Raw genomic sequence first — 223423 nt, forward strand, 5'->3', positions numbered from 1 at the left:
GTGACCGTGCCGGCCAATGCGCTGTCGGCATTCGCCCGTGCGGTCGCTTCAGTCTGGATAGCGGCGGCATTTCCGGCAGTGTCGGCGAAGAGCTGCGTGATCTGACTGCTAAGGGCACCGTCCGCGCTCGCACGCGTTGTCTCTTCTCTGATCAAGCGTGCACTGGTCGTACCAAGGCTCGCCTGAAGAACGGTCTGGATCTGCGCAAGTGCCTCCGTCTCGGACGCACGAACTCGACGTTCTTCCGAAATCTCGGCGACAGCATCCCCAACTGCGGCGCGGATCTGCTCGCGCTGGATCTGCCCGACAGCACCTTGCAACGAAAAGGCCGTCGTTAGCTCCTCAATGCGCGGCCGGAGGAAATCATCCATCTCGGCCTGAAGATCCTTGAAGCGATCCCTGACATCGTCGCGCACCTGACCGAGACCGACTTGAATATTGAGGGCCCCGGTCGCCGTCGACGTGGTGCGCCAGGGCGTGAAGTTCCGCAACCGGTCCGGCATGGTCGTGATCGTCGCCCTGGCGACGTAGACCTTTTCCGACAGGATGTTTTTCGTCGTCCGATACCGCCCCAGTTCCGGCTCGGCACTCTGGTCGGTAAACTCTTCGAGCGTACCCTCGACCCGATAGTTGAAGATCACCGAGGTAATCGTCGGATCGTCCGGAGGGGTCCAGACGAATTCGAGCGCCGGCACGTCATAGCCGTTCCCGCCAGCGATCATGCCGGCGTAAACGTCAAAGCCCTGCACAGTGAACAGCTGCGACGGGTTGATCGGCGGCACAGGCGGAATGACGATCGGCCCCGGCGCGATATCGCCATCGTCGTAAATGTCGGCGCCCACTTCCCCGAGAACGAAGGTGACCTCAAACGCTTCCGAGAGCTGCCATTCCATCACCATCCAGGTCTTGCCCTCGAAGGTAACCCATTCGCCCTCCTGAACAGCGAAGCCAACGCGCCGGCTAACTGGAACGGTGGCTGAGCCACCCTTTCGGTTCTGCCGATAACGGATGTTCAGCAGGTATTGCGCGATGTCCGGATCATGCACCTGCAGGAAGTCGTTCGAGGTCTGCCGCGCCCGCTTGTCGGCGGCGACGTCAGCATTGACAACAATCGTCTTCAGGCTCTCCGGRTTCCACATCGCTTCCGGCGAAGTGAACTGGCCGGAGAGGTGATTGAACAGCGCGAACGCCGACTTGCGCAGCTGTTTCTGCTTGGCCCGCTTCACCGGGATATCGGTCGGCGTGATGTCCAGCACGGGGATCTGCGGCGCCCCGACGATGACACCCGACAGACCGCGCCGGTTGATCGCGTAGCCAGCCATGGCGTCGTCGAATGCGGAAAGGGCTTCCGTATGATCGGTATCACTGTCGACCCACAGCGAGCATTGATAGGTCGGTTTGCCCTTGCGCAACGTACGGCAATAGTTGATCGCCGCGAAATACGACGGCAGATCGAGCTGGCCGAGCGACTTGCCCTCGCCAACGATCGTGCGGCCGGAACGAAGGCCACGCAGGCCGAGCTGGTAGTTCAGCCTGTGGATCGCCGGCACGAGCGTGTGCACCCAGGTCGAAGGATCATCGATGCGCTGCGGACCGACGCCGCCGGCGACGGTCGAATCCTTCGTCGGATCGTATTCGCGCAATCCTCGCAGCACGAACTCGATGTCCGGACGCCCCTTGCCGGCGTCGCGGAAGAACTGCAGATGATAGTAGAGCTCGACGACGACATAGCAGAGGCCGCTCAGGCGGCTCGTCGCCTTCCATTTGTTGCCGAGGCCGGCAGTCACGTCGACGAGGCGCTGGTCGACGCCCTGGCCCGGCCGACCGTCATAGAAGCGGATGGAGACGGAACTGTTGCCGTCACCGTCGATGAAGCCCTCTACGCCATAGCGCGCGACCTCGTTGCCGATCGTTGCCTGGGCGACAAGATTGTGTTTCTGGCCGTACATAAAGACATGGGGTTCCAGACCGTCGCACCAGCCGCTCGCCAGAACGAAGACATGGGCGTTCAGTTTGTTGCCTTTGTCCCACTTGGCATAAAAGACGCGGTGGCCCTTCGTCTTGCCGGTGCCATAGAGCGTGCTCGCCGGCACGTCTCCGCCCATCTGCACCTGCCCCTGAACCGCAGTGAACTTTTGCTTGTTCTGCTGGCTCTGCTTGACCTTGGCGAAAGCGAACTTCGCGCCGAAGGCGAGCGCGCCGCCGACAATCTTGCCAACCAGGGCAGAGCCGAACAGCGTCCCGATAGCCGCGCCGATACCAGTGAAAATTGCCATGGAAAGACTTATCCGAGATGGAACGTTGCGATGACGTCGGAAAGGCCGCGATCAGAACGCCCCTTCTCGGTTTTGGTGATGAAGCGCAGGCCGAGGCAGATGCCGACATGCTCGGCGCCGTCAGCCAGGCGAAGTATGACGAGATCTCCGAAGCGGGCCGAGGCGCCGCCGGCGGGCTCCTGCCCCAGCTCGGCCGCGAAGAAGTCGACGAGGCTCGAAAACCCGCGACGCCGCAGTGCGCGTTGTGCACCTGGCAGCGTCCGGTATGCCCCCCGATACTTCTCGACGAGAGAGACGCCGTGCAGTGCGTCCGCCATGGCGCAGCCGAGGTGGAAACAATCGGCCGGGCCATAGGCATAGGGGGTCGATAGCTCACGCGTCAGCGTGGCCTCGACAATGCGAAAGCGGTTCATGGTTACCTCGAAACCTGTCCCCACTCTTCGGGGATGGTGCCGACCGTCGCCACGTATTCGAGGCCCGTGTCGGTTTCGTCATTGTCAAATTGCTGCTCAGCGAGGCTCCGCTTGACTAGCGTTTGCCCACGGGCCGAGCGACCCGGTGGCTGCAGCTCGATGGTCAGCGACAGCGTGCSCGTGCCGTTCTCATCGGCCGCGCCGGTGTCGTAGGTCACATTGTCGATTTCGTAGATGCTCGACGCCAGCACGCCGATGACTTGGTTGGAGTTCGGCGCGCCAACCAGGTGCGTCACGATCACGGGAGCATTGGGATAATCATACTGCTCGACGACAGCCATCGCGTCGGCCGGGTCCGTAACCGGAATGTTCGGCGCGCCAACCAGGTGCGTCACGATCACGGGAGCATTGGGATAATCATACTGCTCGACGACAGCCATCGCGTCGGCCGGGTCCGTAACCGGAATGTTAGAAAATCGGATTGTTCGACTGGTCACGGAAGCGCCGAGGGCGCTGCGCATCTCGCCTTGCTGCAGGTAGCGGTTCGGCAGGTATTTGAGGCCGTTATACGTAAAGGGGCGCCCGCCGCGATGGTAGCCAACTGGTTCGCGGCCGGGCAGATCGAAGCGGATCAGATCGATGCGGGAGATATTGCCACTTTCGAGCGCGGCAATGACAGCGGGATCAAGGATACTCATGAGAAGAATACCTCAGTCGCGGTAAACGAGGGCGAGCGGTTGGCCCAAGATTTTTTGCCGTCGTAGCTACCGGGATCAATCTGCATGGTGCAGGACGGCTTCTCGAAATGGACAGTGCAGGACGTGTTGAAATTGCCGGTATCCAGAGCGTATCGGATCGATAGCGTTGCGACGCCGCCGGCGTTTGCAATTGCAGGTGCGATGATCCGGTGCAGTGAACGGGCAAGCGGGCTTTTCCTGATTTCGACATAGTCCCCGCGGGATAGCTGGAAGCCAGCCGGAAGACCTGAAACCACGATCGTGACGGGGTTCGTGATCGATTGCAGAACCGCATTGCCATTGAATGCACCGCCCCCAGCTTTGCTGCCAGAAAGTGGAAAACCTTTGTCGTGGGCGATGGGTCGTGGGCGGAAAACATCATGTGCCAGAAACGTCTGCCCGTGATCGTCGAGCTGCATCATGAAAGCATCCATGGCGCCGAACTCAGGACGCAGCAGCGGGCGCGTCACGTAGTTGGCAACCCAATACGGCGTCCCGAACGTTTGGCTCTCCGTTCGGCGGCCTTCCATCTGATCGCTATTGCGTGGCTGGATCGGGTCGAACCTGCATTCTACCCAATCCTTTCTTCCATCGCCGAAAATCGGAAGCAAAATGGGATCAGGCATCAGTAAGCCTCGCCGCCGTTTTCATACTGATTCCGCTTGCCCTGCTCGTACGCCCGGAGGTTCTCGATGGTCACATTCTCGCTCTCCGAGCGGATCGTAGGTCGGAACATCGGCCCCTCCTCACCAATGACGCGAAGCACGACCTGCGTTGGCTGCGACTGAGTGGTAGGGGTGCTCGACGGCGCAACGTTCGTGTTCGCCGCACTATGCACGCGATGGTTTGGAATGACTTGCTCGCCGCCCTTGAACCGAACGAGCTCGGGCCCCTTCTCGCCGACCCAGGCAACGCCCGGGCGAGCCGAAGACGTGCCGCTCGCGTAACCGCGGAGACCGGCCCACGGATCGACGGCCGTCTTGCCACCGCCGAACAAACCGCCGAGCAGACTCAGCAGACCGCCGCCGCCAGCACCCTTGCCGGCGTTGCCAACTTCAAACACGGCGTCGATGACGTCGGTCAGCAGCTTGTCGGCAATCCTGTCGAGCACGCCCAAAGCTGCCTCGCCGAACGATTCCCAAACCGACTTGCCCCGCTCAAGCCCCGCGAAGAAGTCGTCGAAGAAGCTATGGGTGAGCATCTTCGAGAACTCGATCGCCTCGCCCATGCGGATGGTTTCGGCCTCGACGGAAGCCATAACCTGGGCGAGCGCGGATAGTTCACTCTTCTGCGCGTCCGTAAGCGAGATGCCGCGCTGCTGCGCCTCGTTCAGGAACTGAGTTTCATAGCGCAGGGCTGCCGCGGCTTCTTCCGTCAGGCCGAGGGCATCCCGCTCCGCCTCGAGCGCAGCAATCTGCCGTTCGGCGCCCTTGACGATGTCATCGTATTTTTCGAGGTCGCTCTTGCCGCCGGCCCGCTTCTTCGACTTTTCGTCGACGTCGGTCAGACCCTTGGCTAGGTCCTTGATCTTTCCAGCTGCAGTTGAGGCGTACTCGCCAATAGCCTCGATACCTTTGCCGACGAAGTCTGTTCCTTGGGCAGCTTTCATTTCGTCGAGAGCGGTCTTCAGTGCTCCGCCGGCCGCACCTTCGTAAGGATTCATAATGTTACCGAACTCGATCGGCTCGATGATCATGCTGTTGTAGTTCTTAAGCGGACGCCCAATGGACGCTGACCACAGTGCATACTTGTTTATGAGGTTGTTGATGCCGTCGACGGTGGTTTGCACCATGGCCTGGACAGCTTTTACCACACCCTGTGCGGTGGAATAGACAACGTCACCGAGGGCAGCCGGCAGCTTTTCCCAGACGGCCTTGATGGCATTGAACCCACCGACGAATGAGCCGATCACAAAGTTGATAGCGTTCTTCGCATCGGCCACAATGTCACGCCCAAAGATCTCGGCGAGCTCATCGCGGAAGATGTTAGCCGCGGCGACAGCTGCCGCTATGCCAGCAACGAAGGCGAGAGCGGGGTTAGCCAGGATGAACGCGCCAGCTAGGATCCCGAGTTGGACAACCAGTCTACCCAGAAATGCTATCAAGGTGACGATGCCGCCGACGATCGCTGGCGCATAAATTAACGTCAGGGCCGCCGCTGCGGCCACCGCGTATGGAGCTATGGGTTCGAGCACGTCAGCCAGGGCGATTAGCGCAGATTGGGCAAGCTTTGACCAATTCACGAACTGCAATAGTGCGGAGACAAGCGCAATGACGCCGATAGTTACGAGGCTCACCGGCGAAAGGACCGACAAGAAGGCCTGCCCAAGCCCCTTCACGGGATTCTCCATCGTCGCGAGCACAGCCGCAAGCTGCGTCCCCTGTTGAAGCGCGATTTGCATCGGCCCCATGCCCATCTGAGCGCTGACCGCGATGTCCTGGAACTGGGCGGCAATGTTCGCCAGATTCCCGCGGCCACCTGCACCCCTGCCGTTCTGGTTCGCCGCGCGGTCCATCATCTCGATTTGCTTGGATGCGGAAGCTGCGGCGGCTCCCTCGGTCGCATACGCCTTTGCGGCGGCGGCCGCCGCGCCGGTAGCACCACGATTGGCCCCCGAAAGTCCATTCGCTGCGGCTTCTGCGCGAGCCGCCGCTCCCGACAGCTGATTGAGCGCCTGCGTTCCTTTTTCGACTGATCCACTTTCGACTTTCAGTCCAAGTGTTGCGACATCCGTCATCGCTTTTCCTTTTCAAAGAACGTGCGCTATCGTCCTGCCGGTTCAATCGGAGGATGATTCATGCGCAGCACTATGGTTGCGATCGCAATTTTGATGATGAGCGTGGGCATTCCGGCCAACGCGTCCGGAGAGAAAGCAGACCCCAGAGCCGTGGACTATTGCAAGGCGACCACGGGCAACTTTGTCGCTGTCGCCGAGTGTTTGCCCAATGCGCACGTCGCCATCAAGACGCTGGACACCTTCGATAAACTGTACCCGGTCGCCGCTCAGCCATTGCGAACGAAATGTGCTGAAAGGAACGAAGGCAATGTCATAGGCGCAGCAGCATGCGTGACGGAAGCTGTGGGCGCCGCGCTAGACCTCAAAGAATCTCTGCCAGCGGGCTCGAAGCTTGACGATCCTGTGTTTGATGCGGTTTCCAATGCCGACCTCAGCAAAAAGCTTGACGAGGCCAAGGAAGCGGCAAAAGCCACGTTCCCGAAGGTGCGCGTATGGGGCGGTTCGATGTATCAGCCCTACAACTAATTCTACGACGATGGCACCAAGGAACAGTTTAAGTAGGCGACTCGACTCCTCGAAAAGTTGTGACATTATCCCCTAGGGAACTGCGGGAAAATCTTGCGTATACACATTCCGGAGCGGATCGCTGCGGCCGCTGCGATGGCGCTCGTGTTGGCGAGTTATACGATCACACCGGGAAAGTTTCGCGAAGCGCTTCAACTCGCTCAGGCGGATATTAGAACCTCGACATTTATCAACTCGCATGTTTCACTTGATGGAAGGTGACACACACGGATGGAGGCTGGCATTTTTTGGTTAGTCCTATTGGTTGCAGCAGGTGTTGCTGTTTATTTATTTCAGAAGTCGAGACCTTCTAAAGCCCACAAAAAACCGCAGGCTATTCTGCAGGAGTGGGGCGCCTCCGAGAAGGGAAACCCGACGCAGATTTACCACGGCAAACACGTGACCGTGTTCGAGTCCGATGGTGGATGGAAATTCACCATCGGTGACCCGAACGATCGACGCGAACCGTATTTTTCCGAACCGTATGAGACTGTCCAATCGTTGCCGGAGCAGCGTCGTGAAGAGCGCCGCCAGAAAGAAGAAGAGCAGCGCGAGCAGTTTGTCTCCGACGAACCGAAAATCATCGCTGCGTTGGCGGCTTCCGCTGACGCGGCGGCCAGCGTCACCGAACTCCGGAAGATTGAGCGCAAAACAGAAACCCAACTTCGGAACATTGACCGTATTGCGGGTTCTATCGCCATTTATGGCTCCGACGAGGCAATCGAGAAGGCGTTGAATGTCCAGAAACAAGCGCGTGAGTTGTTGGAAAAGATCCGCGCGCGCGTCGCCGAACTGAAAGAAAAACCCAAGGCTAACAAGATAGGGCCGTCGACCAGTTAGTTTGCAGTTTCTCTTGCTCTGATCGCCTCACTCTCCTTCTCGATCTCAGTGCAGAACTTTGCGTCCATCGCCTTGAGGATCGCGGCTTCCTCCCTGCTGACAATGTTTCCGGTCACCTGACACCAAGCTATCAATTCCAGGTTGGAAACGGGTACCGGACCAGAGAACCCCGGCGGCTGCGACTGCCGAAGTTCCCAGAACCAATCCCAGATAAAGGCGCCGTGGTCCGGCACCTCGGCTTCCGGGCTTTCCGTCTCAAACGCCTCGTTGCGCTCGCGCCTCGTCTCGCCATCCTTGTCGCGGACGCTATCGTAGCGAGCGACAACAGCGACCGCCTCGGCTAGGGCTTCGCCGAGCTCTTCGTAAAATTTGCCCGATCCTCCGATGCGGCGGCGATCTGGTCATAGATCCAGCCAGCTTCTTCGAGCACCTCGCGCACCTGCTCAAACGTGCATTCCGGCTTGGCGCCCTTCCAATCGTGATCACCCCAATCCCAGGAGGCGACGGAGGCGGCGGCCTTGTCAAGATATTCGGCCTCGACCTTGCTGGACGTCAGTTTCTTCTTGCGACTGGCAAGGAACTTGTCGCTGTGCTGGCGAACGACACGCTTGACCGCGTCGCTTTCGGCCGAACGGATCATGAAGCGGATGCCGATGAGCTCGTCGGTGTCCGGGCCGGTGAGCTTCAGTTCGAAAAGGTCTTCGGAATTGACGAGCTTGGAAATGTCCATGTTTTCACCTCAGATTACGGGATGGGGGTCGGATTGACGCGGATCGGCAGCTGGTTGAGGCCGATCGTGAAGCGTTCGAGTTCGAAGTCGTCAGAGCCGCCGCCCGGGTAGAGCGGGCCAGAAACAACGCCGCGGCTGTAGAAGATGGTATTCGTCTTGCCGGCGCCGCCATCGTTGCGCTCGATCTTGATGGCCATATTGTCGAGATTGAGCGGGTCGCCGAAGGTGCGCAGGATCATCTGCCCCGCATCGTCGAAGACCGAAGCGACCTCGATTTGAGGATCGCCGGCGTTCGCGGTGCCCTTCTGTTTCTGGGTCACCGGCTCGTCGAGCGTGTTGTAGCTGTTCATGGTGCTGTCGGCGCCGAAATCACCGACATTTCCGACCTTGCCAACCTGCACCCAGGTCAGCGCTACAAAGGCGGACTGGATGAGATCGGTATTCTGGGCGAGCGCGCAAACATAGACCTTGCTGCCCTTCTTCGTTGCCTTGTTTGCCATGTTAGTTCTCCGGTTCGAAGGCGTGGTAGGGGATGGTGATCGGGATCTGGACCCGTTCACTCTCTTGGAGCGGGCCTGCCGCCCATGGCTCGCTGCTGATCGTGATCCTCACGCCAGAGGCGAATAGCGTTTGGTTCTTGAAGTGGTCGATGACCTGGTCGACGACTTCGAGGGCGCCGATGATCCCCTGCCCGACCGGCCAAACCACCGAGACCTGAAGCAACCCGCGCTTCTGTTGCGGATCGTCGCCCATAGTCACCTGGCGCGTCTGGTTGGGCATGAAGGCAAGGCGCAGGTACTTTGGCGGCAATGGCTGCCCAGCGACCGGGAACACGACGTTCGGCCCGGCGATTGGCAGCACCTGCGGCATCGCGCGCAGTCGATTGGTGAGCGCTTTGAAGATGATTGCGTCGGAACCAACGGCCATGTATCGATTGCCTATGTCTGAAAAGCCGCCTCTCAGCGACGATGAAGTGTATGAGCGCATCCATGCGGCACTGCTGGCATTGGGCCGGGATAGCGCCGCAACAGTGCGAGGCGACACCTCTCTCAAGGCCGCCCGGAAAGCGCTGACGATGCTTCAGCTTGGTTTGCTGGCAGCGATTGAAAAGAACATCGATACCAACGCCGCGATCAAAGACCCAGCCGGGCCTTCAGCTCGGCAGCCTTTCGATCCACGATAATCGGCCAGTTCTGAGCGGCCAGGCGAACGAAGCCATCGGCCGGCTGGCCGTTCGAGCCATATTCACGGTGCCCGGCATATGCGGCGGTGTAGCCGAAATGGAGCGTGTCCCCGATATCGGCTCCGGCGATAACCGCCTCGACCTGGTCGAAGCTCGTCGCATAGCTGTTGGGCCCAGAGCCGGGCGCCGGGTTCTTGCCAGGAACGATCGAGGGCATCGCCGAGGTAGAAGCGAGGAGCGACGCCCGGAGAAAGCCGGTGTCAACGCGCATGCGCCCGCCCTGCCCGGTCGGCTTCTGCATCTCCTCGACGACCTCTTGAGTAGCCTCTTTGAACACAGCCTCGACTGCGCCATCGACCTTGTCCGCCCACTGTGCAACAGCCGCGCTGAACGAGAGCGTCGCCATTAGGCCGCCTCGGCTCGGTAGCGACGCACGACCGCGCCGATGTAGTCGATCTTGTATTCCAACCAGCAGCGGCAGCCGGACTTTTCCATGATCGGCGCGCGCGGGTCGCCGGGATAGCGAAGCAGTGCACCCGATGGGCTCTGAAACACCTCGTCAACGCCGACGCCCTTGCCGTTCAAGACACGGTGAGTATGCCGAACTCGACTGTCGCCGGCCGATCGCCATATCTTGGTGACGTCCTGCGCCTGCACCTTGCCGGACTCGATCTGCTGCCGCATCGCCTCGTTACGCGCCGAGCCGAGCGCCATCATGGTCTCGGTGCGGGCCAGCATCTCGCCGCGGAGCAACAGGTTCTTGTCGTTGAGCCGTCCGATGATCCTGGTCAACGCTTCGCCGGTGACCGGCTTGCCCTCCCGAATGGCAGCCGACACGCTGCGGTCAAAACGCTTGTCGCGGGTCTTGAGCTCGAAATACTTCTTCATCAGCTCCGGATCGCCGGATGCGAGGTTGCCCCGGGCCCGGTCGATAAACTCGATCTGGTAGCGGGTCAGGCCAATGACGCCACCCTCTCGCCGACCGGTGATACGGTTCTGACGCCCGACCACATCAAGTGCGGTAGCACGCGGATTTGCTCCTCGGGCAAGCCCTTGTTCCAATGCCTGGCGAACACCCTGCCGTTGATCCTCGGTGATGTGCGTGACCAGGGTCGAAGACAGATCACGCAGGATCGCCTCGGCAACCGGATTGCGGACACCAAAGCGCCAGATGACGCGATTGCCCTGCGGATCCATCACCCTCGGCAGTTCGCCGACCGAATTCGTGCCGCCGGCGTTGAAAGCCTCTTGCAGTGCGATTTCGAGTGCAGAGAAAGCCTCGGGCTCAAGCTGCATGGCCTCGATCGCGTCGTTCACATCGCCGCGTTCGAGGCGTTCGACGACACGCGCGAGGATGATACTCGACTTGATGTCGTCCACCGCCTCTCGAAATGCCGCGGCAAGGCGTGGTTCGTATATGGCGAGCAATTCGTCGAATGTCATACGATTCTCGTTTTTTGGCCGGCCGGAAGGATTATGATGGTGGCTAACCACAGACCGTTAGCTGGCAATCTCAGGGCGCGTATGATCCTCTTGTTGCTCGTTTTCATTCCATTGGCTTTCTACGCGCATGGCTTGGCTCGCGCGGGCTTGGTTTTGCTGATCGTCGGCATCATGTTTCAAGCGTTTATCGGCCCGCTGGATCCGGTTACCCAGACGATCGCAAATGCCCTCGATTTGGTTGCCGACCCGATCCGGGACTTGCTTGAGCGGGGCTAAAATGCTGTTCGCCCCTGGACGATGAAAACAACGTTCGTGATGCCGTCGAACTTGTTCGGATCGCCATTCACGATGGCGTAGTCGGTACCGTTGGCAGTGACGATGTCGCCGACGGTGGGCTCGATCGCGAGACCGACAGTCGAAATGTAAATCTGCATGTCGCCGGTGCGGATGACCGTTCCGTCTATGTAGCGGGCCTCGTAGGCCATCGGGACGAGCGTTGCCGGGTAGGACGTCACCACAGGCTCGCCGCCGTAGACAGTATCCGGAGGCGTTGAGCGCATGACCGCGCCCGCCTGGCCGAACTCTTCGATGAGCTCAGCGGCTGTGGCCTGCAACTCCTGATAATTGAAAGTGGCCAAACGATATGCTCCTATCTCACCGCTAGAGAAGGATTTGGTATTGATGGCAAAGAAGCAGGCTCTGACAGGTGACTTTGTGGTGATCAAACTGAAGGATGATGCCTATTGCTTTGCCAGGGTTTTGCGGGAGCCGTACTTGGCCTTTTATGACGCGTGCTCAAGGGAGACGCTGAAGATCGAGGAACTTGTCTCGCGAAAAGTGATACTCAAGCTGGCAGTTATGAACCGCGCGGTTACGAGTGGTCGATGGCAAGTGATCGGTCACCTGCCATTGGAGGAGGAGCTCCAAGTACCCATAAAGACGTTTAAGCAGGACGCCATCAGTCAGAAACTTTACGTCTACGTTGATGGCCAAGAAAGGCCGGCAACGCGTGATGAATGCGAGGGTCTCGAGCGAACGGCAGTCTGGGACCCCGAACACGTTGAGGACAGACTCCGCGACCACTTCGCTGGCGTACCAAATAAATGGGCAGAGTCCCTGAAGCTCAAGGCGTGACGCTGATAAGCCGAGCTTCACAAGATTGGACTTAGCCAACCGATCTTATTCCGATGCAGACGAGGCTGTCGTCGCGCAGGAACGGCGCCAACATGCCATCGACGACTGAAATGATGGGGGTGAGGTCAGCGCCCGTCTCGCTCTCGCTGGACGTGCTCTGATATTCCACCTCAAGCTGGCCTACCTTCTTCCGCTTCACGCGGGTGGCGCCGGAGCCTACGACAGACAGGCTGCCGGGCTTCGTCGCTTCCTGGTAGGCAGCATAGAATGATGCATGGATGACCGCCGCCGGCACAACGTCGGACGGGATCAACTTTCCGCTGACGATCGCGCCTTCGCGTGGCCATTGGCGTTCTTGGTCATAGGCTGCAATGCGGCCGACGAAACGGGAGCCGTATACCGCGTCGATATACTGGCTCCCACGATTGCGAAGGACGGCAGGCGACGGCGCACCACCAGGGAGCGTGTAGCCGTTCTCTGTCAGCCACGCCTGAAACGTGCTGTCTTCACCATAGCCTGCCATGATTGCCCCTTACGGCTGGGTTGCCAGGTCTTCGAGGGCGGCAACGATGTCCGCCTTGTTGGCCGGCGTCTTCTCGCCGAGCAGCTTAGTCGCTGCTGCCTTGAACGCCATGAACTGGCTGCCGTCGGTTGCCATCTTCAGGACATCGGCCGCCGTCTTGGGTTCGCCGCCACCATCGCCGGTGACTGCTTCCTTGTTCTTGCCACCGCCGGAAATGACCTCATACCGGCCAGCCCAACCCTTCGGCTCTTCCTTGACGTCAAGCTCGGTACCGACGGCAATCTCGCCGTCCTTGCCGAAGATGCCGCCGCGTGTGATGCGGATTTTCATCGGATGTTCTCCAATTGAGGGGGGAAGCCCTGCGCAATGGCGGGGCTATGAGGTTCAGTCGATGTCGGTCGAGTAGAACACGCCGGACTTGCCGTTGATGTCCGCCCGGATCTCGATGCCCATCGCCCCCATGATGAGGAACTGATAGTTGTCGGTCGGGTTAGTGCGGGTGATCGCGGTCGTGTTCACGGCCATGCCGACAAGCGGGCGGATGAAATCAGCCGACGGCACAAAGCCAAAGAACTGGTTGCCCGAGAGCTCGAAAGACACCTCGATCTTGTTGATGCGACGGTTCTTGGCCACGAACTCCAGGATGGTGCCCGGCTTGAAGCCGGCGGCGGCGGAGTAAGCCTTGTCCCACGCGCGGGCGATCTCAGGCGAGATGTAGAGGTTCACCTTGCCCGTGATCAGGTTCGCATCCAGCATGGCGCCGAACGGACCCGAGAAGAACGCATCGATCTGGTCGGCCGTGGCCGTGGTGAGATCGATGTTGGCGCCGCCGACAGCCGAACCAAGGTTGATGACCTTGGAATACGGAGAAGTGCGGATGCCGTAGGCCGTGTAGCCTTCGAAGACGATCGAGGAATCGCCGTCGAGGGCATAGAGGGCCATGTCGCGACGGATCTTCGCGGTATGGGCTTCCTGGTCGTCCAACAGTGCGTCGAAGTTCTCCGACTGCAGCGTATTCCATTCCCGCCACTCGCGACCGTAGGCCGTGGAGAAGATCGGGACCGGAGTGCCGCGGTAGTCGTAGGTGACCTTATCCATGGTCACCGGGACCTGGCCGGACATGGACCGGACCACTCGACCGGCGTCCGAAGACACGCGGTTCAGGTGGACGAGCTTGCCGATATTCACCGCCTTTGCCAGCGGCATCAGGTCGGCCATCCAGACCTGACCTTCGTCCGCACGCATAATGCGACGGGTAATACCGTCGAGATCCAGCCACGCATCACGCGGGAGGATCGAAGCCGCGTTGCCCATGAACTCGGCGGTGAGGTTCGCCAGCACTTCTTCCGAACGGTGGAAGTGCTCACGAGCCATCGACACCTCATTCCACCACACCGAGTGCGGTCGGGAATTTGTGACGAGCTGTTCGTCAAAATAGCGCATCTGGATTCCCCCTTACGATGCAGCAGACAGGTAGCTCTGGCTTCCGGCGGGCCGGATGCGGATGAGCTGTTCACTGCCAGAGTTGTTGTTGTAGACCTCGTCGGAATAGGCCACGACGAGATCCGAGAGAGCCGCGATGGCGAGCGTCCCGGTGGCGCCGGGGGTCAGCGGAGTGCCGACAGCCGTGATGTTGACGCCGTTGGCAATACGGGCGGCATAGAGGTGGTCGCCTTCCATCTCGATACCGATAGCGGTGCTGTCCTGGGCCCAGTCCGTATCGACGCCCTTCATGGCGAGGTAATTGTCCTGGATAAGCCAGACCTTGCCGACGGTGGTCGCGGCGGCGAGCGCGAACTTGCCGGCGGTGATGACTGCGATGCGACCGGGCTTCAAAGCAGCGGCGGCAAGCAGTTCCTTGACCTGCGGCTTGGTCTTTTCGACCGGGCCGAGGAAGATCTTGTTATAGCGGGCCATGGGTTAGTCTCCCTTCGGCAGCTTGAAGGCCGGCTTTTCGCTGGTGTTGCCCTTGAATGCAGGGTTCAGCGGGGCCGCCTTGCCCGGCTCGGCCGTCTTGGCGAGAGCGCGCAGCGTGTTGAGCGGAGTTGCCTTGGCCGTTTCCTCATCGAGGACGTTGGCCTTGACGATCTTGGTGACCAGGTCGGCGTGTTCGGCGTCTTCCTTGGCCTTCTGGTTGGCGACCATCTCGGCCTGCTGATCCAGAACCGGCTTGAGGGCCGTCGTGACAGCGTTGGCGATCGTTTCACCGATCTTTCCCATGCCTTCCGAGAGGGTCTTGACCTCATCGGAAAGCGACTTGAACTGCTCATCAGAGACAGGCATGTCGTCTTCCTTTCGATTGGTTGAGGGTGACCGCTCCGAAATGCCAAGGCCTTCCAGGATGACGGCTTTCAGTTTGTCCAGGAGGCCCGCCCGCTGGCGCTTCTCCAAGGCTCGGGCGAGGGAATCCATCGCCCAATCGATGTCACGCTCGGCCTCATCGATGGCTGAGTTGATGACCTCGATTTCTTCTTGCTCGCCTTTCGCGTTGACCAGCATGCCGACGCCCTGGTCAGGCGTGGCCGCGCCAACCTCACCGAGGAGGATGGCGTCATGGTCGAACTCGATATTGCGAGCGATGTGTTTGTGATCTGAGGCGTTGGCAACAGCCTCTAGATTGGCAAGCAGGCCGGTCGAGGTGTGGACCGGCTCGCCCTTCTCGATGGCGGCCAGAACATCCTTCCCGCCCTGGGATCGATTGGCGACCTCGACGTCGATGACCTTGTCGAGGAAGACGCGACCGTTCTCACGGCGGACGTTCTCATTCCATGCGCCGATGTAGCCGACGTTGATCCCCTCGGGGTCGCGCGCAGAGACGAACTTGCCGTTGATCATCGGGTGACCGAGCGGCGCCGGAGTCCGGTTAAGACCGGCAAAGCTCTTCCCGATCTCGTCGGCCGGGTAGCGAATGCCGTTCATGATGATGTCGTCGGGCAGCGTGGCGCTGGGGACGATGACGACATCACGGCCGTTGCGCTTTTCCTTGCGCACAGCCTTTGTATTCGCCAGTGACCTGACGTTCACACGCACCTGGGGCATGGGTGATTATTCCTTCTTGGTCGGGGGCTTCGTGCCCACGGCGGCGGCCGTTTCGTCGTCTTCGACGTCGTCGCGGTACTTGTCGGCGTCCTTCAGCGGCTCGTATCCGGCCGCACCACGGATTTCCTCAGGGGTGAAGCCCCATTCACCACTGTCCTTGAGCTTCGTGTTCACGTCGGCCATCTTGTTGGCTCGATCGATCTTCTCGACGATCGACGCCTCGGTCAGGTCGGTCCAATCGAGGTGCCAGTCCTTCTCAGGCAGGATACCGACCCGCTCTAACCGATTGACCAGCGACATGATGTTCGGGACCGTCTGGTTCGCCCGGCGCGACATGTTCGTCTGGGCCCACTCGCTAGCGTCTTCCTGGCTGGCCCGCTCGCCCGTCTGCATGCCGACAAGGATCTTCACCGGCATGTTCATGGATGCCCCGAAATCCTGCAGGGCGATGGCATAGAAGTGTTCGGGCGACGGCAGAGTGACGTTGAGTTGCTTGGCCTGCATGCCCATGATCATCAGGAGCTGGTCGAAGCCGGCGTTATATTCGGCTACCTGCTCATTCATCTTGTCGGCGAGGTCTTCGACCGCGACACCCATGGCACGGGCCATCATGTCGATCTTGGCGTCTTTATCGACCTCAAGTACCGGCGCTGACTTGGCGTTCTTCCAGAAGCCCTCACCGCCGGCGCCGCGCACCTTCTCCATGTCGACGAGAGAATTGTAGCCGGGCTCAAGCGCTGAGGAGCCGTGGACTGTGCCATCCTTCGACCAGATGATCACTCGATCGGGGTGGATAACGAGGTTGCGAGGCTGCTTGATCGTCGTATCGACAGCCGATTCGTTGAACTGAAACATTTTCGGCTGGCCGTAAGTCTCGGAAGTTTCATCCGTGTCCCACTGCGAAACCTGTAGCTGCCCTTCCCATGCCGGGATGATCTCGACGAGGCCATCGAGGCCGCCGCCGACGTGATCGACCGGCTGATCGAACCGCTTGCTGTCTGCGAAACGCAGGATGATGCCAGCATAGGCGCCAACCATCGACATGCGGTCCGCTTCAGCAAGCCGGGCCCAGAGGCGAAGATCGTCGAAGCGCTGGCGGATTTCCCTTTCCAGCGTCGTTTCGTCGTCCTCACCGCCCTGCGAGCCGTCGCGCTCCTCTTCCAGCAGGAATGGATTGTCCTGCCACGTCTTGCCGATCGTCTTGTTGACGCCGGCCGCGGCGACACCATTGCGGCAATACATCCGGTAGACCTGCATGAAGGACAGGTTTTCCGGATAGCCGAAGTCCTTGTAGTGGTCGTGTTTCGTGTTCCCGTTGGCGAAGAAGGACGGGAACATGCTGCTTAGGCGCCGCTGGGCGTAATTCGCCAGGCTGACTACTTTGCTCATCGGTGCCTCTTGGTCAGGAACATGGCGACGGCAGGGCCAGCCGTGATGTTGACGTTGTCCGCTGCGATCACCGCGTCAGCGAGGTTGTGCGATTTGACGCCCAAGTCCTTCTTGAGCTTCAGCTTCGGGACGACGCGCTTCTTGCCTTCGCTCTCGACCCACCAAGGGACGCAAAGCTCAGTGAAGAGCGCGTCCAGCTTCTTGGCGCCCATGGCCGAGGAGAAGGATAGGACGTCCTCTGGCTTGATCGGGTGCCCTCTGGTCACGGCGTTGAAGGTGAGCATCGCCTTGCGGGCAGTGTTGGCCCAGGCCTGCGCCTTCAGGTTCAGGTACTCGTCCTTGTTGAGCGGGCTGTTGTCATTCAGCGCGTCGCTCGGCTTGTCTGGGTCCATGACAGCGCCGCCGGCGTGGAAAGCGTAGTGCTCGACTTCTGAGCCGTCCGTTTGGTTCTGCTCGTCGATGTAGCCGCCGACGAAGGCGCCGACGCCGATCGTGTCATAGGAGACGGTGGCGCCGGCATGCTTGGCCTTGGCCCACACCTTCTTGGCATTCTGGACGAGCTCATCCTTCCCAGATGCCCAATCCTCAGCGTCAACGAAAACGCCATCGATCTTGTCAGCGGTCGCGCTGTTGTCCTCGCCGTCGTCGGCTGGGTCGAAGCCGATGATGTTGCGGCCGGTCAAGCTGACCTTCAGGACCTTCTGAGCGTCAACGCAGGCGTCAAGCCAGCGGCGCTTGAAGATCGAGAGCTCGCTGTCGCCGAGCGGTACGCCGCGATAGACGTGCTCGAATAACTCCGGATCGCGTTCCTGCATCGCCGCGATATCGCGCAGCGCCTTGGACGACAGGAAGGGGTTCGAGGTGTAGTTGATCTGCTTGACGACGCAGTGCGGTGGCGTGTTGACGACGAAGTTCTTCCAGACGTAGTCGGTGACCAGCTTCGGATTGAACAGCAGGATCGCCAGGCTGTCTTCCTTGCGGATTGTCGGCCCGATGACCGTCCATTGCTCCTCGGTCAGCTTCTCGGCTTCTTCCACCCAGAGGGTGTCGACATCGGAGGTGCCCTTGATGTCCTCAAGGTTGCGCTCGATGCCGTAGAAGATGAACTCCGCGCCCGTCCTACGATGAATGATCGTCGTCTTCTGGACATCGAAGGCCTTACTGAGCCCGAGATGAGCGATCGCCCATTTCAGTTCGGTATAAACCGAATCCTGGATGCGATTCTGGAAGCGGCGGATGCAAAGCACCCGCATCTTCACTCCAACATGGTCGACCAGGCGCACGAGCTGGCACGCCGTGTCTCTTGTCTTCGAGCTTGAGCGTCCACCGTGGAGAACCGCGATGTCTGCCTGTCCAAGGAAGACTTCTTCCCAAAAGCTGTGAAGCGCAGGGTTGGTGAGATGGGTGGTGGCGTCTAGCTCTTTTCGCTGCGCAGCACTTCCCGCCATGTTCTTGTCTCGGTCTGTATCGGGGCGCCGTCAGGTCCGGAGTGCTCATGCCGCTCAACGAACATGCCGAGGTGCTTCCCGATATCCACGAGCGCGCCCTTCTTGTCGTGGAACTTGACCTTGATTCCGCCGGTCGAATTCTGGCTGATCTCTGAGATTGCCGCGGCTGTGTCGTCGTCGATCTCGTCGCTGGAAATCAGCTGGACGTTGTTCGTGACGACGTTCTTGATCACGAGGACATCACCGCCATCCGGGTTGTCCTCCTCAGTCACCAGCGTGCCTTGCCATTTGATTGCCTTGCGGATGTCGGCGAACCCAATCTTGGCTAGCTCTGCCAGGACGCGTTCTTTCGTGATGGCGAGCTTGTCTATGGCCTTCTCGGTGGCCTTTCGCTCTACCGTCTGCTCCCACTCCAAAAGCTCGGCGACGCGTTGTCTGATGTTGTCTTTCTGCTGTAGTCGAGAAGCATTGCCCCGGTCAGGCTTGAAGCCGGCCTCCTCATATGCGTCATCTGCTGTCTTGCCTTTGACCAGCGCCTGGGCAAACTTCTCATGCCGGGGATTTTTCAGTACTGGCATGGGTAAACCTTGGGAGGAACAATGACAGGATTTCCAGACAAGCCGCCGACATCATTCGGCATCGAAGAGACTGGTGACAAATTCCCTGCCGTCGTTGGGCACAACGGCAATTTCGACCGGAAGGTCTTCAACACGAAGTCTGAGGCAATGGCCTATCTTCAGCGCAGAGAGAAGGAAATTTCGCTCGGCCGCTGAGGTCTCCAGTCGGGCTCCTCTACTCCGACAGAACCTGTGAATTCCGGGTGTAACTGCGATAGCGCTTGCGACTCAAGGTCGATCATCGTTTCGTCGGCTGGCGCGCTCCGCGAATTGGGAATGCCCGAGTCACCGAAGGACACGACATGATTAGCGAACCAAAGAAGAACTCAGTTCGCGAGCCGTTCAGGCTCAAACTTTCCCCAAATGTCCGGCTACGCATGACAATGCAGCGAGAGATGCAACTCGATACCGACGCGGCAGTCTTCACGGATTCTCTTTACGAGAAGTACCTTTCAATGCACCGATCGGCGATTTTGCGCCAAGACGGAAACCTCAAGGCCGTCGTCCTTGCCGACATTGGCTTAGCAATGCTTCTTTTTGGAAAGAACGTAACGATTCCCGGCACGTCCCTCGGCTTGCATGACATTCCAGCTGGGATTCAGGTTCTAACCGCCCTCTCCTCGTTTGCATTTTTGATGTTGTCCCTAACTTTCCTGAACTCACAGCTTTACCAGGCAGTTATAGAGCAGTTCAGCATTCGAACGGCCGCACCAAGACAAATTGATCCGGACTTTCTGACCGCCGCAGACACCTTCACGGAGTTATACATCAAAGCGTTTCGGGGAAAGATGAATATCTTTGGCATAGATTTCTACGAAGCGGGCCGAGGCTTCAGAGCGTACTACGGAGGATTAATAATAATACTAGTAGCCGCATTCATAAGCATTTTGCTGCTACATCTAGCAGTCATCGGTTACGGAGTTTGGCTCAGCCTTAATTGGAGTTGGCTGTCTGCCTTATTTGTTTCTTCTGTGTTTCTGACCAATTTAGCGGCCGTTGGAGTTAATCTCGCGACCGAGTTTTCGTTTACAATCACCGAAGAACAACTCGAACTACCTCTAGATCAGCGTTAATCACCAGATGACACAATCTCTAGCCTCTCCTGAGGGCACAAATTGATACATCGAAGACCGGGCGGTTAAGCCCGGCTCTCCATTTCAGGCAAGCGGGATCAGGTTCGCGACGAAAACCCCGCTGACCGGCTGACAAACCGGCGCGGGGCTCTCCGGCGCTGAAGTTGGTTGCGGAGACAGGATTCGAACCTGCGACCTCGTGGTTATGAGCCACGCGAGCTACCGGGCTGCTCTACTCCGACAAAAACCCTGAATTTCTACTGAAAGTTAAATCGCTAATACACGCCCAACGAGGTGAGAACGCGCCGTGTACGAAAGAGGATTGCTAACCCATTAGTATTAGGGAACATATGAGAGGTAATCCGCCCGTAGTCGCGTAGCGGTTGAGAACCTTGAGAAATAGCTCCAGCACTCACCAGAACGATCCGAGAACGGGTTATGCACGAAACGGGGCGTAGAAACCCATCAGATTTTTAGGCCATCGAGCCCGAACCACACTAAAACGCCAGAACGAGCGGCGAACATCCACAGGACATACAGCGCATGTCTAACCTGGATCAGCTCTTGGTGAGTAGGAACAAATTGAGGCGCGAAAAAGGGCGGCTTTGGCCGCCTTGAATTTCGGCAATATGCGGCTATGGCGGGAGGCGGTGAGTTCCTCCCTAAGGCCCGGCGAGTTTTCCCTCTAATCGAGGTCCGCAATCAGAACAGCCTGCAAATCACCAAAGATTGCAGTGATTCTAAGCGACTTTGTCGATCAGTTCAAGCGGCAGATCGACGTGTACAAGGCCACCAAGGTATTCGACCACAGCTTTGACGGTATTGCGTCCGGTGACATCGAGCACGGACGCGAGCATGCCCCCGACGAGGCGATGTTCGGGAGCGACCCTAACGACTGTCGACCGTGGGAATTCCTCCTGCAATTGCTTGCGGCTCCGCTTCTTTCGCGCGTCGCGCTCTCGCTGGAGGGCGGAACCCGCCATGGCCTCGGCGTCTCGCAGGCCCTCGACCTCGAAATCTGAGATGCGCAGCGGATAGCCCGCGACGCCCAGAATCGCCGTCACCCCGTCAACGCGGGAGAGCCGATAAAAATCTCGCGTCGGCAGATAGACGAACGAATAGCCGGTGATCATGGCGAAGCGGCGCTCGATCAGTTCCTTGGTCCGGTGGTGTTTGATGTCCTTCCGGAAGGACGGCATGAAGATTTCGAGGTCGGCGTCTCTGACATTGCGCTCGATGATGAATTCGCCCTTGCGGTCCTCGCTCTCGCCAACGCGCGGCGTTGCTGGGCGTTGTGTTCCAGGACGGGTTTTGATTGCGTACCAGCTCATTGGGCCTTCTCCATTTCGATCTTGCGGCAGGAAGTCAGAACGGTGGTGTGGTCGCGGCTGAAGATCCGCGCGATAGCCGGCAGCGACATCTTCCGCTGATGGCGAAGCTCCCACATGAGTAAATGGCGGTGTTCCGTGATCGATCGTACCCGCGACGGGCCGACCATCACCGCGAAAGGAATTCGAAGCTCGAGGCAACGCAGCTTCACGTGTTCCGTCGGCGACAATCGCGGCCGCTGCTGCAGACGGTACGCTCGATAGGCCCAGACGTGATCATCGGCCGGTGCGCGAAGCTTCGGCTTCGGAACGTAGACCTTCGGCGGCTTTGGCGTCCCGAGCAGCTTACGACGACGGAAGAGGACGGCGGCGCGATAGATCGGATCGCTGATTGCGGGCTCTTGCGGGAGTTCAAGCAGCATTTGCAGCCCTCCTACCGTCGGACATGTCAGCCCAGCCGTTGCCGTCAGATGGTTCGAGCAGGTGTGCAGGCACCCGGCAGCCGGGCTGACCTGGAGCGGGGCCAAGTTCCGAAGCGGACCAGAGGCGTTGCTTTCGAGCGAATCGGAGACGACGGGACCAGTCCTCGTCGGCCGTGGATAGCTGCGGCGGAGGGGTGAGGCCCTTGCCGGCGGCGACACGGCGCTCGTAGGCTTCTCGGATTGCTGGGATGAAGTACGACCAGGAGCCGGCAGGACGAGACATGCGCGCGACCCTCGCCCGGATTACCGGCAGGATATCGGTTTCGAGATCAACGCCGGCGGTGATCAGCTCGACGATCGGGCCGACGACGAAAGCGCCGTGAGGCTGGATGCCGTTGTCGCCGGCAGCATCGATCAACTTGCTTTGAAGATCATCGAAATCATGCTGCGCAGGAGCTACGCTGCTAAGCGTAGCTCTTGTATCTGTGTCTGTGTCTGTGTGGTTGAACGTCCGTTGAACGTCCGTTGGCTTCGGCGGTTGAATTTGTTGCTTTTTTTGTGCGCTAGCTTTTCCGGCTCGTGAGTTGATTTTCAACTTGCTCGCGCGCCGTGAAATTTCGGCCTCGGCGCGGCGGTTGGAGAGCATGCCGTCGACCAGGTTGAACTTGCCCAAATCGACCAGTCTCACGATGATCTTGGAGAAGGCATTTTCGCGCATTCCGCAGTAGGTCGCGAGGCGTACCGGGTGAAACTCGATCGCCCCGCTCTCTTCGTAGATGCGGCACAGGATCATGGTGTAGACGCCGACCTCCTGTGCTGAGAGTCCGCGGACGCCGTTCATGAAGTCCGCCGGGTAGAAATCGAAATAGGGGATATGCGGTCTGCTCATGTCCGCGCTCCGTTTCTGACTGCTGAGTAGGCCATGTCGGCAAACAGATGCACGGTTCCAAGCGACCCGTTGCGCTGCTTCGCGACGATGAATTCGAGCTTGTTGCGGCTGGCTTCGAGGCGGTCTTCACGCGCCGCCTGCTCTTCGTAGGACCCGCCCTGCTCACGCTCGAGGTAGTAGGCCTCGCGGAACAGGAAGGCGATCATGTCGGCGTCCTGTTCGATCGCACCGGAATCGCGAAGGTCGGAGAGCATCGGGCGCTTCTCCTCGCGGCTCTCAAGCGCACGGTTCAGCTGCGACAGCAGCACGACGGCGATGTCGAGCTCTCTGGCGAGCGATTTCAAGCCGGACGTGATTTCGGCGATCTCGTTCACACGGTTGCCGCTGTAGCGCGACGATGGCCGGATAAGACCGAGATGGTCGATGAAGAGCACTGCCATCGGATTGCCGTTCTTGCGGCTGTCCTCAAGCATGCGCTCGGCTCGTATACGGATGTCGGTGACGGTCTGGCCGGACTGGTCGTCGATGATCAACGGCAACTGATTGAACCGCTCCTGCGCGGCGACAATGGTGTCCAACTGCTCATCGGTGACGTCGCCGCGGATAATGTCGCTGTAGGGCACGGAATTGCCCCGGTCATAGAGAACATCGGAGATCGCGCGGGCGGCGACCTTCTCAGCGTCCATTTCGAGTGAGACGAGACCACAGCAGACGCCAGCCTTGGCAGCGTCGATCGCCACCGAGAGCGCAATCGTCGTTTTCCCCATCGATGGCCTGGCGCCGATCAAGGTGAGGTCACGGCGCTGAATGCCGCCGGTCATTCGGTTGAGATCGACAAGCCCCCACGTGACGCCCGTGATCCCGGTACCGTTCTGCTTTGCCTCGGCGGCCGATGTGACAGCCCGCATTGCTGCGTTGGCGATCGAGACACGCGTCTTACGAGTCGGGCCCGAGCGAACCTCGGCCATGATGTCGTCGATCGTCTTTGCCGCCTCATGCGCCAGGAACCGGACATCGGCCATCGGATCATTTGCGGCGGCATAAATGCGCCCTGCTTCATTGGCGAGCGCGAGCCGCGCCCACTGCTCAACGATCTTGCGGGCATTCTCAGGTGAGGCCGCCGCGCCGGCCGTCGCCGTGGCAGTCAGCCGGGCGAGATAGGCGCTGACCTTCTTGTCGGTCGCCTTCTCGAAAACAGCAACTTTGTCTTCTGGTAGGAGCTTCCGGACGAGCGCCGGATTGCACAGGTTGTAGTGCTCATAGGCTGCCTTGATAGCCCGGTAGATCTCTTGGTGAAACTTCTCGACGAAATGATAGTCCTGGAGCGCAGCAAGAGTTTCCTGGCTCTCACCCCCGTACATCAGCGACCCGAGCACGTTTTGCTCGATATCGGCGACATAACCTTTGGTATCGAAAACAAGAGCGTTCATGCGGACGCCCTTTCGAAGCCGACGAACTCTCGCTGGTCCTCTGTCATGAAGAGCCCAAGCCATCTTGCATGCGCGCGGCCTGCAGCGATCCCGTCCTCGATCTTCCCTGTGCTGTCTGCCAGCTTTTTTGCCGACAGATAGGCATTCCATGCCTTAGACACGTGATCCTCCAAGACGACGACGTTTCTCATCGGTGGTCACCTCTTGCGATGGCTTGGGAGAAGGAAACAGCGTCATCGACGCTGTGCAGCGTGAACACCGGGGAGCCGCGCCAGTCCTCGGCAAAGGACTGCTGGTTAGCGTTCAGCCCCTTGCCGTATCCCTTGGCGCCGGTCTTCACCTCGACGAGGTAATTCCGACCGCGGAATCCGCACAGCAGATCAACCGGCCTTTCGAGGCGGTAGACGCTGAAACCGACGCGTTCGAGGACGGCGACAATCGCCGGCTCGGATGCATCGCGCTTGGCGTTGTGACGCGGCATGCTCATGCTGCGCCTCCGAACAACGGCCCGGCGTCGTCTTCCACGAGCCCGCGTCGCTTGATGATTTCCCGGCGCTTTTCATCCGGGCCGGCGAGGCAAAGACGCATGCGCTCGGCGATGTCCTGCTGATACTCTGGCTCGCGCTCGATCAGGACGGCGTTGAAGCCTTCCCGCCATGCAGCCTCGCCTGTAGTGCCAGTGCCTGCGAAAGGGTCGAGCACGACACCGCCGGGAGGCGTGACCAGTCGGCAGAGGTAGCGCATCAGGTCGATAGGCTTGACTGTCGGGTGTTTGGATCCGATGCGATCGTCGGCGTCAGCTTTGGACGAATAGAAGAAGCGGGCCGCAGATCCCGTATCGCCGCGCGGTTCGAACTGATCTCTAGCGCCGTAGTCGCCGAAGACGTTTACCGATGTCTTGGCGCCATTTTCTGGCCCAACAGCCATTTGCTGCCCTGGCGCCTCCGGGAAGGCCGACACGACTTCGTCGCTACCATCGTGGATGAGGTTGGCGGGCCAGCGGCCTTTCTCGCTCGGTTCTGCCGGTACCGACGCTTGATGTAGTCGATAGCCGCCGTTGCCCTCGGTCTGGTTTCCCCATGGTGCAGGATCTCCATCAACCCTGCAGCCGTCGATGTTGACCGCGCCGGTACCGTGAAGCATCACGTTTGCCGTCCCGGTCTTCTCGCCGAAAGGCTTCTGGCCCATGTAGATCGGCTCGATCGCGGGCTTGAGCGCCTGCCCGCCGTAGCGCCAGCCGTCGTAGCCTTCGGCCTTGAGGCGCGTTGCTTTCGGGAAACCAGAGCCGAACACCCAAGCGATCATCGGATGGGTGATGAAGCCTGCATCCTCGATCGCCACACACATGCGCCAGAAGCCGCGCGTTGATGCGAACGCGAGAATGTATCCACCCGGCTTAAGAACGCGCTGCACGGCCTGCCATGTCGCAACCTGAAAGGCGATATCGCCGCCGTCCCACGACTGGCCCATGAACCCGGCAGCATGGCGGCCGTAGGCGTGTTTCCCGACCGTTGCTTCCGTGCGTGGTGGCATGTCGCCTCCGAAGCGCTTCACGATGCTTGTCAGATGGTAGGGAGGATCGCAGACGACACTGTCGACGCTGTTCTCTGGCATGGCGGCAAGGATCTCGATGCAATCCCCAGCGTGAAGCGTGACGCGTCCGTCGAGAAAGTCGATCATGCCTCGTCTCCCTCGTCGCGGAACAAACACGGCACGGCATCATTTGGCCCCGTAAAGAGGAGTCCATCATGAGCAAGAAACCTACTGAACAGATCCCGAAGCTCCCGGATCCTGAATTCCCGCCAGATATGCCGCGAGACGTGCCCAAGCCACCGGACAGAGAGCCCGACGTCCTTCCGGACGAGATTCCCGATCCGAGCCCGGATGAGAACCACAAGCCACCGAAGCTCAAGACGTGACGCCAGCGAAGCAAGCGCAAGGACAGGGAGCTGACTCATGCAGCCGCCCCGCGCTTTTCGAGGGCAGCCAGTGACCGATTGCACCGGTCACGAAGACGGGTGATCACCGCGAGCTTGTGCAGCTTCACGCCGTTGTCCGACTTATTCATGCTGGACTTGAGGCGGAAGATCTGGGCTTCGAGTTCGGCTATCTCTTCGCGGAGGAGGTCGATGTCGGTCATTCCGCCTCCTGACGATTACGGCGGAGCTCGGACGCTTTGTGATCGACGCGAGCGAGCGTCATCAGCACAGGCTTGAGCTCATGGGGAGCCGTGTCGTAAGCCATGACGCGGGTTGCGCGACCACCGTTCAATCGTGGCAAGACACCGCGCGGAATCATCAGCCAATTCACCGGATCGGTATTCAGCCTGTTGCCATCAACGCACTTCAGGCACATGCCTTCTGGCAGTGGACCATTGATCCGTTCCCAAAGATGAAGATGCTTCAGGACATAGCGGCGCTCGTAGCCGGTGTGCGGGTTCTCCTGGGCGACGCTGATCTCAACGTAGCCGTCCTTACTGACGCGCTCGTGGCCCAGAAATTTGGTGTTATGCGGCAGGCCGCCGGCCTTGAACTGCGTTCGGCGCGCGTTCGGGTGGCGACCACCTTTGCCGGGAGGACACGGCTTGCCCTTGTTGACGGGCACCTGCCCCTTTTCGAAGCAACCAGTGCGGCCCGTCCTCCAACCCTTGCGCTTGCGCAGCGAATGGAGGTTCACCGCGGACACGTCATTGCGCTGAAAAGCCGAGGAGAACTCTCGGTGATAATCGCCGATCGGCAGAGTGCGGTTGGCTTCAAGCCATTCCATCTCAGCGACGCTGTAGCGGATCCACTTGCCCTTCATTTCTCGGTCCCATCCGTGATGGCTTTGCCGTCGAGAGTTTCGGGCTGGCGGAAGATGGTCGGGAGCATCGGCTTGAAACGGTCGCCGTGGTTGGCAACCAAGGTCGCTGCCTTGAGAGACAGGTCGGAGTTGCGGATAAGCTGCTCGCTGACGGCTACGATTGCGTCGGTCCGCTTCACCTCTGTTTCGATCTGCTCGGCGGTCAGGCTTTCGTCGCTCAAACGCTCGAGCTGAGAAAACAGGTGGTTGTTCAAGTCGATGAGCCGGTTCTTCATGACAGCGCCTTTGGGTTCTCTTTGAGGGTTACGATCCATGCGAGGACGAGCGCGGCTTCTTTGCCTGGCTTGTCTTTGAGCCTCTCCTCGATTTCGGAAGCGGCGTAGAACAGGGCGTCGTCGCGTGTTTGGGCGAACCTTCCCCACTTGGGACCGACCCGATAACAACTGCCGAAGTTGTCGCAGTGAAAGCTGGCCGACCACATCCACAGCCCGTCCGCGTGCTGGTGCAGCTCGATCGTGGCGCGGTCCCATGCCAGACGCGGGTGCCTGAGCCGGTAAATGGCGTCCGGTTCACCTTGGATTACCCCTCCATGGGGGGTGACTGGCTTTCGGATCGCCGGACTACGTAGCGTGTCGAACAGGCTAAGCTGCTGCATCACTCGGCCTCATCCTTGAGCTCCGGCGCCAGATACTCGGCCCAATCCAGCCTACGGCCGGCGATCCGCTGCCACCTGCGTGCGAGCCGCAGCCGCACCGACGCGGGCAAGCTTCGCATCCAGCGCAACCAGACGGGCGCGCAGTTCTCTTTGTTCACGCTTGCTCTCCTCGATTTCGGCCAGACGCAGCGCGTCCATTTCCTCGGCGTCGATCCGCCGTGCGGTTCCTTCCCAGATCGAGCGCGCGCGCCGCTGGGTGAATTCTTTCTGGACGAAGCGATTGACGTACTTGCAGACTTCGAAAAATACGTTGTCGAGCTTGCCGTATCGCTCCAGGGGGAAGGCCCCCTTCATCAAGTCTCGTGCCTCTAAAACATCCGCACTCATGTCGTTGCCCTTGTTGACAATTCTCGCCTTGGGGCGAGACCCCAAGGGCTTGTCGTGAGTTCCCAACACCTTGTCGTTCTCCTGTGCGATCACTGGTCTCGTTCAAGGAGACGTTGATGCGCACAGGCATTACTTCCGAAGGAGAGGACGGCGCCGCGCCAACGGCTGCCAGTCCCTCCCAAGTCATTCCCTTCCGTAGAGCCGCCGCCGCATACGAAGGCTCTACTGCCGGTGACGATCCCTCGTCGTCACCGGCCATTCCCTTGGGTTCCGCTGTTCAGGCCGTGGTTTTGAAGCTGGCGAACAAGCGGATCCGGTTGAGAGTTGAGAGCCCCAGCCGGGAGGAGGAAGACTGGGGCTCTCTTTGATCGCGAGGGAGGAGGAGCCGCGATCAATCCAGGACGGGGCGAAGGCCGGAGCGAAGATCGCAAAGGATGATCTCGGCCAGTTCGTCGTCAGTAATTTTCAGGAATTTGTTTTCAGCGAGAGCATCACGGCGTTGCGAGATGAGGCGTCCGATCTCCTCGCACACCTCGCGCCAGAGAAAGACGCCGAGGATCGCGAGGCCACTGAAGCCGGCGAGCATAAACCACGCGGTCATGACAGCACCTCATCGAACATTGGCCGCTCAGAAGGTGCGTCACCGAAGATGGAAAAGGCCGATGAAATTTCGCAGTCCGGTTTGCCGAGGCGACGAGCTGCGCCGATACCGGCGATGCTCCCTGCCCGACGCAGCTGGACCGTGGTGTTTTTCCCGGTGAACTTCCGACCGTTGCGCCGTCCGTACTCATGAATGGCACTCACGGTGGCGCCGACATTCATTGCGATGTGCTTGGCGCTTATGTCGCAATCGATCCCGCCGTCGATCTGGGCGAGTTTTTGTTCCTTGGAGGCGCCGGCCCACCATGACGACTTCATCCCAATCATGCGAATTCCCTTTCGTTCGCCCGCAGGCACGTTCCGCAGTGAGTTCGGCCATAGCCGCCGCAGTTCTCTGGACGCTGGCAGTTGGGGCGCAGCGGAGAAGGTGGCTTGGTGAGGAAGGAAGGTGCAGGGGCCACAGCCGCAGCCGATGGCTCAACGCCGCCCTGCCGACGCCCGTCAGTCGGTCCGGCCTCGGAGGAGCGCTGACGGTCTGTCTCCGCTTCGGCCCTACTCACCGGATCAACGGTTGCGGTGCCCTTGGCCTCCGCGCCCTCCTCGGCTTTCGTCAGGAATTTCGTTGCCTCTTCAGGCGAATTCGGTTGCCCATTCACGTCCGGGCCAGACGGTTCGAGGTCGGGAACGCTCCCTTGAGCCATGTCGACGCTATCTGGTTTGGCGCCTCCTTCGTTCGTTGCGATCTCGGTATGCTTGGTGATGATGTCGAGGCCACCGTCGGAACGGCGTTCCTGGGCGTCTTCCCGCTCAATCATGATGTCGACGGCGGCAATCAGTGCCTTGCGGCCGGTCTCGGTCTGGACGCCGGCAGCGATCGTCTGCACGAGCTTGGCATCAACAGAACCGTCGAGGATTTCGCCCGTGTTCGGGTCGTACTGTTCCTCATGCGTATGCGTAGCAACCGCCGTGCCAGATGCGCGGTGATAAGCCTGCAGGTAGGTGTCGAAGTTCATTTCCTGTTCGGAAACGGCATCTTCGCCAGACTTCGCAATCTTGCGCAGATGGGCAACGAGCTTGCCCATGATGGTCTTGTCGTAGCCTTCAGATTTTGCCTCGGCGTAAACCTCGCGGATATCGTCGCCGAGCGTGTCTTGCTCTTCCTTCAAGCGGAGAACTCGGTCGATGTAAGCCTTGAGTTGCTTGTCGGCGCTCATCGGACCGCCTCCGGCTGCCCGCCGAAAACGTCCGGTCGCTGCTCATGCCGGGAGATGCCAGTGATGCGCTCGATGTCGAGCACACGTTCCGCAGGGACACGGTTCCAGGAGTACAAGGCCGTGTGCTTGATGCCGAGTTCACGTGCGAGCGAAACTACGCCCCCCGCCTTCTCTGCTGCTCTTTCGACGATCTCAATCATGTAAGTGAAGGTAAGCTACACTTACTCTTTATGTCAAGCGCTATGTAGGTGCTTTTTACGTAGGGGATAATTACAAACAGCGAATGGACACCATCGGCGAGAGAATCCGCGCTAGGCGCAAAGCGTTGAACATCACCCAGCAAGGCCTGGCTGAGGCATTCGGCATAAGCCGGGTGTCCGTGACGCTATGGGAGAACAACTCCACCTCGCCAGACCGCGACAAGATCTCTCGCCTTGCGGAAATCCTTGAGGCCGATCCGGAATGGCTTTTGACTGGGCAGGGAACCCCGCCCGCAGAGCCGCCAGAGATGTACCGGATGAGAATGGTTCGGGAGAGGGTTAGACCTTCAACGCCGAAGCCAAAGCCGAACGCAAGCTTTCCGCCACGCTGGCAGCCATTCCCGAGTGATGTCCGCATACCACTGCGCGGCCACATCGCAGCCGGTGCCAACGGCCGGTTCATTCTGAATGGGCAGGATATCGCCCATGTCTTCTGCCCGCCCGGCCTTGAAGGCGTCGAAGGGGCTTATGCGGTGCAGATCGAAGGAACATCGGGTGAGCCGCGCTTCTACCACGGCGAAACCGCGTGGGTGAACCCGCACACGAAGGTGCGCCAGGGCGACGATGTAATCGTGCAGATCCTTGGCGATGACGACGATGACGAGGTTTCAAGCTATCTCAAGCGCTTTGTCTCGCGCTCGGGGGATGTCCTTCGCCTCTACCAGTACAATCCTGGCAAAGGCGAAAGCCACGAGCTGGAGTTCCCAGCCGACAAGGTATTCAGCGTTCACAAGGTCGTATTTCACGCCATGCTTTGAAGCAGCTCGGCGCCCCGCCATGAAGGCCTGATGGTCAAGTTGCGGAACGCTGTCGGCATCTTTGGGCACTCGCTGCAGCGGATCTTCCTGCAGAGCTGCATGTAATTATGCACGCCCAGATCGGCGGCCTTCTGAAGGTTCGTCAGGTGAAGCACACGCGAGTGCCCACAATCATCACAAGCCACATAAACGCTTTCGAGCTCGACGACCAAACGAAGGGCGTCGGGATGATCTACGGGAGCACTACGCGACATTCTTCTCTCCTTTGTTCCTATTTTGTTCTCACAAAAACAGCAGGAATGCAGCCCAGAGTCGAGTCGCTTTTCTGAAATAATTTGCTTGCCACAAGAGCTAGCGGCCGAGCGCGGCCCCTGCCCATAGATATCTGCACGCCCCTCCCTGCCCCGTCAGGAACCGAGCTGCGCGTCAGAATTTCCGCTGCTTACTCCTTACCTTACGAGAAAAAGTAGGGCTTACCTACATTCGATATTGACGAGTAAGGTAAGTTGCGCTTACATTCCTTACATCAGCAAAGACGCTGACGAGAGGACGAAGCGATGATCAGCAAATCGGCAGTGATGAAGGAAGCCTGGGTTCAGTACCGGCTTGCGCTCGCCGAGAACGCAAAGCGCTTCACCCCCTACGAGAATTGCACCTTTGGCGAATGCCTGCGTCTGACGTGGCAGGCAATGAAGCGCGCGGCGAAGCGTTCGGCTCCGGTTGTTCCGGCTGCGAACGTGGAGCGCGTGACCCGCCTTCGTCAAGAAATCGAGAACCTGAATTACCGGCCGTTCCGCATGCCGATCGCGGCAGAGCGCGCAGCTTTGGAAGCAGAGATCAACAGGCTGTCGGCCTGATCACCGAGGGATTTAACATGCCGCAAATCAGCGAAGACGTATTGAAAGTATTGGACGCAGCGACCCTTGAAGGCGCGAAGGTCTTTTTGACCGGCGCACTGGACCGCAAGCTCTACACCGAGACAAACAAGGTTCTCGAAGCGGCTGGCGGCAAATGGAACCGCAGCGCGAAGGCGCACGTGTTTGACGGCGACGCTGCAGACGCCTTGGAACCCATCATCCTGACCGGCGAGTACAGCCGCACGAAGCAGGATTTCGGGCAATTTGACACCCCGATGGACCTCGCAACGAACGTTGCCATCATCGCCCGCATCGAAGCAGGGATGCAGGTTCTTGAACCAAACATCGGGGTCGGCAACATTGCCTTTGCAGCCGAGCGCCAAGGCGCCGTCATCACCGGGTTTGAAATCGATGTCGCACGCGCAGCGAAAGCTCACGCGGTCCTGCCAAAGGCTACCATCAAGGTAACTGACTTCCTGAGAGAAGCCGCTGAACCGCGCTTCGACCGCGTCGTTATGAACCCTCCCTTCGCCAAGCAGGACGACATTCGGCACGCGCTCCACGCACTGCGGTTCCTTAAGCCCGGTGGCCGGCTGGTCGCGATCATGTCTGCCGGCGTGATGTTCCGCGAAAACAAGCTGAGTTCGGAATTCCGCGACCTCGTCGAGCAAAGCAGCGGCTCAATCGAGCGTTTGCCTGAGGGGGCATTCAAGGCCTCCGGCACCTCGGTCAACACCTGCATCGTCACCATCAACGCCTGATCCCCTTCGGCGTCGGCCTTCGGGCCGAGTTCGAAAGTGATCTTCCACCGAGGAAACGAACAATGCTCACCTCCTCCAACATGCGCACGATCATCGCCGCCATCGGCTGCGTCGAGCGTGAAGAAATCGAAGTTGCCGGCGAGATGTCGGACAAGCGCTGGCGGGACTTCCAGACTGACCCGCACCGCACGTTCATGAAGCTGAACGACGAGCAGCAGGCCGCTGTCACCGAGATCGTGAACCGCCGGATTGCAATGGGGCACAACTCTGCTGCTCGCCGCGACTTCGCAAGTGTCGAAGGGGCGCGGCTCTAATGGAACGCGCGGTCTCCTACGCCTGCGACCCGGCCGCCCGATACTGCGAATGCGGCCAGTGCCAGCTTCCGCCGGCACGCAACATCGATCTGGACGCGCTCGCCGGGTTCAACCGCGCGTACTACGCCACCGCATATTTCCTTCTCCTCCTGTGCGCCCTCCTCGCCTTCATGGCGATTGGGTTTGTGAACACGGAGGAAGTCCACCGCGAAATCGTCAAAGCCAGGAGCGTCTGACATGGATGTCACGTCCACTTCCACCGACCTGATCATCGCTCTGCCGGTGAAGGCAGATGTCGCCACCTTCACCGATGAGAAGGCATTCGAGGACCTTTACGAGAAGATCGTCAAAAAGGTCGGTGAACATGTCCCCGACGTCTCGACGAAGGTTGGCCGCGATGCCATCGCCTCTCTCGCCTACAAGGTCGCCCGGACCAAGACGACCTTGGACAAGCAGGGCAAGGATCTTACCGAGGAGTGGCGCAAGAACACGTCCAAGGTCAACGCCACGCGCAACACGATCAGTGAACGCCTTGAGGCCCTGCAGAAGACAGTCCGCCAGCCGCTGACCGACTGGGAAGTCGCGGAAGATGCACGGATCGATAAGCATCAAGCCGCACTGGATACGCTGCTGTCGCATGTGACGCTCACGGTTCGCCCCTCGGAAGAACTGCGCACCATGCTCGCCAGTGTTGACGCCACTATCGTCGACGATAGCTGGGACGAGTTCCGCGATCGGGCCGATCTGGCGAAGGCGGACGCCCTCGCCGCGCTAACCAGGCTTATCGCCATCGCTGAGAAGCAGGAAGCCGACGCCCGCGAACTGGCAGAGCTGCGCGCCGAACGTGAAGCCCGCGAGGCAGCCGAACAGGCCAAGCAGGACGAGGAAGCACGCGCCGAGGAGGAGCGCCAAGCCGAGCAACGCCAGAAGGAACAGGCGGAACGGATTGAGCGCGAAGCCCGCGAGCAGGCAGAGCGCGACGCTCAGGCCCGCATCGATGCCGCCGAAAAGGAAGCACGCGAAGCCAATGAACGCGCCGAGCGGGCAGCAGCAGACGAGCGCCAGCGGATCGCCGACGAGCAGGCCGCCCAGGTTGCCGAACAGCAGCGCCGCGAAGCGGACATCGAGCACCGCCGCACGGTCAACAACACCGTCGTCAACGCCCTCGTCGCCTGCGCCGAGATCAGCCCAGACCAGGCCAGGAAGATCGTTGCCCACATGGTCAGCGGTCTGATCCCCAACGTCACCTTCCACTACTGAGGAGCACGCCAGTGAACGCTGTAGCGAAGCATGAAATCGCAATGCAGGACGAAACAAGGCTCGTCCCTGCCAATGACGCGCCCATGAACTCAATGTTCGAGCGCGTCCTCCTCGATCCAAATCTCCCCATGGACCGGGTGGAGAAGTTGCTTGAGATGAAATACCGCGACGAGGACCGTCAGCGTGAACAGTTGCGCGAAGACCGCGAGAATGAGGCAAAGACCGCCTACTTCTCCGCAATGTCGGCCTGCCAGAAAGAGCTTCCGGTCGTCACGAAGAACAAGCGCAACAGCCACACCAACTCGAACTATGCCGACTTGGCCGCGATCGAAGATCAGGCCATGCCGATCATTTACGCCCACGGCTTTGGCGTTTCATTCCAGCCCGACGGCTACAACGACTTGGGCGAATTGCTGATCAAGTGGGAAATCTCTCACAGCGGCGGATACGTCCGCAATGGCGTCGGCGCTATCCCGGTTGACGGCGCTGGCGCCAAGGGTGGCGTGAACAAGACCGGCACGCAGGCCTTCGGCAGCACTGCCACCTATGGCCGCCGCTATCTCCTCTGCATGCTCTTCAACATCAGCACCGGCGACGACAACGACGGGAACCGCCCCAAGGGACCGGCCGGCCCAGTGAGCGAGGTGCAGGCCACACAGCTGCGCCAGAAGGTCGACGACGCGGGCGCCGACATCGAGCGCTTCTGCAAGCGCTGGCACATCGGAGCCATCCCGGAAATGCCGGCGGCCAAGTTCGACGAGGCCATCGCCTCACTCGACCGCTTTGCCCAGCAGAAAAAACAGCGCCAGACCGAGGAGCAGAACAATGGATGATATGGTTCAGGGTACTGCCGAATGGCACGCAATGCGCCTTGGCAAGGTGACCGCCTCGCGCGTTGCCGACGTCATCGCCAAGACGAAATCAGGCCCGTCAGCCTCCCGCGCGAAATACGCGGGCGAGCTGATCGCCGAACGGCTCACGGGCTCGCCGGCCGAACGCTTCAGCAATGCCGCTATGGCCTGGGGAACCGAGCAGGAGCCGGAAGCTCGAAAGACCTACGAGTTTTATCGCGACACAGATGTCGTTCAGGTCGCTTTCGTTTCTCACCCAGTGATCGGCGATAGCGGCGCATCTCCTGACGGCCTCGTCGACGTTGACGGGCTTCTGGAAATCAAATGCCCGGAAACCCACACCCACATCGAAACCCTTCTCAACAAGGAAGTGCCGTCGAAATACGTCACGCAAATGATGTGGCAGATGGCCTGCACAGGCCGGAAGTGGTGCGATTTCGTTTCCTACGATCCGCGCTTGCCGGAATCGATGCGGTTTTTCTGCAGGCGTGTCCATCGCGACGACGCGCTGATCGCCGAGCTTGAGAGAGACGTTGTCGCGTTCCTCAATGAAGTCCGCGGCAAGGTGATCGAGCTTCGCCGGCTCTATGAGGAGCCGAAAGCCGACGCGCCTGCAGAACTGCTTATGGCGGGTTAGTCATGGCAACCAACAACCGGATCGTGGAAACCGAACAGGCCCGCGAAATGCTGCTTCGCTTCGTGAAGGAGAGGAAACTCCCCTTCACCGCAAGCGTCACCGACGGCAAGCACCGGACCAGCGACCAGAACCGGTTGCAGCGCCAGTGGGTGCTTGAGATCGCCGCCCAGCTGGGTGACCAGACACCGGAAGAGGTGCGCGGATACTGCAAGCTGCACTTCGGCGTGCCGATCCTTCGCAACGAGAACGACGTGTTCAAGGCCGAATATGACGCCGTGATCATGCCGCTGCCCTACGAGCACAAGCTCAAGCTGATGATGGTCCCGTTCGACTTCGGCGTGACCCGGATCATGACGACGCGCCAGAAGACGGCGTTCCTCGACACGATGCACCGGCACTATTCCGAGCAGGGCCTCGTCCTCACCAATCCCGAAGATTTGAAGCGGAGAGCCGCATGAACCCGAAGCTTCTTCATATCCTTCAGCATTCCCTCGGCGCCGATGAGTACGGTCGTGGCGGCGGTTATCGCGACCATTTCGTCACCGGCGAAGGCAGCAAGGACCATTCGGATTGCATGGAGCTCGTCGAGGCGGGTTTCATGACGCGCCGCGCCAACATCGAGATGTACGGCGGTGATGACTTTTTCCGTGTCACGGAAGCCGGCAAGGCAGCGATGCTCCGGCACAGCCCCCAGCCGCCGAAGCTCACGAAAGGCCAGCAGCGATATCAGGACTACCTCGATGCGGATTGCTCCATGACCTTCATCGAGTACCTCAAGTATCGCGATGCACGCGACAGGAGGGCCGCATGACCATCAGCCGCTCAATCAGCGTTTACATCAGCGAAGAGGCCGCCAAGCGCCTTACCCTAATCTCCACCGAGACAGGACGGCTCGTCGAAGAACTCGCCGAATGCTCGATCGAGGAGGCGGCGCTCGATTACTTCCGCCATCGCAAGGACGATCCGGCGAAAGGCGGTGCAGCATGACGCCGAACGAATTCCGCGCCGAGCTCGTGAAGATCATGCCTGGCTATTCCTGGACGGTCCACAAGACGCCGAAAGGCATGAGCCACCTCAAGGCCACCGGCACACAAAGCAGCGGCTTCAATCGCCTCTCAACGCTTTCCGTCATCCGCAGAGAGCGCGATGGCCAAGTTTCCTATGAAGCCAAGTCCGCCGGCTACGGTCTACGGGCTAAGTGGCTCCACACCAATACGGATGCTTCGCTCGCTAGAGCGCTCCGCGGCCTTCAGGACCACTACGAGTACACCGCGAACACCTACAGGAGCCACGCCAGCGCCCTGAAGGTCGGTCGGCAGGTGGAAGGCGGTGCGGCATGAGCTTCGATGATTTCCACTCCGGGCGCACGATCAAAGCCACCCGCAAGCCGCACGAATGCGAGCATTGCGGTCGCCAGATCGAAGTTGGGTCGCCAGCCGAATACGGCTCCGGAAAGTACGACGGGTATTTCTACACCCACTATCAACACATCGAATGCCGAGAGGCTGGGATCGGCTACGCCAAAGAAACAAGTCTCTGGGGCGAAGAGTTCACATGGTTCCAGCACGCCGACAGCGACCAGCGTGACGATATCGGCGAGTGGCTGCTTGAGCATCACCCGATTGTGGCCGAGCGGATCAACTACCAGCGCGAAGAGGTGGCGTGATGTCGAGCCGACAGCAACGCCTAGCCGCCCGTTCCATGGAACGCCGTGGCCTTCGCGGTGACTGGGGAACGTGGCGCACCACCAACCTGCCCGACGGCATCCCCGGCGGCAACGGCTGGTGCAAGGAAGTCCGTCATGCCCAGGCGAACAACATCTATGTCGTGTTGATCCGGCCATTCGTCGACGAGAACGGCGCCGAGGTCGTGCACTGCGCAATTCGGACCGCTTCGAACCTCGAACCGCCGTGGCGCGATATGCAGCGGATCAAGAACGAGCTCTTCGGTCGCGAGGCGACCGCCGTGCAGGTCATGCCGCCCCAATCGGAGCTGATCGACGAGGCCGACATGTACCACATGTGGGTTCTGTCGGATCGGCTCCCCTACAGCCTGTTCTATCGGAGTGCGTCATGAACACCATGATTAACCTCCTGTCCCTCTGCATAGCTGGCGGGCTCATCACATCGGCCATCCGAAAATTCCTCGAAGGGAAAGATGTCACATCAGCCGTCAGGCTCGGCATCGGCCTCTACGTCCTGTTTCTCACCGCAACGGTCATCGTGCCATGAGGTCTCTCCCCGAATGGATCGGCAAGACCGACGACCACCGCGCGCCAGATAAGGTTCGCGACCGGATAATGGCTCGGGACAAAAACTGCTGCCACCTTTGTAGCCGCGAAATCGGCCCGGGCGAAAAATGGGATCTAGATCACGTCAAGGCGCTGATCAACGGCGGCGAAAACCGGGAATCCAATCTACGGCCGTCGCACCGGAAATGCCACATCGAGAAAACCGCTCAAGACGTGGCCGAAAAGGCGAAGGTCGCGGCGATCAGGAAGAAGCATTTGGGGATCACCGCCCCGAAGCAGACGATGAAGTCCGCGCCGTTCCCAAAATCCGAAAAGGCAGCCCGGCGCTCGCCGAAGCCTTCCCTGCCCCATCGCCCGTTGTATCAGGAAGCAAAGCCATGACCGAAACCAGCAACAACGCCATCAGCAGAGAGCTTCTCGGCAAGATCGTAGATGAAGTTTTCGACGGGGCTATCGAAGACGCTGGCGTGATCGAGGAAATCTACGCAGTGATCGCCCGCGACATGAACGACCGAGCCGCCCTCTCCTTCCGCTCCGCTGAAGCAGGCAAGCCGGTGGCCAGTACGCACGAGGAGCGTATCGCTCTGGCGACAGCGCTGACGTGGGACATCAACATCATCACGCCGGAGGACGTGCGCGAAATCCTCGCAAGGCTTGCCGGCCTTGGTTTCGAGTTGCGCCGCCTCGCCCCCCGTTGGCAGACAGTGAACCGGAAAACGTACCGGATGGAGGACCATCGAAATGACTTGGGCTAGTGGTTTAGACGCGCAATCTCTTTTTCAGCGTCGAGAAGCTCTGCCTCCCAATACTCGAGGTCTTCTTCGGTCGCTGGCAAGGGCAAAGCGTTGGCTGCGTATGCATCCAACATTGCTCGAGCCGTTTTCAATCGTGAAACGGCGAGATTTCTCAAAAGGGTTAGAACAGAATTGTTTTGGTCGTCCTCAGTCATGCGGTCCACTTCGATTCCGGTTCCAGCCACTCGCTCTGACAGAGGTCAAGGAGCTAAACCCTACTCCCCATCCTCAATCAACCATTGTTTCCACACGGCAAGGCTCGCAAACACCTCAGTCGACGGCCAGTCGGGAGAAGGTTCGTAGCTCCAAGTCAGATGCACTTGCGCATACGTCCGATCGGGGATCCGAAACAGGAAATCGTCTCGACCTTGCTTTCGGGCCAAAGCCTGCACCTGGACCCCGTGTAATACATGAGCTTCGCAAAGCTCTCGCTTTAGTTCGTTTTCAATACGGGTTGCGCTCTCCCTTAAAAGGAAGTGCCAATCGGCGGGCAGATCATTCGTCATGCCCTACAACTAGCCGTAAGGGGGCGGGAAATGCAACTGCGCGCTCCCTCGAGTCGGAACACCTTTGGATCGTCAAGCCGGACGAGGTGCAGCCATGACGCCCGAATCATCTAGCAACCCGCTGTTGCTCAACAGCGAGCAGGCAGCCAAGGCCCTGAACGTCTCGACCAAGACCTTGCGCGAATTCGTGAAGGCTGGCGATATAGCCTTTGTGCCGAGGGGAAGAGGCACCACTAAGCCCCGCCTCGGATTTCACATGGACGATATCAACGACTTCATAAAGAGCCGGAGAGACCGCGCGTGTCCGTCTACAAGCATGCCAAAAGTCCGTTCTACCAATACGACTTCCAAATCAACGGTCGTCGCTTTCTCGGATCTACAAAGGCTCGGAATAAGCAAAAAGCCCAAGAGATAGAACGGCAACTGAAGGCACAGGCCAAGAAGGACCTGGCCGACGAAGCGCGGACGGGCAACGTCCCCCTGACGATCGACCTTGCCGCCGGCCGGTATTACACCGAAGTCGGGCAGTACCACGCCTGCAGCGCCGACACCTATCGAGCGCTGGAACGGCTTGTAAGCTTCTTCGGGAAAGATAAGCGGCTGTCCGACATCACCGACGGCAATGTCACCGCGCTCACCACCTGGCGGCGACAGCAGCAGCGATGGGGCAAGAAGGAATACAAAGACAAGCGAGAGATGCCGACGGTATCGCCCGCCACCGTCAATCGCGACACAACCGCAGTTCTCAAGAAGCTTTTCACGCGGGCAAAACTGACGTGGAAGTATCATTTCCCGTCCGAACCGAATTGGAAGACCCACTGGCTGAAAGAAGCCGATGAAAGGGTGCGTGAGCTTCATTTGGAGGAAGGCCATAAACTGGACGAGGCAGTCAGGGCCGACTACGAGCCATGGCTAGAGTTTGCACGCATCACCGGTCTACGTCGCCGAGAAACGCTGATCAGATGGTCCGAGGTGAATTGGTTCGCAAAGCGCATCACCAAGTTGGGCAAAGGAAGCCGGAAGGTTACGACACCGATCACGCCTGAAGTTTGGGCCATCCTCGAGCCCCTAAAGGGCCACCACGATGAATGGGTTTTCACCTACGTCGCCAAACGCAACAGCAAGGGAAAGACCAGGGGCCAACGCTATCCGATCACGTATTCCGGATCGAAGTCCGAATGGCAGCGCACCCGCAAGCGTTCTGGGATCGAGGATTTCCGTTTTCACGACATTCGCCACGATGTCGCGACGAAAGTCCTTCGGGCGACTGGCAACCTTAAGCTAACGCAGAAGGTGCTGAACCACGCGAGCATGAAGACTACGGCTCGTTACGCACACGTACTGGACGAGGAAGTTGCGGACGCATTAGAGAAGGTCGCAAAATCCCGGAAAAAGTCCCGGACCAGCGGAACAGACGTCGCGTAACTCTCTGTAAAATAGGCGCAAAATCGGAAAGCGCGTCCATTCCTTCTAAGCAGGTTGTCGCAGGTTCGAATCCTGCAGGGGTCGCCACCACTTTTCCATCTAGTTGATACTCTTGGTCTTACCTGAAATTGGGTGCGACCAAAGACTGTGCGCCAACTGTTCTCACCTCGCCGCATGCTGTCGGCATAGGGCTAAGCTGGCGCGCCGCCAGGCGAGACAATCGATGAGGCCGACACGGCCGTCCCAATCAGCTGGGCGTCGACTACAGCGCACACGTTATCGAGGCGACCCTACATCGCGTCGCACCGACTCTCGGCTGGCGCTGAGCCGCAGCTGCTCGTTTCCTCATGCTGAACGATCGGGCGCTCAGGGAACTGGTGGCGGGTGCGCGATCCCCTGGTAGTAATCACCTTCACCGGGCCCCATGAACTCATTCGTATAGCGTTCGCGTTCGTCACCCAACGTCCGGGCCGGCGGACGGTAGTAACCGTAAGCGCCGTACATCGGCATCGGCTCCACATACACATTGCCCGTCGGCATGGGATCAACATAGACGCCGCCGGGTGCAGGCTCGTAATAGTAGTTGTCGGCAAAAGCCGGTGCGGTGTTCCCGGCCAAGGTGACGACAAATGCGACGCATGACATTTTCGTAGAAATTCTCATGGCGCTGCTCCTATCTCCGGTCGGGATTCAGTCCCACCTGACGAGATACCAGGCAGCCTCTGCCTGCGGGCTTACGCTGCCTGGTAAGAATAACGCTTGATCGCTGCAACCGTTCCACCAGGCAGTCGGTTTCGACACGCAGTCGGTCGACTTGAAGCCTGGATCGGCGATCCTAGAGCGTTTCCGATTTATGCGGAACCGCACAAACGCTCTATCTCTTTGTTTTTACGCATATCCTGACGGAAAACCCGCTTCGCACTTTTCCTGGAAATGCTCTAGACGAAGCGGCCGAATAAAGGCGACCGACGCACGACCCAATTGCTCCCTGGACGACCTTAGGCTGACTGGGCATGAGGTCGTCCAGTATCAGCGGCAAACCGTGACGAAAGAACGAACGTGAAGCGTTAAGCCGGTCGGGGCAGTCCGGCAGGACCCTGCACGACTGCAACGATGGCTAAGAATGCCACCACCCCGGCTATGCCAATAGCCACAGTCATCCAGATGGACGGCACGACGCCGATCCCGGCCATCGACATGGACATGGCGAGCGGCGCAATCGCCGACATCATCTGTTTGGCCGACGTGGCCCAGCCGAGACGACTGCCGTATCCCTTTGGTCCGAACAGTTCGAGCGGCAATGTCCCGCCGACAATGCTTGTCAGACCGGAGCCTAATCCGAAGCAGATAGCGAACATTACCGCTCCGGCCACCCACGGTGTCGTCATCAGGAGGATCGTCAAACCGATTGGCAGGAGCCCGGTCGCGATAACAGCCAGCCATTTCTGCGACAGTTCACGGCCGAAGAGCAGGTTGATCAAGCGACTTGCGACCTGAGCCGGACCGAACAGCGAGGCTACCAGGAGACCTGCGGCACCAAACCCGAGCGCCTGTGTGAGCGGAACCATATGAACCAGGATCGCCGACAGCGCATAGCCTTCGATGGCAAAGCCAAGCAGCATGAGGGAGAATACAAGCGTTCCGTTCGCAAGTGGCCGGTGTTCGCCAACGGCCGCGACGGTACCCCTGGAAGCGAACACCGCAGTCGTCGTCAGCCGCGCCAGCGCCAAATGCACTGGAAGACAGACGAGGAGGTTCAACGCGGCAAAGAGCAGGTAGACTTCTCTCCAAGACAGAAAACCATGCAGCCAGGATGTCAGCGGCCAGAACAGCGAAGAGGCGAAACCAGCGATCAGTGTCAGGTGAACAATCGACTTCTGGGCTTTGTGTCCTCCAGTCTGAACGATAGCCGTGAAGGCAGTGGCATAGAGGACAGCGACAGAGACGATTTCGGTCAGCGCCAGTGCGACAGCGAAGGTGATTGGCCCGGTGGATACCGCCATCAAGACGAGTGTCGCGGAGGCTAACAGCGATCCTGCCGCCATCAATCGCCCCGCACCGATCCGGTCGGCAAGGTAGCCTGAGAGGGGTGCGGCAAGGCTGCCAACGAGCAGAGCCACCGAAAAGGCTCCGAAGACCCATTGCTGCGATTTGCCGATGTCTTCGGCGATTTCTGGCACCAGGATGCTGAAGGCATAATAGAGCGTGCCGTATCCGATAATTTGTGATGCGCCGAGGCCCGCCAGCGCCCATGTAGGAAGCTTCCGTCCTTCCATGATCACGCTCGCTCTTCTTCAACGACCGACGCCGAGCAACCACATCCGGACTTTCCCTCGGATTTGGCGGTCGCGTCGGCGACACAACAGGCATCCGTTTCTAAGGGCGCAGGTCCCCCACAGCATCCGGATGATGTGGCATTCACTGCGAGGTCGACAGAGCACACTCCTGTCTCGGGAAGGACAAGTTCGACCCGTCTGGCGGCGAGATGATCCCCTGCAAGCTCGGCGACCACGGAACGAACCTGTTCGTAGCCGGTCTTCATCAGGAATGTTGGAGCGCGGCCATAGGACTTCGAGCCGACGATGTAGAAATCCTTCTCCGGATGGGCCAATTCATCGACGCTGTGGGGCGGGACGGTACCGCAGGAATGAAGGTTCGGATCGATCAGTGGAGCCAGGGCTGGCGGGGCCTCCACGGCAGGATCGAGATCAATGCGGAGTTCTCGAAGAAACGATAGGTCAGGCCGGAAACCAGTCGTGACCACCACATGGTCGAGCGCCAGTGTGATAGGCTCTCCATTTGACACGGCTTCGACCACCACCCCTTCGCCTTCTGATTTCACACTTCTGGCAGCAAAGGACGTCAGCATTTTGAGGCGACCCTCGTCCATGGCCTTCTTCGCAGCCAACCCGAGGGCACCGCGCTCGGGTAGCTGGTCATTGAGACCGCCGCCAAGAAGGCGAGCTACACCATGGTGACGGAGCGCCCAGAAGATTTCAGTCGCAGGATCACTTTCCTGAAGTTCCAATAAGGCCAAGGCGACATTGATTGCGGAGTGACCACTTCCGACGACCAATGTTCGCTTGCCAACGAAGTCAGCCCGCCTGGTCCCGGCAACATCTGGAATGCCATAGGAGAGCCTGCCGGAGGCAATTTCACCAACAACAGGCAGCCCGTTGATCCCCATCGGGTTCGGTTGCGTCCATGTGCCGGATGCGTCGATAACGGCCTGTGCCTGGACGTCGTGCTCACCCGTTGCATCGTTGTAGCGGACCACGAAGGGCGCAGCCTCACGACCATTTGATGAGACCTTGTCAAACCCCGCACGCGTAATCGCCTTGACCGTAGCACTGAGTTTCAGGTTGTCAGCGATCTGAGGGATAGCAGATAGTGGAAGCAGATAGTTTTGAACGATCTCCCGACCCGTCGGCACACCATCTGCTCGTGGAGCGCTCCAGCCGTGGTCATCGAGCAATCGCCGCGCGGCATCGTCGATGTTGTATTTCCAGGGTGAGAACACGCGGACATGGCCCCAGTCAACAAGTGCTGAGCCGACGGAAGCCCCCCGTTCCAGGATAAGCGGTGTGATGCCTGCCTCGACCAGTCTCGCGGCAGCTGCGAGGCCAACAGGACCAGCACCAATCACTGCCACAGGAAGGTTACTATCTAAAGCCATCTGCATATCCTTTCGTATTTCTGGAAGTTTCGAAATTAGAGTGCGAAAAAAAGCCCTCAGGCTACGGTTTCGTCGGTCTGCTTTGAGCAAGCTGCGTCGGCGCAGCACTCATCGGCAAGGTAGCCAATCAGCGCGTTCATGTGCTTGTAGTTCGCGGTACAAATCAGTGTCGTCGCCTGACGATCCTGGATAACAAGGCCTGTATCGACGAGCCGCTTGAGGTGGTGTGAAAGGGTCGATGCCGGAATTTCCAGCTTCTCCTGCAGCTTCCCGACCGGCAGGCCATCTTCACCGGCACGCACAAGCGCACGGTAAATCTGAAGGCGGGTAACGTTGCCAATCGCTTCGAGCTGCGATGCTGCTTTTTCGATAATCATGGAAATAAGCTATGGCGAAAACCGCCTCCGGTCAAAGAGTATTTCGGCATTTGTGGAAATACGGTGCGCGTAGAAGTATACCGTCAATCTGGGTGCTCGTACCGCCCGCACCGGGCATGATGTTTTTAGTTGTTGGGCTCACGTGCCGTGCCAAGTAGAATCACCCTGTCTACTAAAGCAAGGAACGATGGTGCAGCTTCAATCGACCCTTACCTGTCCGCACTGCGGGCAAACGGCAACGGAAACGATGCCCGTCGACGCTTGCCAGTTTTTCTATGAATGTATCGGATGTGGCACGATGCTCCGGCCAAAAGCTGGTGACTGTTGTGTGTTCTGCTCCTACGGTGACGTACCTTGCCCGCCGGTCCAAGAAGACAGGCAAAATAGAACAGGATCGTGTTGCTCCGCCTCCTGATAGGTCTTCATCCCCTGGTGGAGCTTCGAACAAGGCGTTTGTTCAGATGGCCTTGAGCTGAACCCGCTTCTCCAGCTTCTCCGCATCCTCTTTCCGCTCACTGTAGCGGTCAGTGAGGTACGACGACGCATCTCGGGTAAGCCACGTAAACTTCACCAGCTCTTCGCAGACGTCGACGACGCGGTCGTAGTAGGACGACGGCCTCATCCGGCCATCGCCGTCAAACTCCTGGTAGGCCTTGGCAAATGAAGACTGGTTCGGGATCGTGATCATCCGCATCCAGCGACCGAGAATGCGCATCTGGTTGACCGCATTGAACGACTGGCTGCCGCCGGACACTTCCATGACCGCCAGCGTCTTGCCCTGAGTCGGTCGAACGGAGCCGAGGGAAAGCGGGATCCAGTCAATCTGGGCCTTCATGATGCCGGTCATCGCGCCATGTCGCTCCGGGCTGACCCAGACCTGGCCCTCGGACCACTCGGAAAGGTCGCGCAGTTCTTTCACCTTGGGATGGCTGATCGGCGCTTCATCGGGGAGTGGTAAGCCCTTGGGATCGAACACCTGTACCTCGCAGCCGAAGCGCTCCAGCAGGCGGCGAGCTTCGTGTGCCAGAAGACGGCTGTAGGAGATTTCCCGGAGTGAACCGTACAGGATCAGGATGCGCGGCTTGCGTGTCGAGAACGCGGGATGCAGCGCATCGAGATCGAGCATACACAAGTGTTCACTGGCGGCGGCAGGAAGTGTTTCAGACAATGCGCCGTCCCTTCTCATCGAGGACGCGCTCGCCATCCTCCTTCGTGAACGCACCCTTGTGAGTGTCTGGAAGGATATCGAGGACGAGTTCGGACGGACGGGAAAGACGGGTACCCATCGGCGTGATGACGAACGGACGGTTGATCAGGATCGGGTCCTTCAGCATGGCATCGAGCAACTGATCATCGGTCAGCTCCGGATTATCGAGGCCCAGTTCCGCATAGGGCGTGCCTTTCTCGCGGATCGCCTCACGGACCGTAAGCCCCGCATCGGTGATCGTCTGCGCGAGCCGGTCGCGTGTTGGAGGCGTGTTCACGTAGTCGATGACAGTCGGCTCGATACCCGCGTTGCGGATCATTTCCAGCGTGTTGCGCGACGTGCCGCAGGCCGGGTTGTGATAGATAGTGACGTCCATGATCATGCCCTTTCGGCAACGGCTTTTTCGACGATGGTGTTCTTGGCGACGGCAGTGCCTGCTTCGTACCAGCCCTTCGAGCGGTTCACGATCCAGACGACGGACAGCATCACCGGGACCTCGATGAGGACCCCAACGACGGTTGCCAGCGCAGCACCCGACTGGAAGCCGAACAGGCTGATGGCCGCCGCGACCGCGAGTTCGAAGAAGTTTGATGCCCCAATCAGTGCGGACGGTCCCGCAACGCAATGCTGTTCGCCAGTCATCCGGTTCAAAAGGTATGCCAGGCCGGAATTGAAGTAGACCTGAATCAGGATCGGAACTGCAAGCAGTGCGATAATCGTCGGCTGGGCGGTAATCTGTTCACCCTGGAAGCCGAACAGCAGGACCAAGGTTGCCAGAAGCGCCAAGAGCGACAGAGGCTGCAGCTTGGTGAGAAGCCCATCGAGAGCCCTCGTCGTGCCGTCGGCCATCAACATCTTGCGAAGGACCTGCGAGATCGCCACAGGGATCAGGATGTAGAGCGCGACCGAGATCGTCAGCGTGTCCCAAGGGACCGTGATTGCCGACAGTCCGAGGAGTAGGCCGACAATCGGCGCGAACGCGACAATCATGATGGCGTCGTTGAGTGCGACCTGGGAAAGCGTGAAATGCGGCTCACCCTTTGTCAGGTTCGACCAGACGAAGACCATGGCCGTGCACGGCGCTGCGGCGAGAATGATCAGGCCCGCGATATAGGAGTCGATCTGGTCTTCGGGCAGCCACGAACGAAACAGGTAGCCTACGAACAGCCAACCGAGCAGCGCCATTGAGAACGGCTTGACCGCCCAGTTGATGAACAGGGTGACGCCGATCCCGCGCCAGTAGCTGCCGACCTTAGACAATGATCCGAAGTCGATCCTCAGCAGCATGGGGATAACCATCAACCATATCAGGACGGCGACGGGGATGTTCACCTTGGCGATTTCCGCTGCCCCGACGACCAGGAAGACGCCTGGCATCAGATGACCAAGCGCGATGCCGACAACAATGCAGAGAAACACCCAGACGGTAAGGTAACGTTCAAACGTCGACATCAGCTTGCCTTTTCCTGAGGCTGCGTGGAGCCTTCCATCCTGCCGATCTGGCGCAGGTGCTGTTCGAGGGCGAGCTTGTCGATGGAGGAATGCGGCAGGCTGAGAAACGCCGATATGCGGTTCTTGACGAACCTTGCAGCTTGAGCGAAGGCCTTTTGCACCTCGACTTCTGTCCCTTCGACGACTGCCGGGTCTTCGACACCCCAATGTGCGGTCATGGGATGGCCAATCCACACAGGGCACGCTTCGCCTGCTGCGCTGTCGCAGACGGTGAAGATGAAGTCCATCTGCGGTGCGCCTGGCTCAGCGAAGACGTCCCAGCTTTTCGAGGAAAACCCCGTGGACGGATAACCGAGTGCGTCTAGCTCCCTGATGGCGTGAGGATTGACCTCGCCCTTTGGATTGCTGCCCGCGGAGTAGGCGCGGAAGCTGCCCTTGCCCTCGGCGTTGAGGATGGACTCGGCAAGAATAGAGCGAGCGGAATTGCCCGTGCACAAGAAGAGCACGTTATAAACACGTTCAGACATTGGAGTTGTCCCTAGTGGTGTTGGTCCGACTTTAGAAAAATAAAGCCAGTCATGCGCTCACTCCCACGGGTGGGCAGCACGGCATGAGTTCGGCAATCAAAGGGGTGCAAATCTCCGCATTGCCGCCACAGCAGTCCTTGATCAGGAACAGTGTCAGTTCGCGGAACACATCGAGCTTTGCACGGTAGATGATTGAACGGCTGTGGCGCTCACCGGAGATCAAGCCAGCCTGTGTCAGCGTTTTGAGATGCGCAGACATGGTGTTTTGCGGCACGTCGACGATCTTCGCCAACTCGCCAACGGGCAGCCCGTCAGGCTCATGTTTGACGAGCAGCCGGAACGTGTCCAGACGAGTGCTCTGTGCGAGTGCGCCCAGCGCAGTGATGGCTTCCAAGTTATCCATATATCCAACCTATTGGATATATGGATACGAGTCAACGCGTTCTTCGAACTTTGAGCGCCTAGTACCTCTTAACAAGAATTTCTATGCCGGCACGACAGCCCGGCCTTCCCGACTGGGTCATCCGGTGTCCGACGGCACATAGAAAAACTCAATCAGAGAAACTCGTCCTCACACGCCCACGACAAATCCAAAAACGCGACTATCACAAATACTACTACTTCCCGTAGCAACAATATTCGGCTAGGACGGTTGCGCAACAAATTGCGCTGCCTTTTCCTGGAGTTCCGCTTTGCCTTTGTAAACCCCGGTCTCGCTTGTTTCACCACGTACGCCCGATAGCGATCGTCGCTGTCGGATCGCAACTCAATGCGTTCGTCGAGGTGACGGTTCGAGACCGGAATGGCATTGCCGACCTGTCGCCGCACAATTGCTTGTGCGGATCGAACCATCACCAACAACGCTGCCAGACCGCGTCCCCTGAACGGGTGCTCAAACCGTCGTCTTGATGGACTTCCAATCGGAAGAACCAGACGACATGTCTCACACATACCTGGTCCAGTGGACCATCAAACCCAAAATCGCGCCGCGTCCCTGGCTCGCCTGCAACCGTTGCCGAGCAGCACGTCCATTCGAGCCGAGCGGCAAGACACGGCTCAATGCCAATGGTCGGCGGCTGGATGCCTGGCTGATCTATCGCTGCTGCAGTTGCGACAGCACCTGGAACCGCCCCATCTTCGAACGCCGCCACATCCGCGATATCGATCCGCACACGCTCAACGCGCTTCAGACCAATGACGAAGCCTGGATCGAGAAGGTCTCTTTCGATCTCGACGGGTTGCGCCGGGATGCGGGGCAGATCGAGGAGTTTTCCGAGGTTCATGTGCAAAAGACGATTCTGAACCCGGCCGCCGAATCATCCCCGCCTCTGGAGATCGTTCTTGACCTGGCGATGAAAACATCGCTGCGAACGGAGCGGTTGCTATCCATGGAACTCGGCCTATCACGCAAGCGTATCGCCATACTTGAAGAGGCAGGCCGCCTCTCCACAGCACCATCGGGCAAGAACGCTCTACGGCGACCGGTGAAGGATGAAATGCGCATCACCATCGATCTTGCCGGCGAAGCCGATCGTAATGCAATCCTCAGCCGCGCCGGGCCTTAGCCGAAGATTGGCTGGGGTCTCGGCCCCGATCAAAGCGTGAAGAGCACGATGACGACAGCAAAGAGGGCTCCGTGCCATCGGCGCCCTCTCCTCGCATTCACAATCTTTAGAACTTTACGCCGATGCCGACGGTGAATTGATGCTGGTCGAAATCGGCGTTGTAGCCGCCGACATCCTTGTCGCCATAGTCGTTGTAGCGATATTCGGCCCGACCGAACAGGCTGTCGGTGAAGGCGTAGTCGACACCGGCACCGATCGTCCAGCCATTGAAGGTTTCCTTTTCCTTGGAAGCCCCAGGCACATCGACAAAGCCGCGCGTAATCGCCCAGCCGCTGGTCGCATAGACAAGTGCCTTGTCGTTGACGACGTAACCCAGACGGCCGCGGACGGAACCGGATACATCGGTTCCGGCTTCCGGAGAGGCGCCGAAGATATCGAAGGTCTTGTCGTTCCAGTTATAGCTGACATCGCCTTCGATACCGTAGACCCAATCGCCTTGTTGGTAGTTGAAGCCGGCGAAGGCACCGAGAAGGCCGCCATTGAAATCCTGTGAAGCGCTTCCGCCCGGCGTACTGAAATCGCCATTAAGCCAGCCGCCACCACCCTGTAGACCGACATAACCGCCGGTCCAGACAAAGGTAGGCGCTGCTTCCACGAGGGGCGCCGGCTCGAGGTTTTCGGTCAGATCGGCGGCCGATGCCGCGGGCGCGAAGGCGGCCGCAGCAATGATTGCAACAAGCACATGCCTGATCATCACAGATGCCTCCTGTTGGTCCGATAGAAAGACTACCAACTTATGTAGGGCGCGTCTGCCGAAAAGGCTCGCTGCAGTGCAAGAATAATGAATTGCGCTTTTAAATCAGCTGGTTGGAAACCGTTAACCGGGCCACGTCGGACACCGTGCCCTGCATCATCAGTTACCGACGATACGAGCGCCTTCCAGCCGATCACCCGGCTTGATGCCGAGCCGTTTGACGGTTCCGGCATTGAGTTCCAGCACATAGGCCACCGGCTCACGCGAATCGATGATCGCCTCGGAAAACGGCACGGCATCCTGATGGATCGTCCGCACAGTACCGCTCTTGTCGATGAACAGCATGTCGAGCGCCAGATAGGTGTTCTTCATCCACATCATCACCCGACGGGTATCACCGAAATCGAACAACATTCCGTGATCGGGTGCCATTGAGCGCCGAAACATCAGCCCCTGCTCCCGCTGATCGGCATCGATGGCAAGCTCGACCGTGAACTCATGGATCTTGTTGTCGGCCGTCACCAGCCGCATCCGGTCGCTGGTGAATTGCGCTTCCGCTAGCGCAAAGGCTGCAAACAGTAGCGCCGACAAAAAAAGCGCCGTGGCGGCGCTTCTTGCAGAAAAGGTTCGAGCCATCGACATCAGTGCGAACGGCTTGTCGGTGTTGGGCCATCGGGATGGATCTCGGCCGCCATCAAGCCCTTTTCACCGTCGCCGAAGCGCACGAGAACCACTTGGCCGGGGCGCAGTTCCGTCAGACCGAAACGGCGCAACGTTTCCATATGAACGAAGATATCCTCCGTGCCCTCGCCGCGCGTCAAGAAGCCGAAGCCCTTGGTCCGGTTGAACCACTTGACCAAGACACGTTCGAGGCCGCTCGTCGGCGTTACCTGCACGTGGGTTCTGATCGGCGGCAGTTGCGAGGGATGAATGGCCGTCGACTGATCCATCGACAGAATGCGGAAGGCCTGGTAGCCACGGTCGCGCTTCTGGATGAGAGCCACGACGCGGGCCCCTTCGAGCACCGTCTGATAGCCGTCGCGCCGCAGGCAGGTCACGTGCACCAGCACATCCTGCATGCCGTTATCAGGCACGATGAAGCCAAACCCCTTGGCGACATCGAACCATTTGATCACGCCGGTGATTTCGACGAGGTCGAGGGCGTCGCTGCCAAAGTCGTCATCATGCATGACGTCTTTTGAAGATGTCCTATCCGCCATTCTCTCCCAGCCCCTCGTTTACGCGCGACTACCGACTACGGTTAACTGATTCTTATTGACCAGAATAACATCGTCCCGCCGCTGGTGCGCAAGACCCTCGGCGTATTTTGGCCTGGATCCAATGTAGGGACGCAGCCTTGCCTCTGGCTTGCTGGCAGATAAGTATACGCCATCTTCTTCGAAACAGGGACATTGCAATGCGTTATCTGCACACGATGGTTCGCGTCAAAAATCTGGACGAGGCCTTGAACTTCTATTGCACGCTTTTCGGCCTCAGCGAAATCCGTCGCTACGAGAACGAGAAGGGCCGCTTCACGCTTGTCTTCCTGGCCGCCCCAGGCGATCTCGACCGGGCAAAGGGCGAACTCTCGCCGTGCCTCGAACTCACCTACAATTGGGACAGCGAAGATTATACAGGCGGTCGCAACTTCGGTCACCTGGCCTATGAGGTGGATGACATTTATGGCTTCTGCCAGCACCTGATGGACAACGGCGTAACCATTAACCGCCCGCCACGCGATGGGCACATGGCCTTTGTGCGCTCACCCGACGGTATTTCGATCGAGATCCTGCAGAAGGGCGAGAACCTGGCGGCGCAGGAGCCCTGGGCGTCCATGGCCAACACCGGCGCCTGGTAAGCCTCGCGCAATTCTGGCCGCCGATGATTGACGTCTGCAGCCGGGAGTTTCGGCTTGGCACAGTCGAGTCGCGGATCCGTTGAATTGACGAATGATCCGGGGCCCGGCATCGACACCGGGCCTTCGCATGCTTGGCGCATGTGGGCTCAAGGTTAGCGCCAGTTTACAAATCACGTATCGTTCAGTAACTTTCCGCGCGAAACGTTGATACGGGGTTCTATCCGCGATGTCTCGTGGCGACGCCCCTAACTGTATTTGGCCTAATCCTTCCCGCGGCGATCCGATTGGTCGCCGCGCGAAATTCGTGTTTGTTTGTTCTGGGCGATGTTTCGGAACTGAGACTTAATGCATGGAAAGGCGACGATCTCGCCGATCATGCACGGAGAGCGGGGATAGGACGTTGCAACATCGGGAAACAAGGGGAGCGCTGCTGGCAACTTTCAGCCGCGCAGCCGCGATATCCGTTTCGCTGTTCGCGTTGAGCGGCTGCGTGTCTGCCGTCGCTGATAGCGAAGCAGCAAATGCGTTGAAGGTAGAGGAAGCGCAAGACGCTCTGCAGGTCGCCGATTCGCCCCAGACCGGCGCGACCGTTCGCGACGCTCAAGTGTCGGCGGTTGGCAGCAACCCGCAGGCAGCCCAAGGCAATAGCGCTCTCGCGCCGGGTCAGGCCCCCGCGCAACAGGGTGGGCCGCTGACCATGCAGAGCACGGGCCTGCGTGCGGCCTCATCGAGCATCTATGGCCAGGCTCCGGCCGCGGCCGGTCAAGCGGCGATGGCGGGCGCACAGCCGCAGGCGACGGGCTCCGTCCCGGCCACAGGCGCTGCCCAGCCGAGCATGAACGCAACGACGAACAGCCTCTTCAGCGGCAGCCAAGGACAGGGGCAAATCCAGCCTCAGCCTCAGCCTCAGCCGCAACCCCAGCCGATCATCCAGCCGCAGCAAGGCGCATCGAATGAGACTTCCGGCGCCCCGTCCGATACAGCAGTGATGGCCTATGCCGCCCCGGAAGGCGCTACTCTTCCCGCCTCGGTACCGCTGCCCTTGAGCGCGCAAGCCGCCCTCGGCGGCAAGACATCGCGCGTGCTTCAGCCCGTACAAGCTGTTGAGCAGGCGCAGGCGGCAACAGACGTGGCGACCCAGGCCGCCACGGCCACGCCGAACGCCAAGGCCAGCGAAAGCGGCTCCAAGGAAGTACCGAAGACCTGGACGCTTGCGAGCCTGTTTGCGGGAAAACGCAAGGAGAAACAGCAGCAGGAAACGGCGCGCGCAGCGCAGCCGGCTGAGAAAAAAACCATCACCACCAGCAACGCCAGCCAGCCGCAGATGGCCTCGCTCGCCTATCAGGGCCTGCCCGGCGTCAAGATGAGCCCGCTGTTCAGCGTGGCGCATGAAGACCACGCGGCGGACGAAGAGGACGCACCGGTTCAGGTCGCCTCCCTTTCCGGCTTGGCCCGTCTGGCACCAAGCGGCCTTATCCTGCAGACCGAAAAGGTCGAGGCCGGCTGCTTCAAGCCGGAGCTGATGCAGATGCTCAAACAGGTTGAAACGCATTACGGCCGCCAAGTGATGGTGACTTCGGGCCTGCGCCCGATCAAGGTCAACCGCGCAAAGCAATCCCTCCATACGCGCTGCGAGGCGGCAGACATCCAGGTGAAGGGCGTCAGCAAGTGGGAGTTGGCAGATTTCCTGCGCAGCATTCCCGGGCGCGGTGGCGTTGGAACCTACTGCCACACGGAATCGGTTCATATCGACATCGGCGCCCAGCGCGATTGGAACTGGCGCTGCCGCCGCGGCAAGGGCTGAAGGCAAGCCCTTGTTTCCATGAGCTAATCCGCAGGATCCGTCCATCTTTTCCGGCTTTTGCATTTTTTACAGAAAAATGAAAATTGCCGCTTGCGGTAATCAAATCGCCTGACTATAAGACGCCCACACAGCAAGTGCGCCCTTCGTCTATCGGTTAGGACACCAGATTTTCATTCTGGGAAGAGGGGTTCGACTCCCCTAGGGCGNGCCCACACAGCAAGTGCGCCCTTCGTCTATCGGTTAGGACACCAGATTTTCATTCTGGGAAGAGGGGTTCGACTCCCCTAGGGCGTGCCACTGTGACCCTCCCCTTCAGATGATTTTGTTATTGGTGATCGGCAGTTTCTTGCCGAGAATTCAGCGTGCGCTCGAATATGCGATGCGCACATGCACGCCGAACGGGTGCAGATTTTTCCGTTTCTTTTTCACGGGAAAAGCACACGAATTTTCAGATTCACGCTTGCAGTCTGCAAAGGCGCTGCCTATAAGGCGCCCACACAGCAAGTGCGCCCTTCGTCTATCGGTTAGGACACCAGATTTTCATTCTGGGAAGAGGGGTTCGACTCCCCTAGGGCGTGCCACTGTGACCNCTGACTATAAGACGCCCACACAGCAAGTGCGCCCTTCGTCTATCGGTTAGGACACCAGATTTTCATTCTGGGAAGAGGGGTTCGACTCCCCTAGGGCGTGCCACTGTGATCCCCTCCCCAGCACATTCGTTTCCGTTTTGGCGCCGATTGCATCGACCCATGCCCCTCGGCTTCAGGCATCTGCGCCATGTTCTTAGCCGTTGATTTTTCCTGCATTTTCCCCAGAAAAACCTCAAAAATCCTGACATTAGCGCTTGCAGCCGGCAAAAGCGCTGACTATAAGACGCCCACACAGCAAGTGCGCCCTTCGTCTATCGGTTAGGACACCAGATTTTCATTCTGGGAAGAGGGGTTCGACTCCCCTAGGGCGNCCTGACTATAAGACGCCCACACAGCAAGTGCGCCCTTCGTCTATCGGTTAGGACACCAGATTTTCATTCTGGGAAGAGGGGTTCGACTCCCCTAGGGCGTGCCACTGTGACCTTCCCCTCGACATTGTTGATGTTCGGCCTGCACGTCTTCGCAGGACCAAAAATAGTCATGCTCCGTCCCGTGGCGCGGAGTACTTCTGCCCCGTCTCTGACGCAGGTTCACAGGAGATGACTGGACTCGATCCCGGCAGATAGTCATGCATTCCAAGCGGCACCGCAGAGCTTGACGGAATATAGATTCAGGCTGCCGGCTACATTGCCTTGGCAGCGTCGCTTACACGCAACTGCACGCGCCGCTGGCCTTGCCAAAGATCGGCCGAAACCGAACCCGCAACATGAATGGATGCGCCACGGCTGGCGAACAGGAAGTCGCCGAGCGGCGTCTCCACGGCCCGAAAGGCGATACCTTCGAGGCGGCTGCCGTCTTGCCCTTCGAGGGTCACCTTGATGTGGTTGGCTCCAACCTGGCGGCAGTCGCGCAGCCGATGCAGGGGGAAGGCGAAGACCGGCTGCGGATGGGCGGAGCCGTAGGGGCCGGCCTGCTCCAGCAGATCGATCAGTTCCAGCGTTGCGCCAGACGCGCCGAGCGCGCCGTCCACCTTCAGCGTCTGCACCGCAACGAGGTCCCGCACGGCTGCTTCAGCCTTCTCCTCAAAGAATTGGCGCAACCGGCCGAGCTTTGCCCGCTCGACCGTCAGGCCTGCGGCCATGGCGTGGCCGCCGCCTTTCACCAACAATCCGCCGTCGACGGCGGCACGAACCATCTTTCCCATGTCGAAACCAGCAATCGACCGACCCGATCCGGTGCCGCGACCATTCGGATCGAAGGCAATGGCAAAGGTCGGGCGACGGAATTTCTCTTTTATTCTCGCCGCGATCAGCCCGACGATACCGGGGTGCCAGTTCTCCCGCGCCGTCACAATGACGGAGGCGCCCTCGCCCGTGCCGTACTCAGCCAGAACCTCGGCCTCGGCCTCGGCCAACATCGCCGCTTCCATCGCCTGCCGCTCGCGGTTGAGCTCGTCGAGCCGTGCCGCAATCGTTTCAGCCGCAGCACTATCGTCCATCGTCAACAGGCGGCTGCCAAGCGCCGCGTCCCCGATGCGCCCGCCCGCATTGATGCGTGGCCCGACCAGAAAGCCGAGATGATATGGCGTCACGGGACCGCCGATCGCCGCCTTGCGCAACAGCGCGGCCAGCCCGACATTGCCCATATGCCGGGCTGCAATCAGCCCCTTGACCACATAGGCGCGATTGAGCCCCTTCAGCGGCACCACATCACAAACGGTTGCGAGTGCCACGAGATCGAGTTGCGCCAGTAGATCGAAAGTCCCAACGCGCGCATCACCAGCGGCGCGCAGCACCCGCACGGCATTGACGAGAACGAGATAGACGACGCCGGCAGCGCAAAGGTGCCCCTGGCCGGAGAGATCGTCCTCGCGGTTGGGATTGACCAGTGCATGGCATGGCGGCAACGTCGAGCCGACCTGGTGATGGTCGATGACGACGACGTCGATACCGCGTTGGGCCGCGACAGCGAGCGATTCATGGCTGGTCGAGCCACAGTCGACGGTGACGATGAGCCTGGCCCCGTTATCGATCAACTGTTCGATCGCCTGTGGGTTGGGGCCATAGCCTTCAAAGATGCGATCGGGGATGTAGATCTCGACCTCGAGCCCGAAATGTTCGAGGAAGCGCGCCATCAGCGCCGAGGATGCAGCGCCATCGACGTCGTAGTCGCCGAAGACCACTACCTTCTCGCGCCTGGATATTGCCAGCGACAGGCGCTCTGCCGCTTTGCGGCAGTCGGTCAAGGTGTCGGGGTCCGGCATCAGCGAGCGAAGCGTCGGGTCGAGGAAGGTCGCGGCATCGTCGAGCGAAACGCCACGGCCGGCCAGCACGCGTCCAATGAGATCGGAATAGCCATGAACCTGGCTGATCGCCAGCGCGCGGTTCTGCCCGGCCTGGTCGAGACGAGAGACCCAGCGCTGACCGCTGATCGATCGCTCGACGCCCAGAAAAGCTCGCTGTATCGGGTCTACCGGTTCTTCCATGCTGTCCACCTGCCTCAATCTCTTCGTTATTAGCGAACAATGCGCGCACGCAAAACCCGGCATGAAAAAGGCCCCACCGACGCCAATGGTCGATGGGGCCCGTTCTCAACAGCTTTGCACCTTGAGCTAGGCTGCCTTCGGCCGCTCGATGCGGATCACCTGCGGCTCGCCGACCAGATAGCCCTCGCTCTTGATCGCGACGATCGCATCGCGCACCGAATGCTCGGCGGTCGCGTGCGTCACCAAAATGATCGTCTGCGGCTCGTCCGATTCCTTCGGGTGCTTGGAATGCTGCATGATCGATTCCAGCGAAATGCCGTTTTCGGCCATGCGCGAAGCAATGCTCGCAAAGACGCCTGTGCGATCGACGACCTTCAGGCGGATGAAGTAGCCGCCTTCGTGGCTCTGGATCTGCGCGCGCTTGTAAGGCAGCAGCGCATTGGTCGGACGACCAAATGCGGGCACATGCTGGGCGCCAGGGCGGCTCTTGGCGATATCGGCGACGTCGCCGAGAACGGCCGACGCCGTCGCGTTGCCGCCGGCACCCGGACCGACCATCAGCAGCTCGCCGAGAATATCGGATTCGATCGCGACCGCATTGGTGACGCCATCGACCTGAGCGATCACCGAATCATAGGGAACCATCGTTGGATGTACGCGCTGCTCGATGCCGCTTTCGGTGCGCTGGGCGACCCCGAGAAGCTTGATCCGGTATCCGAGATCGGCCGCGGCATTGATATCGTCGATGGAGATATTGGTGATGCCTTCGAGATAGATGTCGTCGGCCGCAATCGCCGTGCCGAAGGCAAGGCTCGTCAGGATCGATAGCTTGTGGGCGGTATCGTTGCCTTCGATGTCGAAGGCCGGGTCGGCCTCAGCATAGCCGAGCCTCTGGGCTTCCTTCAGGCAGGCCTCGAAGGACAGACCCTCCTTCTCCATCTTCGTCAGGATGTAGTTGCAGGTGCCGTTCATGATCCCGTAGACGCGCGAGATCGTGTTGCCGGTCATGGATTCGCGCAGCGCCTTGATGACGGGAATGCCGCCAGCAACGGCAGCTTCGTAGTTGAGCAGCGCGCCGTTGTTCTCGGCAATGGCCGCAAGCTCGATGCCATGTGCTGCCAGCAACGCCTTGTTGGCGGTGACGACATGGATACCACGGCCGAGCGCCGTCTTGACCGCAGCATAGGCCGGGTCGCCGGAACCGCCCATCAATTCGATGAAGACATCGATATCGGCATTGGCAGCGAGCGAGACGGCATCGTCGAACCAGGTGGTCTTCGACAGATCGACTCCACGATCCCTGGAGCGGTCACGCGCCGTTACGGCTGTAATTTCGATTGCCCTGCCACATGTCGTTGCCAGCATCTCGTGACGATCCTGGAGGATTCGCACGAGCGAGGCACCGACGGTACCCAAGCCCGCAATGCCAATTTTGAGGGCATCTGCCATAGCCATTTCCTAACATGTGAGGGTCCCCGCCAGAACGGCGGGGCCGTTGCGGTAGGGGCGCGCGCCTGGCACGCCCCCGTCTTTTACCGATGCGCGTTGAGCGAGATGACGTTGTGCATCGTCTCGTCAGCCGTGGACAGGAACTTCTTGATATTGCGTGCCGCCTGACGAATGCGGTGCTCGTTTTCGACGAGCGCCAGACGCACATAGTCGTCACCCTGCTCGCCGAAGCCGATGCCCGGCGCTACGGCCACATCGGCCTTCTCTACAAGCAGCTTTGAGAATTCGAGCGATCCGAGATGACGGAACTTCTCCGGGATCTTGGCCCAGGCAAACATCGTGGCTGCCGGCGGCGGCACGTCGAAGCCGGCCTTGCCGAAGCTTTCGACCATCACGTCGCGACGGCGCTTGTAGATGTTGCGGACCTCGGCGATGTCGCTGCCGTCACCGTTAAGTGCCTGGGTGGCGGCAACCTGGATCGGCGTGAACGCACCATAGTCGAGATAAGACTTCACGCGCGTCAGCGCCGCGATCAACCGCTCGTTGCCGACGGCAAAGCCCATGCGCCAACCGGGCATGGAAAACGTCTTCGACATCGAGGTGAACTCGACCGCGATGTCGATCGCGCCCGGCACCTCGAGCACGGATGGTGGCGGCGCATCGTTGAAGTAGATTTCCGAATAGGCCAGATCCGACAAGACGATGATGTCGTGCTTCTTCGCGAATGCCACGACTTCCTTATAGAAATCGAGCGTCGCAACCTGCGCCGTCGGGTTCGACGGGTAATTGAGGATCAGCGCCAGCGGCTTCGGGATCGAATGGCGAACGGCGCGCTCCAGCGGCCCGAAGAATGTGTCGTCCGGCTCGACCGAGATCGAGCGGATGACGCCACCGGCCATCAGAAAGCCGAAGGCATGGATCGGATAGGTCGGATTAGGGCACAGGATCACGTCGCCCGGCGCGGTGATCGCCTGAGCCATGTTGGCAAAGCCTTCCTTGGAGCCAAGGGTGGCGACGACCTGCGTGTCCGGGTTCAGTTTGACGCCGAAGCGGCGGGCGTAATAGGCGGCCTGGGCACGACGCAGCCCGGGAATGCCCTTCGACGACGAATAACGATGCGTGCGCGGGTCCTGAACGGCCTCGCAGAGCTTGTCGACAATCGACTGCGGAGTGGGAAGATCCGGATTGCCCATGCCGAGGTCGATGATGTCAGCACCGGCCGCTCGCGCGCTTGCTTTCAAACGGTTGACCTGTTCGAAAACATAAGGCGGCAAACGCCGGACTTTGTGAAACTCTTCCATCTCCAAACCTCGTTTGGCGCACGTATCCGCCAGCGGTTGGCCGTCGCGAAAACATGCGCTTTGGTGAACGGCCGTCATTGCGGCCATTGAACGCTTTGCGTCCAAATCACCTGAAACGCAAGTGCTAATTCGTGATCTGTTTCAACGTGTCGGAGCCGTGGTCTTCGGCAAGCTTTCGCATTTCCTTCATGCGACGCTGATACTCCGCTTCGGAGATGGAGCCGGATTTGCGCGCGGCACCGAGCGCGGACAGCCGCGCCTGCATATCGGCGGCTTCCTGATTGGTCATCTGCTGCGTTGCCGCAGGCTTCTGACCGTAGACGGAGGGATAATTTTCGAAATCGGTCTTCTGGCTGTTGCAGCCCGCAAGCGTGCCGAGGAGAATGATCCCGGCAACCCAGGTGATGGAGCGCTGTTTTCCGACGGCGAGCATACTGGCAAAGACCTCTGTTTTCGTGGCGCGACGATGCGCTAGCCCTTGTAATCATTTTCGGGCAGAATGTAAAAATACAAAACAAACAAGATGCTGTGGAGGAAACCGGGTGACAGCAGACAGGAATGCCGAAGGCAAGGACGGCTTTGCTGGCTTCGACCCGAAGTCCGTTGAACCCTACATCGTCAAGGATCCCGAAGGCCTCGCGGTCAACCTTGCCCGCGCAATGGAGCAGCTCGGCAAGGCGGCCTCAGCCTGGCTTGCGCCGCGCGAAACCGGCGAAAAATCCGACGTCTTCTCCGAACCTGTCACCGACATGGTCAAAACCCTCTCCAGGGTTTCCGAGTATTGGCTTTCCGATCCACGCCGGACGCTCGAAGCCCAGACCCATCTGATGGGCAGTTTCTTCGAGATGTGGTCTCGAACCTTGCATCGCATGTCCGGTGATGTTGTCGCCACCGATCCCGTGAGCTTGCAGCGCACCGACAAGCGCTTCGCCGACGAGGACTGGGTAAAAAACCCGTTCTTCGATTTCGTCCGGCAGGCCTATTTCATCACGTCGGACTGGGCTGACAAGATGGTGCGCGACGCGGAAGGGCTGGACGACCACACCAAACACAAGGCTGCCTTTTACGTCAGGCAGATTTCGAGTGCGCTCTCTCCGACCAATTTCGTCACCACCAACCCTCAGCTCTACCGGGAAACGGTTGCGACGAGCGGCGCCAATCTCGTCAAGGGCATGCAAATGTTTGCCGAGGACGTGGTGGCCGGTCGCGGCGATCTCAGGATGCGCCAGACCGATACCAGCAAATTCGCGATCGGCGAAAACATCGCGATCACCCCCGGCAAGGTGGTCGCGCAGAGCGACGTCTGCCAGGTGATCCAGTACGAGGCCTCGACGGAAACGGTGCTCAAGCGTCCGCTGTTGATCTGCCCGCCCTGGATCAACAAGTTCTACGTGCTCGACCTCAACCCGCAGAAATCCTACATCAAGTGGGCGGTCGATCAGGGACACACGGTGTTCGTCATCTCCTGGGTCAATCCGGACGAGCGGCATGCGGCCAAGGATTGGGAAGCCTATGCCCGCGAAGGCATCGGCTTTGCGCTCGACACCGTCGAACAGGCGACCGGCGAACGGGACGTGAATGCCATCGGCTATTGCGTCGGTGGAACGCTATTGGCCGCAACACTGGCGCTCCATGCCGCAGAGGGCGACGAGCGCATCCGCTCGGCAACGCTGTTTACCACCCAGGTCGACTTCACTCACGCCGGTGATCTCAAGGTCTTCGTCGACGAAGACCAGATCAGCCAGATGGAAGCCAACATGCGGGTGGCCGGCTATCTCGACGGCTCGAAAATGGCGACCGCGTTCAACATGCTGCGCGCCTCCGAACTGATCTGGCCCTACTTCGTCAACAACTACCTCAAGGGGCAGGAGCCCCTGCCCTTCGACCTGCTCTACTGGAATTCCGATTCGACCCGGATGCCGGCGGCCAACCATTCGTTCTACCTGCGCAACTGCTACCTGGAAAACCGTCTGTCGAAGGGCGAGATGATGCTGGCCGGCAAGCAGGTATCGCTGGGTGACGTCAAGATCCCGATCTACAACCTGGCAACCAAGGAAGACCATATCGCTCCGCCGCGCTCCGTTTTCCTCGGCAGTTCCTCCTTCGGTGGCAAGGTCACATACGTGCTTTCCGGCTCGGGCCACATCGCCGGCGTCGTGAACCCACCGGACAAGGGCAAGTACCAGTTCTGGACCGGCGGTCCTCCCAAGGGAGAGTTCGACGATTGGGTCAAAACGGCCACGGAGACCCCCGGGTCCTGGTGGCCGCACTGGCATCAGTGGATCGAAAAGCTGGACAAGAAGCGCGTGCCCGCGCGCAAGCCCGGCGGCACGCTCAACACGCTGGAAGAGGCGCCCGGCTCCTATGTGCGCGCCCGCGCCTGACCAAAGTGTGAACAGATCTTGATTTTCGATCGGCCACTCGTGCCCGCCACGCTCGTGCAGCGCTACAAACGCTTTCTATTCGACGCTCTCCTCGCCGATGGTACGGCATTGACCGGCTCATGCCCCAACACCGGGTCGATGCGCGGACTGACGACGCCGGGTTCGCGCATCTGGATGTCGGAGCATGATAGCCCGACGCGCAAGTACCGGCAGATGCTCGAAATCGTCGAGGCGGATGGTACGCTGGTCGGCATCAACACCGGCCTGCCCAACCGTCTGGCGGAAGAGGCCATTCGGCTCGGACTTGTCGCCGACCTTCATCTCTACGAGAACCTCGCCCGCGAGCAGAAATACGGGCGCAATTCGCGAATCGACATTCTCTTGAGCGACAGCCTGCGCGGTCTTGCCTATGTCGAGGTGAAGAATGTGCATTTCAGTCGCAACCCTGGCGTGGCCGAGTTTCCCGACAGCCCGACTGCACGTGGCGCCAAGCACCTCGAAGAACTGGGAGACATGGTCGAAGCCGGCCATCGCGCGATCATGGTCTACCTAGTGCAGCGCAGCGATTGCGATCACCTGCAGATCTGCCGCGACTACGACCCTGTATATGCCGCTGCCTTCGATCGTGCCATGACCAGAGGTGTCGAGGCCTATGCGGTGAAATGCCTGGTATCGCCCTCCGAGATAGCACCGATCGGCTTGATCGCAATCGATGAGGCAGGTGCCAGCGCTATTCGCAACTTCGCCTGAGTTACCGATTTGGCACGCACGGCATCGCCAACCCTTAGCAACCTGCAACATTCTACGGATAGGCGCAGGCATTGATCCGCGTTAGGCTTGCCGATCTGCTTAGCGGAAGATCGCGGCTGCGAAATACTGTGCGCTGCGCCCTATATCAGTCCCTCAAGGTGCACGGCAGTGGACGAGGCTGCCCCTGCTGGATTATGAAATTCGACAGGAAACAACTGAAAGTTCTGGAATGGTGACTTACATCGAGGCAGGGTCCGCGCCCTATAAGAACACCGGCGTCATCCGCCTCTACGGACCGGAGGGGTTCGAAGGTATGCGCAAGGCCTGTCAGGTGACGGCGCGTTGCCTCGACGAACTGGTGTCGCGCGTTCGGCCCGGGGTGACGACCGAGGAGATCGACCGCTTCGTCTTCGAGTTCGGCATGGACAACGGCGCGCTTCCGGCAACGCTGAACTACCGCGGCTATACCAAGTCGTCCTGCACCTCGATCAACCACGTTGTCTGCCACGGTATTCCGAACGACAAGCCGCTTCGCGACGGCGATATCGTCAATATCGACGTGACCTATGTGATCGATGGCTGGCACGGCGATTCCAGCCGCATGTATCCGGTCGGCGAGATCAAACGTGCCGCCGAGCGGCTTCTCGACGTGACGCATGAGTGCCTGATGCGCGGCATTGCCGCCGTGCGTCCTGGCGCCCGCACCGGCGCGATCGGCGAAGCCATCCAGGCCTATGCCGAAGCCGAACGGTGCTCGGTCGTACGCGACTTCTGCGGACACGGCGTCGGCCGGCTTTTCCACGACGCTCCCAACATCCTGCATTACGGCCGCGCCAACGAGGGGCCGGAACTGCGCGAAGGCATGATCTTCACCATCGAGCCGATGATCAATCTCGGTCGCCCGCACGTGAAGGTGCTTGCCGATGGCTGGACGGCGGTAACACGCGACCGTTCTCTCTCGGCGCAGTACGAGCATACGGTCGGCGTCACGGCTGATGGCTGCGAGATCTTCACGCTCTCGCCGGCCGGCCTCTTCAAGCCTGACATGGCCGCCATGGGCGCCGCATGAAGAAAAACTCCCGCTCATCCGCAGGCGATGCGACGCAGCCGGCGGACGAACGGTCGTTTTTTGCGGATCTGCAGCCGCAGGACGCGCATGTCTCAGACGCGGCAGCTCAGGCGGTCGAGGCGCACTATCTTGGCCACCGTGATCGGCTGCGAACACGGTATCGCGAGCACGGCGACGCCGCGCTTGCCGACTACGAACTCCTCGAAATGCTGCTGTTCCGGCTTATCCCGCGCAAGGATACCAAGCCGATTGCCAAGGCGCTGCTGACGCGCTTTGGCACGCTTGCCGGTGTATTCGGCGCACCGCTCCCGTTGCTGCAGGAGGTCAAGGGTGTTGGCGAATCGGTCGCGCTCGACCTGAAGCTCGTCTCGACGATCGGGCACCGAACGCTGAAGAGTGACCTGCGCAAGAAGCACATTCTCTCGTCCTGGTCGGCGGTGATCGAATATTGCCACGCGGCTATGGCCTATGAGACCAAGGAGCAATTCCGGATATTATTCCTCGACAAGCGTAATGCGTTGATTGCCGACGAGGTCCAGCAGACGGGCACGATCGACCACACGCCTGTCTATCCGCGCGAGGTCGTCAAGCGCGCACTCGAATTGTCGGCAACCGCGATCATCCTTGCGCATAATCACCCCTCAGGCGACCCCACGCCGTCGCGGGCGGATATCGACATGACCAAGCTGATCGTCGAGACAGCCAAGCCGCTCGGCATTGCGGTGCACGATCACATCATCATCGGCAAGGACGGCCATGTAAGCCTGAAGGGGCTGCGCCTCTTCTAGAGCGTTTCCGATTTGGACGGAATCGCACAAACGCTTTTTTACGCATTTCCTGATGGAAAACCGCTTCGCACTTTTCCTGGAAATGCTCTAGCCGCCGGGCTTTGCAATCAAAGCCATCGGGCGCGGCGGAAGAAGCGATACAGCGTCAGGCAGAGCCCGATGATCACGGCCAGCACCACGAAATAACCGTAGCGGAATTTAAGCTCCGGCATGTCGTCGAAGTTCATCCCGTAGATACCGGCAATTGCCGTCGGCACTGCAAGGATAGCTGCCCAGGAGGCAAGCTTGCGGGAGATCTCCGTCTGCTCGGATTGGCCGATCATCAAGCTGGCTTCAAAGGTGAAGGCCAGAACCTCGCGCAACGCATCGATATCTTCCTGCACGCGGCGGACATGGTCGGTCACATCGCGAAACAGCGGTTGCAGTGCCGCCTCCATGCCGGGCAGATCGATATGCTCGTGCCGCCGGCAGACATCGACCAGCGGCACGGCGGCATTGCGAAGCCTGAGCAGGTTGCGCCGGAGCAGATAGAGCCGTTCGATATCCGCCTTCTCCAGCCGTTGGCGAAGCAGACGATCCTCGAGCCGTTCGACTTCCTCGTGAATGGCCTCGATTACCGGCATGTAATTGTCGACGATGAAATCGAGGATCGAATACAGGATATAGTTCTCACCATGAGCAAGGGCAGCGGGTGACGCTTCGCATCGCTGCCGCACGGCCATATAGGAGGTCGAGGCGCCGTGGCGAACCGAGACGACGTAGCCGCGCCCGACGAAGAGATGCGTTTCGCCGAACGCGATTTCGACTCCGACCATATGAGCGGTGCGGGCAACGACGAAAATCGAATCGCCATAGATCTCAAGTTTAGGACGTTGATGCGCCTTGCAGGCGTCTTCGATCGCCAGGTCATGCAGATCGAACTCGCGCTGCACCTGGCGAAGCAACGCAGCATCCGGTTCATGGAGACCGATCCAGATGACGGCATTCGGGCGGTTTCGCCATTTGCTCGCATCTTCCACCTGAATGTCCTGGATGCGCACGCCGTTTTCGTAGACCGCAGCGGCGATCACGCCCTGCCTGTCCTCCCCATGCGGCGGTTCCGTGGTGCGCGAATAGTCCGAGCTTGGCTCGTTCATCAGGTCGAACGCCATAGAAGACCTCCCATGCCCGCATGAATTCCATGCACCGGTATGCTATTGGGTCATCGAGCATACGCGTATTTCGTCATATTCGCACCCAACAGGTTTCAAAGACGAAAACCACTTCATCAAACTGTGCGATTGACGATATAGACGCATGCGAGCGAGACTTTTCGCAGCGCACAACGATTCTTCCTTTTTTACGGAAATGCCCATGAACCAGTTCGATCTCATCGTCGTCGGAAGCGGACCCGCCGGCCGCCGTGGCGCCATCCAGGCCGCCAAGCTCGGCAAGAAGGTTCTCGTCATCGAACAGGGCAAACGCGTCGGCGGCGTTTCCGTGCACACGGGCACGATCCCGTCGAAGACCCTGCGCGAAACGGCGCTCAATCTCTCGGGTTGGCGCGAACGCGGCTTTTACGGCCGCTCTTACCGCGTCAAGGAGGAGATCAGCGCCGAGGATCTGCGCCAGCGACTGATCATCACCCTCAATCATGAGGTTGAGGTTCTCGAACACCAGTTTGCCCGCAACCGCGTGCAGCAGATGCGCGGCAAGGCAAGTTTCGTCGATCAGACCACGCTTGAAGTGGTCAAGGACGACGGCGAGACTTTGCTCGTTTCGGCGACCAGCATCATGCTTGCCGTCGGCACGAAGCCATTCCGTCCGGACTACATGCCCTTCGACGGCAAGACCGTGCTCGACAGCGACGAGCTGCTCGATATCTCGCAGTTGCCGCGCTCGCTCGTGGTGATCGGCGCCGGCGTCGTCGGCATCGAATATGCGACGATATTCAGTGCGCTAGACACGCAAGTGACGGTGATCGACCCGAAGACGACGATGCTCGACTTCATCGACAAGGAGATTGTCGAGGACTTCACCTATCAATTGCGCGACCGCAACATGAAACTCCATCTCGGGCAGAAGGCGGAAAAGGTCGAACGGCTCGACGATGGTAAGGTTCTGCTGACGCTCGACAACGGCCGCAGGATCGTGACCGACATGGTGCTCTTTGCCGCCGGCCGCATGGGCGCGACCGACACGCTCAATCTTCCGGCCGCCGGGCTCGAAGCCGACAGCCGCGGTCGGCTCAAGGTCAATCCCGAAACCTTCCAGACCTCAGTGCCCAACATCTACGCCGCCGGCGACGTGGTCGGCTTCCCGAGCCTTGCCTCGACTTCGATGGAACAGGGACGCATTGCTGCTCGCGTCGCAGTCGGCGCCATCGCCATGGAGCCGCAAAAATACTTCCCTTACGGCATCTATGCCGTTCCGGAAATCTCCACCTGCGGCCTTTCAGAAGAGGAGGTCAAGGAGCGCGGCATTGCCTATGAATGCGGCATTGCGCGCTTTCGCGAAACCTCGCGCGGCCACATCATGGGGCTCGACTCCGGTCTTTTGAAGATGATCTTTTCGCTAAAGACGCGCCGCCTGCTCGGCGTGCACATCCTCGGTGAAGGCGCGACCGAGCTGGTTCATATCGGCCAGGCCGTGCTGAACCTCAAGGGCACCGTCGAGTACTTTGTCGAGAACACGTTCAACTATCCGACGCTTGCCGAAGCCTACAAGATTGCCGGCCTCGACGCCTGGAACCGCATGGGCGAGATCAAGCCGACGGCTTAAAATGCCGCGAGGCCGGCCAGGTCGGCCCCGAACAAACCGCCGCGAATCAGATAGCCTCGCCGCCCTGACGTCGCCAAATCCGGCCACTTGAGAACGGCATCAAGTGATCGGCCTGGGCTTCGTTTTCACGCATACGGCCCGAATATGCTGCGCATCGTCGGGCCGTGTTTTGGCGAGCGATTGAGCATGGCACTACGCATCCTCTCCCTGAATGCCTGGGGCGGCAAGCTGCATGCGCCGCTGATACCGTATCTTGTCGAAGTCAACGCAGACATCCTGTGTCTGCAGGAGGTCGTGCGCTCTCCGGAGACGAGGTCAGAGTGGCTCCTTTACCGCGATCGCGATGTCGAGCTGCCGCAGCGCGCCAATCTCTTCGACGAGATCTGCGCAGCCCTGCCTGATCATGACGGGTATTTCTGCCCGACGTCGAGAGGCGAGCTTTCCGATGGCGATCGTATGGTCCATTCCGAATTCGGATTGGCGACATTCGTGCGCAAATCCTTTCCCGTCATCGGCCAGGCGCTCGATTTCGTCCATGGCGAGTTTTCGCCCGACGGTTGGGGCGAACATCCGCGCGCCCGAAATGCCCACTGCCTCCGCCTCTTCAACTATGAGCATGGCTTTTCCATAACCATCGCGCAGATGCACGGCCTGCGGACCACGAACGGCAAGGGCGACACGCCGGAGCGGCAGGCGCAGGCGGATGCGCTGGTACAACTTATCGGCCGCATTTGGCCCGGAAACGAAAGGCTCGTCGTCTGCGGCGATTTCAATGTCCTGCCTGAAAGCGCAACCTTTGCGGCGCTCGGCAGTCTCGGCCTGTCCGATCTCGTCACCGGTCGAGGTCACACGGATACACGCACATCGCACTACGGCAAATCAGGGCGTTACGCCGATTACATGCTGGCCACGCCGGATGTCGATGTCATCAGCTTCGACGTTGTCGAACAACCGGAAGTCTCGGATCACCGGGCGTTGCTGCTCGATCTTCGGTAAAGCAAAACGTCTCTGTGCACCCACCACGCACGACAAACATTTCCCCAACAGAAAAGGCCCCGCCGTAAACGGCAGGGCCTCAATTTGTAAGCAATCGAAGAAGTGATTACTCGGCGCTGTCGTCAGCAGCCTTTTTCTTGGCCGGAGCCTTCTTCTTCGGAGCAGCGGCTTCTTCGCCTTCAGCGGCGTCAGCCTTGGCAGCGGCCTTCTTCTTGGCCGGAGCCTTCTTGGCAGCCTTGCCTTCGGTTTCTTCGTCGTCAGCCGTCAGCTCTTCCTTGGAAACCGTCTTGTCGGTTACCGAGATCTCGGAGAGCAGGTGATCGACAACCTTCTCTTCGAACAGCGGAGCGCGCAGCGAAGCGGCGGCACCAGGCGTGTTCTTGAAGTAGTCGAGGATCTGCTTTTCCTGGCCCGGGAACTGGCGGAGCTGTTCGAACAGCGAACGCTGCAGTTCGTCGTCGCTGACCTGAACGCCGGCCTTTTCGCCGATTTCCGAGAGAACGAGGCCGAGGCGAACGCGACGCTCAGCGAGCTTGCGGTATTCGGCGCGTGCTTCTTCTTCGGTGGTTTCTTCGTCAGCGAAGGTCTTGCCGGCCTGCTGCAGATCGGTGTTGATCTGACGCCAGATGTTTTCGAATTCGGCTTCGACGAGGCGCTCCGGCGTATCGAACTGGTAGAGTTCGTCGAGCTGGTCGAGGATCTGACGCTTCACCTTCTGGCGGGTCAGCGAGCCGTACTGGCTCTCGATCTGGCCGCGAACGATTTCCTTCAGCTTGTCAGCCGATTCGAGGCCGAGCTTGGTGGCCAGTTCGTCGTTGATTTCGATGTCCTGGGCCGAAGCAACGTCCTTGACGGTGATGTCGAAGGTGGCTTCCTTGCCAGCGAGGTTCGCTGCCGGGTAATCGGCCGGGAACGTCACGGTGATGGTCTTCTCGTCGCCAGCCTTGACGCCGACGAGCTGCTCTTCGAAGCCCGGGATGAAGCGGTTGGAGCCGAGAACGAGTTCTGCGTCTTCGTCCTTGCCGCCGTCGAAGGCTTCGCCGTCAACCTTGCCGAGGTAGTCGATGGTGACGCGGTCGCCGTTGGCGGCCTTGCCCTTCTTCGATTCGTAGGTGCGAGCGCTTTCAGCGATACGCAGGATCTGCTCGTTGACTTCGTCTTCGGCGATCTCGACGACTTCGCGCGTCACCTTGATGCCGCTGACGTCCTTGAGTTCGATCGCCGGGATGATTTCGTAAGCGACGGTGAACTCGAGGTCAGCCTCAGCGTTGAGGATCTTGTCGGCTTCGGACTCGTCCTCGGTCATCGCGATTTCCGGCTGGGTCGCCGACTTCTCGCCACGGCCCGAAAGGATCTCGGTCGGCTTTTCGCGGACGATCTCGTTGACGAGATCTGCCATGATCGACTTGCCATAGACCTTCTTCAGATGCGCGAACGGCACCTTGCCCGGCCGGAAGCCGTTGATCTTCACACGGTCCTTCACTTCGGCCAGACGCTCGTTCATCCGAGCTTCCATGTCCTTGGCCGGGATAACGACCTTGAGTTCGCGCTTCAGCCCTTGAGCGAGCGTTTCGATAACCTGCATGTTCAAACCTTCATTTCACGTTGACTGTGCTCTTCCCCTTAGAAAGGTCTGGCGAGCACGTGAGCCGATCCATTTGCCGGGAGTGGCTTTACGCAGTTCCGTAACCGTTTTGCAAGCAAAATGGCACTCCAGCCCCCTTCATCATAGCAGAATCCGGACTTTTGGCGCGATGCTTGTCTTGGTGCGGGTAGAGAGACTTGAACTCCCACGCCTTGCGGCACCAGAACCTAAATCTGGCGTGTCTACCAATTTCACCATACCCGCGTTCAGACAATCGCACCGCCTGATCGTATTCCCGCAAGACCAACCAACGGAAATACCGCAGATAGAATGGGCATGCTGAGGTTCAGGGCTTTCCCGAGCGCGGCGTCTCTATATCACTCGTTTTCGCGGGATCAAAGGGAAAATGCGGTTACCCACGACAGATCGATCCGATCCCGCAGCAAGCGGTCAATAGAGCGTCTCTTCGTAGACAGGCGTGCCTTCGACGGCGATCTGCCTTATCTGTGCGCGCCCCGCATTATTGACGCGAACATTGACCGAAAGCGCCTCGGCATTGCGCGCTTGCTCCAGCACCCGGCCCTCGCCCTCCGGAACATAGAATCGCTCGATGCCATATGCGACGTTTATCGATGACGGGTTTTCACTCGACGAAGGGTAATAGGTGAACGGTTGCGATTGAAGCACGACACTGTCATCCGTCGGCGCAAGGGGCTTGAAGGACGCTTGCGCCGCACCCCAGAAGCCGTCCGGTTGTTTTGCCAGACGCACGAAAACCGTCGCTTCCGCCGGCGCCGTCGGCAATCCGTCCTTGAAAAGTGCCGGCGGCAGCCAGGAAATGTCATAGCTCAGGATGACGTAGTCGCCGCGCAGCAGATCCCTCGGATCAACCGGCACGGTCTTCAGCAGGACTTCCTTGCCGTTGCGCAGGATCGAAGCCCGGCTTTCGACCATGTAGCCAAGCGCTGCCGTCTGAAGGACGGCGGCAATCAGCGCGGCGATGAGCGGCGGCAACCAGCGACGCTTTGGCGAGAGACCAGTCATGGCGAAACCTCCTCGCGTCGCGTCCGCATCAGGCGCCCTTCGATCCGGATCACCAGCCAGGCGATCGCCGCCACCAGCAGGCCGGAAATCAGGAAGAAGCCCGAGGTTCCGAGCATTGAGCCCAGCGTCTCGAATGCGAGATAGAGAAGTTCACCAGCAAACGCCGCATAACCGAGGTAACGCACTGCCCCGTTCTGCGCGCCGGCAAGTGCGATCCCAAGCAGAGCGACGATGAGCACGGCCGCGCCGGCGGCCACTTCACTGGTCAAACCGTCAGCTTCAAACTGCAGCACCGAGAAACCGATGAGTGCCAAGGCGAAGGAATAGAATGCGGGCGCGGAGCCGGCTTCAAGCGCGATGGGGCGAAGCGGCGAGCCCGGCATGGCTGCAGCAAGGAAGGCGACAATGCCGCCGCCTGCCAGCGTGCCGGCAAAACCCAAGGACGAGTTCTCGATATAGAGCCAAATCAGCCATCCCGTGACGAGAAGATAGGCGAGGTGCCGCGCGCGACCTGCATCCGTCACACGCACCAGAATGACCACGAGGATGGCGAGCGCCGGGACGAGCCAGGTCTGCCATTCGACGATATCGCCAAGACCGCCCTCCGACAGCAACGTCAGGAAATAGGCCCAGGCCAGCCCGCCGCACACTGTTGTGACAGCCGCCGATCGAAAGGCGAGCGCCGTCACGCAAGCGCCGGCGATCCAGAGCAGGATCGCATCGGCTGCATCACCCGAGAGATGATACATCTGCCCGACCAGGGCAATGCCGGCACCAAACGACATCGCCGCCAGCACCAGAGCCGCCGCGGCCAGGCCGCCATTGCCTCGCCGGAGAAGCAACGCACCGGCAAGATGAAAGCCCCAGATCAAGGCGACAATACCGATCAGGCGGGCAAGACGCGGCAGTGCTTCCCAATTGGCCGCGACAAGCAGCAGGACGGAGGCCGACAGCAGCAGGGCGGCGAGCACCAGCAGAACACGCCCCGCCCGAAAGGTGGATTCGCGACCATCATACTCCGCAAGCATCTGTCGCGCGGAAGCCTCCGGCAGAAGCCCCATGCCAACCCAATGCTTGAAGTCCTTTTCCAGACGACCGCGATACATGCTGCCCCACCTCCTTCGGCGGCCCTGCCCTTGAAGACAAAAACCGAGGCGCTTACCTAATCACGCAATGGCGGAAAAACACAACCATTCGATCGCTCGGACCAGACGTTGGTCCGCCAGGATCTGACGGCTTGCGCAATGCGCATATCTTCCATGCGGATATTGCACTGCACAAATCGATTTAAACACCCTATATTCAAATCATCAGAAGCGAACGAAGGCAAACAGCCAAGCGGACGCTAGCGGCAATGGTCAACCGCCCCGGAGTGCCGGGAAAGACCCGGACGAAAGTTCGATGGAATTCGGAGCGGCGCACTCCTCCTCCCAGCGCCCCTCCGATACGATTGGCAACACTCCTCCTCCCAGTTGCCAATCACCTTCAATGACGCTCGCTGGACCTCCTCCCCCAGCGGGCGTTATTTCTTTTCAGCCCCCCCCGTTTTTCATCCATCGCGACCAAGCGAAGCAATTGCACAATATTTGCGCAGATATCTGTCGACTTCACATCGAGGTATGCGCCGCATGCATAGGTGCCATGAGGCAACTGATCTACCCAAATTCGGCAGACTGAAGTACCTTCAACTCATCGATCGGGGCGGCGCACTCCTCCTCCCAGCGCCCCTCGATTTGGATTGGCAGCACTCCTCCTCCCAGTTGCCGATCAGAATAAAACGACGCTCGCTGGATCTCCTCCCCCAGCGGGAGTTGTTTGATTCAGCCATCCTCTTCTCTCTGCAGTCTCTTACGGTTCTGTCGGCATCCGGCAGCACATTGGTGGTATGGCGTCGACATCCCGGCCACAATGAGACTTGCAATAGCTGCATGGGTGCGATGCAGCATTATCTCTGTAACTTCTGCTAAAATCGATTATATTTCGGGTCATCAGATGACGGCCAGCCGAGAGATAAGCGCTGGCACACGACCCTAGAAAGGATAGGATCATGAACCTCGCACGCTCTTTCAACAATTGGCGCAAGTATCGTCAGACCTGCAACGAACTCGGCCGCATGAGCGACCGGGAACTGAGCGACCTCGGCATCGGCCGCGGCGACATCCAGTACGTTGCACGTCAGGCCATCAAGTAATTCCAGGAGCGCTGCTTCGCGCAGCGCGCCGGACATTACCAACGCCCTCCGGTTCATTCCGGGGGGCGTTTTTCGTTGTCGAAATGCTGCCGCAAAATCACCTTCGCAATTGCGAAAGCGCGTCGCCGATCGAGTTCTGCTTATAGCCAAGCAATCGTGCCTGGATTGAAGCTGGGAACCGCGGCGACACCGTCGGGCATCCGCGCAGAAAATAGCGCGATTACAAATCCTTAACGGGCCGCGCACGCACTTTAATCAATCTTTAAGTGATGGCGCGTTTTCGAGCGGGTGCAAATGTTGCCCAGCAATTTGGCGATGCACTGCACAAATGCATAGCAGCTGCATTTTCTTTGCACTCCACCTTCCAATTAGACAAGCGTATAAGAACCTCAACGACGCAGACAGATGGCTGTCGCGACAAACCGATCTTGAGGAAAAAGTCATGAACCCGATTCGTATCGCAAAAAGCTGGATTAACTACCGCCGCACCGTTAGCGAGCTCGGCAACCTGTCGAACCACGCTCTCAATGACATCGGCATCACCCGCTACGATATCCGCAACATCGCATCGCGTTCCTTCCGTTAATCGGAACGAACGACCAGACTTCCAAGACGGCGCCTTCAGGCGCCGTTTTCGTTTGTTCCCGGCGCAACGACGGTTGGAACGACAGGACGAGCATGGTAGGAAGCCGACCATGAGCAAAGACACCTCCTCCCACTCTCCCATTCATGTCATCGGCGGCGGCCTTGCCGGCTCCGAAGCGGCCTGGCAGATCGCCGAGGCCGGCGTTCCGGTCGTGCTGCACGAGATGCGCGGCGTCCGCGGCACCGATGCACATAAGACGGACGGCCTTGCCGAACTCGTCTGTTCCAACTCGTTCCGCTCCGATGATGCGACCAGCAATGCCGTCGGCGTACTCCACGCCGAAATGCGCCTTGCAGGCTCGCTGATCATGAAGGCGGCCGATGCCAACCAGGTTCCGGCCGGCGGCGCGCTTGCCGTCGACCGCGACGGCTTCTCCGACGCCGTCACCGCGGCGATCGACGGCCATCCGCTGATCACCGTGGTACGCGAAGAAATCCGCGGCCTGCCGCCGAAGGAATGGGACCTTGCAGTAATTGCAACCGGTCCGCTGACAGCGCCTGATCTCGCCGAATCGATCCGCCAGGAAACGGGCGCTGATGCGCTTGCCTTCTTCGACGCCATCGCGCCGATCGTCTATACCGAGACGATCGACATGGACATCTGCTGGTACCAATCACGCTATGACAAGGTCGGCCCCGGCGGTACGGGCAAGGACTATATCAACTGCCCGATGAACGAAGAGCAGTACAACGCCTTCATCGACGCACTCGTGGCCGGCGACAAGACCGGCTTCAAGGAGTGGGAAGGCACGCCTTACTTCGATGGCTGCCTGCCGATCGAGGTGATGGCGGAGCGCGGACGCGAGACGCTTCGCTACGGACCGATGAAACCGATGGGGCTCACCAACGCCCACAATCCGACGGTCAAGGCCTATGCCGTCGTCCAGCTTCGTCAGGACAATGCGCTCGGCACGCTCTACAACATGGTCGGTTTCCAGACGAAGCTGAAGTATGGCGCGCAGGCGGAAGTCTTCCGGATGATCCCCGGTCTCGAGAACGCCGAGTTCGCGCGCCTCGGCGGCCTGCACCGCAACACCTATATCAACTCGCCGACCCTGCTCGACGGCACACTAACTCTCAAGTCGCGGCCAGGCCTGCGCTTTGCCGGTCAGATCACTGGCTGCGAGGGTTATGTCGAGAGCGCAAGCATCGGCTTGCTGGCCGGCAGGTTCGCCGCGGCGGAACGCAAGGGTGAAACTTTGGCTGCACCGCCGGCAACGACGGCCTTCGGCGCGCTGCTCAACCACATCACCGGCGGTCACATCGTTTCCGACGACGAGCCGGGCAAACGTTCGTTCCAGCCAATGAACGTCAACTTCGGCCTGTTCCCGCCGCTGGAACCCGGCGCCATCATCAAGCCCGAAGGCGCCAAGCGCTTCCGCGGCAAGGAAAAGGCCGCAGCGAAGAAACAGGCCACGGCCGCCCGAGCGCTCGGCGACTGCGCCGCCTGGCTGAACGGATGCGCCTGAGAGCCAAACATTTCCTCGCAAACCGGATCCACTCCGGTTTGCGAGGGCTTTCCTTTTACAGAACTAAACTGATGTCATGAATGCCCGCAGCGTTTGCTAGCGGAGCGCCGGCTATTCGCTCGCCTGCGCCGAAGACGGCACATTTGCCTCGTCTGCCGTAAACTCGGACTTCGGGCTGAAACTGCCCAACAGCCACAACGATACCTCGGCCGCCTCGGCAGCGTTGTGAAATTCGAACGCGTTGTCGAGATAGGCGAAATCAGGGAAATGGACAATCAGACCGCGGCCGCTGTCCGAACTGTTGACCCGGACTTTTCCCGGCTGAATGACGTGGCAGACATAATGCGTGCCGTGCGACTGGATGAAACCAGCCTTGCCGTCATGCAGCCGCAGAAAAATTGCCTTGCGGTCCGCCGTCGAATGAAGTGCACGGATCGCTTCGTCCGGAAAGGCGCGCCCGAACTCGACCATTGCCGAGCCAGCATCCGGATCGTCCCAATCCCGCTCGGCCCGTGCGTTCATCCACATGTAGAAGGCGCCGGCGAGAATGGCGATGATGATGAAAAGCAGCCAGAGCATCAGACAGGCCCCCTAAGTCGGTAATGAGTCGATAGGGTGTGTTTATACGATGCGAGCCTTGCGCCAATTTGACCAGCCTCGTGCCGTGGCTAGCTGGCCTACAACATGCCGCGCAGGTCTCGGCACCAAAGCGCGCCGCCATCTTTCGCTAACGTTTGACTTCGCTTCAAGCTCTGGTTTTTGTGCAGGTCGTTATAGCAAAGCCATTGAACACATTTGCGCGGCCGGCTTCAAAACCGCTTGCGCCTGCTCGCCCACCACATCCACCACTGCCGCCGCCATTGCGCCGGCCTTATCGGATTGCGCAGCAACTCTGCGCCGACAGCATCCGCGCGATTGAAGATCGGCTCGGCGAGGGCCAGGGGAACGAAGGCGGCGAAATTGTCGGGTGAGATCGTGTCGAGCCGGGCGCGCGCCTTGGCCAGATGATCGCGGCCGAAACCGGCGAAGGCCCGGATCGCCCGCCCGATTGCTTGCCCGTCTTCTCCGGCGAGCAGCGCTTCGCGGTCAAGCCCGGTTGCTCGCAGAAGCTCGGCCGGCAGATAGACCTGGCCGCGGCGGGAATGTTGCGGCAGGAGCAGAAGCAGGCCTGCGACGGTCTGCGCGACGCCGGCATGACCGGCTGCCTCCGCAGACCTTGCGGCGTTCTGCGGATCGAGGACGAGCGACGACAGCTGAATGAGCGCCGAGGCGGTCTCGCCGGCGTAACCTTCGAACGCCGCCCTGTCCTCCATCGGATCATCGTAGAGGTCGAAGATCCGTGCATCGATCATGTTCTGAAATACAGCGATCGGAAGCCGATGCTTACGAATGCACGCGAGCAACGCCCGCGCGAGCGGATGCCCCTCGCCCGTCGCCGCTTCGTTCTCCAACAGCTCCCGCCACCATTGCATTCGGATTTCACCGGGGATGGGCTCGTGCACGAGTTCGCGAATGCGGGCGAGCTCGGCGTTGAAGGCATAGAGCGGAGCGAGTGACGGCTGGCTGGCCACCGGCGCCAGCAGACAGGCGAGGTAACGGTCGCGATCCGTGTCCCTGAGGTCGGTCAGGATCTGGGCATCAATGTCTTGCACGCAAGTCTTCCCCTGGCCGCGATCAGACGGCAATCAGCGCGACGGCGACCGCACGCGCTTCGGCCAGCATCACGTTGTAGGTTCTGACAGCTGCTCCCGTGCTCATCGGATCGGACGAGATGTTCAATGCACGCAGGGCCGTTTTCAGCTCGGCCGGCAGTTGCCGGATATCGAGGCCGGTGCCGACCAACAGCACCTCGATGTCACTCGCTTCGTCCAGCACGCGCTGGAACTTCTCGACCAACAACGGATCGCCTTCAACAACGTCCCACGCATAGACGCCCGATGGCAGCATCAGCACGGAGCCGCGGTGCGACATATCGGCAAAGCGGAAGCCGCCATTGCCATAGGCATCGATCGGGGCGCGCCCCGGAAAATGCGCTTCGCGGATCTCGATACCCTTGGGCATTTCAGACTGAACCCTTTGCCGTTTGCGCCGCTCCGGCGCCCGGGCCGGAGGAATTCTCCCCGCCCTGGAAATGGTCCGTCCGCTTGCGGAAGAGAATGAGGATCGGACCAGCGATATAGATCGAAGAGATCGTGCCGACGATGACGCCAAACAAGAGGGTAACGCTGAAAGAGCGGATAAGACCGCCACCGAAGAGGTAGAGCGCCGCCAGCGCCAGCACCGTCGTCAGCGCCGTCAGGATCGTGCGCGACAGCGTCTGGTTGATCGAGGCGTCGATCAACACCGACAGCGGCATCTTCTTGTAGCGGCCGAGGTTCTCCCGGATACGATCATAGATGACGACCGTATCGTTCAGGGAGTAACCGACGATGGTCAGAACGGCGGCGATGCTGCCGAGATTGAACTCGATGCCGGTTATCACCAGGAAGCCGATCGTCAGCAGCACGTCGTGCAGGGTTGCGATGATGGCGCCGAGCGCGAAACGCCATTCGAAGCGCAGCCACACGTAAAGCAGGATCGCAGCAAAGGAGACCGCAAGCCCAATAGTGCCGGCGCGCGTCAATTCGCCCGAGACAACCGGACCGACGACTTCGACGCGCTTGAACGCATATTCGTCGCTGAGCTCTGCCCGGATGACGCCGATCGCGGTCTGCTCGGCGTTGTCGCCGGCTTCCTGTGACGGCACGCGCACCAGGACATCGTTACCAGAACCCAGATGCTGTACCTGAACTTCGCCGAGGTTCAACTCATCGAGCCGCACGCGCAGATCGGCGATATCGACATTGCCGGCCTTGCTTTCGAGTTCGATGATCGAGCCACCCTTGAAGTCGACCCCCAGATTGAGACCGAGACTTGCGAGCAGCAGTACGGAAGCAACCGACAAGGCGGCCATGACGATGAAGACCGGGTTGCGGATCGCCATGAAGCGGATGTCGAGATCGCTGAAGCGTCCCGTACGAATACCCTTCGGCAGATGCTGCGCCTTCCAGCCGCGCAGCCAGGCCTTGGCGATCCTGCGGGTGATCGTGTAGGCGGTAAACAAGGTCGTGAAGCTGCCGATCGCAAGCGTGACGGCGAAGCCGCGCACGGGACCAGACCCAAGGTAGAAAAGGATCGCACCGGCAATCAGCATCGTTAGATTGGCATCGAAAAGGCTGCTGAACGCGCGCGCAAAGCCCTTGTTGACCGATTGGACCAGCGGTTGACCACCGCGCGCTTCCTCGCGGATGCGCTCATAGATCAAAACGTTGGAATCGACAGCCACGCCGATGGTCAGAATGATTGCGGCAATACCCGGCAATGTCAGCGTCGCACCGGTGAGTGAAAGTGCGGCGATGATCAAAATGAGATTCACGGCCAGAGCCGCGACGGCGAAGATGCCGAAGACGCCGTAGAAGAAAATCATCGAAACAGCGACTGCAACGGCAGCGATGAAGCCGGCCTTGAGGCCGTCACCGATCGCGTCATCGCCCACGCCCGGCCCGACGGTCCGCTCCTCGACGACAGTCAACGTCGCCGGTAGTGGCCCGGTTCTGACGAGGGCTGCGAGATCGGTGGCACCCTCCTCCGGCAGATCGGCGGTAATGATTGCCGTATCGCCCTTGACGGCAGCCGCAAGTGTCGGCGCAGCGACGACCTGGTCGTCGAGAATGATCGCGACTTTCTGGTCGGCGCCCTTTGCCTGAAGTGCGGCAACACGGCCGGTTGCCGCCGGTGTCAGCTTGATCGCGACCGACGCCTCGGCACTTGTCGCGTCGATATCCGGCTGCGCGGCGGTGAAGTCTTCGCCCGACAGCAGCCGGGTCTTCTCGACGAGATAGGGTATCGGCGGATCGTCGAAGGAATAAAGAACTTCGCTGCCGGCCGGCGGCTGCGCTTCAACAGCCTGCTCAACGGGCACGGCGACATTCAGCATCTGGAAGGAAACGCGGGCGCGCTGGCTAAGCAGGTCCTTCAGGCGCTGCGGATCCGCCAGACCCGGCACCTGGACGATAAGCCGATCATCACCCCGGCGCTGGATCAGGGGGTCTGCCACCCCGACTTCGGCAATCCGGCGCCGAACGACGTCCATGGTCTGTGCCAGAGCCTGCGACATCCTGTAGTCGATGCCTTCGTCGCTCAGGCGAAGGCGGATCAAGTCGTCTGCCTCGGCGCTGTCGAAGGCAAGTTCGGTAACTTCGTCGCTGACCAGACCACCAGTTTCCACCGGTGCCATGAGCGGAGCAAGCGCCGCACGCGCTGTCGGCAACTTGGCTCGGTCACGAACCCGCAGCGAGATCAACTGACCTTCGCCCGACAGGCCGAAATAGGCAATGTCGGCATCGCGCAGCGCTTTGCCGACATCATTTGTCACCGCTTCAAGCCGCTCGGCGAGAATGTCCTCGCGCGAGGCCTGCAGCATGAAATGCGAGCCACCCTGGAGGTCGAGCCCCAACGCCACGTGACGGTGCGGAAGCCACGAAGGCAGCGCATCCGCCTGTTCCTTCGTCAGGAAGTTCGGCATCGCGAGCGCGACACCCAAAAGCACTGCCAGCCAAACAAGAGCGCTCTTCAACGGCTTCAGATTGGACATGCCTCAAACGCTCCGTTTCCCGGACACATCCGGTTGTGGCTGGACTTCGATTATTCCTTTACGGGTTCGCCCTTGACGCGAACTTCCGATACGCCGCTGCGAACGACGCGAATCTTGATGCCTTCGGCAATTTCGACTTCCAGCTCGCTATCGTCGACCACCTTCGTCACCTTGCCGACGATGCCGCCGCCGGTCACGACCTGGTCACCGCGACGGATGTTCTTCAGCAGCTCGTCGCGGCGCTTCATCTGTGCACGCTGCGGGCGAATGATGAGGAAATACATAACAACAAAGATCAGCAGGAAGGGCAGAATGGACATAAGGATGTCCGCGCCGCCGGTCGACGGGGCGCCGGCTGTCTGCGCAAAAGCTTCGGTAATGAACATCGATCACTCCTTGAGTTCAAAATATGCGGCGGTTCCTCCGCGCCAAATCGGCCGGAATATAAGGGCGCGCAGCCGCAATGCAAAGCGACGGCACCCGTATCCGTTCCAGTGCCTCTGACATAATTTGGGCAAGAGGAGAACCCCCTCTCCCACCCAGTGCGGCCTTTTCCAGCGCAAACCTGCGTGCTACCCGGTTAAACCGAAGCCAAGTGACTGATTCAGCAAGCGGAGATGGACCGATGAGTGAAACAAAGATCGACGTTCTCATCAAGGAAATGCAGAAGCTTTCCGCGGCGATCGAACGCATCGCCGGCCCCGCTGCCGCTGCCAACGATTGGGACGCGGCAGAGTGCTTCGTCTGGGCGCCGGCAAGCCACCACTTGCAGCCGGTCAAAAGACCGAACCGGATCGAACTGTCGCTGATCACCGGCGTCGACCACGTGCGTGATATCCTGGTCGACAACACGTTGCGCTTTACCGAAGGTTATCCGGCAAACAACGTGCTTCTGTGGGGCGCGCGCGGCATGGGGAAATCCTCGCTGGTCAAATCGGTTCACGCACAGGTCGCACGCGATACGGGCATCGCCGTGAAGCTGGTGGAGGTTCACCGCGAGGATATCGCGACGCTACCGGCGCTGATGGAAATCCTGAAATCCGCGCCGGTGCCGGTGATCGTTTTCTGCGACGACCTTTCCTTCGACCATGACGACACGTCCTACAAGTCGCTCAAAGCCGTGCTCGACGGTGGCGTCGAGGGGCGTCCGACCAACGTATTGCTCTACGCCACGTCCAACCGGCGTCATCTTCTGCCGCGGCACATGATGGAAAACGAGCAATCGACCGCCATCAACCCATCGGAAGCAGTCGAAGAGAAAGTATCATTGTCGGATCGCTTCGGACTGTGGCTCGGCTTCCACAAATGCAGCCAGGAAGATTATCTGGCGATGATCGACGGCTATGCGGCTCACTACGGCCTTGCGGTGGACAAGGATATTCTGCACGCCGATGCGCTGGAATGGTCGACGACGCGGGGAGCAAGGTCCGGCCGCGTCGCCTGGCAGTTCATTCAGGATCTGGCCGGTCGCCTGCGCCACCGGCTGGAAGGCTAAGCCGCCTATTCCAGGAACGTGGCCGGGTTCACGGCGCTGGCGTTCTTGCGCACTTCGAAGTGGACTTGCGGCTGGCTTGCGCGGCCGGTCATACCGGATGCCGCGAGCGTCTGGCCGCGCTGCACCTTCTGGCCGCGCTGGACTTTCAGTTCGGAAGCATTGCCGTAGACGGTGACCGTGCCGTCGTCGTGACGGATGAGAACGGCGTTGCCCAGTTCCTTCAGGCTGCTGCCGGAGTAGATGACCACACCATTTTCAGCTGCCTTGATCGGCGTGCCCTCGGGCACGGAGATGTTGATGCCGTCGTTGCGGTTGCCATCGACATTGGCGCCGTAGCCGGCAACGACCGCGCCGCGTACCGGCCAGCGATACTTGCTGATACCCGTCGACTTCGGCGATTCCTCGTCAACGTCAGGGGTCTTGCTGGCGACTTCGGACACGCTCTGCTTGGCAACGGGAGGCTGGTACTCGGCGGGCTTGCTCTTGTCGAGCGCGGCGACCTGACCTTCGGCTTTCTTGGGCGGAACCGATGCCGTCTTCACCTGGTCGGTCGCTGCGCCCGGCACCTTCAACGTCTGGCCGACACGGATCGATTCTGCCGTCAGGCCGTTGGCCTGCTTGAGGGCGCCGACCGAAACACCCGTTGCCTTGGCGATACGATTGAGGGAATCACCCGGCTTGACGGTGTACGAGCCGTTGCCGCTGCCCTCGCCCGTCGAAGCGACCTTGCCTGCAGCAACATCCGTCTTGCCTGCACTCTTATCGCGGGACTGCGACTGACCGGGCAGGATTGCGACATCGCGCTGATCGGTCGGCAAGGGCGATGGCTGGCGCTTGCTGCCATCCAGATCGGTCATCGTGTTGGACGCGGCAGCCTTCGCGGCACTGCTCGCAACACCGAAGGTCGGGATCACCAGGCGCTGACCGGGCTCGACCTGTCCAGCGGTCTTCAATCCGTTGGCCTTCAGGATTTCCTTTTCAGGAACACCGAAACGCTTGGAGAGAATGGACACACTGTCGCCCTGGCGAACCATGATCGAGGGAGCATTCTGCGTCGTCCAGCCGCTCTTGCTCGCAGTATCGTTGACGGCAGCGGGCAATGCCTGACGCGTGGCCGTGGAGACCTGCTCGACCTGGCGTGCGGCTGGGAACGGTTGCGGATCAATACGCTGGCTGGAGGCCGCCGTCGGATCGGCGAGGGTCGAACGCTGCACGCTCATCGGCGTCGAGGCGGCGCGGGCGCTGGAGACCGGCGTCGACGCCGTATTGACCGGATCGTAGCCACCGTTCGCCGCGGGATAAGGCTGCCCGAGAGCCGAGTTGCGCGTATCGGCCGGAGAGACAACAGCCATCTGGCCGCTGTCGACATCGCCGCGCGGCACCGGCGTGGTATTTCTCTGAATTGAGCTGGTCGTCAGCGTGTCCGATCGCGAAAACAAGCCGTCGAAACGGCTGGCGTCGGAGCTGCACCCTGTGGCAACGCCTGCCAGCAAAACTGCTGCACACAGGCGGATCGTGGACTTTCCAACCTTGGGAGATACAAACTGACGCATGACGCTTACCCACTCCGAACGCAACTCGATGTGGGATGATTAAAGCGTATTAGAGTTACCGCACGGTTAAGGGCGACACCACCAAAGACCTAGTTTGACAGAATGCTAACCATAGACCGGTGCAAAGGCTCGCCTTAGCGGCGCTGCAAACTTAGATCAGTTCGGAATAGAGGCGTTCGATCTCGGAGACGGCACGCCGCTCGGTTGGCTCGCCCTCATAGCTAATGCTTGTCAGATCCCAGGCAAAAATCTGGCGTCCAGCCGGCGCTGCGGGAGCTTCCGACTGCGCAGTCTTGTCTTCCTCGAGAAGCACGCTCACCAGCGTCTGGAACGTCGTCTCTCCATCAAGGCCGCTTGCCTGATCGTATTCGAGCGAGCGTAGCCCGGCGACAGCCGCCTCACGCGTCCCGAAATAGCGCAGGCTATGCTGGTCCTCGGACCGCAGGCCATCATAGTACTCGATGAAGCCCTTGTAGTAGCCACTGTGATCACCGGTCTCCAGGAACTTTCCGAACGCCTGGTATTCCCGCAAGGCCAATTGCGGCGACAGGCGGTTGTTCCACTCGTCGCGCGTCAGGGCCGGTTGGCCGTCGGAGGATCTTCTGTTCTGACTGAGATAAAGCAGCGCATCGGCGGAAAGCGAAATCCGCGGCGTCGGATCGAAGAACGTGGCCTGCATCGCCTGAGCGGCATTTTCATCCTTACCGCCTGCGCCGGATTGCCCCGCCGCACGGCCGGCAAGGTTGCCCAGTCCATCGCCTGATGCCGCGGCCGTCAGCCTGTTCGCAATCTGCATGTGCCGTCTCCGTCAACCGCACGACCAGATCGCCTTTCCGAACCGCATAGAAATTCAGCGACTCGCAAGGCCAAACCTTTCGTGCAGCCGAAGGCGTATGGCGCGAAGCTTGCGCGAAACTGGAGAGATTAGGATTTTGTTAACCAATAGACGGTCGTCGGGGCGATCCGCCCGCCCTCATCACGTGGCCACGACGAGGATCTCTGCGTCGCACTTTTAAAAGAGCCGCCATGCCTACTGCATGTTTTCTTAAATCGCATTCGATTTAAGGATAAAAACATGCAGCAATTCAAAGTGCTACAGCGACCTTTGCGCGTCTAATAAGACGCGCGGCGCTGTAGTGTCCTGAGACGTCACGATCCGTGAGCACGGCTCTGACGAGCCGCGCCATGCTCCAATTCCCCCCCCACATGAATGTGCATGGTTGGGCTCCAAGCCGTAGCGGGACAGCACAGATCACGCAAGTGGGTTGCTAACCTAGAGGTAAGACGCCAGTTGCGGAACGATCGGAAGGTAAGGCGCGTCGAACAGATCCTCACGATCGAAGCGGCTGCCGGTGCGGCTGACACGAACGATGCGACAATGCGTTTCGCTCATCATGATCGGAACGACCAGCGTTCCGCCGGACACGAGATGGTCGGAGAACATGCGCGGCAGGCTGTTGAACGCAGCGGTAATCAAGATGCGATCGAACGTGCCCTCGCCCGGTACTCCGGCACTGCCATCGGCATGGCGGACGATGACATTGCGCACACCCGACTTTTCCAGGCTTTTCTGCGCAGTGGAGACGAGTGTCTGGTAGCGGTCGATTGTCAGCACGCGCTCGGCGATGCGGCCCATCACTGCAGCGGTAAAGCCGCTGCCGGTTCCCACCTCGAGGATGCGCTGCCCGGACTTGAGGTTAAGGCAGTGCAACAGCCGGACGGCGAAGTCATAGCCTTCCATGAACGAGCCGCAGTCGAGTGGGATCGTCCGCTGCGAATGAGCGTCCGCCTGGAACTGCGGCGGCGCGAAATGGCCGCGCTGCGTCTGCTCGACCGCGTTCAGCAGGCCCTGGTTGCTGATGCCTTCGGCGCGCAGCCGCAAGACCATCGCCGCAAAGCCTTCCTGTTCCGAAACACGTCCGCTCAAGCGACGGTCCCTTCGCTCAAGGCCCGTGCCAGACGGTCCTGCACTGAATAGTCGGTCAGGTCGAGCTTGAGCGGCGTCACCGAGATCCGGTTTTCACGAAGCGCGTGGATATCGGTACCGGCGCGAAAATCACCGAAGCGCTCGCCAAAACGCAGCCAGAAGTAGGGAAAGCCGCGACCGTCGGCACGCTCGTCGATGGAAAGACCGAAGTCGAGCTTGCCTTGCGAAGTCACTTCGGTGCCGGCGACGGCATCGGCGGAGCACTTCGGGAAGTTGAGGTTGAGCAACGTACCATCAGGAAGATCAACTGCCAGCAGGCTGCGGATCAACGCAGGCGCGTGACGCTCGACCACGTCCCAGGCCACCGCCTCGCCGACGACGTGGCTGTAGGCCTGGCTCAACGCCATGGAGCGGATGCCCTGCAGCGTTCCCTCGATCGCACCGGCGACGGTGCCGGAATAGGTGACGTCGTCAGCCATGTTGGCGCCGATATTGACGCCCGATAGGACGAGATCCGGCTTGCTGTCCAGCACCTTGCGCACAGCCATGATCACGCAATCAGTCGGCGTGCCCCTGAGCGCAAAACGCTTCTCGGAGATCTGACGCAAGCGCAGCGGTTCCGACAACGTCAGCGAATGGGCAAGACCGCTCTGATCGGCCTCGGGCGCCACCACCCAGACATCCTCGGAAAGCGTCTTGGCTATCCGCTCGAGGACCGCAAGGCCTTCGGCGTGGATGCCATCGTCGTTTGTCAGCAGGATCCGCATTGCGATTTCTTTCCCGTCAGGCAGCTTTTTCGATACGTTTCTGGCCGCCCATATAGGGAAGCAATACATCCGGCACCGAAACCGAGCCGTCGGCGTTCAGGTAATTTTCGATAACGGCGATCAGGGCGCGGCCGACGGCGACGCCGGAACCGTTCAGCGAGTGAACGAACCTTGTGCCCTTGTCTTCCTTGTTGCGGTAACGCGCATTCATGCGCCGCGCCTGGAAATCGCCGCAGACCGAGCAGGACGAAATCTCGCGATATGTGTCCTGTCCCGGCAACCAGACCTCGAGATCGTAGGTCTTGCGGGCGCCAAAGCCCATGTCGCCGGTGCAAAGCGTCATCACGCGGTAGTGCAGACCCAGACGCTTCAGCACTTCTTCGGCGCAGGCAGTCATGCGCTCATGCTCGGCAACGGACGTCTCGGCATCGGTGATCGACACGAGTTCGACCTTGTTGAACTGGTGCTGGCGCAGCATGCCACGCGTGTCGCGGCCCGAAGAACCGGCCTCCGAACGAAAGGACGGGGTCAACGCGGTAAAGCGCAACGGCAGCTTTTCGCCATCGAGGATCTGCTCGCGCACGATGTTGGTCAATGGCACTTCCGCCGTCGGGATCAACCAGCGATCGTCGGTTGTGCGGAACAGGTCTTCGGCAAATTTCGGCAGTTGGCCGGTGCCGTACATCGCATCGTCACGCACCAATAGCGGCGGCTGTACTTCGGTATAGCCGTGCTCTTGGGTGTGCAGGTCGAGCATGAACTGGCCGAGCGCGCGTTCGAGCCGGGCGAGCTGGCCCTTCAGGATGGTGAAGCGGGATCCGGCAATGCGCGCGGCTCCCTCAAAATCCATCAGCCCGAGCGCCTCGCCGACTTCGAAATGCTCGCGCGGCTGGTGGTTCCAGGTGGGTTTGGCACCGATAACCCGTGTCACGACATTGCCCGCCTCGTCCGAACCAACAGGGACGTCGTCGAGCGGAATATTAGGAAGACGCGACAGGGCGTCGTTCAGTTCGGCTTCGACCTGGCGGCTCTCTTCCTCGAGCGCCGGCATTGAATTCTTCAGTTCGGCAACTTCGGCCTTGAGCTTTTCGGCGAGCTCATTGTTCTTCTGTGCCATGGCCGCGCCGATATCCTTCGACGCCGCGTTGCGGCGCGACTGCATGTCCTGCAGCGACTGAAGGATTGTGCGGCGACGTTCGTCGATGGCGATCAGCGACGCAGACGATGGTTCCGCGCCCCGCTTCGCCAGGGCGGCATCCAGCACATCGGCATTCTCACGGATCCATTTGATATCAAGCATTGTCGTTCCACGCGTTTTGCAGGTCACGGCGCGGAACCGTCGAATGCTCAGCCCTTTGCGGGGCCAACCTCTTCGGAAGTTTCTTCCTGCGACTGGGCAGCCTCACGCTTGAGCGCATCCGCTGCCCGCTGTCTCTCGACGAGTCGCGCCGTATAGATCGAAATTTCGTAGAGAAGGATGGCGGGCAGTGCAAGGCCGATCTGGGAGACTGGGTCCGGCGGTGTCAGGACGGCCGCGACAATGAAGGCAATCACGATCGCGTATTTGCGCTTCTCGGCAAGTCCCTGTGCGCTGACGAAGCCAACGCGGGCCAGAAGCGTGGTGACCACCGGCAGCTGGAACACGAGGCCGAAAGCAAAGACCAGCGACATGATCAGGCTCAGATATTCCGAGACCTTGGGCAGAAGCTGGATTGCAACATGTCCCTCGTCACCGCCCTGCTCCATCGCCAGGAAGAACCACATGACCATCGGCGTGAAGAAGAAATAGACGAGCGCGCCACCGAGCAGGAACAGGAGCGGCGAGGCAATCAGGAACGGCAGGAATGCCGCACGCTCGTTCTTGTAGAGGCCGGGGGCGACGAACTTGTAGATCTGCGACGCGATCACCGGAAAGGCGATCACGAGAGCGCCGAACATCGCCACCTTGATCTGGGTGAAAAAGAACTCCTGCGGAGCAGTGTAGATCAGCTCGACATTGCGTTGATCCATCCCGGCCCAACCGACCGCCCATTTGAACGGCAGCACCAGAAGGTTGAAGAGACCCTTGGCAAAGTAGAAGCAGACGAGAAAGGCGATGAAGAACGCGCCAACGGCCCACATCAGCCGCTTTCTGAGCTCGATCAGATGTTCGATCAGCGGCTGCGGCCGGTCCTCGATATCGCCGCTCATACGTCACCTTTCTTGCGCGTTGCCGCGCGTGTCTTTTGTGTTTTTTCTTTCGGCTGCTCTGCCTCGACCTTGGAAGGCCTCTTTGCAGCCGTCTTGGCGGGTGCAGATTTGGCGGTTGCCGCCTTCGCCGGTGAGGCCTTCTTGGGCGCGGGCGTAGCGTCTGCCTTGGCCTTCGTTACCCGTTTCGGCTTTGCCGCAGGCTCAGAAGCTTCGGCACGCTGCATTTGCCGGCTGGCAGAACCAATCGCCGCGGCCGCAATGCTGTTGGCTGGCTTTGCCTCGGCCGCGCCAACGGCAACCGGTTCCACGGAGGAAACTGGCGGCTCTGCAGCGGATACGGGCGCCTTGTCTGGTGATGCGGCCTTCTGGAGATCGGATTTGATCTCGTTGCCGATCTGGCGCAACGGGTTCATCGCGTCACGTAGCGCATTTGCCGGATTGAGGCTTTGCGCGTCGCTGATCGTTTTACGGACGTCTTCGAGATCCGCCTCACGCAACGCCTCATCGAATTGCTGGCGGAAATCCGACGCCATGCCGCGCAGCTTCGACGTCATGCGGCCAAAGGCGCGCAACATCGGCGGCAAATCCTTCGGTCCGACAACAACGATCAGTACGATGGCAATGACGACTAGCTCGGTCCAGCCGATATCAAGCATTCGATATGTCCTGCAAACCCGTGGTGCGGCCGGCCGGGAGGTAATCCCAGCCTGGCCCTATCGGTGCTCGATCGTTAGCGAACTTCGTCAGACTTGTGATCAACAGTCTTGCCGTCGAGCGGCTTGTCGGCGGAAGCGACGTCGTCGTCGTTCATGCCCTTCTTGAAACTCTTGATGCCCTTGGCAACGTCGCCCATCAGTTCCGGAATCTTGCCGCGACCGAACAACAACAGCACCACGACCAGAACGATCAGCCAGTGCCAGATACTAAAGGAACCCATGCGTTTACTCCCTCTGAGCCTTCCCCGATTTAGGCCCTATTCGCGTGTCAATTTTCAGGCGCGCCACCAGCACAGCCTCTTTTCGCCACAGACCCTAAGATGTCGGAACATCTTTTTCAAACAGCAATATATCCCGCTCGTTAACTGAAAGCATTACATCGCGCAATCCTTGCGGCAATTGGTCCGCGCGGATACGGGCGCGCACGGTTCCATCGCAGCCCGCCACAGCCAGTTCGAGCAGTTCGACAACGCCGATGAAACGGCGCGAGACGATCCGCGCCTGTATGTCGCCTTCGTCCTTGCCGACACGCAGCCCCGAAAGCCGCACGGCCACGGAAAGGCGCTGGCCATCGCGGTACTTGCTGGCATCCACGCCGCCGAGCGGCGTATCGACGCGACCGTTGCGCACCTGGGCGTCGAACACGTTGATTTCCGAAAAGAAACCGGCGGCAAACAGGTCCCGTGGCTCTCGATAAAGCTCGTCGGCGGTGCCGACCTGGACCAGGCGCCCATCCTTGAGCAGAGCGATCCGGTCGGCCATGCGCATCGCTTCCTCGGCATCATGCGTGACGACGATCGCGGTGGCACGCGTCTCTCTGAGGATGGCGAGCGTATCGGCGCGGATCGAATCCTTGAGCCGCGAGTCGAGCCCGGAGAACGGTTCGTCCATCAACAGCACAGCAGGCCGCGGCGCGAGCGCACGGGCGAGCGCCACACGCTGCTGCTCGCCACCCGAAAGCACATGGGGATAACGATCTCCGTAATGCGAAAGACCGACCCGTTCCAGGGCTGCGTCGGCCTGGATCAGCGCTTCTTTCTTCGGAAGCGCCGTCAGCCCAAAGCGAACATTGTCGCGGATCGTCATGTGCGGAAACAGCGCAAAGTCCTGGAACATCAGACCGACACCGCGCTTTTCCGGCGGCAAGAAGACCGACGGGCCAGAAATCTCCTGGCCGTTAAGCAGGAGGCGGCCGGCGCTTTGCATCTCGATGCCGGCGGCGATCCGCAGCAGCGTCGTCTTGCCGGAACCGGAGGGGCCGAGCAGGCAAAGGACCTCGCCGGCCTTGGCCGCCAGGCTGACGCCCTTGATAGTCTCCTTGGAATGGTAGTTGTGGTGGATATCCTCGAATGTCAGGCTCGCCGCGAAAGATACGCCCGCCGTCCGTCGCGTTGCCATGACGGGCCCGTCCTGCGTATCTGATACCATGCTGCGTATTCCTTGACACCGGTGGCACCGCGGCGACCATGCCGGGTGCAGGCTCGATGGAGAAAGCCGATATCTCCAATCAGGTTTTTTAATCGGCCTCTTCGCCCTTCGGAGTCAAGAGCCCCAGTTCTTCCAGATCGAGCTGGGTGATCGGATCCTCGTTTTCCGCCAGGTCATCTTCGCCGACGGGCACGGGAATATGCAGGTTGGACGGAACGCGGCCGGAGAGAAGCCCCGCTCCCTTCAACTCCTCGATGCCAGGCAGGTCGCGCAGTTCCTCCAGGCCGAAGTGGTCGAGAAAATCGCGTGTCGTTCCGAAGGTGACCGGACGCCCGGGCGTGCGGCGGCGGCCACGGAAGCGGACCCAGCCCGCCTCCATCAGCACATCCAGCGTGCCCTTGGATGTCTGCACACCGCGAATGTCTTCAATTTCGGCGCGGGTAACCGGCTGGTGGTAGGCGATGATCGCCAGAACCTCTAGCGCGGCGCGCGACAACTTGCGAACCTCCTTCTCATCCGTCTGCACGACGAAGGACAGGTCGGCGGCCGTGCGGAACGCCCAGTGATCGGCCACCTGCACCAGATTGACGCCACGGCCTGCATAAAGCGCCTTCAATCGCGCCATGATGCGCGGGACATCGGCACCGCGCGGCAGGCGGGTGGCGATGTAAGCCTCGGAGATTGGCTGCGCGGAGGCAAACACCAGCGCTTCGGCAATTCGCTCGGTTTCCTGCTCCATGCGCGGATCGAACACAAGGCCGTCGTTCTCGCCGTCTTCGTCTGTCACGTCCGGGAGGTATTTCTGCGGCTCAGCCACGGGCTGCCTCCATATCGGCGAGCGTCGCCGCATCGATCGGGTTCGGCCCACGCCGCAGATATATCGGCGCGAACGCTTCTTCCTGGCGGATTTCCAGGCGCCCCTCACGTACCATTTCCAGCGAGGCGGCAAAGGAACTGGCGATGGCCGTCGCCCGCTCCTTCGGCGTCGTCATGTAACGCAACAGGAAGTGATCGAGCGCGGTCCAATCGTCCAGATGGCCGATCATGCGTGCCAGGATCAATCGCGCATCGGCGAGCGACCAGACGTGGCGCTTTTCGATCGTCACTTGCGTGATCGCTGTCCGTTGCCGCAAGCTCGCATACGCGGTCAGCAGATCGTAAAGCGAAGCGTCATAGTCCGACTTCCGCTCGGTGACGATATGCTCCGGCGCACCACGCACGAAAACATCGCGGCCGAGGCGGTTTCGGTTGATCAGCCGGGTGGCGGCCTCGCGCATGGCTTCGAGGCGCTTCAGCCGGAACGCCAGCGCCGATGCCATTTCCTCACCGGAGGGACCATCATCCTTCGCCTGCTGCGGGATCAGCAGCCGCGACTTGAGATAGGCAAGCCAAGCCGCCATGACGAGATAGTCGGCGGCCAGTTCGATGCGGATGCTGCGCGCCCGCTCGACAAAGGCGATGTATTGTTCGGCCAATGCCAGCACCGAGATGCGAGCAAGATCGACCCGCTGGCTGCGAGCAAGATGGAGGAGCAGATCGAGCGGGCCCTCGAAGCCGGCGATGTCGATGACCAGCGCCTCTTCGTGCAATCCGCGCTCCGCAGTCTCGTCCTGCCACAAGGGATCCATCGGCGCTTTCGCCCCGGACCTGCCTTGCTTTTCACCCGCGTTGCTCACGACAGCCTGATCCTTTCCCGCCGGCCGTACCCGTCCTCAAACCGTCGCGAACAGGCTGTTGAATTCGGCACGTAGTTCCTGCTCGTTCGCATTATCAGGCTTGCGGAAGGCGGCCTCTGCGGCCCTTGCCCTGCGCAATGTCTCTCCGGCCAGAACCGGGACGACATCCGCTACAGCCTTCATCTCGTCCATTATGCCATGACAATGCAAGACGAGATCAAGTCCGGCGTCGATGATGTTGCGCGCGCGGGTGGACATGTCGCCGGCCAGCGCATTCATCGAAACGTCGTCGGACATCAACAACCCGTCGAAACCGATATGGCCGCGGATGATCTCACGCACAACCTTGGCCGAGGTCGTTGCCGGATTGTCCGGATCGATCGCCGTGAAGACCATGTGCGCCGACATCGCCATGACCTCGTCCTTCATGGCGATGAAGGGCAGGAAATCGCTCTTGGCAAGCTCGTCGAAGGTTTCGCTGACCACCGGCAGGCTGTGGTGGGAATCGACGAAAGTGCGGCCATGGCCGGGCATATGTTTCATTACCGGCAGCATGCCACCGGACTTAAGGCCTTCCGCCATCGCCCGACCGATCGCCGTGACACTCTGCGGATCGTGTCCATAGGCGCGATTGCCGATCACATCGTGACTGCCGGGAACCGGCACGTCGAGCACCGGCAGGCAATCGACGGTGATGCCGAACCGCATCAGATCGAACGCATGCAGCCGCCCCATCAACCAGGCCGCACGCAAACCGCCCTCGGCATCACGGCGGTAGATCTCGCCGATCGCCGCACCATTCGGATACTGCTGAACAAGCGGCGGCCGGATGCGCTGAACACGTCCGCCTTCCTGGTCGATCAGCACGGGTGCCGCGGGATTGCCGATACTGTCACGTAGCGCCGCGACCAGATCGGAAATCTGCTGTTCCTCGCCAATGTTGCGGCCAAAGAGGATGAAGCCCCAGGGCCGCTCGCCATCAAAGAAGCTGCGCTCTTCGCTCGAAAGAGAAAGACCCTTGCAGCCGGAGATAAATGCTTTTGATTCGCTCATGCCAAAAGCATAATGCGCGGCTTGCCCACAGCGAAGCGAGAATAGCTATCGGTGCGCGTCATGCACAGACTACTGTCACTGAAACGTGAAAGGGCGCGGCATCTCTGCCGCGCCCCTCTGGGGATAATATTGCTGCTGTGACTACTTGGTCACGAGGCAGCTGCCACCAGCGCCCTTGTAGCGCGAGCAAAGCGCATTGGCCTCTTCGCGCGAACCGGCCGGGATGCGGACACGATAGTAGGTGCCCTTACCCGCGATCTCCGCCTTGCGGATATCCACGCCGCGACCACCGATAACGCTTCCGAACTTGTTCGAAAGGCTGTTGTAGGACTTCTTCGCTTCGGCCTCGGAGGGCAGCGACGCCACCTGGATGAAGTAGGTGCCAGCCGGCACTGATGCCGTCGAAACCTGCTGGGTATCCGTTGCAGGGTTGGCGGCGGCCTGCGTTTCCGCCGGACGTGCGCTTGCGCTTTCAGGTACGGCGCCAGCCACGTTGCCAGCCTGCCCGGTCGGGCGGGTCTGAGGCAGCGGTGCCTCAACGCCAGCGGCGTTTACCGTGGCGTCGCTCGCGGCAGCAAGTGCGACCTGGTCGGCACCTGCAAGTGCCTCGCCGGCTGCGCGAAGTTCGGAACCGGCGCCCGTGGCTGTCGCCTGGCCCTCAGTGCCCGACGCCGCAACCTGACCCGAAGCCGTTGCCGGAACCGGCTGGGTGTTGCCAGCAACTTCCGTCGCCGGTTCAGCAACCGGCTCTTCGCGGGCGACGAGCGTGCCGTCCGGCTTGACGATCATCGTGCGTACTTTTCGCGGCGCGACTGCGGGAGCCTTGTTCTCTTCCTGATCAGCCGGCACGGCAGCACCGTCACCAGGCAGAAGGCGGGCAGACTCCTCGTCCGCATTCGGTGAAGCACCCAGAGCATCCGCTTCATCGCTGCCGTCATTCGGCAGGTTTTCCGGTGTCAGCGTCCGCTGGACGACGTCCATCGGTTCCTCGGTCGAGGAGACGAGTGCCTCCTGCCGAGGACCCGTGCCCTGAGCACCGGCAACGCGGTCATAGACGGCCTTGTCCTGGTTCGGCACGGTCTTCCCGCCCTTTTCCTCGGGCACGACCTTTACCGGGGACTTGTCGGCGAGAATGATCTTCGGACCCTCGCCGGACGAAACGGCATCGCTGCCACCCATCCAGGCGTAGACGCCTGCACCACCGAGAATGATGATGCCGGCGACGCTTGCAGCGAGCAGCATTGTGCGCTGCGAGCGGCGACCGGAGCCGTATTCGTTATAAACACCGGCGTCGGCCTGGCCGGACATAGGCTGAGCGCGCTCGGATTCGCGCGGCGTGTTCTGACGTTCGACCATCGAGCGACGGAAGTCTTCTTCCATTGCCTTCTCGAACTCGTCGAAATCATCCATCGGTGCTGCGCCGAGCGATGCGGCCGGCTTGGCTGCCGGCGCGGAGCGTGCAGGTTCACGAGCCTCGACGGGGCGAGCCTGCGTCTCCCTGACGGATGGTGCCGGCGTCCCGAAGAGCTGGGCCATTTCCGCGTCGATATCGAGATCGTAGTCGGCGGGATAAGCGACCGGCTTTTCTGTCTCGATGACCGGCAGTTGCGGTACATCCATATCGGCGATCGGTGCGACGCCGGTATCGGCTTCAGCGATCATCGACGGATCGAACGGCAGAACGCTTTCAACCGGCGGCTCTTCGATTTCTAAGGGCGCAGCTGCGACCGACGGTGCTACGAAGGGCTCTTCATGCTGTACCGGCTCCTGCTCGATAGCGGCGAAAACCGGCTGCTGCACTGCGGCGGCGATATCCTCAGAAGCGTCGAATTCCGGAAGCTCCATTTCCATCGCCACATCCGAGAGCTCCATTTCGAAGTTCTCGATGTCGAAGCTCGGCTCGTTCTCCGGCTCGGTAGCCGGAAGAGCGGGCTCGACGACAGCCTCTGGCGCAACCGCTGCGGCCACCGGTGCGGCGGCTACAGGTGCTGCGGCAGCAGGGATCGACGAGACGATCGGACCAGCAAAGGCGCGCTGCTGGCCGGCACCCGAGGGCGAAGCGACCGGGGTGGCGCGACTGAACGTCGGCGTGAAGGGATAGGGGCTCTTCTTGACAGGTGGCGCAGCCACGACAGCCGGCTCGGCCCGCGCATGAATCGCAGGATGAGTGTGAACTGCAGCGGCGACCAGGCCGGTCGCAGCCGGTACCGGAAACCGCTCGATATCGGCAAGAAGCTCATCGACGGCGTTATCTGTTGTCGGCTCTGCCGCAACCGCAGCGACCTGCTCGATCACTGCCGGTTCGTACGAGTAGGCATTGTCCGACGCATAGGCGTTGCTGCCCTCGGCAGCCGGAGCCGGTTCGAAAGCCGGCTCTACGGCAACCGGAGCGACCTGCTCGATCACTGTCGGTTCGTACGAATAGGCATTGTCCGACGCATAGGCGTTGCTGGCCTCGGCGGCCGGAGCCACTTCGAAGGCTGGCTCGACGGACAGCGAGGCCTGCTCTGTTGCCAGTTGATCGGCGAAATCGGAAACGTCGAACGAAATGTCCTCGACCGGCGCATGCCATTCTTCAGGTGCACCAACGTGCTGTTTGATCGGCGCAATCTCGGCCGTCGGAGAAAGATCGACGTCACCGAGCGAGAGCTCGAGTTCGCGTTCCAGATCGAAGGTCGGCTCGACCGCTTCCGAAACCACGTCGTATCCCGTTACGTCAGTGATCGAAGTGGACGTCGCCTCGGGAACCGCAACGAATTCGGCGTGGCCGCGGTCGACTTCTTCAAGAGCGGCCTCTGGCCATGTCTCTGCGAGTTCGACCGGCTGATACTCCGGTTTAATCGCCGGCGCATCTTCGATTGGCGCCGATTCGGCCACAGCAAACTCGGCTGGCGCAAATTCAAGCACCGGCTCGACCTGCTGAAGCTCTTCTGCGGGCGCAGCTACAGTTTCAACTGGATCGTTGTCCGGCTGAACATCTGCCGCGCGCGGCGCATCATAGGTATCGAACTCTCGAAGGAGCTCTTCCTCGAGATCGAACGTCGGATCTTGCCGGACGGCTTCCTGGTGGCGTTGCAATTCCTGCAACTGCTGGACAGCCGGCCGGGCATCGTAGCCGACGATCCGGGCGAGTTCGGCCAACGGATCATCGTCTGCCAATACATCGAATTCAGCCGGCCCGCTTCGTGCGAATTGTTTGTCTGCCATGCTCTCCACTCACAATTGCCTGCATTCACTTGCCAGTGCATTGTGGGAAAATGGTGACAATACTTATCGCATTTCTTCCGGTGCAGAGGTGCCTGTAATGGACAGGCCCGACTTCAGTACGGAAGCGACAGCATGCACCAGCCCGAGTCTGGCAGTACTTAATTCTCTATTTTTATCGTTAACAAAACGTAATTCCGGATTCTCTTTACCTTTGTTCCAGTGTCCATGGAAGGCAGCGGCAAGATCGTAAAGGTAAAACGCGATGCGATGCGGCTCTTGCGCCAGTGCCGCAGCCTCCACGACGCGCGGATATTCTGCGAGCTTGGCGACCAGCTGCAGCTCCGCCGGATCGACGATCAGGCCATTGATTGCGCCGGCAAAATCGACGGTGGACAGGTCGAGTTCGGGGAAAGCGTCCGCAGCCTGACGGAAGACAGACCGGCAACGCGCATGTGCGTACTGCACGTAGAAGACCGGGTTGTCCTTGGACTGCTCTGTCACCTTCGCAAAATCGAAATCCAACGGCTCGGAGTTCTTCCGGTAGATCATCATGAACCGGACCGGATCGCGTCCGACTTCATCAACGACGTCGCGCAACGTCACGAAGTCACCGGAACGCTTGGACATCTTGACCGGCTCACCCTCGCGATAGAGCTTGACCAACTGGCAAAGCAGTACAGTCAGCTTCGACGCACCGCCAGACACCGCGCGTGCCAGCGCCTCAAGCCGCTTGACGTAACCACCGTGGTCGGCGCCGAGCACATAGATCATTTCGTCGAAGCCGCGGTCAAACTTGTCCTTGAAGTAAGCAACGTCGGCAGCGAAGTAGGTATAACTGCCATCCGACTTGATCAAAGGCCGGTCGATATCGTCGCCGACCTCGGTCGAGCGGAACAGCGTTTGCTCCCGGTCTTCCCAGTCCTCCGGCAGCTGGCCCTTCGGCGGTGGCAGCGTGCCCTTGTAGACGTGGCCCTTGAAGGTCAGGTCGTTGATCGCGGTGCGGATCTTGGCAGCGCCATTGGCATGCAGGGTCCGCTCCGAGAAGAAGACATCATGGGTGACGTTCAGGGCGGCAAGATCCTCGCGGATCATGACCATCATCGCATCAATAGTGCGCTCCTTGACCAGCGGCATCCACTTGTCCTCGGGCATCAGCCGCAGGCTCGTGCCGAACTCGTCGGCCAGCGCCTCGCCGACGGGTACGAGATAATCGCCGGGATAGAGGCCCGACGGGATCTCGCCGATCTCCTCGCCAAGCGCCTGCCGGTAGCGAAGGAAGGCCGAACGCGCCAACACATCGATCTGCGAGCCGGCGTCGTTGATGTAATATTCCTTGGTCACCTCGTAGCCGGCAAAGGCTAGCAGGTTCGCAAGCGCGTCGCCGACGACGGCACCGCGGCAATGGCCGACATGCATTGGCCCGGTCGGATTGGCCGACACGTATTCGACGTTGACCTTGCGGCCGGCACCGGTCGTGCTGCGGCCGTAGTCCGCACCGGTGCGAACCATCGCGGTCAACAGCTTCTGCCAGTAGGAGACGGAAAGCCGCACGTTGATGAAGCCTGGACCGGCAACGGAAACATCGGTGACCTCAGGGTCCTGCTTGAGCTTCTCGACGATCAGATCGGCAAGCGCGCGCGGATTCATGCCCAGCGGTTTGGCAAGCACCATCGCGGCATTGGTCGCGACATCGCCATGGCTGGGGTCGCGCGGCGGCTCGACATTGATACGGGCGAAGTCAAGTTCGGATCGCTTTTCTCGAACGACATCAAGCGTTTCGAGAATATCCTTAATTCTTGATTCGAAGTCCGTGAAGAGATTCATCTGATCCGTCCGCTTTTCCCGACAGAATATGGTCGGTGCAAAACTCAAAAGGAGGCCCGGTTCGGTTGAACCAAAAGCCTCCGGGCGGGGCGTCCCTACCGCAAATCGGGCGTATGGTCAAACAAACGGCGGTGGACACTGATGGCGAAGGTATCCGTCATTCCGGCCAGATAGTCGCCGACATGACGCGCCCGCGCCGGCTCGGCCATACCAGGGATCTGGTCGATCCAATAATGTTCGCGCATCAGCAAAGGGTCGGCCATGAAGGCGCGATAGAGATCGCAAACGATCGACGCAGCTCCTTCGCGCACCCGCATCACCTCGGGATGGCGATAGATCCGCGTCATCAGCAGTCTCTTGATCTGTTTGTCGGTCTCGCCCATCTCGTCCGAGAATGTCGCTATGACCCTACCAGCCTGCCTGACATCCATGGCACTTTCGGGCCTGATATCCCGGAGGCGCGTCTGCGCGACCGCAATCACGTCCTCGACCATCGCCGTGATCTGGCGGCGCATAATCTCATGGGTGAAGCGGCTCGCTTCAAGGCCGGGATAACGATCGCTGACCTCGCGCATCAGGCGGGCGAGAAACGGCACGTCCTCCAGCATCTCGAAGGTCAGGTAGCCGGACCTCAGACCGTCATCGATATCATGGGTGTTGTAGGCGATATCATCGGCGATCGCCGCCACCTGTGCTTCGAGGCTCGCAAAGCTTGCAAGCTCAAGGTCGTGAATAGCGCAATAGTCCAGGATCGGCTGCGGCACCGGGCCGTGGGTGCCCTGCCCGTCAAGGCTCAGAAGCGGCCCATTGTGTTTTACCAGCCCCTCCAGGCTTTCCCAGGTGAGGTTCAGGCCGTCAAACTCGGCGTAGCGCCGCTCGAGTTTGGTGACGATACGCAACGATTGGGCGTTGTGATCGAAGCCGCCATAGGGCTTGAGCATCTCATGCAGCGCATCCTCGCCCGTATGCCCGAACGGCGTGTGGCCGAAATCATGGACGAGCGCCACGCCTTCGGCGAGGTCCTCGTCCAGCTTCAGCGCTCGCGCCAGCGCGCGTGCAATCTGCGCCACCTCGATCGTGTGGGTCAGGCGGGTGCGATAGTGGTCGCCGTCGGCGGCGATGAAGACCTGCGTCTTGTGTTTTAGCCGGCGAAAGGCGGTCGTATGCACGATGCGGTCGCGGTCACGTTGAAAATCGGACCGCGTCGGGCTTGTCGCTTCCGGGTAGAGCCTGCCGCGCGTCGCCCAGGGATTCGACGCGAATGGCGCATGTTCACCGTAACCGAAGCCGAGCGCATTTTTGTCGAACGTCATTTCACACCTGCGTGGTCGCCCCATTGACGGGACATTCAAGCCTTCATACCTATAGTGAAAGCTACGGGAAAGCGTCGACCAAACATCGACCGATTCCGGAAGTCAAAGCAACGGTTTGGCGCTCGACATTAAAAGACATGTCGAAACCGGCCAAGTGCCGAATATGCAATGAAAACGAATCTCTCCGGTTCTTGACCCCGGCAGGAGGCAAATATGACACAGGAAACAGTGACCCTTTCCGACGCGGCCGCCAAGCGGATCGCCACCATTCTGCATTCGGACGGCCATAAGAATGCCATGCGGGTTTCCGTCGAGGGCGGTGGCTGCTCGGGCTTCTCGTACAAATTTGATCTGGTCGACGATGCGAACGACGACGACCTCGTGCTTGAAAAGGACGATGCCAAGGTCCTGATCGACAGCTTGTCGCTCGTCTATATGGGTGGCTCGGAGATCGACTTCATCGACAACCTGCTCGGCCAGTCCTTTCAGATAAAGAATCCGAATGCTGTCGCAAGCTGCGGATGCGGAACGAGTTTTTCCATCTGACCCAAGCGGGCGCATTCCCGTGCGCCGCTCATTGCTACAGATATGGCGATCCCAGCCAGAGCAGGCGGTTTGCCAAGCGCGCAGCTAAAGGCTGGGCATTCAAATCCTTTAGCGTCACCTCTTCCGCAGACTCCGCGATTGCGGCGATGCGGCTGCTGACATCGCGTGCGAAGCCGTCATCGAGCACTTCGAGATCGAATTCGAAGTTGAGGCGTAGCGACCGCGGATCGAGGTTCGTCGAGCCGACATAGGCCCAAGTCTCATCAACGGCGAGCAGCTTGGAGTGATTGAAGGCACCCTTTGCGCGCCAGACGCGGCAATGCCCCTTCAACACCTGATCGAACTGCGCTGTCATGGCGCGGTCGACCAGCAGCAGATTGTTGACCGCGGGCACGACAATATCCACCTCTACGCCACGGCGGGCGGCCGTCACAAGCGCGCTGATCAACTCCCGGTCAGGAAGAAAATAGGGCGACATCAGTCGAATGTTCTTTCGCGCCACCGAGAACGCACCCATCAGCATCTTGTGATTGGTTTCATTCGTTTTGTCGGGCCCCGACGGTACAGCGCGCATCAGAATGCCGGGCGCCTTTGCCGCCGGCGAGGTCGGCTCGATTTTCCACGTGTCACTTGCCAGAAGTTCACCCGTCGAAAACTGCCAATCCTCGGCAGAAACCTGGAAGATGTCGGCAACGACAGGCCCGGTGATGCGGAAATGGGTGTCATAGGCCGCTTCGGGACCGGCGATTTCGGTGGTGAAGCCGGCGCGGATGTTCATGCCGCCGGCAAAGGCGACCTTGCCATCGACGACCAGGATCTTCCGGTGCGTGCGCAGATTGGCATAGGGCAATCTGAGCCCCATGATGATGTTGCCGTTGAAGACGGCCGTGGGCACGCTCGCAGCCTTGAGATAACCGACGATGCTCGGTACGGAGTAGCGTGCGCCCACCGCATCGATCAGCACCCGTACCTCGACCCCTCGCCCACGCGCCGCTATCAATGCATCGGCGAAGCGCAAGCCGAGCGCGTCTCGATCGAAGATGTAACTTTCAAGCAGGATGCTGCGGCGCGCGTGGGTGATCTCATGCAGCATGGCGGTATAGGCCGCATCCCCGCCCTCGAGCATGCTTATGCGGTTGCCTGTGGACATCGCATGCCGCGACACCCGGTCACCGAGGATTTTCATTGCCGAGAATCGTTGGCCGAAACGCGTGCCAATCTCGGCATCGGATACATCGAAGCGCCCGAACTGATCGGGGCCGCGGCCGCGCAGCAACGAGCGTTGCATGCCGATGGACGAGCGGCGGATGCGGTTAATGCCGGCAACACCATAGACGACCGCCCCAACAATCGGTGACAGCAGCACGACGCCGACCCAACCGGCTGCCGCCCGAACATCGTCCTTGGTCATGGCGGCATGGATGGCCGCCGGCACGCCCAAGACGAAAGACAGGAAAACGAGGAAATGCGGCCAATAGTTCTGGATGAGGTCGATCATGTGGGGGACTATAGCCTTCGGCGGGTGGGAATCAATTCAACGGCATGCCCGCATACGGCAAGTGCGTGAAAAGCGCTGCCCGTTATTGATGTACGGGGCCTTTCTCCGCGAAAAGACCGCAGGTATCGGATTTGTCAAACGAATCCCGAGTCGTTACAAGAAGCCGTCCGGAAGGATTCACTGACATGGAAGGGCGTTTCGAGCCATGAAGATTGCCACCTGGAACATCAATGGCGTCAAGGCGCGAATCGACGGCCTGCTGGCGTGGTTGAAAGAATCGAACCCGGACATCGTCTGCCTGCAGGAGATCAAGTCGGTCGATGAAAACTTCCCGCGCCTTGAGATCGAAGCGCTCGGCTATCACGTCGAAACGCACGGCCAGAAAGGCTTCAACGGCGTTGCGCTGCTTTCCAAGCTGAAACCTGACGAAGTCAACCGCGGTCTGCCGGGCGACGACGCGGACGAGCAGGCTCGATTTATCGAAGGCGTCTTCTCCGTCTCCGGCGGCGTCATCCGCGTCTGCTCGCTCTACCTGCCAAATGGCAACCCGGTCGATAGCGAGAAGTACCCTTACAAACTGCGCTGGATGGAGCGCCTTTCCGCCTACGCGCAACGTCGGCTGGAACTGGAAGAGCCGCTCATTCTTGCCGGCGACTACAATGTCATCCCCGAGGAACACGACTGCTGGGACGTCAAGGTCTGGCAGAACGATGCGCTGTTCCTGCCTGAGACACGCCAGGCTTTTCGCCAGTTGCGGAATCTCGGCCTGACTGACGCAGTGCGCTCGACCACGGATGACGTTCCGCTCTACTCATTCTGGGACTATCAGGCCGGATGCTGGCCGAAGAATTTCGGGATACGGATCGATCACCTGATGCTATCGCCGGAAGCGGCGGACAGGCTGGTCTCGACGTCGATCGAGAAGCACGTGCGGGCCTGGGAAAAACCATCCGACCACGTACCGGTCGCGGGCTATTTCGCGTTCGAACGTCCGCTTTGAAGCGGAGGTGACGCCAAGGGCAGCGCCTAGTCGTCGTCGCCCTGCGTGTGCATGTTCTGCGACAGGTTGATCGCCTTACGGCGATCATCTTCGGTTGCCAGAGAAAATGCCTGTTCCTGCATCGACTGCAGCCATGGCCGATCCTTCGGCGAACATTGATCGAGTGCCGCGGTCATGTAGGCGAGACCGCGGATGGTCTGACCTTCCTGGAAAATGACATTGCCGAAAACGCCCATGGCGCCGGCATGACCGTTCTTGCGTGCGCGGTTCAGCCACTTCTTGGCCTGCTGGACGTTGACGTTGCCGCCCTCGCCCGAAAGCAACATGCGCGCCAACTGGAACTGCGCCTCCGATACGCCGAAGGTCGATGCAGCCTGAAAGTAAAGCTGACGTGCCTGCGACATGTCGGACTTGATGGGGCTGTCCGGAATACCGCGACGATAGTAGCCGGCAAGCGAGATCAGCGCGTTGACAAAGTAGCCCGTATCCTCGGAGCCAGGTTCGACACCCTGCTGGGCAATCTCGCTGTAAATCTTGAAGGCTTCGAGGTCGTTTTCGGCGACGCCGTCGCCGTAGGCATACATATTGGCAAGCGCCCAGCGGGAGCCGGTATGCCCCTTTTCGGCGGCATAGCGGTAGGCTTCGACCGCTTCGTCCTTGCGGCCGTTCTTGTAGGCGGAGAAGCCGAATTTGAACAGGGCAAACGGACCGGATTCCTTGCTGACACCGGTGCCCGGATCAAAGGCACGTGCCGGACCAGCCGTAGCGCCGCCGACCACCAGCGACACGCCGAGCATCGCAACCTTCAGAGACTTCAGTTCACCCGCAAGCATCACAGTCTAATTCTTCCGTTCCAGCCGGCCACGCCGAACTCATCACCGCTGCAAACACAAACGCCTGAATGACTCTTTGCCATTCACTTGTTCACCGAAACCGCCGAAAACACCGGCTCACTCAGTCCAGAATGAAACTCCATTGTGTGTAGCCTTACCGAACCATTTCCGCGGAAGTGCGGCAGTTCGTTCAAGACGACACATGACGTCATTTCGTTACAAACATTGCGGGCCCGATCCTCAAGTCGCACGTTTGTCCTTAACATCGCTGCTCCCTGTTTGTGGCGGGAAATGGACATACTGACCTTGAGTCCGACCCTAGCAAACTCTAGCATTAAATGTGTTGCTGAATCGTCACATTGGCGTCGAGCGGAACAGTCACCAACAGATGTCGCTCAAGGCAAAAAGAAAGGCCCGGTGATGAAACCGGGCCTTGCGCGTCCTGATCAATGGAGGATCAGAATTTTACTTTGATCGCTGTCGAAATCGCACCGAAGAAGTCGTTGCCATAGTCGTAGGAAACATCGTCTCCGATGACCTGGCCGTCGAAGTTGACGGCGCCAGAACTGCCGCTCGTCAGGATACCGACAGCACCTGCAAGGCGGAACTCAACATTCTTCGTGGGCGAATAGGCAACACCGGTGCCCAGCGCCCAAGTGTCGGACTGTGTGCCATAGCCATGGCTCGTGCCACGATCCCACGTTAGGCTGACGGCACCGCTCCACTGTTCATTGAACTTGTGACCAACGCCGCCAGAGATCGTCCAGCCGTCGCGATAGAGCAGGTCGAGCGAGGTGCAAGGCTGCTCCAGGGTACCGCCGGAAGGCGGGCAGAACTTGAGAACCTGAAGCTGGCTCCAGTCCGTCCACTTGACCGAACCGAACGCGACCCAGCCAGGTGCAATACCGGATTGAACTTTGAGCTCGAGCGAGTCCGGCATGGAGGCGAACCCGGCCACATCGTAGAAGTTGACCGGCGCCGGTCCGCGCACATTGCGCAGATCGATCGTACCCGCCAGATTATCCAGATCAACGGCACTGTTATAGACCAAGCTTGCGCGTACCGCGTACTCCGGTATTTCGTAGCCGACGCCGGCGCGCCAACCCCAACCGTCACCTTGGAGATCCAGCCTGCCGATGCCGGATTGCAACCCGCCGAATGCCGGCGGCACACCCGTGAAATCCTGTACCAATCTCTCCTTGAAGCCGCCGACCTCTTGGTAAAAGACGCCGCCGATGACGCGGAACTGGCCCTGCCCCATGTCAAACTTGTATGAGCAAGTCGCGGCGTAGTTGTCGCTCTCGACCTTCGTCTCAATGTTGTTGTTGGCGCCGGCCCAATTTACGCCCGGATTTGTATGAGCTCCCCATGGCTGCGAATAGTCAGCCATGCAGTCGACGTCCTCTCCGAAGCGGGCCTTGATGCCCACACGCGGCACCCAATAGCTCTCCGTGTCTTCGACAGAATTGGGACGGGAGTTCAGATTGCCACCGCCAGTACCGGGTCCGGTTCCGTTGAATGGGAAGGCTGCAGACGTCGTATTCGTATCCCTGACGTTCTTCAGTTCGCGCTGCGGGTTGACATAGGTTGTCGTCGCTTCCGCTGCATAGTCCGACGGGTCGAACAGCAGGTCGATATTGTAACCGCCGCGTTCAAGACCGCCAGCGTGCGCCGCCGATGCAACCAGAATTCCGGCCGCCAACGCAAAGACGCCCCGCTTCAAATTCTCATGAGCCATTAAGCTCCTCCCCCTGCATTTCAATCTGCGACAATCCACCTCACGTCGCCTGTGCGAAAAGTATTCTCACGATCGTGTGAAATCGCAAATGCCGCTTTCCAGGGGTATTGTGCTCATGTGCGCCATAAAATTTACGTAAGATTCTCATCATCTGAACACAATCCAAACAATTTGAAATATTTTTGCGCAATACGGGTATTTATCGACTAATGTTAGGATATTTTACCAGCATAACCCGAAAGTGTTACTCAACAACAACAGCATTGGTTTTTGCAGGAAAAAACGCGAATTTGGGTTTGAAAGCGGGGCTCTAACTCCCAGGTCGGTGCGTCAGAAAGCCACTGTTTTGGCCGAACGAATCGGCTTGGCGACACCTCTAGCGATCTCGCCAGAAAATGCGAAATCCGCGACGTTTCCGCCGCGGATGACACAAGATCAGAGCTTGCAGTACCCTCAGCCGGCTTCTGCAACCCGCGCCAAGGCGATGCCGAGGGAGTCCTTCTGCAGATCCAGTTCAACGAGACGTTCACGCTCGGCTTCGACCAGCTCCGGCTTTGCATTGGCGACGAACTTCTCGTTGGCCAGCTTGCTGAGGATACGTTCCCGCTCGACTTCGACCTTGGAGATCGCTTTTTCCAGACGCGATTTTTCGGCCGAGAGATCGATCAGGTTGCCAAGCGGCAGGCAGAACGTTGCCTCCGCAACGACGATCTGCGCGCTGCCGCCCGGCGCCACCGCCACATGGTCGATATGCTCGACGCGCGCCAGGCGACCGATGGCCGAAGCATGCCGCTCTAGCCGCTCGCGCGTCAGTGCGTTGGCTGCGACCACGATGAGTGGTGCGGTCGCTGCCGGCGGGACGTTCATTTCCGAACGGACCGAACGGATGCCGGAAACCAGATCGATCAGCCAGTTGATCTCGTCAGCTGCGGCATCGTCGGCGTAGGAGGCAGACGGCCATTCCGCGTGGCAGAGCAGGCCCGCGCGCTCACGCCCCTCGCCCGCCGTCTGATCCCAGAGCTCTTCGGTCATGAAGGGCATGAAGGGGTGCAGCAGCTTGTAGATCTCATCGAGAACATAGGCGACACAAGCTTGGGATTCGCGTTTTGCCGCTTCATCCTCGCCGCTGAAGACCGGCTTCAGCAGTTCGAGGTACCAGTCGCAGAACTGGTTCCAGACGAACCGATAGAGACTGCCAGCGGCCTCGTTGAACCGGAAGCCTTCGAGCGCTTCGGTGACATCGCGGATCGTCCGTGAGAGCTCGGTCAGGATCCAGCGATTGATCGTCAGCGACGATGCCTCGGGGATGAAGCCGTCACTATTGGTGACGCCGTTCATCTGGGCAAAACGCGTGGCGTTCCAGAGCTTCGTTCCGAAATTGCGGTAGCCGGCAATGCGAGCGGTGTCGAGCTTCACGTCGCGCCCCTGGGCGGCCATGATCGCCAGGGTAAAGCGCAGCGCGTCGGCACCGTATTCGTCCATCAGTTCCAAGGGGTCGATGACGTTGCCCTTGGACTTCGACATCTTCTGCCCATTCTTGTCGCGAACGAGCGCGTGGACATAGACGGTGTGGAACGGCTCGACCGGCGTACCGTCCGCATCCTTCATGAAATGCAGACCCATCATCATCATGCGGGCGACCCAGAAGAAGATGATGTCGAAGCCGGTGACCAAAACATCGGTCTGATAGTATTTTTCGAGTTCCGGCGTTTCGTTCGGCCAGCCGAGCGTCGAGAACGGCCAGAGCGCCGACGAGAACCAGGTGTCCAGCACGTCTTCGTCACGGGTCAGGATCTCGCCCGGCTTGAAGTTTTCAAGCAGGTCTTCGACATAGGCCTTCATTGGACCTTCGTGCGCCAGATAGTGCTGGATCGCGGCGTGCAGCGCCTCTTCCTCGGTCTTCTCTACGAAGACCTGGCCGTCCGGGCCATACCAGGCCGGGATCTGGTGTCCCCACCAGAGTTGGCGCGAGACGCACCAGGGCTGGATGTTCTCCATCCATTCGTAATAGGTCTTCTCCCAGTTCTTCGGGACGAAGTTGGTACGACCTTCCTTGACCGATGCGATCGCGGGCTTCGCCAGCGTCTTCGCATCGACATACCATTGCTCGGTCAGGCGCGGCTCGATCGGCACCCCGCCACGGTCGCCGTGCGGGACCATGTGCTTGTGCGGCTCAATCTTGTCGAGCAGGCCGCCTTCCTCGAAGATCCGAACGATGATCTTGCGCGCTTCGAAACGGTCCTTGCCCTCAAGCTCATCCCAGGCGCCATGCAGGGCCGCGGGGTCGCTGAGGCCCTCGAGGAACTCCTCATTGTCCTTGATGGTGATCCGACCTTCGATGGTCAGGATGTTGATGGCTGCGAGGCCTGCACGTTTGCCGACGTCGAAATCGTTGAAATCGTGCGCGGGCGTAATCTTGACGGCGCCCGTTCCAGCGGTCGGATCGGCATAGTCGTCACCGACAACGGGGATACGGCGGCCGACAATCGGCAGAATGACGTGTTTGCCGATGAGCGGCTTGTAGCGCGCGTCTTCCGGATTGACGGCAATACCGCTGTCGCCAAGCATCGTTTCCGGCCGCGTGGTGGCAACGACCAGGTAGTCGCGAGTTTCCCATTCCGTCGCCTTGCCGTCTTCGTCGAAGGCGACCGGATGCTGATAGGTGACACCCGGCTCGAGTGGATAGCGCAGGTACCAGAGGTTTCCGTTGATTTCGTGCTGCTCGACCTCCAGGTCGGAAATCGCCGTCAGCAGCTTCGGGTCCCAATTGACCAGACGCTTGTCCTTATAGATCAAGCCTTCCTTGTAGAGCGAGACGAACACTTCGAGGACGGCCTCCGACAGACCATCGTCCATGGTGAAGCGCTCGCGCGACCAGTCGCAGGAAGCGCCAAGCCGCTTCAGCTGGTTGAAAATCAACCCGCCGGATTCGGCCTTCCACTCCCAGACCTTCTCGATGAAGGCTTCACGGCCCATCTGGCGGCGGTGCTGCTGTTGTTCCATCAGCTTGCGCTCGACGACCATCTGCGTGGCGATACCGGCATGGTCCATGCCCGGCTGCCACAGCACGTCCTTGCCGCGCATGCGCTCGAACCGTACCAGCACGTCCTGCAGCGTGTTGTTCAGCGCATGGCCCATGTGCAGCGAGCCCGTCACGTTCGGTGGCGGGATCACGATACAGAAGCTGTCGGCGCCGGGCTTTGCTCCCGCACCCGCACGAAACGCGTTTTCTTCGTCCCACTTCTTGGCGATACGTGGGTCGACGGATGCGGAATCGTAGGTCTTATCAAGCATTTTGAAGCCAATTTTGGAGATTGATGTCTATGTCTTGTAAACCGGAACGACCGGTGCAAGTCAACACGAACGCAAAAAGGCCGCGACTGTTCCGCGGCCTCTGTATCGGAAAGGTTCAGATCCTAGCGCCGGGGGCCGCGCGCGACGCGTTCGATCTCTTCACGCACCAGCCGTTCAACCAAGGTCGGTAGGTTGTCGTCCAGCCATTCCTGCAGCATCGGGCGCAGCATTTCTTCGGCAATTTCGTCGAACGACCGCCGCGTGCTGAGGTCGACCGCCTGGGCAAGATTGTCGAAGGACTGAGCGACCTGACGACCAACCTCGGGTGAAAGGATCGCAGGCGCGGCCTTTTCGGTCACGGGCTCTTCGGCAATAACAGCCACCGGTCCGGCCGAAACGGCTACGGGTGCCGGGTCTGCTACCTTCAGCGCTTCAACAGCTACCGCCCGATTGACGGGCTCTTGTACGGCGCTCACCGAGAGACGATCAACCGGCGCCGGCGGCGCGGACACTGCTGCCATACGTGACGTGATGACCGGACTATCCTGAACGCTGCGCGAAGGCACATCCTTGACCGGCTCTTTGGCGGTATAGCTCATGGTGTGGCGCTCGGAGGCCGCCCTTACTCGGGCTGCAACGTCCGCCAGCGAAAGCGGCGGCTGCGCGATGCTCGAATGCGGCTCCGAAGGAATGACGGCCACCTCGATCTCCGGCGAAGGTGTAGCGAGCTTGGACGCCTCGCCATGGTCCTCCCGCCTGCCGAAAGCGGCAGCCTCGATTTCGCTGTCGATCGTCAGTTCAATCTCATCCGAGCCGTCGTCCTCGTATTGGTCACGCGAGGAGAAATCGGTCTGCCCCGGCTCATTGCTCTCGATGATCTTGCGAATGGATGCGAGAATCTCATCCATCGAAGGTTCACGCGCGACATTGAGCTGTGCCATTTCTATCCCCGTTTGACGCGGCAGAGCATGTGTCCCGAAACGACGCATGTGCCGATAACAAACAAACCTTAAGTGAGTCCGCGGACGAAACATACGCCACGAATCAGACACTTGGATTGTTGCACAGATTTGTTTCGATCGGCAGAAGCAGAAACGCCCCGGTTTCCCGAGGCGTTCTCTTTGATCAGCGGCCGTCGACGGTTCGAAGTCCGAACCATTTGTCCTTGACGGCTTCGTAATGCTCTTCGGCGCGATATTCCGCGACCTGCAGGCCCTGGCTCTTGACGCTCAGTGTCGCGGTGGCAGCGAGCAGACCGTAGCTTGCGACGACGGCGTCGCGCTGGGCGATAGCCAGCTGTTCCTGCGCATTCAGAACGGTCTGCTGCGAATCGAGCACGTCGAGCGTAGTGCGCTGACCAACATTGCGCTCTTCGATGACGCCGGCAAGCGCCATGTTAGCCGCCGAGATCTGCGTCTTGTTGGCGCCGATGCGCGCAATTGCCGCCTCAAGTTGGGCGTGTGCGCTCACGACGTTCTGCTGAACGGCGGCGCGCTGCGAATCGACGAGGATGCGCTGCTGGCCCAAGGTCTCCTTCGCTTGGCGAATCTGACCGTATTCCGCGCCACCCTGGTAGATCGGCACCGTCAGGCGGGCAGTAACGCTCGACGCGTTGCTGTCAAGACCGTCGCCGGAGTTGCCGGTCACGCGTCCAACCTGCCCCTGAATGCTCACGCCGGGCAGCATGGTGCCTTCAGCAGACTTCACCTGGAAGCCGGCCGTATCGACGTTGTACTGGGCGGCGAGAATGGTCGGGTGCTGACGCAATCCCAGGGCAACAGCCTGATCGAGCGAACGCGGAAGCCCCTTGGTGGCCGGCCCCGGCTGCTTGATACCCGTCGGCGCAACGCCGACGATCTGCACGTAGACTGATTCGCTCTGCTTCAACTGCGCAATGGCGGTAATCAGAAGCGACTGCGCGTCGGCAAGCGATGCCTCGGAAAGGCTGACGTCCGTGCGGGTGCCTTCACCCACGTCAAGGCGAGCCTGGGATGCGTTCAGCTGTTCCCTGAGGAAGGCGAGGTTCTGCCGGCGAATAACAACGATCTGCTGGTCGCGCGCGATGTTGGCGTAGGACGTGGCTGCTGCGAGCAGAATCTGGATCTCGTTTGCGCGAAGCGATTCGCGGTTGGCGAAGACATTCGATTCAGCGGCGCGAACATTGTTCAGCGTCTGAAAGCCATCAAAAATCATCTGGGTTACGGTGATACCGATCTGCCCCTGATGAAAGTCCCGGCTTCCGGTAAGCTCGTTGTCGACGTTTGAAAGCGTTCCGTTTGCAAAAGCCGAAACCTGTGGACGAAACCCGGACTTCGCGATCGGCACCCCTTCGTCGGTCGCCCTAAGACCAGCGCGCGCGGCGTTCAGATCCGGGTTATTTTCATAGGCTTTGGCCATTGCGCCGAAGATCGTCTCCGCCAGCACGGCCTGCGGCGCAAGCAGTACACTCGTCGAGACGGCAGCCCAAAAGGCTGCTTTGCGGACAATCGACACCATACTTCCCTCTCCGATCGGGGCGGCAAAGCCAGCCCACTATTTCCTGCGGCACCATTCCGACGTCGAAACCGGGCCGCCCTAAATACGGCGATGAAGCGCTCACACCGCCCACCGGTGAGCAAATCACTACCTCAGCACTCTTTGAAACCCGGATTCGGCCTGATCACAACTGTACACCGATACTGCGCACGATCATTTCAAAAAGAAACAGGTGGTTCGTTGCCAATTGGCAACATTGCTATTTTAGCAGCACAATCAAATGTTGAGATACCTCAATAAGTGGCACCTCAAAAAACAAAAGTCTGCTCGCGGCGGAAGCCGGGAAGCGGCTTGACCGCAGTGTTGAAATCCGCCCTTTCGGACGTCTTCCCATGCTCATGGACATAAAGCTTAGCACGCGAAGCGTTACCGAAGCCTTCAACGGCAATAAGCCGGCCGCCGTCGCGCAACTGCTCGAACAAGGCCGGAGGAAGCACTTCTACCGAACCATGAACGAAAATGACATCATAGGGTGCCTCGCCGGCATATCCCTTGCCAAGATCGCCGGTGACCACGGCAACGTTGTCATAGCCCAGCCGTGCCAAGGTTTCCGTCGCAGTTGCGGCAAGCGCTTCATCGCTTTCGAGTGCGACGACCGAACCGGCGATCAACGAAAGCAGCGCCGAGGCGTAACCGGTGCCACAGCCGATCTCCAGCACCACGTCTGACTTCGAGATTTCGGCGAGTTGCAGCAGCTTGGCGAGCGGCGACGGCTCCATCAGGTACCGCGGGCTTGCGCCCTTAGCGCCGTCGAGTTCGATGTCGGCATCGATATAGGCGAGTTCCTTCATCCGCGAAGGCACGAATTCTTCGCGCGGTACGGAGAGGAAAGCGGACAGGATCGCATGGGACGTCACATCCGTCGTCCGGATCTGGTTGTCCACCATCTTGGTGCGCGCCGCTTCGAAATTCATCATACTGCCCTCGTGTCCGGATGGCACGGCACCGGTATCCCGGATGACCGCGCAGTCGTCTTCTGGCTGCCAAATATGGCGCCTTTATATAAGCTCATAAATCGCCCTCCCGCTGGTTTCAAGCGACAGCGACATCTTGCAGCGGAAAAAGGAACGAGAAACACCGAAGCGACGTTTGCACGGCCCGGCACGGGCGGCGGCGCTGGCTGCCGCCAGAACAGAGAGAGCCTGACGTCAGCGGCCAGGCGCCCCTTCGAGCCCAACGAGGGCAATCTTCGTATAACCGGCGTTCTGGATGAGGTTCATGACCGTCATCAGCTCGCCGTAGTCGACGGCCTTGTCCGCACGCAGCAGAACGCGCGTCTCGGTGTTACCCTCCGTCAGGCGCTGAAGCTCCACCGCAAATTCCTCACGGGCTGTTTCTTCGTTGCCAATCGCCAGACCGAGGTCGGCGTTGAGCGTGACGAAGACCGGCTTATCGTCGCGCGGCGTCGGCTTGGAGGCCGATTGCGGCAGATCGACCTTCATGTCCACGGTCGCAAGTGGTGCCGCGACCATGAAGATGATCAGCAAAACGAGCATGACATCGATGAATGGGGTGACGTTGATCTCGCTGTTCTCGTCGAGATCGCCGCCGCTGTCGGTAACCTTGCCGGCCATGTCTCACCCGATCCTTGCGATCGACGCGTCTGCCGGATGGGCAAAGCCATCCTGGCGACGCGGTTGCGCCTTGCGGACCAGGCGATGATCGAGATCGCGGCTGACAAGCCGTTCGACGGCGGCTGCCGCGTCGGCGAGGATCACCTTGTAGCCACCCACCGCGCGGGCAAAGTAGTTGTAGATGATAACGGCGGGGATAGCGGCAACGAGACCGATTGCGGTCGCCAGCAGCGCTTCGGCAATACCGGGAGCAACGATCGCCAGGTTGGTCGTCTGCGCTTTGCTGATGCCAATGAAGGAGTTCATGATCCCCCAGACGGTTCCGAACAGACCGACGAACGGGCCGACGGAGCCGATCGAGGCAAGGATGCCCGTTCCGCTCGTCATGCGCTTGCCGGCGCGAACCTCGATACGCGTCAGCAGCGATGCGACGCGTTCCTTGAGACCAGCTGCCGGTGCGTGATCGAGCACAGCCTCCGAACGCACCATCTCATCGATCGCAGCGGCAACCATTTCCGCGGCAGGGCCCGCCTTGCCGTTGAATGTGGACTTAAGCTCTGCCAACCCGTTTGCAGCGGAGAGCTGACGGACGGCGCGGCTGAGGCGCGCCTTTGCGGCGAAGAGTTCAAACGTCTTGGCCACGAAAATCGCCCAGGTGATGACCGAGGCGAGCGCCAGCCCGATCATCACTGCCTTCACCACCATGTCGGCGGCAAGGAACATGCCGATAGGCGAAAGGTCGTGTGGCAGGACTGGGTTGGCCGCCGCTTCTGCTGCGGGCGTCTCAATCGACACAGCCGGTGTTTGTGCGCCGGCTTCAGACCCGGTGGCCGGAAGACCGTCGACAGTCGGCTGCTCGCCACGGGCCGCTGCATTGGCATTGGCCCGTGCCGTTCCCGCAGGTCCCGCGTCTTGAGCCTGGCTGACCGCAGGAGCGGTCGTTTCGGTTGAGGTTGTCGCCTGTGCAAACACGACCGTCGAGGGAAGACCAGAAGCCAGCACCAATGTCGCTGCGGCCAACAAATTCAGCTTCGATCGTGTTCGATTGGGCATCTTGTTCCTCGCGTACTGGTCCGTTTCGCCATCACAAAAATCACAGGGCAGCCGGAATTTCGGCCACCTCAACGTGCATTGGCCGCTCTTTACGACAAACTATGAACGAAACACAAGGATTTGTGGAGTATAAAGATCAAGAATAATTTCATGCCTGCGTTTCAATCGAGATCTCAAAGGGCGGGAGAGTTATCGACGAAGCCGTCACTTCTCCAGTCATATGCGCGGTGCCGCTCCCAAGGGCGTTGCAGCGACGTGAACGACGTCTTGAAGCGCATTTTCGGAAGCTCATCGCCCGCAACCGGCTCGGCGAAAATCTCGATCGCACCTACCAATCGCAGCAGGCGTCCACTCAGGATCCGCGCCCGGCCGGATGAACAGGTCCGCTCGGTGCTTCCCGGCACGATCAGCAGATCGACCTGATTGCACAGCACCTCAAACAGGTAGGGGTTTTCGACGAGAGCAACGGTCCAGCCGGCATCGCTTCGAGCGATGCACCATTCTTTCTCGCGGCACGAAAAAGCATTCGGCGAAACTTGGCCGAGCGCGGAGTTGATATCGTGACGGATGGCGGCGGCTGTCGCGGCATCGATGGTCCTCGTTTGCGCCTTCGCGGGCCGTAGCTTCGCCTCGGGATAAAGACCATCAGCGACCGCCCCTTGCGCGGGCATCGGAGCGACGTGGGCGTCGACCGCCAATGCCCGCTGCCATTGAGAGAAAAGGAAGTCGGAGGGACGATCCCGGTTCGTCGCAATGGCGGCGTCGGTGACCAATCCGACGAGGCGCCCATCTTCCGATACCACGATCGCCGGCAATTGCCTGTCTTCGAACGCGAGGCACACGAGTCCGGAAAACAGCAGCACGGCTCCGAGCCCTGCCAGCCAAGTGCGCAACACACACAGAATAACGCCGCCGGCAGCGATAAGAACGAATGCCAGCGGCCCGACGCGGCCGGTCAGAAACTCGCCGTCGAGCGACGTGACGAAGCGGGCGATCACCAGCATACCGTCAAGGCCCCAAGCCATGACGGCGAGCGGGTACTGCTCGAGACCGAAAGGCGTCAACACCATGGCGAAGAGGCCGAACGGCATGATCACAATGCTGATCAGTGGCGCTGCGAGAATATTGGCGAGCAACCCATAGGCCAGCAGTCGCTGGAAATAGGCGGCAGAGTAAACCGCGGTTGCAAGTCCGCCGATCAATGAGGTCGCAACCACGCCGATAACGAAACCCGTGACGAGCCGCCTGCCCCACCAACGCCCGGCGACTGCCGGCTCTTCTGCTTCCGCACGCTCGCGCCAGCGCGCATAGCCAGCAACCAACGCCAGCGTGGCGGCGAACGACATCTGGAAGCCCGGCCCCGCAACGGCAGATGGCGTGATCACGATGATGACAATCGCAGCCAGCGCGATATTTCTCAGGCTGATCGACATGCGGTCGAAGAAGACCGCAACCAGCATGTTCGAAATCATGATCCAGGCGCGGACGGCGGATACGGCTCCACCGGAAATCAAGATGTAAAGGAAGACCATTGCCAGAGCGCCCGCAGCGGCAACCTTCTTGATCGCCACGCGCTGCGCCAACCCGGGAACCGCACTCAAGACGGTACGCGCTCCGATTAGAAACGTACCTGCCGCAAGCACCATGTTGAGACCGGAGATCGCCAAAACGTGCGCCAAGCCCGCCTGTCGCAGCATCTCGACGGTGTCGCGACCAATCGCCCTTTCTTCCGCCGTCACCAGGGCTGCAGCGAGCGCACCAGTGTCGCCACCGACTGCCGTGCGGATCCGCTCGCCGACCGTTTCGCGTAGCGCGGCCAGATACTCCGCCATCCGCATCCAAAACGAGCGGTCCGCCACCGTCGCAGCACCGTCGGCTATCGGGCTAAGTGGCGCACCATAGAAGTAACCGACGGCGCCGATCTGCCGGAAATAAGAATCGAATGCGAAGTCGTTGAGGCCTGGCAACGCAGGGCCGGAAGGCGGCGAAAGACGCGCCCTGCCCTCGATCGTTGCCCCGATCGCCAACGGCGCGTGCGGGCTGCGCGACAGCACCATGGCCTTCAACGGCGCACGGCGCAACGTCGGCTTCGTGGTTTGCTCGATGACAATTCCGTAGCGCCAGTGGTCCCGATCATTCTTCTCGCGCGAAAATACCTTGCCGCGCAGGTTCGTCGTTACCGGTCCATCGAGAACGATCGTGTCGATGCGCGATGCCTCGATCGCCGCAAGCATCATTCCCGCCGTGAACAGCCCCGCTGCGATCCTCGGCGCACGCAGGGCGCGCACACGGAGGTTGCACAGCAAGGCGGCTATTCCGAAAACGCAAAGCAGCAGTGCAAGTTTGATGAGTCCGAGGTCATAGGGCAGCGAGAGCCACGTCAGCACGCCGGCGGCTAACAGGACGGGGACAAGCACCAATCCGTGGCCGAAGGCCGATTCTTCTTCGACCGCTTCGCGCCAGTGTGCGGCAATCGCCTCTGGTCGGAGGCGTGCGTGCGCGAGCGCGGCGCAAGATTTGACAAGGGGAAAAACGAGGTTGCCGCGTGCATTCGCAGGCGTTGCAGACATGCTCCCGATCGAAACCGAAGCGGGTGGTGCCGGAGCGACACGATCTGCGTCCTGCATCAAAGACCGGACTTCGATCTCGCTCATCGTACGGTACCACTCCCCTAAGACGGTAGAGGTCGATCATGCAACCAACATCACCCAACCGCAACCTGAACGTCATCTGCCGAAAAAAGCGGCAAACCTATATGGAATGGTACCGCATCATTATCCTGACAGTTATTGATCCGGTTGGACATATTGCTCTAACGTGCGATTATTGCGTCGCCATATGCACATTTTCGCATCGCACAATTTGCCTTTCGTACAGCTTGGCAGCCGAAAATAAATCATATAGCAAATTCGCGACGTTCATTTTCGTGGCATGGTCTCTGTGCCACGTTGCCATAAGACGGAGGGTCCCCATGACAGAAAAAAGCGCGGTCGTAACATTCGATGGAAAGTCGGCGGAGCTACCAGTGCGATCGGGGTCCATCGGTCCTGATGTGGTCGATATCGGCTCGCTCTACAAGCAGACCAAGATGTTCACCTACGACCCGGGCTTTACGTCGACGGCGTCGTGCGAATCCAAGATCACCTATATCGACGGTGACGAAGGCGTGCTCCTGCACCGCGGCTACCCGATCGAACAGCTCGCAGAACATGGCGACTTCCTCGAAGTCTGCTATCTCCTGCTTTACGGCGAACTGCCGACGAAGGCGCAGAAGGCTGACTTCGACTACCGCGTCACACACCACACCATGGTGCATGAGCAGATGTCGCGCTTCTTCACCGGCTTCCGTCGCGATGCCCACCCGATGGCCGTCATGTGCGGTTGCGTCGGCGCCCTGTCGGCCTTCTATCACGACTCGACCGACATCACCGATCCGCACCAGCGCATGGTCGCTTCGCTGCGCATGATCGCCAAGATGCCGACGATCGCCGCGATGGCCTACAAGTACCATATCGGCCAGCCGTTCGTTTATCCGAAGAACGATCTAGACTACGCCTCGAACTTCCTGCGCATGTGCTTTGCCGTGCCTTGCGAGGAATATGTAGTGAACCCGGTGTTGTCGCGCGCCATGGATCGCATCTTCATCCTGCATGCCGACCACGAGCAGAATGCTTCGACCTCGACCGTGCGCCTTGCCGGTTCGTCAGGTGCCAATCCCTTTGCCTGCATCGCCGCTGGCATCGCCTGCCTCTGGGGCCCGGCCCACGGCGGCGCGAACGAAGCTGCGCTCAACATGCTGGCCGAAATCGGCACGGCTGACCGCATTCCGGAATACATCGCCAAGGCCAAGGACAAGAATGATCCGTTCCGCCTGATGGGCTTCGGCCACCGCGTCTACAAGAACTACGATCCGCGCGCCAAGATCATGCAGAAGACCACGCATGAAGTGCTTGCAGAACTCGGCCACAAGGACGATCCCCTCCTCGAAGTGGCGATGGAACTCGAACGTATCGCGCTCACCGACGAGTACTTCGTCGAGAAGAAGCTCTACCCGAACATCGACTTCTACTCCGGCATCACGCTGAAGGCGCTGGGCTTCCCCACCACCATGTTCACCGTGCTGTTCGCGCTTGCGCGCACCGTCGGCTGGATCGCCCAGTGGAACGAAATGATCGAAGATCCGGAACAGCGCATCGGCCGCCCGCGCCAGCTCTATGTCGGCGCTCCGCAGCGTGACTACGTGCCGGTCTCCAAGCGTTAACGCCAAACGGAAATCAGGAAATGAGAAAAGCCCGGTCAGAGATGACCGGGCTTTCGATTTTGCAGATAGGAGAGGACGATCTCGGCGCCCAATTCGCCCGGCGGTCTGCTTGTCGCCATGCGCTGCTGTACCAGCGCGTAGCCGTCGAGCATCGACGCGCGCTGGGCCGTCGGCCCGGACAGCCGCTCGACCCAGCGGGTCAAGGCGCCCGGACGAATGCTCTGGTTGAAATACTCCGGCACGATCGGGAAATCGGCGATGAGATTGGGAAGCGCCCCGCTCCAGATGCGGATGCGGTTGTGCAGCAACCGCACAAGCCAGTCGGCATCATAGGTAGAAACGACGGGAACGCCGGCTAGCGCAAGCTCTAGGATGACCGTTCCCGACGCGGCGATTGCCGCATCCGCCTTGTCGAAGGCAGCCCATTTCTCGGTGGCTCCCACCAATATTTCCGGCTGAACCGTCCAACCGGCCGTGATCTCGCGCACCAGTTTTTCCTGGCGCGGAACCGTCGGCAGCAGCAAGCGGACGCCGGAATGCCGGCGAGCGAGTTCCTCGGTCATCTGCCTGAAGATCGGTAGCAGCCGCTTGATTTCGCTTGAACGCGATCCCGGCAGAAGCAGGCAGGTGGAAACCGCGCTACCATTGACGTCGTTCAGTCTTTCGCGTCGGCTGGCGCGGACGGCAAGCACATTGGCATCCGAGGCAAGCCGATGGCCGATATAGGTCGTCGGCGGCCCCTCAAGCTTGCGCATGGTCTCGGGCTCGAACGGCAGCACCGCCAGAACATGATCGACATAGCTGCGCATGCGCGGCGCGCGTTCCGGCTTCCAGGCCCATACGCTCGGGCAGACATAGTTGATGACAGGCAGATCCGGCAGCGCGTCGCGAACGCGACGCGCGACACGATGGGTGAAATCCGGACTATCGATGATCAGCAAGGCATCGGGGCGCGCAGCAATAATGGCATTCGCCGTCTGGCGGATGCGCAGAATCAACTTTGGCAGACGCGCGAGCACTTGCGAGAAGCCCATGATCGAAAGTTCGGAATAATCGAACAGCGATTCCAGGCCTTCGCCCTCAAGACCGTCGCCGCCAACGCCGACAAGCTCGACATCACGCCCGCATTGTGCACGCAGTGCCCGCACCAGATCTGCGCCAAGAAGATCGCCCGATACCTCGCCGGCAATGACCGCCAGCTTGTAGCCTTGTCCGCTCATGCTTTTCCCCGGTGACCGCTCCGCTCGACACCAATGACAAACAGCCCCGCGCGGTTGGCAGCTTCGATCACCTCCGCGCGCTCGAGCACCAGGGCGCGACCGGCCTCGACAGCAATTCCGGCAAGCCCGGCCGCGACAGCGCCAGCGACGGTCGATGGTCCGATCGATGGCAGATCCGCACGCAAGTCCTGCCCCGGCTTACAAAGCTTGACCAGAACGCCACGCCGACGCGCCGAGACGCGTCCTTCCGTCTTGAGTGTCGCCACCCGCTCGAGCATCGCATCGGTGCCCTCGGCGCCCTCCAGGGCAACCACGCGACCACCGACAGCGATGGCGCCCTGCCCCACGTCGAGTTCGCCAAGCGCGTTGGCGGCAGCGATGCCGGCCTCAACGTCGCGTCTGTCATCGTCCGATGGGGCGATAGCGCCAATCGGCCCTGGATCCGCCAGAAGGTTCGGAACCACCTCATGCACGCCGATCACGTGGGCGCCGCTTGCTTCGATGAGTTGCATCGCCATGCGCAAGACAGCGTCATCGCCGCCAGACACCAGCGTCTTCAAAACGCTCGGTATTCTGGCAAGCGTTTTCAGCGTCGGGCGAATGTCGCGCCATTCCGGTCTACGACGGACCCAGCCCGAAAGCACAACGCGGTCGATGCGTTGTTCTTTGAATGTGCGGCTGATGCCGGAGAAATCGCCGATGGCGAGCACGGAGTGATCGAAACCGACCCAATCGCTCTCTTCCGCTTCGCGCGAGAGCGCGATCACAAATGGATCTTCTCCACGGGCACGAACGGCCTCGGCCACATGATGCGGCAGCGCTCCGCCGCCGGCGATGATCGCGAGCCGGCCGCCAGTTGCTGCGCGGCTCGCCGTGGCCGACATCACGGTCAGGCCTTGCCGCGACTTGGTGAAGACAGTGCCCTGTCGCTTTCGGCTGCGATGAAATCGAGGATTTCGACAACAGGCGCACAGTCGGCATAATCAGCGCGAATGGCGGCGGCATTGGCGCGAACTGATTCTGGGCCCTCGAAGATCTGCTTGTAGGCGCGGCGAACCACGTGGATCGTTGCACGCTCAATGCCCGCCCGGGTCATGCCCACAACGTTCAGCCCGCTCAGGACACCGGGATTGCCGTTGAGCATGCCATAGGGAATGACGTCGTAGCTTACGGCGGAGAGGCCGCCGATGAACGCCTGACGACCGATGCGCGTGAATTGGTGCACGGCACAGCCGCCGCCAAGGATAGCGCGGTCCTCGATCGTCACATGGCCGGCCAACAACACGTTGTTCGACATGATGATGTTGCTGCCGAGGCGGCAATCATGCGCCACATGCGAATAGGCGAGGAACAGATTGTTATTGCCGACGATCGTCGCACCGCCATATTCGACGGTTCCCGCATTCATCGTGACACCTTCGCGGATCGTGCAGTTGTCGCCGATCTGCAAAATGGTGTCGACAGTGCTGTGATGCACGCTTTGCGAATCTCCGCCAATGACGGCATTCGGGAAAATCTTGGTGCCCTTGCCGACCGTCGTGCGGCCGGCGACAACGACGTGGCTCATCAGTTCCATGTCGTCTCCGAGAACGACTTTCGGCCCGATGTAGCAAAACGGGCCGATTTTGACGTTCTCACCGATGACCGCGCCATCTTCGATGATCGAGGACGGGTGGATCTTCGCTGTTGATGCAATCATGTTTAAGCGTCTTCCGTGCTGACTATCATCGCGCCGATATCAGCTTCCGCGACAAGTTGCCCGTCAACTTTTGCGTCACAATGAAACTTCCAGATATTGCCGCGCTGTTTCTGCTTCACGACATGAAACTCAACACGATCACCCGGAACAACCGGCTTGCGGAAGCGCGCATTGTCGATGGTCATGAAGTAGACGAGGTTGGTACCCGAAGCAGTCTTGCGCGCGCAGATCGCGCCCGCCGTCTGCGCCATGCCCTCGATCAGCAGGACGCCCGGCATGATCGGCTTCTCCGGAAAATGGCCGGTAAAGTGCGGCTCATTTGCCGAGACGTTCTTGATGCCGATCGCCGAATTGTCGCCGTCGATCTCGATGATCCGGTCGACGAGCAGGAAGGGATAACGATGCGGAAGAAGCTTCAGGATCTCCTGAATATCAGCCGTACCCAGAACCGTTGCCGCCTCACTCATTCGTGCCATCCTTCTTTTTCTGTCTGTCACTTGCGCGCAAGGCCATTTCGGCGACATCGCGCAGGAAATCGCGCATGGGGCGCGCTGGAATACCGCCATAGCGTTCGCCCGCAGGGACGTCGCTTGCAACGCCGCTCATGGCAGCGATCTGAACGCCGTCACCCACAGTGATGTGGCCGTTGACGCCGCTACCGCCGCCGATCATCACGCCGTCACCAATCCTGGTGCTGCCGGCGATGCCGACCTGACTGACGATGCCGCAATAACGGCCGATGCGGACGTTGTGGCCGATCTGTACAAGGTTGTCGATCTTCGTGCCTTCGCCGATGACGGTGTCGTCCATGGTGCCACGATCGATCGTCGTGTTCGCGCCGATCTCGACATGATCCTGAATGATCACACGTCCGACCTGAACGATCTTGATCATTCCACCCTTGGGGCCCGGCGCGTAGCCGAACCCATCCTGGCCGATCCGGGCACCTGGGTGAATGATGACACTGTTGCCGACAAGAGCGCAGAGAACGCTTGCGCCCGCCGCGATCGTGCAGTCTCGGCCAATGCGAACGCCCGGCCCTATGACGACACCTGCGGCAATTCTCGTTCCGCTACCAATTTCGGCGCCGGCCCCAACGACTGCCATCGGCTCGATCTCCACGCCCTCTTCAAGGCGTGCCGTCGGGTCAACGAAGGCGGCCGGCGACACACCGGCAAGGCTGGTATTGCGCGCCGGGCGCATGGCAGCCTCGTGCAAGAGTGTACCTGCCAGCGCGAAGGCCGTATGCGGCCGCGCAGTCAAGAGAACGGGAATGTGAGACGGTACGAGTGGGGCGATCGTCTTGTCGCAGATAATCGCGGAAGCCTGGCAGCTTTCCAGCTCAGCACGGTACTTGCGCGAAAGCATGTAACAGACGTCACCGGGCTTTGCCCGATTGACAGGTGCTACCGAGTGGATAGCGCGATCTGCCACCGCGCCATCCGTCAGATCCGCCCCAATTTGGTTCGCCAGGTCACCCAGACGAATCCCTTGATGGGGCGGAAAAAACCAATTCTGTTCCATGGACACTCCAGAACGATCTACTTTTGGCAGTTCTGGACTGCTTCTTTATCAGAACGACGAGGAAATACCGAACTTCAGATTCTGAACCCGGTCGAAATCTTCCTTCGCGATCGGCCAAGCGTAGTCGACACGCAGCGGACCGAACGGCGACGCCCAGATCAGGCCGAGACCGACCGATGCACGCAGCGAGGAGTCGTTACCCAGTACCGTTTCACTGGGCAGCGTAGCGACCTTATTGCTGTAGAGCGTACCTGCATCGGCGAAGATTGCGCCGCGGAAGCCGCTGTCACGCGGGATGCCAGGCAGCGGAAACGTTGCTTCGGCCGACGCCGTGAAATAGGTGGTGCCACCAAGCGCATCGCCTGTTGCCTGATCACGCGGGCCGACCCCGTTGCGCTCGAAGCCACGAATATCGTTGCTGCCCAGTTGGAACTGGTCAAAGACCTGAAGATCGCTACCGGTCTCGAAGATATGACCCGCACCGCCGGCAAGCGAAGCAATAATATCCGCCTCATCGTTCACCGTGTAATACCACTTGGCCTTACCGGTGATCTTGTAGAAATCAGAGTCGCCACCGAGGCCGGCGAACTCCTGCGTAAACGTCGCCAGAATGCCATCGTGCGGCAGTTGCGCATCATCGAGCGTGTTGTAAGTGATCGATTGCGATACCGACGAACGGACCCAGTTTCCGCCTTCAACCGCTCGGACGTAAGGCGAAGACAGATCTGCAATATTACCGCTATAGTCAAACGTCGTGAAGTTATACCGCAGCGTGGTCGACAGGTTCTCTGTGATCGGCGCCGCTATGCGCAGGCTGAAACCCTGGTCTTCATAGCTGTAGTCTTCGTCGTCGAAGTCGTTTTCGTTCTTGAAGACGTCGAAGCCGGCAGCCAGACGATAGCCAAGGAAATACGGCTCGGTGAACGAAACGTTGTAGGTCCGACTCTCTTCGCCGCGACCTGCCGCGACGCGAATGTACTGACCGCGACCCAGGAAGTTCTTTTCCTCGATCGAGGCTTCGACGAGGAAGCCGCCACCGCTGCCAGCGGAGTAGCCGGCACCGATACCGAACGAACCGGTCGACTGATCCTGTACGTCAACGATAACCACGACGCGGTCTGCCGCACTGCCAGGTGCCGTCGAGATATTGACGGTCGAGAAGTAACCGAGAGCCTCAAGGCGACGCTTGGCGCGCGCAACCATTTCCTGATTGAAGGCATCGCCTTCACCCATATCGAACTCGCGGCGAATGACGTAGTCGCGAGTTCGGGTGTTGCCGCGAATTTCGATACGCTCGACGTAGGCGCGCTCGCCCTGATCGACGAGATAGTCGACGGCAATCGTATGATTGCTGAGGTCGCGGTTACCGCGCGGCGTCACGCGGGCAAACGGGTAGCCAGCCGAAGCGACGCGCCTCGAGATCTCGCTCATCGTTTCCTGAATGTCCCTGGCCTTGTAGACCGAGCCTTCGCGGCTAAGCACGACGCCCTTCAGCGATTCGGCATCCACACCTTCAACCGTCGATTCGACAGTCACTGCACCAAAGTCGTAGCGCGGACCTTCTTCAACGGTGATCGTCACGGTGTATTCGTTGGTCGCCTCATTAAGAGAAGACTCGGACGAAACGACCTGGAAGTCGGCATAACCGCGGTTGTAGTAGAACTGACGCAGCAACTCTTCGTCAGCGCGCAGCTTGTCCGGGTTGTAGACGTCCTTGCGGGTCAGGAACGAGAAGATACCTGATTCCTTCGTCGCAATGATGGATTGCAGACGACCATCGCTATAGGCTTCGTTGCCGACAAAATTGATCTGCGCAATCTTGGTGCGCTCGCCTTCGTTGATGACGAAAGCAAGATTGACGCGACCTTCAGCGATCGGGACGACCTGGGTCGTCACAGTGACATCACTGCGACCGATCGCAGCATAGGCGTCCTTGATCGACTGGATATCCGTTTCGACCGTCGCCTGGCTGTAGGGTCCGAGCGGCTGCGTGCGGACGGCGAGCTGAAGCTTGTCGTCCTTGATCTTGCGGTTGCCGTTGAAGACGACCTGGTTGACCAGTTGGTTCTCGCTGACGGTGACGACAAGCGTGCCGCCAGCGACATTGATGCTGACATCGGAGAAATAGCCTGTCGCGTAAAGGCGCTTCACGGAAGCATCGATATCGGCGTTGCTGAAGCTCTTGCCAGGGACAATCGTGATGTTCGCACGAACCGTTTCAGCGCTGACGCGCGTGGCTCCGCGGACTTCAACACGACTAATGGTCGCGGCCTCTGCGACGGAAGCGCCTGCGAGCAATCCAACACCAGCGCCAGAAACCACCATACTCGTGGACAGCGCAAACGCCGACACCGCGTTCAAAAACCTTGAACCAGCTTTCATGTTCAAATCTTACCTTTTCCCAACGTCGCGCGGCAATTTCGTGCCGACTCCGGTCACGGTTGCCGTTTTACCCGCTTTTCCCATACAAGCAAGTCAGCTCGTTAATTTCTGTTTACTTCAATTCGAACCGTGGCTTAACGGCCACTACAGATTCGAGTTATCGTAAACAAATCCTTGCTGGACAAGCCATTGAAATCCAATCGTTCACAGTATCGGTCGTCGTCCGCCTCAGATGCTCGCCGGCCGAACGCTAGCCGAAGAACATCGAAATGTCGTTCCAGGTCGCAAAAACCATGAGCATCAGCACCATGGCAAAGCCGATCCGATAAGCGACGTCCTGCGCAGCAGCTCCAACCGGCTTTCCGCGCAAGGCCTCAACCGCATAGAACATCAGGTGGCCGCCATCAAGCACCGGAACCGGCATGAGGTTAAGCAATCCTATGGAAACTGACAGGACGGCTGCAAGCTGCAGCACGGCAGCCACACCCAGTGTCGCCATTTGGCCCGAGGCCTGAGCGACACGGATCGGACCACCAAGCTGATCCGCCTTCATACGTCCCGTAACGAGGTTCGCCAGATAGTCGAACGTGCCGGTGACAATGTGCCAGCTCTGAAGCGCCCCCTGCCCTATGGCTTCGATCGGACCGTAAGTCACCAGTCGGAAATTGCCCGCATCCTGATCGGTGACGATACCGATGATTCCGACCTCCATCTTGTTGCCGAACTGGTCCGATATCTCGGTTCGCTCAGGCACCATCGGAAGATCCAGGAATGAACCGTCCCGCTGGATCCGGATCTTGATTTCCAGTTCAGGTCGCACGCTGACATAGCGGCGAACGTCGTCGAAGGTCGCGACCGGCGTTCCGTCGATGGCGATCAACCTATCGCGCGGAAGAATGCCTGCCTTGGCGGCAGCACTGTTCTCTTTCACCTGGGCAACGACCGGGTCCGCAACCGAACGCCCATAAACGGCGAAGAGAACGGCAAAAATGGCGATGGCAAGGATGAAGTTGGCGATCGGACCGGCCGCAACGGTCGCGGCACGCTTCCACAGCTTGGCGCCCAGGAAGGTTCGTGACCGTTCCTCAGGCGAGATCGCCTCCAGCCGCTTGTAATCGGGCGTACTGGCCGCATCCTCGTCGCCATAGAACTTGACGTAGCCGCCCAGCGGTATTGCACAGAACTTCCACCTCGTGCCGTGTTTATCGGTCCACCCGAGCAGTTCCGGCCCGAAGCCGACCGAAAAAGCCAGGATACGAATGCCCGACCACCGGCCGACGAGGTAGTGTCCCATTTCATGCACGAAGACCAAAAGGGTCAGCACCAACAGGAAGGGTACGATGTAGCCGGTCACGAATTGCAGGCCAACAAGCAGATATGTCATGAACTTTCCTTAAGCCTGCCACCAGCATCACAGGCCGAGCAAGACCGAACCAAAGGCGATCTGACGCCCATCGCTGAGGACATACTGTATCAGCACCAGGACCAGCGTAGCGATGCAGGCAAAGACCAATCCGTCGACCCGATCCATGACCCCGCCATGCCCAGGAATGAGATGGCTCGAATCCTTGACGCCGAATCGGCGCTTTATGAAGGATTCGAAGAGGTCTCCGATCTGGCTCGCGACGGAGAGAACCAGCGCCACAGCCGGGACACGCAGATCTTGCAGCGGAAAATATGCCATAAAAACGGCAATGCCGGCCACAACGCCGGAAATCGTCCCGCCAATGGCGCCCGACCAGGTCTTGCCGGGCGAAATGCGCGGCGCGAGCTTGGGGCCTCCGATCGCCCGACCGACGAAATAGGCAAGAATATCGGTTCCCCAAACGACGGCGAAGACGAACAAGGTCGCGATCAGGCCGGGTTGGTCAACCCCGCGCAGGGCCGCCAGCGAGATGCCGGTCAATCCTGCGTAGACGATGCCGCCGGGCAACCACCAGCTGCCTTTCTTGAGCGATACCCAAAGCACTGCGATAACGACAGCAATGAGCAAGGCCGGCAGACTGTAGCCGATATATCCGAGAAGAATGAGAGCGGCGATTATCGCCAGCGACAGCCAACCGAAGGCATTGCCTTGAAAATCGCGCTCCGGCAGCCCGGTAATCGTCGACCACTCGTAGTAAACGAGCAGTGCGATCAGGACCGAAAGAAGCTGGAAGGCCAAGCCGCCGAACCAGGTCGCACCGAGTGCGACCGCCGCGAGCACCACTCCCGAGGCGATGCGAAGCTTGAGTTCTGTTTGCATTTACGAACCAACCGCTAACGTCGGCTGCGCCAGACCGCCGAAGCGACGCTCGCGGCAGGCGAATTTCTCGAGCGCAGACAGAAACGTCTCACGCGTGAAGTCTGGCCAAAGCTCCGGAACGAACAGCAGTTCGGAATAGGCTCCCTGCCAAAGAAGAAAGTTTGAAAGCCGTTCTTCGCCGCTGGTGCGAATAATGAGATCCGGATCGGGAATGCCGGCCGTATCGAGCGAAGCGGCGATGCGCTCAGGCGTTATGTCCTCTGGCCGCAGACGGCCTTCGGCAACTTCAGTTGCCAGGCGGCGCATGGCGCGCGTCATCTCGTCACGCGCACCATAGTTGAAGGCGATCACCAGCGTAATGCCGGTATTCCCGCTCGTCGTCTCCTCAGCCTCGATCAGCAGGGGCAGGATGTCGCCGCGCAGGTTCGATCGCTCCCCGATGACGCGGATGCGAACGTTCTCGCGGTGCAGGTCGGCAAGGTCGCGACGAATGAAGGCCTTGAGCAAGCCCATCAGATCCGTCACTTCGGCCTGCGGCCTGTTCCAGTTTTCGGACGAGAAGGCAAACAGCGTGAGGTAACGGATCCCCGCTTCAGCCGCCGTCTTCACCGCGTCACGAACCGCTTCAACACCCTTGCGGTGTCCCATCGTGCGCGGCAGACCGCGCGCATTCGCCCAGCGCCCGTTGCCATCCATGATGATGGCAACGTGTTCCGGAACGGTGATCGGGATGAGATTTTGCATAAGGCGTCCGCGAAAGGAGACTCAGATCAAGAGCAGATCAGACCTGCATAATTTCCTTTTCCTTATCGACGAGCAAGCGGTCGATATCGGAAATCGTTTCATCGGTCATCTTTTGCACCCGCTCAGACTGAGCACGGCTAATATCCTGTCCGATGTCGCCATCCTTTTCGGCTTTTTTCAGGTCGTCCATACCATCGCGCCGAACATGGCGGACCGCGACCTTGGCCTTCTCGGCATAGTCGTGCGCCACCTTGACCAGCGACTTGCGGCGCTCCTCGTTGAGTTCAGGCAGCGGGATGCGCAGGTTCTGGCCGTCGATGATCGGGTTCAGGCCGAGGTTCGATTCGCGGATGCCACGGTCGACAGCGCCGACCATCTGCTTGTCCCATACCGAAACGGACAGCATGCGCGGTTCCGGCACGGTGATGTTTGCCACCTGATTGAGCGGAACACGCGAGCCGTAGGCTTCAACGGTTACCGGATCGAGAACATTCGCCGACGCGCGGCCGGTGCGCAGCGACGCGATATCGCTCTTGAATGCGGAGATAGCGCCGTCCATGCGACGCTTCAGTTCCTTCAGGTCTACACCTTCACTCATGGCTGGAAACTCCCGTTCTGTCTTTCATCGGCCGATAGCCGTCTTGCAGCTCTTAATTGTCGGTAACGATGGTGGCGCGGCCGCCACCCGTCAATATTTCAGCGAAGCCACCCTTCTCGTGGATCGAGAAGACGACGATCGGAATGGCGTTCTCGCGTGCGAGCGCCACCGCTGCCACGTCCATGACCGCGAGGCCCTTTTCCAGGACTGCGCTGTGGGTCAGGCGGTCGAAGCGTGTGGCCGTCGGATCCTTCTTCGGATCAGCGGAATAAATGCCGTCGACCTGCGTGCCCTTGAAGATCGCCTGTGCGCCCATTTCGGCGGCGCGCAAGGCAGCGGCAGAATCGGTCGTGAAGAACGGATTGCCCGTGCCGCCTGCAAAGATCACAACGCGTCCGAGCGACAGATGATAAAGCGTTGCGCGCTGCGAGAAGCTCTCGCAGATTTCCGGCATTGCGATTGCCGAGAGCACCACCGTGTCGATGTCGAGCTTGCGCAGAGACGTCGCCAGCGCCAGCGCGTTGATGACGGTCGCCAGCATGCCCATATGGTCGCCAGTTACCCGGTCGCCGCCCTTGGAGGCAACGGCCACGCCGCGGAAGATGTTGCCGCCGCCAACGACGACGCCCACTTCGACGCCCATGGCGCGTGCTTCGGCAATGTCGGCGGCAATGCGGTCGGCAACCGCCACATCGATACCGAAGCCCTGGCTTCCCATCAGGGCTTCACCGGAGGCTTTGAGTAGAACACGCTTGTAGATTGGCTCGGCCGACATCATCGCTCCTGAACAGATCGGTACGCGGGCGCACAAAACGGCGCGCTGCGTATAAGGACATATTGCGCTACCCGGTTTCAACCGCTGCGGAGCTTTTTCCGGCGGGTCCGGCGCATTGACGAAGCCGGATACACGAAGGGCACCGCGTTGTCACGCGATGCCCCAAGGTTTTCCAAACAAGGGTGAAGAAATCAGCCCTTGGCGACAGCCGCAACTTCGGCTGCGAAGTCCGATTCTTCCTTCTCGACGCCTTCGCCGAGCAGAAGGCGCGCCATGCCGGTCACTTCGATCGGTGCGCCAGCGAGCTTTTCAGCGTCCTTGACGGCCTGACCGACGGTGATTTCCGGGTTCATGACGAAGGCCTGCGACAGCAGGGCGACTTCTTCGAAGAACTTGCGCATACGGCCTTCGACCATCTTTTCGATGATGTTGTCCGGCTTGCCCGAAGCGCGCGACTGTTCGATGAACACGTTGCGCTCGCGCTCGGCGACAGCGGCGTCGACTTCGTCGGCGCGGATTGCCAGCGGGTTGGTGGCAGCAATGTGCATGGCGACCTGACGACCGACCGAGAACAGAACTTCCTTGTCGCCAACCGACTTCAGCGCAACGAGAACGCCGAGCTTGCCGATGCCGTCGCCGGCAGCGTTGTGGATGTAGGTGGCAACGACGCCATCTTCGACCTTGAGCAAGGCTGCGCGGCGAAGCGTCATGTTCTCGCCGATCGTGGCAATCGCGTCCTTGATCGTCTCGTCGACCGACTTGCCGGTTGCCGGGTAGTTGGCATTGGCAATGGCTTCGACAGAACCGTCGGTGCCGAGCGCGACGTTGGCAACGCCACGAACGAGTTCCTGGAAGGCTTCGTTGCGGGCAACGAAGTCGGTCTCCGAGTTGACTTCGACGACAACGGCCTTGACGCCGCCGCTGACAATACCGATGAGGCCTTCAGCAGCCGTGCGGCCCGACTTCTTGTCGGCCTTGGCGATGCCCTTGGCACGCAGCCAGTCGATCGCAGCTTCCATGTCGCCGTTGGTTTCGGCGAGCGCCTTCTTGCAATCCATCATGCCTGCGCCGGTCTTTTCGCGCAGTTCCTTCACCATTGCTGCAGTTACACTCATCTTTTTGCCTCTTTGTCTGTTTGGCTGGCGCGCTGCCCGCAAGTGGCGCGGCACCAGGAGGTGTGGCAGGGGAATGGCTTGCGTATGTGACACCGTGATGAACGCGCCCACCGCGATGATATCCGGGGCGCGGATCGCCGGCCCAAGCCGCTTCATCCCTCGCTGAAAAGAACAAGGCCGTTCAGACTTTTCATCACAAACGGCCTCGCCCCGACATTAGATTGGTGCGGCGGTTCATGCCCGCCGCGCCTTCCGATCAGGCTTCGGAGGCTTCGTCGAGCGCCGGCTCGATCATAGCTTCAGCCGATGCGCCGAGATCGCGGCCCGATGCGCCCTGCTGACGGGCAATGCCGTCGATGGCTGCACGAGCGATGAGATCGCAGTAAAGAGCGATCGCACGCGAGGCGTCGTCATTGCCCGGGATCGGGTAGTCGATCTGGTCCGGATCGCAGTTGGAGTCGATAACGGCAACAACCGGGATGCCAAGACGCTTGGCTTCGTCGATTGCAATCGATTCCTTGTTGGTGTCGATGATGAACATCAGGTCCGGCGTGCCGCCCATGTCGCGGATACCGCCGAGAGCGCGGTTGAGCTTTTCGCGTTCGCGCTCGAGGTTCAGGCGCTCCTTCTTCGTGAAGCCCGAAGCTTCCGAAGCGAGGATTTCGTCGAGCTTGCGCAGGCGCTGGATCGAGTTCGAAATCGTCTTCCAGTTGGTCATCATGCCGCCGAGCCAGCGAGCATTGACGTAGTACTGGGCCGAACGCTTGGCGGCGTCAGCAATGATTTCCGAAGCCTGGCGCTTGGTGCCGACGAACAGAACGCGGCCGCCGTTGGCGACGGTGTCGCTTACGATCTGCAGGGCGCGCGACAGCATCGGAACCGTCTGTGCGAGGTCGATGATGTGAACGTTGTTACGATCGCCGAAGATGTAGGGCTTCATCTTCGGGTTCCAGCGATGCGTCTGGTGGCCGAAGTGAACACCAGCTTCAAGCAGCTGGCGCATGCTAAAATCAGGCAATGCCATGCCTTTTCTCCTTTTCCGGTTGAACCTCCGCGAGACGTCGAGCTCATCTTTCGAAAAGCCCACCGGCGGAACGATCCGGATTTCTCCCGGAACATCCCATGCCTCACGTGTGGAATGGGCAGCCCCTTAGCGGCTACTGCCCGACAAATCAAGACTTGAAGTCTGTTTTTGTCATATCGACTACTTGCATTCCTCCGATTTGAAGACTTCGAGGTCGGCAAGCTTGCCGCTCAGCACGAAGTCGCCGTAATCCATCGTCAGGTCGCGGGTGATGCCGTTTTCGTAGAGTTTGAACGACATGCGGTAGATCGGCAGCGCGTCGCTGCTGTTGTCGTCGTTGAAATAGGAAATGGTGACCGGCCAATAATTCTCGGCGCCGAGCTTGCCGGCCTTGCCTGCATCCGGCTCATCGGGCGCCGGTTTACGCGACTTGCCGACGAAGGTCGAGGTGATCAGCGTCTTGTCGCCCGAATCGGAACCATCGAAGATCCGTGCCTCGAAAAAGCTCTCGCCCTTCTTGGCACGATCGATGACTTCGACCATGTGCTGGGTCGGAAACCGGCTTGCAGCCAGCTCGACCTCGCGCTTGTCCGGCGCGGTCAGCTCGACCTTGACGCCGGTCTTGTCGTCATGGGCCGTGCCGCGCACCTCCTTGTCGAGCTTTTCGTCGGTGAAGGAGCGGGTCAGAAAGCGGAAGTTGCCCGACTTCAGATCCTCATAGGTGGTCGTCTGCTGGTCGGTCATGCGCGTTTCTTCGCCGGTATTCACCTGCGTCACGAAACGGAAGCTGACCGTATACCCCTCGCAGGCCGATCCGTTGAACTCGTAGACCATGCGGCCGTACATGCCGGAGATACCCGAGCGGTCGGAAGCGTCTTTGAGTTCGAGATCGTAGACCGCCCGATGTGGCACGAGGACACTGGCGCTTGCCGTACCGACGCCCGAAACCGTCATCACCGCGAAGCAGGCGCTGCCTAAACTGGCGAGACCGAAGCCTTTACGAAACATCCGTTTCCTCCTGTTGGACTCGCCGGCAATGCTATAAACAAGCTTTCGGCAGAAGCGAGGCGTCACCACATTTAAATGCCGCATCCCGCTGCGATCCGGTCTGAATGCCGGATTTTAACACAAAAGACAACAACGGAGCTTTCCATGTCCGCAGAGATCGAAACGCGCCTCAAGGACCTCGGCGTCACCCTTCCCCAGGCTGCAGCCCCGGCGGCGAACTATGTGCCCTACGTCATCAGCGGCTCGATGCTCTACATCTCCGGACAGCTGCCAATGGAAGGCGGAAAGATCGCCGTTACCGGCCATGTGGGCAAGGACGTTGACGTCGCGGGCGCCCAGCGCGCCGCCGAACTCTGCGCGATCAACATTCTGGCACAAGCCAAATCCGCACTTGGCGGCGACCTCGGCCGCATCCGCCGGCTGGTCAAGATCAACGGCTTCGTTGCCTCGACACCAGAGTTCATCGAACAGCATCTCGTCCTCAACGGCGCATCCAACCTGCTTGCAAACGTCCTTGGCGACGCCGGCAAGCACGCGCGCGCTGCCGTCGGCATGGCCGCCCTGCCCTTCAATGCCGCCGTCGAGATCGACGCGGTCATCGAGATCGCGTGATCGGGTGCCGGGCATGACAGATATTTCCTGGCTGAAAGCTCAACCGATCGCCCATCGCGGCTATCACGACATGAACAAGCAAGTCTGGGAAAACACGCTTTCGGCGTTTTCCCGCGCTGTTGATGCCGGCTTTGCGATCGAATGCGACCTGCAATACACCGCCGACAGCGTGCCGGTCGTCTTCCACGACGACGACACCGAGCGGCTGTGCGGCATCAAGGGTGACGTGCGATCGAGGACGGCCGGCGAGCTCGGCCTGATGTCCATCGGCGGAACGAAGGACAGGGTGCCAACGCTGTCGCAAATGCTTCGGCTCGTCAAAGGGCGCGTGCCGCTCATCATCGAGCTCAAGGGACGCAAGGACGACGACGAGGGGTTTGCCGCCGCCGTCCTGGAAACGCTCGAAGGCTACAAAGGCCATGTCGCCCTCATGAGCTTCGACCATTGGTTGCTCAAGGATCTGAAAGCGCTCGATGCACCCTATCCGCTCGGGTTGACCGCCGAGGGGGCAAGGCCGGAGACCTTCTTCGTGCATGAAGAGGCCATGCAACTCGGCCTCGACTTCATCTCCTACCACTACGGCCATCTGCCGAACTCGTTCATCACCAAGGAACGTACGCTAGGCCGAACGATCATCACCTGGACCGTTCGCGACAGGCAGGCTGAAGAATATACCTACGCCAACGCCGATCAGATGACCTTCGAGGGTTTCGACCCGCGGGAGGCATTGATTTCCTGAGCTCATGTCCGACGCCGTCACCATCCGCATAGAGCAATCCTTCTCCGAGATACCGGCGGCGCGCTGGAACATGCTTTCCGGCGCGGCGAAGGGACGAGACGGGGCGGTCTACAACCCGTTCGTCTCGCACGCCTATCTCTCGGCGCTGGAGGAATCGGGCTCGGCCACGGCCAAAAGCGGCTGGCTCGGCCAACACCTGCTGATGGAGGGCGCTGACGGAGAGCTTCTTGGGGCGCTCGTCTGCTATCTGAAAAACCATAGCCAGGGCGAATATGTCTTCGACCACGGCTGGGCGGATGCGTTCGAGCGCGCCGGCGGTCGTTATTACCCCAAACTTCAAGGCTCCATTCCCTTCACGCCCGCAACCGGACCGAGGCTCCTGACGGTTTCGGGCCAAGACGGCTCGCCCGTACAGGACGGGCTTGCGGCAGGTCTGAAGGAGCTTGCACGGCGGCATGACGCCTCATCGGCGCATGTGACCTTCGTCCCGGATGCCGAGATGCCGGTATTCGAACGGGCAGGTTTCCTGCATCGAACCGACCAGCAGTTCCATTTCCTGAACGAAGGCTATGGCACGCACGGCGAATTCCTGGAAACGCTGGCATCCAGAAAGCGCAAGGCCCTGAAGAAGGAGCGTCGCGCCGCACTCGAAAACGGCATCACGATCGACTGGTTGACCGGCAGCGATCTGACGGAAGCAATCTGGGACCAGTTCTTCACGTTCTACATGGACACCGGCGACCGCAAATGGGGGCGCCCCTATCTCACCCGCGCCTTCTATTCGCTGATCGGCGAGCGCATGGCGGACGACATTGTGCTGGTGATGGCACGGCGCAACGGCCGCTATATCGCAGGCGCGATCAACTTCATCGGCGGCGACGCGCTCTATGGCCGCCACTGGGGCTGCATCGAGGAGCACCCCTTCCTGCATTTCGAAGTCTGCTATCACCAGGCCATCGATTTCGCCATCGCAAAGTGCCTCAAACGCGTGGAAGCCGGCGCGCAGGGCGAGCACAAGCTCGCCCGCGGCTACATGCCGGTCACGACGCATTCAGCGCACTACATCAGCCATCCCGGCCTCGCCCGGGCGGTCTCGGACTATCTCGTTCGCGAACGAAGGGATGTGGAAGAGACGGCTGAGTTTCTTGCCGAACACGGCCCTTTCCGCAAAGGTGAGCGCCAGGACGATTGAACCGCTCTCGGCGCTGGCCGGATCCAATCTACGAGGAAATACAATGAGCGTTTACGACACCAACAACATCTTCGCGAAGATCCTGCGGGGCGAGATCCCGTCGCACCGGGTCTACGAGGACGATGCGACGATCGCCTTCATGGATGTGATGCCGCAGGCTGAAGGCCACATACTGGTCGTCCCCAAAGCCGCTTCCCGCAATCTGCTGGATGCCGACGCTACGAGCCTGCCGGCACTGATCACCGCCGTTCAGAAAATCGCCGTCGCAGCCAAGGAAGCCTTCGACGCCGACGGCGTGACGATCATGCAGTTCAACGAGGCTCCTGCCGGCCAGTCCGTCTTCCACCTGCACTTCCACGTTATCCCGCGGCGCGACGGAATTCCGCTGAAGCCGCATTCCGGCACGATGGAAGATGGCGCGGTATTGGCCGCCAACGCCGAGAAAGTGCGCCAGGCACTTTAAATGCGAATCTGACGGTCGCACCAGCGGCCGTCACCGGCTGCGTATTGAGCCCCTAAAGTATGTCCCGCAAAAGTGTTCAGCGGTTTTGCGATAACGACATACGCAAAAACAAAAGCTTAAAGCGCATCAAGTGAATCTGAAAGATCGCGACGCACTTTAGAAGCCCAGCCACCATAGGCCTGCAGCCAACGTTGCGATCGTTGTTGCTATGCCGATTGCCGGTTTGCGGCCAAGCAGGAAGAATGCCGTTGCCCCTATCGCGACGGCTCCCAGACGCAGCCATAACGGCGATTGCTCAAGAACGCCTGTCGGATAGAGTATGAGCTTGGCAATGACGGCTGCGACGAGCGCAGTCGCCACCGCCCTCACCCAGTTCAATGCCTCGGAATCGTCGCGCAGCCGGTTTCCGGCGATAACACCCAGCCAGCGCCAGATGTCGGTCGCGAGCCAGCCGGCGATCGCGATGAAGGCGTAGGCCCACCAACCGTCCTGCCAGGTCATGCGCCGATCTCCCGGCGACGGCGCCAGAGCCCTTCCACCGCCCAGGCCAGCGTGCCGCCGCCAACGCCTGCGAGCAGGATGTCAAATTCAGGGGCGAGCCAATAGAACAGCGGACTGGCGATAAGACCGAAGAGCAGCGCGATGTAGGCCACCGGATGACGTGCCGAATGCCAGATCGAAGCCAGGAAGTAGATCGGCGTCAGGAAGAACAGGCAGCCGGCGACAATCGGCGGAAAATCGGCGACAAAGTGATAGACGATGGCGACCAACACCATGTTGGCGACGACGAGCGTGATGCCAAAGCCGGCGAAGAAGGCAACGCGCTTCTCGCGTGGCACCGCCTGCACCTTTTCCATGGCAAAGACCCAGGCGGTGATCGCGACAAAGTGCGACAAGAACAGCAGTAGCCATGTCGGCGTTTTCGCTGTGCGCAGCTCCGGAATGAGTGCTGCAACCATCGGCATCAACCGGACAGACGAAAGCGACACAGCGAGGAAAGCAGCCGCGAGACTGGCACCGCTCATCATCGAACTGACGAGAATGACCTTGGCCGGCAGTGCCCACACCATGCCGGTCATGAAAACGACCTGCTCCGGCGGAATTCCAGCCTGAGCCGTCAGGGAACAGAAGCCGACGAAGGACAGCATCAGGATAAAGGCCGGAAGGCTGAACAGGCCACGCATCCCAGTCAGAAACCAGACGACCGACGACTGGTCGTTTTCATCACTCTTCATCAGTCATTCCGGGATTGTTTTCATTCAGAGAAACGCTGCCGGATGAGACCATCCGGCAGCGCCAAACATCATGCCCGATCGGGCTACTTCTTGCGTGGCACCTTCGGCACCGTCTTGCCCTTTCGTGGGCTCGCCTCGCCGGCAGCCTTACCGTCGTCGTCCGAAGACGACTTGGTTGCTACCTTCTTCGGCTTGGCCTTCGGTGCCGGTTCAGCGCCGACGGCTTCCTTTTCCTCGGCCTTCTTCGGTTTGGCGCTCTTCATCGCGGGGCGGGTCACTTCCGCCTTCGGCCTGATTGGCGCCGTTTCCGGAACGGCATCAAGCAGCAACCCCTTGGTTCCGTCGGCCTTCGTGCCGATCGTCACGCGCAGTACGCCGCCCTTCTTCAACTTGCCGAACAGAATCTCGTCGGCGAGCGGTTTCTTGATGTGCTCCTGGATGACGCGGGCGAGCGGCCGCGCACCCATCTTCTCGTCGTAGCCCTTCTCGGCAAGCCACGCGATGGCATCGGGCGCCAGATCGAACGTGACGTTGCGTTCGGCCAACTGGGTTTCCAGCTGCATGACGAACTTCTGCACGACCTGATGGATAACCGGCGTCGGCAGCGATGCGAACGGGATGACCGCATCGAGACGGTTGCGGAACTCGGGCGTGAACAGGCGGTTCAACGCTTCTTCGTCCTCGCCGGTGCGCTTGGACGACCCGAAGCCGATAGCGGCCCGTGCCATTTCCGAAGCGCCCGCATTGGTCGTCATGATCAGGATGACGTTACGGAAGTCGATCTTCTTGCCGTTGTGATCCGTGAGCGAGCCATGGTCCATGACCTGCAGCAGGATGTTGAACAGGTCTGGATGCGCCTTCTCGATTTCGTCAAGCAGCAGCACGCAATGCGGATGCTGGTCGACGCCATCGGTCAGAAGGCCGCCCTGGTCGAAGCCGACATAGCCGGGAGGTGCACCGAGCAGACGCGACACGGTGTGCCGCTCCATGTATTCCGACATATCGAAACGTAGGAGCTCGACGCCGAGCGACGTCGCAAGCTGCTTGGCGACTTCGGTCTTGCCGACGCCGGTCGGACCGGAGAAGACGTAGCAGCCGATCGGCTTGTTCGGTTCACGCAGGCCCGCGCGGGCGAGCTTGATCGACGAGGCAAGCGCCTCGATCGCCAGATCCTGGCCGTAGACGACGGAACGCAGTTCCTTCTCGAGGTTGGCCAGCACCGCCTCGTCGTCCTTGGAGACGGTCTTCGGCGGAATGCGGGCCATTGTCGCGACGGTGGCTTCGATCTCCCGCTCGGTGATCAGCTTGCGGCGCTTGCTGACCGGCAGCAACATCTGGGCTGCACCGGATTCGTCGATCACGTCGATCGCCTTGTCCGGCAGCTTGCGGTCGTTGATGTAGCGGGCCGAAAGCTCGACCGCCGCCTTGATCGCCTCGTTCGAGTATTTCAGATGATGATAATCCTCGAAGTAGGGCTTCAGGCCTTTCATGATCTCGATGGTATCGGCGATCGTCGGCTCGTTGACGTCGATCTTCTGGAAGCGGCGCACCAGCGCGCGGTCCTTTTCGAAGAACTGCCGGTATTCCTTGTAGGTGGTCGACCCGATGCAGCGGATCGCGCCCGACGAAAGCGCAGGCTTCAACAGGTTCGACGCATCCATAGCGCCGCCTGAGGTGGCGCCGGCACCGATGACCGTATGGATTTCATCGATGAACAGCACCGCACCCGGGTAGTCCTCGAGTTCCTTGACGACCTGCTTCAGGCGCTCTTCGAAATCGCCGCGATAGCGCGTTCCGGCCAGCAGCGTGCCCATGTCGAGCGAAAAGATCGTCGCGTCCTGGAGCGCCTCCGGCACCTTCTTTTCGATGATGCGCTTGGCAAGGCCCTCGGCGATCGCCGTCTTGCCGACGCCGGGGTCGCCGACATAGAGCGGGTTGTTCTTCGAACGGCGGCAGAGAACCTGGATCGTGCGGTTGACCTCGGCGTGGCGGCCGATCAGAGGATCGATCTTGCCGGACTTCGCCTTTTCGTTGAGATTGACGCAATAGGCCGTCAGGGCATCCTGCTGCTTTTTGGCGCTTGCCTCTTCGTTTTCGCGTGCAGGCTTCTGCTCGGATTCGTGTTCCTCAGCTCCGCGCACCGGACGTGCCTCGGAGCTTCCCGGCCGTTTGCCGATACCGTGCGAGATGAAGTTGACCGCGTCGTAGCGCGTCATCTCCTGCTCCTGCAGGAAATAGGCGGCATGGCTCTCGCGCTCGGCGAAGATGGCAACGAGAACGTTCGCCCCCGTCACTTCCTCGCGTCCGGACGATTGGACATGAATGACGGCGCGCTGGATGACGCGCTGGAAACCGGCGGTCGGCTTCGAATCCTCGTCATAGCCGGTGATCAGGTTCGACAATTCGTTGTCGACATAATCTGTCACGGTCTTGCGCAGCGTCTCGAGATTGACGTTGCACGCGCCCATCACGGCCGCTGCGTCGGCATCGTCGATCAATGCCAGAAGCAGATGCTCAAGCGTCGCATATTCGTGGTGGCGCTCGTTGGCAAAAGTCAGTGCCTGGTGCAGCGCCTTTTCGAGGCTGGGCGAAAATGTTGGCACGTTAGTTCCTCATTTCTTTTCCATGACGCATTGCAACGGATGCTGATGCTGGCGGGCGAAATCCATCACCTGCGTCACCTTCGTTTCGGCGACTTCGTACGTAAAGACGCCGCACTCCCCCACACCGTGATTGTGGACGTGGAGCATAATGCGAGTCGCCTCTTCCGGGTTCTTCTGAAAAAAACGTTCCAGAATGTGGATGACAAACTCCATTGGCGTGTAATCGTCATTCAAAAGCAGAACGCGATACAAACTCGGCTTCTTGGTCTTCGGCTTGGTGCGCGTGATGACGGAGGTGCTGCGATTGCTTCCGCCTCCTTCGTCGTCGCTTCCTTGCTGCATCCGGACCGGCATGGCGATCATTCGTGTCTTTTCCTTAGTACAAGCCGCGGATCCATCTGATGTGGCCGCAGCGTGCTTGCCCTTTATCTAATGGTTCGTTTCTAGATTTTAAGACCGAACCAACGCACTGCAATCATAATCGCACGGAGAGGCAGAAGATTGATCAACTTTCTTCGATCCACCGCGAAGTGCGCGAAACAGCAAAAAGGCCGGTCGCTGTATCGGCGACCGGCCTTCCAAATGACGGCAATGATCCGTTGCGTTACGCGGCAGCAGCAGCCTTGACCGCTGCGGTTGCCTTGGCAACCGGCGCTTCGTACGGCTTGTAGGCGTCCTTGGCGAGGTCGGCATACATCTCGCCGATCTTGGTTGCCTCGGCAAAGAAGCCTTCATAGCTCGACTTCAGGAAATTGGTCTGCAGTTCGAAGGCCGTCTCGACGCTCTTGACGCTGGAGAGCTTCTCCACATGGGCAACGCTGTCTTCGAAGGACTTCTTGGAAAAATCGGCAGCCTCGGTCGCAATGGCCTGAAGGCCCTTGGTCCAGGCGGAATAGCTTTTCACAGCCACGTCAATGGCTTCTTTGCTTTTCTTGTTTGCATCATCGAAGTTGAACATCGGGTGTCTCCTTAGTGACGGCCTGATCTGAAGGCTTTAGTTTATGTGCACCGCACAAAAAGTCAAGTCCAGCGTGCAGTGCAACAAAACACAATACTTGCAACAGCTTGATGAAAAAACGCAGCCGACGTTCAAAATTCTTCGACTTTACGCCCTGAAAAAACATGAAAGCATTGAAAAACCCGGCGCGATCGCTCGCCACCGGGTCATTTCCTGAAACCATCGATCAGCGACTTAGAGGTCGATGTCAAGGATCGCCATGGAGAAGTTGTAGGACAGTTCGCCATCTTCTTCGTCGCGGAAGACGACGCCGAGGAATTCGTCACCGAGATAGACTTCAGCCGACTCGTCCTTCTTCGGGCGAGCCTTGACGACCATCGACTGGTTGAACGTGCGCTTGAGGTAGGCTTCAAGCTTGCGGATTTCTTCGGGCTTCAAATGTCTTCTCCGTAGCCGTTTTTGATGTGCGGCGCTTCTCGCACGCTGCATTGGCGGGTGTAAACCCCTCGAAAGCAGCTACGCACCGGTTCCCGATGGTTCAAATTTCGAAGCTGCTCAGGATCTGGTCCATCTGGCGCGACGGTTCGGAACACCCGGCTTCGCCGACGACCTTGGCGGGAACGCCCGCAACCGTCGTTTTCGGCGGCACCGGTTTGAGGACGACCGAGCCGGCAGCAATGCGCGAGCAGTGGCCGATGTGGATATTGCCGAGGATCTTGGCGCCTGCACCGATCAGCACGCCGTCGGCGATCTTCGGATGACGGTCGCTGCCTTCCTTGCCGGTGCCGCCAAGCGTGACCCCATGCAGGATTGAAACGTTGTCGCCGATGACAGCGGTTTCGCCGACCACCAGCCCGGTGGCGTGATCGAGGAAGATACCGCGGCCGATCCGGGCAGCCGGATTGATGTCGGTCTGGTAGACGCTGGATGCCCTGCTCTGCAGATAGAACGCGAAATCCCGGCGCCCGCGCTTCAGGAGCCAATGGGCGAGACGGTGCGTCTGGATCGCGTGAAAGCCTTTGAAGTAAAGCACGGGCTCAAGGAAGCGGGTGCAGGCCGGGTCTCGATCGTAGACGGCCTGGATGTCGACGCGCAGGATCGCGCCCCATTCCGGCCAATCCTCCAGCATTTCGGCAAATGTCTGCCGCAGCAGGTTCGCCTGCAGATCGGGATGATCGAGGCGCTCGCAGATACGGTAGATGACGCTTTCTTCCAGCGAATGCTGGTTGACGACCGTCGAATAGAGGAACGCTGCCAGCATCGGATCCTGCTCGGCGGCAAGACGGGCCTCCTCGCGCAGGCTGCTCCAGATCGGGTCCATCAACTTGAGGGATTCCGTCTGACGAAGTTCGGTCGTCGCGACCATCGTCGCACTCCTTCTTAATCGGTCGATGCCTTCAATATAGGGGAAATCCGGCAGGACATAAATGGCCGGGCCACAGTTCGACCAGAGGTCGTAGACACACCTAAGCTCGCCCCACCTCTTCGAGAAATTCGAGTACCGCCTTCTTGAACACCCGATCACCGACCGCAAGCATATGGTCCCTGCCCGGAATATCAAGCGCACAGGCATTCGGCATCAGGTCTGCAAGTTCCTGCGGCGAGCCGGCGATATCGTCCGTTGTGCCGACGCCGATCAAGGTCGGAGCGTCGATGCGGCCCATATCCTCGGCGGTCAGAAGGTCACGCGACGTCGATATGCAGGCGGCCAGTGCCTGACGATCGCTCTTGGTCTGGTCGGCAAACGCGCGGAACATGCGGCCGCGTGCATGCGTCACCACATCGAGCGACGGCGCAACCAGCGCGTCGGCGATCGGGTCCCAATCGCCGACCCCGGTGACCATGCCCATACCGAGGCCACCGAACACCAGAGAGCGCACGCGGTCGGGATGGGCAAGCGCCAGGAATGCGGAGATGCGCGCGCCCATCGAATAGCCCATCACATGCGCCTCTGCGATGCCGAGATGCCCGAGCAGTGCGACCGCATCGCCGGCCATCTGCTGGGGATGGTAGAGGGCTGGATCGTATGGCTTGCTACTTTTGCCATGGCCACGGTTGTCGAACGCGATTACCCGGTAACCGGCATCGCCAAGCGTCTTCAGCCAGCCGGGAAAAACCCAGTTGACGTTGGCGCTCGAAGCAAAGCCGTGAACGAGCAGGATCGGCGCACCGGAAGGATCGCCCTCGTCGAAGAAGGCGATATCCAGCCCTTCATGCGTGAAGTGCGAAAATGGCGGCGGATTGAGATCCATCATTCTGGTCCTTGAGGCGGCATCGGTTTGGCGCAACCTAATTTGTCGTCCCGTAGAGGGGAACCCCGGCCCGGCAAAAACCACAGGTGCGGCGTGTTTGCCGCTACACTTTTGCAACAAAGCTCACTATGGTGCCGGCAAATTCGACCCTCAAAGACTTGCATACATCGGAGCATGACATGGCCGGCCACAGCATCCCCCATTTCCAGAATGACGGCGGACATCAGGCAATCGAGATCGGCGTCAAGGAATTCATGTGCACCGGCGCGTCCGTTCCCTACGACCACCCGCACATCTTCATCGACATGGGCGACGACAATGAAAAGGTCTGCTCCTACTGCTCGACGCTCTATCGCTACAATCCGAAGCTGAAGGCGACCGAAACCAACCCGCCGGGCTGTCTCTTCACCTTCCAGGCGACCTGATACCCGCGCGGATGTCAACCGCGGTCGCGATCGTCGGTGCCGGCATCGGCGGGCTCACGGCGGCCCTGTGCCTCGCGCATCGCGGCTTCGACGTCGACATTATCGAACAGGCGGCCGTTCTGACCGAAGTCGGCGCCGGGCTTCAGCTTTCCCCGAATGCATCGCGCATCCTCAGCGAACTCGGCTTGCTCGACGCGCTCGAATCCGTCTGGACCGAGCCGGATGCGATCACGCTCGTCGATGGAAAGTCGCTTCGCGCGCTTGCACGCGTTCCCTCGGGGCGTTTTGCCCGTGACCGCTGGAGCGCGCCCTACGGCGTGTTACACCGGGCAAGCCTTCAACGAATCCTGATTGCCGCCGTGACGGCCGAGCCGCGCTGCCGTCTCCACCTGGGACACCGCATCGAAGGCGAGGCCGAACAGGCGATTGCCTCCACTACCGGGCGGACGCCGGCGCTGATCATCGGTGCCGATGGCATCTGGTCGCGCCTGCGCAATGCGATTGCGGGTGCTGGCACCGTCCAGTTTTCGGGCAATGTCGCCTGGCGCTTGACGGTCACGCGCGCTGCCGCCGACAACCTTCTGCAGCCGGATCGCGTTACCGCCTTTCTTGGCGCACGGGCGCATCTTGTCGCCTATCCCCTGCGAGAAATTGGCGGCTTCAACCTGGTTGCGATCATCGAAGGCAAGGAAACCGACGGCGTCTGGGTCGGCAAGGATTCCGAAGTCAGGCGTCGCGACTACCTTGACGCCTTCTCAACCTGGAACAACGGCCTGCAAACATTGCTGAAAAACGCCGACGCGCCGACCTATTGGCCACTTTGCACAGTGACTGACGGCGCTTGGCAGGATGGACGAAAGATCGTTCTGATCGGGGACGCTGCCCATGCGATGACGCCGTTTGCGGCGCAAGGCGCTGCCATGGCGATCGAAGATGCAGACGCACTTGCAGCCTGCCTCAGCAGCGCAAACGACATCAGCGAAGCGCTGAGGGCCTTCGAGGCCACACGCCGGCCACGCATCGCCCAAGTGCGCCGCCGCGCCGCTTTCAACCGCTTCGCCTACCACGCCCGCGGCCCGTTCCGGCTCGGGCGAGATATCGTCCTGTCGATGAAGGGTCCGGAAGCGCTCGCAGCCGATTTCGATTGGCTCTACGGCTACGGCGCTCCCGAACGCTAAAAACGGTCAGACTGCCCTTGCTGCGGCAAGTCCCGCCTCGATATCCCGGCGAATATCGGCAACATCCTCAAGACCGATCTGCAGGCGAAGGACCGGCCCCTCGGTCGGCGCCAACGCCACCTTTCGATCCGACAGGCCAACGTGAAGCGCCAGACTTTCGAAGCCGCCCCAGGAATATCCAAGGCCGAACAGCGACAGCGCATCGAGGAACGCGTGCGCCTTCGCCTTGAAGCGCTCGGGGCTTTCAGCTTTCAGCACGAAGGAAAAGATGCCGCTCGCCCCGGTAAAATCGCGCTTCCAGAGGTCGTGGCCGGGGAAGCTCGGAAGCGCCGGATGCAGAACGCGGGCAACCTCATCACGGCCTTCCAGCCACGTGGCGAGCGACAGCGCGCTTTCCTGGTGCCGCTCGAGGCGGATGCCCATGGTGCGCAGCCCGCGCAGGATCTGGTAGCTGTCATCCGGAGACACGCAGACGCCGAGCGTGACCATGGCTTCCGTCAGCGCCGGCCAATGGGCGGCGTTGGCGGAGACCGTGCCGAGCAGCACGTCGGAATGGCCTGAGGGATATTTGGTGGAAGCATGGATCGACACGTCGACGCCATGGTCGAGCGGTTTGAAATAGACCGGTGTCGCCCAGGTGTTGTCCATGGTGACAACGCAGCCGTGGCGGTGCGCGACGTCGGCTATCGCCCGGATATCCTGCATCTCGAACGTATTGGAGCCTGGCGCCTCCGTATGAACCAGGCGCGTGTTCGGGCGAACCAGGCTTTCGATCGCAGCGCCAATCATCGGGTCGTAATATTCGACGGTAACGCCGAGACGCTTCAGCATCGTGTCGCAGAAATGCCGGGTCGGGAAATAGACCGAATCGACGATGAGCGCATGGTCGCCGGACGAGAGATAGGCGAGGAACGGCACGGTGACGGCAGCAAGGCCCGAGGGAACGAGGATCGTGCCTGCAGCTCCCTCGAGCTCGTTGATCGCGTCACAGAGCGCATCCGTCGTCGGTGTGCCACGGGTGCCGTAGGTGTATTTCTGCTCGCGCGTCTCCATCGCCCTGGCGTTCGGGAACAGCACCGTGGACGCGTGAACGACCGGTGGATTGACGAAACCGAAATAGTCGGAAGGTTTGTTTCCGGTATGGGCCAGTCGGGTGTTGATACCCATCTTGCCATTCACATTGCCGCTGTCTGCCATTGAATATTCCGATGTTGAAAAACCGATCCGGAACTCTTCGAACGCCCTACAACCGCGGTCAAGTGGCAAAATCCGACAAAGGCGCTTTGCGACCGAAAGCAGCAGCCATTGACGAATTTTCGCCCAGCAATTGCCCGTTCTCTGCAAAACCTGCCTAAACTTCTGGCTTATTTCAGGTTTTTTACTCGCAAGTTCAGAAAATCGGCGACGTCTCTTGACCCTCATTGATTTTGAGCATGAGATAGATTGCACTCGCGCCATGAGGGTGGCGGAGGCTGCACGCGCAGGGAGACGCGCTGGTGCAGACGGGAACGAACGACAACAGAAAAAGGTTCTAAAAATGGCAAGAAGAATTCTGACAGCCCTCGTTGGCGCTGCTGTCATGGGGATTGGCGCACATGCGGCTTCGGCTGCGACACTCGATGACGTGAAGGCCAAGGGCTTTGTCCAATGCGGCGTGAATACCGGCCTCGCCGGCTTCGCTGCCCCGGACGCTTCGGGCAACTGGAGCGGATTCGACATTGATTATTGCAAGGCGATCGCTGCCGCGATCTTCGCGGATGGCTCCAAGGTAAAATACACACCCACTTCGGCCAAGGAACGTTTCCCGGCCCTGCAGTCCGGTGAAGTCGACGTGCTTGCCCGTAACACCACGTGGACGATCAACCGCGACACCGCTCTCGGCTTCAACTTCCGCCCGGTCAACTATTACGACGGCCAGGGCTTCATGGTCCGCAAGGGCCTGAACGTTAAGTCGGCCCTCGAACTCTCCGGCGCCGCCGTCTGCGTACAGACCGGCACCACCACCGAGCTCAACCTTGCCGACTATTTCAAGTCCAACAACCTGCAGTACAACCCGGTCGTCTTCGAAAAGCTCGACGAAGTGAACGCGGCCTATGACGCCGGTCGTTGCGACGTCTACACCACCGACCAGTCGGGCCTCTATTCGCTGCGCCTGACGCTTTCCAAGCCCGACGATCACATGATCCTGCCGGAAATCATCTCGAAGGAGCCGCTTGGTCCGGCCGTCCGCCAGGGTGACGACCAGTGGTTCGATATCGTCAGCTGGGTTCACTACGCGCTGATCCAGGCCGAAGAGTTCGGCGTCACGCAGGCAAACGTCGAAGAAATGAAGAAGTCCACCAACCCGGACGTTCAGCGCTTCCTCGGCGTCGAAGCTGACAGCAAGATCGGCACCGACCTCGGCCTCACCAACGAATGGGCCGTCAACGTCATCAAGGCAGTCGGCAACTACGGCGAAGTCTTCGACCGTAACATTGGCGCCGGCAGCCCGCTGAAGATCGAACGCGGCCTCAACGCGCTGTGGAGCAAGGGCGGAATTCAGTACGCTCCTCCGGTCCGTTAAGACGGCCCGACACGAAAGGGGGAAGCGGCACGCCGCTTCCCCATCCCAACGATAAAAACACCCAAAAGGGTGACAAGGGGAAAGAGGCATTGCATGGCGATTGGCGTCACAACTACGCCTGAGAAGAGCAAACCTTCGGGCTCGTTCATCAACGACCCGCAAGTGCGCGGGATATTTTACCAGGTCATAACCGTCGTTATCCTCGTTGCCGTCGTCTATTGGATAGCGGACAACACGATCGAAAACCTCAAGCGTGCGAACATCGCGTCCGGCTACGGCTTCCTCAAGGGGCGTGCCGGTTTCGACGTCGGACAGTCCTTGATCGCCTATACCAGCGATTCCACCTACGGGCGCGCGCTCGTCGTCGGTTTCGTCAATACGCTGCTGGTTGCCGTGACCGGCATCATCACCGCAACGATCATCGGCTTCATTGTCGGCATCGGGCGGCTCTCGCACAATTGGCTGATCGCGAAACTGTCACTCGCCTATGTCGAAGTGTTCCGCAACATCCCGCCGCTGCTGGTCATCTTCTTCTGGTACAGCGGCGTTCTGGCCGTGCTTCCGCAACCGCGGGAATCGGCAGCGCTGCCGCTCAACATCTTCCTCAACAACCGCGGCATTGCCTTTCCGAAGCCGGTCTTCGGCGACGGCTCGCAGTATGTCTTCTACGCGTTCGTGATCGCCGTCATCGCCAGCTTCTTCGTGGCCCGCTATGCGCGCATCAAGCAGGAAGCAACCGGACAGCGCCTCCCGGTTCTGTGGATAGTGCTAGGCCTCGTCGTCGGCCTCCCGCTCCTTGTCTTCCTTGCAACGGGTTCGCCGATCACCTTCGACGTGCCGGTCGCCGGCAAGTTCAACCTCACCGGCGGCTCGGTCATCGGACCGGAGTTCCTGTCGCTGTTCCTGGCGCTTTCCTTCTATACCGCAGCCTTTATCGCCGAAATCGTTCGGGCAGGTATCCGTGGCGTGTCAACGGGACAGACCGAGGCAGCCCACGCGCTGGGCGTCCGGCCCGGTCTCACGACCCGCCTCGTCGTCGTGCCGCAGGCGATGCGGATCATCATTCCGCCACTCACCAGCCAGTATCTCAACCTGACCAAGAACTCGTCGCTGGCGATCGCCATCGGCTACGCAGACTTGGTTGCCGTCGGCGGAACGATCCTCAACCAGACTGGTCAAGCGGTCGAGATCGTGTCGATCTGGATCATCGTCTACCTGTCGTTGAGCCTGTCGACGTCCTTGCTGATGAACTGGTTCAATGCCCGCATGGCCCTGGTGGAAAGGTAAGATCATGAACACGCACCAGGGAAATTTCGTCCGCACTTCGATGATCGAGGCTGCACCCGCTCCCATACTGACGGGCGGCCTTGCCTACTGGCTTCGCAAGAACCTCTTTGCGACGCCGAAGGATTCGATTCTTACGATCATAAGCCTGCTCGTGCTCGCCTGGCTCGTACCGCCGGCAGTGCAATGGCTCTTCATCGATGCCGCCTGGACGGGCGGCGGGCGTGGGGTCTGCGCCACCGTCGCACAGGGCGGCTCGCAGCCGGACGGCTGGAGCGGCGCGTGCTGGGCCTTCGTCAATGCCAAGTTCGACCAATTCCTCTTCGGGCGTTACCCGATCGAGGAGCGCTGGCGGCCGGCCCTCATCGGCATCCTGTTCATCCTGTTCCTGACGCCGATGCTGATCCCGAAGGTCCCCTACAAGAACATTAATGCGATCCTGCTTCTCGTCGTGCTACCGATCCTGTCGCTTATCCTTTTGCCAGGCGGTTGGTTTGGTCTGACCTTCGTCGAAACCCCACTGTGGGGCGGCCTGATGGTGACGCTGGTGCTGTCGTTCGTCGGCATCGCGGTATCGCTGCCCCTAGGCATCCTGCTTGCGCTTGGCCGAAAATCGACCATGCCGGTGATCAAGATGCTGTGCACGTTCTTCATCGAAGTTGTGCGCGGCATCCCGCTCATCACCGTTCTGTTCATGGCCAGTGTCATGCTGCCGCTGTTCCTGCCGCAGGGTGTGACCTTCGACAAGTTCCTGCGCGCGCTGATCGGCGTGTCGTTCTTCGCCTCCGCCTATATGGCCGAGGTGGTGCGCGGCGGTCTGCAGGCGATCGGCAAGGGGCAGTATGAGGGTGCCGATTCGCTCGGCCTCAGCTACTGGCAGAAGATGAACCTCATCGTGCTGCCGCAGGCGCTGAAGCTGGTGATCCCCGGCATCGTCAACACCTTCATCGGACTGTTCAAGGATACGTCGCTGGTTTCGATCATCGGCATGTTCGATCTGCTCGGCATCGTCCGGCTGAACTTCTCGGATGCCAACTGGGCCTCGGCGGTCACGCCGATCTCCGGGCTAATTTTCGCAGGCTTCATATTCTGGCTTTTCTGCTTTGGTATGTCGCGCTATTCAGGCTTCATGGAACGTGTGCTCGACACGGCCCATAAACGATAAAAGGGGGGAACCGCATGGCAAATACAGCCACTGCTTCCAAGATGACCGTATCCGCGACCGACGTTGCGGTCGAAATCAACGGAATGAACAAATGGTACGGGGACTTCCACGTTCTCCGTGACATCAACCTGAAGGTCATGAAGGGCGAGCGTATCGTCATCGCCGGCCCGTCGGGCTCCGGCAAATCGACGATGATCCGCTGCATCAACCGACTGGAAGAGCACCAGAAGGGCAAGATCGTCGTCGACGGCATCGAGCTCACCAACGACCTGAAGAAGATCGATGAAGTGCGCCGCGAAGTCGGCATGGTGTTCCAGCACTTCAACCTGTTCCCGCACCTGACTATCCTGGAAAACTGCACGCTTGCACCGATCTGGGTTCGCAAGATGCCGAAGAAGCAGGCCGAAGAAATCGCGATGCACTTCCTGAAGCGCGTCAAGATCCCAGAGCAGGCCCTCAAATATCCAGGCCAGCTTTCGGGCGGTCAGCAGCAGCGCGTGGCGATCGCCCGCTCGCTGTGCATGAAGCCAAAAATCCTGCTGTTTGATGAGCCCACTTCGGCGCTCGACCCGGAAATGGTCAAGGAAGTGCTCGATACGATGGTCGGCCTTGCTGAAGAAGGCATGACCATGCTGTGCGTGACCCACGAAATGGGCTTTGCCCGCCAGGTCGCCAACCGCGTGATCTTCATGGACCAGGGCCAGATCGTCGAACAGAACTCGCCTGCCGAGTTCTTCGACAATCCGCAGCATGAGCGCACCAAGCTCTTCCTCAGCCAGATCCTGCACTAGGCATCCGAGCTAGACTTCAAACAGAAAGCCCGCCTTTCCGGCGGGCTTTTTTGCTATCTGGCCGTCGTGAAATGCGGTCACTCGACGTGATAGCGCAGCATACCGACCGACCAGCGGATGCCGCGCTTATCCAGGTCCTCGGTCCAGGTCTTCTGCAACCGCGAGACTATTTCGCTCAAGGTCTCGCGCGCGCGGAGCTCGACCTTGAGTCCCCGTGCCTTCGGCGCGACCGCCGCCAGATCAACGGGATCGTTGACCACCAGGGCAACGAACGCACTCTCACCTTCGCCCGATGCTTCGAAGTCGAAGCCGTAATATTCGTCCGGCAGTGTCAAAGGCACGTTGGCGCTGAGTGGGGTAATCTTCTGCGCGAACTCGTTGGGAAAGATCTGGGTTGCTGCGCCCTCTGCATTGACGTCGAGCAGGATGAGGCTCCCGGCAATCTTGCTTGCGACCGTCAGCTTGAACACGTCACCGGCCTTCATCGACGTTGGCCTGTCGATGCCGAGGGTCACGTCACCAGCGTCGGCCTTGCCGACGATATCGCCGACCGCATCGATTGCATTCGCATCCTGATAGCTTACCTGGCCGGTACTGCTGCCGGTAACGGGCTGATACCGAGCCTTCGCATCCGCACGCGCCTGTACCGGCACTATGGCACTGGCACCGAGGTTCTGCGCCTTCGTCTCCAGTTGCGGGTCGAGGGTCTCGCATTTTTTCTGCGAGGCGCAGTAAGCGGCAGATTGCACCGTGACATATTCGAAAAGCTCGGCGTTGCTGGTCAGGCCATTGGCGTTCGCGTCCGCCGCCGCCCCCATCTGCCCGGCGACATAGGCCGCGGTGAAGACACCGTGACGGCTTTCGACGGGCAGCCGCACATCGTCCCAGGCCACCTGATAGGGCGCGCTTGCGCTCCAGGCAACGGTACCGCTTTCGTTGACGTGGGCCGGCTTGTCGACGACGCCGAGATCGATCCGCAGCCCGCGCGTCAGTGCCTGCTCCACCGGTTTCGCCACGGGGCGCGGTAGGAAACGCGCGCCGTCGATGCCTGCGGACACATCGTTGGAGAGCGACCGCGAGATCGTGCCAGAGTGACAGGCGTCGATCACCAGGGTCACCGCCCTGCCCTTCAAGCGTTCGAGGATGGCATCGAGCTCGTCATCAGTGATGGCGCCATCCCAATCCTTGTTCTTGGCGACCAGATCGAATGGCGCCAGCGCCTCATCCATGCCGTCGTCCTCGTCGTCATCGAGATCCGTCACCTGAAGACCGTGACCCGAATAATAGAGATAGGCCCGGTCACCGGGCTGCGTGCCCGCGACCAGCCATTCTTCGATCGACGACAGGATGGCCGCGCCCGTCGCCTGCTCATCCTTCAGTACTCGGATCGCGGAACGATCGAAGCCGAGTGTGCCTGTCAGCAATCCTTCCATGGCAACGAGGTCGTTTTTCGGGCCGTGCAGGAACAGCTTCGGCGGCAGGTTCTGATAGTTTCCTATCCCGATGAGCAAGGCCCGGTCCGCAGCCAAGACAGGCGAACAGGTCCCCAGCGCCATGAGCGGCAGCAGGAAACGCCAGACACCGATGTCCGCGGTCATTGCCCGCGCTCCCGCGTGTAGAGCGGTTGGATAGCGACGGCACTGTCGGTGCCGTCCAGCCGCTCTTCCAGAAGGCGCAGAAACTCGGATGCCTCGACGCCTGGGCTGGATAAAGCAGCAACCACCGCATCGATCGGGGCGTTTGTCGAGACGACCACAAGATGATCGGCGCCAAAAGGTTTGACCACCTCCAGGTCCCTGAGCTTGAACACATGGCTTCCGGAGCCCGAGACCTGGGCATCGAGAAGCTGGACTTCCCCGGTATTAGCCAGATTGAACACCAGCATGTTCGCGTATCCGGACTGCGGAGCGTCGAAGTTCAGGCGGTCGCCTGATGAATAGATGTCCTTGACCGGCGTCAGCGAGACTTTGCCCGGGTTCTGCGCGGCAAGCACCTTCAGGAAATCAAGAAGGATGAATTTATCGACCACACCCTGCACCATGTCGGCAGCGACATGTTCGCCGGCAACGTCGCCGTTCGGCGTGTAGAATGTGCCGCTCGTGGCATCCCATCGATAGGGAACACCGCTGCCACCGACATTTTCAAGCGTCGGCGCTGTGCCGTTGACGCTGAGCGCCAGCGTTCCTGTCCAACCCATGTCTCGGGCGGGCTTCAGCTTTGACGACCGGCCTGTTGCTGCTGCACCATTGCCGTCTGCCAGCGCCGCACTTCTCGGCAGCGACAGGACGATCTCCCTGTCCGATCGCGGCACCTGTGGTGTGAAGTTCGGCACCTGCAGCGCCTCGGACTGGAGCTTGACGTTGGAGAAGACGTAATCCTCGAGTTCGACCCGCGAAATCAGCCCGTCGCCATCGCGATCGGCGGCCCCCTCAAGCGCGCGGGCGAAACTCCAACTGAGCGCGCCGCGCGGCTCGCCTTCAATCACCACCTCCGGTGTCAGCTGGCTCTCAAGCGATGCGGCAAGGATAGTCACCTGCGACAGGTCCGCATCCTTCACCGCCGCGCCGGAAACCGCCTCTTGCGACGGCGGCGGCAACTGCGCCCGCACCGTCGGTGCGAGCCGCGTCTTGCCGGAGATCGATCGGTTCATGCCGCCGGAATAACAGCTGTCGGAGACAAACAGCACCTGGACACCCTTGGCCTCAGCTTCCGCGAACCAGGCATTGAGTTCATTGTCGACGATGATCTCCTTTGCCGTCTCCTCGGCCCGGCTACGATCGAATCCCGGCAACTCCAGAAACTCATCAAGTCCATCCGGCTCGCTGCCGGCGACAAGTTCCGGCATCTGGGCGCCGTGACCGGCATAAGTGAAGATGATCATGTCGCCTTTTGTCGCGGCACCGACAAGTTCCAGCCAGCCGGCGCGGATCGCGTCCTTCGTCGCCTTTTCGTTGATGAATTCGCGGATGGTGCCGACGTCCGCCGTCTTCAGTGCCTGGGCAACGTCGCGCGCATCCTTGACCGCGCCATCGAGGCTGACCTCATGCGGATAGACGTCGACGCCGACGACAAGCGCCGACGTGGCCGCCAGCGCCGGCAGACCCGCTAGACTAAAGAAAGCGCACGAAATCAGAGCCTTGCGCAGCACAGCCTATTTCTCCACATCAACTTCGACGCGGCGATCCAACTGATGTAGCATCGCTTCGTCGTAGGCACCCGGATCATCCGGTTTGAACGGCTCCTCCTCGCCCTTGCCAATCGTCGTCCAGGTGCCCTTGTAGCCAGCACCGACAAGATAGTTGGCAAGCGCCTCGGCCCTTGCCAACGACAGTTTCAGGTTCGCCTCAGCGCTGCCGATCGGATCAGTATGGCCGATCAAGGTAATTGCATCCGCCTTTGCCGATTTCAGGCACTCGAACAAATCCTTTGCCGACTGCAACCCTTCAGGCGTGAACTCGGCTGTTCCGAAGACATAGCGAACCGGCGTCGCCTTCTTTCTGATCGAGACACCGCGATAGGAGAACTTGCAGGCGCCGCGCATCGCAAGCTTCACCGGCTTGATTGCTGCAAGCCGCATCTCGGAGGCGAGCCGATCGAGGCGCAGAATGTAAGCCTTGTCCGGCGCCATCCACTCGGGCGTCAGTTCCTCGTTGGCCGCATCCTCAAGTGCCTGCTGGTAATAGGTTGCCGCACGTTCATAGTTCTTTCGCTCCCGGTCGATGTCGCCGAGCGCGTCGAGGATCTGCCAAGGCCCACCGACGTCGCTCAGCACAGCTTCAAGCTCACCCTCGAAAGTATCGAGCCTGGCACCGGCCCCGACTGCGTTGGCGATGCGATTGAACGTTGCTAGCGCCGCTACACGCCGGGTAAGCGCTGCCTCGGTACTCGAACATGCATTCGTGCGCTCCGGCGCGGCCGCTGCCCGCGCCCCGACCTCGTCGCCCCTGTTGAGAGCCTCCGAGGTTTTCACTAACGCGTCGCAGGCGCGCGCCGGGTAAGCGAGCGGCAAAAGCATTGCGGATGCGACGATCAACCCTTTCATCAATTCATCCATCGCGCATCCGCTATTCTCTAATCTCGAAAGTTACCATCTGCACGCTGCTGGCGCCGTTGTCGGCCTGCGCCTTCTTCGCGAGATTGACCGCCAATCCGCGCGTCGGCGGCAACTTCGATTGGACGACGAATGCGCGCGCTTTCTCCACCGTGAGCCTTTGATCGGCCAGACCGCCAACCCGGCAGAAGGCCAGCATGGTTTCGGCGGGCGCTGCCGTATCGAAGGTCAGCGTGCCGGTTCCCGGCTGCGGGATCAGCCTGCTTTCGCCGGGCTGCAGCGTCGTGTGGCCGATCATCTCATCTGGGATGATTTCGACATTGCCGTTTTCCTCGACATAGAGGATCTGCAGTTCGCAGGCCTGATTGACGCTGAGTTCGAACGACAGCTGGTCACCGACCTTGGCCGTCGTCGTCGGCACCTTCAAGGCAAGCTCAAGCTTGGTGCCGCCAGCCTTCTCCTGCTTGCGATAGTCAGGCGCGGCTGCGGCTACGGATTGCGGTTTTTCCTCCGACTGCTGCTCGGTGCCGGCAACGACGATCGTGCTGGTATCGAGCGGGCGCCGCTGGGCGAGCGGCTCCAGCAACAGGGCATATTGCTGTTCGACCTCGTTGCGCGGAACAGTCCCGCCAGCTTCGAGCGTCGTGACCCAATCAAGCCCGAGACGCAGGACATCTACTTCCGCTACTCGCTTGATCGCCTCAGAAAACTGCTGCGGCGTCATGTCGAACTCCGCCGCCAGAGCATCGAAGTCGAGCTCATCTTCATACTTGTCGGCAAAGTAGGTGACGATCTCGGCGTCGCCGGGTGCGTGCTTGCTCTGAAGCCCGCCATCCGGCGTCGGTTCGGTTACGTCGAGTTTTTGCAGAGCCTCGACGAAGCGTTCGCGGTCCTTGCGGTAGGCCTCGTCCAGCTCCTCCTGCTTCACGTACATGGCCAACAGCACGCCCTGCTGGTCCTTGCTGAACAGCGTCGACGTGGCGATATGCTCGCGCAACTGATCACGTTTCGACAGAATGCCATCGGCGTGGCAATCGAAGCAGGAGCGGGCATTGACGATCTCCACGCCCTTGCCGATCGGCCGGTCACGGAACGAAACGATGGTCGTCGGCCCGACATCGAGCTGTTTTCCTGCCGCGGTCGACAGATAATAACCCTGCATGCCGTTGGGCAGTGAAAAGATCATCTCGCCACCGTCGTGCTCGAACGGCACAAGGCCGGCATCGAGCGCACCCAACTCCTTGGGTCCATGCGGAAAACGCTTGAGCACCTGTTTGCCGACATCGCCGGCGAAATCGTAGGATTTCCAATAGTAGCCGCCAAACGGCATGTCGTGACGCTCGAGCATGCGATTGTGGTCCGATACGCCGGACGAACCGTCAGCAAAGCCGGCACGCAGAACGTTACGCCGCCTTATGTTGTCGTCGACATCGATCTTGAAGCGCGTTTCCAGCTCGCGAATATGCGTCGGCAGCTTCATCAGTCTGTTATAGACCTCCGGCCGGGCGCCATTGCTCATGAACCAGTCGATCCGCATGATCGGCAGTTGCGTATGCGTCTCGGTGGAAAGCGCCTGAAGCGACGCATCGCTCGTCGGATCAACGCCGTAGAAATAGCGCTTGATCAGGAAATCGTAATCAGCGTTATCCCACTGCAGCTCGCGCAGATCGACCCGGACGAGCAGACCATTGGTGCCGTCCACCTCCGCCGGCACCACCAGCTTCGGGCCATAGGACAAGGAATTCAGCAGCTTCTTGAAGCCACCGGCCAGCACGTCCATGCGCTTCATGAACGTGGCGTCGTCTTCGCAACCCATCATGCCGTTATACTGGTCACGGTAGGAGAAATAGCGCATGTGCTGACGATCAAGCGCACTGACCTTGGAAATGTCCTTGAGCGCCGCCTCGACGAACTGGTCATGGGACAGCATCGGGCGCGATCGGGCGGGTTTGGTGGCTGCCGTCTGCGGCAGGTTCTTTTCGCTGAGCGAATTGATCCAGTCCTCGAGCACCTTGACCTCTTCGTCCGTCGGGCGCTTGCCAAGCGGCATGCGGCCGCTGGTGACCGAGGTGAAGAGGCGCGATTTCGCAGCATTGCCCGGCGTGACGAAATTGGCATCGGCGGCGATCGATGTCAGCTCACCGGCGGGGTAGCTGCCTTGAGAGCTTTCACCCGGCCCATGGCAGTTGCGGCAATACTTGCCGATGAAGGCATCGGCCTGTTGGGCGACTTCGGCATTGTCGCCGGTCAGCGCCGTCGAGGCCGTGGTCTCCTTGCACACTGCCGTCACAGACTGCGCCACCGGCGCCGGTGCTTTCACCTCGCGATCGGACAGGAACGCGTAGATCGCGCGACGATCGTCGTCGCTGAGTATCGAAAGTCCCTTGGCGATCCGTCGCATGACCGGGTCGCTGATCGGTGCGCCCGAAAGCTTCTTGCCTTCGTCTATAAGGCCCGTGGTAAACACTTCCGGCGCAGTGAGCCCCGCCATCTTCGCCTTGCCGATATCCGGTGCGACCGCACCGGTCAGCCCCTTCTCGCCGTGAAAAGCTCTTTCCAGGTCGAGCCCATAAGTCGTCGTGCGCGGCGTGTGACAGTCGCCACAGCCACCGACATTTTCGACCAGGTAACGGCCACGCTCCATCTGCGACGCTTCGCGCGGCTGGTAGGCTTGAACTGTGAAATTGCTGCGTTTCCAGAGAGTTATGGTCGTTTGCCGACTAAAAGGAAAAGCGATCTCATGTTCCTTCGAGACGGCGTCTGATTGCGGCAAGGTCTCGACGTAAGCCTTGATATCGAGCACGTCCTCCGGCTTCATACCGCCATAGGATGTGTAGGGCATGACCGGGTAGAGATTGTTGCCGTCACGATCAAGCCCGACCATGACAGCGTTGAGGAACTGGGCGTTGCTCCAGCCACCGATGCCGTTGGCATGGGGCGAAATGTTCGGCGCGTAGAAAGTGCCGATCGCCGTGTTCATCTCCATGCCGCCGGACAGCAGTCCAGTTTCGTCGCCCGACCCGTGGCAGGCGCCACAACCAGCGGCGTTGAACATGTACTTGCCGTTCTCGACATTCGCCTTGTAGGTCGAGAAGGCGTCCTCGGCGAAAGCGTCGCGCACCGATGCGACGCCGGGACAGAGCATGGCGGCCAGCAGACCGGCGGCCAGAGCCAGTGCGTGCCTATTGCGGATGCCGGCACCTGACGAGACGTTCGCTCGCATTTCACGCAGACTGCGCATGGCCGTACTCCCTTAATCCAAAAATCTTCAATAAAACTGCTATCGAAACTGAAACTGTTCGAACTCTACGCGACGCGGCTTCTTTCCAAGCTCTTTCAACCCTTTGACGATCGCCTCCCGCAGCGGCGCAGGACCGCAGAACCAAAGATCGGCCTCGCCCGGATCGATGACGCTGCCCGCCGCCAGTTTGGCCGCGTCCAGCCGCCCGTCTGTGGCCGAATCGTGCAGCACGAAGCTGAAGTTGCCGAGCTTTTCCGCCTGCGCCTCGAAGGTTTCAAGGCCGATGGCTTCCTTTCGGTCGCGCACGCAATAGACCATGTGGATGTCCTGGTCCTCATCGCCCTTCAAATGGCTGGCCATGGCGAGAAACGGCGTGACCCCGATACCTCCGGCAAGCCAGATCTGCTTCTTCGCCCCGCGTCGGTGATTGAACTGGCCGTATCCGCCTTCGAGCTTCAACCGGTCGCCGACAGCAATCTGATCGCGCAACGCCTGCGTATAGTCGCCGAGCGGCTTGATGGCGAAGCGCACCGTGCCGTTGCCATCGATGTCGGCGATTGTGAAGGGGTGCGGCTCGCGCAGACCAGCCTTCAGGACACGCAGGAAACCGAACTGCCCCGGTTTGGCCCTCAGCGCGCGCCCCTTTGAACGCGCCGAAATGATCGTCGCACCATCGTGCTTTTCGACCTCGGAAACCTCGTAGCATCGCGTCCTCAGCCACGGCAGAAGCTGCGTATAGGCGTAGCTGAGGATCCCGAGTGCTGCGAACGCATTGAGATAGACCGCCAGCAGCGCCGTGCTGTCATAGGGGCGCTTGATGAACATCTGGTGGAACGCGACAAGCGCGAACAAGAGCCCGATGAACCGATGGGTATAACGCCACAGGTGATAGGGTATCTCGATTCTGGTCTTCGGGATGATCTTGACGATGCTGAGAACAAGCAGCGCCGTCAGCCCGTAGAAGCCATACTTGCCGGCGGAGGCAGCAAGCTGGTTCAAACCGCTGGTGAACGACAGCCCCTTGAAATCAGGCGTCAGGAAATAATGGACGAGAATGAGCATCAGCACGGAGATGCCGATCCGGCGATGAAGGTGATAGATGCGGTCGAGCCCGCCGAACAGCGGTTCGATGACGGGCGGACGTGCCGCCATGAACTGCGCAATCGCCATTCCGACGAAAGCCATCGAGGACGCCATCAGCGAGAACGTCGTCTGCGCGTTCGTATGGCTGACCGCCGGGACGGCAAGCAGCCCCGCAAACACAATCAGCGACCAGACCAGAAACGCACCCACCTTCAGCCCAAGCCCCTCAACGTCGATGTCCGACGTTCTTTTTAGAGAAGACTGACAAGCAGTTTCCTCTTCGTCAACACCATTCAAGGCTGGAACGGCCGAACGAGCACTTTTATTCAGGCCATTGAAATCTGAAGCTTTTACCAACTCATAATGATTACTTCGACCAGCATAATCCTTCCTGATTAGTGGTCATCAGTTCGTTTGCCATCGAAACGAAACTGTGCCACGTTCTGATATATCAGAAACTGTGGGATGCGTATGTCGGTTCACTCCCAGGCCCACCTCGCCTATCTCGCCCTCGAGCGACTGATCGTCACGCTCAAGCTTGTGCCCGGCATGCTGCTGACGGAAAAGCAGCTGATCGAGCTTGCCGGTCATGGCCGTACGCCCGTGCGTGAAGCCATTCAGAAACTCGCCTGGCAGGAACTGATGGAGGTTCGCCCGCGTGTCGGCCTGCAGATAACGACAATCGGGCCGGACGATCGAGCGCATGTGATGCAAACCCGTCAAAAGCTGGAACCGCTGGCGGCAAGCCTGGTGGCGGAGCATGCCGACGCGGATGCACGACGAGCCATGAAGGGATGCGCCGCAGAGATGAGCCGATGCGCGGATGCCGGCGATCTCGAAGGCTTCCTCGTGGCCGACAAGGTCTTCGATGAACTGATGGAGGAGGCCTGCCCCAATACGTTCCTGACGGCCGCCCTCGCCCCGCTGCAGACGCACGCTCGACGCATCTGGTTTGCCGACGCAACCGTTGAGCGAATGCGCGGATCGGTCGACCGCCACATCGAGGCGATCGACGCCATCGTGCTTGCCGACGCCGAGGGTGCCGCGGCGGCGATGTCAGCCTTGATGGACTACCTGGCTCGGGATTGAGGCATCAGGCGCCCGGCAACATGCTGCCCGTCTTCAGCCGACGTACATGCCAGTCGAAGGCTTCCTCGAGGATATGCGGCGTCTGCCCCGCACGCGCTGCAACAGCCCGCTTGAAGTAATCCCCCAGCAACTCGCGGTAAGCGGGATGGCAACAGTTGCGGATGATGATCGGCGCGCGCTCGCGCGGCGCCAGCCCGCGGAGATCCGCAAGCCCGTGCTCGGTGACCAGAATATCGACGTCATGCTCCGTGTGGTCCACATGGGAAACCATCGGCACCACGGACGAGATCGCCCCACCCTTGGCCACCGATTTGGCGACGAAGATCGACAGGAAGGCGTTGCGGGCAAAATCGCCGGAACCGCCGATGCCGTTCATCATGTCGGTGCCGCCGACATGGGTCGAATTGACGTTGCCGTAGATATCGAACTCGAGCGCGGTGTTGATGCCGATGACGCCCAGGCGCCGGATGATTTCCGGGTGGTTGCTGACCTCCTGCGGCCGCAGGATCACCCTGTCCTTGTAGGCGCGGATGTTGCGAAAGACGCGATCGGCCCAGGCGCTGCTCAGCGTCATCGATGCCGCCGAGGCGAAGCTGAGCTTGCCGGCCTCAAAGAGCTCGAAGGTGCTGTCCTGCAGCACTTCGCTGTACATGCGCAGATCATGAAAGGGGCTGTCGACGAGGCCGCTCAGAACCGAATTCGCAATAACGCCAATACCCGCCTGCAACGGGTTCAACGTCATGTCGAGCCTACCCTTGCGCACCTCGTCCTGAAGAAAGCCGATCAGGTGGCCCGCGATCGAATTGGTCTCGGCATCGGGCGGCGAAATGCGCGCGGCACTGTCCTGCTTTTCGGTGATGACGATCGCGGCAATCTTGTCCGGATCAACAGGGATATAGGGCGAGCCGACGCGAATGTCGCAGGCAACGACCGGGATCGGCGTGCGCGATGGGCGTTTCGCCGGGATGTAGATGTCGTGCAGCCCCTCAAGCTCCGGGCTGTGGCTGAGATTGAGCTCGACAATCACTTTCTTGGCGAGGATCGCAAAACTTGCGGAGTTGCCGACCGATGTCGAAGGAACGATGCCGCCATCCTCGGTGATCGCCACGGCCTCGACGACGGCATAGTCGATCGGGCTGATCTGGCCGGAGCGGAGTTGCTCGACGGTCTCAGACAGATGCTGGTCGATGAACATGACCTCGCCGCGGTTGATCGCCGCGCGAAGGGCCGGATCGGACTGGAAGGGAAGCCGGCGTGCGAGAACACCCGCTTCCGTCAGGATCTTGTCGATGTCGTGCCCAAGCGAGGCCCCGGTCATCAAGGTGATGCGAAACTTCTCCTGCGCCGCACGCTGCGCCATGGCCAACGGCACCGCCTTGGCGTCGCCTGCCTTGGTAAAGCCGCTCATGCCGATCGTCATGCCATCCTCGATGAGCGCCGCCGCCGCCTCCGGCGTGACGATCCGGTCATGCAACGATTTGCGGCGAATTCTGGTCTCAAGGCTCATGGGCCACTCCCTGCAAGATCCGCTGTCGCCGGCGATCTCCGGCGGGGACTCCTTCTTGGCCGTTCGTTCCGCATGGACGCGGTCGAGCGACATATGAAAATGCTGGGGAACGATAGTGTCTGCGAAAGGCTGCCGGTACGCTGATTGCTCAGATCGGGGCTGCCGGAAACGCATAGCTCATGCTCCGGTCGCGACTGTCGCACAGATGCGAAAAAGGGCGCACCCGATGATGCGCCCTCCAAATGCTGCGACGATGTTTCGTATCTTGTCGTCAGTTAGCCGACAAAGGCGCGCTCGATGACGAACTCGGCCGGCTTGTTGTTGGACCCCTCGGTCAGGCCTGCGGCCTCGAGGATTTCCTTGGTGTCCTTCAACATTGCCGTCGAGCCGCAGATCATTCCGCGATCGATGGCTGGGTCGAGCGGCGGCAGACCGAGATCGGCAAAGAATTTGCCGTTGACCATCAGGTCGGTCACACGGCCCTTGAAGGGATAGTCCTCGCGGGTCACCGTCGCATAATGGCGAAGCTTGTCGCCGACGATCTCGTTCAGGAATTCGTGATTGCGAATTTCCTCGACGAGGTCGAAACCGTATTTCAGCTCGGCCACATCGCGGCAGGTGTGCGTGAGGATGACTTCCTCAAACTTCTCGTAGGTCTCGGGGTCGCGGATCAGGCTGGCGAAAGGCGCAATGCCGGTGCCGGTCGAGAACATGTAGAGCCTGCGGCCGGGAACCAGCGCGTCGAGCACCAGCGTGCCGGTCGGCTTCTTGCGCATCAGCACCTTGTCGCCTGGCTTGATCGCCTGCAGGTGAGATGTCAGCGGGCCATCAGGAACCTTGATCGAGAAGAATTCGAGTTCCTCGTCCCAGGCCGGGCTTGCGATCGAGTAGGCGCGGTAGACGGGTTTGTCGCCGACCATCAAACCAATCATCGCAAACTCGCCGGAGCGGAAGCGGAACTCCGCAGGACGGGTCATGCGGAAGCGGAAGAGCCGATCCGTATAGTGGGTGACGCTCGTCACCGTTTCAACGAAGACACCGGCGGGTGCCTGGATCGCGAAATCTTCCGTTTTTGCCGGAGCATTCATCGTGGCTACAGTCCTGTAAATGATGACCCTGTCTATCAACAATACGCGGATATTCCAAGCCGCACTCAACGGGAAGGAATTCCCTTCTAAATATAGTCGCTTTCGCGCATTTCGGCGTGCTTCACACTGTCGCGGTCAGCACTGCCTTCAAGAAACGCGCCGCCAGCTATAGGACCTGGCGTCAGCAGAGGGTCTCGCGGTCGGCTGATAGTGGTTGGCGATACCGGGCAACCGGCCTTCCGTCAGACGCTTCAGGGCCGTGGCATTGGTTACCGCGAAACTGTCGACGCCGCAACGCAGCATCAACGGGATCTGATCGATCAGAACGTCGCCGACAGCCCTCACCTCACCGGCAAAACCAAGCCGCGCGCGCAGCAGCGACGCATGGCTGAAAGCCCGCCCGTCATTGAAGGCCGGGAACGCGACCGCGACCAGCGCAATACGATCGAGATAGGGTTGTAGCTTGGCAACGTCATCTGCAGGAGCGACGACTACGCCTAAACCCACCTCGTCCGTCTCAGCCACCTTGGCGAGAAACGTCTCGAAGCCGAGTATCGCCTTCTCGTTGGAACCCGCTTTGGTCTCGTCGTTTTCGATGATCCAGGGATCGTCGCTCACAAAGCCGGTTTCTTTCCAGATTTTTGTCATGTCCGTTCCTTGCGCCTCAAGCGGCTTCCTGTGCGCTGCCGCCGTAGAGCGCGTCCTTGAAGGGTTGCGGGCCGACGCGACGGTACGCTTCGAGGAACGTCTCCAACTTGTCATTGCGCAGCCCGAGATAGGTATCGACGATCGTTTCGATCGCGTCGGTCACCTTTTCCGGTTCGAAACCGCGACCGATGATCTCGCCGATCGACGTGTTCTCGTCGCCGGAGCCGCCGAGCGTGATCTGATAGAGTTCCGCCCCCTTCTTCTCTACGCCGAGCAGGCCGATATGGCCAACGTGGTGATGGCCGCAGGCATTGATGCAGCCGGAGATCTTGATCTTCAGTTCGCCGATCTCAGCCTGACGTTCAGGCGCGCCGAAGCGCGTCGAGATCTCCTGCGCCACCGGGATGGAGCGCGCATTTGCAAGCGCGCAGTAGTCGAGCCCGGGACAGGCAATGATATCGGTGATCAGTCCGGCATTGGCTGTCGCCAGGCCGGCAACGACGAGCGCCCGGTAGATCGGCTCCAGATCAGCCAGAGCCACATGCGGCAGGATCAGGTTCTGCTCGTGGCTGACACGGATCTCGTCGAAGGCATACTCCTCGGCGATGTCTGCAACAGCCTCCATCTGCGCGTCGGTCGCGTCCCCCGGAATGCCGCCGATCGGCTTCAGCGAGATCGTCACCATGCCGTAGTCCGGATGCTTGTGCGGCTGCACGTTCTGGTGAACCCAGCGTGAGAATTCCGGATCGGTCTTCTTCCAGCGCGCCAGACTTTCCCAGCCCTCGGCACGCGGCTCCAGCGCTGGCGGCGCGAAATAGGTGGAGATGGCCTGAATATCAGCTTCTGGAAGCTTCAGCTCCGTATCCTTCAGCGCCGCGAACTCGACCTCGACCTGACGGGAAAGCTCTTCGGCACCGGTTTCGTGGACGAGGATCTTGATGCGCGCCTTGTACTTGTTGTCGCGACGGCCATGCAGGTTGTACACGCGCATGATCGCCGTCGTGTAGGACAGCAGGTCCTCTTCCGGCAGGAAGTCCCGGATCTTCTTGGCAATCATCGGCGTGCGGCCCTGTCCGCCACCGACATAAACGGCAAAGCCGATGCGGCCGTCCTTATCCTTTTTCAGGTGCAGGCCGATGTCGTGCACCTGGATCGCGGCGCGGTCGCGCTCAGCACCTGTGACAGCAATCTTGAACTTGCGCGGCAGGAACGAGAATTCCGGGTGAACGCTCGACCATTGTCTGAGGATTTCGGCATAAGGCCTTGGATCAGCGACTTCATCGGCAGCAGCGCCGGCGAAATGATCGGCCGTCACATTGCGAATGCAATTGCCCGACGTCTGCAACGCGTGCATCTCGACGCTTGCCAGCTCATCCAGGATATCCGGCGTGTCGGAAAGGCGCGGCCAGTTGTACTGGATGTTCTGACGGGTGGTGAAGTGGCCATAGCCGCGGTCATACTTGCGGGCGATGTGGGCGAGCATACGCATCTGGCGGCTGGACAGCGTGCCATAGGGGATCGCAACGCGCAGCATGTAGGCGTGCAACTGCAGGTATACGCCATTCATCAGGCGCAGCGGCTTGAATGCGTCTTCGGCCAACTCGCCACTCAGGCGGCGCTCGACCTGATCGCGGAACTGGTCGACGCGCGAGGAGACGAAGGCATGATCGAATTCATCGTAACGGTACATGTTGTATCGGTTCCTCAGGCAGCAAAGTTCGGGCCGGCAAGGCCATTGTATCCGGCGGCATAGGGGATCGAAGGGCCTTCGGCCCGGATACGCTCGCGCATGCGCAAGGGCCGCAGGGTGCCGTTGACTTCCTCGACGTCGACGACATTGGCATCGACCACCTTGTTGTCGTCGAAGGCAACCTTGCCTGTCGCTTCCAGTGCGGTGACCGCCTCGGCATGGCGGGCGATGAAGGCCTGCTGGAGCGATTCGACCCAGTTGCCCGAGGCATCCAGCCAGACGGATATGCCATCCGAAAGCCGATTTGCCGTCAAAACCTTGTTCACCATGACGTTTCCCTTAGTTCAGAATCTGTTCGCTGCGCTCCGCAGCTTCGATCTTCGTTTGCTTGTTGGTGCGTTTGCCCGCCACCAGAGGCTCGGAACGCTCGAAATTCGCGCCGGCGACAGCGTCACCGATAATGACCATCACCGGGCCGGAAAGTTCCGTGCGGCCCTCTAGGTCCGGCAAGTCCTTCAGCGTGCCATGCATCAGCCGGCGATCGGCACGGCTGGCGTTCTCGATCACAGCCACGGTGGTTTCTGCGGGCAAGCCCGCCTGCATCAAGCGACCGGCAACCGACGCAGCGACAGTGCGGCCCATATAGACGGCGATCGTGGCGCCGGAGACGGCAAGCCGCGCCCAGTCGGGCAGCACTTCACCGGTCAGATCATGGCCGGTTGTAAAGACCAGTGACGACGCGACGCCGCGCAGGGTCAGCGGCAGTTCGAAATCGGCAGCAGCGGCAAAGGCGGAAGTGATGCCCGGCACGATCTCATAGGTAATGCCCGCATCGCGCAATGCTGCCATCTCTTCGCCAGCACGGCCGTAGACAAGCGGATCGCCGGATTTCAGGCGAACGACGCGCTTGCCCTCACCCGCGAGCTCCACCAGCAGCTGGTTGATCTCGTCCTGCGACTTCGTGTGGCAACCCTTGCGCTTGCCGACGGAGAGCCTTTCCGCATCGCGGCGACCCATATCGACGATCGCCTGCGGCACCAGCGCATCATAGACGATCGCATCGGCTTCCATCATCACGCGCTGCGCCCTGAGCGTCAGCAGGTCTTCGGCGCCCGGACCGGCGCCGACGAGCCAGACGTGGCCCGCGGTGGCATGCGCGGCATCAAGCAGGCGAGAAGCCTCGCGGCGCGCGGCGGCGACATCACCCAGCGCAACCTTGTCCGCAACCGGCCCCTGGAAGAAACGGCGCCAGTACAGGCGGCGCGCAACGCCGCGCGGCACCAGTCGATCGACGGCATCACGATAGCTGGCTGCGAGCGACGCAACGAGCCCCAGCGACGGCGACAGCAGCTGGTCGATCTGTGCCCGGATCATCTGGGCAAGCACCGGGCCGGCGCCTTCGGTGCCGATCGCAACGGCAACTGGTGCGCGATTGACGAGCGCCGGCGTGAAGAAATCGCAGTAGTCGGGCTGGTCGACGGCATTTGCCGGGATTTTCTGTTCGCGTGCAGCAATGACGATCTGGCGATCCTTGGCCGCATTGCCAGTCGCGGCAAACACAAGGATGACGCCTTCAAGCTGGTGCGGAGCGAAGGTATCGCGCACGGTTTCAATCACGCGCTCGCCGAGGTATGCCGCGAAGTCTGCCTCGGGCGCGTCCGCGTAGACGACGATCGAAGCTTCGGTGTTGAGCAGCAACCGCACCTTTGCAAAGGCCTCGTCGCCATTGCCGAACACCGCCACGCGCTTTTGCGCGACGCGAAAGAATGCGGGAAAGACGGAGAGCTGCTGCACCATGTTCTTGCAATCGGTTCCTACTACAGGCTCCGCTGAATATCCCGCATAGCCCACGGCAATTGAAGAAACAGAAATTTCAATGGCTTTCGGGTCACGTATTGTTTTGCTCGGCCATGCAGCATTTTGAGCAAATATCTCCGGAAGGGCCGGCCGGTGGCGCTGTCGGTGGCCATTGCGCCAAAGGGGCAACCTCCGTTAAATGCCGCAACACATCTGCCGGAGACTGAAGACATGACACAATCCGAACTGGCCGAACGGCTGCTCAACGTGATCGAGCAGGACATCCTGCCCCTGACGGAAAAGGGTGTCGCCGCAGGCAACAAGGTGTTCGGCGCCGCGATCCTGCGCAAAACAGACCTTTCTCTCGTTCTCGCCGAGACCAACAACGAGACCGAAAACCCGCTCTGGCACGGTGAAGTGCACACGCTCAAGCGCTTCTACGAGATGGCAGAAAAGCCTGACACGCGCGATCTGATCTTCCTTTCCACGCACGAGCCTTGCTCGATGTGCCTGTCGGCGATCACCTGGGCGGGCTTTGACAATTTCTACTATTTCTTCAGCCACGAAGATTCGCGCGACAGCTTCTCCATTCCGCACGACCTGAAGATCCTGAAGGAAGTGTTCCTGCTTGAACCCGGCGGCTACGCGCAGAACAACGCCTTCTGGACGTCGTCGTCGATCGCAGCGGTCGCAAAGGACGCCGACCAGTCAACGCGAGAGAAGCTTGCGGCCCAGGACGTGCGCATCCGCGAGCGCTATCAGCACCTGTCCGACAGCTACCAGTCGGGCAAAAACGACAACGCCATTCCGTTGAACTGATCCCATGGAACCATCACGCGACATCAAGGGCCTTCTCGACATCATGCAGGCGCTCAGGCAGCCGGAGACCGGCTGCCCCTGGGACGTCGTCCAGACGTTCGAAACGATCAAGCCCTATACGATCGAGGAAGCCTACGAAGTTGCCGACGCAATCGAGCGCGGCGACATGCATGACCTTTGCGACGAGCTGGGCGACCTGCTGCTGCAGGTGGTTTTTCACGCCCGCATGGCCGAAGAGGCCGGCGAATTCGCCTTCGGCGATGTCGTCGAGGCCGTTACGCGCAAGATGATCCGCCGCCACCCGCATGTTTTCGCCCGTTCGGACGCCGACACGCCGGAAACGGTCAAGACCCAGTGGGACAAGATCAAGCAGGCTGAAAAGGCCGAGCGCCAGGCGCGGCGCGCCACACGCGGCCTGCCATCCGACGGCGCTGCCAGTCATCTGGGCTCGATCCAGCGCAGCTTCCCGGCCCTTATCGAGGCGCTGAAGCTTCAGGAGCGCGCCGCCAAAGTCGGTTTCGACTGGTCGGAGCCGGAACCGATCCTCGACAAGATCGAGGAAGAGATCGGCGAGCTGCGCCAAGCGCTGCGGGAAAAGGACCGTGCGAAGGTAGCCGATGAACTCGGCGACCTGATCTTTGCGGTGGTGAATATCGGCCGGCATGTCGGCGCCGACCCTGAAATGGCGCTGCGCGGCACCAACACCAAGTTCCGCCGCCGTTTTGCCCATATCGAGCATGAGCTTGAAGCTCACGGAGAAACGCTCGAGGCGGCAACGCTGGAACGGATGGAAGAACTCTGGCAAGCGGCCAAGGCGATCGAACGGCAATTGGCCTGAGGCGATAGCGCCTCAGGCAGAAGATCTTACCAGTCTTCGGCGACCGGCTTCGGCCCGTTGCCGAGACGCCGCTCCAGGTCCACAGCCTCGTTTTCGGTCAGGCGCAGATCGAGGCTGACCGTGCCGTCCTCGAGATCTTCGCGACCATCGACGATCGCGTGTTCGTAGACCCAGGGCAGAAGCTGCAACTGATCGACGCCGAGAACGACGGTGCACTCTGTCAAGACGCCGGACAGACGACGACCGATCTCGGCAAGCAGCACGTCGACGCCCTCGCCTGTAATCGCCGAGACCGCCACGGTGTTATCAGTGCTTGCAGCCTTGTTCGTCAGGGCTTCGCGCGCTTCCGGCTCAAGCCGGTCGATCTTGTTCCAGACTTCGACAAGCCTCGCTGCCGCTTCCTTCTCGTCGATACCGAGATCAGCAAGGATGCGCAGAACGTCACTTGCCTGCGCCTGATTGTCCGGATCGGAAAGATCGCGCACATGCAGGATCAGGTCGGCTTCGAGCACCTCTTCGAGCGTCGCACGGAAGGCGGCGACAAGATGCGTCGGCAGGTCGGAGATGAAGCCGACTGTGTCGGACAGGATCACCATGCGGCCATGCGGCAGTTTCAACCGCCGCAGCGTCGGGTCGAGCGTTGCAAACAGCATGTCCTCGGCCAGCACGCCGGCTCCGGTCATTCTGTTGAACAGCGTCGATTTGCCGGCGTTGGTGTAGCCGACAAGCGCCACGATCGGGTGCGGAACCTTCTTGCGCTTGGAGCGATGCAATTGCCGGGTGCGGCGAACCTGCTCCAGCTCGCGCTCGAGCTTGACGATGCGGTCCTGCAGCAGGCGCCGGTCGGCCTCGATCTGAGTTTCGCCGGGGCCGCCCATGAAGCCGCCACCACCGCGCTGACGCTCAAGGTGGGTCCAGCTGCGCACGAGCCGGCCCTTCTGATAATTGAGATGCGCCAGATCGACCTGCAGCGTGCCTTCCTTGGTGGAAGCGCGTCGCCCGAAGATTTCAAGGATCAGGCCCGTCCGGTCGATGACCTTGGCGTTCCATTCCTTTTCCAGGTTGCGCTGCTGCACGGGCGTCAGCGGATGGTCAACGATGACGAGGCCGGCATCCTGTTCGACGAGGATGTGGCCAATCTCTTCGATCTTGCCGGTGCCCAACAGCGTCCCCGGCTTTGGCTGAGCCACTGAAACGATGGCGCCATGAACGACGTTCAGGTCGATCGCCCGAGCCAGGCCAGTCGCCTCCTCCAGCCGACTTTCGTCGGTGCGGGTGCTGGTTGCAGAGAGAGTTTCAGCCGCCTGCCTGCCGGTCTTTTTCAGAACCGGCACGATCACGACCGCGCGCATGTCGTCGCGGAGCGTTTCAAGCTCCGGAATGATCGACGACGACTTTGAATCCCGTTTGGTAATGTGCCTAACGTCCCGTCAGGATGCGGCTTCTTCGTTCTCGAACATCTGCAGCGGCTGGCCCGGCATGATGGTCGAGATCGCGTGCTTGTAGACGAGCTGCGAATGACCATCGCGGCGCAACAACACACAGAAATTGTCAAAAGACGTGACGACGCCCGTCAATTTGACGCCATTGATAAGAAAAATTGTCAGAGAAATCTTCTGTTTGCGGACCGTATTGAGAAAAAGATCCTGCAAGTTCTGAGAACGTTCCGCCATCGCGCCGATTCTTTCTTATTTGCCGACGTCTCGCGCCGGTGCATTTTGTCTATTTTTTCAATCAGAGGCGTCACAAGTACGCTTCCCCCGACACCTCTGTCAGTTTGGTATCAAATCAATGTCTTTTCCGCAACGCCGAAAAAGGCTTCACGAATATTCTGTGCTATGCTTCCCGGATGACCGTTGCCGATCGGTTTGCCGTCGATGGAAACGACCGGAAAACAGATGCTCGTGGCGGCAGTGATGAAGACTTCGCGGGCTGCGAGCATGTCGTCGACGGTGAATGCTCTTTCCTCGATCCTGATGCCAAGAGGTGCTGCGACGTCCATCAGGGTCGTGCGGGTGATGCCTCTCAGGATACCGTGATCGGCCGGGCGCGTGCGCAGCACGCCGTCGCGATCGACGATCCAGACGTTGGTGGCGGCGCCCTCTTTCACCGTACCATCGGGGTCGACGAAGATCGCCTCGTGGGCGCCCTCCTCCTTGGCCCTCTGGCGGGCAAGCACGTTCGGCAACAAGCCGACCGACTTGATGTCGACGCGATCCCAGCGGTTCTCCGGAACCGTGATCGCGGAGATGCCTTCGGCATTTTTCCTGGCGATCACTGCGGCATCGGTGCGTTTCGCCGTCACCACGATGGTCGGCACAGTACCCTTTGCCGGAAACACGTGATCGCGGCGCGCGGTACCACGCGTCACCTGCATGTAGAACAGGCCGTTTCGCACCCGGTTGCGGCGCAGCACCTCGCGGATAACGTGGATCAGCGCGGCTCGGCTCATCGGCCAATCGATGCGAAGTTCGCTTAAGGATCTGCTGAGGCGGTCGAGATGCCGGGTCAGATCGACGATGAAGCCATGACGGATCTCGCAGACTTCGTAGACCCCGTCGGCGAACTGGTAGCCGCGGTCTTCGATGTGGATGGCAGCATCGGCGTGCGGCACGTAGGCGCCGTTGACATAGGCAATTCTCGGCATGGCTTTTGTTTGACCTCAGAAGAACTGGATGCTGACGCGGAAAAGCTGCTCGACATGGCGCACCGAATCGGCAGACGCAAAGAGCACCACGCGGTCCTTGGCCTTGATCTTGGTGTCACCGTGCGGGCGAATGAATGTCTGGTCCCGGTAGAGGGCGCCGATGCGGATGCCGTCGGGCAGATCCAGCTCGCGTAGCGCCTTGCCGACCAGCGGCGACGTCTCCAGCGCTTCTGCTTCGATCACTTCCGCCATCCCCTTCTGGACGGCATAGACCGAGCGGATGCGCCCCTTGCGCACATGCTGGAGAACGCGCGAGATCGTGACCGCACGCGGGTTGATATAGGCATCAACGCCGGCGGTTCCCGCGAAGTCCTGGTAGGACGGCTCGTTGATCAGGACGAGTGTCGATTTGGCACCGAGGCGTTTTGCCATCATGCTGCCGAGGATATTGATCTGGTCGTTGTTGGTCAGCGCCACGACCAGGTCTGCGTCCTGCACGTCGGCCTGCATCAGGATGCGCTGATCCATCGCCGAACCGTTGAGGACGACCGTGTTGCTGAGCTTGTCAGCCATCATCACGGCTCGGTCGCGGTCGCTTTCGATCAGCTTGACGCGGGTTCTCGGCTGGTTTTCCTCGATCGCCTTGGCGACGAAATAGCCGATATTGCCGCCGCCGAGGATGACGATACGACGCGCTTCCTGTTCTTCGTGGCCGAACAGAGACAGTGTCCGGCGCGCATGATCCCGGTCGCAGACAACATAGGCAAGGTCGCCGGTCTGCAATTGATCCGTCGAATGCGGCACGATCAGCTTGCCGTTGCGGAAGATGCCGGTCACGGTTGCCTGCAGATCGGGAAACAGCTCGCTCAGCTGCTGCAGCGGCGTGTCGACGACCGGGCAGTCTTCCATGCACTCGATCGCCACCATGGCAATACGGTCGTCGGCAAAGCGCACAACATCCGTAGCGCCGGGGAACGAAATGCGCCGAAGCACCAATCGCCCGACTTCGACCTCGGGCGAAATGGTCACATCGATCGGGACGTTCTCGCGGGAGAACAGGTTGGCGTATTCCGGCGCCAGATAATTCTGCGCTCTGATACGGGCGACCTTGGTCGGCACGCTGAAGATCGCATGCGCCACTTCGCAGGCGACGATGTTGACTTCGTCGAACAGCGTGACCGCAATCAGCATGTCGGCCTGGTCGGCACCGGCTTTTGCCAGCACATCCGGATGGGCGCCGTGTCCAACATAGCCGCGCACATCGAGGCTTTCGGTAATGTTGGCAATCAACGCCGCCGAGGTGTCGATCACCGAGACGTCATTGTCTTCCTGAGCAAGCCGTTCGGCGATGCCGTAGCCGACCTGCCCCGCACCACAAATGATCACCTTCATGTCGTTGTTTCACCCAGGAACAGGCGGCCACCAGCCGGAAGAAGTTTACCGCTCAAACGCCCAGCGACTTTAGCTTGCGATGAAGCGCCGACCGCTCCATTCCAACGAATTCGGCGGTGCGGGAAATATTGCCGCCGAATCGGTTGATCTGAGCGATCAGATAATCGCGCTCGAACATTTCGCGAGCCTCGCGCAGCGGCAGCGTCATGATGTGCTGGTCGCCCTGCGCGGAGATCTTCGGCAAGGTATCGCCAACCTCGGTCGGCAGCATGTCGGCCGAGATCGGCGTGTCAGGACCGTCGCTGCGGGCAAGGATCATCAGGCGCTCGATATTGTTGCGCAGCTGGCGAATGTTGCCCGGCCAGTCGTGGGCCTGCAGCACGGCAAGCGCATCGTCGCCGATCTTGCGCGGGCGAATGCCCGCCTGCTCGCTGACCTGGCGCATGAACATATCGACGAGAAACGGAATGTCCTCACGGCGCTCGGCCAGCGCCGGCACCCGCACGGGGATGACCGCGAGCCGGTGGAAGAGATCTTCGCGGAAAAGACCTTCGGAGATCATATTTTCGAGGTTGTAGGCTGTCGAGGAGATGATGCGGACATCGACCTTGACGCGCTTGGTGCCGCCGACCCGTTCGAACTGCTGATCGACGAGAACACGCAGGATCTTGTTTTGCGTTTCACGCGGCATTTCGCCGACCTCGTCGAGATAGAGGATGCCGCCATGTGCCTCTTCGAGCGCACCCGTTCTGCGCGGCTGCCCCGGCGTTCCCTCGGTTCCGAAAAGCGCGATCTCCATCCTGTCGGGTGTGATCGCCGCAGCGTTCAACGCCACGAACGGCCCGGTCGAGCGTGTCGACTTGCGGTGGATCATGCGCGCCACCAGCTCCTTGCCGGAGCCGGACGGTCCCTGGATCATGATGCGGCTGTTGGTCGGCGCGACCTTTTCGACGGTCTGCCGGAGTTGCGAAACGGCAACGGAGGTACCGATCAGCTCGACCGGGTCGCCCGACTTCTTCTTCAGCTCCGAGACTTCGCGCTTCAGCTTGGAGTTCTCGAGCGCGCGCTCGGCGATCAGGATCAGACGGTCGGCCTTGAACGGCTTCTCGATGAAATCATAGGCGCCGCGCTTGATGGCGTTGACGGCCGTCTCGATGTTGCCGTGACCCGAGATCATGACAACAGGCAAATCGGGATGGCGTCCCTTGATCTCGTCGAGCAAAGCGAGGCCGTCGAGGCGGCTGCCCTGCATCCAGATATCGAGAAAGACGAGCCGCGGCACGCGGTCGCTGATCGCTGCGAGCGCACTGTCGCTGTCGAAAGCCGTTCGGGTCTCGTGCCCCTCGTCGGACAAGATGCCGGATACGATCTCGCGAATGTCTTCCTCATCGTCCACAACCAGAATGTCAGCGGCCATCGCTCGTACCCTTACCCTTCAAAGTGTCTTCGCCCCCGGCTTCTCCGGCGGGCGGCAGGATCACGCGGATCATTGCTCCGACGCCGCCATCGAAATCGGCCGGTGCGTCGTGCAATTCCAGTTGTCCGCCATGGTCCTCAATGATCTTCTTGACGATGGCGAGGCCAAGGCCCGTGCCCTTCTCGCGCATCGTCATATACGGTTCTAAAATTCTATGCCGGTTCTCGGTCGGCAGGCCTTTGCCATTGTCGATGACATCGACGACAAACCGGCCGCTGGTTCCGTCCCGTTGGCTCCGTACGTGCACTTTCGGCTCGCCACGGACAGCGTCCGTCGGCACCGCTTCGATCGACTCCACGGCATTCTTGACGATATTGCCGAAAGCCTGGCCGAGCATGCGGCCATCGAACATGCCCTCAAGCGGCTCGTTGCCAAAATCGCGAATGAAGCTGATGTGGTTGTTGCCCATTTCGCGCAGGAAGACCGCGTCCTTCAGGATGGCGCGCAGATCCACCTTCTCCTTCGTCGGCTTCGGCATGCGGGCAAAGGCAGAAAACTCGTCGACCATTCGGCCGATATCCTCGACCTGCCTGACAATCGTGTCGGTGCATTGATCGAAGACGACCCTGTCTTCCTGGTCGATCTGCTTGCCGTAGCGACGCTTCAGACGTTCGGCAGAAAGCTGGATCGGCGTCAGCGGGTTCTTGATTTCATGTGCGATGCGGCGCGCGACATCGGCCCAGGCGGTCGAGCGCTGTGCGATTACGAGATCTGTGATGTCGTCGATGGTGATGACGTAGGATTCGTTTGCCTCGCCGCCCTCTTCACGCGTCACCTGGACGTTCAGCGTGCGCTCGGTTCCGCCGCGCATGATGTTGATCTGCTTGCGGAAGTTGTTGCGGTACCGGCTTTCAGCTTCGACCAGCACTTCCTCGATCTCAGGCGCAACCGCGCGCAGATCGGCACCGAGCAGATCCGGCGCTGTCTTTTTCAGAAACTCTTCTGAAGAAGAGTTGGCAATGGTGATCTGCCGATCGCGGCCGACGCCGATGACAGCTGCCGTCACGCCTGAAAGCACGGCCTCGATGAACCGCCGCCGATGATCGACCTCATCCTTGGCCTCCAGAATCTGCTCCTGCTGGGTGCGGATTTCGGAGACCATCTTGTTGAACGTGCGCGAAAGATTGCCGACGTCGCCGTCGACGGCACGCACCGGCACCACGACGTCGAGATTGCCCGAGGCAACGCTGTCGGCGGCGCCGATCAGTTGCCGGATCGGCCGAACGATACGGTCGGCAACCGCGATTGCCGTCCAGATCGCCGCCAGCAGCACGATCAGCGCAAAGCCGATGTAGAGAACGCCGAAGGCGATCTGCGTGAAGGCGCGGCCCGCCTCTAGGGTCTTATATTCGGCGGTGTTTTCTTCCATCAGCCGCAGCGAACGCATCACTTCCGGATCGACGTTACGAACGGTGTAGAGATAGGTGCCGGGAATGTCGTCAAGCGGGATCACCGCCCCCACCAGGTTGGTAATCCCTGGTGGTATCAATGTCGGCTGGCCGGAAACCGAGCTTTTCAGCGCGTCCGGCGGGATGGCCGGCAAGGGCTTCTCCGTCGAGATATTGGCCTGGAGAATGGCGCTACCATCGGCACGGACGAGGAAGGCGCCAAGCATGCCGCGGCCCCTCGCCTGGCGCGTCACCAGCTCGGTAAAGCCGGTTCGGTCGAGGCTGTAGAGTTGCCGATTGCGCTCCAGATCGTTCGCCATCGACACGGTCTGGCCCTGCAGATAGCTGGCATTTTCCAGCACATAGGCTTGGGCGACGCTGATCGACGAGCGAACGATCGCTTGCGTCCGCAGCGAGAACCAGCGGTCAAGGCCGACATCCAGCGTTATGCTGGCGAAGATCGCGACCAGAATGGCAGGCGTGATGGCGACGATCGAAAACAGCGCGACGATGCGCACGTGAAGCCGTGCGGCAGCGCGGCCCTTGCGACGCGCGCGAAGCAATCTGAGGATCTCGCGAACGATGAGGTAGATCAGGCCGATCACGAACAGGCCGTTGATCGCCGCGCAGGCGATGAAGACGTTGCGCTCCAGTCTGATCGGCGTCAGCCCAAGCAAAACGAGCAGCGACAGGGTTGCGCAGACCAGGGCACCGATCGCCAGCATGAGGCCCGGCAGGGCAAAGGACGCGCGGCGGTCCTGCGCCGCGACTCCGTCATCTGTCCCCAGCGGCAAGGCCATTGCGTCCACCATATAAAGACATTCCCCCAACCGACGCCCGTGGGCACCGGCAATTCTCACTCACATTCCGGGTCAAGGTATTGACCGGACCGTCAATCGGGGCTGTTGCGCATGAGCCACAGCTCCAACGGCCAGGCAAAGCAGCGCAACACCGCTCGACTCGGCGGTCATAACACGTTCAAGCAACGTATTGTGGCGAAAATGCAACGGTGGCTGTGACCAAGTCAAGCCGTGCGTGAACTGCGATAGACTGACACGCCGAGTTCGCGGATCTTCTTGCGCAGCGTGTTGCGGTTGAGCCCGAGCAGATCGGCCGCCTTGATCTGGTTTCCGCGCGTCGCCGTCAAAGCCGCAAGAATCAGCGGATACTCCATCTCGGCAAGCACACGCTCGTAAAGACCGCTCGGTGGAAGCGCGTCACCGAAGCCGGCGAAATATTGCCGCATGTTCTCCTCGACCGCCTGCGAGATCGAAAGGGAACCGCTGCGCGCCTGTGTTTTTCCAATCGGACTGTCGGGGATCTCCGAGCGCAACTCGTTTTCGATGATTTCCCGCGTGATGACGTCCTGCGGGTAAAGCGCAGTCAGTCGGCGCACGAGGTTTTCGAGCTCGCGCACGTTGCCCGGCCACGGATGCGCCTTCATCAGTTCGAGCGCTTCCTGATCGAAACGCTTGACGTCCAGACCTTCCTTCTCGGCCTGCTGCACGAAGTGGCGCACAAGATCGGGAATGTCTTCCGCGCGGTCGCGCAGCGGCGGCAGGCGCAGCGGCACCACATTCAACCGATAGTACAGGTCCTCGCGGAAGAGACCTTGGTTGATCGACTGCTTCAGGTCCTTGTTGGTTGCCGCGACGATGCGCACATCGGAGCGGATCGGCGTGCGACCGCCAACCGTCGTGTACTCGCCCTGTTGCAGCACACGCAGCAACCGCGTCTGTGCGTCCATCGGCATGTCACCGATTTCGTCGAGGAACAGCGTGCCGCCTTCGGCCTGCTCGAAACGACCGGTCGAACGCGTCTGGGCGCCGGTGAAGGCGCCCTTTTCGTGACCGAACAATTCCGATTCGATCAGATCGCGCGGGATTGCCGCCATATTGATCGCAACGAAGGGGCCGTTGCGGCGCTTGCCGTAGTCATGCAGTGCGCGTGCCACCAGTTCCTTGCCCGTGCCGGATTCGCCGGTGATCATCAGCGTCAGATCGGTCTGCATCAGGCGGGCGAGAACCCGGTAGATTTCCTGCATCGCTGCCGAGCGACCGACGAGCGGCATGCCATCCTGCGAATCGTCGTCGACCTTGGACGGGCGGCGCTTCGGTTCGGCCAGCGCCCGACCGATGATGCCGATCAGCTCGGTCAGGTCAAAGGGCTTCGGCAGATAATCATAGGCGCCTTTTTCGGAGGCCTTGATCGCCGTCATGAACGTGTTCTGCGCGCTCATGACAAGAACCGGCAGATCGGGACGCGCCTTCTTGATGCGCGGCAGCAGATCGAATGCATTCTCGTCGGGCATGACAACGTCGGTGACGACAAGATCACCATCGCCGGCGGAAATCCAGCGCCAGAGCGTGGCCGCATTCGACGTGATCCGGACATCGTAGCCGGCGCGGCTCAGCGCCTGATTGAGCACGGTGCGAATGGCTGCGTCGTCATCCGCGACGAGGATGGTGGCACCCGTCATGCAATGTTTCCTTTTGTCATAGGCAGTTCGTCTTCGTCCGCCGCCTGCCCCTTGGAGGCCGGCATCAGGACGCGGAAAGTCGTGCGGTTCTGCTGGCTGTCGCATTCGACGATGCCGCCATGGCCGCCGATGATTTTGGCGACGAGCGCCAGTCCGAGGCCCGAACCATTGGTCTTGGTCGTAATGAACGGATCGAACAGATGCGGCAGCAAGTCAGAAGGAACGCCGGGACCATTGTCATGCACGCAGAATTCGAGCGGCAGCGAGATTTTTTCTCGGGTGCCCGCGACCGAAAGCCGGATACCGGGCCTGTAGGCGGTCGTCAGCATGATCTCGCCTTCGTGGCGATCACCGATCGCTTCCGCTGCGTTCTTGACGAGATTGAGAAACACCTGCACGAGCTGGTCGCGGTTGGCAAAGACCGACGGAAGCGATGGATCGTAATTCTCCGTCACCTTGATCCGGCGCGCAAAGCCCGCCTTGGCGATCGCCTTCACATGATCGAGCACCGAGTGAATGTTGAGCGGCACGCGATCGACGGGTCTCTCGTCGGAAAACACTTCCATCCGATCGACCAGCGAGACGATCCGGTCGGTCTCGTCGCAGATCAACCGCGTCAGCGCCCGATCCTCGTCGTTGACGGAAGTCTCAAGCAATTGCGCGGCCCCTCGAATGCCGGAAAGCGGGTTCTTGATCTCGTGCGCCAACATCGAGGCAAGGCCGGTGACCGACCGCGCCGCCGTCCGATGTGTCAGCTGGCGATCGATCTTGTCGGCCATCGACCGCTCCTGGAAGACGACCACGACGGAGCCGGGCTCCGAAATGACTGGCGCCACATAGAGATCAACCAGCTTGTCGGCGCCCAGCCGCGGCGAACTGAGATCGACGCGATACTCGTTGACCGGGGCCCTGCGCTCGCGCACCTGCTCGATCAACGTCAGAAGTGGGCTGCCAAACGGAATGAAGGCGCTGATATCGTGCCGGGCCAGATGATTGGCGCTGGCACCGAAAAAGGACTCCGCTTCCCAGTTGGCGAAGGCGACGAGACCGTTCTCATCGACAAGGATCACCGGATTTTGAATGGCATTCAGCACCGCCATCGACAGCCCGTTGGCAGCAGCCAAGGCTTCCGGATTGGGTTTTTCGGTCATGCGGCGATCCCTTCGCCAGAGAAGGTCGCAAGCGAACTTTGAATTGCATCGGATGCGCGCGCGGCGACTGATCTGGCATCGGTCGATGTCAGGATCGCCCCCTTCTCTGCCCCGGCAAGATCAGGTGCGAAACGGTCGAGATACCAGCCGACATGCTTGCGTGCATGCCTCAGGCCCGTGTCGGCACCGTAAAATTCGAGCATCATCTCATAGTGCTCCACGAAAATGTCGGCGATCTCAGCCTGGTCGGGATGGCTTGACGCGCCAGCGAGAACGCCGACATGCCAAGGACGGCCCTGCGAAGACCGCCCGGCCATGACGGCGTCGGCGCCGGAGCGCCTGAGGATCTCTTCGGCATCCGCCACCGTATCGACGTCGCCATTGGCAACCAGCGGCACGGAAATGACCTCGCGCACGGCGCGGATCGCATCCCAATCGGCCCTGCCGGTGTAGAACTGCATCCGGGTGCGGCCGTGCACGGTAATCGCCTGGACACCGGCCTCCTGCGCCCTTCTTGCAATCAGCGGCGCATTGATCGAGTTTTCGTCCCAGCCAAGCCGCATCTTCAGCGTGACCGGTACATCCACGGCGTTGACCGTTGCCTCGACCAGGGACAGAGCATGGTCAGGATCGCGCATCAGCGCCGAGCCGGAATAGCCACCCGTCACCTTCTTTGCCGGGCAGCCCATGTTGATATCGATGACGTCGGCGCCATTAGCGGCAGCGATTTTTGCCGCCTCGGCCATCCAATGGGCCTCACGTCCGGCAAGCTGAACAATATGCGGCTTGATGCCGGAGTTCTTCAGCCTGGCCCAGGATTCCGACGCGTTGCCGACCAGTTCGCGGCTCGCCACCATTTCCGTCACGACGAACCCTGCGCCGAAGCGCCAGGCAAAGGTGCGGAATGGCAGGTCCGTGACGCCAGACATCGGGGCGAGCGCCACCCGGTTGCGGATTTCGATATTCCCGATCCGAAGCGGTGTTGACAGAGCCGGAGCTGGCAAATGCATATCTTTCAGGCACATGTTGTTCTTGCACTATTTTTAGACATTGTTCTTTGGCTTGCCAAGCGATTTCGATGCGTCGGGCAAATTTCCCTGCTCGGCTGGCAAAGCACGGACCTTCGCGGTACATCACGGCGAAGATTGGCGAAATCCGGGACCACATACAGAAGATGCAGCCTGAAGAACAGCTTTCCTGCGGCGTCGTGATTGTTGCAGCAGGGCGCGGCGAGCGCGCGGGACAGTCGGCCGAAGGGCCGAAGCAGTACCGCACCATCGGCGACAAGCCCGTTATCGCCCATACGCTTGACACTTTCGCGACATGGCCGGGGACCGGCCCGATCGTGGTTGTCATCCACCCCGATGACGAGGATCTGCTGGCAGCGGCACGCAGGCGATCGCTGGCGCGCGAGTTGATCGTGGTCCACGGCGGCGCAACGCGACAGCAATCGGTTCTCGCAGGCCTTGAAGCCGTAGCGGCAACCGGCTCACGCAACGTGATGATTCACGACGCCGTGCGCCCCTTTGCCGACCACGCCCTGCTGTCGCGCTGTGCCGATGCGCTGACAAGGGGAGCGCGTGCCGTGCTGCCGGCGCTTGCCGTTTCCGATACGCTCAAGCGCGCCGATGCCGCCGGCATGGTGACCGAAACCGTTCCGCGCAATCACCTTCATGCGGCACAGACACCGCAGACCTTCGACCTCAAGACCATCCTCGACGCCCACCGAGCCGCAGCGACAAGCGGCCGCACAGATTTCACCGACGACGCGTCAATCGCCGAATGGGCGGGGATCCCTGTTACCCTCGTCGAAGGCACGGTCGACAACGTCAAGCTCACACTGAAAAGGGACATCGCCATGGCCGACGAAAAACTCAAGCGACATCTGATTCCGGACGTTCGCACCGGCAATGGCTATGACGTACACCAGCTGGTCGAAGGTGATGGCGTTACGCTTTGTGGCGTCCTTATTCCGCACACCAAGAAGCTCTCCGGCCATTCCGATGCCGACGTTGCCTTGCACGCGCTCACAGATGCGCTGCTTGCTACCTGCGGTGCCGGTGATATCGGCGATCACTTCCCGCCGTCCGACCCGCAGTGGAAGGGTGCCGCATCGCGCATCTTCCTCGAACATGCGGCAAACATTGTGCGTCAGCGCGGCGGCACGATCACCAATGCCGATATTTCGCTGATTGCCGAGGCCCCGAAAGTCGGGCCGCATCGCCAGGCGATGCGGGAGAACCTTGCCGACATGCTCGGCATCGATCTTGACCGCTGCTCGGTCAAGGCGACGACGAACGAGCGGCTCGGTTTCATCGGCCGCGACGAGGGTATCGCCGCAATCGCGACCGCAACCGTTGTCTACACCGGAGGGGGAGCCCATGATGTGGCCGAATGACATTCAGGCGACGGCCGGCAAAATCATTGCCGATTTCACCGCGCGCGGTCTCAAGGTGGCAACCGCCGAATCCTGCACGGGAGGCCTGATTGCCGGGGCACTGACGGAAATTTCCGGATCATCCGCCGTCGTCGACCGCGGTTTCGTCACCTACTCCAACGACGCCAAGATCCAGATGCTCGGTGTCGATCCGGCAACGCTCGCAGCGCACGGCGCAGTTTCAAGGCAGACCGCCATCGAAATGGCGCGCGGCGCGGTTGCGCGCTCCGAGGCAGACTTTGCCGTTGCCGTGACCGGCATTGCCGGCCCGGGCGGCGGATCGATGGAAAAGCCTGTTGGCCTGGTCCATCTGTCAGCAACCGGCCGCAACGGCGCAGCCCTCCACCGCGAGATGCGCTACGGCGATATCGGCCGCGACGCCGTGCGGTTGGCAACCATCCGAACGGCGCTCGAGATGCTGACCGAGGTCGCTCAGACGGCGTAGATCTTGTCGGCGCGCTTCTCGAAGGCGTCGGAGAACATGCGGAAGGCACGGTCGAACATCGAGCCCATCAAGGCGCCGAGAATGCGGCTCTTGAACTCATAGTCGATGTAGAAATGCACGATCGACTGCCCCTCACCCGCTGGCTCGAAGCGCCAGCGATTGTCGAGATATTTGAACGGACCGTCGATATATTTGACCTCGATCTGGCGCTCGGCCTTGTTGAGCAGCACCTGCGTCGTAAAGGTCTCGCGGATCGCCTTGTAGCCGACGGTCATGTCAGCCAGCAGCAGGATTTTGCCATCCCTTTCCTTGCGTGAGCGCACGGTCAGCGCCTCACAGAGCGGCAGGAATTCCGGATAGTGTTCGACATCAGCGACGAGATCGAACATCTGGTCGGCCGTGTGCTTGACGACATGGTTTGTTTCAAAGTGCGGCATAGAAGGGAGTTAAGCGGGCACGCCGAGAAGATCAAGGAGCCTCTGCATCTGGCGCCGCGATTTCAACTGCAGAACCGGCACATGCGGGCCGTGCTGGGCAAGGCCTGCGACGATACGCGGCGAGAATTTGTCCTCGAAGGTCCAGATGAATTCGAGGAACTGCCAATCGACCTTCTCGATGCAGCCCGGCGCCATTTCCGGGCGGGCGCGGCCGAGATATTTCAGCCAGCGGGTGACGACGCCCCAGACACAGAGAAGCCGCGGCATCCGCACCCAGACCACGATATCGCTTCTCGGCACGCGGACATCGAAGGTCGAAGGATTGGTGCCATCCATGATCCAGCGATCGTCGGCGATCCTCTCGACGATGCGTCGGCGCTGTTCGGCCCGATCGCGTTGGACCCAGCCAGGCAACCACAGAATATCGCGATCAATGGAGATGTAGGTAAGGTCGAAATGCCGAGCCAGCTTCTGCGAAAGCGTCGACTTGCCACCACCGGAGCATCCGACCACGAGGATACGCCTGGCATTGCGGATATGACCGGCAGCAACGGCATCGTCGACGTCGTTCACGTTCCCAGGCGCTACTGGCTGATCCATCGACAAACTCCGCCAAACAATCCCGGTCTAGGGTCGGTTGGAAAATCATCGTTGTCACGATCGAAACCTGACGATCGATCAGATGATCGGCACCCGGCATAGGCTCTTCAAAAGAAAAGCGGCGTCTTGGTTCGACAAATATCGAACCATCAGCATTCCAATCAAGGAAGAGAGAACAGCCGATACGCGATCGGCCAAAAATTCGCAAGTTTCGCGCGCAATCGGGAAATTATGCACATCGCCCGAGATGAGTAACCGTCAAACGAAAACTCCGGCACTGGGGCCGGAGTTCCTGTTGTTTCGAAGTGCCTCGGTTCTACCCGGCAGCAGCCGCCAACTTCTTTTCGCGCGCTGCCCGCAGGCGGGCGAAGTCGTCGCCGGCATGGTGCGACGAGCGGGTCAGCGGGCTCGAGGCGACCATGAGGAAGCCCTTGGTATAGGCGACCGTCTCGTAGGACTTGAATTCCTCCGGGGTGACGAACTTCTCGACCTTGTGGTGCTTGCGGGTCGGCTGCAGGTATTGGCCGATGGTCATGAAATCGACGTCGGCGGTGCGCAGGTCGTCCATCAGCTGCAGCACTTCGTTGCGCTCTTCGCCGAGGCCGACCATGATGCCGGACTTGGTGAACATCGTTGGATCGAGCTCCTTGACGCGCTGAAGCAAGCGGATGGAGTGGAAGTATCGGGCGCCCGGACGGACGGTGAGATAGTTGCCCGGTACGGTTTCCATGTTGTGGTTGAACACATCAGGCTTGGCGGCGACGACGCGCTCCAGTGCGCCAGGCTTCTTCAGGAAGTCGGGCGTCAGGATTTCGATGGTGGTCTGCGGCGAAGCGGCGCGGATCGCCCAGATCACCTTCTCGAAATGTTCGGCGCCACCGTCGGCCAGGTCGTCGCGGTCGACGGAGGTAATGACGACGTGGGAGAGGCCCATCTGCTTGACGGCCTTGGCGACGTTCTCGGGTTCGGCCATGTCGAGCGCATTCGGCTTGCCGGTCGAGACATTGCAGAAAGCGCAGGCGCGGGTACAGATCTCGCCCATGATCATGAAGGTGGCGTGCTTCTTGTCCCAGCACTCGCCGATGTTGGGGCAGCCGGCTTCTTCACAGACCGTGACGAGATTGTGCGAACGCACCAGCTCGCGCGTCTCCTGATAGCCCTTGGAGGTCGGCGCCTTGACGCGGATCCATTCCGGCTTGCGCAGCATTTCGGTATCGGGCTTGTGGGCCTTTTCCGGATGGCGGACGCGTTGCGCCCCTTCAGAGACGGCATCGAATACCGTTACCATACTGTCTTCCTCGTCGCGGCGGCTGCGGCTTGGTGCCGGCAGACCCTTTTTCGATCTATATAGATGGCTCGACGAGAAATGTCAGGCCACCTTTTTCTGGATAGCCCGATCGCTGACGCAGGAAGCGTCGCAGGCTATCGTTTGACAGCGCGGCCGACGGCAATCAGCAGGCAGGCGCCGATAAAGCCGAAGACCAGATAGGCAAGCCAGCCGGAAAAAGCCATGCCGAAGGCTGCCAGAATGATATTCGACACCACCGCGCCGATGATGCCGAGCGCTATGTTCATGAACAGCCCGACATCGCTGTTCATGAACTTCTCCGCAAGCCATCCGGCAAAACCGCCGATGATGATCGCAGCCAGGATGCCGACGCCGTTTACAGCCATGGTGATCTCCGTGCATTGAGGACAAGGTCGCGTCATCAATGCGGGATCGCGCCAAAAGTTCCGGCGACGGCCGGTCCATCAGGCGTTCAGCGCACGCCCATAGGCATCGAGCACGCTTTCCTTCATCGTCTCCGAAATCGTCGGATGCGGGAAGATCGTGTGCATCAGGTCTTCTTCTGTCGTCTCCAGGTTCATCGCGACGACGAAACCCTGGATGAGTTCGGTCACCTCGGCGCCGACCATGTGCGCGCCCAGCAACTCGCCGGTCTTCTTGTCAAAGATGGTCTTGACCATGCCCTGATCTTCGCCAAGGGCAATCGCCTTGCCGTTGGCGACGAAGGGAAAGCGACCGACGCGGATATCGCGGCCCTCGGCCTTTGCCTTGGCTTCGGTGAGACCGACCGAGGCGACCTGCGGGTGGCAATAGGTGCAGCCCGGGATCTTCAGCTTGTCCATCGGGTGGACATTCGGCAAGCCTGCGATCTTCTCCACGCAGATGACGGCCTCGTGCTCGGCCTTGTGGGCGAGCATCGGCGGGCCGGCAACGTCGCCGATCGCGTAGACGCCGGGAACATTGGTCCTGCCGTAGCCATCGATGACGATGCAGCTGCGGTCGGTCTTGATACCAAGCGTTTCGAGACCAAGGTTCTCGATATTGCCCTGAACGCCGACGGCGGAGATCATCCGGTCGGCGGTGATCTTTTCGACCTTGCCGTCCTTCATCTCGACATGGGCGGTGACCGAGTTCGCGCCCTTATCGACCTTCGTCACCTTGGCCTCAAGGTGGATCTTCATGCCCTGCTTTTCGAACTGCTTCTTGGCGATGGCGGAGATCTCGGCGTCTTCGACCGGCATCACGGTCGGCATGACCTCGACCACGGTCACGTCGACACCCATGGTGCGGTAGAACGAAGCGAATTCGATGCCGATCGCGCCCGAGCCCATGACAAGCAGCGACTTCGGCATTTCCTCCGGCTTCATCGCCTCGAAATAGGTCCAGACCAGCTTACCATCGGGCTCGATGCCCGGCAGGGCCCGCGGGCGGGCGCCGGTGGCGATGATGATGTGCTTGGCAGTATAGGTGCCCTCGCCCTTGGTGTTCTTCGGCAGCGGCGCCTGCGGCTGAACGATCGCCTTCGTCGTCTTGCCGACGACGATCTCGCCGGGCTTGGTCAGCTTGGCCTCGCCCCAGATGACGTCAACCTTGTTCTTCTTCATGAGGAAGCCGACGCCGCCGTTCATGCGCTCGGCAATGCCGCGCGAGCGGGCAACGATCGCCTTCAGATCGGGCGTCACCGCACCTTCGATCTTGATGCCGTAGCTGCCCGGATGCTGGGCATAGTGCAGCACTTCGGCCGAGCGAAGCAGCGCCTTGGTCGGAATGCAGCCCCAGTTGGAGCAGATGCCAGCCAAATGCTCGCGCTCGACGACCGCAGTCTTGAGGCCCAACTGCGCCGCACGAATAGCGGCGATATAGCCTCCCGGACCCGAACCGATGACGATGACGTCGTAATTCTCAGCCATGTGTTTCCTGCCTTTGTCTCAAGCGACCTTGCGGGTGAAGAGCACCCAGTCGTGTTTTCTGCTACCTTCGAAGAGCGGCACGGCCTCGGTCCGAGCCGCCTCCTCGAAGCCGTTTGCCCTGTAGAGTGCCTGCGCCCTGTCATTGTGGCTTTCGGTGATCAGGCTCACCGGCGCCGAGCCGGCGCGTGCAATTTCATGTGCAAGCAGTCTGCGTCCGATGCCGCGGCCGCGCCGATGGCGGTAAACGCCGAGGCTATCGATGAACCAGTGGCCGACCACAGGCCGCTGCAGCGCCAGCAGGGGTTCGAGCACAGCATGCTTCGCTTCGATTTCCGCCACCGAAGCGTCGATACCGTAGCCGATCGATACCCCCGCGATTTCATCATCGAGGTCGGCAACGACCGCATCCCGCCAGTTTCCAGGGCCGACATCCTCGCGCAGCTTGTTGCGCCCGCGCTCGAAAGCCGTATCGGTCGCCCCGCCAAGAACCGCGCCAGACCAGAGCCAGGCGGCAAAGCCTTGCGAGGCGATGTCGACGAGAACGGCGAGTTCTGCCGCCTCGTTTCGTTCCGCCGGTCTGATGGTGACGTCGTCCGTCATCTCAGACACCGAGCATCATCCGGACGACCGGCTCGAGGCCCCGGCCGATCGCGTGGGTGTTTTCAGCGTCCAGATGCACGCCATCGAGCGGCGTTGTCCTTGCAACCGATCCCGCATCGAAGAACCCGCAATCGAGTTCGTCTGCAAGGTCGCGGTAGAGCGGCGCCAGCATCGCCGACTGCTCGATGCCGTCGGCGAACATCGCCGCGAACGCACTGTTTGCCGTCTCGCAAAGCTGCGGCGGCGAAACGATCAGGATTTCGGGGCCTTCCGCCGTTTCGACCGGCCAATCGTGACGACGCACGAGATTGACCAGGCGCTCGATACCCTTGACCGCGCCGAAAGCCGTGCCGTGAATGATCGGCTTCATATCGTTGGAGCCGAGCAGAATGACCATCAGATCGAGCGGCGCATGACTGTGAAGGACGGTAGGCAGCATCCGCGCGCCGTTGCGGTCGCAATCGGCGAGGTGATCGTCATAGGCGGTCGTGCGTCCATTCAACCCTTCGGCAACAACATGAACGTCCGGCCCGAGCGCCTTCTGCAGCACGTTCGGCCAACGGTCTGCGAGTGCATGACGGCCCGGGCCGGACGCGTCATAGCCCCATGTCAGACTGTCACCGTAGCAGAGAAGTGTTTTCATCGTCCGGGCCCGCCTTCGGCGTTGCGATCAAGGAACGGACCGGCCCGAGGGCCGGTCCTTGTCCACATCAGACCAGCATGCCCATCGGGTTTTCGATGTAGCGCTTGAAGGCTCCGAGCAGTTCGGCGCCGAGCGCGCCATCGACGCAACGATGGTCGGTCGAAAGCGTGACCGTCATCACAGTGGCGATGACCATCTGCTTGTTCTTGACGACGACGCGTTCCTCGCCCGCACCGACCGCAAGGATCGTGGCGTGCGGCGGGTTGACGACGGCGGCGAAGTCCTTGACGCCCATCATGCCCATGTTGGAGACCGCCGTCGTGCCGCCCTGATATTCCTCGGGCTTCAGCTTGCGGTCCTTGGCGCGCTTGCCGAGGTCCTTCATCTCGTTGGAGATGGCAGACAGGCTCTTCAGCTCCGCCTGGCGAACGATCGGCGTGATCAGGCCGCCCGGGATGGACACGGCGACGCCGACGTCGGCATGCTTGTGCTTGACCATGTTGCTGTCGGTCCAGGACACGTTGGCATCCGGAACGTCACGCAGAGCCAGCGCCAGCGCCTTGATCACCATGTCGTTGACCGAGAGCTTGTAGACCGGCTTGCCGTCCTTTTCCGGAGCGGCAGCATTGAGCTGGGCCCTGAGCGCCAGAAGCGTATCCAGTTCGCAATCGAGCGAGACGTAGAAGTGCGGGATCGTCTGCTTGGATTCGACGAGCCGCTTGGCGATCGTCTTGCGCATGCCGTCATGTGGCACGAGCTCGTAGGAGCCGGGCTCGAACAGTTTGAGTACGGCGTCTTCCGACATGCCCTTGGCAAGCGGCGCGGCAGCGGGAGCTGCAGCACCTGCTGCTGGTGCAGCGGCCGGCTTCGCGCCGCCACCGGCAACAGCAGTCTCGACGTCCTTCTTGATCACGCGGCCATGCGGGCCGGAGCCGGCGATCGCCGAGAGATCGATGCCGGCATCCTTGGCAAGACGACGCGCTAGCGGCGACGAGAACACGCGACTGCCGGATTCCGTCTTGGCCGCCTGCGGCGCTGCCGCCACCGGCTGAGTTGCAGCGGGCGCCGGAGCGCTGGCCGCTGCCGGCGCGGGCGCTTCCTTCGTTTCGGCCGCGACCGGTGCCGCTGCACCGTTGCCGCCCTTGGCGGCCGCGGCGACATCTTCGCCGTCGGCTGCAAGGACCGCAATCAGCGCATTGACCTTGACGCCTTCGGTGCCGGCGGGAACGACGATCTTGGCAACGGTGCCTTCATCGACGGCCTCGACTTCCATCGTCGCCTTGTCCGTCTCGATCTCGGCGATCACGTCGCCGGACTTGACCTTATCGCCTTCCTTGACCAGCCACTTGGCCAGATTGCCTTCTTCCATCGTCGGAGAGAGGGCAGGCATTGTGATGTTGATAGGCATCGAAGGGCCCTCCCCTTATTTGTAGCAAACGGCTTTCACCGCATCGACGACCTCTGCGACGTTCGGAAGCGCGAGCTTCTCGAGGTTCGCGGCGTAAGGCATCGGCACATCCTTGCCGGCGATCGTCAGGATCGGGGCATCGAGATAGTCGAAGGCCTGCTGCATGACGCGGGTCGCAATCTCGGTACCGACGGAAGACTGCGGATAGCCTTCTTCGACTGTCACCAGACGACCGGTCTTCCTGACGGATTCGATCACCGTCGGCAGATCCATCGGACGGATGGTGCGAAGGTCGATCAGCTCGACGTCGATGCCCTGCGCTTCCAGTTCGGCGACCGCCTTGATCGCATAGGTCATGCCGATACCGAAGGAAACGATGGTTGCGTCCTTGCCGACCTTGTGGATACGGGCCTTGCCGATCGGCAGCACGAAATCGTCGAGCTTCGGCACTTCGAAGGACTGACCGTAGAGGATTTCGTTTTCGAGGAAGATGACCGGGTTCGGATCGCGGATGGCCGCCTTCAGCAGGCCCTTCGCATCAGCTGCCGTATAGGGCATGACAACCTTGAGACCTGGAATGTGGCTGTACCAGGCGGCATAGCACTGCGAGTGCTGCGCCGCTACGCGGGCCGCAGCACCGCTCGGGCCACGGAACACGATCGGCGCGCCCATCTGGCCGCCGGACATGTAGAGCGTCTTGGCGGCGGAGTTGATGATCTGGTCAATCGCCTGCATGGCGAAGTTGAAGGTCATGAACTCGACGATCGGGCGCAGGCCGGTCATGGCAGCGCCAACGCCGACGCCGGCAAAGCCGTGTTCGGTGATCGGCGTGTCGATGACACGACGGGCGCCGAATTCCTGAAGCAGGCCTTGCGTGATCTTGTAGGCGCCCTGGTATTCGGCGACTTCTTCGCCCATGACGAAGACGTCGTCGCTGGCGCGCATTTCCTCGGCCATGGCGTCGCGCAGAGCTTCACGCACGGTCATCGTCACCATTTCGGTGCCGGCCGGGATTGCCGGATCGGCGGCAACTTCGACCTTCGGCTGGGCCGCAACCGGTGCCGGCGCCGAAGCTGCGGGTGCTTCGCTGGCGGTGGCAGCCTTGGGCGCATCCACCTTCGGTGCGGCGATATCGCCAGCGCCTTCGCCATCCTGCAGCAGGACTGCGATCGGCGTATTGACCTTGACGCCTTCGGTGCCGGCGGCGATCAGCAGCTTGCCGATCGTGCCTTCATCGACGGCTTCCACTTCCATGGTGGCCTTGTCAGTCTCGATCTCGGCGATGACGTCGCCGGAGGAGACCTTGTCGCCTTCGTTCTTCAGCCATTTCGAGAGCGTGCCTTCCTCCATCGTCGGGGAAAGGGCGGGCATGAGAATTTCTACTGGCATATTTGAGCCTCCCCGGATCAAAGCAGGATATCGGTGTAGAGCTCGGATACATCCGGCTCCGGATCAGCCTGGGCAAAATCGGCGCTGTCGGCGACGATGTCGCGGACGTCCTTGTCGATCTGCTTCAGCTCGTCCTCGCTCGCCCATCCCTTTTCGGTCAGACGTGCCTTCACCTGTTCGATCGGATCGTGTTCCGACCGCATCTTCTGCACTTCATCCTTCGAGCGGTACTTCGCCGGGTCGGACATGGAGTGGCCGCGGTAGCGATAGGTCTGCATTTCGAGAATGATCGGGCCCTTGCCCGAACGGCAATACTCGACAGCCTCGTCGCCCGCCGCCTTGACCGCACGAACATCCATGGCATCGACCTGGAAGCCCGGGATGCCGAAGGAGACACCGCGCTTCGAAAAATCGGTCTGCGCCGATGCGCGGGTGACCGACGTGCCCATGGCGTAGCGGTTGTTCTCGATCACGTAGATCACCGGAAGCTTCCACAGCTGCGCCATGTTGAAGCTTTCATAGACCTGGCCCTGGTTGGCCGCGCCATCCCCAAAATAGGCGACGCTGACATTGTCGTTGCCGCGATAGCGGTTGGCAAAGGCAAGGCCGGTGCCGAGCGACACCTGGGCACCGACGATGCCGTGACCGCCGTAAAAATGCTTTTCCTTGGAGAACATGTGCATCGAGCCGCCCTTCCCCTTGGAAAGACCGCTGCGACGACCCGTGAGTTCGGCCATGACGCCGCGGGCGCTCATGCCGCAGGCCAGCATGTGGCCGTGGTCACGGTAGGCGGTGATGACCTGGTCACCGTCTTTCAGCGCCATCTGCATGCCGACGACGACAGCTTCCTGGCCGATGTAGAGATGACAGAAGCCGCCGATGAAACCCATGCCATAGAGCTGGCCGGCCTTTTCCTCGAAACGCCGGATCAGCAGCATTTCGCGGTAGGCTTTCAGTTCGTCTTCTTTGGTGAATTCGGCGATATTACCGCCGCTCAGGTCCTTCTTGGCCGGCTTTGCTGCGGTCTTACGGCTGGAGACGGACGCGTTTTTTCGCGGAGCCATTCATTCCTCCCAATGGTTAGCCTTTGAGGGTTACCATAGGGAAAGAAAAGCGCCACAGCAATGCCATATTTGCATGGCTCGCATTCCGCGCAAGTTATTGAATTTAAATATGAAATGCCAATTAACCGAATTTCGGTTAATTCGTCATGCGGTGGAAAATAACAATTTCATCGCTGCGCGACATATTGAGCGCGAGGCGAGCCTTCTCATCCAGCATGTCACGCTCCAGCGAACCGTCGCTCATCAGCTGAACCTCCTTTTCGAGGGTCGTTCGCCGCTTTGTGAGCTCGTCCAGCCGTGCCTGCCGCTCAACGATCTGGCGATCGAATTGCTCCGTCGCCTTCAAGCCGTAGCCGCCGTGAATGGAATGATAGCCGAAATAAGACAGAAAGGCGACCGCGATCAGCGGCAGCACCAGTCGGCCCAGTTTCCGTTTCTTATGATGCCTTGTCCACATCCCGTTCACACCCTGATACGCAATACAGGGTGAGACTAACCGGCATTGATTAACCGACCGTTGACCATGAATGGCCGGATAAAGCAAAACCCGCCCACGGCAACCGTGAGCGGGTCAATTTTTTCAGCGATCGATCGAGGCTATCAGCCACGCAGGATCGAGCGGCCGGCGTAGTTGGCCTGCAGGCCGAGCTGCTCTTCGATGCGGATCAGCTGGTTGTACTTTGCGAGCCGGTCGGACCGGGCCAGCGAGCCGGTCTTGATCTGGCCGCAGTTGGTGGCAACGGCGAGGTCGGCGATCGTCGCGTCCTCGGTCTCGCCCGAACGGTGGGACATGACGGCGGTGTAGCGTGCCTTGTGTGCCGTTTCGACAGCGTCAAGTGTTTCCGACAGCGAGCCGATCTGGTTGACCTTAACGAGGATCGAGTTGGCAACACCCATCTTGATGCCATCGCGCAGGCGGGCGGAGTTGGTGACGAACAGGTCGTCGCCGACGAGCTGGCACTTGTTGCCGATGAGGTCAGTCACAGCCTTCCAGCCGTCCCAATCGTCTTCCGCCATACCATCTTCGATCGAGAAGATCGGGTACTTGGCAGCAAGTTCCGCCAGGTATTCGGCCATTGCACCCGGCTCAAGCGTGCGGCCTTCGCCTTCGAGGACGTACTTGCCGTCCTTGAAGAATTCGGTCGCGGCGCAATCGAGTGCGATGAACATGTCTTCGCCCGGCTTGTAGCCAGCCTTCTCGATCGACTTCATGATGAAGTCGAGTGCTGCCGGAGCGGACGCCAGACCCGGCGCGAAGCCGCCTTCGTCGCCGACATTGGTGTTGTGGCCGTCGGCGGAAAGCTGCTTCTTCAGCGTGTGGAACACTTCCGAACCCATGCGGACCGCGTCACGCATCGTATCGGCACCGACCGGAACGATCATGAACTCCTGGAAGTCGATCGGGTTGTCGGCATGAGCACCACCGTTGATGATGTTCATCATCGGAACCGGAAGCACGTGGGCGTTCGGGCCGCCGACGTAACGGTAGAGCGGCAGGCCGGAAGCTTCGGCGGCAGCCTTGGCGACGGCCAGCGACACGCCGAGGATGGCATTGGCACCGAGGCGCGACTTGTTGGCCGTGCCGTCAAGCTCGATCATCGTCTTGTCGATCTGGATTTGGTTTTCCGCATCGAGGCCACCGATCGCCTCGAAGATCTCGCCGTTGACGGCGTCGACGGCGCGCTCGACGCCCTTGCCGAGGTAACGCGTTCCACCATCGCGCAGTTCGACCGCTTCATGCGCACCGGTCGAGGCACCCGACGGCACGGCCGCGCGGCCGAAGCTTCCGTCTTCCAGATAGACGTCGACCTCGACGGTCGGGTTGCCGCGGCTGTCCAGAATTTCTCGGCCGATGATGTCGATGATTGCTGTCATGATCTCTTCCCTGCTTGAGGACGGTGGTGGGTCGGGCCTGTCATAAGCGAAGGCCCGGGATTTTCAATGGCGCGCAAGATGTAAAAACAACCGCGCCACCGGGGTTCATGAAAATTTCACGAGCCTGTCTCAGCCCTTTGCGACGGCGTCGAAGGCCAGCAGCTTTTCGAGCAGCCGCGGCATGTCCTTCAGATGCACCATGTTGGGGCCATCGGAAGGAGCGTTGTCCGGTTCCTCGTGGGTTTCGACGAACAGGCCGGCGATGCCGACAGCGACGGCTGCACGCGACAGCGTTTCAACGAACTCGCGTTGACCGCCGGTCGAACCGCCCTGCCCGCCCGGCTGCTGCACCGAGTGGGTGGCGTCAAAGACGACGGGCGCGCCGAGCGAGGCCATGATCGGCAGCGAGCGCATATCGGAAACCAGCGTGTTGTAGCCGAAGGACGCGCCACGCTCGCACAGAAGAATGTTGGGATTGCCGCTTTCGGTGAATTTGGCGAGCACGTTCTTCATGTCCCAAGGCGCCAGGAACTGGCCCTTCTTGACGTTGATGGTGCGGCCAGTCTTGGCAGCTGCCACCAGAAGGTCGGTCTGGCGCGACAGGAAGGCCGGGATCTGCAGGATGTCGACGGTCTCGGCGACGACGGCGCACTGCTCCTCGGTGTGCACATCGGTCAGGACCGGGAAACCGAACTCCTTCTTGAGATCGGCAAAGATTTCCATCGCCGTGTCGAGGCCGATGCCGCGCTTGCCAGAAAGCGATGTACGGTTGGCCTTGTCGAAGGACGATTTGTAGACCAGGCCGATATCCAGCGACTTGCATAGTTCGGCAAGCTTTCCCGCCATCATGAAGGCGTGCTCGCGGCTTTCCATCTGGCAGGGGCCGGCGATCAGCGACAGGCGCTCCCTCTGCGAGAAGGCGACCTGCTTGGCACCTTCACCGACGACTACTCTGGCATTCGTTTCCATCATCAAGCTCCAAACGCGAAGATCACCCCTTGCCCCGGCATTTCGGGGACAATGAGGCGTCCGCCCATTTCTGAAAATTCGATATCGTTGCGCGCGAAGAGCGCACGCGTCACTTCGAGGTCCGCGACGCGGAAGATCACGGCCCGGCCGCGCAAGCCGCGCTCGGCGCTGCGGACCGAACGGCCGAAGAAAGCCTCCATGCCGGCGGCGCTCAGCACAGAGATCTTGGCGTTCGTCGTCTCGATATCCATGCCGAAGGAGTGAGCCGCGACTTCGCGCTCATCGACCGCCTCTTGCAGCAGGTACTGGAAATCGGTCGGGTTCGTCTCCGAAAGCACGACCTCGGAAATGCCGAGCACGCTGTTGTCGTGCCGCTCGAGCGCGCCACGATCGATTGGAAGCGCGCGCACCCGCTGACAGCTGAACAGGAAGAAATCCGGCGAGCGCAGGTCGGCGGCAAAGGCCAGCCGGAAGGAGCCAAGCCCTTCCCGGCCATCCGGCAGCCGCATGGGCCGCGAGAACTCCAACATCTCGCCGCCCGAGATGCCACGGGCGCGAAACCGCATATGATCCGTCGCAGCGTCTTCAGTGCCGAGCACGATCGCTGACAGACCTTCCGGCCCCTGACGGAATCGGAAAGCCTGGTCGCGGGCGACGAAGGCGTTGCCGTCCAGGGCTGCCATTTCGCATTCTTCGCGCGAAGCGACGGCAAGCGGCTCAAGATAAGTGTTGTCGGAGAAGAAGACGCAGGCGTTTTCGGTGCCGAAGGGATGGCGAGCATCCTCGGCCACCGTGAAACCGAGATCATTGAGGCGACGCCGTGCCTGTTCAAGTGCGTCCACCGGTAGCACGAGATGATCGAGCGGGCGGGTGGTGCGCTTGGAGAGGCTCATGGCGGTTTCCCTGATGGTTTGCCGCTGTTTGCAACTTTTGTCCGGCGATTGCAAGCCGACTGGCGGCCATGGCACCGATTGCCCGTCTGGACCCAAACATCTGCAGAGAACAGAATCCATCCGCGCCGGGCACCGCCCGCCGCAGATTTATGGTTGCCACCAGGTGCCGAACTGCCCGAGCGTCAATAGTATCCCGGCGCCGCGGTGGCGTTGCCCGTATTCGAAGCCCCGAGACCGGGGGCGAATGTTTGCGGCTGCGCGTAGGTCGTATTGCTCGAGGACGTCGTGGCACAGCCCGAAAGCCCTAGCAGGGCGATCGTCAAAGGCACGAACAACAAAGTTATGAAGCGCATAGGTACTGACCCTTTCTTTAGCTGAAGAACAGAAAAGGCTGAAACCGGTGTTTTGGGGAGTACGTAACAGTAACACGACGTAACACGGCGACACGAGGGACTGGGAACCGCAGCGTCGCGTCGGCCGCTGCGGTTGTTCTCGTTACACCTGCGTTCAGCGCCCGAACAACGAGGTCGGGCCATTCGCGTCAAACACTAAGATCGCGTTTGATGGCGCAGGTCGCGATAAAGGTCGGCACAAACCTGTCGATCAGGAAACTGGCGCATTGAACGACGCTCCTCTTACAACACTCGAAAATTGGCGGCTGCGCTGCAAGCGGTCAACGTTCAGTAGAAGCCGCCTTTCGGTAAAAGACTGCGGTGTGACGTCGCATCGTTTTCAGCGTGTCAGCTAAAAACGTGCAGAGATCGAAGAATTTGCGGCGCCCACACGTCATCATCCCAGGAGCGACTTCGGCCGCTTGTGAAGCGGACGCAATCGCGTAAAGTCGGCCGATGCAGCCTGAGGTTACGATGGGCCTGCGCGTTTTTAGGGGCAACATTTGATCATTTCATTGCACGGCGGGGGACACATCCGGATACGCGGAGCAAGGCAACCTTCGATACCTGGATGCCTTCAACATGGAGTTGAGGCGGCATGATTCGCGATTTGATTGCCAAGCTCGCTTCGGTCGCCATCATGATGTTTGCCCGCGCACTGACAGCTGCCCGGGCACTCTGGCACGAAACCGGCCTGCCGCCGAGACAGAGCATCTATTTCGCCAACCACTCCAGCCATGGCGATTTCATCCTGATCTGGGCCGTGCTGCCGCCTTGGCTGCGCGACCGCGCCCGCCCGGTTGCCAGCGCCGAATACTGGCTGAAGTCGAAGCTGACATCGTTCATCGGCCGCGACGTCTTCAATGCGGTGCTGATCGAACGCGACCCCGCCGCGCGCACAAGCGACCCGGTCGAACAGATGGCGACGGCTCTGGACGAAGGTGCCTCGCTGATCGTGTTTCCCGAAGGCACGCGCAACCAGACCGAGGCCAAGCTGCTGCCATTCAAGAGCGGGCTCTATCACCTCGCACGCAAGCGGCCGGACGTGGCGCTTGTCCCTGTCTGGATCAACAATCTCAACCGCGTGATGCCGAAGGGCGAGTTCGTTCCGATCCCGCTGATCTGCACGATCAACTTCGGCGAGCCGTTGAAGGTTGGACCAGACGAGAGCAAGGAAGACTTCATCGCCAGGGCGCAAGCAGCACTGCTTTCCCTCGCCCCGGCACAGACGGATAACGACGCATGAGTACCACGACTTCCGATATGGTCACCCTGCTGCTCGGCGTCGGCGGCATCCTGCTGTTCGCCTCTTCGGTCGGTTACGTACTGCAGCGCAGGCTTTCGCCCGACGGCTCCAATGGAGCGATCGAGAACCTCAACGCCCGCATCAAGGCCTGGTGGGCAATGGTGTTCCTCATTGCCATCGCCTTCATCGCCGGACGTGTCGGGGTGCTGCTGCTTTTCGCCTTCTGCTCATTTGCGGCGCTACGTGAATTCATCACGCTGATCAATACGCGCCGCGCCGACCATTGGGCGATCGCTGCTGCCTTTTTCCTGGCCTTACCGATCAACTATTATCTGCTCTGGGCCGAAGAATACGGCATCTACGCGATCTTCATTCCTGTCTATGCCTTCCTGCTGATGCCGATCATTGCGGTCCTGCGGGGCGATACGCAAAACTTCCTGCTGCGGATTTCCGAAGTCCAATGGGCGTTGATGATCTGCGTGTTTTGCGCCTCGCACGTACCGGCCTTGCTGACGCTGCAGATACCCGGCTACGGGGGGCGCAACGTGTTGTTGATCGCCTTCCTGGTGATCGTCGTGCAATCGAGCGATGTGCTGCAATATGTCTGGGGCAAGCTCTTCGGGCGCACCAAGATCGCGCCGAAGCTCTCGCCGTCGAAGACAGTGGAGGGGTTCGTCGGCGGCGTTGCCAGCGCGACGCTGCTCGGCGCCTCGCTCTGGTGGATCACGCCGTTTACCCCGATCCAGGCCGGGGTGATGTCGTTCATCATCACGATGATGGGCTTCTTCGGCGGGCTGGTGATGTCGGCGATCAAGCGGGATCGCGGCGTCAAGGACTGGGGCCACCTGATCGAAGGCCATGGCGGCTTGATCGACCGGCTGGATTCGGTCGTATTCTCGGCACCGATCTTCTTTCATCTGACGCGATACTGGTGGTCGTTGACATGAGCGGCCACCTGCGCGCTTTTGCCCGCAGCAGCATCGTCCACGTGCTTTTTGCTTTCATAGCAATGGGCGGATGGGCGCTGTTTGCCAACAGGCACCACCCAATGCCGCGACCACTCGTAGCCGGCCTGGTGCAGGGCGCCCTTTCAGCCGCGCTGACACTGTGCCTGAAATCGGCCATCGACGCGCTGTCTCTTCGTTTCCGCGGCACTTCGCAGCTTTGGATGCCGCCGCTCCTCGCCTGCCTTGCTTCGACAAGCATCCTCGTCGCCGTGCACGCGGCAACCGGAACACCGGAAATTCTCAAAACCATTGCCGTGCCGCTGCTGGTATCGGGCAGTTATGCAGTGCTCTACAACTATTCGATCAGCCGCGGGGGAGCTTGACCAATGACAGAAACCGGCGACCGCAGGCCGTTGGCCAGCCGAAACACCCGCTGGGCGCAGGCAATCGCCCGACGCCTCGCCGCGATGTCGATCACGCCCAACCAGATATCGCAGGCAAGCATGGCGGCCGCGGCTCTGGCAGGCGTTGCTTTCTGGCTGACCAGCGAGACCCAGGACGGACTTCGCGCCCTGCTTTTCATCGCGGCGGCCCTGTTCTGCCAGATGCGTCTGCTCTGCAATCTATTTGACGGTATGGTTGCCGTCGAGGGCGGCAAGGGTGAACCGGACGGTCCGTTCTGGAATGAATTTCCCGATCGGGTCGCCGACCTCTTCATTTTCGCCGGCGCCGGCTATGGCGTCGGCCTGCCTGCGCTCGGCTTTGCCGCAGGCGCCTTCGCCGTGCTCACCGCCTATGTCCGCGAACTCGGCCGTGCCAATGGCGCACCGAGCGACTTTTCCGGCCCGTTGGCAAAACAGCACCGCATGGCGGTGATCACGTTGGCGGCCGTCGTTTCGGCTTTTGAAGGGTTGTGGCTCGGCGATGGCGAAGTACTGCTCGTCGCCCTTGTTGTCGTCTCGGTCGGGGCAGCCGTTACGGCATTGCGCCGCGCGCGACGCCAGACCGCCTGGCTGAAGGCCAAAGCCGCAGCAAACTAGCCTCCGCGGACCGCACCCCCCAACCTCAATCCGTTGAACGCCGTCGCCTGCATCGGCTCGGCGAACCCCTTGACGTCCTCGAAACTTATTATTAGATAGATTACTCTATTTATTATAACGCCACTGAGCCGCCCTTGAACGTTTTGCGCCACCCACTGCCGACCCCCCGGTTGGCGGAGCTACGTCGACCGTTCGCCCAACCATGCCCGTTCGGCGATAGGCGTTTTGAATCAGATGGATCCGGCCGGCCGCCACATCGCCTGCCGTTACGGAGATGACCATGACCACCCAAGACCGCATAGACGGGGTCGATGCGCTGCGCGGCTTCGCGCTGCTCGGCATTCTGCTCGTCAACATCATGGCCTTCGCTTCGGCATTTTACGGCCTCGAATTGCCTGACCCATCGTTCGATACCGGCCTAGACCGCGCGGTGCACTTCGCTGTCGCACTGTTCTTCGAAATGAAGTTCTACCTGCTCTTTTCCTTTCTCTTCGGCTACAGCTTCACCTTGCAGATGCGCTCCGCCGAAAAGGCAGGCGACGCCTTCGTGCCGCGACTCTTGCGGCGGCAGGCGGGGCTCTGGCTGATTGGCCTGACGCATGCGGTGCTTTTGTTTCATGGCGACATCCTGACGACCTACGCCGTCCTTGGCATCGCCCTGATGATGTTGCGCACGCGAAGCGATGCCAGCCTCTGGCGTCTCGCTCGCCTGCTGGTGATCAGTACGGCGCTTGCCTGGTTCGCCCTTGGCGTCGCCGCCGTCCTGGAGCCTCCAGTCCTTGAGCGGTACGCCATCATCGCCGCGGCTGCAGCGACGGAAGCGGCCTTTCGGGGCGATTGGCAATCCATCATCGGCCAGCACCTGACGGAACTGTCATCGGTCTGGGTCATCCTCGGCCTGTTGCAGGCGCCATCGGCGCTGGCCATGTTTCTTGTCGGCCTGATTGCCGGACGTCGGCAGATCCTGTCTCGGCCGCAGGAGAACCGCGCCCTGTTCCGTTGGCTTGTTCGCCTCGGCCTTTTCGTCGGCCTGCCTGGCGCCGTCATCTATGCCTATACCAGCGTCCAAATGGCCGATTCGCCTCAGGCGATCACCGGACTTGCCGTCGGGCTGTTGACCGCGCCGTTTCTGACGGGAGCCTATGTCGGCGCGATGATGCTGTTCCTCGATAGTGCCGCTGGACGGTGGCTGCGCAACCTGTTGGCGCCGGCCGGCCGGACCGCGCTTTCCAACTACCTGCTACAGTCGCTCATCTGCGCGCTTATCTTTCATGGCTACGGTTTCGGCTTGATCGGCCATATCTCGCCGCTCGAAACCGTATCGATGGCCCTTGTCGTCTACGCCGCCCAGCTTGTTCTTAGCCGCTGGTGGCTGCAACGCTTCGCCTATGGACCGCTGGAATGGCTGCTGCGCCTCATCACCATTTGGCGCGTGCCGCAATGGCGCAACCTTGCAAGCGCCGATCGGCGGTAGACCATTCTTTTCGGCGAGATCGAGATCGCACCCGGCGACCCTGCTCGCCGGGCGCTTCGGTGTCGATGCGGCATATGAAGCCAAAACGAAAACGGCCGGTCACGTAGGACCGGCCGCAATTTTCAGAACCGTGCTGACGGATCAAACGAAGCGCGACTGTTCCAGCGCCGCTTCGACGAAGCTCGCAAACAGCGGGTGCGGATCAAGGGGGCGCGATTTCAGCTCCGGGTGATACTGCACGCCGATGAACCACGGATGGTCAGGGTACTCGACGGTCTCAGGCAGAATGCCATCAGGCGACATGCCCGAGAAGACCAGGCCGCAGGATTCAAGCTGCGGCTTGTAATCGACGTTGACCTCGTAGCGGTGGCGATGACGCTCCGAAATATCGGCCGTGCCGTAGATGTCGGCAATCTTCGTGCCGGTCTTCAGCGACGCACGATAGGCGCCAAGGCGCATGGTTCCGCCGAGATCGCCGGAAGCCGAGCGCTTCTGAAGTTCGTTGCCCTTAACCCATTCGGTCATGAGGCCGACGACCGGCTCCTTGGTCGGGCCGAACTCGGTCGAGGATGCCTTGTCGATGCCGGCAAGGTTGCGCGCCGCTTCGACGACTGCCATCTGCATGCCGAAGCAGATGCCGAAATACGGCACCTTGCGTTCGCGGGCGAAACGCGCCGCGTTGATCTTGCCCTCGGAGCCACGCTCGCCGAAGCCGCCGGGAACCAGGATGCCGTGTACCTTTTCGAGATACGGCGCCGGATCTTCCTTTTCGAAGACCTCCGACTCGATCCACTCGAGCTTGACCTTGACCCGGTTGGCGATGCCGCCGTGATAGAGCGCTTCGGTCAGCGACTTGTAGGCGTCCTTGAGGCCGGTGTACTTGCCGACGATCGCAATGGTGACTTCGCCTTCCGGCGTACGGATGCGATCGGCAACTTCTTCCCACGCTTCCATGCGCGGCTTCGGTGCCGGCTCGATGCCGAAGGCGGCAAGCACTTCGTTGTCGAGGCCTTCCTTGTGGTAGGCGATCGGCACGTCGTAGATCGAAGCGACATCGAGCGCCTGGATAACCGCCGACTGGCGGACGTTGCAGAACAGCGAAAGCTTGCGACGTTCGGCCTCGGGAATTTCGCGATCGGCACGGACGAGCAGGATGTCGGGATGAATGCCGAGCGCCTGCAGTTCCTTGACCGAATGCTGGGTCGGCTTGGTCTTCAGTTCACCAGCCGCCGGAATGTAGGGCATCAGCGTCAGGTGGACATAAACGGCGGTGCCGCGCGGCAGATCGTTGCCGAGCTGGCGGATCGCCTCCATGAACGGCATCGCTTCGATGTCGCCGACGGTGCCGCCGATCTCGCACAGCACGAAATCATAGTCATCGTTGCCTTCGGTAACGAAGTTCTTGATCTCGTTAGTAACGTGCGGGATCACCTGAACGGTTGCGCCGAGATAGTCGCCGCGACGTTCCTTGTCGATGATGTTCTTGTAGATCCGGCCGGTGGTGATGTTGTCGGTCTTCGTCGCCGAACGCCCCGTGAAGCGTTCATAGTGGCCGAGATCCAGATCGGTCTCGGCGCCGTCGTCGGTGACGAACACCTCGCCGTGCTGGGTCGGGCTCATGGTGCCCGGATCAACGTTGAGGTAGGGGTCGAGCTTGCGCAGTCTCACCCGGTAGCCACGCGCCTGCAGCAACGCTCCAAGAGCAGCCGCAGCTATGCCTTTTCCGAGGGAGGAAACCACGCCGCCAGTGATGAATACATATCGCGCCATGGGAGTCACCGGTTACCTTTTAACAAACGATTCCGCCACCGAAAAATTCGCCTATCCGAATTTTTCCGTCTTCGAAGGGAATCAGATTTCACACAAAATAAAACCGGCGGATGGTGCCATCCGCCGGTGGGTTCATTTAAATTGCGACCTTATTGGCCGCTGGGAACTTGCGATCCCGTGTTGCCGTTGGCGCCGCCTGCAGGCGTTTGCGTTGTCGTGGCACCGCTAGCCGGAGCCTCGCCTGTGGTCGCCGGAGCCGGTGCTGTTGCACCGTTGCCGGTCGCAGGCTGCTGGGTCGCGCCGCCGGCCGGAGCCTGAGTGTTGCCACCGCCAAGCGAATCGAGGACGCCGCCGCCCGAGCTGGTGCCCGGAATACGGTCGAGGATGTCGGTCGCCTGCGGCTGGTAACGGGCGAGGATACCCATCGCCAGGGCCAGAACGAAGAACAGTGCCGCGAGGATCGCCGTCGTGCGGGTCAGCGCATTGGCAGTGCCGCGTGCGGACATGAAGCCCGAGCCACCGCCGATGCCGAGGCCACCACCTTCGGAGCGCTGAATGAGAACGACGCCGATCAGGGCAACGACGACCATGAGATAGATGACGAGTAGTACGGTCTGCATCAGCTTCCAGTCCTGCCCTTTGGGCAAACGAATCAAATCTTGCGCGGACTCGGGGCTTCCCGGGCGCAATTTTCGCGCTTCTTTATACCAAGCCGTCCGCTATTCCAACCCCCTGCCCGGCCTGTGCCGGACAATCAGGCCGTCAAATCTTCATAAGCCCGGTAGATGGCGAGGAAGTCTTCGGCTTTCAAGCTCGCACCACCGATCAGCGCGCCATCGACGTTGGCAACGCCCATCAATTCGCGGGCATTGGACGGCTTGACCGAACCGCCGTAGAGAATGCGCATCTTGCCGCCGGCACCACCGAACCGCGACACCAGTTCCTGGCGCATGAAGGCATGCGCCTCTTCGACGTCGGCAGTCGTCGGCGTCAGACCCGTACCGATCGCCCAGACCGGCTCATAGGCAATGACAGTGTTTTCCGCCGTGGCGCTGTCGGGCAGGCTTTCGGCAAGCTGACGCTTGAGCACGTCGAGCGTCTTGCCCACCTGTCGCTCGTCACCGGTTTCGCCAATGCAGACGATGGCGACCAGTTCGGCGGCGTGGGCGGCGTCCGTCTTGGCGCGCACCAACCCGTCATGCTCGGCATGGTCGGTGCGTCGCTCGGAATGGCCGACGATCACATGGGTGCCGAAGCAATCGGCGATCATTTCGGCAGAAACTTCGCCGGTATGTGCGCCGGACTGCTTCTGATGGCAATCCTGGGCGCCGATCATCAGCGGGCTATCGTCGCAAAGCGCGGTCGCAACATAGAGTAACGTCGCGGGCGGGCAGATCAGCGTCTCGACCTTGCTCGACAGATCGCCCTTGACCCCTTCGGCCATCGCCTTGATCTGATCGAACGATGCGCGCGTTCCGTTCATCTTCCAGTTTCCGGCGACGAGCGGGCGGATGTCAGGCGTCATGAAATTTCCTCCGGGTCAGGTCATTTTCTCGGCAAGCGGCCTAGCAAATGCAGCCGGCAAAGGAAAGCATCCGTCGCTGAATATTCCGGAAGGACCAAAACGATCGGCCCGGCCGGTGGTCTCTCGCATTGCAGCGCCGCGCGTTAAGTATGACGCGCAAAGGATGCTGTAACGCTTTCAACCTGCTGAATAATATCGTCCTTGGATCGATTCCGAATTAAGGATCTATATGCGGGCGACGGTGCGAGCCATGTGGATCACCGCAAAAGGCAATCCTTCATCATCCCTCTCCTGTCGGCCCGTGACGACAAAGCCGCGACGGTGATAGAATTCGACCGCGCTCGCGTTGTCGGCGTAGACGCTGACGTCGAGATGACCGAGCCGCGTCGCGGCGTGTTCGATCAGTCCGCGGCCGATGCCGGCGCCATGGACTTCGGGATCGACGAACAACCCGCCGACAAAATTGTCGATCAGCCCGATGAAGCCCGCCGGATGCCCACCGACCTCTGCGACCCAATTGTCGGCCATCGGCAGGTACGTGTCGCGGACGATCTGCAGCTGGGTGACCAGCCGCTCTTCGCCGAGAAAGGGATGCCCGATGCGCGAGGCGGACAGCCAGATGGCCACCAGCCGGTCACGATCTTCCGCGCGGTAAGGCCGGATCACCGTTTCTGAGAGCCGATTGGCCTCGTGTTGGTCGTTTTGCATGTCTCTCTCATAAGATATTCTGAGCGGCAACCCGCCGAGCGCCGCCAGTGATGCCTCTTTCAGGCCGCAAACTTGAGCACGGCCCCCGGCTCTTCGCCGTAGCTATCGCCTGTCAGAACAAAGCCCAACCCCTTGTAGAAACCTTCTGGGCTCGCCTCACCCAGTCCGCAGCTGGTGTAGAGCTCGCGGATGCCACGCGCCTTGAGGTCGCGCACGACGAGTTCGATCGCCTTCTTGCCGATGCCCTTGCCCTGAAATGGACGGGCTATCATGAAGCGCCAGAGGTAGACGCCCGGGCAATCGATGCCGTCGTCCCAATCCGATCCCTGGTGCAGCATGATGAAACCGACGAGCGTCTCCTCGGCGTAGATCGCGCGGAACCAGGCATTCTCGGAGAAATGCGCTTCCGCAATCGAGGTGCCGTTGTCGGCGACCATATTGCGCTGTCCTTCGCTCAGCGTTTCGCTGAGCTCGCAGACCTCGCAAACGGTAAGCGCGGAGATACGGCGGAAGGTAATTTCTGCATCAGACGGCAATGCATGTTCGCTCATAAGCGACTCCTGAAAATCAAATGGATGAAAACGAGGACCAAGCCAAAAAGGCCGGCCGCGGTTTTAGATCGTCCGCCAACGATTTGAGCCAACGCTCAAATTGGACATATGATCAAATCTGCGCTATGTCAATCGCATACAACCGGAGACTGAATATGGTGTACATGACCCGCCTCGCCCGGCGCGAGGCGATCATTGCGGCGGCCATCGCCGTCATGCTGAAGGACGGCTTCGACGGGATGACGACACGTCGGGTTGCAGCCGAAATGGGAGCGGCCAACGGCATCATCCACCATCACTTCAAAACGGCAAGCGACCTCAAGTGTGCGGCCTTCCTGCATTACGAGGCTGCGGCCCGTGCCGAGTTCGTGGAGATGCGCCCTGCACTCAGTGCGACGGCAGCGCTCAAGCTCTTCGTCAGTGACCACACGGACGATACACGGGAAAGCGGTATGCGGTTCTGGGCGGAGGCATGGCGGGCAGCCCAGGCCGACCCAGAATTGGCCGGCGCTTACGCCCGGGCCGTTTCCGGCTGGCATCGTCTGCTTTGCGGCATCATTGCGGACGGTGTCGCGGCGGATGAATTCCGTGCAGGCGTGCTCGCAGAAACGATCTCCTGGCGGATCCTCGGTCTCGGAATTGGCCTTTCCAGCATGGCAGTGCTGCCTATGCCGCTGCTATCGCCGACAACCGTGCGCCGCCTGATGATGCAGGCCGTCGCGGACGATCTCGGCATCTCGTTTCAGGAGATAACCGGGGCATCCTGACCTATACCAAACCTGCGCTGATATTGACCTATTGCGTGGGACCGTGTGCGGTCATCCGGCGAGGAGCGGACCTGAGAGCGATGCCTTGGCATCGGTCGAGGATTGCGACGCTGCCAGTGGGCGACAGACGGCCCGCCCGAAGGGCCGGGCACTTTTGCCCCTTGATGGCGTTGACAATCCTCACCGGACCACGCGGTCCGGCTGCGGTTATCTCCTTGCCGGAAACCAAAATCGCTCCGGCGCAATCGGTCAATATCAGCGCAGGTTGGTATTACGCCTTTGCCGCAAGTGCCTTGCGGATATCAGCCACGTGCTGTCGGTCGAACAGGTCGAACACCTCGTCCCCCGTCAGCCGTTGGACGTCCTGGATATGGGGATAGGCATGCTCAGCCTCACCGAGCGCCAGATAGGAGCGGGCGATGGTCATCGACCCGAGCGGCTGGCGCAGTGAAAGCGTCCATTCGCGAACGAGTTTCGAAACAGCGATGCTCTCGCGGTGAAGCCTGACATCGTGGAGCGCGGCACCGTAACCGCCTTTGACCCAATAATAGAGGTCTTCCCCCTCGAAGTTCGCGTCCGCCAGTTGCGCCGCATTGCTCGAGCGATTCTGCGAACCGATGCTCCGCCCCCAGCGCGATGCCGGCGTTGGCATGTTTCAACACCACGTTTTCAAGTGGGATCATCTCGGTCGTCGCGCTATTCTGCGTCATGTCTCATGTTCCGCAATACGTTGGATCTGCAACCATCAGACCAGCCCGTCGACTGCCCTGCGCGGAGCAGATGAGATATCTTTCGACTGTATCAACAGGATCGGCCTGCGAATTTACGGTATCGTCGGAGAATAAAAGATGGGGCCAACGGGTCTTATCCGGGTGACGAAGGCGAATATTTCGTCCGAATGCCGCAGGAGCGTGCCATGCTGCAAAACAGCAAGTCTACATTCGGCTGGGTGACGATCATCCTCCATTGGCTGATCGCCATGTCGATCCTTGGCCTACTGGCACTCGGCTTTGTCATGCGCAGGCTATCCCTGGATCCAGCCCTGCAGTTCTCGCTCTACCAATGGCACAAATCCTTCGGCTTCACCGTGCTTGCCCTCGCCGCGCTACGCGCCGTCTGGCATGTGCTCGATAGGCAACCACAGGCGCCTTCAGGCCTTTCCGTGCTCGAACGACGCGCGGCCCGGACCACGCATGCAATCCTGATCGGCCTGACCATAGCCGTGCCCCTTGCCGGTTGGGCGGTTGCGTCGACCTCGACGCTGAACATTCCAAGCTTCTATTTCGACTGGTTCGTCATCTCGCATCTGCCGATGGCGAAATCGGAAGCAGCCGAGAGCTTCTGGACGTCGACCCACGCAATCCTCGCCTACGCGACGCTGGCTCTTGTCGCGCTCCACGCGATGGCCGCGCTCTACCATCACATGGTGCGCCGCGACGAAGTTCTGGTTCGCATGCTGCCGACGCGACTGCTGCGGCGCGGCGAGGTCGAAAAGACCAAGGGCAGTCAGGTCATTGCCAAGAGGAAGTGAACCATGATCAAGCAGCAATCGAAGGCAACGCCAACAGCATTGGCACTTGGCGTCGTGCTTGCCACGACGTTCGGACCAAGCGCCACAAGTGCCAGTGCGCCGCAACTCTCGGACGCTGCCGGCAGCTACGGCATCACCGGTGCGTCACGTGTGCATTTCTCCGTTGCGCAAGTCGGTGGCGGCGGCATCATCGGCGACTTCGGCAAGTTCTCCGGCAATTTCCGTATCGATGGCAATAACATCGCCCGTTCGTCGGTCGAGTTCACCCTCTACCCGGAAAGTGTCGAGACGGGAGAAAGCCGCGTCGAAGATTTCCTGAAGTCGAGTGCGGTCTTCGACAGCGCGACCTATCGCACCGTCACCTTCCGCTCGACCAGCGTCAAGCAGACCGGCCCGGACACGGCCGCCGTCGAAGGCACGTTGACGGCGCGCGGCAAAGCGCGGAAGGAACGGTTCTCCGTCAAGCTGATGGACTGGAACAGCCGGTCGATCTCCTTCATAATCCGCGGCAGCATCTTTCGCTCACCCTACGGCATGGACGTCGGCACGCCGATCTATTCCAATGTCGTCGAATTCGACATGAACATAAAAGGGCAGAAGCACTAAGCTCCTGCCCTTCGAGGTATTTTTGGGTTTCCGCTCAACCGCCGATCTGGCTACCGAGGAAATCCTTGACGATATGCACGATGCCGCGGCCAAGAAGCTCATCCAGTGCCGCGATGAACTGGTCGACGTGCGCGCGCTCGCAGATCAGCGGCGGCTCGAGCCGGATGACATTGCGATTGTATTCGGTAAAGGCAACCAGCACGTCGTAGTCGCGCAGAAGCAACGCACCGATGAAGCCAGAGAGCGAGCCCTTCAGCTTGTCATCCAACACGGAAACGACCGGACGCAGAACCATCGGCAACGTCTGGCTGAAATCCTGGAACTCCAGGCCAACCATCAGTCCCTTGCCGCGTACGTCCTTGATGATCTTCGGATATTTTTCCTTCAGCGCCTGCAGGCGTTCAAGCAGATAGTCGCCGCTGTCAGCGGCGCGATCGATCAGATGATCGTCGTAGAGCACATTGATGCCCTCGATCGCGGTGACGCAGGCTTCGCCCATGCCACCGAAGGTCGCCATGGCGTGGATCATCGCCGTCTTCGATGTGCCATAAGCCTTCATGTAGACGTCGCGGCGGGCGATCATTGCGCCAACCGCCGCCTTGCCGGCACCGAGCGACTTGGCGAGCGCGGTGACGTCAGGAATGACGCCATAATGCTCGAAAGCATAGAAGCGACCCGAACGGCCATAACCGCACTGCACTTCATCAGCGACCCACAGGACGCCATAGCGATCGCAGAGCGCACGCAGCTGCTGCCAGTACTCGGCCGGCGCCTGGATGATGCCACCGCCGCCCTGGATCGTCTCGAGCACTATCACGCCGATTTCGGGATCGGACTTGAAGGCGTTCTCGACGGCTTGGATATCGGCGAAGGGAACGCGGACCGTGTTGTCGGCAACCCTAAACTCGGCGCGGTAAAGCTGGCCGTCGGTAATGGCAAGCACGCCCTTGGTTTTCCCATGGAAGGAATTTTCCGCGTAGACGACCTTCGGACGCTTCGGGCCGGCGGCGCGCTCGGCGAGCTTGACGGCTGCCTCCATCGCCTCGGAACCGGAGGAACCGAGGAAGACCATGTCGAGATCAGCAGGCGAGCAGGCGGCAATGTTCTTGGCGAGCGCCGATGCATATTGCGACATGAAGGCGATCGCAATTTCGTGGCGCTTCTCGTCCTGGAACTTCTGGCGTGCTTCGAGAATACGCGGATGGTTGTGGCCGAAGGCCAGCGAACCGAAGCCGCCGAAGAAGTCGAGAATCTTCCGACCGTTCTGATCGGTGTAGTACATGCCCTCGGCGCTTTCGATCTTCACCTTGTGAAAGCCGAGCAGCTTCATGAAGTGAAGCTGACCAGGGTTGAGATGGTCCTTGAAGGCGGTCGTGATGTCCCCGATCGACATGGCTTTCGCCTGCTCGACCGTGATCAGATTTGGCCTTGCGACCCCGCCTTCGATCGACGGCGCCGAGACGCCTGTGCGGTTCGGTCTATCCAGCATTGTCATTCCCCTCACTCGGCCGGTACGGCTGCGGCGTTTTGCATGGCAGCGCCGGATTTCTTGGCCCGATACTCGTCATAGGCGGCAATCAGCATGTCGCCATCGTTGAACTCCGGCCGCCAGCCGAGCTGATGCTTCAGCTTGCCCGTTTCACGGACGCAAAGTTCGTCGGCAATCAGGTACTGCTCCGGATCCATGATCGGCTTGTTGATCAGATCGAACAGCGCCAGTGTCTGCTTCACTGCGAAGCCAGGCGTCGGCAGCAGGAAGGACTTTGAATCGGCGTGCTTGATCAGGTTGCCGAGAAGCTCACGCACCGAAGGAGGACTATCCGAGCCGAGGTTGTAGGCCTCGTTGGGCACGCCACCCTTCCAGGCGAGCCGCGCCGCTTCGGCGCAGTCGAACACCGAGATGAACTGGTACGGTACCCTGCCCGAACCGATCATCGGCACCGGCAGGTTCATGTCGATCAGCTTGAACAGTTTTTCGAGGATACCGAGGCGGCCGGGTCCGATGATCAGGCGTGGGCGGAAGATCGAGATGTTCATGCCCTGCTTGCGCCATTGAGCGGCAAGTTGCTCCGTTGCCCACTTCGATTTTCCGTATTCGCCGAGCGGCTTTGCCGGATGGTCCTCGGTCTGCGGCGACTGCACCGTGTGGCCGTAGATCATGTCCGTGGTGAACTGAACGAGACGCGACGCATTGGCTGCGCCCATGGCCTTCATGATGTTCTCGGCACCGTAGTAGTTGACCGGCCAGAAGAAATCCCAGCGCTTCGAACGGATCTGCAACGGTGACAGCATCTTGGCCGCCATGTTGTAGACCATGTCGTCAGGGCCGATACCGACCTTCAGCACATCGCTCATCTGCGTCACATCGCAATGGACGAAGCGGGCACGGTTGTAGTGCGGCAGATCGGACTTGACGATATCGGCGACCACGACCTCCTCGCCATCCTGAACGAGGCGCTGCGCCAGATGCCGGCCGACGAAACCGTCGCCACCAAAGATAATATGCTTCATGACTTGCTCCCGAAATCTGCTGTTCTTGCACCAGCCGTATCGATCGACTTTTCGTCGCCATGGGATGACATGCCCGACTGGGCGATCAGAACCGTTCCAACGCAGATGAGCGCGATGCCGGCGATGCGCCAGGCATTGAGGTCCTCGCGGAAGACGAAGTAGGCGAAGATCGCAACCGCCACATAGGCCAGGCTCAGGAACGGATAGGCGAAGGAAAGCTCTACCTTCGACAGCACATAGAGATGCGATGCCATCGAGATGACAAAGGTCGCGAGACCCGCGAAGACCCATGGATTGAAAACGATCTGGAACAGGCGAACAATCGCCGTCTCTGCCGTCATCGAGATCGGCCCGAGTGACATCATGCCCTGTTTCAGCATCAACTGTGCCGCCGCATTGGTCAGCACAGTGAAGAGAATGAATGGAATATATTTCATAGTTTTACCCCCAGTCCCGGGGAAGTACCTACACGCGAGAGACGCATATTCAGTGAAGTTCGCGTGTTTAATTTAATAAAATTGTCGGCATTCTCACTTTGGCAAAGCCAGCGCCGTGCGGCGCCAGAAGTTCGACGTCAGCGCTGGATCGCGCAAAGCCTCAAGCTCCCTCCAGGAAGTGAAAGATTTTTCAAAGACTTGCGGGCTCATACGCGCATCCTTGTAAGGATTGATCGCGCCCCCGGCTTCGACAACGATTGCATCCAGCCTGTCCAGCAGCTTAACCGTCCGTTCACCTTGATTGGCGAAGTCGAGCGTCAAAGTAAAACCAGGCCGCGGAAACGATAGGAGCCCGCGGGAGGCGACGTCCCCGAAGCGCTTCAAGACGGTCAGGAACGATGCGTGTCCGGCACGGCGCGCGGTCTCCATCAGCGTCGCGGTGATCTCCCGCGCATTCTCGGCGGGATAGACGCTCTGGTGCTGATACAGACCTTTGGGGCCGTACAGCCTGTTCCACGCGCCGATGGCGTCGAGCGGATAGAAATAGGAAGTCCACGGCACCGTCGACACGGCCTCGCCCGGTTTCTGCTTGCGGAAATAGTATTCGTTGAAGGCCTTGAGCGTCGCTGAATTGAGCAGGTTGAACGGTGGCGAAAACGGCACCGAGAGCTTCATGCCTTTCGGCATATCGGGAAGCTCGCAAGAGCCATCGGCATGGTCGCCGGCCAGCAGAACCCCACGGCCCATACGCCGTCCCGTTGCAAGCTGGTCGATCCAGGCGACTGAGTATTCGTGTTCTTCGTCGACGCGATCGACGAGACCAAAGTATTCGTCGAGATTATCGAAGCGGATCGCGTGCTGCTGCACATGCGGCGACGGCACCTTGGTGAGGCGAAGACTGACGGTCAGGATCAAGCCGGTGAGCCCCATTCCGCCGATCGTGGCGGAAAACAGCTCCTGGTTCTCCGCCGGAGTGCAGGCCAGGTGCTCGCCATTGGAACGCAGGAGCGTAAAGCCAGTCACATGATTGCCGAAGGTACCGCGGGCATGGTGGTTCTTGCCGTGGACATCGTTGGCAAGCGCGCCGCCAACGGTGACAAAAGCCGTACCTGGTGTCACGGGAAGAAAGAAGCGGTGCGGAATGGCGCGGGCCAAAACGTCGCCAAGGGTAACGCCGGCTTCGCAGGTCATCATCCCTGTGCCCGGATCGAAGGCGATTATGCGCGCGTGTCGACGGTTGTCGATCAGCATGCCGCGATCGTTATGGCAGCTGTCGCCGTAGCTGCGGCCGTTGCCGAACGGCAGGAAGGCATCGGGCTCGATATTGCCGATGCGATCTTCGTAGTCGTCGGGTGAAATGCCCTGTCGTGGCCGACGGTCGAGCCGGCCCCAACTTTCGTAGTCTTGTGTGTTCATTGCGGCCCGACGGCTCCGAAAAGAATAAGTAACGCCCCGATCAGCATGGTCAGCTGGCTGCGCCAATCGCGCATGATGAAGACCACCGGATCCTCGTGCAGCATGCCACGGCGCGCCAGCATCCAGATCCGAAGGAGCATATAAAGCACCAGCGGGCAAAGCGGCCACAATGCCCACGGCGTCGTGTACATTTCCTGCAGTTCCTTGCTGTGCACGTAAAGCGCAAGCACCAGAGCGGAAGTGAAGGCTGAGGCCACGCCTGCCTGCCCGACCATCTCGAAATCGACCGCGAGATAGCCGCGCCCGGGAACGGCACCGCCGTCCTTGTTGTCGAATTCATGCAGTTCGACGTAGCGCTTCACCAGAGCCAGGCTGAGGAAAAAGAAGATCGCGAACGACACCAGCCAGAAGGAAAGTTCCGTTCCGGTCGCCGCCGCACCGGCAACGATACGGGTCGTGTAGAGGCCGGCAAGCGTGAACACGTCGACGAGAAGCTTGCGCTTGAGCACAAAGGTGTAGGCCGTCGTAGCACAGGCATAAAACGCCAGCACGCCAGCAAACTTCCACGGAAGGAGAAAGGTCAGCGAAACCGAGGCCAGGGTCAGGCAGACGACCAGCACCAATGCCGTCGGCACCGACATCTGGCCGCTGGCAAGCGGCCGGTTGCGCTTCTTCGCGTGGCGCCGGTCGTTCGCCAGATCGGAGAGGTCGTTGATGACGTAGACGGCGGAGGCCAGGAAGCTGAACGCAAAGAATGCGATGGCAACACTCACCAGCGCATCCAGATGCAGCACCTCATGATTGAGGATCATCGGCACGCCGATCAGCACGTTCTTCGCCCACTGATGGACGCGGATCGACTTCAGCGGCGCAAGCATGCTCACTTTGCCGGTGTCGAGTTTCTCGGCATCGTGACTACGACGCCATTTCTCAGCCGCCGCATCGGGTGCCACGACGATTGCCCGGCGCGACGCCTCGAAGACCGCGATGTCGTCGCGGCTGTTGCCCATATAGTCGAAGCCACCTTCGCCGAACCGTTCCACCAACGCATCACGCTTTCGGCTGCTGGTCAGATTGAGTGCCTCCGACGAATGCATGATCGAAGAAAAGAGCCCGATATGCGCTTCGACCTCTCGCGCGACGGAAGGTGCAGCACCGGTAACCAGCACGATGTCGCGTCCTTGGGCCTTTTCGGCGGCCAATCGAGCAAGGACGGCCTGGCGATACGGCCAGTCCGCCGCCATTCGTCCGGAGCGCAAGGCAACCTCATGTTTCAGACGCGCCTTGCCCTGCGATAGCCACATGAGCATCGGGAAGAGCATCAGCGGATTGCGCAAAACGATGATCGCAGCACCTTCCCACAGTGTGTCGGCAGCCAGTAAGGTGCCATCCAAGTCGACACACAACGGAATTTGCCGTGTTTCGATATGCGCATTCATGAAATCTACCCCAGCAATATCTGCCGGGATAATCGCGCCGATCACTTTCAAAGGTGGAAATAAGCAGCGCGCCTACACCCGGAAATTGCCGTTCTGGTTAACAAATGCCGAGCCGCGAGCGATGTCCGTCAGCGGCTGCCGATCCAGTTCAAGGCGTCGCGCCAATCGGTCATACGGACCGGCGTTCCATGCGATCCGGTCTCAAAGAGCACGAAGCGGGCCGGATAGCCCTGCCCTTTCAACGCGCTGTACAGCGCCTTCTGGCTCGCTGCCGGATAGACACTATCTCGGCTGCCATGGCTGAAGAACATCGGCAATTTCGCCTTGTAGGCGGCGCTCTTGGTAAAATCAGGATCGGCAGCGCCGCCCATGATCATCATGCCGCCAAGCGCTGCCACAGCGCCCGCGTCACGAGACACACCCCAGCAAATGAAACTGCCCATGGAGGCACAGGCCAGCACGACAGGTCTCCCGCCGGAGCGCTCGGCGGCAAGTTTGACCAGGCCTGCAACGTCCGCGGCCCCGGCCGCATCGAAGGACCGCACGCTCGGCGCGTAATAAACGCCCCCATTGGCGACAGCGAGGTTCTTCAGGCGATTGAAGTTGCCGCCGAAGGAGAAATCATTGGCGCCGAGGCGCCGGTCTCCCCCGCGTCCATGGATGAAAATCACGGTGAATGCTGCGCCGCGCTCCCGACCGACGCGCGTCACGTCGAGCGAGCGCCCGCCAACATCGAGCGTCTCGTTGACCTGCTCGCCTTTGACACCCAACGAGACGAAGGCGCGTTTGACGCGCCGCTCCGGAATTTCGTCGCGTTCATTGATATCGCGCAGTTCCTGATAGTCGACGACGCGGTAGTCACCGCCCTCGCTCTCCTCCAGCACCTTGCCGTATGAAAACAGATCGTCCTTGTAGGGCTTAAGCACCTGCGCCTCGGCGCAAACGATCGAGCTTGCAAAAAGGCCGACGGACAGAAAAATGGCGGCAAGCCGGCGAAAGCAAAAATCAGCTGTGGACACGGACAACGAAGGGCTCCCTGGTTCGCGGCAAAGCCTTGCCATCGGCCCGACAGCAAAGCAACAGTTGGTAACAAACGCCGACGCAGAGGCTTTATTTTGCAGGCATCCGGCGCGGCCATTCTCCTTTTGTTCGCACAATCGGCAAGAGTCTGGCAGAATTCGGGTGATTCGAATGACTGGGGATGGCGACAAGACCGAGGTCTTGCTATGGCCTTCAGCACCTCCGCACGACAGGAATGATCTAGACGCCCCATGGACGACAACAGCGACCTCTTCTCCGCAATACCCGAACAACCGAAGCCCGTCGTGGCAGACGCCGCGCCTGTTGCGCGAACGGCGCCGGCTCCGCGTGAAGAACCGCGCCCTGCTCCCAAAGGCAGCGACAGCGGCGACTATGATGCTTCGGCGATCGAGGTGCTGGAGGGGCTGGAGCCTGTCCGTCGGCGTCCGGGCATGTATATCGGCGGCACCGATGAAAAGGCGTTGCACCATCTCTTCGCCGAAGTCATCGACAACTCGATGGACGAAGCGGTGGCGGGGCACGCCAACTTCATCGAAGTCCATCTCGACGCCGACGGCTATCTGTCGGTAACCGACAACGGCCGCGGCATTCCGGTCGAAAACCATCCCAAATTCCCGGGCAAATCGACGCTCGAAGTCGTCATGACGGTTCTGCATGCCGGCGGCAAGTTCGACGGCAAGGCCTATGAAACTTCCGGCGGTCTGCACGGCGTCGGCGTCTCCGTCGTCAACGCGCTGTCGGACGATCTCGAAGTCGAGGTTGCCAGAAATCGCAAGCTCTATCGCCAGCGCTTTTCGCGCGGCGTGCCGCAGGGTGGCCTGGAGGAGCTAGGTGACGTCCACAACCGACGCGGAACGCGGGTTCGGTTTCATCCCGATCCGCAGATTTTCGGACCGCATGCCCGCTTCGAGCCGGCGCGCCTGTTCCGCATGGCACGCTCGAAGGCCTATCTCTTCGGCGGCGTCGAAATCCGCTGGTCGTGTGATCCGTCGCTGCTGCCGGAAGGCTCCGAGATACCGGACCGGGCGGTGTTCCACTTCCCCGGCGGCCTGAAGGACTATCTTGCCGCAACGCTCGGAAAGGAGTTCACGGTTACCCGCGAGATCTTTGCCGGCAAGTCCGAGAAGTCGAACGGCCACGGATCGCTCGAATGGGCCGTCACCTGGTATGGTGGCGACCAGCAAGTCCATTCCTATTGCAACACCATTCCGACGCCTGAAGGCGGGACGCACGAGGCAGGTTTCCGCATCGCGCTCACAAAGGGTCTGAAGAATTACGCCGAGCTGACGCAGAACAAGCGCGCCGCCATTATCACCACCGATGACGTGATGATTTCAGCCGCTGGCATGCTCTCGGTCTTCATTCGCGAGCCGGAATTCGTCGGCCAGACGAAGGACAAGCTGGCAACCGTCGAAGCACAGCGCATCGTCGAAAACGCCCTGCGCGATCCTTTCGATCATTATCTTGCCGACAACCCGGCCGAGGCGGCAAAACTGCTTGAATGGGTGATCGAGCGCGCCGACGAGCGCGTCCGCCGCCGCAAGGAAAAGGAAGTCAACCGCAAGACCGCGGTGCGCAAGCTGCGCCTGCCCGGCAAGCTTGCCGACTGCTCGCAGAACACAGCCGAAGGTGCGGAACTTTTCATCGTCGAAGGGGATTCGGCTGGCGGCTCGGCCAAGCAGGCGCGTAACCGCGCGAACCAGGCCATCCTGCCGCTTCGCGGCAAGATCCTCAACGTCGCCAGCGCCGGTCGGGAAAAGCAGGGCGCCAACCAGCAGATCGGCGACCTGATCCAGGCGCTCGGCTGCGGTACTCGCAGCAAATACCGGGAAGAGGACCTGCGCTACGAACGCATCGTCGTCATGACCGACGCCGACGTCGACGGCGCGCACATCGCCTCGCTGCTGATCACCTTCTTCTACCAGGAGATGCCGGAGCTCATCCGCGGCGGCCACCTCTATCTCGCCGTACCCCCGCTCTACCGCCTGAGCCAGGGCTCGAAGACGCTCTATGCCCGCGACGACGCCCATCGCGAAGAGCTGATGCGCACCGAATTCAACGGCCGCGGCAAGGTCGAAGTCGGCCGGTTCAAAGGTCTCGGCGAGATGCTGCCGGCGCAGCTCAAGGAAACGACAATGGATCCGAAGTTCCGCACGCTGCTCAAGGTCCAAATCGACGACGTCGATTTCGAAGGCACGCGCGAAGCCGTCGACAGCCTGATGGGCACCAAGGCCGACGCACGCTTCCGGTTCATCCAGGAACGCGCCGTGTTCGCGGATAATCTCGATATCTGATCGACCGAGACGTCGCGGTGCCTATGTGTTTACAAGCAGATAGGCACCGTGGGTGAAGCCGATAATGGCACGCCCGAAACGACGGGCGTTGCCCATTTGCGAGGCGCCTTCAAAGACGCCGCTCCGACTATCGATCGAGATCTGCAGGTGTGCGCAGCGCCTTCTCCATGAACAGGCTCAGCGGATCCGGCTGGTAGTTGCCGAAAGGCGGGCGCTCGACATATCCGGCGCTCCTGTAGAGCCCGATTGCTTCCGGCTGGTGAATACCGGTTTCAAGCCGGATGATATCAAGACCGCAGTTCTCGCCGTGCCGCTCGACTGTCTGCAACAAACGCTTTCCGACCTTCAGTCCCCGCGCCTGCGGGTCGACGAACATGCGGTTGATCTCCGCCGAACCATCGCCGGCTTCGACCAGCGCGCGGCAACCGACGACAATTCCATCAAAACGCGCGACGAAGAAGGATACGCTTGGCTTCTCCAGCGTCGGCACATCGACAAGGTGGTTGCTTTCCGCAGGATAGAGCAATGCGGCATAGGCGTCCGACATTTCCAGAAGGCGCAGGATTTCCGGCTGGCGTGGTAACTCTTCGGCGATCGTGACGTCAGGCAATTTTTATCCTCGGCAATGGCTTGGTTCGTTTGCGGTTCTGAAGCGAAACTAACGGCCTGTAGGTCGGCACCCAATACGTCAAATTGCGCAAGGACCAGACCTGCCCATCAATCCGAATGACGCGGCGAAACAAATTGTTTCTGCGCGTTCAGGCCATTGCCCTAATTCCGGAAGAATCACACAGGCAGAAGTCGTGCAACCGGCGCCCAGATGGATACAGCCAGACCATGAAAGCCACCCTGATCGTTATGACCATCCTTGGCTGTGACCACGACGTCAGCCAGTGCCAATATATCTCGACGGTCGACGGGACATGGCCCTCGATCGCCCAATGCGATACGGATTCGCAGAAACAGTTGCCGCGCTTTTCCAATGCCAACTATCCCGTGGTCGTCGCCGTCTGCGAGAGTTCCGGCCCCGGCTTCGCCACCAATGATCCGCAGCCGGAGGTCGTCGCTCCGCTTCCGCAGCCCGAGACGCCGGCGCCGCAGGCAGCAGAGGTGCAACCGACCCTGCCAAAGCGCGCCCTTGCGTTTCTCTCCGGCGCCGTTCCCGACCGTGAGAAGCTGAAGACCCTGGTCAGCAAGCCGGTTCACTACATCGAGGACGGTTATTCCTGGGTGGCGCGGCGGTTCACCGACTGACGCAATCAGGCGGGGTCATTCATCAGGCTTTCGGCGCTCGTGGTTTGGCGGCCAGCACGGCTGGCTGACCTTTCGGCGAATTGACGTCAGGCGGCCTGGCGCGCGGCCAATTGGGCATAGTCGCGGGCAGACTGCCGTTGCTCGGCAAAGGCCAGACGCTCGAGAATTTCCGCCATTGCATTGCAGGCCGGCGAAGGCGCCCTTTGACCGTGCAAGCTTGCGAGCAGCGCGGCACAGACCGAGGCGCGACAATCGTCCGTGCCGGTCGTGCCGTCCTTGCGCCAGAGCAGGACCGCCTCAGCGAACGCTTCGCTGACGTCACGCCCAAGGCCGGCGCTCTCGAACAGGGCGCGAATGGAATGGATGCGGCCGCTCGAGAGGATCGAGCGAACGCGCTTTTCCGTGACGCCAGAGAGATCGACGATGGCTGCCGAGAAAAACTCCGCCCGACCGGTGACAAGTGCATGCAACAGGAACGCCGGCGTCAGGCGACCGGTCCCGCGCAGATGAGCGACGAGGTCAGGCAATTCATCCACAGCCAAAGCGCCGGCCATGCCGACCGCTGCGACGTCGCAGGCCTCGCGCGTGATCCGCTCTACCCGCGTCTTTCCGATCGCCATCTGAACCAGACCGAAGGCGGCGAGAGCTGCCCCCACCTCTTCGACGAGCGCGTGCCGGGCATCGCTTGGCAAGTCGGCGCGGTCCAGCAGCAGATCGCGGATGGCAGCGGAATAGCCGAGACGCTCAGCGATCCGCTTCAACGACCGGCGCGGCAGCTGGGCACCGCCATTTTCAAGCAGGATCAGCATTTCTTCTTCGCCGCCGATTTCAGCGATAGCGGCTGAGACGGAACGTGACACGAATGCGCGGGCCGCAATCAGCGCCCGTGTCTCGACCGAGCCCCGGGCTGCAAGATCGACAAGGTCCTCGTCGGTCAGAACAGGCGAGCGGGAAATGACGATGTAGGCGATTTCCGGCTGGTCTTCGGCAAGCCCGAGAATGATGGCACGAGGAATATCGGAGGATGGCGCGAGCACTTCGGCCAGAGCCGAACGTACCTTCGGAGAGGGATCGTCGAGCAGAAAGGTCATTGCCATTTCGGCAGCCTGACGATCAATACCGTTCATCTGCGCGTCGACATAGGCGCGACCGAGGGCCCGGGCAGCGCGGGCACGATCGCCCGTTCTCGCCGTCTCCACCCAGCGAAGAAATGCTTGTATGATCACCGACGCCCCACTAGACACCCAAAGCCACCTGATGTTGGAAGCCTAGCCGGCAAAGGTTTAAGATTGGTTCACCATGTCCGTTAACCGCTTCAAAACCATGAAACCACTGCTGTTTCAGAGCGCCGGCGCGCCGCTACCGACGTCCGTCGATCTCAACGCTTTCGATGGCATTATTGTCGATCTCGGTTTTGGTGACGATGCACTAGCTCAGCTGGTGGCAGTCGCGCGCGGTGCCTGCCGTGTCTTCGCACGGATCGCTCCAATCAACCGCCTGGCAGCGGAGGACATGGCCTCGCTTCTTCGCAACGACATTAGCGGCGTCCTGCTTTCCGGATGCCGGAGCCGCGCAGATGTGCAGAGGCTCGATGTCATGCTGCGCGTCGCGGAGGCGAACGTAGGCAATCGCCTGCAGCAGGTCGCTATCCTTGCCGAATATGGCTCGGTCCCCGAAAGCGTACTTTCGCCCTACTCCCTTGGCGAAAGCTCGCCGCGTCTCGAAGGAATTATTTTCGATGCCTCTGCGCTGGCGGCGGCTATCGGCTGCAGACCATCGAAGGAGCCGCAGGATGAGGTTCTGGTCGCACCAATCGCCGCCGGGCGCGCCGCTGCTGCTCTTCGCGCCCATGAAGCGGGTCTTGGCTGTTACGAAATGCTGCCGCAAACGGCAGTGACTGAAAAGGCCGTCCGGCGCGCCTTCGCTGCCAGCCGCGCCAATGGCTTTTCTTCCGTGGTCTGCCGCTCGCCGGAGCAAGCGGCATGGCTGGATACAGGCGGCTGACGCTTCCTCCGACTACCCACGCCTCAGCGCGTGGGACGCACCATCTGGAAGACGTCGCCGCCGTCGCAGTAATCCATGTAGCCGAGGCGGGCGAGCGGGCGGACCGTCGCCATGTCGAAACGACCGTCGCGGATCGCCTCGTCGCGAATGTGGATGCCGACCACCTGGCCGATGACGACGTAATTGTCCGAGGGCTCGCCATCGAGCCCCTTTGGCTGGAACATCTCGGTCATCCGGCACTCCAGCGCCGCATAGGCCTCGCCCACGAACGGCGCCTTGACCAACGTCCCGTCAACCGGCGTCAACCCGGCTATCGTAAACTCGCTCTCGCCATGGGGAGCTGCAATCGAGGTCTTGTTGACCGCCTCGCTCAGATTCCGGCTGGCGAAGCTGGCGGTGAATTCGCCGGTGGCCTCGATGTTGCGCACCGAATCCTTGTAGCCGCTCGACGAAAACATCACGAGTTTCGGCCGGTCGCTGATCGCATTGAAAAAGGAATAGGGCGCGATATTCAGCGAGCCGTCCGTGGCGCGCGTGCCGATCCAGCCGATCGGCCGCGGCGAGACGATGGCCTTGAACGGATCATGCGGCAGGCCATGCCTGTTTGCGGCCGTGTCGTAGAACATCAGGCGTCTTCTCCGACCCAGGTGACGATCTCGGCCAGTTCCGGGCGTGGACGCTCCGTTGGCGGGACCGTAGCGGTGCCGATGTGGATAAAGCCGGCGATCTTCTCGCCCGGCTCAACGCCGAGCAACGGATAGGCAGCTTCGTCGAAGGCGTACCATTCGGTCAGCCAATTGGAGGCATAGCCGAGCGCATTGGCCGCCATAAGCAGGTTGAGGCAAACGGCACCGGCCGACATCTGCTGCTCCCATTCCGGGATCTTGAAATGCGGGGCTGCCTTGCTGACGACCGCAACGACGACCGGAGCCCGCGTCATCCGCGTCTCCTCGACCTTGATCATCTCGTCAGACAGATCGGGCTTCTTGGCGAGTGCCATTGTCTTCAGTTCGGCGCTGATGCGCGCCCGCTCTTCGCCGCGGTAAACGATGAACCGCCACGGAGCGAGCTTGCCGTGATCCGGCACACGCGAGGCGAGCTTCAGCATTTCCTCGACTTCAGCTCTACCGGGTCCTGGTTCACCCATCTGAAAAGCGGGAATGGACCGGCGGGACGCGAGATAGTCAACGAGCTTTATTTCGGTTTTCATATTGGGTGAATTCCACTATTTTGCCGCCGACCGGCAGCCACGAAAATGCCATACCGGCGTCTCAAGTGGAGTCACCCAGTCAGGAAGTCAACTGCTCTCATGCGCACCTGCCCTCGTATTTTCATCAGAACCGGTTTGGCGGTCGCACTCGCAAGCATCACCGCCGGCAGCGTCCTGGCGCAGGACGCCACGGAGGCCTTCGAGAGCTTTCCCTCCATTTCCACCACCGGCAAGACGCAGAAGCTGACCGGCTTCAGTCCGCTGACCAGCGACCCGACACAGGGCGGCACACTGAAGGACGTGAAACTCGAGGCGCTTCTGACCGGCAAGGGTCAGCCCGTCGAGGCCGGCCTGACCTGGCGCGTGTTCAGCCCGATCCCCGGAAGCGACGGCAAGCTGCCGCTGCTGGCGACGTCCGAAGGCGGATCGACGGCCTTCAGCCTGGTGCCGGGCGAGTATTTCGTCAACGTCGCATTTGGCCGTGCGGCCGCGACGCGCAAGATCCGCATCCCGGAAGACGGCGTGCTCGACAAGCAGGTACTGGTCCTTGATGCTGGCGGCATGACGTTGAATGCGGTCTCAGGCAGCGATGTGCGCATCCCGCCGGGCGAACTCAGCTTCTCCATCTATTCGTCCGAAACGCAGAGCGATGGCGAACGGGCCTTGATTGCCGCCGACGTGAAGCCCAGCACCGTCCTTCGCCTCGGCGCCGGCACCTATCATGTCAGCTCCAACTACGGCACGACAAATGCGGTGATCACGGCCGACATCCAGGTGGAAGCCGGCAAGCTGACCGAAGCGACGATCCAGCACAAGGCTGCGAAGCTGACGCTGAAGCTGGTCTCCGAGCCGGGCGGCGAAGCCATCGCCGACACCGGCTGGTCGATCCTGACTTCGGCCGGCGACATCGTCGACCAGGAGGAAGGGGCGTTCCCGACGCTGGTTCTTCTCGAGGGCAACTATACGGCTGTCGCAAGAAACAAGAACAAGATCTACCAGCGCGATTTCACGGTGAAGGCCGGCGTCAACACCGATATCGAAGTGCTGCTGACCAATGGCGGCGCGGCCGCAAGCCCGGAAGCAGCCGCGGAAGCACAGGATTGATCTGACGCCGCCAGGCTGACCGTGCGGCAGGCACGCCTGACGCTACGTCAGCCGGCACGCTTGAGGAAACGGCGACGCGGCGGTGCCATCGAAAAGACCGCCTCGTAGATGCGACCGAGCAGATCCTTGCGGTCAGCATGCAAGCAAAGCTCTTCCCAGGTGAGGATATGCCCGATGCGGGCCGCGATCGTCGTGCCCGACAGCCTTCGGAATTCGCGGATCAGGAGAGAGATCCTGAGCGTCAGCGAGACCTTGCTGGCGAGATGGAAGATGCGGCCGTTCTGCCCCTCGAAATAGATCGGTATGACGTTCGCGCGCGCGGCCTGTATCAACTTGGCCGGAAAGATCTTCCACGGCAGATCCTCGGCCCTGCCCCAGCCCGAGCGCGCCGTTGCTACGCCGCCGGCCGGGAAGATCACGATCGTCACGCCGTCCTTCAGCAATCGCACCGCTTCGTGGCGCGTCGCCATGTTCAGCGCCAAGGCCTCCTTCGTCTCCTCGAAGGACACCGGCAGCGAATAGGGCGCCATCTCCGGCACCTTCAACAGCTCGTTGTTGATCAGCACCCGAAACGGCCTGCCGAGTTGCTCGGCAAGCGCCAGAACGGCAATGCCATCGCCGATGCCGAAGGGATGATTGGCAACGATAACCAGGGGGGTGTCCGGCAGGTGCCGAGGCGGCCATTCGCCCTGAAGCCGCAGGCGGACATCGATCAGCTTCAGCATCTCGCCGAAGATCCGGTCGCTCTTGCCGACGACGTCGGATTGCCAACGCGCGTAAAGCTTGACGTATCGGTTGCGACCCGCCAGGCCCTCCATGGAGCGGATGAACCAGCGCTTCAGGCGCCGGTCATTTTCATTTGCGTAAGACAGCTCTTTGAACTGCACGGAAGTCTCCGATGGATGGCCTCCTGCATGCTTCCTTAAATCGTACCCGGTTTAAGGATAGGAACATGCAGCAACTCGAAGTACGACGGCGACCTTTGCGCGTCTGATAAGACGCGCGGCGCTGTAGCATCCGGATATTCCGCTAATATGACAGTTTGCTGACAGAGCGAAGGTCCCGGGGTGTTAACCCCGGGCTTTCTTTTCAGCCTTGCGCTTGAGATCAGGCGCCGTGGCCTCAGCCGAGAGCGAAGCGATCGCCTCGTCGAGCGACATCGCCGTCTGGGCCTGCGAGCCGAGACGCCGGATGTTGACCGAACGCTCTTCCGCCTCGCGCTTGCCGCAAACGACGATGACCGGAACCTTGGTCACCGAATGCTCACGGACCTTGTAGTTGATCTTCTCGTTGCGGAAGTCGGTCTCGACCGTAAGTCCGGCATCACGCAGAAGCTCCGCGACCTCGCGACCATAGTCGTCTGCCTCGGAAGTAATTGTCGCGACGACGACCTGCAGCGGCGAGATCCACAGCGGCATGTGGCCGGCGAAGTTTTCGATCAGAATACCGAGGAAGCGTTCCATCGAACCGCAGATCGCCCGGTGGATCATCACCGGCTGACGCTTCTCGGAATCCTTGTCGATATAGAAGGCGCCAAAGCGCTCCGGCAGGTTGAAGTCGACCTGTGTCGTGCCGCACTGCCATTCGCGGCCGATCGCGTCCTTCAGTGTATATTCGAACTTCGGACCGTAGAAGGCGCCCTCGCCCGGCAGGATGCCGGTCCTGATGCGGCCTTCGGACTGCGCCTCGATCGTCTTCAGCACGTCGGTCATGACGCTTTCGGCGCGATCCCAGAGCTCGTCGGAACCGACGCGCTTATCCGGACGGGTCGACAGCTTGACGACGACTTCCTTGAAGCCGAAGTCCTCGTAGACCGAAAGGATCAGATCGTTGATGCGCAGGCACTCGGCCGCCATCTGCTCGTCGGTGCAGAAGACGTGGGCATCATCCTGGGTGAACCCGCGCACGCGCATCAGCCCGTGCAGCGCACCGGATGGCTCGTAACGATGGACGTTGCCGAATTCGGCCAACCGCACCGGCAGTTCGCGGTATGACTTCAGGCCATGCTTGAAGATCTGGATATGACCCGGGCAGTTCATCGGCTTCAGCGCGAAGACCCGCTCGTCATCGGTGTCGTCGCCGGCGACCGTCACCTTGAACATGTTGTCGCGGTACCAACCCCAGTGACCGGACGTTTCCCACAGCGACTTGTCGAGCACCTGCGGCGCGTTGACTTCCTGATAGGTGTTGGCGAGCCGGCGGCGCATATAGGCCGTCAGCGTCTGGAACAGACGCCAACCCTTGCCGTGCCAGAAGACGACGCCCGGACCCTCTTCCTGGAAATGGAAGAGATCCATCTCGCGTCCGAGGCGGCGATGGTCGCGCTTTTCCGCTTCGGCCAGGATATGCAGGTACTGGTCAAGCTCTTCCTGGGTATGCCAGGCCGTGCCGTAGATGCGGGTCAGCATCGGGTTGTTGCTGTCGCCGCGCCAATAGGCTCCGGCAACCTTCATCAGCTTGAATGCCGTACCGATCTGGCCGGTCGAGGCCATGTGCGGGCCGCGGCAAAGGTCGAACCAGTCGCCCTGATAGTAGATCTTGAGATCCTGGCCCTCCGGGATCGCATCGACCAGCTCTACCTTGTAGGCCTCGCCCTTGTCGGCGAAGACCTGGCGTGCCTTTTCGCGCGGCC

At 60.5% G+C, this 223423-nt stretch carries 235 protein-coding genes, 8 tRNA genes and 1 pseudogene (1 of these 244 cut by a window edge); 78 read left to right on the plus strand and 166 right to left on the minus strand.

The genetic code is table 11. The features are described from left to right. The 5 genes from ASD00_RS03915 to ASD00_RS03935 all read right to left on the minus strand — a co-directional run. On the minus strand, positions 1-2276 hold a 2276-nt coding region (locus ASD00_RS03915), incomplete at its 3' end, for a hypothetical protein (protein ID WP_057204829.1). 8 nt (positions 2277-2284) lie between these two features. Beyond that, positions 2285-2689, minus strand: coding sequence for a hypothetical protein (locus ASD00_RS03920; RefSeq protein WP_057204831.1), 405 nt, complete (start codon positions 2687-2689; stop codon positions 2285-2287). A gap of 2 nt (positions 2690-2691) precedes the next feature. Then, complete coding sequence (locus tag ASD00_RS03925; RefSeq protein WP_057204833.1) at positions 2692-3387, minus strand: DUF2163 domain-containing protein; 696 nt, start codon at positions 3385-3387, stop codon at positions 2692-2694. Next, positions 3384-4052: a hypothetical protein gene (locus ASD00_RS03930; RefSeq protein WP_057204835.1), complete on the minus strand. Its 669-nt coding sequence runs from the start codon at positions 4050-4052 to the stop codon at positions 3384-3386. The genes ASD00_RS03925 and ASD00_RS03930 overlap by 4 nt, the downstream gene beginning before the upstream one ends. Further along, positions 4052-6163, minus strand: a complete 2112-nt coding sequence (locus ASD00_RS03935) for a phage tail length tape measure family protein (protein ID WP_057204837.1) — start codon at positions 6161-6163, stop codon at positions 4052-4054. Before ASD00_RS03935 ends, ASD00_RS03930 begins: the two co-directional genes overlap by 1 nt. Positions 6164-6223: 60 nt before the next feature. Between ASD00_RS03935 and ASD00_RS03940 the strand changes: the two genes are divergently transcribed. After that, the gene (locus ASD00_RS03940; RefSeq protein WP_156585449.1) at positions 6224-6688 is read left to right on the plus strand and encodes a hypothetical protein; all 465 of its coding nucleotides are present in this window, start codon (positions 6224-6226) and stop codon (positions 6686-6688) included. Positions 6689-6958: 270 nt separating this feature from the next. After that, complete coding sequence (locus tag ASD00_RS03945) at positions 6959-7567, plus strand: hypothetical protein (protein ID WP_057204842.1); 609 nt, start codon at positions 6959-6961, stop codon at positions 7565-7567. Here the strand turns inward: ASD00_RS03945 and ASD00_RS03950 are convergent. From ASD00_RS03950 to ASD00_RS03965, 4 genes are all read right to left on the minus strand, one after another. After that, a complete protein-coding gene (locus ASD00_RS03950) occupies positions 7564-7800 on the minus strand; it encodes a hypothetical protein (RefSeq protein WP_057204844.1) in 237 nt (78 codons plus the stop codon). The two genes, ASD00_RS03945 and ASD00_RS03950, sit on opposite strands and share 4 nt — an antisense overlap. 107 nt (positions 7801-7907) lie before the next feature. After that, positions 7908-8297, minus strand: a complete 390-nt coding sequence (locus tag ASD00_RS03955; protein WP_057204846.1) for a hypothetical protein — start codon at positions 8295-8297, stop codon at positions 7908-7910. Positions 8298-8311: 14 nt separating this feature from the next. Continuing rightward, the gene (locus ASD00_RS03960) at positions 8312-8797 is read right to left on the minus strand and encodes a hypothetical protein (protein ID WP_057204848.1); all 486 of its coding nucleotides are present in this window, start codon (positions 8795-8797) and stop codon (positions 8312-8314) included. A gap of 1 nt (position 8798) precedes the next feature. Beyond that, positions 8799-9224: a phage tail terminator-like protein gene (locus ASD00_RS03965; protein ID WP_057204851.1), complete on the minus strand. Its 426-nt coding sequence runs from the start codon at positions 9222-9224 to the stop codon at positions 8799-8801. Here ASD00_RS03965 and ASD00_RS39700 point away from each other — a divergent pair. Then, the gene (locus tag ASD00_RS39700; protein ID WP_156585450.1) at positions 9223-9480 is read left to right on the plus strand and encodes a hypothetical protein; all 258 of its coding nucleotides are present in this window, start codon (positions 9223-9225) and stop codon (positions 9478-9480) included. The genes ASD00_RS03965 and ASD00_RS39700 overlap by 2 nt on opposite strands. Here ASD00_RS39700 and ASD00_RS03970 read toward each other — a convergent pair. Next, the gene (locus ASD00_RS03970; RefSeq protein WP_057204854.1) at positions 9431-9886 is read right to left on the minus strand and encodes a hypothetical protein; all 456 of its coding nucleotides are present in this window, start codon (positions 9884-9886) and stop codon (positions 9431-9433) included. The two genes, ASD00_RS39700 and ASD00_RS03970, sit on opposite strands and share 50 nt — an antisense overlap. Beyond that, a complete protein-coding gene (locus ASD00_RS03975; protein ID WP_057204857.1) occupies positions 9886-10923 on the minus strand; it encodes a phage minor head protein in 1038 nt (345 codons plus the stop codon). Before ASD00_RS03975 ends, ASD00_RS03970 begins: the two co-directional genes overlap by 1 nt. A 33-nt stretch (positions 10924-10956) precedes the next feature. Between ASD00_RS03975 and ASD00_RS03980 the strand changes: the two genes are divergently transcribed. Next, positions 10957-11199, plus strand: a complete 243-nt coding sequence (locus ASD00_RS03980) for a hypothetical protein (protein ID WP_057204860.1) — start codon at positions 10957-10959, stop codon at positions 11197-11199. Here the strand turns inward: ASD00_RS03980 and ASD00_RS03985 are convergent. Further along, positions 11196-11561, minus strand: a complete 366-nt coding sequence (locus ASD00_RS03985; RefSeq protein WP_057204862.1) for a hypothetical protein — start codon at positions 11559-11561, stop codon at positions 11196-11198. The genes ASD00_RS03980 and ASD00_RS03985 overlap by 4 nt on opposite strands. Before the next feature lie 43 nt (positions 11562-11604). Between ASD00_RS03985 and ASD00_RS38055 the strand changes: the two genes are divergently transcribed. Then, positions 11605-12057: an immunity 26/phosphotriesterase HocA family protein gene (locus ASD00_RS38055; protein ID WP_082523438.1), complete on the plus strand. Its 453-nt coding sequence runs from the start codon at positions 11605-11607 to the stop codon at positions 12055-12057. A 31-nt stretch (positions 12058-12088) separates the two neighbouring features. On the opposite strand, the gene ASD00_RS03995 is transcribed toward ASD00_RS38055, so the two are convergent. From ASD00_RS03995 to ASD00_RS04030, 8 genes are all read right to left on the minus strand, one after another. Beyond that, positions 12089-12580 carry a DnaT-like ssDNA-binding protein gene (locus tag ASD00_RS03995; protein WP_057204865.1) on the minus strand — a complete coding sequence of 164 codons (492 nt, stop codon included), beginning with the start codon at positions 12578-12580 and terminating at the stop codon, positions 12089-12091. Between the two features lie 9 nt (positions 12581-12589). Then, positions 12590-12910 carry a hypothetical protein gene (locus tag ASD00_RS04000; RefSeq protein ID WP_057204867.1) on the minus strand — a complete coding sequence of 107 codons (321 nt, stop codon included), beginning with the start codon at positions 12908-12910 and terminating at the stop codon, positions 12590-12592. Positions 12911-12964: 54 nt separating this feature from the next. Continuing rightward, positions 12965-13954 (minus strand): major capsid protein, encoded by a 990-nt coding sequence (locus tag ASD00_RS04005; protein ID WP_244495997.1) that lies wholly within the window; start codon positions 13952-13954, stop codon positions 12965-12967. An 81-nt stretch (positions 13955-14035) separates the two neighbouring features. Beyond that, positions 14036-14497, minus strand: a complete 462-nt coding sequence (locus tag ASD00_RS04010) for a hypothetical protein (protein WP_057204873.1) — start codon at positions 14495-14497, stop codon at positions 14036-14038. A gap of 3 nt (positions 14498-14500) precedes the next feature. Next, positions 14501-15619: a hypothetical protein gene (locus ASD00_RS04015; RefSeq protein ID WP_057204875.1), complete on the minus strand. Its 1119-nt coding sequence runs from the start codon at positions 15617-15619 to the stop codon at positions 14501-14503. Between the two features lie 6 nt (positions 15620-15625). After that, on the minus strand, positions 15626-17008 hold the full coding sequence (locus ASD00_RS04020) for a phage portal protein (RefSeq protein WP_057204878.1): 1383 nt from the start codon (positions 17006-17008) through the stop codon (positions 15626-15628). Beyond that, on the minus strand, positions 17005-18456 hold the full coding sequence (locus tag ASD00_RS04025; RefSeq protein ID WP_244495998.1) for a PBSX family phage terminase large subunit: 1452 nt from the start codon (positions 18454-18456) through the stop codon (positions 17005-17007). Before ASD00_RS04025 ends, ASD00_RS04020 begins: the two co-directional genes overlap by 4 nt. Next, positions 18423-19034: a terminase small subunit gene (locus ASD00_RS04030; RefSeq protein WP_057204881.1), complete on the minus strand. Its 612-nt coding sequence runs from the start codon at positions 19032-19034 to the stop codon at positions 18423-18425. Before ASD00_RS04030 ends, ASD00_RS04025 begins: the two co-directional genes overlap by 34 nt. Positions 19035-19055: 21 nt before the next feature. Between ASD00_RS04030 and ASD00_RS39705 the strand changes: the two genes are divergently transcribed. Both ASD00_RS39705 and ASD00_RS04035 read left to right on the plus strand, forming a co-directional pair. After that, complete coding sequence (locus tag ASD00_RS39705) at positions 19056-19229, plus strand: hypothetical protein (protein WP_156585452.1); 174 nt, start codon at positions 19056-19058, stop codon at positions 19227-19229. Between the two features lie 146 nt (positions 19230-19375). Then, positions 19376-20146 carry a hypothetical protein gene (locus ASD00_RS04035; protein ID WP_057204885.1) on the plus strand — a complete coding sequence of 257 codons (771 nt, stop codon included), beginning with the start codon at positions 19376-19378 and terminating at the stop codon, positions 20144-20146. 165 nt (positions 20147-20311) lie between these two features. Here ASD00_RS04035 and ASD00_RS04040 read toward each other — a convergent pair. The 8 genes from ASD00_RS04040 to ASD00_RS04075 all read right to left on the minus strand — a co-directional run bounded on the left by ASD00_RS04040 (position 20312) and on the right by ASD00_RS04075 (position 25895). Then, positions 20312-20389 (minus strand) — tRNA-Met (locus ASD00_RS04040). A gap of 497 nt (positions 20390-20886) precedes the next feature. Continuing rightward, complete coding sequence (locus tag ASD00_RS04045; RefSeq protein ID WP_057204888.1) at positions 20887-21477, minus strand: transcription termination/antitermination NusG family protein; 591 nt, start codon at positions 21475-21477, stop codon at positions 20887-20889. Further along, positions 21474-21896 carry a helix-turn-helix domain-containing protein gene (locus ASD00_RS04050; protein ID WP_057204890.1) on the minus strand — a complete coding sequence of 141 codons (423 nt, stop codon included), beginning with the start codon at positions 21894-21896 and terminating at the stop codon, positions 21474-21476. The genes ASD00_RS04045 and ASD00_RS04050 overlap by 4 nt, the downstream gene beginning before the upstream one ends. Then, positions 21886-22785, minus strand: a complete 900-nt coding sequence (locus ASD00_RS04055; RefSeq protein ID WP_057204893.1) for a DUF1376 domain-containing protein — start codon at positions 22783-22785, stop codon at positions 21886-21888. The genes ASD00_RS04050 and ASD00_RS04055 overlap by 11 nt, the downstream gene beginning before the upstream one ends. After that, entirely contained in the window at positions 22782-24215 is a 1434-nt protein-coding gene (locus ASD00_RS04060; protein ID WP_057204896.1) for a DnaB-like helicase C-terminal domain-containing protein, read from the minus strand. The genes ASD00_RS04055 and ASD00_RS04060 overlap by 4 nt, the downstream gene beginning before the upstream one ends. After that, the gene (locus ASD00_RS04065; protein ID WP_244495999.1) at positions 24212-24376 is read right to left on the minus strand and encodes a hypothetical protein; all 165 of its coding nucleotides are present in this window, start codon (positions 24374-24376) and stop codon (positions 24212-24214) included. The genes ASD00_RS04060 and ASD00_RS04065 overlap by 4 nt, the downstream gene beginning before the upstream one ends. A gap of 26 nt (positions 24377-24402) precedes the next feature. Next, positions 24403-24702 carry a hypothetical protein gene (locus ASD00_RS04070; protein ID WP_244496000.1) on the minus strand — a complete coding sequence of 100 codons (300 nt, stop codon included), beginning with the start codon at positions 24700-24702 and terminating at the stop codon, positions 24403-24405. Then, positions 24699-25895 carry a site-specific DNA-methyltransferase gene (locus tag ASD00_RS04075; RefSeq protein WP_057204903.1) on the minus strand — a complete coding sequence of 399 codons (1197 nt, stop codon included), beginning with the start codon at positions 25893-25895 and terminating at the stop codon, positions 24699-24701. Before ASD00_RS04075 ends, ASD00_RS04070 begins: the two co-directional genes overlap by 4 nt. A 68-nt stretch (positions 25896-25963) precedes the next feature. Here ASD00_RS04075 and ASD00_RS40855 point away from each other — a divergent pair, with 68 nt between their 5' ends. Then, complete coding sequence (locus tag ASD00_RS40855; RefSeq protein ID WP_164474982.1) at positions 25964-26134, plus strand: hypothetical protein; 171 nt, start codon at positions 25964-25966, stop codon at positions 26132-26134. A gap of 35 nt (positions 26135-26169) precedes the next feature. On the opposite strand, the gene ASD00_RS04085 is transcribed toward ASD00_RS40855, so the two are convergent. The 5 genes from ASD00_RS04085 to ASD00_RS04105 are packed head-to-tail and all read right to left on the minus strand — an operon-like array spanning position 26170 to position 28152. After that, positions 26170-26355, minus strand: coding sequence for a hypothetical protein (locus ASD00_RS04085; RefSeq protein ID WP_057204906.1), 186 nt, complete (start codon positions 26353-26355; stop codon positions 26170-26172). After that, positions 26352-27017 carry an HNH endonuclease gene (locus tag ASD00_RS04090; RefSeq protein ID WP_057204910.1) on the minus strand — a complete coding sequence of 222 codons (666 nt, stop codon included), beginning with the start codon at positions 27015-27017 and terminating at the stop codon, positions 26352-26354. Before ASD00_RS04090 ends, ASD00_RS04085 begins: the two co-directional genes overlap by 4 nt. After that, positions 27014-27292, minus strand: a complete 279-nt coding sequence (locus tag ASD00_RS04095) for a hypothetical protein (protein WP_057204913.1) — start codon at positions 27290-27292, stop codon at positions 27014-27016. Before ASD00_RS04095 ends, ASD00_RS04090 begins: the two co-directional genes overlap by 4 nt. Further along, a complete protein-coding gene (locus ASD00_RS04100; protein ID WP_057204916.1) occupies positions 27289-27672 on the minus strand; it encodes a hypothetical protein in 384 nt (127 codons plus the stop codon). The genes ASD00_RS04095 and ASD00_RS04100 overlap by 4 nt, the downstream gene beginning before the upstream one ends. Positions 27673-27723: 51 nt before the next feature. Then, positions 27724-28152: a hypothetical protein gene (locus ASD00_RS04105; protein ID WP_244496001.1), complete on the minus strand. Its 429-nt coding sequence runs from the start codon at positions 28150-28152 to the stop codon at positions 27724-27726. A 23-nt stretch (positions 28153-28175) separates the two neighbouring features. On the opposite strand from ASD00_RS04105, the gene ASD00_RS04110 reads away from it, so the two are divergent. After that, on the plus strand, positions 28176-28427 hold the full coding sequence (locus ASD00_RS04110; protein WP_057204918.1) for a hypothetical protein: 252 nt from the start codon (positions 28176-28178) through the stop codon (positions 28425-28427). Positions 28428-28450: 23 nt separating this feature from the next. Here the strand turns inward: ASD00_RS04110 and ASD00_RS04115 are convergent, their stop codons facing one another. From ASD00_RS04115 to ASD00_RS04130, 4 genes are read right to left on the minus strand one after another with little or no spacing between them, the layout of a single operon-like run. Continuing rightward, positions 28451-28660 carry a hypothetical protein gene (locus tag ASD00_RS04115; protein ID WP_057204921.1) on the minus strand — a complete coding sequence of 70 codons (210 nt, stop codon included), beginning with the start codon at positions 28658-28660 and terminating at the stop codon, positions 28451-28453. After that, the gene (locus ASD00_RS04120; RefSeq protein WP_057204924.1) at positions 28657-28986 is read right to left on the minus strand and encodes a hypothetical protein; all 330 of its coding nucleotides are present in this window, start codon (positions 28984-28986) and stop codon (positions 28657-28659) included. The genes ASD00_RS04115 and ASD00_RS04120 overlap by 4 nt, the downstream gene beginning before the upstream one ends. Continuing rightward, on the minus strand, positions 28983-29873 hold the full coding sequence (locus ASD00_RS04125) for a DUF2312 domain-containing protein (RefSeq protein ID WP_057204927.1): 891 nt from the start codon (positions 29871-29873) through the stop codon (positions 28983-28985). The genes ASD00_RS04120 and ASD00_RS04125 overlap by 4 nt, the downstream gene beginning before the upstream one ends. Continuing rightward, entirely contained in the window at positions 29870-30073 is a 204-nt protein-coding gene (locus ASD00_RS04130) for a Cro/CI family transcriptional regulator (protein WP_057204932.1), read from the minus strand. Before ASD00_RS04130 ends, ASD00_RS04125 begins: the two co-directional genes overlap by 4 nt. An 83-nt stretch (positions 30074-30156) precedes the next feature. On the opposite strand from ASD00_RS04130, the gene ASD00_RS04135 reads away from it, so the two are divergent. Beyond that, the gene (locus ASD00_RS04135) at positions 30157-30891 is read left to right on the plus strand and encodes a helix-turn-helix domain-containing protein (protein ID WP_063963220.1); all 735 of its coding nucleotides are present in this window, start codon (positions 30157-30159) and stop codon (positions 30889-30891) included. Here ASD00_RS04135 and ASD00_RS04140 read toward each other — a convergent pair. Then, positions 30876-31145, minus strand: a complete 270-nt coding sequence (locus ASD00_RS04140; protein WP_057204935.1) for a hypothetical protein — start codon at positions 31143-31145, stop codon at positions 30876-30878. The genes ASD00_RS04135 and ASD00_RS04140 overlap by 16 nt on opposite strands. Positions 31146-31469: 324 nt before the next feature. Here ASD00_RS04140 and ASD00_RS04145 point away from each other — a divergent pair, with 324 nt between their 5' ends. The 16 genes from ASD00_RS04145 to ASD00_RS04215 all read left to right on the plus strand — a co-directional run bounded on the left by ASD00_RS04145 (position 31470) and on the right by ASD00_RS04215 (position 38577). Beyond that, positions 31470-31748: a hypothetical protein gene (locus ASD00_RS04145; protein ID WP_156585454.1), complete on the plus strand. Its 279-nt coding sequence runs from the start codon at positions 31470-31472 to the stop codon at positions 31746-31748. Between the two features lie 17 nt (positions 31749-31765). Continuing rightward, positions 31766-32509: an N-6 DNA methylase gene (locus tag ASD00_RS04150; protein WP_057204941.1), complete on the plus strand. Its 744-nt coding sequence runs from the start codon at positions 31766-31768 to the stop codon at positions 32507-32509. 62 nt (positions 32510-32571) lie between these two features. Further along, entirely contained in the window at positions 32572-32823 is a 252-nt protein-coding gene (locus tag ASD00_RS04155) for a hypothetical protein (RefSeq protein WP_057204944.1), read from the plus strand. After that, on the plus strand, positions 32823-33059 hold the full coding sequence (locus tag ASD00_RS04160) for a hypothetical protein (RefSeq protein WP_057204947.1): 237 nt from the start codon (positions 32823-32825) through the stop codon (positions 33057-33059). The genes ASD00_RS04155 and ASD00_RS04160 overlap by 1 nt, the downstream gene beginning before the upstream one ends. Before the next feature lies 1 nt (position 33060). Next, a complete protein-coding gene (locus ASD00_RS39710) occupies positions 33061-34083 on the plus strand; it encodes a hypothetical protein (RefSeq protein WP_057204950.1) in 1023 nt (340 codons plus the stop codon). 41 nt (positions 34084-34124) lie between these two features. Next, a complete protein-coding gene (locus tag ASD00_RS04170; RefSeq protein ID WP_244496002.1) occupies positions 34125-34916 on the plus strand; it encodes an ERF family protein in 792 nt (263 codons plus the stop codon). Further along, a complete protein-coding gene (locus ASD00_RS04175; protein WP_057204955.1) occupies positions 34909-35571 on the plus strand; it encodes a lambda exonuclease family protein in 663 nt (220 codons plus the stop codon). Before ASD00_RS04170 ends, ASD00_RS04175 begins: the two co-directional genes overlap by 8 nt. A gap of 2 nt (positions 35572-35573) precedes the next feature. Continuing rightward, the gene (locus ASD00_RS04180) at positions 35574-36029 is read left to right on the plus strand and encodes a hypothetical protein (RefSeq protein ID WP_057204958.1); all 456 of its coding nucleotides are present in this window, start codon (positions 35574-35576) and stop codon (positions 36027-36029) included. Further along, positions 36026-36382 carry a hypothetical protein gene (locus ASD00_RS04185; RefSeq protein ID WP_057204961.1) on the plus strand — a complete coding sequence of 119 codons (357 nt, stop codon included), beginning with the start codon at positions 36026-36028 and terminating at the stop codon, positions 36380-36382. The genes ASD00_RS04180 and ASD00_RS04185 overlap by 4 nt, the downstream gene beginning before the upstream one ends. After that, on the plus strand, positions 36379-36558 hold the full coding sequence (locus ASD00_RS04190) for a hypothetical protein (protein ID WP_057204963.1): 180 nt from the start codon (positions 36379-36381) through the stop codon (positions 36556-36558). Before ASD00_RS04185 ends, ASD00_RS04190 begins: the two co-directional genes overlap by 4 nt. Then, positions 36555-36911, plus strand: a complete 357-nt coding sequence (locus ASD00_RS04195; protein WP_057204968.1) for a hypothetical protein — start codon at positions 36555-36557, stop codon at positions 36909-36911. The genes ASD00_RS04190 and ASD00_RS04195 overlap by 4 nt, the downstream gene beginning before the upstream one ends. After that, positions 36908-37237, plus strand: coding sequence for a hypothetical protein (locus ASD00_RS04200; RefSeq protein ID WP_057204971.1), 330 nt, complete (start codon positions 36908-36910; stop codon positions 37235-37237). The genes ASD00_RS04195 and ASD00_RS04200 overlap by 4 nt, the downstream gene beginning before the upstream one ends. Further along, a complete protein-coding gene (locus ASD00_RS04205) occupies positions 37237-37647 on the plus strand; it encodes a hypothetical protein (protein WP_057204974.1) in 411 nt (136 codons plus the stop codon). Before ASD00_RS04200 ends, ASD00_RS04205 begins: the two co-directional genes overlap by 1 nt. Continuing rightward, on the plus strand, positions 37644-37802 hold the full coding sequence (locus ASD00_RS40860) for a hypothetical protein (protein WP_164474983.1): 159 nt from the start codon (positions 37644-37646) through the stop codon (positions 37800-37802). Before ASD00_RS04205 ends, ASD00_RS40860 begins: the two co-directional genes overlap by 4 nt. Positions 37803-37870: 68 nt before the next feature. Next, positions 37871-38203 carry an HNH endonuclease signature motif containing protein gene (locus ASD00_RS04210; RefSeq protein WP_244496005.1) on the plus strand — a complete coding sequence of 111 codons (333 nt, stop codon included), beginning with the start codon at positions 37871-37873 and terminating at the stop codon, positions 38201-38203. Further along, a complete protein-coding gene (locus ASD00_RS04215) occupies positions 38200-38577 on the plus strand; it encodes a hypothetical protein (RefSeq protein WP_057204980.1) in 378 nt (125 codons plus the stop codon). Before ASD00_RS04210 ends, ASD00_RS04215 begins: the two co-directional genes overlap by 4 nt. On the opposite strand, the gene ASD00_RS39715 is transcribed toward ASD00_RS04215, so the two are convergent. After that, positions 38574-38771, minus strand: a complete 198-nt coding sequence (locus tag ASD00_RS39715; protein WP_128090393.1) for a hypothetical protein — start codon at positions 38769-38771, stop codon at positions 38574-38576. The two genes, ASD00_RS04215 and ASD00_RS39715, sit on opposite strands and share 4 nt — an antisense overlap. Positions 38772-39422: 651 nt before the next feature. On the opposite strand from ASD00_RS39715, the gene ASD00_RS04225 reads away from it, so the two are divergent. Together ASD00_RS04225 and ASD00_RS39720 are read left to right on the plus strand one after the other, a co-directional pair. Further along, positions 39423-40547 carry a site-specific integrase gene (locus tag ASD00_RS04225; RefSeq protein ID WP_057204986.1) on the plus strand — a complete coding sequence of 375 codons (1125 nt, stop codon included), beginning with the start codon at positions 39423-39425 and terminating at the stop codon, positions 40545-40547. A 242-nt stretch (positions 40548-40789) separates the two neighbouring features. Next, positions 40790-40873 (plus strand): annotated as a pseudogene (locus ASD00_RS39720) (flavin-dependent oxidoreductase); the annotation flags it as partial. 40 nt (positions 40874-40913) lie between these two features. On the opposite strand, the gene ASD00_RS04230 reads toward ASD00_RS39720, so the two are convergent. From ASD00_RS04230 to ASD00_RS04245, 4 genes are all read right to left on the minus strand, one after another. Then, positions 40914-41210 (minus strand): hypothetical protein, encoded by a 297-nt coding sequence (locus ASD00_RS04230; RefSeq protein WP_025426897.1) that lies wholly within the window; start codon positions 41208-41210, stop codon positions 40914-40916. A 404-nt stretch (positions 41211-41614) separates the two neighbouring features. Beyond that, on the minus strand, positions 41615-42823 hold the full coding sequence (gene arsK, locus ASD00_RS04235; RefSeq protein WP_057204995.1) for an arsenite efflux MFS transporter ArsK: 1209 nt from the start codon (positions 42821-42823) through the stop codon (positions 41615-41617). Between the two features lie 2 nt (positions 42824-42825). Further along, positions 42826-44223 (minus strand): FAD-dependent oxidoreductase, encoded by a 1398-nt coding sequence (locus tag ASD00_RS04240; protein ID WP_025426895.1) that lies wholly within the window; start codon positions 44221-44223, stop codon positions 42826-42828. Between the two features lie 56 nt (positions 44224-44279). After that, positions 44280-44600 carry a metalloregulator ArsR/SmtB family transcription factor gene (locus ASD00_RS04245; protein ID WP_025426894.1) on the minus strand — a complete coding sequence of 107 codons (321 nt, stop codon included), beginning with the start codon at positions 44598-44600 and terminating at the stop codon, positions 44280-44282. A gap of 190 nt (positions 44601-44790) precedes the next feature. Between ASD00_RS04245 and ASD00_RS41390 the strand changes: the two genes are divergently transcribed. Continuing rightward, positions 44791-45015, plus strand: a complete 225-nt coding sequence (locus ASD00_RS41390) for a GDCCVxC domain-containing (seleno)protein (RefSeq protein WP_239637575.1) — start codon at positions 44791-44793, stop codon at positions 45013-45015. Positions 45016-45057: 42 nt separating this feature from the next. Here the strand turns inward: ASD00_RS41390 and arsH are convergent, their stop codons facing one another. The 5 genes from arsH to ASD00_RS04270 are packed head-to-tail and all read right to left on the minus strand — an operon-like array spanning position 45058 to position 48189. Further along, positions 45058-45786 carry an arsenical resistance protein ArsH gene (gene arsH, locus ASD00_RS04250; protein ID WP_025426893.1) on the minus strand — a complete coding sequence of 243 codons (729 nt, stop codon included), beginning with the start codon at positions 45784-45786 and terminating at the stop codon, positions 45058-45060. Further along, positions 45761-46189, minus strand: coding sequence for an arsenate reductase (glutaredoxin) (gene arsC / locus ASD00_RS04255; RefSeq protein ID WP_225906175.1), 429 nt, complete (start codon positions 46187-46189; stop codon positions 45761-45763). Before arsC ends, arsH begins: the two co-directional genes overlap by 26 nt. Beyond that, on the minus strand, positions 46186-47259 hold the full coding sequence (gene arsB, locus ASD00_RS04260) for an ACR3 family arsenite efflux transporter (protein WP_057205006.1): 1074 nt from the start codon (positions 47257-47259) through the stop codon (positions 46186-46188). The genes arsC and arsB overlap by 4 nt, the downstream gene beginning before the upstream one ends. Further along, positions 47259-47786, minus strand: a complete 528-nt coding sequence (locus ASD00_RS04265; RefSeq protein ID WP_025426890.1) for an arsenate reductase ArsC — start codon at positions 47784-47786, stop codon at positions 47259-47261. The genes arsB and ASD00_RS04265 overlap by 1 nt, the downstream gene beginning before the upstream one ends. Positions 47787-47835: 49 nt before the next feature. Then, positions 47836-48189, minus strand: a complete 354-nt coding sequence (locus tag ASD00_RS04270; RefSeq protein ID WP_025426889.1) for a metalloregulator ArsR/SmtB family transcription factor — start codon at positions 48187-48189, stop codon at positions 47836-47838. A gap of 535 nt (positions 48190-48724) precedes the next feature. On the opposite strand from ASD00_RS04270, the gene ASD00_RS04275 reads away from it, so the two are divergent. Continuing rightward, complete coding sequence (locus tag ASD00_RS04275; RefSeq protein ID WP_057205010.1) at positions 48725-49351, plus strand: DUF1062 domain-containing protein; 627 nt, start codon at positions 48725-48727, stop codon at positions 49349-49351. A 106-nt stretch (positions 49352-49457) separates the two neighbouring features. On the opposite strand, the gene ASD00_RS04280 is transcribed toward ASD00_RS04275, so the two are convergent. The 3 genes from ASD00_RS04280 to ASD00_RS04290 form a co-directional block, all read right to left on the minus strand. Continuing rightward, positions 49458-50105 carry an outer membrane protein gene (locus ASD00_RS04280; protein ID WP_057205013.1) on the minus strand — a complete coding sequence of 216 codons (648 nt, stop codon included), beginning with the start codon at positions 50103-50105 and terminating at the stop codon, positions 49458-49460. Positions 50106-50264: 159 nt separating this feature from the next. After that, positions 50265-50747 carry a DUF192 domain-containing protein gene (locus ASD00_RS04285; protein ID WP_025426886.1) on the minus strand — a complete coding sequence of 161 codons (483 nt, stop codon included), beginning with the start codon at positions 50745-50747 and terminating at the stop codon, positions 50265-50267. Further along, on the minus strand, positions 50747-51325 hold the full coding sequence (locus tag ASD00_RS04290) for a cold-shock protein (RefSeq protein ID WP_025426885.1): 579 nt from the start codon (positions 51323-51325) through the stop codon (positions 50747-50749). Before ASD00_RS04290 ends, ASD00_RS04285 begins: the two co-directional genes overlap by 1 nt. A 197-nt stretch (positions 51326-51522) precedes the next feature. On the opposite strand from ASD00_RS04290, the gene ASD00_RS04295 reads away from it, so the two are divergent. The 8 genes from ASD00_RS04295 (at position 51523) to ASD00_RS04330 (ending at position 54832) form a co-directional block, all read left to right on the plus strand. Further along, complete coding sequence (locus ASD00_RS04295) at positions 51523-51963, plus strand: VOC family protein (protein WP_025426884.1); 441 nt, start codon at positions 51523-51525, stop codon at positions 51961-51963. Positions 51964-52363: 400 nt separating this feature from the next. After that, positions 52364-53767 carry a YcbK family protein gene (locus tag ASD00_RS04300; RefSeq protein ID WP_057205016.1) on the plus strand — a complete coding sequence of 468 codons (1404 nt, stop codon included), beginning with the start codon at positions 52364-52366 and terminating at the stop codon, positions 53765-53767. Between the two features lie 136 nt (positions 53768-53903). Then, a tRNA-Glu gene (locus ASD00_RS04305) sits at positions 53904-53975 on the plus strand. A gap of 14 nt (positions 53976-53989) precedes the next feature. Next, positions 53990-54064 (plus strand) — tRNA-Glu (locus ASD00_RS04310). 209 nt (positions 54065-54273) lie between these two features. After that, positions 54274-54348: transfer RNA gene (locus ASD00_RS04315), tRNA-Glu, on the plus strand. Positions 54349-54385: 37 nt separating this feature from the next. Next, positions 54386-54460 (plus strand) — tRNA-Glu (locus ASD00_RS04320). A 197-nt stretch (positions 54461-54657) separates the two neighbouring features. After that, positions 54658-54729: transfer RNA gene (locus ASD00_RS04325), tRNA-Glu, on the plus strand. Positions 54730-54757: 28 nt separating this feature from the next. Then, positions 54758-54832 (plus strand) — tRNA-Glu (locus ASD00_RS04330). A gap of 207 nt (positions 54833-55039) precedes the next feature. Here ASD00_RS04330 and recJ read toward each other — a convergent pair. The 4 genes from recJ to ASD00_RS04350 all read right to left on the minus strand — a co-directional run bounded on the left by recJ (position 55040) and on the right by ASD00_RS04350 (position 60025). Further along, entirely contained in the window at positions 55040-56842 is a 1803-nt protein-coding gene (gene recJ / locus ASD00_RS04335; RefSeq protein ID WP_057205021.1) for a single-stranded-DNA-specific exonuclease RecJ, read from the minus strand. Between the two features lie 126 nt (positions 56843-56968). Then, positions 56969-58291, minus strand: a complete 1323-nt coding sequence (locus ASD00_RS04340) for a homoserine dehydrogenase (RefSeq protein ID WP_025426881.1) — start codon at positions 58289-58291, stop codon at positions 56969-56971. Positions 58292-58374: 83 nt separating this feature from the next. Next, positions 58375-59592: an LL-diaminopimelate aminotransferase gene (locus ASD00_RS04345; RefSeq protein ID WP_025426880.1), complete on the minus strand. Its 1218-nt coding sequence runs from the start codon at positions 59590-59592 to the stop codon at positions 58375-58377. 124 nt (positions 59593-59716) lie between these two features. Further along, a complete protein-coding gene (locus ASD00_RS04350; protein ID WP_025426879.1) occupies positions 59717-60025 on the minus strand; it encodes a hypothetical protein in 309 nt (102 codons plus the stop codon). A gap of 109 nt (positions 60026-60134) precedes the next feature. Here ASD00_RS04350 and phaC point away from each other — a divergent pair, with 109 nt between their 5' ends. The 4 genes from phaC (at position 60135) to radC (ending at position 64583) form a co-directional block, all read left to right on the plus strand. Continuing rightward, the gene (gene phaC, locus ASD00_RS04355) at positions 60135-61976 is read left to right on the plus strand and encodes a poly(3-hydroxyalkanoate) polymerase subunit PhaC (protein WP_025426878.1); all 1842 of its coding nucleotides are present in this window, start codon (positions 60135-60137) and stop codon (positions 61974-61976) included. 18 nt (positions 61977-61994) lie between these two features. Continuing rightward, positions 61995-62726: a DNA/RNA nuclease SfsA gene (sfsA, locus tag ASD00_RS04360; protein WP_025426877.1), complete on the plus strand. Its 732-nt coding sequence runs from the start codon at positions 61995-61997 to the stop codon at positions 62724-62726. 229 nt (positions 62727-62955) lie between these two features. Further along, complete coding sequence (gene map, locus ASD00_RS04365) at positions 62956-63795, plus strand: type I methionyl aminopeptidase (RefSeq protein ID WP_057205024.1); 840 nt, start codon at positions 62956-62958, stop codon at positions 63793-63795. Beyond that, positions 63792-64583 (plus strand): DNA repair protein RadC, encoded by a 792-nt coding sequence (radC, locus tag ASD00_RS04370; RefSeq protein WP_025426875.1) that lies wholly within the window; start codon positions 63792-63794, stop codon positions 64581-64583. The genes map and radC overlap by 4 nt, the downstream gene beginning before the upstream one ends. Positions 64584-64690: 107 nt before the next feature. On the opposite strand, the gene ASD00_RS04375 is transcribed toward radC, so the two are convergent. Next, positions 64691-65734 carry a magnesium and cobalt transport protein CorA gene (locus ASD00_RS04375; protein ID WP_025426874.1) on the minus strand — a complete coding sequence of 348 codons (1044 nt, stop codon included), beginning with the start codon at positions 65732-65734 and terminating at the stop codon, positions 64691-64693. 202 nt (positions 65735-65936) lie between these two features. On the opposite strand from ASD00_RS04375, the gene sthA reads away from it, so the two are divergent. Then, the gene (gene sthA, locus ASD00_RS04380; protein ID WP_025426873.1) at positions 65937-67343 is read left to right on the plus strand and encodes a Si-specific NAD(P)(+) transhydrogenase; all 1407 of its coding nucleotides are present in this window, start codon (positions 65937-65939) and stop codon (positions 67341-67343) included. Between the two features lie 186 nt (positions 67344-67529). Beyond that, positions 67530-68339: an endonuclease/exonuclease/phosphatase family protein gene (locus tag ASD00_RS04385; RefSeq protein ID WP_025426872.1), complete on the plus strand. Its 810-nt coding sequence runs from the start codon at positions 67530-67532 to the stop codon at positions 68337-68339. A 106-nt stretch (positions 68340-68445) separates the two neighbouring features. On the opposite strand, the gene tig is transcribed toward ASD00_RS04385, so the two are convergent. From tig to ASD00_RS04405, 4 genes are all read right to left on the minus strand, one after another. Then, on the minus strand, positions 68446-69924 hold the full coding sequence (tig, locus tag ASD00_RS04390; RefSeq protein ID WP_025426871.1) for a trigger factor: 1479 nt from the start codon (positions 69922-69924) through the stop codon (positions 68446-68448). Between the two features lie 179 nt (positions 69925-70103). After that, positions 70104-70188 (minus strand) — tRNA-Leu (locus tag ASD00_RS04395). Positions 70189-70374: 186 nt separating this feature from the next. Further along, complete coding sequence (locus ASD00_RS04400; RefSeq protein ID WP_025426870.1) at positions 70375-70968, minus strand: GDYXXLXY domain-containing protein; 594 nt, start codon at positions 70966-70968, stop codon at positions 70375-70377. Further along, complete coding sequence (locus tag ASD00_RS04405; RefSeq protein ID WP_057205027.1) at positions 70965-72074, minus strand: DUF2157 domain-containing protein; 1110 nt, start codon at positions 72072-72074, stop codon at positions 70965-70967. The genes ASD00_RS04400 and ASD00_RS04405 overlap by 4 nt, the downstream gene beginning before the upstream one ends. A gap of 941 nt (positions 72075-73015) precedes the next feature. Here ASD00_RS04405 and ASD00_RS38280 point away from each other — a divergent pair. From ASD00_RS38280 to trmFO, 3 genes are all read left to right on the plus strand, one after another. Next, positions 73016-73159, plus strand: coding sequence for a DUF1127 domain-containing protein (locus ASD00_RS38280; RefSeq protein ID WP_067698887.1), 144 nt, complete (start codon positions 73016-73018; stop codon positions 73157-73159). 442 nt (positions 73160-73601) lie between these two features. After that, positions 73602-73745: a DUF1127 domain-containing protein gene (locus ASD00_RS38285; RefSeq protein WP_065781539.1), complete on the plus strand. Its 144-nt coding sequence runs from the start codon at positions 73602-73604 to the stop codon at positions 73743-73745. Positions 73746-73854: 109 nt separating this feature from the next. Next, on the plus strand, positions 73855-75273 hold the full coding sequence (gene trmFO, locus ASD00_RS04410; RefSeq protein WP_025426868.1) for a methylenetetrahydrofolate--tRNA-(uracil(54)-C(5))-methyltransferase (FADH(2)-oxidizing) TrmFO: 1419 nt from the start codon (positions 73855-73857) through the stop codon (positions 75271-75273). Positions 75274-75384: 111 nt separating this feature from the next. Here the strand turns inward: trmFO and ASD00_RS04415 are convergent, their stop codons facing one another. The 5 genes from ASD00_RS04415 to yajC all read right to left on the minus strand — a co-directional run bounded on the left by ASD00_RS04415 (position 75385) and on the right by yajC (position 80292). After that, positions 75385-75852: a hypothetical protein gene (locus ASD00_RS04415; protein ID WP_025426867.1), complete on the minus strand. Its 468-nt coding sequence runs from the start codon at positions 75850-75852 to the stop codon at positions 75385-75387. Positions 75853-76082: 230 nt separating this feature from the next. After that, entirely contained in the window at positions 76083-76925 is an 843-nt protein-coding gene (locus ASD00_RS04420) for a phytoene/squalene synthase family protein (RefSeq protein WP_025426866.1), read from the minus strand. Between the two features lie 22 nt (positions 76926-76947). After that, entirely contained in the window at positions 76948-77334 is a 387-nt protein-coding gene (locus tag ASD00_RS04425; protein ID WP_025426865.1) for an Mth938-like domain-containing protein, read from the minus strand. A 1-nt stretch (position 77335) separates the two neighbouring features. Beyond that, positions 77336-79906: a protein translocase subunit SecDF gene (gene secDF / locus ASD00_RS04430; protein ID WP_057205031.1), complete on the minus strand. Its 2571-nt coding sequence runs from the start codon at positions 79904-79906 to the stop codon at positions 77336-77338. A 50-nt stretch (positions 79907-79956) separates the two neighbouring features. Further along, positions 79957-80292: a preprotein translocase subunit YajC gene (yajC, locus tag ASD00_RS04435; protein ID WP_025426863.1), complete on the minus strand. Its 336-nt coding sequence runs from the start codon at positions 80290-80292 to the stop codon at positions 79957-79959. Positions 80293-80531: 239 nt separating this feature from the next. On the opposite strand from yajC, the gene ASD00_RS04440 reads away from it, so the two are divergent. Continuing rightward, positions 80532-81401 carry an ATP-binding protein gene (locus ASD00_RS04440; protein ID WP_025426862.1) on the plus strand — a complete coding sequence of 290 codons (870 nt, stop codon included), beginning with the start codon at positions 80532-80534 and terminating at the stop codon, positions 81399-81401. A gap of 5 nt (positions 81402-81406) precedes the next feature. Here the strand turns inward: ASD00_RS04440 and ASD00_RS04445 are convergent, their stop codons facing one another. The 15 genes from ASD00_RS04445 to ASD00_RS04515 form a co-directional block, all read right to left on the minus strand. Continuing rightward, positions 81407-82954 carry a peptidoglycan DD-metalloendopeptidase family protein gene (locus tag ASD00_RS04445; RefSeq protein WP_025426861.1) on the minus strand — a complete coding sequence of 516 codons (1548 nt, stop codon included), beginning with the start codon at positions 82952-82954 and terminating at the stop codon, positions 81407-81409. Positions 82955-83105: 151 nt separating this feature from the next. Beyond that, positions 83106-83750, minus strand: a complete 645-nt coding sequence (locus tag ASD00_RS04450; protein WP_025426860.1) for a hypothetical protein — start codon at positions 83748-83750, stop codon at positions 83106-83108. 477 nt (positions 83751-84227) lie between these two features. Beyond that, positions 84228-84881, minus strand: coding sequence for a protein-L-isoaspartate(D-aspartate) O-methyltransferase (locus ASD00_RS04455; RefSeq protein ID WP_025426859.1), 654 nt, complete (start codon positions 84879-84881; stop codon positions 84228-84230). Continuing rightward, entirely contained in the window at positions 84878-85648 is a 771-nt protein-coding gene (gene surE / locus ASD00_RS04460; RefSeq protein WP_057205034.1) for a 5'/3'-nucleotidase SurE, read from the minus strand. Before surE ends, ASD00_RS04455 begins: the two co-directional genes overlap by 4 nt. A gap of 16 nt (positions 85649-85664) precedes the next feature. Beyond that, positions 85665-86948: a serine--tRNA ligase gene (gene serS / locus ASD00_RS04465; protein ID WP_025426857.1), complete on the minus strand. Its 1284-nt coding sequence runs from the start codon at positions 86946-86948 to the stop codon at positions 85665-85667. A 47-nt stretch (positions 86949-86995) separates the two neighbouring features. After that, complete coding sequence (gene tatC / locus ASD00_RS04470) at positions 86996-87838, minus strand: twin-arginine translocase subunit TatC (protein ID WP_025426856.1); 843 nt, start codon at positions 87836-87838, stop codon at positions 86996-86998. Further along, positions 87835-88494, minus strand: coding sequence for a Sec-independent protein translocase protein TatB (gene tatB, locus ASD00_RS04475; RefSeq protein ID WP_025426855.1), 660 nt, complete (start codon positions 88492-88494; stop codon positions 87835-87837). Before tatB ends, tatC begins: the two co-directional genes overlap by 4 nt. 74 nt (positions 88495-88568) lie before the next feature. Further along, complete coding sequence (locus tag ASD00_RS04480; protein ID WP_025426854.1) at positions 88569-88775, minus strand: twin-arginine translocase TatA/TatE family subunit; 207 nt, start codon at positions 88773-88775, stop codon at positions 88569-88571. Positions 88776-88869: 94 nt separating this feature from the next. Next, the gene (locus ASD00_RS04485; protein ID WP_025426853.1) at positions 88870-89982 is read right to left on the minus strand and encodes an ABC transporter ATP-binding protein; all 1113 of its coding nucleotides are present in this window, start codon (positions 89980-89982) and stop codon (positions 88870-88872) included. Positions 89983-90070: 88 nt separating this feature from the next. After that, positions 90071-90799 carry an SMC-Scp complex subunit ScpB gene (gene scpB, locus ASD00_RS04490; protein WP_025426852.1) on the minus strand — a complete coding sequence of 243 codons (729 nt, stop codon included), beginning with the start codon at positions 90797-90799 and terminating at the stop codon, positions 90071-90073. Continuing rightward, on the minus strand, positions 90792-91610 hold the full coding sequence (locus tag ASD00_RS04495; protein ID WP_051509162.1) for a ScpA family protein: 819 nt from the start codon (positions 91608-91610) through the stop codon (positions 90792-90794). The genes scpB and ASD00_RS04495 overlap by 8 nt, the downstream gene beginning before the upstream one ends. Positions 91611-91694: 84 nt before the next feature. Next, on the minus strand, positions 91695-92711 hold the full coding sequence (gene nagZ, locus ASD00_RS04500; RefSeq protein ID WP_025426850.1) for a beta-N-acetylhexosaminidase: 1017 nt from the start codon (positions 92709-92711) through the stop codon (positions 91695-91697). A 141-nt stretch (positions 92712-92852) separates the two neighbouring features. Then, positions 92853-95918 (minus strand): SPOR domain-containing protein, encoded by a 3066-nt coding sequence (locus ASD00_RS04505; RefSeq protein WP_057205037.1) that lies wholly within the window; start codon positions 95916-95918, stop codon positions 92853-92855. Between the two features lie 63 nt (positions 95919-95981). Continuing rightward, positions 95982-97742, minus strand: a complete 1761-nt coding sequence (gene argS, locus ASD00_RS04510) for an arginine--tRNA ligase (protein WP_057205041.1) — start codon at positions 97740-97742, stop codon at positions 95982-95984. Between the two features lie 95 nt (positions 97743-97837). Next, on the minus strand, positions 97838-99055 hold the full coding sequence (locus ASD00_RS04515) for a deoxyguanosinetriphosphate triphosphohydrolase (RefSeq protein WP_057205045.1): 1218 nt from the start codon (positions 99053-99055) through the stop codon (positions 97838-97840). A 213-nt stretch (positions 99056-99268) separates the two neighbouring features. Between ASD00_RS04515 and erpA the strand changes: the two genes are divergently transcribed. Beyond that, on the plus strand, positions 99269-99601 hold the full coding sequence (erpA, locus tag ASD00_RS04520) for an iron-sulfur cluster insertion protein ErpA (protein ID WP_025426846.1): 333 nt from the start codon (positions 99269-99271) through the stop codon (positions 99599-99601). Positions 99602-99635: 34 nt separating this feature from the next. Here erpA and ASD00_RS04525 read toward each other — a convergent pair whose 3' ends face one another. Further along, positions 99636-101099, minus strand: a complete 1464-nt coding sequence (locus ASD00_RS04525; protein ID WP_025426845.1) for a phosphatidylserine/phosphatidylglycerophosphate/cardiolipin synthase family protein — start codon at positions 101097-101099, stop codon at positions 99636-99638. Positions 101100-101304: 205 nt separating this feature from the next. Here ASD00_RS04525 and xth point away from each other — a divergent pair, with 205 nt between their 5' ends. Then, entirely contained in the window at positions 101305-102099 is a 795-nt protein-coding gene (gene xth / locus ASD00_RS04530) for an exodeoxyribonuclease III (protein ID WP_025426844.1), read from the plus strand. Between the two features lie 26 nt (positions 102100-102125). Here the strand turns inward: xth and exoR are convergent, their stop codons facing one another. The 9 genes from exoR to ASD00_RS04575 all read right to left on the minus strand — a co-directional run bounded on the left by exoR (position 102126) and on the right by ASD00_RS04575 (position 115780). Further along, positions 102126-102932: an exopolysaccharide production regulator ExoR gene (gene exoR, locus ASD00_RS04535; RefSeq protein WP_025426843.1), complete on the minus strand. Its 807-nt coding sequence runs from the start codon at positions 102930-102932 to the stop codon at positions 102126-102128. Positions 102933-103389: 457 nt separating this feature from the next. After that, positions 103390-104670, minus strand: a complete 1281-nt coding sequence (locus tag ASD00_RS04540) for an OmpP1/FadL family transporter (RefSeq protein WP_025426842.1) — start codon at positions 104668-104670, stop codon at positions 103390-103392. A gap of 453 nt (positions 104671-105123) precedes the next feature. After that, complete coding sequence (locus ASD00_RS04545; protein ID WP_057205048.1) at positions 105124-107964, minus strand: valine--tRNA ligase; 2841 nt, start codon at positions 107962-107964, stop codon at positions 105124-105126. A 122-nt stretch (positions 107965-108086) separates the two neighbouring features. Further along, on the minus strand, positions 108087-108905 hold the full coding sequence (locus tag ASD00_RS04550; RefSeq protein WP_025426840.1) for a PopZ family protein: 819 nt from the start codon (positions 108903-108905) through the stop codon (positions 108087-108089). A gap of 184 nt (positions 108906-109089) precedes the next feature. Next, positions 109090-110460, minus strand: coding sequence for an outer membrane channel protein TolC (tolC, locus tag ASD00_RS04555; protein ID WP_025426839.1), 1371 nt, complete (start codon positions 110458-110460; stop codon positions 109090-109092). Positions 110461-110747: 287 nt separating this feature from the next. Next, positions 110748-111413 carry a protein-L-isoaspartate O-methyltransferase gene (locus ASD00_RS04560; RefSeq protein WP_025426838.1) on the minus strand — a complete coding sequence of 222 codons (666 nt, stop codon included), beginning with the start codon at positions 111411-111413 and terminating at the stop codon, positions 110748-110750. A gap of 234 nt (positions 111414-111647) precedes the next feature. Then, positions 111648-112073 (minus strand): TonB system transport protein ExbD, encoded by a 426-nt coding sequence (gene exbD / locus ASD00_RS04565; RefSeq protein ID WP_025426837.1) that lies wholly within the window; start codon positions 112071-112073, stop codon positions 111648-111650. Between the two features lie 3 nt (positions 112074-112076). Continuing rightward, a complete protein-coding gene (gene exbB / locus ASD00_RS04570) occupies positions 112077-113126 on the minus strand; it encodes a tonB-system energizer ExbB (protein ID WP_057205051.1) in 1050 nt (349 codons plus the stop codon). A gap of 173 nt (positions 113127-113299) precedes the next feature. Beyond that, complete coding sequence (locus tag ASD00_RS04575; RefSeq protein WP_057205055.1) at positions 113300-115780, minus strand: ComEC/Rec2 family competence protein; 2481 nt, start codon at positions 115778-115780, stop codon at positions 113300-113302. 317 nt (positions 115781-116097) lie between these two features. On the opposite strand from ASD00_RS04575, the gene gltA reads away from it, so the two are divergent. Beyond that, on the plus strand, positions 116098-117387 hold the full coding sequence (gene gltA / locus ASD00_RS04580; protein ID WP_025426831.1) for a citrate synthase: 1290 nt from the start codon (positions 116098-116100) through the stop codon (positions 117385-117387). A 35-nt stretch (positions 117388-117422) separates the two neighbouring features. Here the strand turns inward: gltA and lpxB are convergent, their stop codons facing one another. The 14 genes from lpxB to ASD00_RS04650 form a co-directional block, all read right to left on the minus strand. Beyond that, complete coding sequence (gene lpxB / locus ASD00_RS04585) at positions 117423-118607, minus strand: lipid-A-disaccharide synthase (RefSeq protein WP_057205058.1); 1185 nt, start codon at positions 118605-118607, stop codon at positions 117423-117425. Further along, complete coding sequence (locus ASD00_RS04590) at positions 118604-119491, minus strand: LpxI family protein (protein WP_025426829.1); 888 nt, start codon at positions 119489-119491, stop codon at positions 118604-118606. Before ASD00_RS04590 ends, lpxB begins: the two co-directional genes overlap by 4 nt. 5 nt (positions 119492-119496) lie before the next feature. Next, complete coding sequence (lpxA, locus tag ASD00_RS04595; protein WP_025426828.1) at positions 119497-120306, minus strand: acyl-ACP--UDP-N-acetylglucosamine O-acyltransferase; 810 nt, start codon at positions 120304-120306, stop codon at positions 119497-119499. Between the two features lie 2 nt (positions 120307-120308). Beyond that, the gene (gene fabZ, locus ASD00_RS04600) at positions 120309-120773 is read right to left on the minus strand and encodes a 3-hydroxyacyl-ACP dehydratase FabZ (protein WP_025426827.1); all 465 of its coding nucleotides are present in this window, start codon (positions 120771-120773) and stop codon (positions 120309-120311) included. Continuing rightward, the gene (gene lpxD, locus ASD00_RS04605) at positions 120766-121830 is read right to left on the minus strand and encodes a UDP-3-O-(3-hydroxymyristoyl)glucosamine N-acyltransferase (RefSeq protein WP_025426826.1); all 1065 of its coding nucleotides are present in this window, start codon (positions 121828-121830) and stop codon (positions 120766-120768) included. The genes fabZ and lpxD overlap by 8 nt, the downstream gene beginning before the upstream one ends. Positions 121831-121878: 48 nt before the next feature. Next, the gene (gene bamA / locus ASD00_RS04610; protein WP_025426825.1) at positions 121879-124212 is read right to left on the minus strand and encodes an outer membrane protein assembly factor BamA; all 2334 of its coding nucleotides are present in this window, start codon (positions 124210-124212) and stop codon (positions 121879-121881) included. A 250-nt stretch (positions 124213-124462) separates the two neighbouring features. Beyond that, on the minus strand, positions 124463-125596 hold the full coding sequence (gene rseP, locus ASD00_RS04615) for an RIP metalloprotease RseP (RefSeq protein WP_025426824.1): 1134 nt from the start codon (positions 125594-125596) through the stop codon (positions 124463-124465). Between the two features lie 27 nt (positions 125597-125623). Next, positions 125624-126457, minus strand: coding sequence for a phosphatidate cytidylyltransferase (locus tag ASD00_RS04620; protein ID WP_025426823.1), 834 nt, complete (start codon positions 126455-126457; stop codon positions 125624-125626). Beyond that, complete coding sequence (locus ASD00_RS04625; protein ID WP_025426822.1) at positions 126458-127201, minus strand: isoprenyl transferase; 744 nt, start codon at positions 127199-127201, stop codon at positions 126458-126460. Between the two features lie 37 nt (positions 127202-127238). Then, a complete protein-coding gene (gene frr, locus ASD00_RS04630; RefSeq protein WP_025426821.1) occupies positions 127239-127799 on the minus strand; it encodes a ribosome recycling factor in 561 nt (186 codons plus the stop codon). Positions 127800-127851: 52 nt separating this feature from the next. Then, positions 127852-128574, minus strand: coding sequence for a UMP kinase (gene pyrH, locus ASD00_RS04635; protein ID WP_025426820.1), 723 nt, complete (start codon positions 128572-128574; stop codon positions 127852-127854). A gap of 191 nt (positions 128575-128765) precedes the next feature. After that, positions 128766-129689 (minus strand): translation elongation factor Ts, encoded by a 924-nt coding sequence (tsf, locus tag ASD00_RS04640; RefSeq protein WP_025426819.1) that lies wholly within the window; start codon positions 129687-129689, stop codon positions 128766-128768. A gap of 256 nt (positions 129690-129945) precedes the next feature. Then, positions 129946-130713, minus strand: coding sequence for a 30S ribosomal protein S2 (rpsB, locus tag ASD00_RS04645; RefSeq protein WP_038576045.1), 768 nt, complete (start codon positions 130711-130713; stop codon positions 129946-129948). A 180-nt stretch (positions 130714-130893) separates the two neighbouring features. Then, the gene (locus ASD00_RS04650; protein ID WP_025426817.1) at positions 130894-131721 is read right to left on the minus strand and encodes a cell envelope integrity EipB family protein; all 828 of its coding nucleotides are present in this window, start codon (positions 131719-131721) and stop codon (positions 130894-130896) included. A gap of 144 nt (positions 131722-131865) precedes the next feature. Here ASD00_RS04650 and ASD00_RS04655 point away from each other — a divergent pair, with 144 nt between their 5' ends. Genes ASD00_RS04655 through ASD00_RS04670 form a run of 4 tightly spaced genes read left to right on the plus strand, consistent with a single transcriptional unit; the run spans position 131866 to position 134727 of the window. Next, positions 131866-132333, plus strand: a complete 468-nt coding sequence (locus ASD00_RS04655; RefSeq protein ID WP_025426816.1) for a RidA family protein — start codon at positions 131866-131868, stop codon at positions 132331-132333. A gap of 13 nt (positions 132334-132346) precedes the next feature. Continuing rightward, on the plus strand, positions 132347-133072 hold the full coding sequence (locus tag ASD00_RS04660; protein ID WP_057205061.1) for a glycerophosphodiester phosphodiesterase: 726 nt from the start codon (positions 132347-132349) through the stop codon (positions 133070-133072). Between the two features lie 4 nt (positions 133073-133076). Beyond that, on the plus strand, positions 133077-134264 hold the full coding sequence (locus tag ASD00_RS04665) for a GNAT family N-acetyltransferase (RefSeq protein ID WP_057205064.1): 1188 nt from the start codon (positions 133077-133079) through the stop codon (positions 134262-134264). A gap of 43 nt (positions 134265-134307) precedes the next feature. Next, entirely contained in the window at positions 134308-134727 is a 420-nt protein-coding gene (locus ASD00_RS04670; protein ID WP_025426813.1) for an HIT family protein, read from the plus strand. Between the two features lie 156 nt (positions 134728-134883). Here ASD00_RS04670 and ASD00_RS04675 read toward each other — a convergent pair whose 3' ends face one another. The 9 genes from ASD00_RS04675 to ASD00_RS04710 all read right to left on the minus strand — a co-directional run bounded on the left by ASD00_RS04675 (position 134884) and on the right by ASD00_RS04710 (position 141775). Next, positions 134884-135228, minus strand: a complete 345-nt coding sequence (locus tag ASD00_RS04675) for an AzlD domain-containing protein (protein WP_038576042.1) — start codon at positions 135226-135228, stop codon at positions 134884-134886. Next, positions 135225-135962, minus strand: coding sequence for an AzlC family ABC transporter permease (locus ASD00_RS04680; RefSeq protein WP_057205067.1), 738 nt, complete (start codon positions 135960-135962; stop codon positions 135225-135227). The genes ASD00_RS04675 and ASD00_RS04680 overlap by 4 nt, the downstream gene beginning before the upstream one ends. 83 nt (positions 135963-136045) lie before the next feature. Next, positions 136046-138565, minus strand: a complete 2520-nt coding sequence (gene clpA / locus ASD00_RS04685) for an ATP-dependent Clp protease ATP-binding subunit ClpA (protein WP_025426810.1) — start codon at positions 138563-138565, stop codon at positions 136046-136048. Positions 138566-138574: 9 nt separating this feature from the next. Further along, entirely contained in the window at positions 138575-138928 is a 354-nt protein-coding gene (gene clpS, locus ASD00_RS04690; RefSeq protein WP_025426809.1) for an ATP-dependent Clp protease adapter ClpS, read from the minus strand. 241 nt (positions 138929-139169) lie between these two features. Next, positions 139170-139523 carry a phasin family protein gene (locus ASD00_RS04695; protein WP_025426808.1) on the minus strand — a complete coding sequence of 118 codons (354 nt, stop codon included), beginning with the start codon at positions 139521-139523 and terminating at the stop codon, positions 139170-139172. Continuing rightward, positions 139507-139725 carry a hypothetical protein gene (locus ASD00_RS39725; RefSeq protein WP_156585457.1) on the minus strand — a complete coding sequence of 73 codons (219 nt, stop codon included), beginning with the start codon at positions 139723-139725 and terminating at the stop codon, positions 139507-139509. Before ASD00_RS39725 ends, ASD00_RS04695 begins: the two co-directional genes overlap by 17 nt. Positions 139726-139757: 32 nt before the next feature. After that, positions 139758-139961: a DUF3126 family protein gene (locus ASD00_RS04700; protein ID WP_003535016.1), complete on the minus strand. Its 204-nt coding sequence runs from the start codon at positions 139959-139961 to the stop codon at positions 139758-139760. Positions 139962-140061: 100 nt separating this feature from the next. After that, complete coding sequence (gene cysE, locus ASD00_RS04705; protein WP_025426807.1) at positions 140062-140889, minus strand: serine O-acetyltransferase; 828 nt, start codon at positions 140887-140889, stop codon at positions 140062-140064. A gap of 100 nt (positions 140890-140989) precedes the next feature. Beyond that, positions 140990-141775 carry an alpha/beta hydrolase gene (locus ASD00_RS04710; protein WP_025426806.1) on the minus strand — a complete coding sequence of 262 codons (786 nt, stop codon included), beginning with the start codon at positions 141773-141775 and terminating at the stop codon, positions 140990-140992. 179 nt (positions 141776-141954) lie between these two features. On the opposite strand from ASD00_RS04710, the gene ASD00_RS04715 reads away from it, so the two are divergent. Together ASD00_RS04715 and ASD00_RS04720 are read left to right on the plus strand one after the other, a co-directional pair. Then, positions 141955-142200, plus strand: coding sequence for a zinc-finger domain-containing protein (locus ASD00_RS04715; protein WP_025426805.1), 246 nt, complete (start codon positions 141955-141957; stop codon positions 142198-142200). Positions 142201-142211: 11 nt separating this feature from the next. Continuing rightward, entirely contained in the window at positions 142212-143378 is a 1167-nt protein-coding gene (locus tag ASD00_RS04720; RefSeq protein ID WP_057205070.1) for an FAD-dependent monooxygenase, read from the plus strand. 6 nt (positions 143379-143384) lie between these two features. On the opposite strand, the gene ASD00_RS04725 is transcribed toward ASD00_RS04720, so the two are convergent. Further along, a complete protein-coding gene (locus tag ASD00_RS04725; RefSeq protein WP_025426803.1) occupies positions 143385-144575 on the minus strand; it encodes a cystathionine beta-lyase in 1191 nt (396 codons plus the stop codon). A 340-nt stretch (positions 144576-144915) separates the two neighbouring features. Here ASD00_RS04725 and ASD00_RS04730 point away from each other — a divergent pair, with 340 nt between their 5' ends. From ASD00_RS04730 to ASD00_RS04745, 4 genes are all read left to right on the plus strand, one after another. Then, positions 144916-145941, plus strand: a complete 1026-nt coding sequence (locus ASD00_RS04730) for an amino acid ABC transporter substrate-binding protein (protein ID WP_025426802.1) — start codon at positions 144916-144918, stop codon at positions 145939-145941. A 93-nt stretch (positions 145942-146034) separates the two neighbouring features. Further along, positions 146035-147228: an amino acid ABC transporter permease gene (locus ASD00_RS04735; RefSeq protein ID WP_025426801.1), complete on the plus strand. Its 1194-nt coding sequence runs from the start codon at positions 146035-146037 to the stop codon at positions 147226-147228. A 4-nt stretch (positions 147229-147232) separates the two neighbouring features. Beyond that, positions 147233-148390, plus strand: a complete 1158-nt coding sequence (locus ASD00_RS04740) for an amino acid ABC transporter permease (protein WP_025426800.1) — start codon at positions 147233-147235, stop codon at positions 148388-148390. Between the two features lie 14 nt (positions 148391-148404). Next, positions 148405-149181 carry an amino acid ABC transporter ATP-binding protein gene (locus ASD00_RS04745; protein ID WP_025426799.1) on the plus strand — a complete coding sequence of 259 codons (777 nt, stop codon included), beginning with the start codon at positions 148405-148407 and terminating at the stop codon, positions 149179-149181. A 77-nt stretch (positions 149182-149258) separates the two neighbouring features. Here the strand turns inward: ASD00_RS04745 and ASD00_RS04750 are convergent, their stop codons facing one another. From ASD00_RS04750 to ASD00_RS04770, 5 genes are read right to left on the minus strand one after another with little or no spacing between them, the layout of a single operon-like run. Continuing rightward, positions 149259-150779, minus strand: a complete 1521-nt coding sequence (locus tag ASD00_RS04750; RefSeq protein WP_025426798.1) for a caspase family protein — start codon at positions 150777-150779, stop codon at positions 149259-149261. After that, positions 150776-152329 (minus strand): caspase family protein, encoded by a 1554-nt coding sequence (locus ASD00_RS04755; protein WP_025426797.1) that lies wholly within the window; start codon positions 152327-152329, stop codon positions 150776-150778. Before ASD00_RS04755 ends, ASD00_RS04750 begins: the two co-directional genes overlap by 4 nt. Positions 152330-152332: 3 nt before the next feature. Next, the gene (locus ASD00_RS04760; RefSeq protein WP_158071682.1) at positions 152333-153223 is read right to left on the minus strand and encodes an OmpA family protein; all 891 of its coding nucleotides are present in this window, start codon (positions 153221-153223) and stop codon (positions 152333-152335) included. A gap of 22 nt (positions 153224-153245) precedes the next feature. After that, positions 153246-156473 carry a c-type cytochrome gene (locus ASD00_RS04765; protein ID WP_057205076.1) on the minus strand — a complete coding sequence of 1076 codons (3228 nt, stop codon included), beginning with the start codon at positions 156471-156473 and terminating at the stop codon, positions 153246-153248. Between the two features lie 39 nt (positions 156474-156512). Beyond that, complete coding sequence (locus tag ASD00_RS04770; protein ID WP_025426794.1) at positions 156513-157766, minus strand: ferric reductase-like transmembrane domain-containing protein; 1254 nt, start codon at positions 157764-157766, stop codon at positions 156513-156515. A gap of 261 nt (positions 157767-158027) precedes the next feature. On the opposite strand from ASD00_RS04770, the gene ASD00_RS04775 reads away from it, so the two are divergent. Beyond that, on the plus strand, positions 158028-158645 hold the full coding sequence (locus ASD00_RS04775) for a GntR family transcriptional regulator (RefSeq protein WP_025426793.1): 618 nt from the start codon (positions 158028-158030) through the stop codon (positions 158643-158645). Positions 158646-158649: 4 nt separating this feature from the next. Here ASD00_RS04775 and ASD00_RS04780 read toward each other — a convergent pair whose 3' ends face one another. The 6 genes from ASD00_RS04780 to cysG all read right to left on the minus strand — a co-directional run bounded on the left by ASD00_RS04780 (position 158650) and on the right by cysG (position 165375). Continuing rightward, positions 158650-160152, minus strand: a complete 1503-nt coding sequence (locus ASD00_RS04780) for an acetyl-CoA hydrolase/transferase family protein (protein ID WP_025426792.1) — start codon at positions 160150-160152, stop codon at positions 158650-158652. 275 nt (positions 160153-160427) lie between these two features. Next, entirely contained in the window at positions 160428-161240 is an 813-nt protein-coding gene (locus tag ASD00_RS04785; protein ID WP_025426791.1) for a ferredoxin--NADP reductase, read from the minus strand. A 147-nt stretch (positions 161241-161387) separates the two neighbouring features. Then, positions 161388-161888 (minus strand): DUF934 domain-containing protein, encoded by a 501-nt coding sequence (locus ASD00_RS04790; RefSeq protein WP_025426790.1) that lies wholly within the window; start codon positions 161886-161888, stop codon positions 161388-161390. A gap of 16 nt (positions 161889-161904) precedes the next feature. Continuing rightward, a complete protein-coding gene (locus tag ASD00_RS04795) occupies positions 161905-163578 on the minus strand; it encodes a nitrite/sulfite reductase (RefSeq protein WP_057205079.1) in 1674 nt (557 codons plus the stop codon). A gap of 14 nt (positions 163579-163592) precedes the next feature. Next, complete coding sequence (locus ASD00_RS04800) at positions 163593-163907, minus strand: DUF2849 domain-containing protein (protein WP_025426788.1); 315 nt, start codon at positions 163905-163907, stop codon at positions 163593-163595. A gap of 10 nt (positions 163908-163917) precedes the next feature. Next, positions 163918-165375 carry a siroheme synthase CysG gene (cysG, locus tag ASD00_RS04805; RefSeq protein WP_025426787.1) on the minus strand — a complete coding sequence of 486 codons (1458 nt, stop codon included), beginning with the start codon at positions 165373-165375 and terminating at the stop codon, positions 163918-163920. A gap of 231 nt (positions 165376-165606) precedes the next feature. Here cysG and ASD00_RS04810 point away from each other — a divergent pair, with 231 nt between their 5' ends. Together ASD00_RS04810 and mazG are read left to right on the plus strand one after the other, a co-directional pair. Beyond that, positions 165607-166194 carry a nucleoside deaminase gene (locus ASD00_RS04810; protein WP_057205082.1) on the plus strand — a complete coding sequence of 196 codons (588 nt, stop codon included), beginning with the start codon at positions 165607-165609 and terminating at the stop codon, positions 166192-166194. Between the two features lie 4 nt (positions 166195-166198). After that, positions 166199-167032, plus strand: a complete 834-nt coding sequence (gene mazG / locus ASD00_RS04815) for a nucleoside triphosphate pyrophosphohydrolase (protein ID WP_025426785.1) — start codon at positions 166199-166201, stop codon at positions 167030-167032. 26 nt (positions 167033-167058) lie between these two features. Here the strand turns inward: mazG and hflX are convergent, their stop codons facing one another. The 9 genes from hflX to dusB all read right to left on the minus strand — a co-directional run bounded on the left by hflX (position 167059) and on the right by dusB (position 178591). Continuing rightward, positions 167059-168384: a GTPase HflX gene (gene hflX / locus ASD00_RS04820; RefSeq protein WP_057205085.1), complete on the minus strand. Its 1326-nt coding sequence runs from the start codon at positions 168382-168384 to the stop codon at positions 167059-167061. A gap of 78 nt (positions 168385-168462) precedes the next feature. Further along, positions 168463-168705 carry an RNA chaperone Hfq gene (gene hfq / locus ASD00_RS04825; protein WP_003535434.1) on the minus strand — a complete coding sequence of 81 codons (243 nt, stop codon included), beginning with the start codon at positions 168703-168705 and terminating at the stop codon, positions 168463-168465. Between the two features lie 110 nt (positions 168706-168815). After that, positions 168816-169679 (minus strand): D-amino-acid transaminase, encoded by an 864-nt coding sequence (locus ASD00_RS04830; protein ID WP_025426783.1) that lies wholly within the window; start codon positions 169677-169679, stop codon positions 168816-168818. A gap of 15 nt (positions 169680-169694) precedes the next feature. After that, entirely contained in the window at positions 169695-171071 is a 1377-nt protein-coding gene (trkA, locus tag ASD00_RS04835; protein WP_025426782.1) for a Trk system potassium transporter TrkA, read from the minus strand. Positions 171072-171123: 52 nt separating this feature from the next. Continuing rightward, complete coding sequence (ntrX, locus tag ASD00_RS04840) at positions 171124-172488, minus strand: two-component system response regulator NtrX (RefSeq protein WP_025426781.1); 1365 nt, start codon at positions 172486-172488, stop codon at positions 171124-171126. Further along, on the minus strand, positions 172478-174748 hold the full coding sequence (locus tag ASD00_RS04845) for a PAS domain-containing sensor histidine kinase (RefSeq protein WP_025426780.1): 2271 nt from the start codon (positions 174746-174748) through the stop codon (positions 172478-172480). Before ASD00_RS04845 ends, ntrX begins: the two co-directional genes overlap by 11 nt. Before the next feature lie 212 nt (positions 174749-174960). Continuing rightward, the gene (gene ntrC / locus ASD00_RS04850) at positions 174961-176415 is read right to left on the minus strand and encodes a nitrogen regulation protein NR(I) (protein ID WP_025426779.1); all 1455 of its coding nucleotides are present in this window, start codon (positions 176413-176415) and stop codon (positions 174961-174963) included. Then, positions 176412-177566 carry a nitrogen regulation protein NR(II) gene (locus tag ASD00_RS04855; protein ID WP_025426778.1) on the minus strand — a complete coding sequence of 385 codons (1155 nt, stop codon included), beginning with the start codon at positions 177564-177566 and terminating at the stop codon, positions 176412-176414. The genes ntrC and ASD00_RS04855 overlap by 4 nt, the downstream gene beginning before the upstream one ends. Then, complete coding sequence (dusB, locus tag ASD00_RS04860) at positions 177563-178591, minus strand: tRNA dihydrouridine synthase DusB (RefSeq protein ID WP_025426777.1); 1029 nt, start codon at positions 178589-178591, stop codon at positions 177563-177565. The genes ASD00_RS04855 and dusB overlap by 4 nt, the downstream gene beginning before the upstream one ends. A 149-nt stretch (positions 178592-178740) precedes the next feature. Here dusB and ASD00_RS04865 point away from each other — a divergent pair, with 149 nt between their 5' ends. Continuing rightward, the gene (locus ASD00_RS04865) at positions 178741-179964 is read left to right on the plus strand and encodes a bifunctional 2-C-methyl-D-erythritol 4-phosphate cytidylyltransferase/2-C-methyl-D-erythritol 2,4-cyclodiphosphate synthase (protein WP_107027692.1); all 1224 of its coding nucleotides are present in this window, start codon (positions 178741-178743) and stop codon (positions 179962-179964) included. Beyond that, on the plus strand, positions 179951-180448 hold the full coding sequence (locus tag ASD00_RS04870) for a CinA family protein (RefSeq protein WP_025426775.1): 498 nt from the start codon (positions 179951-179953) through the stop codon (positions 180446-180448). Before ASD00_RS04865 ends, ASD00_RS04870 begins: the two co-directional genes overlap by 14 nt. Here ASD00_RS04870 and ASD00_RS04875 read toward each other — a convergent pair. From ASD00_RS04875 to ASD00_RS04940, 14 genes are all read right to left on the minus strand, one after another. Continuing rightward, positions 180436-180885, minus strand: coding sequence for a type II toxin-antitoxin system RatA family toxin (locus ASD00_RS04875; RefSeq protein WP_025426774.1), 450 nt, complete (start codon positions 180883-180885; stop codon positions 180436-180438). The two genes, ASD00_RS04870 and ASD00_RS04875, sit on opposite strands and share 13 nt — an antisense overlap. A gap of 9 nt (positions 180886-180894) precedes the next feature. Further along, positions 180895-181485, minus strand: a complete 591-nt coding sequence (locus ASD00_RS04880; RefSeq protein ID WP_025426773.1) for an ATPase AAA — start codon at positions 181483-181485, stop codon at positions 180895-180897. A 316-nt stretch (positions 181486-181801) separates the two neighbouring features. Then, positions 181802-182773, minus strand: coding sequence for a lipoyl synthase (gene lipA, locus ASD00_RS04885; protein ID WP_025426772.1), 972 nt, complete (start codon positions 182771-182773; stop codon positions 181802-181804). A 134-nt stretch (positions 182774-182907) separates the two neighbouring features. Next, a complete protein-coding gene (locus ASD00_RS04890) occupies positions 182908-183159 on the minus strand; it encodes a GlsB/YeaQ/YmgE family stress response membrane protein (protein WP_025426771.1) in 252 nt (83 codons plus the stop codon). Between the two features lie 78 nt (positions 183160-183237). After that, on the minus strand, positions 183238-184683 hold the full coding sequence (lpdA, locus tag ASD00_RS04895; RefSeq protein ID WP_025426770.1) for a dihydrolipoyl dehydrogenase: 1446 nt from the start codon (positions 184681-184683) through the stop codon (positions 183238-183240). A gap of 18 nt (positions 184684-184701) precedes the next feature. Next, positions 184702-185283 carry a GNAT family N-acetyltransferase gene (locus tag ASD00_RS04900; protein WP_025426769.1) on the minus strand — a complete coding sequence of 194 codons (582 nt, stop codon included), beginning with the start codon at positions 185281-185283 and terminating at the stop codon, positions 184702-184704. Position 185284: 1 nt separating this feature from the next. Further along, positions 185285-185926, minus strand: a complete 642-nt coding sequence (locus ASD00_RS04905) for an SGNH/GDSL hydrolase family protein (protein ID WP_025426768.1) — start codon at positions 185924-185926, stop codon at positions 185285-185287. A gap of 67 nt (positions 185927-185993) precedes the next feature. After that, positions 185994-187334: a pyruvate dehydrogenase complex dihydrolipoamide acetyltransferase gene (locus tag ASD00_RS04910; RefSeq protein WP_025426767.1), complete on the minus strand. Its 1341-nt coding sequence runs from the start codon at positions 187332-187334 to the stop codon at positions 185994-185996. Positions 187335-187349: 15 nt separating this feature from the next. Next, on the minus strand, positions 187350-188723 hold the full coding sequence (locus tag ASD00_RS04915) for a pyruvate dehydrogenase complex E1 component subunit beta (protein ID WP_025426766.1): 1374 nt from the start codon (positions 188721-188723) through the stop codon (positions 187350-187352). Between the two features lie 17 nt (positions 188724-188740). Continuing rightward, positions 188741-189787: a pyruvate dehydrogenase (acetyl-transferring) E1 component subunit alpha gene (gene pdhA, locus ASD00_RS04920; RefSeq protein ID WP_025426765.1), complete on the minus strand. Its 1047-nt coding sequence runs from the start codon at positions 189785-189787 to the stop codon at positions 188741-188743. A 136-nt stretch (positions 189788-189923) separates the two neighbouring features. Further along, positions 189924-190244: a septum formation initiator family protein gene (locus ASD00_RS04925; RefSeq protein WP_025426764.1), complete on the minus strand. Its 321-nt coding sequence runs from the start codon at positions 190242-190244 to the stop codon at positions 189924-189926. Positions 190245-190387: 143 nt separating this feature from the next. Further along, positions 190388-191662, minus strand: a complete 1275-nt coding sequence (gene eno / locus ASD00_RS04930; protein ID WP_025426763.1) for a phosphopyruvate hydratase — start codon at positions 191660-191662, stop codon at positions 190388-190390. A gap of 129 nt (positions 191663-191791) precedes the next feature. After that, positions 191792-192634 (minus strand): 3-deoxy-8-phosphooctulonate synthase, encoded by an 843-nt coding sequence (kdsA, locus tag ASD00_RS04935; RefSeq protein WP_025426762.1) that lies wholly within the window; start codon positions 192632-192634, stop codon positions 191792-191794. Continuing rightward, complete coding sequence (locus tag ASD00_RS04940; protein ID WP_025426761.1) at positions 192634-193524, minus strand: VOC family protein; 891 nt, start codon at positions 193522-193524, stop codon at positions 192634-192636. Before ASD00_RS04940 ends, kdsA begins: the two co-directional genes overlap by 1 nt. A 993-nt stretch (positions 193525-194517) precedes the next feature. Between ASD00_RS04940 and ASD00_RS04945 the strand changes: the two genes are divergently transcribed. From ASD00_RS04945 to ASD00_RS04965, 5 genes are all read left to right on the plus strand, one after another. Next, positions 194518-195162, plus strand: coding sequence for a lysophospholipid acyltransferase family protein (locus tag ASD00_RS04945; RefSeq protein ID WP_025426760.1), 645 nt, complete (start codon positions 194518-194520; stop codon positions 195160-195162). Continuing rightward, positions 195159-196109 carry a phosphatidate cytidylyltransferase gene (locus tag ASD00_RS04950; RefSeq protein ID WP_025426759.1) on the plus strand — a complete coding sequence of 317 codons (951 nt, stop codon included), beginning with the start codon at positions 195159-195161 and terminating at the stop codon, positions 196107-196109. Before ASD00_RS04945 ends, ASD00_RS04950 begins: the two co-directional genes overlap by 4 nt. Continuing rightward, the gene (locus tag ASD00_RS04955) at positions 196106-196492 is read left to right on the plus strand and encodes a hypothetical protein (protein WP_025426758.1); all 387 of its coding nucleotides are present in this window, start codon (positions 196106-196108) and stop codon (positions 196490-196492) included. The genes ASD00_RS04950 and ASD00_RS04955 overlap by 4 nt, the downstream gene beginning before the upstream one ends. 3 nt (positions 196493-196495) lie before the next feature. Then, positions 196496-197149, plus strand: coding sequence for a CDP-alcohol phosphatidyltransferase family protein (locus ASD00_RS04960; protein ID WP_025426757.1), 654 nt, complete (start codon positions 196496-196498; stop codon positions 197147-197149). 280 nt (positions 197150-197429) lie between these two features. Then, positions 197430-198623: a DUF418 domain-containing protein gene (locus tag ASD00_RS04965; RefSeq protein WP_063963221.1), complete on the plus strand. Its 1194-nt coding sequence runs from the start codon at positions 197430-197432 to the stop codon at positions 198621-198623. 141 nt (positions 198624-198764) lie between these two features. On the opposite strand, the gene ASD00_RS04970 is transcribed toward ASD00_RS04965, so the two are convergent. From ASD00_RS04970 to ASD00_RS04990, 5 genes are all read right to left on the minus strand, one after another. Continuing rightward, entirely contained in the window at positions 198765-200393 is a 1629-nt protein-coding gene (locus tag ASD00_RS04970; protein WP_025426755.1) for a CTP synthase, read from the minus strand. 149 nt (positions 200394-200542) lie between these two features. Then, complete coding sequence (secG, locus tag ASD00_RS04975; protein WP_025426754.1) at positions 200543-201013, minus strand: preprotein translocase subunit SecG; 471 nt, start codon at positions 201011-201013, stop codon at positions 200543-200545. A 134-nt stretch (positions 201014-201147) separates the two neighbouring features. Then, positions 201148-201918: a triose-phosphate isomerase gene (tpiA, locus tag ASD00_RS04980; RefSeq protein WP_025426753.1), complete on the minus strand. Its 771-nt coding sequence runs from the start codon at positions 201916-201918 to the stop codon at positions 201148-201150. A gap of 225 nt (positions 201919-202143) precedes the next feature. Next, a complete protein-coding gene (locus ASD00_RS04985; RefSeq protein ID WP_025426752.1) occupies positions 202144-202626 on the minus strand; it encodes a GNAT family N-acetyltransferase in 483 nt (160 codons plus the stop codon). A 59-nt stretch (positions 202627-202685) separates the two neighbouring features. Beyond that, positions 202686-203177 (minus strand): GNAT family N-acetyltransferase, encoded by a 492-nt coding sequence (locus ASD00_RS04990; protein ID WP_057205094.1) that lies wholly within the window; start codon positions 203175-203177, stop codon positions 202686-202688. 155 nt (positions 203178-203332) lie between these two features. On the opposite strand from ASD00_RS04990, the gene ASD00_RS04995 reads away from it, so the two are divergent. After that, positions 203333-203944: a TetR family transcriptional regulator C-terminal domain-containing protein gene (locus ASD00_RS04995; RefSeq protein ID WP_025426750.1), complete on the plus strand. Its 612-nt coding sequence runs from the start codon at positions 203333-203335 to the stop codon at positions 203942-203944. A 271-nt stretch (positions 203945-204215) separates the two neighbouring features. Here the strand turns inward: ASD00_RS04995 and ASD00_RS05000 are convergent, their stop codons facing one another. Then, positions 204216-204596, minus strand: a complete 381-nt coding sequence (locus ASD00_RS05000) for a hypothetical protein (protein WP_025426749.1) — start codon at positions 204594-204596, stop codon at positions 204216-204218. A 264-nt stretch (positions 204597-204860) separates the two neighbouring features. Here ASD00_RS05000 and ASD00_RS05005 point away from each other — a divergent pair, with 264 nt between their 5' ends. Further along, the gene (locus tag ASD00_RS05005; protein ID WP_025426748.1) at positions 204861-205475 is read left to right on the plus strand and encodes a cytochrome b; all 615 of its coding nucleotides are present in this window, start codon (positions 204861-204863) and stop codon (positions 205473-205475) included. Between the two features lie 3 nt (positions 205476-205478). Then, positions 205479-206081, plus strand: a complete 603-nt coding sequence (locus ASD00_RS05010) for a YceI family protein (protein WP_025426747.1) — start codon at positions 205479-205481, stop codon at positions 206079-206081. 34 nt (positions 206082-206115) lie between these two features. Here ASD00_RS05010 and ASD00_RS05015 read toward each other — a convergent pair whose 3' ends face one another. The 6 genes from ASD00_RS05015 to ASD00_RS05040 form a co-directional block, all read right to left on the minus strand. Further along, positions 206116-207576 carry an aspartate aminotransferase family protein gene (locus ASD00_RS05015; RefSeq protein WP_025426746.1) on the minus strand — a complete coding sequence of 487 codons (1461 nt, stop codon included), beginning with the start codon at positions 207574-207576 and terminating at the stop codon, positions 206116-206118. A gap of 5 nt (positions 207577-207581) precedes the next feature. After that, positions 207582-208592, minus strand: coding sequence for an NAD(P)-dependent oxidoreductase (locus tag ASD00_RS05020; RefSeq protein ID WP_025426745.1), 1011 nt, complete (start codon positions 208590-208592; stop codon positions 207582-207584). After that, positions 208589-209029, minus strand: coding sequence for a transporter (locus ASD00_RS05025; RefSeq protein WP_025426744.1), 441 nt, complete (start codon positions 209027-209029; stop codon positions 208589-208591). The genes ASD00_RS05020 and ASD00_RS05025 overlap by 4 nt, the downstream gene beginning before the upstream one ends. 93 nt (positions 209030-209122) lie before the next feature. Then, the gene (locus tag ASD00_RS05030; protein ID WP_025426743.1) at positions 209123-210445 is read right to left on the minus strand and encodes an FAD-binding oxidoreductase; all 1323 of its coding nucleotides are present in this window, start codon (positions 210443-210445) and stop codon (positions 209123-209125) included. After that, positions 210442-211884 (minus strand): UbiA family prenyltransferase, encoded by a 1443-nt coding sequence (locus tag ASD00_RS05035; RefSeq protein WP_025426742.1) that lies wholly within the window; start codon positions 211882-211884, stop codon positions 210442-210444. Before ASD00_RS05035 ends, ASD00_RS05030 begins: the two co-directional genes overlap by 4 nt. A 128-nt stretch (positions 211885-212012) precedes the next feature. Then, positions 212013-212945, minus strand: coding sequence for a phospholipase (locus tag ASD00_RS05040; protein ID WP_051509160.1), 933 nt, complete (start codon positions 212943-212945; stop codon positions 212013-212015). 210 nt (positions 212946-213155) lie between these two features. On the opposite strand from ASD00_RS05040, the gene parE reads away from it, so the two are divergent. Then, a complete protein-coding gene (gene parE, locus ASD00_RS05045; RefSeq protein ID WP_025426740.1) occupies positions 213156-215219 on the plus strand; it encodes a DNA topoisomerase IV subunit B in 2064 nt (687 codons plus the stop codon). A 127-nt stretch (positions 215220-215346) separates the two neighbouring features. Here the strand turns inward: parE and ASD00_RS05050 are convergent, their stop codons facing one another. Continuing rightward, entirely contained in the window at positions 215347-215829 is a 483-nt protein-coding gene (locus ASD00_RS05050) for a GNAT family N-acetyltransferase (RefSeq protein ID WP_057205097.1), read from the minus strand. A gap of 227 nt (positions 215830-216056) precedes the next feature. Here ASD00_RS05050 and ASD00_RS05055 point away from each other — a divergent pair, with 227 nt between their 5' ends. Beyond that, complete coding sequence (locus tag ASD00_RS05055; RefSeq protein ID WP_025426738.1) at positions 216057-216473, plus strand: hypothetical protein; 417 nt, start codon at positions 216057-216059, stop codon at positions 216471-216473. Positions 216474-216559: 86 nt separating this feature from the next. On the opposite strand, the gene ASD00_RS05060 is transcribed toward ASD00_RS05055, so the two are convergent. Continuing rightward, positions 216560-217699 (minus strand): DUF2336 domain-containing protein, encoded by a 1140-nt coding sequence (locus ASD00_RS05060; RefSeq protein WP_057205100.1) that lies wholly within the window; start codon positions 217697-217699, stop codon positions 216560-216562. Between the two features lie 73 nt (positions 217700-217772). Between ASD00_RS05060 and ASD00_RS05065 the strand changes: the two genes are divergently transcribed. Next, positions 217773-218477, plus strand: coding sequence for an aldolase/citrate lyase family protein (locus ASD00_RS05065; RefSeq protein ID WP_025426736.1), 705 nt, complete (start codon positions 217773-217775; stop codon positions 218475-218477). Between the two features lie 23 nt (positions 218478-218500). On the opposite strand, the gene ASD00_RS05070 is transcribed toward ASD00_RS05065, so the two are convergent. Continuing rightward, positions 218501-219103 (minus strand): flavin reductase family protein, encoded by a 603-nt coding sequence (locus ASD00_RS05070; protein WP_025426735.1) that lies wholly within the window; start codon positions 219101-219103, stop codon positions 218501-218503. Then, positions 219103-219687: a nitroreductase gene (locus tag ASD00_RS05075; RefSeq protein ID WP_025426734.1), complete on the minus strand. Its 585-nt coding sequence runs from the start codon at positions 219685-219687 to the stop codon at positions 219103-219105. Before ASD00_RS05075 ends, ASD00_RS05070 begins: the two co-directional genes overlap by 1 nt. 99 nt (positions 219688-219786) lie before the next feature. On the opposite strand from ASD00_RS05075, the gene ASD00_RS05080 reads away from it, so the two are divergent. After that, positions 219787-220791 (plus strand): hypothetical protein, encoded by a 1005-nt coding sequence (locus ASD00_RS05080; RefSeq protein WP_057205104.1) that lies wholly within the window; start codon positions 219787-219789, stop codon positions 220789-220791. 47 nt (positions 220792-220838) lie between these two features. On the opposite strand, the gene ASD00_RS05085 is transcribed toward ASD00_RS05080, so the two are convergent. Continuing rightward, positions 220839-221678 carry a lysophospholipid acyltransferase family protein gene (locus tag ASD00_RS05085; protein WP_025426732.1) on the minus strand — a complete coding sequence of 280 codons (840 nt, stop codon included), beginning with the start codon at positions 221676-221678 and terminating at the stop codon, positions 220839-220841. 183 nt (positions 221679-221861) lie between these two features. Then, positions 221862-223423, minus strand: partial view of a threonine--tRNA ligase gene (gene thrS, locus ASD00_RS05090; RefSeq protein WP_025426731.1) — the 3' portion only. Its footprint extends 421 nt past the window's final position; the window shows 1562 of its 1983 coding nt (coding positions 422-1983); its start codon lies beyond the right edge, outside the window; its stop codon occupies positions 221862-221864.

Origin of the sequence: Ensifer sp. Root31, assembly GCF_001424825.1 — a bacterium.
In the GTDB taxonomy this organism is placed as follows: domain Bacteria; phylum Pseudomonadota; class Alphaproteobacteria; order Rhizobiales; family Rhizobiaceae; genus Ensifer; species Ensifer canadensis.

Coding starts and splice junctions, on each gene's coding strand:
- ASD00_RS03920 (WP_057204831.1), bottom strand. CDS start 2,689: ATGAACCGCTTTCGCATTGTCGAGGCCACGCTGACGCGTGAGCTATCG.
- ASD00_RS03930 (WP_057204835.1), bottom strand. CDS start 4,052: ATGCCTGATCCCATTTTGCTTCCGATTTTCGGCGATGGAAGAAAGGAT.
- ASD00_RS03935 (WP_057204837.1), bottom strand. CDS start 6,163: ATGACGGATGTCGCAACACTTGGACTGAAAGTCGAAAGTGGATCAGTC.
- ASD00_RS03940 (WP_156585449.1), top strand. CDS start 6,224: ATGCGCAGCACTATGGTTGCGATCGCAATTTTGATGATGAGCGTGGGC.
- ASD00_RS03945 (WP_057204842.1), top strand. CDS start 6,959: ATGGAGGCTGGCATTTTTTGGTTAGTCCTATTGGTTGCAGCAGGTGTT.
- ASD00_RS03955 (WP_057204846.1), bottom strand. CDS start 8,297: ATGGACATTTCCAAGCTCGTCAATTCCGAAGACCTTTTCGAACTGAAG.
- ASD00_RS03960 (WP_057204848.1), bottom strand. CDS start 8,797: ATGGCAAACAAGGCAACGAAGAAGGGCAGCAAGGTCTATGTTTGCGCG.
- ASD00_RS39700 (WP_156585450.1), top strand. CDS start 9,223: ATGTATCGATTGCCTATGTCTGAAAAGCCGCCTCTCAGCGACGATGAA.
- ASD00_RS03965 (WP_057204851.1), bottom strand. CDS start 9,224: ATGGCCGTTGGTTCCGACGCAATCATCTTCAAAGCGCTCACCAATCGA.
- ASD00_RS03970 (WP_057204854.1), bottom strand. CDS start 9,886: ATGGCGACGCTCTCGTTCAGCGCGGCTGTTGCACAGTGGGCGGACAAG.
- ASD00_RS03975 (WP_057204857.1), bottom strand. CDS start 10,923: ATGACATTCGACGAATTGCTCGCCATATACGAACCACGCCTTGCCGCG.
- ASD00_RS03980 (WP_057204860.1), top strand. CDS start 10,957: ATGATGGTGGCTAACCACAGACCGTTAGCTGGCAATCTCAGGGCGCGT.
- ASD00_RS38055 (WP_082523438.1), top strand. CDS start 11,605: ATGGCAAAGAAGCAGGCTCTGACAGGTGACTTTGTGGTGATCAAACTG.
- ASD00_RS03995 (WP_057204865.1), bottom strand. CDS start 12,580: ATGGCAGGCTATGGTGAAGACAGCACGTTTCAGGCGTGGCTGACAGAG.
- ASD00_RS04000 (WP_057204867.1), bottom strand. CDS start 12,910: ATGAAAATCCGCATCACACGCGGCGGCATCTTCGGCAAGGACGGCGAG.
- ASD00_RS04005 (WP_244495997.1), bottom strand. CDS start 13,954: ATGGCTCGTGAGCACTTCCACCGTTCGGAAGAAGTGCTGGCGAACCTC.
- ASD00_RS04010 (WP_057204873.1), bottom strand. CDS start 14,497: ATGGCCCGCTATAACAAGATCTTCCTCGGCCCGGTCGAAAAGACCAAG.
- ASD00_RS04015 (WP_057204875.1), bottom strand. CDS start 15,619: ATGCCCCAGGTGCGTGTGAACGTCAGGTCACTGGCGAATACAAAGGCT.
- ASD00_RS04020 (WP_057204878.1), bottom strand. CDS start 17,008: ATGAGCAAAGTAGTCAGCCTGGCGAATTACGCCCAGCGGCGCCTAAGC.
- ASD00_RS04025 (WP_244495998.1), bottom strand. CDS start 18,456: ATGGCGGGAAGTGCTGCGCAGCGAAAAGAGCTAGACGCCACCACCCAT.
- ASD00_RS04030 (WP_057204881.1), bottom strand. CDS start 19,034: ATGCCAGTACTGAAAAATCCCCGGCATGAGAAGTTTGCCCAGGCGCTG.
- ASD00_RS39705 (WP_156585452.1), top strand. CDS start 19,056: ATGACAGGATTTCCAGACAAGCCGCCGACATCATTCGGCATCGAAGAG.
- ASD00_RS04035 (WP_057204885.1), top strand. CDS start 19,376: ATGATTAGCGAACCAAAGAAGAACTCAGTTCGCGAGCCGTTCAGGCTC.
- ASD00_RS04045 (WP_057204888.1), bottom strand. CDS start 21,477: ATGAGCTGGTACGCAATCAAAACCCGTCCTGGAACACAACGCCCAGCA.
- ASD00_RS04050 (WP_057204890.1), bottom strand. CDS start 21,896: ATGCTGCTTGAACTCCCGCAAGAGCCCGCAATCAGCGATCCGATCTAT.
- ASD00_RS04055 (WP_057204893.1), bottom strand. CDS start 22,785: ATGAGCAGACCGCATATCCCCTATTTCGATTTCTACCCGGCGGACTTC.
- ASD00_RS04060 (WP_057204896.1), bottom strand. CDS start 24,215: ATGAACGCTCTTGTTTTCGATACCAAAGGTTATGTCGCCGATATCGAG.
- ASD00_RS04070 (WP_244496000.1), bottom strand. CDS start 24,702: ATGAGCATGCCGCGTCACAACGCCAAGCGCGATGCATCCGAGCCGGCG.
- ASD00_RS04075 (WP_057204903.1), bottom strand. CDS start 25,895: ATGATCGACTTTCTCGACGGACGCGTCACGCTTCACGCTGGGGATTGC.
- ASD00_RS40855 (WP_164474982.1), top strand. CDS start 25,964: ATGAGCAAGAAACCTACTGAACAGATCCCGAAGCTCCCGGATCCTGAA.
- ASD00_RS04085 (WP_057204906.1), bottom strand. CDS start 26,355: ATGACCGACATCGACCTCCTCCGCGAAGAGATAGCCGAACTCGAAGCC.
- ASD00_RS04090 (WP_057204910.1), bottom strand. CDS start 27,017: ATGAAGGGCAAGTGGATCCGCTACAGCGTCGCTGAGATGGAATGGCTT.
- ASD00_RS04095 (WP_057204913.1), bottom strand. CDS start 27,292: ATGAAGAACCGGCTCATCGACTTGAACAACCACCTGTTTTCTCAGCTC.
- ASD00_RS04100 (WP_057204916.1), bottom strand. CDS start 27,672: ATGCAGCAGCTTAGCCTGTTCGACACGCTACGTAGTCCGGCGATCCGA.
- ASD00_RS04110 (WP_057204918.1), top strand. CDS start 28,176: ATGCGCACAGGCATTACTTCCGAAGGAGAGGACGGCGCCGCGCCAACG.
- ASD00_RS04115 (WP_057204921.1), bottom strand. CDS start 28,660: ATGACCGCGTGGTTTATGCTCGCCGGCTTCAGTGGCCTCGCGATCCTC.
- ASD00_RS04120 (WP_057204924.1), bottom strand. CDS start 28,986: ATGATTGGGATGAAGTCGTCATGGTGGGCCGGCGCCTCCAAGGAACAA.
- ASD00_RS04125 (WP_057204927.1), bottom strand. CDS start 29,873: ATGAGCGCCGACAAGCAACTCAAGGCTTACATCGACCGAGTTCTCCGC.
- ASD00_RS04130 (WP_057204932.1), bottom strand. CDS start 30,073: ATGATTGAGATCGTCGAAAGAGCAGCAGAGAAGGCGGGGGGCGTAGTT.
- ASD00_RS04135 (WP_063963220.1), top strand. CDS start 30,157: ATGGACACCATCGGCGAGAGAATCCGCGCTAGGCGCAAAGCGTTGAAC.
- ASD00_RS04140 (WP_057204935.1), bottom strand. CDS start 31,145: ATGTCGCGTAGTGCTCCCGTAGATCATCCCGACGCCCTTCGTTTGGTC.
- ASD00_RS04145 (WP_156585454.1), top strand. CDS start 31,470: ATGAAGGAAGCCTGGGTTCAGTACCGGCTTGCGCTCGCCGAGAACGCA.
- ASD00_RS04150 (WP_057204941.1), top strand. CDS start 31,766: ATGCCGCAAATCAGCGAAGACGTATTGAAAGTATTGGACGCAGCGACC.
- ASD00_RS04155 (WP_057204944.1), top strand. CDS start 32,572: ATGCTCACCTCCTCCAACATGCGCACGATCATCGCCGCCATCGGCTGC.
- ASD00_RS04160 (WP_057204947.1), top strand. CDS start 32,823: ATGGAACGCGCGGTCTCCTACGCCTGCGACCCGGCCGCCCGATACTGC.
- ASD00_RS39710 (WP_057204950.1), top strand. CDS start 33,061: ATGGATGTCACGTCCACTTCCACCGACCTGATCATCGCTCTGCCGGTG.
- ASD00_RS04170 (WP_244496002.1), top strand. CDS start 34,125: ATGCAGGACGAAACAAGGCTCGTCCCTGCCAATGACGCGCCCATGAAC.
- ASD00_RS04175 (WP_057204955.1), top strand. CDS start 34,909: ATGGATGATATGGTTCAGGGTACTGCCGAATGGCACGCAATGCGCCTT.
- ASD00_RS04180 (WP_057204958.1), top strand. CDS start 35,574: ATGGCAACCAACAACCGGATCGTGGAAACCGAACAGGCCCGCGAAATG.
- ASD00_RS04185 (WP_057204961.1), top strand. CDS start 36,026: ATGAACCCGAAGCTTCTTCATATCCTTCAGCATTCCCTCGGCGCCGAT.
- ASD00_RS04190 (WP_057204963.1), top strand. CDS start 36,379: ATGACCATCAGCCGCTCAATCAGCGTTTACATCAGCGAAGAGGCCGCC.
- ASD00_RS04195 (WP_057204968.1), top strand. CDS start 36,555: ATGACGCCGAACGAATTCCGCGCCGAGCTCGTGAAGATCATGCCTGGC.
- ASD00_RS04200 (WP_057204971.1), top strand. CDS start 36,908: ATGAGCTTCGATGATTTCCACTCCGGGCGCACGATCAAAGCCACCCGC.
- ASD00_RS04205 (WP_057204974.1), top strand. CDS start 37,237: ATGTCGAGCCGACAGCAACGCCTAGCCGCCCGTTCCATGGAACGCCGT.
- ASD00_RS40860 (WP_164474983.1), top strand. CDS start 37,644: ATGAACACCATGATTAACCTCCTGTCCCTCTGCATAGCTGGCGGGCTC.
- ASD00_RS04210 (WP_244496005.1), top strand. CDS start 37,871: ATGGCTCGGGACAAAAACTGCTGCCACCTTTGTAGCCGCGAAATCGGC.
- ASD00_RS04215 (WP_057204980.1), top strand. CDS start 38,200: ATGACCGAAACCAGCAACAACGCCATCAGCAGAGAGCTTCTCGGCAAG.
- ASD00_RS39715 (WP_128090393.1), bottom strand. CDS start 38,771: ATGACTGAGGACGACCAAAACAATTCTGTTCTAACCCTTTTGAGAAAT.
- ASD00_RS04230 (WP_025426897.1), bottom strand. CDS start 41,210: ATGAGAATTTCTACGAAAATGTCATGCGTCGCATTTGTCGTCACCTTG.
- arsK (WP_057204995.1), bottom strand. CDS start 42,823: ATGGAAGGACGGAAGCTTCCTACATGGGCGCTGGCGGGCCTCGGCGCA.
- ASD00_RS04240 (WP_025426895.1), bottom strand. CDS start 44,223: ATGGCTTTAGATAGTAACCTTCCTGTGGCAGTGATTGGTGCTGGTCCT.
- ASD00_RS04245 (WP_025426894.1), bottom strand. CDS start 44,600: ATGATTATCGAAAAAGCAGCATCGCAGCTCGAAGCGATTGGCAACGTT.
- arsH (WP_025426893.1), bottom strand. CDS start 45,786: ATGAGAAGGGACGGCGCATTGTCTGAAACACTTCCTGCCGCCGCCAGT.
- arsC (WP_225906175.1), bottom strand. CDS start 46,189: ATGATCATGGACGTCACTATCTATCACAACCCGGCCTGCGGCACGTCG.
- arsB (WP_057205006.1), bottom strand. CDS start 47,259: ATGTCGACGTTTGAACGTTACCTTACCGTCTGGGTGTTTCTCTGCATT.
- ASD00_RS04265 (WP_025426890.1), bottom strand. CDS start 47,786: ATGTCTGAACGTGTTTATAACGTGCTCTTCTTGTGCACGGGCAATTCC.
- ASD00_RS04270 (WP_025426889.1), bottom strand. CDS start 48,189: ATGGATAACTTGGAAGCCATCACTGCGCTGGGCGCACTCGCACAGAGC.
- ASD00_RS04275 (WP_057205010.1), top strand. CDS start 48,725: ATGTCTCACACATACCTGGTCCAGTGGACCATCAAACCCAAAATCGCG.
- ASD00_RS04280 (WP_057205013.1), bottom strand. CDS start 50,105: ATGATCAGGCATGTGCTTGTTGCAATCATTGCTGCGGCCGCCTTCGCG.
- ASD00_RS04285 (WP_025426886.1), bottom strand. CDS start 50,747: ATGTCGATGGCTCGAACCTTTTCTGCAAGAAGCGCCGCCACGGCGCTT.
- ASD00_RS04290 (WP_025426885.1), bottom strand. CDS start 51,325: ATGGCGGATAGGACATCTTCAAAAGACGTCATGCATGATGACGACTTT.
- ASD00_RS04295 (WP_025426884.1), top strand. CDS start 51,523: ATGCGTTATCTGCACACGATGGTTCGCGTCAAAAATCTGGACGAGGCC.
- recJ (WP_057205021.1), bottom strand. CDS start 56,842: ATGGAAGAACCGGTAGACCCGATACAGCGAGCTTTTCTGGGCGTCGAG.
- ASD00_RS04340 (WP_025426881.1), bottom strand. CDS start 58,291: ATGGCAGATGCCCTCAAAATTGGCATTGCGGGCTTGGGTACCGTCGGT.
- ASD00_RS04345 (WP_025426880.1), bottom strand. CDS start 59,592: ATGGAAGAGTTTCACAAAGTCCGGCGTTTGCCGCCTTATGTTTTCGAA.
- ASD00_RS04350 (WP_025426879.1), bottom strand. CDS start 60,025: ATGCTCGCCGTCGGAAAACAGCGCTCCATCACCTGGGTTGCCGGGATC.
- map (WP_057205024.1), top strand. CDS start 62,956: ATGGTGACTTACATCGAGGCAGGGTCCGCGCCCTATAAGAACACCGGC.
- radC (WP_025426875.1), top strand. CDS start 63,792: ATGAAGAAAAACTCCCGCTCATCCGCAGGCGATGCGACGCAGCCGGCG.
- ASD00_RS04375 (WP_025426874.1), bottom strand. CDS start 65,734: ATGGCGTTCGACCTGATGAACGAGCCAAGCTCGGACTATTCGCGCACC.
- sthA (WP_025426873.1), top strand. CDS start 65,937: ATGAACCAGTTCGATCTCATCGTCGTCGGAAGCGGACCCGCCGGCCGC.
- ASD00_RS04385 (WP_025426872.1), top strand. CDS start 67,530: ATGGCACTACGCATCCTCTCCCTGAATGCCTGGGGCGGCAAGCTGCAT.
- tig (WP_025426871.1), bottom strand. CDS start 69,924: ATGCAGGTTATCGAAACGCTCGCTCAAGGGCTGAAGCGCGAACTCAAG.
- ASD00_RS04400 (WP_025426870.1), bottom strand. CDS start 70,968: ATGACTGGTCTCTCGCCAAAGCGTCGCTGGTTGCCGCCGCTCATCGCC.
- ASD00_RS04405 (WP_057205027.1), bottom strand. CDS start 72,074: ATGTATCGCGGTCGTCTGGAAAAGGACTTCAAGCATTGGGTTGGCATG.
- ASD00_RS38280 (WP_067698887.1), top strand. CDS start 73,016: ATGAACCTCGCACGCTCTTTCAACAATTGGCGCAAGTATCGTCAGACC.
- ASD00_RS38285 (WP_065781539.1), top strand. CDS start 73,602: ATGAACCCGATTCGTATCGCAAAAAGCTGGATTAACTACCGCCGCACC.
- trmFO (WP_025426868.1), top strand. CDS start 73,855: ATGAGCAAAGACACCTCCTCCCACTCTCCCATTCATGTCATCGGCGGC.
- ASD00_RS04415 (WP_025426867.1), bottom strand. CDS start 75,852: ATGCTCTGGCTGCTTTTCATCATCATCGCCATTCTCGCCGGCGCCTTC.
- ASD00_RS04425 (WP_025426865.1), bottom strand. CDS start 77,334: ATGCCCAAGGGTATCGAGATCCGCGAAGCGCATTTTCCGGGGCGCGCC.
- secDF (WP_057205031.1), bottom strand. CDS start 79,906: ATGTCCAATCTGAAGCCGTTGAAGAGCGCTCTTGTTTGGCTGGCAGTG.
- yajC (WP_025426863.1), bottom strand. CDS start 80,292: ATGTTCATTACCGAAGCTTTTGCGCAGACAGCCGGCGCCCCGTCGACC.
- ASD00_RS04440 (WP_025426862.1), top strand. CDS start 80,532: ATGAGTGAAACAAAGATCGACGTTCTCATCAAGGAAATGCAGAAGCTT.
- ASD00_RS04445 (WP_025426861.1), bottom strand. CDS start 82,954: ATGCGTCAGTTTGTATCTCCCAAGGTTGGAAAGTCCACGATCCGCCTG.
- ASD00_RS04450 (WP_025426860.1), bottom strand. CDS start 83,750: ATGCAGATTGCGAACAGGCTGACGGCCGCGGCATCAGGCGATGGACTG.
- surE (WP_057205034.1), bottom strand. CDS start 85,648: ATGCGGATCCTGCTGACAAACGACGATGGCATCCACGCCGAAGGCCTT.
- serS (WP_025426857.1), bottom strand. CDS start 86,948: ATGCTTGATATCAAATGGATCCGTGAGAATGCCGATGTGCTGGATGCC.
- tatC (WP_025426856.1), bottom strand. CDS start 87,838: ATGAGCGGCGATATCGAGGACCGGCCGCAGCCGCTGATCGAACATCTG.
- tatB (WP_025426855.1), bottom strand. CDS start 88,494: ATGCTTGATATCGGCTGGACCGAGCTAGTCGTCATTGCCATCGTACTG.
- ASD00_RS04480 (WP_025426854.1), bottom strand. CDS start 88,775: ATGGGTTCCTTTAGTATCTGGCACTGGCTGATCGTTCTGGTCGTGGTG.
- ASD00_RS04485 (WP_025426853.1), bottom strand. CDS start 89,982: ATGGTATCAGATACGCAGGACGGGCCCGTCATGGCAACGCGACGGACG.
- ASD00_RS04495 (WP_051509162.1), bottom strand. CDS start 91,610: ATGGATCCCTTGTGGCAGGACGAGACTGCGGAGCGCGGATTGCACGAA.
- nagZ (WP_025426850.1), bottom strand. CDS start 92,711: ATGAGCGAATCAAAAGCATTTATCTCCGGCTGCAAGGGTCTTTCTCTT.
- ASD00_RS04505 (WP_057205037.1), bottom strand. CDS start 95,918: ATGGCAGACAAACAATTCGCACGAAGCGGGCCGGCTGAATTCGATGTA.
- argS (WP_057205041.1), bottom strand. CDS start 97,742: ATGAATCTCTTCACGGACTTCGAATCAAGAATTAAGGATATTCTCGAA.
- ASD00_RS04515 (WP_057205045.1), bottom strand. CDS start 99,055: ATGACGTTCGACAAAAATGCGCTCGGCTTCGGTTACGGTGAACATGCG.
- erpA (WP_025426846.1), top strand. CDS start 99,269: ATGACACAGGAAACAGTGACCCTTTCCGACGCGGCCGCCAAGCGGATC.
- ASD00_RS04525 (WP_025426845.1), bottom strand. CDS start 101,099: ATGATCGACCTCATCCAGAACTATTGGCCGCATTTCCTCGTTTTCCTG.
- xth (WP_025426844.1), top strand. CDS start 101,305: ATGAAGATTGCCACCTGGAACATCAATGGCGTCAAGGCGCGAATCGAC.
- exoR (WP_025426843.1), bottom strand. CDS start 102,932: ATGCTTGCGGGTGAACTGAAGTCTCTGAAGGTTGCGATGCTCGGCGTG.
- ASD00_RS04540 (WP_025426842.1), bottom strand. CDS start 104,670: ATGGCTCATGAGAATTTGAAGCGGGGCGTCTTTGCGTTGGCGGCCGGA.
- ASD00_RS04545 (WP_057205048.1), bottom strand. CDS start 107,964: ATGCTTGATAAGACCTACGATTCCGCATCCGTCGACCCACGTATCGCC.
- ASD00_RS04550 (WP_025426840.1), bottom strand. CDS start 108,905: ATGGCACAGCTCAATGTCGCGCGTGAACCTTCGATGGATGAGATTCTC.
- tolC (WP_025426839.1), bottom strand. CDS start 110,460: ATGGTGTCGATTGTCCGCAAAGCAGCCTTTTGGGCTGCCGTCTCGACG.
- ASD00_RS04560 (WP_025426838.1), bottom strand. CDS start 111,413: ATGAATTTCGAAGCGGCGCGCACCAAGATGGTGGACAACCAGATCCGG.
- exbD (WP_025426837.1), bottom strand. CDS start 112,073: ATGGCCGGCAAGGTTACCGACAGCGGCGGCGATCTCGACGAGAACAGC.
- exbB (WP_057205051.1), bottom strand. CDS start 113,126: ATGCCCAATCGAACACGATCGAAGCTGAATTTGTTGGCCGCAGCGACA.
- ASD00_RS04575 (WP_057205055.1), bottom strand. CDS start 115,780: ATGAGCGAGATCGAAGTCCGGTCTTTGATGCAGGACGCAGATCGTGTC.
- gltA (WP_025426831.1), top strand. CDS start 116,098: ATGACAGAAAAAAGCGCGGTCGTAACATTCGATGGAAAGTCGGCGGAG.
- lpxB (WP_057205058.1), bottom strand. CDS start 118,607: ATGAGCGGACAAGGCTACAAGCTGGCGGTCATTGCCGGCGAGGTATCG.
- ASD00_RS04590 (WP_025426829.1), bottom strand. CDS start 119,491: ATGTCGGCCACGGCGAGCCGCGCAGCAACTGGCGGCCGGCTCGCGATC.
- lpxA (WP_025426828.1), bottom strand. CDS start 120,306: ATGATTGCATCAACAGCGAAGATCCACCCGTCCTCGATCATCGAAGAT.
- fabZ (WP_025426827.1), bottom strand. CDS start 120,773: ATGAGTGAGGCGGCAACGGTTCTGGGTACGGCTGATATTCAGGAGATC.
- lpxD (WP_025426826.1), bottom strand. CDS start 121,830: ATGGAACAGAATTGGTTTTTTCCGCCCCATCAAGGGATTCGTCTGGGT.
- bamA (WP_025426825.1), bottom strand. CDS start 124,212: ATGAAAGCTGGTTCAAGGTTTTTGAACGCGGTGTCGGCGTTTGCGCTG.
- rseP (WP_025426824.1), bottom strand. CDS start 125,596: ATGACATATCTGCTTGTTGGCCTGCAATTCGTGACCGGCTACATCGTA.
- ASD00_RS04620 (WP_025426823.1), bottom strand. CDS start 126,457: ATGCAAACAGAACTCAAGCTTCGCATCGCCTCGGGAGTGGTGCTCGCG.
- ASD00_RS04625 (WP_025426822.1), bottom strand. CDS start 127,201: ATGCAAAATCTCATCCCGATCACCGTTCCGGAACACGTTGCCATCATC.
- frr (WP_025426821.1), bottom strand. CDS start 127,799: ATGAGTGAAGGTGTAGACCTGAAGGAACTGAAGCGTCGCATGGACGGC.
- pyrH (WP_025426820.1), bottom strand. CDS start 128,574: ATGTCGGCCGAGCCAATCTACAAGCGTGTTCTACTCAAAGCCTCCGGT.
- tsf (WP_025426819.1), bottom strand. CDS start 129,689: ATGAGTGTAACTGCAGCAATGGTGAAGGAACTGCGCGAAAAGACCGGC.
- rpsB (WP_038576045.1), bottom strand. CDS start 130,713: ATGGCATTGCCTGATTTTAGCATGCGCCAGCTGCTTGAAGCTGGTGTT.
- ASD00_RS04650 (WP_025426817.1), bottom strand. CDS start 131,721: ATGTTTCGTAAAGGCTTCGGTCTCGCCAGTTTAGGCAGCGCCTGCTTC.
- ASD00_RS04655 (WP_025426816.1), top strand. CDS start 131,866: ATGTCCGCAGAGATCGAAACGCGCCTCAAGGACCTCGGCGTCACCCTT.
- ASD00_RS04660 (WP_057205061.1), top strand. CDS start 132,347: ATGACAGATATTTCCTGGCTGAAAGCTCAACCGATCGCCCATCGCGGC.
- ASD00_RS04665 (WP_057205064.1), top strand. CDS start 133,077: ATGTCCGACGCCGTCACCATCCGCATAGAGCAATCCTTCTCCGAGATA.
- ASD00_RS04670 (WP_025426813.1), top strand. CDS start 134,308: ATGAGCGTTTACGACACCAACAACATCTTCGCGAAGATCCTGCGGGGC.
- ASD00_RS04675 (WP_038576042.1), bottom strand. CDS start 135,228: ATGACCTGGCAGGACGGTTGGTGGGCCTACGCCTTCATCGCGATCGCC.
- ASD00_RS04680 (WP_057205067.1), bottom strand. CDS start 135,962: ATGAAGAGTGATGAAAACGACCAGTCGTCGGTCGTCTGGTTTCTGACT.
- clpS (WP_025426809.1), bottom strand. CDS start 138,928: ATGATCGCCATGCCGGTCCGGATGCAGCAAGGAAGCGACGACGAAGGA.
- ASD00_RS04695 (WP_025426808.1), bottom strand. CDS start 139,523: ATGTTCAACTTCGATGATGCAAACAAGAAAAGCAAAGAAGCCATTGAC.
- cysE (WP_025426807.1), bottom strand. CDS start 140,889: ATGGTCGCGACGACCGAACTTCGTCAGACGGAATCCCTCAAGTTGATG.
- ASD00_RS04710 (WP_025426806.1), bottom strand. CDS start 141,775: ATGGATCTCAATCCGCCGCCATTTTCGCACTTCACGCATGAAGGGCTG.
- ASD00_RS04715 (WP_025426805.1), top strand. CDS start 141,955: ATGGCCGGCCACAGCATCCCCCATTTCCAGAATGACGGCGGACATCAG.
- ASD00_RS04720 (WP_057205070.1), top strand. CDS start 142,212: ATGTCAACCGCGGTCGCGATCGTCGGTGCCGGCATCGGCGGGCTCACG.
- ASD00_RS04725 (WP_025426803.1), bottom strand. CDS start 144,575: ATGGCAGACAGCGGCAATGTGAATGGCAAGATGGGTATCAACACCCGA.
- ASD00_RS04730 (WP_025426802.1), top strand. CDS start 144,916: ATGGCAAGAAGAATTCTGACAGCCCTCGTTGGCGCTGCTGTCATGGGG.
- ASD00_RS04735 (WP_025426801.1), top strand. CDS start 146,035: ATGGCGATTGGCGTCACAACTACGCCTGAGAAGAGCAAACCTTCGGGC.
- ASD00_RS04740 (WP_025426800.1), top strand. CDS start 147,233: ATGAACACGCACCAGGGAAATTTCGTCCGCACTTCGATGATCGAGGCT.
- ASD00_RS04745 (WP_025426799.1), top strand. CDS start 148,405: ATGGCAAATACAGCCACTGCTTCCAAGATGACCGTATCCGCGACCGAC.
- ASD00_RS04750 (WP_025426798.1), bottom strand. CDS start 150,779: ATGACCGCGGACATCGGTGTCTGGCGTTTCCTGCTGCCGCTCATGGCG.
- ASD00_RS04760 (WP_158071682.1), bottom strand. CDS start 153,223: ATGAAAGGGTTGATCGTCGCATCCGCAATGCTTTTGCCGCTCGCTTAC.
- ASD00_RS04765 (WP_057205076.1), bottom strand. CDS start 156,473: ATGCGCAGTCTGCGTGAAATGCGAGCGAACGTCTCGTCAGGTGCCGGC.
- ASD00_RS04775 (WP_025426793.1), top strand. CDS start 158,028: ATGTCGGTTCACTCCCAGGCCCACCTCGCCTATCTCGCCCTCGAGCGA.
- ASD00_RS04780 (WP_025426792.1), bottom strand. CDS start 160,152: ATGAGCCTTGAGACCAGAATTCGCCGCAAATCGTTGCATGACCGGATC.
- ASD00_RS04785 (WP_025426791.1), bottom strand. CDS start 161,240: ATGAATGCTCCGGCAAAAACGGAAGATTTCGCGATCCAGGCACCCGCC.
- ASD00_RS04790 (WP_025426790.1), bottom strand. CDS start 161,888: ATGACAAAAATCTGGAAAGAAACCGGCTTTGTGAGCGACGATCCCTGG.
- ASD00_RS04795 (WP_057205079.1), bottom strand. CDS start 163,578: ATGTACCGTTACGATGAATTCGATCATGCCTTCGTCTCCTCGCGCGTC.
- ASD00_RS04800 (WP_025426788.1), bottom strand. CDS start 163,907: ATGGTGAACAAGGTTTTGACGGCAAATCGGCTTTCGGATGGCATATCC.
- cysG (WP_025426787.1), bottom strand. CDS start 165,375: ATGGTGCAGCAGCTCTCCGTCTTTCCCGCATTCTTTCGCGTCGCGCAA.
- ASD00_RS04810 (WP_057205082.1), top strand. CDS start 165,607: ATGACACAATCCGAACTGGCCGAACGGCTGCTCAACGTGATCGAGCAG.
- mazG (WP_025426785.1), top strand. CDS start 166,199: ATGGAACCATCACGCGACATCAAGGGCCTTCTCGACATCATGCAGGCG.
- hflX (WP_057205085.1), bottom strand. CDS start 168,384: ATGCGCGCGGTCGTGATCGTGCCGGTTCTGAAAAAGACCGGCAGGCAG.
- hfq (WP_003535434.1), bottom strand. CDS start 168,705: ATGGCGGAACGTTCTCAGAACTTGCAGGATCTTTTTCTCAATACGGTC.
- ASD00_RS04830 (WP_025426783.1), bottom strand. CDS start 169,679: ATGCCGAGAATTGCCTATGTCAACGGCGCCTACGTGCCGCACGCCGAT.
- trkA (WP_025426782.1), bottom strand. CDS start 171,071: ATGAAGGTGATCATTTGTGGTGCGGGGCAGGTCGGCTACGGCATCGCC.
- ntrX (WP_025426781.1), bottom strand. CDS start 172,488: ATGGCCGCTGACATTCTGGTTGTGGACGATGAGGAAGACATTCGCGAG.
- ASD00_RS04845 (WP_025426780.1), bottom strand. CDS start 174,748: ATGGTGGACGCAATGGCCTTGCCGCTGGGGACAGATGACGGAGTCGCG.
- ntrC (WP_025426779.1), bottom strand. CDS start 176,415: ATGACGGGTGCCACCATCCTCGTCGCGGATGACGACGCAGCCATTCGC.
- ASD00_RS04855 (WP_025426778.1), bottom strand. CDS start 177,566: ATGACCGAAAAACCCAATCCGGAAGCCTTGGCTGCTGCCAACGGGCTG.
- dusB (WP_025426777.1), bottom strand. CDS start 178,591: ATGTGCCTGAAAGATATGCATTTGCCAGCTCCGGCTCTGTCAACACCG.
- ASD00_RS04865 (WP_107027692.1), top strand. CDS start 178,741: ATGCAGCCTGAAGAACAGCTTTCCTGCGGCGTCGTGATTGTTGCAGCA.
- ASD00_RS04870 (WP_025426775.1), top strand. CDS start 179,951: ATGTGGCCGAATGACATTCAGGCGACGGCCGGCAAAATCATTGCCGAT.
- ASD00_RS04875 (WP_025426774.1), bottom strand. CDS start 180,885: ATGCCGCACTTTGAAACAAACCATGTCGTCAAGCACACGGCCGACCAG.
- ASD00_RS04880 (WP_025426773.1), bottom strand. CDS start 181,485: ATGGATCAGCCAGTAGCGCCTGGGAACGTGAACGACGTCGACGATGCC.
- lipA (WP_025426772.1), bottom strand. CDS start 182,773: ATGGTAACGGTATTCGATGCCGTCTCTGAAGGGGCGCAACGCGTCCGC.
- ASD00_RS04890 (WP_025426771.1), bottom strand. CDS start 183,159: ATGGCTGTAAACGGCGTCGGCATCCTGGCTGCGATCATCATCGGCGGT.
- lpdA (WP_025426770.1), bottom strand. CDS start 184,683: ATGGCTGAGAATTACGACGTCATCGTCATCGGTTCGGGTCCGGGAGGC.
- ASD00_RS04900 (WP_025426769.1), bottom strand. CDS start 185,283: ATGACGGACGACGTCACCATCAGACCGGCGGAACGAAACGAGGCGGCA.
- ASD00_RS04905 (WP_025426768.1), bottom strand. CDS start 185,926: ATGAAAACACTTCTCTGCTACGGTGACAGTCTGACATGGGGCTATGAC.
- ASD00_RS04910 (WP_025426767.1), bottom strand. CDS start 187,334: ATGCCTATCAACATCACAATGCCTGCCCTCTCTCCGACGATGGAAGAA.
- ASD00_RS04915 (WP_025426766.1), bottom strand. CDS start 188,723: ATGCCAGTAGAAATTCTCATGCCCGCCCTTTCCCCGACGATGGAGGAA.
- pdhA (WP_025426765.1), bottom strand. CDS start 189,787: ATGGCTCCGCGAAAAAACGCGTCCGTCTCCAGCCGTAAGACCGCAGCA.
- ASD00_RS04925 (WP_025426764.1), bottom strand. CDS start 190,244: ATGTGGACAAGGCATCATAAGAAACGGAAACTGGGCCGACTGGTGCTG.
- eno (WP_025426763.1), bottom strand. CDS start 191,662: ATGACAGCAATCATCGACATCATCGGCCGAGAAATTCTGGACAGCCGC.
- kdsA (WP_025426762.1), bottom strand. CDS start 192,634: ATGATGGAAACGAATGCCAGAGTAGTCGTCGGTGAAGGTGCCAAGCAG.
- ASD00_RS04940 (WP_025426761.1), bottom strand. CDS start 193,524: ATGAGCCTCTCCAAGCGCACCACCCGCCCGCTCGATCATCTCGTGCTA.
- ASD00_RS04950 (WP_025426759.1), top strand. CDS start 195,159: ATGAGTACCACGACTTCCGATATGGTCACCCTGCTGCTCGGCGTCGGC.
- ASD00_RS04955 (WP_025426758.1), top strand. CDS start 196,106: ATGAGCGGCCACCTGCGCGCTTTTGCCCGCAGCAGCATCGTCCACGTG.
- ASD00_RS04960 (WP_025426757.1), top strand. CDS start 196,496: ATGACAGAAACCGGCGACCGCAGGCCGTTGGCCAGCCGAAACACCCGC.
- ASD00_RS04965 (WP_063963221.1), top strand. CDS start 197,430: ATGACCACCCAAGACCGCATAGACGGGGTCGATGCGCTGCGCGGCTTC.
- ASD00_RS04970 (WP_025426755.1), bottom strand. CDS start 200,393: ATGGCGCGATATGTATTCATCACTGGCGGCGTGGTTTCCTCCCTCGGA.
- secG (WP_025426754.1), bottom strand. CDS start 201,013: ATGCAGACCGTACTACTCGTCATCTATCTCATGGTCGTCGTTGCCCTG.
- tpiA (WP_025426753.1), bottom strand. CDS start 201,918: ATGACGCCTGACATCCGCCCGCTCGTCGCCGGAAACTGGAAGATGAAC.
- ASD00_RS04985 (WP_025426752.1), bottom strand. CDS start 202,626: ATGCAAAACGACCAACACGAGGCCAATCGGCTCTCAGAAACGGTGATC.
- ASD00_RS04990 (WP_057205094.1), bottom strand. CDS start 203,177: ATGAGCGAACATGCATTGCCGTCTGATGCAGAAATTACCTTCCGCCGT.
- ASD00_RS04995 (WP_025426750.1), top strand. CDS start 203,333: ATGGTGTACATGACCCGCCTCGCCCGGCGCGAGGCGATCATTGCGGCG.
- ASD00_RS05000 (WP_025426749.1), bottom strand. CDS start 204,596: ATGCCAACGCCGGCATCGCGCTGGGGGCGGAGCATCGGTTCGCAGAAT.
- ASD00_RS05005 (WP_025426748.1), top strand. CDS start 204,861: ATGCTGCAAAACAGCAAGTCTACATTCGGCTGGGTGACGATCATCCTC.
- ASD00_RS05010 (WP_025426747.1), top strand. CDS start 205,479: ATGATCAAGCAGCAATCGAAGGCAACGCCAACAGCATTGGCACTTGGC.
- ASD00_RS05015 (WP_025426746.1), bottom strand. CDS start 207,576: ATGACAATGCTGGATAGACCGAACCGCACAGGCGTCTCGGCGCCGTCG.
- ASD00_RS05020 (WP_025426745.1), bottom strand. CDS start 208,592: ATGAAGCATATTATCTTTGGTGGCGACGGTTTCGTCGGCCGGCATCTG.
- ASD00_RS05025 (WP_025426744.1), bottom strand. CDS start 209,029: ATGAAATATATTCCATTCATTCTCTTCACTGTGCTGACCAATGCGGCG.
- ASD00_RS05030 (WP_025426743.1), bottom strand. CDS start 210,445: ATGAACACACAAGACTACGAAAGTTGGGGCCGGCTCGACCGTCGGCCA.
- ASD00_RS05035 (WP_025426742.1), bottom strand. CDS start 211,884: ATGAATGCGCATATCGAAACACGGCAAATTCCGTTGTGTGTCGACTTG.
- ASD00_RS05040 (WP_051509160.1), bottom strand. CDS start 212,945: ATGGCAAGGCTTTGCCGCGAACCAGGGAGCCCTTCGTTGTCCGTGTCC.
- parE (WP_025426740.1), top strand. CDS start 213,156: ATGGACGACAACAGCGACCTCTTCTCCGCAATACCCGAACAACCGAAG.
- ASD00_RS05055 (WP_025426738.1), top strand. CDS start 216,057: ATGAAAGCCACCCTGATCGTTATGACCATCCTTGGCTGTGACCACGAC.
- ASD00_RS05065 (WP_025426736.1), top strand. CDS start 217,773: ATGTCCGTTAACCGCTTCAAAACCATGAAACCACTGCTGTTTCAGAGC.
- ASD00_RS05070 (WP_025426735.1), bottom strand. CDS start 219,103: ATGTTCTACGACACGGCCGCAAACAGGCATGGCCTGCCGCATGATCCG.
- ASD00_RS05075 (WP_025426734.1), bottom strand. CDS start 219,687: ATGAAAACCGAAATAAAGCTCGTTGACTATCTCGCGTCCCGCCGGTCC.
- ASD00_RS05080 (WP_057205104.1), top strand. CDS start 219,787: ATGCGCACCTGCCCTCGTATTTTCATCAGAACCGGTTTGGCGGTCGCA.